The sequence below is a fragment of the Marinobacter sediminum genome, assembly GCF_023657445.1.
Taxonomy (GTDB): domain Bacteria; phylum Pseudomonadota; class Gammaproteobacteria; order Pseudomonadales; family Oleiphilaceae; genus Marinobacter; species Marinobacter sediminum_A.
In genome coordinates this window covers 1,378,966-1,609,651 of the sequence record NZ_JAGTWY010000001.1, presented here as the reverse complement: position 1 = coordinate 1,609,651, position 230,686 = coordinate 1,378,966, and the positions used below count along the sequence as shown (strand labels likewise).

Genomic DNA, 230,686 nt, shown 5'->3' with positions numbered 1-230,686 from the left:
TGAAAAGATCAGAGCCGGGGCGAAGCTGGTTCAGGTGTACACTGGCTTTATATACCGCGGGCCGGAGTTGATTCGAGAGGCCGTGGAGGCCATCCGGAAGATAGAGCCGAAAGCCTGAGTCTTGGCTGTGGGGCCCAGAACGAAAGTGGGCCCGCTTAGCGGGCCCGTGCGGGGAACGAACCCCGTGGCGCTTCTTCGCATGGTACGGGGCGGGAGGCCCCGTTTGGGTTATTCTGGTACTGCTTCAAATTGTGTATAAAAAGATCAGATCAAGATTCGGGGTTGCTTGTGAATGTGCGTCACTGTGAGGTGACGTTGGCAAGTCTGTGTATACCGGAGACGCCGGTCATGCCCTCCCAGTTGTCCGTTCGGCCTTCCCGCCACCCGTTCAACCATTCCTGGCGGACTTCCGCCTGTTCGATCGGGCAGCTGTCTTTCGGTTTACCGGACACGCCAGCGAGGTAACCCCGCTTGAATGCACGAGCGTACATGTCTCTTTTCTGTCTTTTCATGCCGTTCCTCACTAATGGATTAACAGAACAAGCGTGTACACATCTGCAGTGGCTGCGACAGGTGGAGCCCAGTCCGGGACAACCCACTATTGTCAGCTCAAGCCAGAGCAGTCAGGATCCTGTTAACGGAGGTGTTTTCAGCCTCCGGAACGACGCGTCACTTACAAGGTAATTCGAATCTCGCGCGGAAGTACACGATTTATTTCATCTATGCGATGCTTTTTTTATAGTTTTATGAACTAAAAGGATGGCGGCGCCATCGTAAAAGCTGCTATTCCGGAAACTTACCCGGATGACCCTATGAACCAGGAGTTGAACTTGTCCCAATCTGTCTTTTTCGTAACCTGCCCAAAAGGCGTTGAGTACCTTTTGGAGGACGAACTCAGAACTTTCGGGCTGGAACCGTTACGCAATGCGCCGGCCGGTGTCTGGGCGGAGGGAACGCTGGAGGGGGGTTACCGTGCCTGTCTCTGGTCGAGGCTCGCCAACAGGGTCATCCTGCATATCGATGAGGTGGATGCTGTCAGCGGTGATCGGCTCTATGACGGAGTGGTCCATTTGGACTGGCAGCAGCACATTCCTGTCAGCGGCAGTTTCCGCGTAACCTTTCTTGGGCAAAACGAAGCCATTCGCAACACGCAGTTCGGTGCTCAGAGAGTGAAAGACGGAATTGTGGACCGGTTCCGGAGTAGTGGCGGAAAACGCCCGTCGTCAGATGCGAAAACGCCGGATGTCATTGTCTCTGCGAGGCTTAATCGCGGCCGGCTTTCTCTTGGTATAGACCTGAGCGGGCACAGTCTTCACATGCGAGGCTACCGGACCGAGAAAGGCCAGGCGCCCCTGAAGGAGAACCTGGCGGCCGCCCTGTTAATGCGCTCGGGCTGGCCCGATATTGCCCGACGCGGGGGCGATTTTGTCGATCCCATGTGCGGCTCCGGCACGTTGCTGATTGAGGCAGCGATGATGGCATTGGATCTGGCGCCAGGCCGAAAAAGGCAGGGGTTCGGTTTTGAGAAATGGCCGGGGCACCAACCGGAGTTGTGGTTGTCTCTTCGTCAGGAAGCGGAGCGTCGCGCTCACGAAGGCAAACAGGGCAGGCTGCCAAGATTTTCAGGATTCGACCAGGACAGCCGCGTGATTGCGACCGCCCGGAATAACCTCCAGCGCGCAGGGCTGGATGGTCTGATTCAGGTCGAAGCGCGCCCGGTAGCGGAACTGGCCCTTGAAGGCGAGTGGTCTGAATCCGGTCTGGTATTGACCAACCCACCTTATGGGGAGCGACTCAGTGAGCGTCGTGAACTTGGGGCTCTTTATCGCGCCCTTGGGGATGCGGTAAAACGCGTGACACCTGGCTGGCGCCTGGGCGTGTTCACCGGGGCGCCGGAGTTTGGTAAATCTATCGGGTTGCGGAGTTATAAACAGTACCGTCTGTTCAATGGCAAACTACCGGCAAAGCTGCTCCTGTTTGAAATCGATGAAGCCAGTACGATGACGCCCCACGAGCCGGACATTCCCGGTGAAATCACGCCAAAAATTGCCAACGAAGAGCGGGCAGCGATGCTCGGAAACCGGCTGAAAAAAAATATGAAGACGATCGGGCAGTGGGCCCGAAAGCAGGGGGTTGGTTGTTACCGTCTTTACGACGCGGACATGCCGGAGTTCGCCCTGGCTATTGATATTTATGAGGGCCGGGTTCACGTTCAGGAGTACGCTGCGCCCAAGTCAGTCGATGAGCGTTCAGCCAGGGAGCGTCTTGCTGAGGCACTGGCGGTGATTCCGGAAGCTTTGGGCATCGAGCGCTCGGATATGGTGTGTAAGCAGCGCCAGCGTCAGGCAGGCACCAGCCAGTATGAGAAGCAGGCGGCCAGTGGCGAGTTTTTCCAGGTGCATGAGCATGGTTGTGCGCTGAAAGTGAACCTGAAAGATTATCTGGATACCGGTCTTTTCCTGGATCATCGTCCGGTTCGAACCTGGATTCAACAGCATGCGAAAGGCCAGCGGTTCCTGAACCTGTTCTGCTATACCGGGGCTGCCACGGTGCATGCAGCAGTCGGTGGCGCCAGCCGTTCCCTGAGTCTCGATATGTCAAAGACGTACGTGAATTGGGCGCAGGATAACCTGGCGCTGAATCGGGCAGATCCAAAGCGTCATCGGGTTGAGCAGGCGGACTGCCTGGCATGGTTGGCTGAGAAGCCGTCGCCAGACCAGCGTTTTGATCTGATTTTCATGGATCCCCCTACGTTCTCCAATTCGGCCCGGATGGCGGGTGTACTGGATATTCAGAAAGACCACGCCAGGCTGATTCGTCAGGCTATGGCCCGGCTGAATTCCGAAGGTTTGTTGATCTTCTCCAGTAATTTCCGTCGCTTTAAGCTGGATGAGAATCTGGAGGGCGAGTTTGAAATCGAAGAGGTTAGCCGGAGCACGATTGACAAGGACTTTCAGCGGAATGCCCGGATTCACCGATGCTGGCATATTCGCCATCGGGACTGATGTTGTTCAGGAAGGTCCGCCGGTGGGACGCTCTCGCTAGAACTCGTAGCGTAAACCACCGGAGAACTGGAAGGTGTTTACCTCTGTTCCGGTGTCTTTGAACAGTTTTCCACCCTCGAATACCAGATAGGTGTTGTCGATAACCTCGAAATCCAGGCCGGCAACCCAGCTCACGCTGAAACTGCTACCGGGGAATTCGCCTTCAAGTTCCCTGAACTGGGAGTTCCGGGTCTCGTCGGGATTCTGGAGTTGGCCCTCGCCACTTATGAAGGAAAAGCCGAACTGCCCGTAGATATTGGCGTAGTCGGTGATGGGGTAGTGCATCCCCAGGTACCAGCTGGCGAAGTAGTCAACTGAGAGCGTCAGGTCGCCTTCAGGGACGTCTGCGTCTTTGAGGCCGGCGCCGGCGCGCAGTTCGGCGTGAAAGAGGTCAGTGATGTGGCCGCCGACGATCAGGGAGCCACCGGAGCCCCAGGCGGCTTCATTGGTGATTTCACCGACGGTGCGGTGGTTGAACGCCGTAGCCAGAAGGCCGATATAGTGCTTGTCTGCCCGGGCCTTTTCCTGGGCTGATGCAGCCGGGGTTGTCATCAGTGTCGCCGCAATTGTCACGACGAGGAGGGGCGTTTTTACAACCATGTTCATTGTTTTGGGGCTTCCTGACATGAGCGGACAGGGCTGATTCTGCCTTCTGTAACCGTTTGTTACGTCGACCCATGTCACACTTCCCTGTGTCGGCTAAGCCCTGGCGCTCAGTTTTCTTCCAGCAGGCCTTCTTCTTTTGCCAGCAACAGAAGTGCATAGACTCCGTTTTCCGGCAGCTGGGGTTCCAGGCCTTCGTCGATCATCATCTGGCGACGACGGTCTTCTAACGTGTCGGTGTCCAGGCCCGTGATCAGTTCGGTAATGGGAGCGATCTCAAAGGGAGCCTCCTGGCCAAGGGCAGTGAAAATTTTGTCAATCAGGATCTCGTCCGGGTCCAGTCCATCGACGTAGACAGTCTGGTCCGGCAGGTCTTCGTGGAGTTCCCGTGCCAGTTCCAGCAATGGTACTCCCTGCTCTTCGAGGTACCTGAGATCAATGTCGCCCATGTCACCATCTTCGGACAGCCAGTCGTCTTCGGGTGTTATAACCACCGCTTTCATGCGGCCATCGGCCAGGGACCAGGCGATGGCAACCGGAAACAGGGCGTCGTCGGTCTGGCAGTATTCAATATCGAGAAATCTCGGTGCTTGCACGGTGGGCTCCGGTGATCATGGGTGAGTAAATCTGGTTGTAAGGAATGTCCGCCGATCTGGTATGAGGCTTGATAGCTTCATGCCATACTATCCACGCAATTATCATTCAATCAGGGACATCATGGAACACGCTGAATTTAACAAAGATTTGCTGAAGTTTCTGAACTCATCGCCAACGCCCTGGCATGCCGTGGCGACCATGAAAAGCCAGCTGGATGCCGCCGGGTTTGAGCAGCTGGATGAGCGGGACGACTGGTCGCTGGCTCGTGACCAGGGCTACTACGTTATCCGGAACGGCTCATCCATTGTCGCTTTCCGCACTGGGAAGAAGGATGTTACGGCTTCCGGCATTCGCATGGTAGGTGCCCACACAGACAGCCCGTGCCTGAAAGTAAAGCCGAACCCTGAGCTGCGCCGCGCGGGTTTCTTCCAGCTTGGCGTTGAGGTTTACGGCGGTGTTCTTCTGAACCCCTGGTTTGATCGTGACCTCTCACTTGCCGGTAGGGTAACCGTTCTGGATGAAGACGGTAAGGTGCGCGATACACTCGTGGACTTTCGCAAACCCGTAGCCTTTATCCCGAGCCTGGCGATTCACCTGGATCGGGAGGCCAACAGCAATCGCACCGTGAATGCCCAGACCGATCTGCCGCCGGTTCTGATGCAGGTACCCGAGACTGATACCACCAGCTTTGCCGACCTTTTGCGACAGCAGATTGCGACCGAGTCTGGTTTTAAGGTGCGCAAGGTGCTTGGGTACGAGCTTAGCTTCTATGACGCCCGGGAGGCCTCGTTTGTGGGGCTGCGTGATGAGTTTATGGCTTCGGCGCGGCTGGACAACCTGTTGAGCTGTTATGTTGGCTTGCAGTCATTGCTGGATGCCTCGGGTGACGAAGCGGCGCTCCTGGTATGTAATGACCATGAAGAGGTTGGCAGCATGTCCGCAGAAGGCGCTCAGGGGCCGTTTTTATCTGCGGTTATTGAGCGCTGGTGTGGCTCTGGCAGAGCCCGGGCGATTGCACAGTCCATGATGATTTCAGCGGACAATGCCCACGGCATTCATCCCAATTACCTGGACAAACACGATGAAAACCACGGGCCCCTGCTTAATCAGGGCCCGGTGATCAAGGTTAACCACAACCAGCGCTACGCCACTAACAGCCGGTCAGCCGCCGTCTATCGTCATATCAGCGACGAGCTCGGCCTGCCGCACCAGACCTTTGTGGTGCGTAGTGATATGGGCTGCGGGAGTACCATTGGGCCGCTGACGGCTGGAAATCTGGGTGTCACGACGCTGGATATCGGGGTGCCCCAGTTCGGTATGCATTCAATCCGGGAACTCGTCGGCACTGAGGATGGTTATACGTTGTTCCGGGTACTGGCCGAGTTCATGCAGCGAGAGCATATTTTCTGAAGCGTGAAACGAAAAATGCCGCTGCTTCGTATGAAGTAGCGGCATTCCGGAATAAGTGGCTCCCCGAGCTGGGCTCGAACCAGCGACAAACGGATTAACAGTCCGTTGCTCTACCAACTGAGCTATCGGGGAACATCAGTAAAGTGGCGCGCATATTAAGTGCTTTGCCTGCTCGGGTCAACCCCCTGAATTAAAAGGTTAAAAATTGTACTATCGTCCACCACCCTGGCTCCGTAGCGGCCATGTGCAATCCGTCTGGCCCACCTTGTTTCGCAAGGTCGAGACGGTTTCACCACTCGCCGAGGTCATTCAGACGGATGATGATGACGAGTTGCACCTCGATTGGTATCGCCAGGGCAGCAATCGCCTCGCCGTGGTGTCCCATGGGCTTGAGGGGCATAGCCGGCGGCCTTATGTGCTCGGCCTTACCCGGGCGCTGCTGAATGACGGCTGGGATGTGCTTGCCTGGAACTTCCGTTCCTGTGGCGGTGTGATGAACCGGCAACCCCGGTTTTATCACAGTGGCGCGACAGCGGACCTTGAGCGTGTGATTAACCACGGCCTTGGGCAAGACTACGCCACGGTCTTTCTTTCCGGATTCAGTATGGGGGGAAATCTCACCCTGCTGTACCTTGGCCAGCAGGGTGAACGGCTGGACAGCCGGATCTGTGGCGCCGTCGCCTACTCAGTACCCTGTGATCTGGCCGGCAGCGCTGAGGTTCTTGCCCGTCCGAGCCGAAGAATTTATATGCAACGTTTCCTGAGGGATCTTCACGGAAAAATGCATGAAAAAGCGGAAAAATTTCCACATTTGATTGATGTTTCCGGTTTCGATTCGATCCGTACCTTTCGTGAATTCGACGATCGCTATACCGCGCCACTGCATGGTTTCCGGGATGCAGAGGATTACTGGGCCCAGTGCTCCGCCCTCCATGACCTCCGGAATATCCGGGTACCGGCGTTGATGCTTAATGCCGCGGACGATCCGTTCCTGTCCGAGAAGTGCTATCCGGAGTCCAGCAAGGTGCTGGGTCAGCACGTCCGTCTGGAGACGCCACGATGGGGCGGTCACGTGGGGTTCGTGGAGCACGCCCGGGATGGTTACTACTGGTCTGAACGCCGGGCGATCGCATTTCTGCAGGGTATTCTCTGACAGTGTCAGATTGATTTGGTCAGGGCTCTATCGTAAAACCGGTTTCAGTACCGGCCAGACGTTTTCCAGCAGACGGGGTTGCGCTTCGGCCGTCGGGTGTATGCCGTCATCCTGCATCAAGTCATCCTGGTTGTAGATTCCTTCAAGGAAAAAGGGAACCAGAGCGGTGTTATAGCGGTCTGAGAGCTTCGGGAAGATATCCGCGAACATGCGGGTGTAGCGCTGGCCATAGTTCGGTGGAATCTGCATGCCGATCAGCACGGCATGGGCACCGGATTCCTGAACCTGAGTGATCATGGACGCCAGATTGGATTCGATTACATGGGGAGGAAAACCCCGCAGACCATCATTGCCACCCAGTTCAATGACAACCACTTCCGGACCGTTTTGCTCTAGCAGTCCGGGCAGCCGTCTGGCGCCGCCATCCGTGGTTTCTCCGCTGATGCTGGCATTAATGACCTGCCAGTTCGACATGCCGTTACTTTGCAGGCGTTGCTTCAGCAATTGTACCCAGGCCGCCTCGGAGGGCACGCCATAGGCGGCGCTGAGGCTGTCACCCAGAATCAGTAACGTGTTCTGGCTGGCGAGGATAGGCGCCGCGAAGAAGGCGAGAAGTACAAAAAGGATTGATCTGACGGGCATCAGTGCCGTATGCATAGACAATTCGTTTACCTTATTAAGTTCGATAAACCCAGGATCGGGAGATTTCGTGAACCAGATGACTGATCTTAACTCCGACGGACGGCATTCAATGTTGCGTGTCGACAACCTGACTCACAGGGTCAGCCTTGAAACGGATACGCTGACGATCTTGCAGGGGGTCAGTCTGGAAATCAATCGGGGAGAGTCCGTAGCCATTGTCGGGCGCTCCGGTTCTGGCAAAACGACCTTGCTGGGGCTGTTGGCGGGCCTGGATACACCCAGTGAGGGAACGGTAGAGCTGGACGGGTCTGTTATCAGCAATCTCAGTGAAGATGAGCGGGCGAAGCTGAGGGCCCGGAGAGTTGGCTTCGTTTTTCAGTCGTTTCAGCTGCTGCCGGCGCTGACAGCGTTGGAGAATGTCATGTTGCCGTTGGAGCTGGCGGGAATGGAAGAACCGGAGAAGCGGGCCAGGGACTTGCTGGAGCGCGTTGGTCTGGGTGAGCGGCTTTACCATACGCCCAGGCAACTGTCTGGAGGTGAGCAGCAGCGGGTCGCCATTGCCCGGGCGTTTGCCTCGGACCCCGCCATTCTCTTTGCTGACGAACCCACCGGTAACCTGGATAACCGGACCGGACAATCGGTTTCCGACTTGCTGATGGCTCTGAACCGGGAGCAGGGTACGACGCTGGTTATGGTCACCCATGATGAACATCTTGCGGCCAGATGTGGGCGTCAGTTCCACATTGAGGCGGGTGTGCTGACGGAGCCCGAAAGGGCCCGGGAGCTGGCAGACTGATGGCTGCTGCAAAAAAACTGATGTCTGTGCGCCGGGACTGGCGGGAACGTGACGTTCGCGTGGTGCTTGCGGCTCTGATCATCGCCGTCGCAACCGTGGCCACCATTGCCCTGTTTGCCAGCCAACTCCAACGCACGCTTGTATCCTCGGCCAGCTCTTTTCTCGCGGCCGACCGACAGCTTGAGGCCGAAAACGGACGGGAAGTGCCGCCAGGCTGGCTGGAAGAGGCCGAGTCCCGGGGGATCGCTACCGGCCGGATGGTGGAGTTCTCCACCATGGTGTTTGGTGGCGGCGGCTTTCAGCTGGTATCAGTTAAGGCCGTCAGCAATGAATACCCTTTGCGCGGGCAGATTGAGGTACAGCAGGACCCTGAGGGGCCGCGAGGCATGGTCGGAGAGGGGCCTGGGCCCGGTGAAGTCTGGATTAACCCGCGCCTGTTGCGCCTGCTGGATCTGGCGATCGGCGATTCTCTGGAAGTGGGAAACCGTAACCTGACCGTGTCAGGACTGCTCATCCGTGAGCCTGACGGCGGGTTCCGGCTGTCATCCCTGGCGCCCCGGGTGATGATGCACGTAGACGATGTCGGATCGACGGGCGTTATCCAGGAGGGTAGCCGGGTAGAGTACGTCTACCTTTTCGCGGGCGATGATACCGCCCTTGAGGGCTATTATGCCTGGCTGAAGCCACGGCTGGAGCCGAGTCACGAGTGGGAAGGTGTCCGTGACGGAGAAACCTTTTCCCGGTCCCTTGAGCGCGCGGAGCGGTTTCTGCTGTTGGGTGGCAGTCTGGCTGTATTGCTGGCGGCGGTTGCAGTTGCGGTGGCCAGCCGCCAATACGCTCTGTCGCAAAGGGATACCGTGGCTTTGCTGAAAACGCTGGGCGTTAGCAGTGGCGGTATTGGCAAGCTCTATCTTCGACGCCTGGCGCTCTGGGGAATCACAGGCGTTGTTGGCGGCTTGCTGGTCGCCTTACCCCTGTTCTGGTTATTGACCCGGTTGCTGAGTGATGTGCTTGAGCGGCCGGTGGCGTTTTACCTGGATCCATCCGCTTTGGCCCCGGCCCTTCTGACTGCACTGGTATCGCTGTTTGCCTTTGCTTATCCGCCGATTCGCCGTCTGCGTCATGTGCCGGCGATGCGGGTACTGCGCAGTCAGCCGGGGGAAACAGGGCGGGAGGCCTTGCCGGATATGGTGATAGCTGTCCTGGCCGTGTTTGGGCTGGTCTGGGCTTACGCCGGAGAGTTAGCGCTGGTGGTATCGCTACTCGGGGGACTGGTGCTCCTGCTTGGCGCTCTCGGTCTGCTCGGCGGCCTCCTGGTTGCGACACTGAAGAAAGTGAAGGGCGGCGGTAACTCCTGGCGCCTGGCACTTGTGGGCCTCTATCGACATCGCCGTGCCAGCCTCTCCCAGATGGCGGTATTCGCCATGACCCTGATGCTGGCGGCCACCCTGATCCTGGTCCGGACCTCTCTGCTGAATGACTGGCAGGCACAACTTCCGGAAGACGCGCCCAATCACTTCCTGATCAACATCGCACCGGATGCGGTAGATGAGGTTGGCGCTTTCTGGCAGGAGCGCGGGCAGCCTCTCGACAAGCTTTATCCGATGGTGCGTGGGCGGCTTACTGAACTGAATGGGCAGCCGGTGAAGGAGGCGGTCAGCAAAGACCAGAGAATCGGTGCACTGAACCGGGAGCTCAATCTGACCTGGATGTCATCGCTGCCAGAGGATAACGAGGTTGTGCAGGGGCAATGGTTCGAGCCGGGCCAGCGTGAGGGCGTGTCGGTAGAATCGGAGCTGGCAGAACGCCTGGGCCTCAAACCGGGCGATAAACTGACCTTTACCATCGGTTCCTCGAAGGTCACTGAACCGGTTACCAGCATTCGCACGGTTCAGTGGGACAGCATGAAACCCAATTTCTACATGGCCTTCCCACCCGAAGGCGGCTTGACGGAAATGCCGGCTACCTGGATCACCAGCTTTTACCTGCCTTCCGAGAAAAAAACAGCGTTGAACGAGTTTTCACGCCAGTTTCCGACCATTTCGGTGTTGGAGATCGATAACATTATCGAGCGCATTCAACAGATCGTTCTGCAGGTAACCCAGGCGATTGAGGCTATCCTTGCCCTGATTCTTGCTGCTGCCCTGGTGGTTATGGCTGCCGTGGTAAGTGCCACCCTGCGGGATCGGCAGAGGGAGGGGGCATTACTGAGAACGCTCGGGGGACGCCAGTCATTGCTTGTGCGCAGCACTATGCTGGAGTTTGCCCTGTTGGGTGGTTTTGCCGGTGTGCTCGGTGTGGTTGCAGCGGAGGCCGCGGTATGGGCCCTGCAGTTCCGGATGTTTGAGGGCAGCTTCAGCTGGCATTGGCAGGTGGTGTTGCCCGTGCCGCTGATCAGTGCGGTAGTGCTTGCGCTGTTTGGCCGCTGGCAACTGCGACCGGTATTGAATGTCTCTCCTATGCTGCTCTTGCGGCGACTGGAGTAATACCCTCTTTATCGGTAATTCGAAAGAATGGTGTCGAGTTCGCCGTTCTTTTGAATACGCTCAAGTTCCTTATTGAAGGCGACGACAAAGTCTTCCCACTGCTTGCTGACCATGATTCGAAAGCCGTATTGGCTGATGCTTTCGCGCGATGTCTTGAATTCGTCCTGAAGCCCTTCTTTGCGGAGGATCCAATGGCCAACCAGGCGGTCAGCGACGGCGGCATGGAAGCGATCCCCATACAGAACGAAGTTAAACATATCCCGGGTCCGTGATACGTCGAAGCGCTCGATTTTACCCTCGGCAAAGTATGGCTCCAGCGCGGGATAATGGAAGCCGAGATGTGTCACCAGGGTTTTAGAGACGAAGTCGTCCGGAGATTCATAGTTCGTCTCCAGACGACTAGGCATGAAAAATATCTCTTCAGAGTTCACGATCGGGTCTGTGAACAGGTATCTATCCGGCTGTTTGGTCCATTCTATGGCACGGGGGGTGCCGTCAACGTAACCATCGAGCACCAACTGATCGGCCCGTTTGCGGGGAACCTGAACCGCCACCAGGGTGTAGTCCAGGCGATCGGCGATCAGTAATGCCACATCCCATATGATGCCCGAGGGCTCTTGTTCATCCACGATGAGGTAGGGCGGATAGCCATTGGGGGATACGTTTAAATGAAATGTTTTATTATCCGTAGAAGCCGCGCCATTGGCTGAAAAGGCGGCAATCCAGATGCCGAGGACAGCAAGACTGATGGTAGTAGTCAATTGGCGGGGTCGTCGGATCTTCATGTGGCAGGACTCTGGTGTCGGTTGAGTGACTTGCCCGGCTACATCCCTGCCAGCATGGATGTGATTGTCACGTTTTTACCAGAGAAATTCAATAATCGAATAATTTATGCCTTCAATGCACATTCAGGGGCCAAAAAGCCCCTGAATGTTGGTTTATGCCCAGGCGCGACGCAGCACTGCACGGGCGTCTTCGAGGGTAACTTCTTTCAGGTTGAACATGATTGAGCCATCATCAAGTGCCATCTCGGCAATCTGGTCAAGCTGGCTCTCCAGTACTTTGCCGGTTTCCTTGAGAGTGCGAGGCAACTGACAGCGCTTGTAGAGAGCATCCCGGAGCTTTCGGATTGCCGAAATGCTTGCTTCAGCGCGCCGACTGGATGGTGTTGCAGAGTACACCTCCGGACCTTCGAGGTAGAGCAGCAGCTCGCCAAGGGGTTCACGGATGGACTCCAGGTTGAACTCAAGCACATATGGCAGGTAAAGGCTCATGCACAAGCCATGGGGCAAGTGGCAAGTCGCGCCGGTGGCGTGACCAAGAGCATGCACCAGCCCCACCATGGAGTTTGAGAAAGCAATGCCGGCCATGGTGGATGCCTGCGCCAGTTCCAGACGGCCGTCGGCATCCTTTGGATTGTCCATAACCTGCAGAAGTGAGTGACTGACCTTTTTTATCGCAGCCGTCGCGTAGGCATCACTCAACGGGTTCTTCGCCATGCAGGTGAACGCCTCGGTGGCATGGGTCATCGCATCCATGGCCGTTGCTGCGGTGATATGAGGCGGCAGCGTCAGGGTCATGCGCGGATCAATGATGGCTGCGTTGGGCAACAGGAACGATGAGGTAAAGGGCAGCTTCACACCTTTGGTTTCGTCGGTAATAACGGCGACCGACGTAACTTCGGAGCCGGTACCGGCGGTGGTGGGTACCACGAAAAAGGGCTTGAGCGGATGCTTGATAATGCCGGCGCCACTGTACTTTGCGATGTTGTCACCGCCTTCCGATACCAGAATATTAACGGCCTTACCGGTATCGATGGCTGAGCCACCCCCCACTGCAATAATGGAGTCGCATTTCTCCCGGCGGTAGATGCCTGCAATGTCACGTACAACGGTGGTTGAGGAGTCCGGGGGCACGTCATCATAAATGCTTATGATCTCAAGTCCGCTTTCCTCGCAGGCTGCGATGACCGGGTCCAGAAGGCCTGCAGCCCGAACGCCTTTGTCAGTGACGATCATCGGGCGCTTGGCCGCGAGGCCGGTCAGCTCATAAGGGATGTGCTCCAGTGCTGCCTTGCCGGCAATGACTTTTACCGGGCAGAAGAATTCATAGTATTTGTTAGTCATTACGCTCTCACCGTCTCAACGAAATTTGTTGCCACTTTCAGGTAAATCCGGGCTGCACTGATCAGCTTTTCGGGCAGGTGCAGGTTGGCGGGGTATTCTTTTACGGCCCGCTGTGCAATGAGTTTGGGCAGAATGAAGGCCTCAAGGCGATTGAGAATCCGGGTCATGCGGACGGCATAACTGATATCTCCATCCACCAGCATGCGATCGTTGGCGAAGGCCACTGAGGTTTTCTCCTGAAACGACAGCACCAGGAAGGCATGGGCAATGTGTTTGAACTGGATCGACAGATCCACAGGGCGCGGTGGGGATTCTCTGTGATAACGGAAACGGCCCAGGCCGGTGTGCTCCACGATCATCCTGGGTCCGTTCGGCATAACCGTCATTTCAAAGAGGAAGCCCTCGGGCAGGGCCAGGGCCTCCTGTTTAACCTCGGCGTCCACTTCGCTGACCGCCTGAAGAGCCCGTCCCATCACCTGGAACATCGACTCCACATACAGGCGGCGAGCCTGGAATACCATTGGCTGGATACGTTTCGCTAACATCTCCGTCGTCCATTTGTTGTTAGTGTCTTCTGATTTTTAGAGTTATTGCTCTAAAAGTCAATGAGTGTGATGGCGCAAAATTCCGGTTGGCCTGGCAAACCGTCTGAATAGAGGTACAAAAAAGGCCGGGCGATCACTATCCCCCGGCCTTTTGAGCAGACACTTGCAAAGCTGTTACTGGGTCAACGCCGCCAGTTTTCGTTTGGCCTCTTCTGCCACGTCTCCGCCCGATTCAGCGGCCTTGCTGTAATACGCGAAGGCCTCATTGCGTCGATTCTGTTTCACAGAAATGTCACCGAGGCGCAGGAACGCGATCGAAGTGGGTACTGTCTGATTGGCCCGGACAAGATTGTCCCGGGCTTTCTCCAGGTCATTCATGGCAAGGGCATTCAGACCGCTGTAAAGCCGGTAGACGAACATCTCCGGATACAGAGACACGGCCTTGTCGAAATCGGCTGCGGCCTTCTCCGGGTTGTCCTGTTCCTTGTAGATCCGCCCACGAAGGGCATAGAACATGGCTTCACCCGGTGCCAGTCGTATCGCTTCGTTGATTTTTTCCATGGCTGCCTTCAGCTTGTCTTCAGACGCCAGCTCAAGGGCTTTGTCATGGGCATCGTAGGCGGGCTGAAGCTTCCTCAGGGTAGCGAGCTTCCGTTTGTACACATCCTCGCCACGGTAACCGCCGGCGCCAACCTTGTTTACCAGTGCGCGGTTTTCCCGAACCCGCTTGGCTGACGGCGGGTGAGTCGCGAACAAGCCCTGAACGAAGTTGTTGTCCCGGCCTTCAGAGAGCTCCAGAAACAATTCCTGCAGCTCCACGGCAGCTGCCGGGTCATAGCCGGCTTTTTTCATGTAGAGAATGCCGTAGTGATCTGACTCCAGCTCGTCGCCCTGGCTGTATTGTGCCAACGCAACCTGGGCGCCCAGGGCAGCACCGCCCATGACCAGACCGGCCCATTCGTTATCCGTGATGGCCATACCCAGCACACCAACGCCCAGGCTGATCATCTGGGCCTGCTGCATTCTCTGAACACTGTGACGCGCGGCCGCATGCACGATCTCGTGACCAAGGACCGAGGCAAGCTGGGCTTCATCATCAAACTTGGTCAGCAGACCACGGTTGACGGCGATCTTGCCGCCAGGCAAGGCCCAGGCATTGGGAACGCTGCTGTTAAGGACGACGAATTCATAGGGCAGGTCAGGGCGGTCGCTGACCTGGGCCAGCTTTTGGCCGACATCCCGCACATAGAGGGTGAGTTCCGGGTCCATATAGAATTGCCCGCCCTGGGTTTGTTGGGTGGACTTGTACTGTTCGGCACCCATTGCCAGCTCCTGGCTTTCGGGAATCAGAGACAGCTGTTTTTCGCCCGTTACCGGGTTTACGGAACAGCCGGCCATTAGCAGAAAAAGTGCTATAGCGGGGATGCAGCGTTGCAAGGCAGCGTTTCTCACTCTCAACTCCTGTAAGTCCATTTCCTGATCTATCATTGCACGCCTTAACGCGGCTTTAAATGCCTGCGACAAGTGGAGCGCTGTGTCGTGTTGGCGTATTATAAGAGCTGCTCTGTCCTCTTCCTGTATTGTTACCGCTTTTCAAAGGCCTTTGATGGGTAATATCCTCGAATTCGTAGCCATATTCTGGTTTTTTGTCTGTTGGCTGGGCTACACCGAATACTCCAGGCGCCGGGCTGCAGATCGCCCCTGTCTGTCGAACACCCTGGATATGTACCGGCAGGACTGGATGCGGGTAATGCTTCGGCGCGGTAACCGTATGTCCGATACCTCCGTGGTTGGAAATCTTGAACGTAACGGCGCCTTCTTTGCGTCCAGTTGTCTGCTGATTCTTGCTGGTATCATCACTGCTCTGGGTTACACCTCCGAGGCAATGGAAGTATTTTCCGCCATGCCGATGAGCGTTGTACCCACCAGGGAAGTCTGGGAATTGAGGCTGGTGGTTCTGCTGGTTGTGTTTGTGTACGCCTTTTTCAAGTTCACCTGGTCGATGCGTATGTACAACTTCCTTTCGGTTATGGTTGGCAGTGCACCGTTGGCGGATGACACCAAAGCCAGCCCCGCCAGGCGTGAAGCATTTGCGCTCAGCGCCGGGAAGGTTTGCAGCCTGGCCGGCGATGCATTCAACCTCGGGCTGCGTTCATACTATTATGCGCTGGCGGTTGTCGCGGGGTTCATTCACCCTGTCGCGTTTATGGCAGCCTCGACACTGGTGGTGGTCGTACTCTACCGACGGGAATTCTGTTCCGATGCGTTGGTCGCTTTGCGGTCCGGTAAGATTTTTGAAGAGCCCTTGCCAGGACAATCCGACCCAGGCGCCAAATCCAAATCTTGATCCGCAGGTTTGTCCTGAATGAATGACGAAATCCGAATGAACCGGGTCACCCGGTTTATTGAAACCCTCAATCAGGCCAGGGAACTTGGCTTGTCTGTTACTGAAGCCACGAAGGGCAGCCTGACGTTGTGCCTTCCCTACAGCAATCGCATTATCGGTAACCCCGAGACAGGGGTTATTCATGGTGGTGCCATCACCACGCTGATGGATACTACGTCGGGATCGGTCATCCTGTGCGCACTTGATGAGTTTGAACTGTGCCCGACGCTCGACCTGCGGGTTGATTACATGCGGCCGGCTGAACCACACAAGCCGGTTTATGCCAGGGCAGAGACGTACAAGGTCACCCGGAATATCATCTTTACCCGTTGCGAGGCGTACCAGGAGGGTGGTGAAACCATTGCCAACTGCGTGGCGACCTTCATGCGCATCGGGCCGGAGGCATTGCCAAGAGCCTACCGCGAGCTGATCTCGGGAGGTGCTGAATGACCGAACCTGAAATTCTGCGTTATACGCGGGAAACCGGTGATTTTTCCCGGATTCTGGAAAGCATCCCCTATGCGGCGTTCATTGGTCTGGAGTGCGAGCGGTTTGGCGATGACCTGATTTTCCGGTTACCGGGAAAAGAGCAGAATCTCGGCAATCCCGTTTTGCCCGCTATTCACGGCGGGGTGATTGGTGGTTTTATGGAAATGTCGGCCGCGATTTACCTGATGATGTCCCAGGAGAGCATGCGCATGCCTCGCATCGTGAATTTTTCCCTGGACTATCTTCGCGCCGGTCTCTACCGGGAAACCTACGCCGAATGTAAGTTGACCCGGCAAGGCAACCGGGTAGCCAACGTGATGATCTCAGCGTGGCAAAAGTCCCGTTCCCAGCCTATCGCAACGGCCCGCGCGCACTTCCTGCTCGAAGACTGATTTCCTGACGGAGCGGGGCTTGAAAAGCTCCGTGATGCCCCCATTTTTCCTGCATCACGAACTTAGTCGGAAGACATGGGTGTGCACCCGTGTCCTCATCAAACGTTGAATGCAGGAGATAAGTAAGCCATGACGGTTGAAACACAAAAAGAGACGCTGGGTTTTCAGACGGAAGTGAAGCAGTTGCTTCACCTGATGATCCATTCCCTCTACTCCAACAAGGAAATCTTCCTTCGTGAGCTAATCTCAAACGCCTCGGACGCCGAGGATAAGCTGCGCTTTGCTGCGCTGAAAGATGACAGCCTTTACGAAGGTGATCCTGAGCTGAAAATCCGCCTCGATTACGACAAAGAGGCGAACACCATCACCCTGACTGATAACGGCATTGGCATGACCCGGGATGACGTTATCCAGAACCTGGGCACCATCGCCCGTTCAGGTACGGCCGATTTTCTGAAGCAGCTTTCCGGTGACGAGAAAAAGGACAGCAAACTGATCGGTCAGTTTGGTGTTGGCTTCTACTCCGCCTTTATCGTTGCTGACAAGGTTGACGTGTTTACCCGCCAGGCCGGTGCCCCCGCTGAAGAAGGCGTGCATTGGGAATCCCGGGGTGATGGCGAGTTCTCCATCGAACAGACCAGCCTTGAAAACCGTGGCACCGAAATTGTTATTCACCTGAAGAGCGATGCCAGTGAGTTCGCCGATGGCTTCCGCCTGCGCAATCTGGTGAAAAAGTACTCTGACCACATCTCCTTCCCGGTGATCATGAAATCCGAATCGGAGGAAGAAGAGGAAAAGGGCAAGGACGAAACCGTTAACGACGCAACCGCCTTGTGGACGCTGCCCCGTAACGAGATCAAGGACGAGGAGTACAAGGAATTCTACAAGCACATTGCCCACGATTTTGAAGACCCGCTGACCTGGTCTCACAACACGGTTGAAGGCAAGCTGGACTACACCAGCCTTCTGTACATTCCGGCCCGCGCTCCGTTTGATCTGTACAACCGTGAAGCACCGCGTGGCCTGAAACTCTATGTTCAGCGTGTGTTTATCATGGACGACGCGGAGCAGTTCCTGCCGTTGTACCTGCGCTTCACCAAGGGCGTGATCGATTCCAACGACCTGTCTCTGAACATCTCCCGGGAAATCCTGCAGAATGACAGCACCGTTGACAGCATCCGCACGGCCATGACCAAGCGGGTACTGGACATGCTGTCCAAGCTGGCCAAAAAGGAGCCGGAGCAGTATCAGGCGTTCTGGGGTGAGTTCGGCACCGTGCTCAAAGAGGGCCCGGCTGAAGACTTCAGTAACCGCGAGAAGATCGCCGGACTGCTGCGCTTTGCATCTACCCACACCGGTGAAAGCACCCAGAACGTATCCCTGGATCAGTACATCGAGCGGATGAAAGAAGGCCAGCAGAAGATCTTTTACATTACTGCTGACAACTTCACCGCTGCCAAGAGCAGCCCGCATCTGGAAGTGTTCCGCAAGAAAGGCATTGAGGTGCTTATCCTGTCTGATCGCATTGACGAGTGGATGATGGGATATCTGAACGAATATGACGGCAAGCAGTTCCAGGACGTTGCCCGTGGCGATCTTGACCTTGGCGAAGTCGAATCCGAGGAAGACAAAAAGCACAAGGAAGAGGCGGCCGAAGAGCATAAAGATCTGGTTGAGCGCATCAAGAAGGCGCTCGAAGACCGTGTACAGGAAGTCCGTGTGACTAACCGCCTGACCGATTCCCCGGCGTGTCTGGTGGTCGGTGACTTCGACATGGGTGCCCAGATGAAGAAGATCATGGAGGCAGCTGGCCAAAAAGTGCCGGACAGCAAGCCAATCTTTGAAATCAACGTGGACCACCCGCTGGTTCAGCGCCTGGAGCATGAAAAAGGCGAGGAGCGCTTTGGTGAACTCTCGGCAGTTCTGCTTGATCAGGCCACACTGGCCAGTGGTGAGCAGCTACAGGATCCGGGTGCCTATGTGTCCCGCCTGAACCGTTTGCTGCTGGAACTGTCCAACTAATCCTCATGCAGCAGATTGTTGTGGACCTCAGCATCAGCCCTGATGAGTGGATCAAGCTTTATCAGGGCGTTGCCACCGACGTTCACACGACGGCCCGGGACGGACGCTCTGTCCGTTTCCCGGCCCGTATTCTTTCCCGCTTTTATTTGCGCGACGGCGTTCGCGGTTCCTTCCGGATTATCTTCAACGATCAGGGCAAGTTCGAGTCCATTGAGCGCCTTTGAATCCCTTGGTCGCGATTGGTTCAAGTCCTTACTACCAACCCTTCGCCAAATTTCCTACAATCTCGCTCCGTCTAATCGTTGAACACCTGGAGCCACCATGCGAATAATCCTTGCCCCGATGGAAGGACTGGTTGACGCACCCATCCGAGAAACGCTGACACAAGTTGGCGGTATCGACCGGTGCGTAACGGAATTTATTCGCGTAACCCACGGCATGCTTCCTCCCCGTGTTTTCTACAAATACGCGTCCGAGCTGCACAATCAGTCTCTCACCCGGGCAGGCACGCCAGTGGCTGTTCAGCTTCTTGGGTCGGATCCGGCCCAGATGGGACTCCACGGTGCCAGGGCTGTAGAACTCGGTGCTACCCAGGTGGATATCAATTTCGGCTGTCCTGCGAAAACGGTGAACAAACATAAAGGCGGATGTGTGCTCATGCGTGAGCCGGAGTTGATGTATGAAATCACCGAGGCGGTTCGCAAGGCTGTTCCGGCTGAGATTCCGGTTACGGCCAAGATGCGCCTCGGCTACGAAGACCGTTCCATGGGTGTTGCCTGTGGGCAGGCACTTGAGGCGGCAGGTGCGTCCGAGATTGTGATCCACGCCCGCAGTAAAGTGGACGGGTACAAGCCGCCGGCGTACTGGGAAGAAATCGCCAAAGTTCGCGAAGCGGTGTCTTCCCATGTGATCGCCAACGGCGAAATCTGGACAGTGGCCGATTACTGGCGTTGCCGGGAGGTATCCGGCTGCGAGGACGTAATGATCGGACGGGGTCTGATTGCGAGGCCCGATCTGGCTCGCCAGATCAAGGCCAGCCAACAGGGTCAGGAAATTGAAGACATGACCTGGCCGGAGGCCGTTGCGCTGGTCCGGGAATACGCGGAAGTGCTTCAAGGCTGGCTTGAGGATCCTTATGTAACCGGTCGTATTAAGCAATGGATGAATTTTCTGCGACAGGGCTTTTCCGAGGCGGAGGCAGTCTGGCCAGCGGCCCGCAAGATCCGGCAGGTAGAACCGATGCTTGCCTGTCTGGAGCAGGATGTACCCGTATCCAAAGCAGCAGTGCGGGCCGCATGACGGCGCCGGCTTTCTTCTGATTTATCTTTTTTTGGTTCACTGATTCCCAACTACACTGGTACGGAGTTGTCGTGCGTTCGTAGTCACTGTGGTTAGCAACAATAAAACCACGAGGGAGGAACCTGTTATGTCCGGACTAACGAAATTCAGAACCTTGAAAGGGTTTGCTGGCGGGCTGTGCCTGTCTTTGGGGCTGGTATCCGGCGCAAGCGCCGCAGAAGGCGATGTGAAGGTCACGCCGCTTGGAAGTCATGATGGCGAGTTTTGCCTTCTGGATCGGGCCATGGTGTTTGAAGACCCCAATGGTACCCGCATCCTCTACGATGCCGGCCGCACGGTAGCCGGGCCGGATGATCCCCGCCTTGGTAATATTGACGTTGTATTGGTGTCTCACATGCACGGGGATCACGTGGGCGATCGCCGTATCAGGGAGACCAATGCCGGGAACTGCGGTGGGCCGGAGATGCCTGTTGTGACGCTCCCGCAATCGAACACCGTGGACATTGCCGTGAAAAAGCAGGCCAAGATCGTTACTGGCAGTGAGATGCCTGCGTTCTTCGCGGCCAAACTTGAAGCGGCCGGCGGCGATCCAGCCAATTCCCTGTTGGTGCGCTTCGGTGCCGAGCGGGAAGTTGGCGGTGTGGCCATCACCACCGTACCGGCGGTTCACAGTAATGGCGTTTCTCCGTCGTTTCTGACCGGTCCGCTGGCGGAGTACCTGAAAGCGGCTGGTGTCGGCGCCAGTGTCGGGCCCCCAACCGGTTATGTGCTGACCTTTTCCAACGGTCTTGTGGTCTACCTTTCCGGAGATACCGGCATTACCGCCGAGCAAAAGCTGGTGGTGAATGACCACTACGGCGCCGAGCTGGTGGTAATGAACATCGGTGACACATACACCACGGGTCCCAAGGAAGCAGCCTACGTGATCAATGACCTGATTGATCCCAAAGCCGTCATTGCCTCACACGCCAATGAGCCAGCCACGTCGGGCGGGCAACTGAAGCAGGGCACTCGAACCACGTTGTTCAGGGATCTGGTCAAGGTCCCCATGCATGTGCCGCTGAGTGGACGCACCATCGCGTTCAACGGCGATGGTGCCTGCACATCCGGTTGTGAGTGATATCAGCCTTCCATATCCGGTGTGTATTTTCCGGAGCGGGCAGTGCCGTTGAGTCTGGCCCGTTTGAGCATGGCGTCCTGGGCCGCGGGGCCGTTGTCCAGGTTGCCGGCCCAGGCCTTCTGGGCCGGCTCCTGCAAGGCGCGGCCATAGGAAAAACTCAGTTCCCACGGCTGCACCCCCACGCTGTTAATCGCATTCAGGTTGAGTGTGGCTTCTTCCGGCGTCTGGCCGCCAGACAGGAAGTTGATGCCTGGGACCGCCGCAGGTACAGCCTGTCTGAAGACGTGAATGGTAGCCTTGGCCACTTCCTCGGGTGACGCTTTCGGGCATTCCTTGCCAGGTGTGACCATGCTCGGTTTCAGAATCATGCTTTCCAGCTGGACGCCATGCCGATTCAGGGCATGGAAAACCTCCCTCAAAACGGCTTCACTGACTTGCGCACAGCGCATCATGGTGTGGTTTCCATCGATCAGCACTTCTGGCTCCACAATGGGTACGATCCCCACGGACTGGCAGATAGCCGCGTACCGGGCCAGCATCTCGGCATTGGCCACCACTGCCTGGTGTGAGGGCAGGGTGTCCGAGATATGGAACACGTCCCGCCACTTGGCAAAGCGTGCGCCTGCGTTCTTGTATATTTCCAGCCGGTCGTCGAGGCCATCGAGACCAAAGGTAATCTCATCACCCGGTGCATTGATCAGCGGTTTCTTGCCCTTATCGACTTTGATGCCGGGCACAATACCCTGACTTTCCAGCATCGTTGGAATCGGCACATTATCCAGACTGTTCTGACCCAGGGTTTCCTCAAACAGAATCACACCGCTGATAAAGTCCCCGAGGCCCGGTGCTGAGAGAATCAGACTTCGGTATTCACGGCGTTTTTCTTCGGTAGATTCAACACCCACAGCGTTGAAACGTTTGGCTATTGTGGGGTGGCTTTCGTCCGCCGCCAGAATGCCCTTGCCTGGCTGCACAAGATCGCAAATGGTTGTGGTCAGCTCGTCCTGAATACTCATGTCAGCTCCCGTTTTCTGGTGTTCCGGATTGGTGATCGTGCGCGCTGTGATTTATTCATTGTAGACCCTCAATGGGTGACGGTAATTTGATCTGCGCTAAGGTAAAGTTGCTGTCTGTGTTTTAGGCTGATGTATACAACAACAGGGATAGAAGGACTGAAATATGAAAACGGTGGTTAGTGTCAGCCAGGGCTCTTCCGAATACGACTACGATTTGGAAACGGAATTTCTAGGGCAGTCCTTTCGGATCCTCCGGATTGGCACTGACGGTGATTTGTCCCGCGCCGAGTCTGTCCTGGAGTCGGTTCGTGACCAGGCCGACGCCATTGGCCTGAGCATGATTCACGATCACTACCAGGTGGGTCGGGAACAGCTCGAGCATCCGGAAACAGCGCGCCTTGAGGCCCTGGTTCCCGATAAATCGGTCACCACCGGCGCCGGTTTAAGAGGAATCCTGCAGGAATGGGCCATACGCCATACCCAGTCTGAACTCGGACATTTTTTTGACAATGCACGGGTGCTGTTCATGAACGGACAGGCCGGATATCGCATTGCCAAGTCACTGGCCGAACATACCGACAACCTGTTTTTCGCGGACCCCTATATGGATTTTGGCGTGCCGCGAATGCTGACGTCGCTCAAGCAGCTCGAAACCTATACCTCCCTGACCGCTCCGATTATGTTCCGGCCAACGGCAGTGAAGGCGGTCGAGACAATTCTCCGGACTCCACTCTATCGCCTTGGCGAAGGGCTGGTGAAAGGATCGCTGCACCATGCGGTTCAGCAATCCCATGTCATTGTCGGAGCCATTGGTGACCTGGAGAATTTCGGTAAAGATGAACTGGACGGTAAAACCATTATCACCTCCAGGGTGACGGAATCTGCGCTGGACTGGATGCGCGCCCGGAAAGTTGCAATGGTGGTGGATTACAGCCCGTGGCTGGAAGGCCGGCCCATTGGTGTCAACATCATGGAAGCCATGATCAGCGCGGCACTTGCACGGACACCGGAACAGCTCAGTCCTGACGATTACCTGGACGTGATTGAGCGGCTTGGAGTGGAACCGCGGATTCTGTATCCGAATGGCTACCGCCGTGTGAACCGGTTCGCCTTTGTCATCCATCCGCTCTCACAGCAATACCTTACCAAGACGCCGCCGCTGGACTGGATTGCCAATGTGTCCCCGCCCGTAGTCATGAATCTGGTGGAAAAGGCCGTTGCCTATACACCGCCATTTCTCTATTCGAAAGTATCCGGCATAACGTCACCCACGGGTGATGAGGTCGAGGGCTGGTTGATTACCGTTGGCGGAACGCCCCGGGAAATCATGGCCCATGGTCCGGAGTTCACGTACAGCAGGTTGCTGGCGGCAGCCAAACTGGCCAAAAAACTTGGCGCTCAGATCATGGGGCTGGGAGCCTTTACAAAGGTAGTCGGTGATGCCGGTATAACCGTCGCCAAGCGGGCACCGTTGCCGATCACGACAGGCAACAGCTACAGTGCCTCCGGAGCCCTCTGGGCCGCCCACGATGCCGTCCTGAAAATTGGCCGTGTACATGTCGGTGAAAGCGGAAAAATGGCCGGCAAGGCGATGGTGGTGGGTGCCACGGGTGCGATTGGTTCCGTCTGTGCCAGGTTACTTGCCAAGGCGGTGGACGAAATCTATCTGGCGGCTCCAGAGCCGGCAAAGCTCCTGGCACTGAAAGAGAGTATCGAGCAGGAGACACCCGGAGCCATTGTGCACGTGGCGGGTTCCGCTGACAGGGACCTTGCTGATATGGACATGATTGTCACAGCTACCTCCGGTGCGGGTAAGCGCATACTGGATATCATGAAGGTGAAACCTGGCTGCGTTATCACGGATGTTGCCCGTCCCCTGGATATTTCTGCCGAGGATGTCGCCAAACGGCCTGATGTGCTGGTGATTGAATCCGGCGAAATCCAGTTGCCCGGTGACGTCAGGATGAAAGACATCGGCCTGCCGAAAGGTATCGCCTATGCCTGTCTGGCAGAGACAATCGTGCTTGGTCTGGAAGGGAAGTTCGAGAACTTTACCCTGGGCCGTAACATCGAGTGGGAAAAGGTCCGGGAAGTCTACAAGCTTGGACTGAAACACGGCATGAAACTGGCCGCAATTTCGGGTGTGAATGGCGTGTTCAGTGAAGAGGATTTCGCAAGGGTAAGAGCGCTTGCAGAAGAGAGTACCGAGACTGCCTGATTATCCCTTAGTGCGATAGTCAAAATCTAATCAGCCTGGTAGGAAAAGCAAATTTAGTTAATTGGTTGTTGTTCATCTATATTGAACCTAAGTCACAGCAGAAAGGCTGAAATTTTTTGACCGACGCAGTGATAAAGGGAGAACGATATGACGGACAACAACAGCACGGGGGGCAAATGCCCCGTCATGCACGGGGCCAATACCACCGAACACAGGAATGTCATGAAATGGTGGCCTGAGGCCCTCAATCTGGACATTCTCCACCAGCATGACACCAAGTCTGACCCACTGGGCCAGGACTTCAACTACCGGGAAGAGCTCAAGAAGCTTGATGTAGACGCCCTCAAGAAAGATCTTAACGACCTGATGACCAGTAGCCAGGATTGGTGGCCGTCAGACTGGGGCCACTATGGCGGCCTGATGATTAGGATGGCGTGGCATGCGGCTGGCTCCTACCGAATCGCGGATGGCCGTGGTGGTGCCGGTACCGGTAACCAGCGTTTTGCACCCCTGAATTCCTGGCCGGACAACGGCAATCTGGATAAGGCCCGTCGTCTGCTCTGGCCGATCAAGAAAAAGTATGGGAACAAACTCAGCTGGGCAGATCTGATTATTCTGGCCGGTAACGTGGCCTATGAATCCATGGGGTTCAAAACCTTTGGCTTCTCCTTCGGCCGTGAAGACATCTGGCATCCCGAGGAAGACATATACTGGGGCGCGGAAGACGAATGGCTCGCCCCCAGTGACAACTCCAAGAGCCGTTACTCTGGCGAGCGCGACCTGGAGAACCCGCTTGCTGCAGTCATGATGGGGTTGATCTACGTGAACCCTGAAGGTGTCGATGGCAAGCCTGACCCGCAGAAAACGGCCTATGACGTGCGCGAGACATTCGCCCGCATGGCCATGAACGACGAAGAAACCGTTGCCCTGACTGCCGGTGGCCACACTGTTGGCAAATGCCATGGTAATGGCGATGCCGATAACCTCGGCCCCGAGCCTGAAGCGGCATCGATTGAAGAGCAGGGTCTGGGCTGGAATAACCACAAGAGCCGTGGCATCGGGCGCGATGCTATCACCAGTGGTCTGGAAGGCGCGTGGACCACCAATCCTACCAAGTGGGACAACGGCTACTTTGACATGCTGCTCAACCACGAGTGGGAGCTGACCAAGAGCCCGGCCGGTGCCAACCAGTGGCAGCCAACAGATATCAAGGAAGAGGATATGCCGGTTGACGTGGAGGACCCCTCCATCCGCCGCATGCCGATGATGACTGACGCCGACATGGCCATGAAAGTAGATCCGGACTATCGCAAGATATCCGAAAAATTCTACAACGACCCGGCTTACTTCGAGGATGTCTTTGCCCGTGCCTGGTTCAAGCTGACCCATCGTGATATGGGCCCAAAAGACCGTTATTTCGGCCCGGAAGTCCCGGACGAAGATCTGATCTGGCAGGATCCGGTTCCTGCCGGCAGTACCGGTTACGATGTGGATGCGATCAAGAACAAGATCGCTGATAGTGGCTTGAGCATCGCTGAAATGGTCAGCACCGCATGGGACAGCGCCCGGACTTTCCGTGGTTCAGACATGCGTGGTGGTGCCAACGGTGCCCGTATTCGCCTCGCACCCCAGAAAGACTGGGAAGGCAACGAACCGCAGCGTCTGTCCAGGGTGATTGGTGTTCTTGAAGGCATTGCTTCCGAAACAGGCGCCAGCCTTGCGGACGTGATTGTGCTGGCGGGGAACGTGGGCGTTGAGCAGGCCGCCAAGGCTGCCGGCCACGATTTAACGGTACCCTTCGCGCCAGGGCGCGGTGACGCAACCCAGGACCAGACTGACGTTGATTCCTTCGAGCCGCTGGAGCCCATCCACGATGGTTTCCGCAACTGGCTCAAGAAGGACTACTCCGTCAGCCCGGAAAAACTGTTGCTGGACCGTGCCCAGCTGATGGGTCTCACTGCACCTGAAATGACCGTGCTGATTGGCGGCATGCGGGTGTTGGGCACTAATCACGGTGGCGCCAGGCACGGCGTATTCACCGATCGCGAAGGTCAGCTGACCACGGACTTCTTCGTAAACCTGACCGACATGAACAACAGTTGGAAGCCAACCGGCAAAAACGACTATGAGATTGTCGATCGCAAGTCAGGCAGCGTGAAGTGGACCGCTACCCGGGTTGACCTGGTGTTTGGTTCCAACTCCATCCTTCGTGCCTACGCTGAAGTCTATGCGCAGGACGACAACAAAGAGAAATTCATGAATGACTTTGTTGCGGCATGGACCAAGGTGATGAATGCCGACCGTTTTGATCTCGCATAATGAGAGATCATCTGTGTCCCTGGGATAGGGTGCAGATAACCACCAAAGGCGGCGTTTCGAGGCTTTCGAAACGCCGCCTTTTTTGTTTGCTTTACCAGCCATACCTATCCTTGCCAGTTACCTGAAAAACCACCCGGGTTATAGCTTAGGCGAACAGGCTGTTGCCGTAGTCACCGGCGCAGCGGCCGGTATTGGCCGGGCGACGGCACTGGCGTTTGCTGCAAAGGGTGTCCGGGTTGTGGTGGCCGATATTCACCGCCCAGAGAGCGCCTTCTCAACTGCCTGGGCGGCATGTATTTCCGTTGTATCGTAAAGCGGAACGGTAGTATCGGCCTGCTCGATCAGCAGGCCTATTTCAGTGCAACCCAGAATCACCGCCTGGGCCCCGCGCTCTGCAAGTGAGGCAACAATCCCCAGATAAGCTTCCCGGGATGCCGGATTGATTTCACCCCGGCACAACTCCTCGTATATCACCTGATGAACCACCGTCCGCTGAGCCTGATCCGGGGTAATCACGTGAATGCCCGCATCCTCCAGCCGTTGACGGTAAAAGTCCTGTTCCATGGTAAACCGCGTGCCCAACAGGCCCACAGTGGTAACGTTATCCTGTGCCAGCACTTGCGCCGTTGCATCGGCAATGTGGAGGAGGGGAATGCGGATGGCCTGTTCAATCTCCGGCGCCACCTTGTGCATGGTATTGGTGCCAATCACCAGAAAATCCGCCCCTGCGTCCTGAAGTGACCGCGCTGCCCGGGAGAGAATTCGGGCGGTCTCCGCCCAGTCGCCTTTATGCTGGAGCGCCTCGATCTCTGCGAAGTCGACGCTATAGAGAACCATTTTCGCGGAATGGAGGCCTCCGAGGCGGGCTTTTACTCCCTCGTTGATCAGCCGGTAGTAGGTTTGGGTAGATTCCCAGCTCATGCCGCCGAGCAGGCCAATGGTTTTCATTGAGTATGTCCTTTATCTGCTGTGTTCATCAGGTAATGACCATGACGCCCAACATACCAGACACAAAGCGCAGTAGTGCTCCCATGAATTCTGCTTCAAACCATTTTGATTTGAAGGAAGCTGGCGGCATTCTTCGGCGGAACCGCCTATTCAGTGATGAAGGTTTCGAAAGGGTGAGAATGCTGACCGTGAAAAACGACGCCAGCGAGTGGCTTGAAATATAACGGTGCGTCCGGCGTCCGGTTATCTCAGCTGACTATCTTTGCTGCCGCGCCGGTTAATGCCACCTGAAGCTGTTTCCTGTTTTTCAATTTCAGCCTGGCAATTTATGCACAGACGTACACCCGGAATGGCTTTACGCCGTGCCTCTGGAATGGGGCGGTCGCATTCTTCGCAGAAAGCGGCGCTTTCACCCGCGCCTAGCCGGCTGCGGGCCTCGGCTACGGCGTCTTCCACACTTGCATCGATCTGATCCTGAACGGCCCCATCACGGGCCCAGCCACCAGCCATAATGTTGCTCCTGCCAGAAACGTTTAACCTAGCGCGTTTCCCTGGGATTGCAAAGCTCATATTCCCGGTTGCGAGCGATTGTGCTTTGGTCCCGTGGGTCAGCCATACTTTCGTTTATACAGCCGTAGGACTCCCCGGACAGTAACGTCCAGCTGACTCCCTGTGTTGTAGTTACCCGGCACCACATAGTTCGCCCGCTCTTCGGAAATAAGCTTCTCGATCTTCTCTTGTGTCGTGTGCTCACCCCATTTGTCACCGTCGAAAACCGCGAGACTGCACCCGCCCTGAGCCTTGACCATCTTCATCGCCGGAATGTCCGTGTCGCCATCACCAAAATAGATCACGTGGTCGAAGGGAAAGGGGCGATCCCGGGGTTCAATGTACTCATTGATGGTGACATTATCCCAGCTGTTCTCGATGCCCTTGTTGATGCGAAACAGGTACTGGGTCTTGGTGGTGTAGTCGATGGCAACGGCGGGCCACTTGGCGTGTCCGGTGTCTTCATCGTAGTGGTAGCGGCAGCCGAAGATCTTTTTGAAATGCTTCGCCACCGGCGTTCCGCGAATCATCTCTTCCAGACCGCTGGAAACGATGTAATGGCTCAGGGCAATGCCCTGGTCGCTGGCAAAACGATTGATGCCGTCAAACCAGTCCTCGACGCCAGGGAACAGGGGAATGGATTGGCCGTGCATCCGGAGGCTTTCCGGTGTCAGTTCATCGTGCTTGCCCACATCGCGGGCGCGCTTGGCCAGCTCCCCGAGGTAGGTGAGTATCTCGTCGCCATCCCGCTCGCGGTTCTTTCGGTTCACGGCGGGCCAGAAATCGGACTCTTCGCTCAGGCCCAGGGCGGGCATGAGTCCGTGTTCGGCGCAGTTGCCGCGGGCGAGAGTGCCGTCGAAGTCATAAACCAGAGCGCATTGCATAGGCAGCCTTCCTGTCAATCGGCTTCGTAGGTGATCAGATCCACATCCGCTGCTTCTTTCCGCAGGGGAACCAGGGCCCGATAGGCGGTGGAGTTGTGCCATTCAATGACGGACTCCATGTCCGGGAACCGAATAACCACAGTGTCTGTATGAGGGTACTGGCCGCTGAGAACTTTCGCCTTCGTTCCGCGAAGCACAAGCTCGGCACTCCAGGGCACCAGCGTTTCGGGAACGCGGCTCCGGTAGTCCACCCATTTACCCGGATCTTTTACGGTGATGTTGCCAATTACGTAGGCTGTCATGGCTGTACTTTATCCTTCACTCACAGAGAGCGGTGCGGGCCACCCCTGAATCTATCAGTTGCTGAATCTCCTCCCCAGAATAGCCGCAATCTGCCAGCAGGGCGCTGGTGTGTTGGCCCAGGGTCGGAGCGCCTTGCCAGGGTTGCTCAGGTGCGGCTGAGAACCGGGCCGGAGTGCGGGTCTGGCGAATGTGACCGGCTTGCGGGTGGTCGTAGTTCTTCAACAGGTGGTTGGCCTGAACCTGTGGGTGGCCCAGCACCTGAGTCCGGGTCAACACCGGGGCGCAGGGCACCTGTTCTTCTTCGAGCCGTTCCAGCCAGTGCTCGGCGGAGTCTGTCCGGATCACGGACTGGATCAGATCGAGCCGTGCGTCGATGTTTTCCTGGCGCAGTTCGGCGGTCAGAAACCTCGGATCCTCTGCCCATTCCGGCCGGTTGACCGCGCGGATCATCGCCTGCCACTCCCGGTCATTCTGCACCGCAATGGTGATGTAGCCGGTGGTGGTTTCGTAGATCAGGTCCTGAAAACTGGCGGCCTCCTGTTGCGGTAACTCGCGATGCACAAAGGTCTGACTGCCCATGTCGGAACTCCACAGGAACGCGATGATGGCATCCAGCATGGACAGGCGCACATGCTGGCTTTCGCCGGTGCGCTCGCGGGCAAACAGGGCGGCGGTGATGGCCTGGGCGGCGGTGACACCGGTGAGCTTGTCCGGCAGGATGGTCCGGACCAGCTGCGGACGCCGCTCATCCGCGCCGGCCTGCACCGTGGCCAGCCCGGACAGGCCCTGAATCAGCGGGTCGTAAACCGGGCGTTGGGCGTAGGGGCCAGTATCACCAAAGCCGCTGATGGACACCATGATGAGGTTCGGTGCCACCTTGCGCAATTCGTCCTCACCCAGACCCATCTTTTCGATCACGCCGGGGCGGAAATTCTGGACAAACACGTCGGCGGTGGCCACCAGCTTCAGAAGGGCGTCACGACCCTCCCGCTCTTTCAGGTTGAGCGCGACGGACTTCTTGTTGCGGTTGTTGTTGAGAAACGACGCTGACACATTACCCTGCCGGTTGGCGGCGAAACGCGTGAAATCACCACCTGCGGGATTCTCGACCTTGATCACCTCCGCGCCCTGATCAGCCAGCATCATGGTGGCCAGGGGGCCGGATATCATGGCCGTCAGGTCGATAATCCGGATGCCGTCGAGAGGGCCGGTCATATGGGTGCTCCTTCTATCCGCTCAAGATGAGAATTAAAACTAGATTTGTCCCGGTTTTTGGAACGTTTCAATCAGTCAGCGCCAAACACACGGCTGGCCTCTTCCACGATAATCCCATGACGCCTTGCCAGTTTCACCCGATCGTCATCGTAGCCTCCGCCAATCACGGTAGCCACGGGAATGCCACGACGTTTCAGTTCACTGAGCACTCGATAATCCCGTTCCCGAATGCCCGGCTCGGAAATGTTCAGCTTACCCAGAGGGTCACCCTGAAACACATCCACCCCCGCGTCGTAGAGCACAATGTCTGGCCTCGACAACGCCAAAGCCTTGTGCAGTGTCTCACTGACGGCCGCCAGGTAGTCCTCGTCACCCATGCCGTCCGGCAGAGCGACATCCAGATCGCTGACCTGTTTCTGAAACGGGAAATTGCGCTCGCAGTGAACAGAGCAGGTGAAGGCCCTCGGCTCATCGGCCAATAACGCAGCGGTGCCGTCACCCTGATGCACATCACAATCAAAAATGAGCACCCGTTCAATGCCATCCTGCCGGAGAAGCACGTTGGCGGCTATGGCCAGATCGTTGAGGATGCAAAAGCCGGCGGCGTAATCGAAATGCGCGTGATGAGTACCACCGGCCAGGTGGCAGGCAATGCCATTTTGCAGGGCCAGCTGCGCCGTCAGAACCGTGCCGGATGGTGCCAGAAAAGTACGCCTGACCAGTCCCTTGCTCCAGGGCAGATTCATCTGTCTTGTTTCCCGGGCGGAGAGTCGATCGCCGGCGAAGCGCGAGAGATAATCCGGGCAATGGGTGTGAGTCAGCCATGCCTGACGGCAGGGCGCGGGGCGGTAACTGTTACTGAGGCCAAGCAGCCCCTTCGAACGCGCGTAATCCGCAAGCAGCCCGAACTTCTCCATCGGAAAACGGTGTCGTTCAGGAAACGGGAAACTGTAGTCTGGATGGTGAACCACGGGTATGGGCATGCCGGTTTCCGGTTACGATGGGTTTCGCGGTGATGCTTCTGACTCACTTTTTTACACCGTATCTCAAAAATGTCTTTAACGGCCATGGATATAAAAACAGTGGTATCAAACCCTTTATTTTCCCGCGCCTTTTTGGCAATTAAAACCATGACTATTCCCATAGCCATGTACCGGATGCGCAAGTGATAAACGGGTTACGCTAATGCCCACGCCGGTTCTCTACGACGAACTGCGGCGAAACCATCCAGATCTCGATCGCCATCAACTGCGTGAACGCTATCGACTCGGTTCGGTCGTATTTGCCGCCGCCGATGTGGAACTCGACCGGTTCCTTGAGCGGCTACCTTCTGCCAGCGATCTGGCGCAGGAAATGATCGTTACGGTTACCGATGATGACGTTGCGCTCAACGCGGCCCGCATGTACATGCGCACCGATCTTGGCCCGGAGATGCGGGGGCTGCGCAATACAGAAATAGAGAACCTGTGGTATTTCCCCACCGACTATCCTGGGCGCGTGCGCGAATCCGCTCGGTCGGTCCTGGCCGAGGACTGGGCGACGCCGCCCGATGACCAGGGCGCCAACGTTGCAATCTCAAGGGGGCAGGTCAATGCTGCAATTTCAGGATTGCTCCCAAGGCACTGCTAGCGGCTTCCCCTCATCCGTTTTTACACGAACCGGCCCCATTCCCAGAGCAGCCACGAGCTTCATTTCTTCGCTAGAAGTATTAACAATGTCATGAACAACATCAGGCTTAATGATTAAGGTCGAATTTGGCCCGAACTTCGTTGTTTCACCAGCTACAGTGCATTCCCCGGAACCGCTCAGAATTATGATCACCTCATCACAGTCGTGGCAATGGGCTGGAGTGGATGCCCCTGGAGCGATTGACTGCATCCAAACCTCCATGGACTCGACTCCTTGCTTAAGTCCACCGACGGTTTGATGCTTGATCCCGGGCAACTCGAATATTTCGACTTCTTCATTGTTATAGACTGGCATCGGATTTCTCCATTTCCGGCATAACGCTGACATAAGCGACGGCCCGACAGGGGCGTCCGGTGGACGACCGGCAAGCCGGGGACGAACTTAATTGACGGGTTATGCTTGCTGAGACGTTCTACGAAGCAACGCATGCCACCAATACTGCCTGTAGCGGTAAAAGATATTTGCATACAACCACACCAAGAACGTCAGAGCTCCCGTTTAAACTCAACATCATCAGTATAGGTACAGGTTTCGGTTTGGTCAGGGCTTACCTGAATATGATGATTCCAGACGGTAACCAGGCCACCATTCTCCTTGGTAAAAAGCACCCGGTTACTGTCGTTAACCTCTTGTAAGGCTATTGAATGCCTCCACGCTGGAACAATCCGGAAGAACCAAGAAACCCGCGGGTAACGAACAATAAGGTGTCGCTCCTTTTGACCAGAGCCCAAACCTCATCGGCGGGTGCGTTAAACATCCGCTGCAGTCAGATTCGTTTGAAACCAGCACTTGCCAGTGCCTCGGCACGGACCTCACGGCTAAGCATTACTGCCTCTGCCACGGGTTTCCCCTCTCGAACAAACGGTGTGGCACCGCTGCGTCCTTAGGGCGCGGATCGCAAGTAAACGCTTCGATTTGGCAGATACGCCGCCTTGACGCCCAACAGCAAGCAGACCGCAGCCAGATAATTACACTCGCCCCAAACAAAAAGGCCCGGAGTTCTCATTCCGGGCCTTCTCGTCAATACTGCTTAATCACCTCAACCGCACTTGCTGTCGCCGCAAGAGAGGCAGGTCGCGCAACCGTCCATCACGATCACCGCCTTGGTGCTGCACTTGCCGCACATGGTGGCGTTGGGCGGGAAGTCGCTGGCCTTGTCGTCGTTCGTTGCCGTGGTGTGGCTGGCTTCGAACTCGGCGCGCTTTTCGGCGAGGATGCGCTTGGTGGTTTCGCTCATTTCCTCGCTTTCCAGCAGGCCGATGGCCTTCAGGTGCTTTTCGATCACAGCGCCGATTTCAGCGACCAGGGACGGCATGAATACGCCGCCTTTCTTGAAGTAGCCGCCGTTGGGGTCGTATACGCTCCGCAGCTCTTCCACCAGGAAGGTTACGTCGCCACCCTTGCGAAATACTGCAGAGATAACGCGGGTGAGGGCGATAACCCACTGGAAGTGTTCCATCGACTTGGAGTTGATAAACACTTCGTACGGCTGCCGGCTTTCGTGGTCGGTGCCTTCGTTGAGCAGGATGTCATTGATGGTGATGTACATCGCGTGCTCGGCCACCGGCGGCTTGATCTTGTAGGTGGTGCCCAGCAGGAAATCCGGCCGTTCGATGTATTCGTTCATCTGAACGGGTTTCATTTCCGCATGCACCGGCGCCTGGTGTTCGGTGGTCGCTTCAGGGTCGGCTTTCTTTACGCGGTAGCCGACGATTTTGTTGCTGATTTTGACTGTCATGTTCGTTGTCCTGTGTCGGGTTCCCGGATCAATACTTGCCGTAGGTGCCTTCTTTGAGTGCGTCAAACAGGTTGGCGGCGTTGTGGATTTCGCCGTCGTATTCTACCTGCTCGTTGCCCTTCAGCGTTACCTTGCTGCCATCGTCCAGGGTGAACTCGTAAAGGGTATTTTCCAGATCCTTTTCCTTCACCAGAACGCCCTGGAAGGCTTCCGGGTTGAAGCGGAACGTGGTGCAGCCCTTCAGGCCCTTGTCGTAGGCGTACAGGTAAATGCCCTTGAAGTCCTGATAGTCGAAGTCTGTCGGAACGTTGGCGGTCTTGGAAATCGAGGAATCTACCCACTTCTGGGCGGCGGCCTGGATGTCCACATGCTGTGCCGGTGTCACATCGTCGGATGTGGTGAAGTAGGCCGGCAGTCTCTTGTCGTCCTCTTCGGAGAACGGCATGGCACCCGCGTTAACCATGTGACGGTATGCCAGCAGTTCAAAAGAGAATACGTCGACTTTCTCTTTGGTCTTCCGGCCTTCGCGGATGATATTCCGGGCGTAGTGGTGCGAGAAGCTTGGCTCAATACCGTTACTGGCGTTGTTGGCCAGTGACAGGCTGATAGTACCGGTCGGCGCGATGGAGGTGTGGTGGGTGAAGCGGCCACCTTTCTCGGCCAGTTCTTCCACCAGTTTTGGCTCCACATTGGCAATCTGCTGCATGTACTTGCTGTACTTGGCGTGCAGTACCCGGCCTTTGAGCTTGTCGCCCAGCTTGTAGCCGTCTTTGGACAGCTGAGGGCATTTGCCCAGCATCTTCGGCGTGATCTCGAACTCGTCGTCCATAATCGGCGCCACGCCTTTTTCTTCGGCGAGGGCCAGGGACTGGCGCCAGCCTTCCACGGCCATTTCGCGAACGACTTCTTCGGTGAACTCTACGGATTCCTCAGAACCGTAGGGCATGCGGAGCATGGCGAGGGTAGAACCCAGGCCCAGGATGCCCATGCCGTGGCGGCGCTTGTAGGTGATTTCGTGGCGCTGCTCGGCCAGCGGCAGGCCGTTGATCTCTACCACGTTATCGAGCATGCGGGTGAAGATGGCCACAACCTTGCGGTATTTCTCGTAGTTGAAGCTGGCCTTGTCGGTGAACGGGTAGTCCACGAACATGGTCAGGTTCACAGAGCCCAGCAGGCAGCTGCCATACGGGGGCAGAGGCTGCTCGCCGCAGGGGTTGGTAGCGCGGATGTCTTCGCAGAACCAGTTGTTGTTCATCTGGTTGACCTTGTCGATCAGGATGAAACCCGGCTCGGCGTAGTCATAGGTGCTGGTCATGATGGTGTCCCAGATGAACTGGGCTTTCAGGGTGCGGTAAATACGGCACGCCACCTTGCCTTCATCGTTAACCACGTAACCCTTGAGAATCGGGAAGTCCCGGTAAACGAACTGGCTGGTATCGCTCAGGTCCAGTTCCTCGTCTTCCACTTCTTTCTGGGTGACCGGGAAAGACAGGTGCCAGTCGTCGCCATTGCGAACGGCTTCGATGAAGTCTTCGGTGATCAGCAGTGACAGGTTGAACTGGCGCAGGCGGCCGTCTTCGCGCTTGGCCTGGATGAAATCGATCACGTCCGGGTGGTGCACGTCGAAGGTGGCCATCTGGGCACCACGGCGGCCACCGGCAGAGGATACGGTGAAACACATGCGGTCGAAGATATCCATGAATGACAACGGACCCGACGTGGTCGCACCGGCGCCAGCGACGTAAGCGCCTTTCGGACGCAGGGTGGAGAACTCATAACCGATACCACAGCCTGCCTTGAGCGTCAGGCCGGCTTCGTGGTTCTTCTCCAGGATGTCGTTCATGGAATCCTGAACGGAGCCGGATACTGTGCAGTTGATGGTGGACGTTGCCGGCTTGTGGGCTTCGGCACCCGCGTTGGATGTGATACGTCCGGCCGGGATGGCGCCGTGCTGCAGGGCCCAGATGAAGTCTTTCATGTGCCTGCTGCGTACGGACTTGTTTTCAACTTCAGACAGTGCCTTTGCCACGCGTTCGTACGTAGCATTGATGTCCTTGTCGACGGGCTCGCCAGTCTTGGTTTTCAGCTGATATTTGCTGTTCCAGATGTCGAGCGAAGCTTCCTGCATCGGAATTGTAGTAACCACTGCCTGTGCCTTAGCGTTCATTGCCACCCTCGGTATTTCCAGTATGTCTTCTTTTGACAGCGCTATCCTGTATGACTGCGCTGCACCCCTTGAATTCTATAATCCAGGCCTAGGCCGACGGTGCGTTGCTGACCACTATATGTAGTGGATGTTTTTTGAGCTAAAACGCACCCGGATAACCCGGTTTTTCCGTTGAATCGTTGTTGCCGGCCCGGCTTGAGCCGCTTCTGGATCTGTACTGAGACAAATGCCTGTGGAAGTCGGTAGCCCTATATGTGGGCTTATTTTTCGAAAAGTATAACAGGATATAGTGTTATGTGAACAAGAACGCAACTATTGATTGGAGAGATAGCTCAGGGAAAATCAATCGCTGGAGCCTTGAAAGAACGAAAATCCCGTCAAAACCGGAGCTTGCGGATAACTATTCATCAACACTATATGTTGTGGTTAAAAAATACCCGAAAATTTCCTCGAATGGTTGTAGATGGCAACCATTTTGTGACCCCTGCACGTACCTTGCTCGGACGTGTCGCTAGAGTATTGAGGTGGTGTCGAATACTGCAGTGGCCCACAGGAAGTGATAACTACTATAAAAGGAACGAATGATGAAAGGCCTGAAACCTTCCTTGCTAGCGCTGTGCGTTGCAGGTGCCCCTCCTGCGGCCATAGCGGAAATCCAGAGACTGGATGAATCCGCGATGGGGAATATCACCGGCCAGGCCGGTGTCACCATCGAGCTTGAGACGAAGCTGAACATTGATCGGTTTATCTACACCGATGAGGGGTCACTGGAAGTGAACGACATCTTTGTCGGTGGTGCCAATCGAACCGATATGTTTTCCGAAATGAACCTGAACCTCAACGGTTCGGCTACTGATACGCTCGATAACATACGGATCAATATCGACGTGGCCAGTGATGGCGACGCCATCATCAACCTGCTGCCGTTGTCGTTTAACGCTGTCGATTTGCGGATTTCCACGGGAGCCTGGAACCTGACGGGAACCGGTGGTTCCACCGTGGTTTTTGATAACTTCAACATGGACGCCCTGATCGGTTCCGGCACGATTCGAATCGACACTGCGACGGACAAGTTGAATTTCAAGACCGACATTGCCATTGACGACCTGGACTTCGATGTACCGTTTCTGGCGTTGGGCATTCGTGATTTCCAGATGACCGGGGCGGATTATGATCTGCAGGCCCCTCAGCCCCTCAGGTTGTTCGCATATGTTGAGCTGGATATGTACAAGGCGCCGAATTCCCGGAATGTCGAAAGCCTTGCTATTGACCTCCAGACCTTCGAAGCGGATATCCGCATTGGCGGTGTCATAGTCGGTGGGACATCCATTGGCTCCATGGCACTGGATAACCTGGCGATCACCAATACCTCAATGCTGATATACGGGCATTGAGCCCGGTGTGATGTCGGATAAAAAAGGCGGGAGATAAGCCCGCCTTTTTTGTCAGCCAAGAAGCAGGCTGTCGTCGTCCACGGAGAGGCCCCGCTGTTTCTCGAACAAGCCCAGTAGGTCCGTTACCTCAAGACCCTCCCGTTCTTTTCCAGCGATGTCGAAAACCACCTGGCCCTGGTGAAGCATGACCGTTCGGCTGCCGACCTCCAGAGCCTGTTTCATGCTGTGTGTCACCATCAGAGCGGTCAGTTTTTGCTGCTCAATAATCTGGGTTGTTAGCTCAAGCACGAACGCGCCGGTTTTAGGGTCGAGGGCAGCGGTATGCTCGTCCAGTAGCAGGATGGCGGATGGGGTCAGGCTGGCCATCAGAAGGCTCACGGCCTGGCGCTGGCCGCCGGACAGCAGCCCCATCTTGTCACCGAGCCGGTCTTCCAGCCCCAGATTCAGCGAAGACAGACTTTCCCGGAACTGCTCCAGATACTGCTTCTTCACTGCGGTCGTCAGACCCCGTCGCTGGCCGCGCTTGATGGCGAGCGCCAGATTTTCCTCAATGGAGAGCGCCTCGCAGGTGCCCGCCAGGGGGTCCTGGAACACTCTCGCAACCCGGCCAGCGCGCTTGTGCGTTGGCAGTTTGGTGACGTCGACGTTGTCCACAATGATTTCACCACTGTCCACCAGAACCTCACCGGAAAGGGCGTTCAGAAAGGTCGACTTACCGGCACCGTTACTGCCGATCACGGTCACGAATTCACCCTGATTGACGGTAAGGCTCATACCCCTGAGCGCGGGATTTTCCAGTGGCGTTCCCTTGCCAAAGGTCAGTCGGAGATCGCTTGCACTGATCATGTCGCCTCCTCAGGCCTTATTTCGGGTGAATTTGGCAATCACGGAGCTGCGCACGCCGGGCAGAACGATCGCCAGGGTAACCAGTACCGCCGTAATCAGGTTGAGATCCTGAGCCTGGAGGCCGAGCACGTCTGCGTTCAGGGCAAAGGCAATTGCCAGTCTGTAAATGATGGCACCGAATACGCAGGCGAGCAGGGCACGCATGACTGTCGATGGCGTGATCACTGCTTCGCCACCGATCAGGGAGGCTAGGCCGATAACGATCACCCCGACACCCATGGTGACGTCGGCGGCGCCCTGGCTCTGGGCAAAAAGGGCGCCAGCCAGACCGACCAGGCCATTGGACACGGCAACGCCGAGAATGATCATTGCGCCGGTAGCAATACCCTGTGCCCGGGCCATTCTGGGGTTGGCGCCTGTGGCGCGCATGGCCAGCCCGGTTTCGGACTTCATGAAACGCCACAGGAGAATCAGGGCTACCACCACGACGATGATGAACAGCAGAACAGGGACCTGATGGTAGGCAAGGTCCAGATCGTACCAGGGGGTAAGGACGGTTTCTTCTGTCAGCAGCGCGAGGTTGGGCCGGCCCATGATGCGAAGATTCACGGAGTAGAGCGCGATCATGGTGAGGATGGAGGCCAGCAGGTTAAGAATCTTCAGCTTGACGTTGAGGATCGCCGTTACCGCACCGGCGGCCATACCGGCAACTATGGCCGCACCGGTGGCGATCCAGGGGTTCCAGCCATTTATGATCAGAATGGCGGCCACTGCGGCACCCAGAGGAAAGCTGCCGTCAACGGTTAGGTCGGGGAAGTCGAGGACACGGAACGAGATATAAATGCCGAAAGCAACCAGGCCATAGATGAGGCCGGTCTCAACAGCACCGTAAAATGCGATTTCACTGAGCATGGGTAATATTCACTGTGAAAGAAAACGGGCGGACCCTTGTGAGGTCCGCCCGTTTTGAACTGGCGTTACTTGTCGCTCTTGACGACTTCTTTGGCTTCCTGGATCAGGTCGTCAGGCAGGGAGATGCCCATGCGCTCTGCGGCGGCCGGGTTCACGAACAGGTCCAGGGTGTCCATGGTTTCAACAGGCATGTCGGAGGTACTGGCACCTTCGAGGATGCGGACAACCATTTTGCCGGTTTGACGGCCGTGGTTGTAGTAGTTGAAGCCCAGGGCGGCAACCGCGCCACGCTCAACGGTAGCTGTGTCTGCTGCGAAGACCGGAATGTCTGCGCGTTCACCAACGGAAATAACGGCCTCGACGGCGCTGATGACGGTGTTGTCGGTGGTCAGGTAGATGGCGTCGGCTTTGCCAACCAGGGAGCGGGCGGCGCCGAGTACCTCCGAGGTTTTGGTGGCCGCGGCTTTGACCAGCTCCAGGTCACGCTCGGCAAGCCGCTCTTCCAGCAGGTTAACCAGAGAGACGGCGTTGGCTTCACCCGGGTTATATACAGTACCGATACGCTTGGCATCCGGCACGGCACGCTGGAGCATGTCGAGGTGCTTGTCGATTGGCAGCATGTCGCTGACACCGGTGATGTTTGCGCCCGGCGCTTCCAGGCTCTTGACCAGCTTGGCACCGACCGGATCTGTAACTGCGGAGAAAACGACCGGGATGTTGCGTGCTGCCGCCGCAACCGTCTGCGCCGAGGGTGTTGCAATGGCCACGATGACGTCAGGACTATCGCCCACGAACTTACGGGCAATCTGGGAAGCGATGGCAGAGTTGCCCTGGGCGCTTTCGTGCATGACCGTCAGGTTTTCACCTTCCTTGTAGCCCTGCTCAGCGAGCTCATCTTTGACGCCCTGATATACGGCATCCAGTGCCGGATGTTCAACGATCTGGGTGATGGCAACAACGCGCGGTTCTTCGGCCTGTACAAGGCTTGCCGCTGCCAGAAGTGAGGCACCAATCAGGGTGCGCAGAGTTCTCTTGGCCATGTGGCTGTCTCCGAGTCAGTTACGGGTTTGACGAATTTTCGACGTTCAGAAATACGAAGGTGAGAAAGTTTATCACAGGCCCGGGGGATGCGGGGTAGGGATTGTTACCTCAGGCATTTGTGGACTATAAGAAAGTTGTAGTTTGGAATAGTTTTGCTTGTGTCACGTTTTGACTGACAGGACTATGTTGAAATACCCTACGAAAGTCTAATAATAAATCCGAAGAAACTGCACGATGAAAACAAGGATGGTCCATGGACACAACGAATAAACTTCCCCTGGAAATGGTCTACCACTGGGAGACCGCCAAGGCTAATTCCATTTATATGACCCAGCCCGTCGGCGACGGCAAGGTGGTGGAATATACCTGGGCCAAGGCGGTGGATGAGGCGCGGCGTGTTGCGGCCTACCTCAAGTCACTCAATCTTCCTGAGAAAAGCCGTATTGGCCTTATCTCCAAGAACTGCGCCCAGTGGGTTATGTCGGACTGGGCTATCTGGATGGCGGGCCACGTCTCCGTTCCGCTGTATCCGACCCTGAACGCAGACACAGTCAACTATATTCTCAACCATGCTGAATGCGACGTTCTGTTTGTTGGCAAGCTGGACGACTGGGACATGATGAAGTCGGGGGTTCCTGAATCGGTTCGTTGCATTTCGTTTCCACTGAGCCCGCCCAATGATTTTGAAACCTGGGATGACATTGTTGCCAAGTATCCGCCCCTGGAGGAGAACGTGCAGCGTGAAGCGGGCGAGCTGGCAACGATTGTATATACCTCTGGCAGCACCGGCCGGCCAAAGGGTGTGATGCTCAGCTTCGGCAACATGGCTTTTTCCGCTGAGGGTGGTATGGAAGTGCTGGGCGTTGGCTCCGAGGAGCGCATGTTGTCCTATCTGCCGCTTGCTCACGTGTTTGAAAGAACGTTTGTGGAACTGGCTTCCCTGTATGCAGGCTTCCAGCTCTATTTCGCCGAATCCCTCGATACCTTCGTGCAGGATCTGCAGCGTGCCCAACCCACGTTGTTCCTTTCCGTGCCCCGGCTCTGGGTCAAGTTTCAGCAGGGCGTTCTGCACAAGTTGCCGAAGCAGAAACTGGACAGGCTCCTGAAGATTCCCGTGGTTAACAGGATGATCAAGAAAAAGATCCTCAAAGGGCTTGGCCTGGATAAGGTCAAGTTGGCGGGCAGTGGTTCCGCGCCCCTGGCCAGCGACGTTCTGGACTGGTATCGCAACCTTGGCCTGGAACTGCTGGAAGGTTATGGAATGTCTGAAAACTTTGCCTACTCACATATGAGCAAGCCGGGTCGTTCCAAGACCGGTTATGTGGGCGAATCCCTGCCGGGCGTTGAAACCAGAATCGCCGAAGACGGCGAGGTGCAGATCAAGAGCCCGGCTACCATGATGGGCTACTACAAGGATGAAGAGAAAACGCGCGAAACCTTCACCGAGGACGGTTTCCTGAAAACCGGGGATAAAGGTGAGGTTGACGAGATGGGGCGCCTGAAGCTCACCGGCCGCATCAAGGAGATATTCAAGACCAGCAAAGGCAAATACATTGCGCCTGCGCCGATTGAGAACCGCCTGATGTCCCACGATTCCATTGAAATGGTTTGTGTTTCCGGTGCTAACCAGACGCAGCCTTTTGCACTGGTCGTACTGGGTGAGGATATTCGACCGAAGACAGCAGATGAGAATTTCCGCAAAGAGCTGGAAGCCAGCTTCAAGAACCTGATCAAGGAAGTGAACAAAACGGTGGATCCGCACGAACAACTGGCCTTCATTACGGTAGTCAGTGACGAGTGGTCCATCGAGAACAGCTTCCTGACCCCAACCCTGAAGCTGAAGCGAAATGTGGTGGAAGACGCCTATCAGGAGAAGGTTGATAACTGGTACGCGCAACGACAGCCGGTGATCTGGCAGTAGAGCGCCACCCGGCTGTTTGATTAACCTTCATCAGGCCCGGCATTGCCGGGCCTGATGTCGTTTACAGCCGACGTAAGTCGAATTTGGAAATATCGGACACGGGCATAAACTGGTTCAAGATCAGGAGGATGTTATGACCCAATTGGCACTTTTCCAGAAACGCATTAATGACGAAATTCCTTTGTCCCGGGCTCTGGGCATCCGGTTGCTGTCATGGGACGGTCATGCACTTCTTCTCAGTGCTCCCCTGGAGCCAAACCGCAATCATCAGGGCACGGGTTTTGGCGGTAGCGTGTACTCCGCTGCCGTCACTGCCGCATGGGGCGTCACCGAGCTTGCGTTGGCCGATCTTGGTCTCAGGGGGGCGGTAGTGGTCCAGAACGGCAATATCGACTATCTGGAGCCGGTGGAGCGGGACTTCTATGTGATCTGCCGGTTACCGGGCGGCGAAATCCCCGACCGATTCCGGAAGAGTCTTGCCCGGCACGGAAAGGGAAGGCTTGATCTGACCGCCGAGGTGTTTTGTGGGGAGCCTACCATGGAGCCGGTGCTTGACCCCGTTGCGGTTTTTCAAGGGCGTTTTGTGGTTCAGGATGCCCGGTCCCGCGTCAATATCTGACATCCCCCTCCGGTTTGCGGTTATCCAATAGCGCGAGAATTCGAGATCGAGCGACTCATCAGGATAATCGGAACGATTCCCGCCAGGACAATGATCAGCGCTGGCAGGGCGCTGTGGTAAAGCCGTTCATCTGATGCGAACTGGTAGACATAGGTTGCCAGGGTATCGAAGTTGAACGGGCGCAGAATTAACGTTGCCGGCAGTTCCTTCATGCAATCCACGAATACCACCAGCGCCGCGGTAACCAACGTACCGCGCAACATGGGCAGGTGGACCCTGACCAGGGTTTTTCCGGGGCTGTGCCCGAGTGAGCGAGACGCCATGTCCATGCTCGGTGTGATCTTCTGGAGCGCGCTTTCGACGCTGCCTGCCGAGACGGCAAGAAACCTTACGGTGTAGGCGAAAACCATGGCGAACGCGGAACCGCTCAGCAGCAACCCCGTGCTTACCCCGAAGGTGTCACGCATGATGCTGTCCAGCCAGTTGTCGAACCCCGCCAGGGGGACGATGACGCCAACAGCGAGCACGGCGCCAGGCATGGCGTAACCAAGGCTGGAGAGGCGCATGAGAATTTGCATGCCCCGGGTGTTGTGCAACCGTCGACTGTAGGCAAGAGTGACACCAATCAGAAGTGTGGTCAGTGCTGCGGTGGCGGACAGGAAAAGGCTGTTAAAGGTGTTTTCCAGGAAATCCGGGGTCCAGCTTTCGCCAAAATACTCCCAGGCGTAAAGCCCAAGTGTAAAACCGGGTATGACGAAGCCGAACAGCACGGGAATCGCACAAACCGCCAGGCAGACCAGCTGCCGGGGAAAGGACATGGTGAAGCGTTGGATGGGGTCCCGGTTGTCGCGGGCTGCAAACTGTTGCTGTCGCCGGCGTGAATAGCGTTCCAGAGTCACCAGCACAACCACAAAGATCAGCATGGTAGTGGCGATCTGTGCGGCACCGCCAAGGTTACCAAGGTTCATCCAGGTATCGAAGAGGCCTGCGGTGAGCGTCTGAACGGCAAAGAAATCCACCGTACCAAAGTCATTCAGGGTCTCCATCAGCACCAGGGAAAGGCCGACGGCCACGGCAGGCCGGGCAATGGGCAAAACCACCCGGAAAAAGGTACTCAGCGCCGAGTGGCCAAGACTCCGGCTGACGGCAAAGAGAGAGGGGGATTGCTCAAGAAACGCAGCGCGTCCGAGCAGGTACACATAGGGATAGAGCACCAGTCCGATCATCAGGGTGGCGCCCTCAAGGCTGCGGATCTGTGGGAACCAGTAATCGCTGGCGTTTTCCCAGCCCATCACACCCCTCAAGGTGCTCTGTACTGGCCCGGCATAGTCGAGCAGGCTGGTGTACACATAGGCGATGACATAGGCCGGAACTGCGAATGGCAGCAGCATGGCCCATTCAAAAAATTTCCGGCCCGGGAATTCGCACATGGTGACAGCCCAGGCGCTTGAAAGACCGATAACGAGGGTCAGGACGCCGACCCCAAGCATCAGCTTCAGCGTGGTCGTCAGGTATCGGGGCAGGGTGGTGTCGATCAGGTGTGGCCAGATGTTTTCTTCCGGGAAGAAGGCCAGAAAGATGACTGACAGAACCGGGAGCGCAACGATAGCTGTGATGAGGCCCGCGGTGATAAGCCAGCGCCGCGAGGTACGTTTTGCCAGCAGGGGCTCGGTAAGCCCTGGGTCAACGCTGGTAACGGCCTCGGTCATAGCTTTCCTGTTTATGAATCGAAATGAGAAAGGCTGTCGATTGTAGTCAGCTCACCTGCTACCTGCAATGACCGGGGTCATATACAACTGTGATACATAGGAGGAAAGACCGAAGTTCGCGCCGGCACGAACTTCGGTCCCAAGGCTTTATTCGCCGTCGTAGTCGACGCGGTCCGCCAGTTTCACGGCGGCATTGCGGTTGTCGGCGATCTTCTGCAGAGACAGCTCATCAGGGTGGATCTCGCCCCACTGGGCGACCAGGCCGGATGGCTTGACTTCAGGGTTGGCCGGATACTCTGTATTGGCTTCCGCGTAAATACGCTGGGCTTCCGGGGAAGACAGGAACTCCATTAGCTTTAGGGCGTTGTCGCGGTTCGGTGCGCTCTTGGTCATGGAGATGCCACTGATATTAACGTGGGTTCCACGGCCATCTGCATTGGGGAATACCAGGCGAACCTTCTCCGCTGCCGCCCGTTGGTTTTCATCCTGCAGCATATTGCCGTAGTAGTAGCTGTTACCGATGGAGACATCACAGACGCCTTCAGCGATGGCCTTGATCTGGTCGCGGTCACCGCCCTGGGGTTTGCGGGCCAGGTTGTCTTTAAGACCCTGCAGCCATTCTTCAGCATCGGCTTCGCCATGATGGGCGATCATGGATGAAACCAGGGCGACGTTGTAAGGGTGCTTGCCGCTGCGGGTGCAGATACGGCCTTCCCACTTGTCATCCGCCAGTTGCTCGTAGGTCGTGATCTCGCCTTCCTCAACCCGCTCTTTGGAGGTAAAGATGAGGCGGCCGCGAGTGGTGAGTGCAAACCATTTGCCTTCGGGGTGGCGGAGGTTTTCCGGGATGTTATGTTCCAGAACATCACTTTCGACGCCTTGCACCAGATCACGCTCAACCAGTTCGTTGATACGGGAGATATCGACTGTCATCACTACGTCGGCGGGGCTGTTCCGTCCTTCGCGCTCCAGACGTTCTGCCAACCCCTGCTTTGCAAATACCACATTACCTTCAATACCGGTTTCTTGCTCAAACGCGTTTAGAAGCGGTTCCAGCAGGTATGCCTGGCGATAGGAGTAGATGTTCACTTCGCCATCTGCGGATGCAGAAAGAGGGAGTACGCTCAGGGCAATTGCCGCGGTGGCAGTCAGTTTCATTCTCATGGTGTCGTCCTTCGTCAACGCTGCAGTATATTTGACCGATGTGGTTGATCACGGGTCTTTAATAACGGCAACCATTCTCATTTGTATTCAATTATTAGTCAATATCTCCTGTGGGATATTTCCATGAAAATGGTGTTATGCTTCGGAAGACTATAAAAACTATGCAAAAAGTAGTGGAATTCGCACATGACTGGGAATGATCGAAGAGAGCACATCCGTACAGCGATGAGCGCCAAGGTTAAGGTGGGCCACCCGACATTTGGGGATTTTGTTCTCTCAACCAGAGACATCTCGGATGGTGGTGTTTTTGTTGTTGTCGATACCGAACCATTTCACCCCGAGATTGGTGACCAGGTGACTGTGCAGGTGCAAGGCTTGCCTGTGCCTGCACCGGTGCTTCATATGGTGGTTGTGCGCAAGACCAATGACGGATTTGGTCTGCAGTTTGGCGAGAATGATGATTGATATGAAGCTGCCTTCGCTTCTGTTATTGCCTCTTCTTCTTTTGTCCGGATGCGCTTCCTATTATTCCCATTACGCTATGTTTCCTGCGGAGAATTCTGCTGGCGAGCCACGGCAGGTAAGGCTTTCGTGGAATACGGCGGACTATCCGGGGTGGTGGTTTGCCGATGACATGGCCACTCCAATACGGCTGGAAACCCAGTGTAGTGAGCGGGTCTGGCGCCTGCATGACAGTTCAGATGATGAAGCAGGTGCATGCGGTGACGGTATTCGGGCCTGTGGAGAGCCCGGGCTGGATTTTCGCCCACCCAAAGCAACTGTGTTGACTGATAAAGAACGCTGTATGGCTGTGAATCCGTCGGAGAAGGGCGCGCGTATCGCTGGGCTGGGCGGGAAACTCGAGCTGCTGGTGTCATGTAAACCTGTCTCGACGTTCGCGGCCGAAGGTGACGAAAAACGTAACATTGATTACATCCGTGCGTCTTCGGTTCCTTATACCGTCTATGTTCGTAAGGCGCCACGAGGCTCGCTTCGGGCCAAAATGCCGGAATTTGATGAATCGGCATGTGACGCAGAGTGACGCTTTTTGCCCCTGACGTGTGATCGTTGTCACACTGCTACACTTTGTTTCCTGTTGAACATTAGCGTTACGTTTTGTCGCCTTAGGGTTACTCTGCGCTACCAAACTGTAATGGACTCTTTTTGCCACTCAGTCAGAATGGTAGCCATCGAAAAGTTTATGTGTAGAGGTGGCTTGTGGGCGTTCAACAGAGAAAAGTTGCGGTACAGGATCTGGAAGTGGGCATGTTCGTGTCTGACCTGGACAGGCCCTGGCACCAGACGCCCTTTCCCATTCAGGGCTTTTACATTCGATCACAGGATGATGTCCGTGCACTGACGTCCCATTGCAAATGGGTGATGATCGATGTCGCGGAAATCCGGGAGTCGAAAGAGCTCAAAGAGTCACTGAAACCTCTATTTGGCCGAAATGGTGCTCGCCGTGGTAATGGCCGGCAGGAACTGCAGCTGCCTCCGCTGAGTATTCGTGAGCCTGTCAGCTACGAGGCAGTGACGACCCTTAAAAAGGAAATGAAAGCCTCGCAGCGCCTGCTGGATGATGCCGAGCTAGCACTCAACCGCGTGTTTGAAACTGCCAGGCTTGGGGGTGTCGCCGACCTGAAGCCGATTGCCCAGATTACAAGCAAAATGGTCAGCAGTGTGATCCGGCAGCCAGACGCTTTGCTATGGCTCAGTCGTACACGCCAGCACGACAAATATATTTATCGCCACGCACTGAACACATCGGTATGGGCACTGGTGTGCGGTCGCCACCTTGGCCTGAATGAAGGGCTTCTTAATCACCTCGGCCTTGGCTGTTTGTTGTCCCAGGTGGGCAAGGTGACCCTGCCACGGGAAATTCTGGACCGGGAAGGGCAACTGAATGCCGACGAATTCGCCCAGTACCGTGGATACGTTACCAGCGGCATTGCGTTGTTGGATGGGTGTGGTTTATCCCGCGCTGTCTTGAGTGTCGTGCAGGGCCATCGTGAGCGGCACAACGGCTCAGGCTTTCCTGAGGGTGTTCGCGGTGATCGCATTCCCTTGCTGGCGAAGGTTGCCGGCATTGCCGAGTTTTTTGAATCCCTGGTCGAGCCTCGTGACACCCTGGAACCAATGACTCCGGCTAAAGCTGTGACTCTGCTCTATGAAATGAGAAATATTGAGTTTCAGGAAGACCTGGTGGAGAACTTTATCCAGTCCATTGGGATTTACCCCACAGGCAGCCTTGTGGAGCTGACGGACGGCCAGCGGGGGATTGTTGTCTCCCATTCACCCGAAAGGCGGCTCTGGCCTCGGGTAATGGTTATGACAGATGTGGACCGGCAGCCTCTGAAATCGGCCAAAGTGATTGACCTCGCCAGGTACAACGAGGGCAGGGAAGCCGGGGAAACGGTGCAGATCCGTGAGTGCCTCCCCCATGGAACAAGGGGGCTGGATCCTTCCCGTTATGATGTCACTGGCGGCGAATCCCGTTGGAGCCTTACCCGGCTGATTAACGGATAATTACCCGCAGTTGCTTGCGGACCCAGCGGTAGGTATTTTCTGGCTGGAAACTCAGCAGCAGCTCTGACTCGCCGCCGGCTTCACCCGAGACGAAGTATTCGACGTCTGCCTCCTGCCAGTCGGTAGCGTGGATTGTGACGTCGCCGGGGCGAGTGCTTATTGCTTCGAGTTCAGCTACTTCCGGGCTGCCGGCTATACGACGGATGGTTACCGTTTTGATCTCTGTTTCGCTGGCACTATGGCTGGCGACATCTTCGTCCAGGTAGAAGCGGTTGGCCACTGCCGTGCTTATCGCTCGCAGTTCACGGGTCAGGTAAGTCTGCGCATCATTCGAATCAATGTCTTCCAGGCTCCGGATCGATTCCAGTATGCGGTCCCGCCTGGCTTGCAAGTCTTCGCTGTATTCAATGTCCGGGTCCCGATCATCGTCATTTTCGGGGCGGGGCGGCGCGTTGCTGATTTCTTCGTGGGTCGGCGGATCCTCGCACAGTTCGTCATCCTCCGGGTAGAAGCAGATCGCTGCCAAAAGCTGATTGGCAGGAGAGGGCGTGTCGCCGAGCGCTGTGAACTCGGCTTCACTGACATTGAAGTCGATCGGCGCTGTCAGACCCGGAAGTGCCTTATTGAGCTGATTCACTACCCGGTCACGGATCTCGATGCCCTCGCCCTCCCGTACGTTTTCTGTCCAGTTCAGCGAGATCAGAAAGCGGGTGAGATTCATCAGTGAGACATCGTCCAGCAACTGCTGTTCTGTAATGGTATGGGTACTGAGACCTTCTTCGTCCACCGCAGGGCTTGTGAGTGCCGAGCGGACGTCGGGAAAAAACTCGAGCGGAGTCACATACTTTTGGGCAGGGACACCGTCAATGACCGCCAGATTACCGACCCGGAAACTGAGCGTTTCGCCGGGGTAGTAGCGAAACTCGCCTTGTTCGCTGATGGTTCCGGCCTGACTCGCGGTCTGGTAGGAGAGTCCGCTGAAACCGTTATAGTTGAGCCGCCCGACGCTGGAGTCGTCGCCGCCGGAGTCACCCCCTCCAAAGCACCCGGAAAGAGCCAGGGTGGTCAGGGTGAGTGACAGTCGGATCGTGTGAACGGATCTCATGATGTGTCGTACATTCCCATCGTTTCAGCTCGCCCTCAGAACCTGATCAAAGCGAACCATTTGTAAGTTGTTGTAACCGTATTATAGGGGTGGGTTCCTGCTCATATCGGGATTCCTGTCTCACTTTCTGTTTTTGGTCCAGCCGGATTGACCGGGTATAGCCCTTGAAATCATTACAGTTGGCACAATAAATAGGATTCTAAATTTCAGGGTGCGGCAGCCCCGACTGCCGTTACCGGCTGCTTCATGGAATCAGGATCTTTTATGACCAATGCACTTGAAATAAGAGGGCTCACCAAGACCTATGGCGATGGTTTTGAAGCGCTAAAGGGTATTGATCTGGATGTCGCTCAAGGGGATTTTTTTGCACTGCTCGGGCCTAACGGCGCAGGCAAGTCGACAACCCTGGGAATTGTTTGTTCACTGGTCAACAAGACGGCCGGAAAGGTACGTGTATTAGGCTCGGATATTGATACCCATCTGTCGGATGCCAAGCTGAACCTTGGCGTGGTTCCGCAGGAATTCAATTTCAACCAGTTCGAAAAAGTCTTCGACATCGTGACAACGCAGGCTGGTTACTACGGTATTCCTTTAAAACAGGCGTCCGTTTCAGCCGAGAAGTATCTTAAGAAACTCGGGCTATGGGACAAGCGGAATACGCCTGCCAGGATGCTCTCCGGCGGCATGAAACGCCGTCTTATGATCGCGCGCGCACTGGTGCATGAGCCGAGGCTGCTGATTCTGGACGAGCCCACCGCCGGCGTGGATATTGAACTTCGACGCTCAATGTGGACGTTCCTTGAGGAAATAAACCGACACGGCACGACTATCATTCTGACGACACACTACCTGGAAGAAGCAGAAGCGCTTTGCCGTAATATTGCCATCATTGACCATGGCAAGATTCTTAAAAATACCAGCAAGAAGGATCTGCTTCAGGAATTGAGTGTGGAAACATTCGTGCTGGATCCCGAACCGACACTGGCCTCGGTGCCGGAACTGGATGGATTCGTTACCCGCGTCGATGGTGAGGGCGCACTGGAAGTGGATGTCGAGAAAGGCCAGGGTCTCAACCAGGTGTTTGTCCAGCTTGAGCAGCAGGGCATCAAAGTGGTCAGCATGAGAACCAAAGCCAACAGACTTGAGGAGCTGTTTATTCGCATGGTGGAGGAAAATGCCGCTGGTTCGCGCGACGGACTGGAGGGCGTGGCATGAAAACCCAGGCTCTGATGACCGCATTCAGTACGATCGTTCTAAGGGAAATTCGCCGGTTCACACGGATCTGGGCTCAGACTCTGCTCCCGCCCGCTGTCACAATGACGCTCTACTTCATTATTTTCGGTAACCTGATTGGCTCGCGGATTGGCCAGATGGGTGGATTCGACTACATGGCCTTTATTGTGCCGGGGTTGATCATGATGGCTGTCATCACCAACTCCTATGCCAATGTGGTGTCGTCGTTCTTCTCAATGAAGTTCCAGCGAAGCATTGAGGAATTATTGGTATCGCCGGTTCCTAACTGGGTCATTCTGGCGGGATACGTGTGTGGTGGCATGGCCCGGGGACTGGGAATCGGCCTGATTGTCACCCTGTTGTCGCTGGCGTTTACCAATCTGTCTATTCATAACCTGCCTATGATGGTTGCCACTGTGTTTCTGACCTCTGCGCTGTTTTCTCTGGGCGGTTTTATCAATGCCATGCTGGCTACCAAATTTGATGATATCTCTATCGTCCCAACGTTTGTCCTGACACCGCTGACCTATCTGGGAGGGGTGTTTTACAGCATCGACCTGCTGCCTGAATTCTGGCAGGGCGTTTCGATGATTAATCCGATCCTGTATATGGTGAACGGGTTTCGCTATGGCATTCTTGGTGTATCGGACGTTAATCCTTTCGTTTCCCTTGGTATGATTCTGGTTTTCATTTCCGTGCTTGCCTTTATTGCTCTCAGGATGCTGGCGCGCGGGAAGGGTATCCGCCACTGAGCTCAGGAATTATATGGCCCTACATGACGCCCCGTTGGGCAAATCCAGCGAGTATCCGGATCGCTACGATCCGGAGCTTCTGTTTCCCGTAGCCCGGGATGAAAATAGGCGCAGGCTCGGGCTTGCTGATGGCCGCTGGCCCTGGTTTGGTGAGGATCTGTGGCAAGCCTGGGAGATTTCCTGGTTGCGCCAAGGCGGTGTTCCGGTAGTGCGATGGGCCGAGATCCGCTTTCCATCTGCGTCGCCGTCTATCATTGAGTCCAAGTCGCTCAAGCTTTACCTCAATTCGTTTAACCAGAGCACCTTTTCATCATCAGAGCAGGTCGCCGATATTATATCCCGGGACCTGTCCAGTGCCTGCGGTGCGGCCGTTCATATTCAGTTGCACAGTGTTGATGAATCCGGCGACGCTGTGGGGCGACCGGCAGGGTTCGAACTGATTGACGACGAGCCTGTCAGTGAGGTGGTTTATGATTATACGCCGGACTCACTCTCTGCCTCCGGTGATACCGTAACCGAACAGTTATGTTCCCATCTGCTCAAGAGCAATTGTCCGGTCACTGGTCAGCCCGACTGGGCTACCGTTATGGTGAGGTACACCGGGCCGGCGATTGATCGTTCCGGTCTGTTGCGTTACATCGTGAGCTTTCGTCAGAAGCAGGATTTTCATGAGCACTGCGTTGAAACCGTATTCACGGATTTGATGAGCCACTGTCAGCCAGAAAAACTGATGGTGTGCGCACGCTACACGCGACGCGGGGGGTTGGATATCAATCCATGGCGGAGCACTGAGCCCGGCCACGATGCGGGCCCTCGCCTGATACGTCAATAAGGCTTGGTTGCAGCCGCCTCCGGCAAGGACGCATCTTCTTCCCGCCGCAGGCGGTCGGCGGCATCTTCAAGAGCGTTCAGAATGGATTTCCGTTCTTTCTCGGTGATTTTGTCGGAATCAAGGTACATGGCGAACCCGCTGTGTTCGTGCTCAAGGAAACTGCGGTTTGGTCCCATGTCACGACGGAAATCCACCACTTCATAAATCGGGACGGGCCTGCCGAACCCCTTCACGGTAATTTCTCCCTTGTCCCGGCACATGATTTTATCTTTGATCAGAGAGAAGGTCTCGTACGAGATCAGGATCTCCCCGGGCTCAGCCAGGGATTCCAGGCGGCTTGCGAGGTTCACTTCCTTGCCGATAATGGTGTAATCCATTCGGTTTTCGGCGCCGAAGTTACCCACGGTGGTGTAGCCGGTGCTGATACCCATGCGGATTTCCAGGGGGGTCTTGATGCCCTGGCTGCGCCATTTCTGCCGCATGATTTTCATGTGTTTACGCATGTCGATGGCCATGGACACGCAGGCGAATGCATCTTCCCGCTGGCCCCGGCTAGTGGGATCGCCAAAAAAGATCATGATCGAATCACCGACAAACTTGTCGATGGTGCCACCGTATTTCAGCGCCACCTCCGACATCTCGTTGAAGTAATGGTTGAGCAGCTCGGTCAGAGCTTCCGGCTCCATCTCTTCTGATAACTCCGTAAACCCCTTGATATCCGAGAAGAATACCGCCAGTTTTTTGCGCTGGGTCTCCAGACGTACGTCGCGCTCCCCGGTAAAGATCGACTGCCATACTTGCGGAGACAGGTATTTCGAGAGCTTGTGGGAGAGGGCAATGGACTGTTCGCGCTGGTTCTGGATCTGGGTTTTTGCCAGCATAAGCGCACGGGCCTGCTGGTGCGAGTAGAAGGCGGTAACGCAGATGTAGAGGCCGGTGGAGACAATGGCAAGAATGCTGGTCAGCAGTGGCGACTGGAAAGCGTCTGCAGAGCCTGTCACCGCTACCGCTGCAGCGGTTCCTGCCGCCATGAATCCGGTTCCGAGCAGCCACTGGCGGATGCCTCCGACAATCAGACAACTGAACATGAGCATGACAACCACGGATACCGAGGGAATAGCGACCAGGCCGATGCACCCGATGAAGGCGCCTCCGATGATACAGTCGACCAACAGCATCTTCTGTCGGATGCGTACGGATTGCCTGAGGAACGTCCGGCGCGTGACAACATGAACAATGTGTGGCCAGGTTAGAGCGCCAGCAACCAGCCACAACAACCACTGATGAAAAACACCTTGCAGAACGCCGGAAACAATAATTGCGGCAGTCGCAGTGTAGGCAAGTATCCGGCCGTTATAATCAGGCATGGGGGGAATAGCCACAGGGCTATTCTGGTGATCGAGGGTCATGGACTTACCAGCGCTGGCACTGGCATTACGCAGGTCTGCGGGTGCGCTCATCATATCAGAAACGGATTCTGCCAATGAGCATGTCCCGGAACATGACCCAGTCGCCCATCAGGCTGTAAAGAGGGTACTTGAACGTTGCCGGTCGGTTTTTTTCAAACTTGAAGTGGCCAACCCAGGCAAAACCATAGCCGATGACCGGAAGTAGCAGTAGCCAGACCAGCTTGCCCGAGGTAATCGCCCAGAAAGCTACAAACAACACCAGCAGGCTACCGGTAAAATGCAGCCGACGGCAGGTGACGTCGCTGTGCTCTTCCAGATAATACGGATAGAATTCGGAGAAGTTGCTAAAAGTCTGTTGGTCACTCATGGTGCTGTTACCGCATCCTTTTATAATTTTTAGCTAGACGGGCTACGACTAAAGGTTAACAGTATTACGTATAACCCACAATTCACGGAATTGATGTGAGGAATATCCGATTCCAGCCAATGTCATCCCACAGCGAGAAGATATGACCGTATTTTGCGATTTTCTGCTCAACCGGGTCTCAGAACCAAGACTTCAAGCCCCGGCTCCGGACCGGGAAACGTTGGACCGTGCCTTTGCCTGTGCGGCCCGCGCACCGGATCATGCACTTTTGCGCCCCTGGCGCTATCTTGTTGTTGAAGGAGAGGGCCTTGAGGCACTTGGTGATCTGTTCGCCTCAACCTGCCCCAACAACAGTGACGAACGGCAAATAGAGAAGCTGCGAAAGTCGCCCTTGAGGGCGCCTATGGTAATCGTGGCCATTGCCTCGCCAACAGCACATCCGAAGGTCCCTGAGGTCGAACAGATCATGTCGGCAGCGGCCGGCGTCAGTTTTCTGGAGCTTGCCCTGCAAGACGCCGGTTACGGCGTTATGTGGCGAACCGGCAGTGTCGCTTACCATTCGGTGGTCCGGAGCGGCCTGGGTCTTGCGGAAGGGGAGTCAGTTGTCGCTTTCCTGTATACCGGCACCGTCTCCTCCGAAAAACCCCCGGTGCCCCGGCCGGAAGTCAGTGACTTCGTTCAGCGCTGGCCCGGGTAATCGTCGACTTATCATGTGTTTGCCCCGGCGGTCTGGCCGGGGGAAACAGCTTGCCGCTTTTCTTTCTTTCCGCTCTCTGCATACGTTGAATTCCTGCCACTTTCTCCGCGAATAAGCTCTGGAGCCCCCGGATTCAAAGGCCTCTCAAATTATGGCATTCGCTTTGCTTTAACCCTCTCAGAAAGCACAGCCGGCAAACTCGACCGGCAGCACGGTGCAGTTTTTGGGAGGTAGTATGGCGATTTCGTTCGATAAGGCGCTGGGGATTCATCAACACGCTCTGGAAGCGCGGGTAAAGCGGGCTGAGGTGCTGGCAAACAACATGGCGAACGCCGATACCCCGGGCTTCAAAGCACGGGATGTGGATTTCCAGGCAATGATGCAGCGTGCCCAGCAGTCGGTCAGCGGGTTTGAGATGAGTAAGACGGACGACGCTCACATGGATACGTCTTCCGGCGCAGCCGAGTCTGAGCTGCTTTATCGAGTGCCGAACCAGCCTTCGGTTGACGGCAATACGGTAGATGCTCAGCAGGAACAGACCCGGTTTATGCGTAATGCCATGGATTACCAGGCCAGCTTCCAGTTTCTGAACAGCAAGTTTTCCGGTCTTACCAAGGCCCTGAAGGGCGAATAAGTCGCAGCGACTCGATTAGCGAAGGAGAGATTTCATGTCATTGGGCAGCATTTTTGACATCGCCGGATCCGGCATGACCGCGCAATCCCTGCGGCTGAATACCACGGCGTCCAACATCGCCAACGCCGAGACGGCCAGCTCCAGTACAGAAACAGCGTACCGAGCCCGAAAGCCGGTTTTTGCAGCCATCCAGCAGTCCATGCTGAACCCCGATAATCAGGGGTTGAGCTTACAGAGCGAGCAGGGACCGGGTGCTGGGGTTCGTGTTCAGGGTGTTGTGGAAAGCGCTGCTGAGCTGCAGATGCGTTATGAGCCTGACCACCCGGCGGCGAACGAAGACGGCAATGTGTTCTATCCGAACGTGAACGTGGTAGAGGAAATGGCCGACATGATGTCGTCTTCCAGGAGCTTTCAGATGAATGTCGACATCATGAACACCGCGAAATCCATGATGCAGCGCATCCTGACCCTTGGTCAGCAGTAAAACGGTGAGGATCAAACAATGAGCGTAACCAATACCAGCGGCGCCCCGGATGTTCTGAGCCAGTACCAGCTAGACCAGCAAAGCGGTGCCAGCGGGAAAAACGAGCTGGGGAAAAATGAGTTCATGGAGCTGATGCTGGCCCAGCTCAAGAATCAGAACCCACTGGAGCCACAGGATAATGGCGAGTTTATCTCCCAGTTGGCGCAGTTCAGTTCGCTTGAAGAGATGCAGAAACTCTCGGGCACGGTTGATGATGTGGTTGGTCAGTTCCGGTCCACCCAGGCACTTCAGGCTTCAGCCATGGTGGGCAAGACCGTCCTTGCGCCTTCCGGAGTCGGCATTCTTGGCGCAGAGGGTGAGATTGGCGGCACGATTGAAGTGCCGGCCTCTACCGGTGGGCTGAGAGTGTCCATTCAGAATCAAAGCGGAGAACTGGTACGCCAGATTGATCTGGGCAACAGCCCGGCAGGTGTGCAGTCCTTTAGCTGGGACGGACAGGACGGCAACGGCAATTCATTGCCGCAGGGGCCCTACAAGATAGTGGCCGAAGCGTCCTACCCGGATGGTCCGCAGCAGTTATCGACCATGGTCAGTGCGAATGTCGATAGCGTTTCACTGGGCCAGAACGGGTCAATTACATTGAACCTGGCCGGAATGGGGTCCATTGCCCTGTCCGACGTAAAACAAATCAATTGATACCGGTGTCAGACCAAGGGGTGAATTATGGCGTTTAATACAGGGCTCAGTGGCCTCCGGGCAGCATCGGTGGATCTCGATGTCACCGGCAACAATATCGCCAATGCCAGTACCGTTGGCTTCAAAGGCAGCAAAGCTCAATTCGGGGATTTGTATGCCAGCGGTTTTCTGGGTGCGGGTTCAAGTCCTGTCGGTGATGGTGTTCGGGTTCAGGACGTCAAGCAGTCCTTCGGCCAGGGCAATATCAGTTTTACCGACAGCGGTCTTGATATGGCAATCAGTGGCGACGGTTTCTTTGTCCTCAACAATGGGGGTGAGATTCGCTATTCCCGGGCCGGGCAGTTCGGTATCGACAAGGAAGGCTACGTCGTAAACAACCAGAATATGCGAGTACAGGGCTTCACTGCTGATGACAATGGCAATTTGTCCGGTATTCGAGGTGACTTGCAGATTGCCACGGACAACCTCGCGCCACGCCGCACGACCAGTTTGTTGTCTGACCTCAATCTTGATTCCCGTGAGACTGTGCTGGAAACGAGGGTGCGGGATATCGGGCCACTGGCATTTGCCGACATACAGGGTGAACAATTTGATGTTCAGTATAATGATGGCACGGCAGATTACAGCGTTGATCTGACGGCAGCGACAACTGCTCGAGAAGCCGCAGCCGCAATTAACGATGCCCAGGGAATGAGTGCGTCCGCCACAACGACCGCTACCTTTGACGGCGCGACCCCGCTTGATAATTCCTTTATCACTAATGCCGGTCCCACGAACTTCTCATTCAGCCTTAGTGTAAATGGCTCTCCGTTGACGATTGATACAAGTAACATTTCGTCGTTACAGGATCTTGTTGACTCAATTAATAACTCCAGCGAAACCGCAATTTCCGCATCGGCCGTCGATGATGGTTCCGGAAGCAATGACGTTCTCAGGGTTATCCATAACCAGGGCGAGACGCTGGAATACAGTTTTGGTGATGGCACAACCACTGCCGGACCAACCACCGTCCTTGGGGAAGTGAATGCCACTGCCGACAGATCTGTTGCCAGTGTGACCGCAGTGACGGCTGATAACGATTTTGAAACGGCTTTTCTTGCCTCGCCGATCCGGATTACCAATGAGTTTAATCCGCTGGACCAGCGTACTTACAACCATGCAACGTCGACATCTATCTATGACAGTCTGGGTAACTCCCACGAGCTGACTCAGTTCTTCGTAAAGGAGCCGGCGCCCGGTAATGGTATTGGTGTCAGCGAATGGTCTATCTATGTCCAGATAGATGGTGAAATGGTTGCTGGTACTGATACAACGCCCTATACCGCGCGTTTTAATCAGGATGGCGATTTGCAGTCCATAAATGGGGACCCGGCAGGCGACATTGTTGTGTCGGACTGGATTCCGAAAGACGAGGATGGACAACCAAACGGTGCTGATGGTCCACCGGCCACTGGCACTCCAGTAGTAACGCCGATTCCGGAGCCGCCAACTTCGTCCGCTTTTGTGATCGGACTGAGTGATACCACTCAATATGGCGCTGCGTTCGGTGTGAATAATCAGCGGCAGAATGGCTACACTACAGGCCGCTTATCCGGGCTGGATGTTTCGGATCAGGGGGTTCTCTTTGCTCGCTATACCAACGGGCAATCGCAGTCGCTGGGTCAGGTTGCGTTGGCGTCGTTTAATAATACCAACGGTCTTTCTCCGGTGGGTGACACATCGTGGGTTGAGACTTTTGAGTCTGGTCAGCCGATTGTCGGTGCTCCGGATACCGGAACCCTGGGTTCCATCAAGGCCAGCTCCGTAGAAGAGTCCAACGTAGATCTGTCTGCGGAACTGGTAAACCTGATCATTGCCCAGCGGAATTATCAGGCCAATGCCAAGACTATTGAAACCTCCGATGCGGTCACCCAGACCATCATCAACCTCCGCTAATCCCCGCTAATGTGAATATGGCACGACTCCTGCAGGAAGACTGGAAACAGTCAAAATTCCGGCAGGAGTTTTCCCATGGACAAAGCCCTATACATCGGTATGTCTGGCGCCAAGCAGAATATGCTTGCCCAGCGTGCTCATGCCAATAACCTGGCAAACGTCAGTACCACAGGCTTCAAGAAAGACTTTGCCCAGGCCCGCAGCATGCCTGTTTACGGCGAGCATCATCCGACCCGTGCCTACGCCATGACTGAACGGCCGGGTACCGATCTGTCCGCTGGCACACTGATGGATACCGGTCGGAAACTCGATGTTGCCGTAGAGGGTGATGGTTGGCTGGCTATCCAGAATGATCAGGGCCAAGAGGTCTTCACTCGTACCGGCAGTCTCCAGATTGACGTAAACGGCCTGATGCGCCTGCCCGGTGGTGAGCCGGTGCTTGGCAATGGCGGTCCCGTTGCGCTTCCCCCGTTCGAGAACGTAGAGATTGGTGCTGATGGCACCGTGTCCATTGTTCCTGTTGGCGGCGCACCGGATGAGTTGGTGGAGGTCGACCGGCTCAAACTGGTGAGTCCACCATCGGGTGCCCTGGAGAAAGGTCTGGACGGGTTTATGCACCGCAAGCCTGATCAGGCGATCGACGGCCCGGAGCCACCAGATGCCAGTCAGCGCGTTGCATCCGGGTTTCTGGAGAGCTCAAACGTTAATGCCGTGGAAGAGATGATTTCCAACCTCCAGTTATCCCGGCAATACGAAATGCAGGTCAAGGTCATGAGCACCGCAAAGGACAATTCCGAGGCGACGGCACGGCTGTTGCAGAATCTCTGATAACGACTGAACACAATAGCCTGGCGGGCTGAAAGCGGCAAAAACTGGCCGCAACAAAAGCCTCCGGCAAGGAGTAGGAATCATGCATCCAGCACTTTGGGTCAGCAAAACCGGATTGAGCGCACAGGACACCAACATGTCCACGATTTCCAACAACCTGGCAAACGTCAATACCACCGGCTTCAAGCGGGATCGTGCGGTCTTTCAGGACTTGCTGTATCAGATCAACCGGCAGCCGGGTGGCTTGAGCACCCAGAACTCCGAGTTGCCCTCAGGGCTTCAATTAGGCACCGGTGTGCGGATCGTGGGCACAGCCAAGCAGTTTTCCCAGGGTAACCTGCAAATTACCGAGCAGCCGCTTGATATGGCGGTTAATGGCCGGGGCTTCTTCCAGGTTCAGTTGCCGGATGGTCAGATCGCTTACACCCGGGATGGCCAGTTCCAGCTCAATGCCAACGGCGATGTGGTGAACCCGGATGGTTACGCCCTTGAGCCTGCGATTACGGTCCCTGACAACGCGACCAATGTCACCATCGGCAAGGACGGCACGGTCACGGCGGTAACAGATGATCAGTCCGCACCGATCAACCTGGGTCAGATTACCCTGGCGGATTTCATTAATCCTCAGGGCCTTCAGGCCATCGGTAACAACCTGTTCAAGGCCACCAATGCAAGTGGAGATCCCGCAGAGGGTGAGGCAGGGCTCGCGGGCCTTGGATCTATTGAGCAGGGATCGGTTGAGGCGTCCAACGTGGAAGTGGTGGAAGAGTTGGTCAATATGATTACCACTCAGCGAGCCTATGAGATGAACTCGAAGGTAGTCTCCACAACTGACCAGATGCTCCAGTTCATTACCAACAACATTGGTTAAGCCATGAAACGCATCATTCAAACCGGTAAATCCAGGCAAGTGGGCACGCTGGCGCTTGTCGGACTGCTGATTGTGTTGCAGGGGTGCACAGCCATGAGCCGGCCCCGGGCGGTTCCTGATGATCCCGAATATGCCCCGGTTCGTGCACAGGCAATGATGCACAGGGATCCGGAGTCCGGTGCCATTTTCCAGACTTCCCGGAACTACAACTTCTATGGCGATACGACGGCGCTGAATGTCGGGGATGTTCTGACGATCACCCTGAAAGAGTCCACGCGGGCGAGCAAGAACGCTGACACTAGTATCACCAAGGATAGCGACATAACCCTGCCGGAACCGACGATTCTCGGGAAAAGCAGCATTGGTATTGCCACATCAATCGATCAGCAGCGGGATTTCGAGGGTTCAGCCGAGGCGGATCAGAGCAACAGCCTGGCAGGCAATATCACAGTTACTGTGACTGAAGTCTTGCCCAATGGTGTCCTGCGTATCAGGGGAGAGAAGTGGTTGTCCCTGACCAACGGCGATGAATTCATCCGGCTCACTGGCCTGGTGCGTCCCCAGGATATTCAACCGGACAACACCGTGGCCTCGACCCGCATTGCGGATGCTCGAATTGCCTATGGTGGTACCGGGGATTTTGATCAGGCCAATCAGATGGGCTGGATGGCCCGCTTCTTCAACAGCGAATGGTGGCCGTTATGACTTTGAAAAGAGCATTGGCGACCATGCTGGTGATGGTACTTGTTGCCGCTCCGGTGATGGCTGACCGCCTGAAAGATCTGGCGCGCATCAAGGGCGTTCGTAACAACCAACTGGTGGGCTACGGTCTTGTGGTGGGACTGGACGGAACCGGAGACAAGGCGCCGTTCACCAATCAGACGTTTCGGAACATGATGAATCAGTTTGGTGTGACACTGCCTGACGGCGTCAACCCCAACCTGGCCAATGTGGCCGCGGTAACCGTGAGCGCAACACTGCCTCCGTTTGCCAAGCCCGGTCAGGAACTTGATATTACGGTTTCTTCCATCGGCAATGCCGACAGCCTGCGCGGTGGTACCTTATTGATGGCGCCGCTGAAGGGTGCCGATAACAATATTTACGCCATGGCGCAGGGCAGTCTTGTCGTCGGTGGTTTCGGTGCCCAGGGCCAGGACGGCTCCCGCATCACCGTCAATGTTCCGAGCGTAGGGCGTATTCCAAACGGTGCCACCATTGAGCGTGAGGTGTCCTCGCCGTTTTCGAAAGGTGACACCATCACCTTCCACCTGCTCCGCGCCGATTTCACAACAGCCCGGCGGGTCGTAGAGGCGATTAATGGTCATCTTGGCCCTGACATGGCCTATGCCCACGATGCGACTTCGGTCTCGGTGCGGGCGCCCCGGGACCCTTCCCAGCGAGTGAGTTTCCTCTCAATTCTCGAAAACATTGAGATTGATCCGGCTCAGGATGCGGCCAAGGTGGTCATCAACAGCCGCACCGGCACCATCGTGGTTGGCCAGAATGTGAAAGTCAGTCCGGCGGCAGTTACTCACGGCAACCTGACCGTCACCATTCAGGAAAATCCCGAAGTGGTTCAACCCAACCCCTTTGCCGGTGGAGACACCGCCGTGCAGCAGGATACCCAGATTGCGGTTACCGAAGACCCGGCACGGATGTTTAAGTTCGGGCCTGCCGTCACCCTGAATGAGATTGTCCAGGCGGTTAACCAGGTTGGTGCGGCCCCCGGAGATGTTATGGCTGTTCTCGAAGCGCTCAAGCAGGTCGGTGCTTTGCGTGCCGAACTGATTGTAATTTAGGTGGCATGATGCAGGACTACCAGGTTCAGCAGGCACAGGTCTACACCGATTTCAGCGGCTTGAATGCGCTGAAATCCCAGGCCCGTACGGACAAGCAGGCGGCGCTTGAGGAAGTGGCGCGGCAATTCGAGAGCCTGTTCCTGTCCGAAATGCTCAAATCCATGCGCAAAGCAGGGGATGTATTTGCCGAGGGCAATTACCTCAACAGCAAGCAGTCGGAATTCTATCGGGACATGTTCGACAGCCAGCTCAGTCTTACTATGGCGAAAGATCAGGGTGCGGGACTTGCCGACGCGCTGGTCCGGCAGCTAAGCCGTCAGATGCCCGGCATGAACAGCGAGGGAGGAAAGCTGGCGGACTACAAGCAAAGTCTTGCGGATTACGATCGCAGCCTGCCGGCCTTGTCGCCCCGATTACCCGAGCAGGTTGCAAAGGTAACAGAGGTGGCAGGTATTGCAGTCGCCATGCCGGCCGAAACTTCAGGAGCCATGCCTGAGCGGTTCGAGTCGCCGGAGCATTTTGTGCGCGAACTGTTGCCAGTGGCAGAGCGCATCGCTGTTGATGCCGGGATTGACCCCAAACTGATGGTTGCCCAGGCCGCTCTCGAGACTGGCTGGGGACGTCACATGATCAAGGGTGATGGAGACCAGCCGAGCTTTAACCTGTTTGGTATCAAGGCTGACAGCCGCTGGCAGGGGGATGCAGTGACCATCACCACGACAGAATATCGGGAAGGTTTGCCCATGAAGGAGCAGGCGAGTTTCAGGTCCTACCCGGACTACGAATCGAGCTTCCGTGACTATGTTTCTTTCCTGGAATCGAACCCACGTTACCGGGATGTTCTCTCGGTTGCTGATCAGCCCGAAGTCTTTGCGGACAAGCTTCAGCAGGCAGGTTATGCGACCGATCCCGACTATGGTCAAAAGATCCGCCAGATCATGAATCGTGACTCATTGATGACGCTGTCTCTGGGCAGTGAAGGGACTAAGGAGTAACTGTTATGGCAGGGCTGATAGGTATTGGTCTGACCGGCGTCCTGAGTCATCAGGCGGCGCTGAATACCACCGGAAACAATATTACCAACGCTAACACTCCGGGTTATAGCCGCCAGGAAGTCCAGTTTGAAACCCAGGAAGGGCAGCGCACCGGTGCTGGCACTATCGGAAGCGGTGTCAGTATTGAAAATATTCGTCGTCTGGCCAACGAATACCTTGTGCAACAGGTCAGGGAAGACAGCACCCTCTACGGTGAACAGGAAACACTGAATTCCGAGTTGACGAGGCTTGATAACCTCCTGGGCGGAGAGAATACCGGGTTGAGTAATGCCCTGAACAATTTCTTTGCCAGCCTTCAGAATGCTGCCGAGGACCCAACCTCTCTGCCTCAGCGGCAACTGGTGTTGAGCGAAGCCCAGCAAATTGTTAATCGATTCCAGGGACTGAATCAGGAGTTCATCCAGCAGCGTGAATCGGTCAAAACCCAGATGGAGCAGGGTGTCAAGGACGCCAATACATTGCTCAAGAGCATTGCCGAACTGAATCTGGCGATCTCGGAATCCCCTGGCATTGCTCAGGGGAAGATGCCGAATGAGTTGCTGGACAAGCGTGATGAGAAACTCAGGCAGTTAGCGGAACTGGTCAATATCAAGGTGTCGCCGGCAGACGGCAGCCAGGTTAACGTTTCGCTGACCAATGGGCAGTCTCTGGTAGTGGGCAGTAACGCTGCCCAGTTTGGCACCCGAGAGAGTGCGGAGGACCCCACACGTCTTGAGTTTACGTTGAGCAATGGTGGGCGCACGCTCAATGTGAACGAGCAGATCAGTGGCGGCAAGCTTGGTGGGCTGCTTCGTTTTGACAATGAGGCACTCAAGCCAGCATTTGATGAGCTCGGCAGAATAGCTATTGCCTTGTCGGCAACCATGAACCATCAGCATGAAATTGGTATGGATCTGGAGGGCGATCTGGGCGGGTTGTTCTTCAAGGACATTAACTCCGAGGCCGTGCAACGGAGTCGGGTGATTGCGAACAGCAATAATCAGGTTCCCCAGAACGGCCAACTGGCGGTGGAGATAACCGATAGTGCGAAACTCGCGGCAGGCAGCTACACGCTTCAGTTCAGTGGTGATGGCGGCAGCTTCGAACTTATTGACAAGGCTACCGGTGAAACCGTCAATCAGGGTCGGTTGCCAGACCCGGTTCAGTCCGAGATATCCATGCCCGGGTTTAACATCCGCATTGAAGGAGGCACCTTTAATGCGGGCGATAAATATCTGATCCAGCCAAGCCGGAATGCGGCAGAGGCTATCGGGCTTGTGGTTGATCGTGAAGAGGATCTTGCGTTCGCCAGTCCCGTGCGGGCATCAACCGGGGATCAGAATATCGGGACCGGGGCGATTGATCAGGGCACGATGCTGAACGTGAAAAACCCGTTCACCAACTCACTCTTGCCAGGGTTTCAGACGTCGGGGGAATTGAGTAACGGGCCCCTGACGGTGTCCTTTGCTTCCGGCGGTCCCACCGGTCTGACTTTTACTGTGACGGATTCCTCCGGCACTGCGATTGGCGCGGCAAACCAGCCCTACACTGCAGGACAGGTGAATGAATTATTCAGCGAAGACCCTGCCAGCGGTGCTGCTTATCAGGGCTTTCAGTTCAGAGTGACAGGTCAGCCTGCTGTGGGTGACACGTTCACTATTGACTACAACACCAACGGTGTTTCCGATAACCGTAACGCGGAGCTGCTTGCCGCGCTGGGTACCGCGAATACCCTGAATAACGGCAACCAGAGTTTCACCGAGGGCTATGCCGGGCTGGTCGAGGATATCGGCGTCGCAACCCGCCAGAGTCAACTCGATATGGATGCGGGTAAAACGCTCCTGGAGCAGTCCACCAATCAACGGGAGGCTGTATCCGGTGTAAACCTTGATGAGGAGGCCGGCAAGTTGATCCAGTATCAGGCGGCTTATAACGCATCGGCGCAGGTTATGTCGGTGGCCCAGGATTTATTCAATACGCTGTTACAGAGTTTCCGATAATGGGACGGGTAACGGTCGAGATGGCAGCGTGAGGTGATGTGAGATGATCCGAATTTCATCACAACAGATTTTTTCCGGCGGTATTAATCGCCTGCAGGAACTTAACACCAACCTGAATAATACCCAGCAACAGATATCAACGGGCAAGAGGGTAAACAAGCCGTCTGATGACCCTGTGGCTGCTGCCAGGATTCTTAAGCTGGACCAGGAGCTGGCGCGTGTCGAAACCTATCAGCGTAATGTGGACCTCGCGGATAACCGGCTTAATCAGGAAGAAAGCACGCTGGAAAGCTCAGTCGATATTATTCAGCGGGTTCGTGAGCTCACGGTGCAGGCAGGTAACGGTTCACTGACAGCGAATGACCGTCGCTCAATATCGTCGGAGTTGAGAGAACGCCTGGGGCAGCTGGCAAACGTTGCCAACACTCGCGATGCATCCGGGGAATATATTTTCAGCGGTTTCCAGGGGGCAATACAGGCCTTCCAGCAGGATGCTACCGGCAGTTGGCAGTATCAGGGGGATGAGGGCCAACGCGTTCTGGAAATTGATGATGGTGTTACCGTACCGATCAGCGATCATGGCAAAGGCATTTTTGTAAATGTTCCGGCCGCCGTGACGGGTGAGCATACAACAGTGAACACCACTGATGCCTACATTTCAGGTGTGTCCGTGGTTAATGAGGCTTCGTTAAAGGCTGAGTACCCGAATTCGTTTCCGGATGACATCACTGTTGAAATTCAAGCCGGCGGAAACATCCTCGCGACGGACAGTGAAGGGGATATCCTGACGGTTGATCCGGCAACCTATCAGACTGGTGAACCGTTTGTAGTTGCAGGTGTTGAAGTGTCTATCAGCGACGCAGTCCCGGGGGCAGGTGACGTATTCACGCTGAAGATCAATGAAAAACAATCGGTTTTCGGAACCATCGAAAACCTGATTGCAGGCCTTGAGTCCATCGGGAAGACCAGCGCTCAGGGAGCCGCTGAATTCGATGACCTGATCGCTGAATCCCTCATTAACCTCGACAGCGCCCAGGAAAGTATCATCCTGAAGCAAACGGAGCTTGGCGGAAGGATGAATGCTGTGGAGTCCACCAGGACTTTTCTGGACGACTCATCGGTGTATACCAATGAAATTCGTTCAGAATTGCAGGATCTGGACTACGCCGAGGCGATCAGTAATCTGAGCTTCCAGAGCTTTGTCCTGCAGGCCGCGCAGCAGTCTTTTGCACAGGTGTCCCAGCTGTCCCTGTTTGACAGGCTCTGAATATTTGAAGCAGCAGGCAGATCTGTCCGCTGACCATATTGCTTTCGCGAACAAGCTCAGTATAATCCCCTCCACTTTCCGATGGCGGCGTGGTGAAATTGGTAGACACGACGGATTCAAAATCCGTTGGGGTAAAACCCGTGGCGGTTCGAGTCCGCCCGCCGCTACCATTACCTGAAAGGCACCCCTCTCTTTATAACTTCGCTGTTCGCTCGCGCAAATTGTTCTCTTCAATTTGATACCGATTCCAGCAGGCCCGTCTGGCAGCAGGAGGCTATCACCCCAGAGCGCGATGGTGCATATCTGGGCCTGACTACCCGGTTCACCTCTCCGGTTTATCAGGGGCTGGTAATTTCCGTTCAGAACGTAACGTCTCCGGGTTCTTATCGGAAATTGCACAGCAATTACCTCTTCATTGGAACGGCAAAACGAAGTCCAGAACCAGAATAAATGATCTTGCTGTTCAGGCGAGACGCATTCCGTGGTAAATTCCGCATTCTTTTTACACAAGTGCCGTCGCGCCTAGACACCCCTTTCTATGAACGTCTCTGATTTTTACTTTGATCTGCCGGACGAGCTGATCGCACGATATCCCCTCCGGGAACGCACGGCATCCCGTCTGCTATGTCTGGACGGGCTGTCCGGCGAAGCCATGCACCGAGAGTTCTCGAGCCTTCCCGGGTTGCTCCAGCCTGGCGATCTGCTGGTCTTTAATGACACCCGTGTAATTCCTGCCCGCTTGTTCGGGAAGAAAGAAACCGGAGGGCAGGTCGAAATCCTGGTCGAGAGAGTGACCGGCGAGCATACGATTATTGCCCATGTTCGTGCGTCAAAAGCACTCAAGGATGGTCAAAAAGTCATCCTTGAAGACGGCACGGCCATGCGAATGACTGGTCGGGACGCGGCTTTGTTTCATCTTGTCTGCGAAGCCGCCGAGCCCGTGCTTGAAGTACTCGAGCGCATCGGGCATATGCCGTTGCCACCATATGTGGATCGCCCTGACGAAAGTTCAGATCGTGAGCGGTACCAGACGGTCTATGCGAGAGAGGCAGGCGCTGTTGCAGCGCCCACGGCAGGTTTGCACTTTGATGAGAAGCTTTTTGAAACACTCCGGGAAATGGACGTTGAAACCACTTTCGTGACACTCCATGTTGGTGCCGGGACGTTTCAGCCGGTTCGTGTTGACCGGATCGAAGATCATGTCATGCACAGTGAAGTGGTGCATGTTCCCCAGGAAACCGTGGATGCCGTCGAGCGCACCAGATCGCGCGGTGGCCGCGTTATTGCAGTCGGTACCACCTCTGTACGCTCCCTCGAGTCGGCTAGCAGGGGAGGCCGCCTGCGGGCATTTCGCGGTGAGACAGACATATTCATCAGTCCGGGATACCGCTTTGAAACGGTCGATGTCCTGTTGACGAACTTCCACTTGCCCGAGTCCACGCTGATCATGCTGGTGAGCGCATTCGCCGGCTATGAGAGTGTGATGAATGCCTACCGGGAGGCCGTCGCAGAACAATACCGGTTCTTCAGTTATGGAGACGCCATGTTTATTACCGGTCAGGAACCAAGCAGGGGAATGCTGCTGGGTCCCTCCGAAACCACCACCGATTCCACGCAAGATAACGCCGGGGAGGCTGTGTGACCCAGTCCTGTTTCATGTCATTTGAAAAGCTTGGAGAAGACGGGCGCGCCCGTCGTGGCCGGCTGACCTTTCCTCGTGGCACGGTGGAAACGCCTGCATTCATGCCGGTTGGCACTTACGGCACGGTCAAGGGCATGCTGCCCCGCGATATCGAAGAAATTGGTGCCGAGATAATTCTGGGTAACACCTTTCATCTGATGCTTCGCCCAGGCACCGAGGTGGTCAAAGCCCATGGAGATCTCCATGACTTCACCCAGTGGAAAGGGCCAATCCTGACGGACTCTGGCGGTTTCCAGGTATTCAGCCTTGGCGAGATGCGAAAAATTACTGAGGAGGATGTAACCTTCCGTTCTCCCATCGATGGTTCGCCAGTCAAGCTGTCGCCCGAGATTGCGATCCAGGTGCAGCGTGATCTGGGTTCGGACATTGTCATGATCTTCGATGAGTGCACGCCTTACCCGGCCACCGAACGCCAGGCGGAGGATTCCATGGAGCTTTCGTTGCGCTGGGCCGAGCGCAGTAAAAACGCCCACGAAGGCAACCCTGCGGCATTATTCGGGATCGTTCAGGGTGGCATGTACGAGAACCTTCGTGAGCGCTCACTGGAAGGGCTGACGGAAATCGGATTTGATGGTTACGCCATCGGTGGCCTTTCCGTTGGCGAGCCGAAAGAGGATATGATCCGGATTCTGGATCATCTTCCGCCGAAGATGCCGGAAGATAAACCACGCTATCTGATGGGCGTCGGCCGGCCGGAAGATATCGTTGAGGCGGTCCGTCGTGGTGTGGATATGTTCGACTGTGTCATGCCGACCCGTAATGCACGGAATGGCTACCTGTTCACGTCGACCGGAATCGTCAAGATCCGCAATGCCCGCCATCGCCATGATACCTCGCCTCTTGACGAGCGCTGCGACTGTTACACTTGTAAGAACTTTTCGAGAAGTTATCTGCATCATCTGGATAAGTGTGGAGAAATGCTGGGGTCGCAGTTGAATACAATCCATAACCTGCGGTTCTATCAGAACCTCATGGCCGGATTGCGTGGGGCCATTGAAGCAGGTACATTGTCGGACTTTGTAATCGACTTCTATGCTCTTCGCGGCGAGGCAGTCCCGCCGCTGAGCACTGACTGAACTAATTGCTTAACCAACGGAGATATTAAATGAAATCGATTAAATTGCTCGTAGCCGGTTTGATGGCGATGATGCCCGCACTGGCCATGGCGCAGGACCCTGCTGCCCAGGGTATGGGTGTGATGGGTCAGGTGATCTTCTTTGCCGGTTTCATCCTGATTTTTTACTTCCTGATCTGGCGCCCACAGTCCAAACGCGCCAAGGAGCACAAAGCGCTGATGTCGGGCCTGAACAAGGGTGACGAGATCGTCACTTCCGGCGGCGTTGCTGGAAAGATCACCAAAGTAACCGACGACTTCATCGCTGTTGAAATCGCTGACAATGTTGAAATCAAGGTGCAGAAGGTTGCCGTCGCTGCAGCTCTGCCAAAAGGTACTCTGAAGGACATCTGAGCCGGAGGCCGTAACCCGACGGTTTGATTCTTTCTGGCTGAAACACCAAGGCCGGCCTTTGGCCGGCTAAAAGGGATCCCATGCTGAACAAGTATCCTCTCTGGAAAAACCTAGTTATCCTGGTCGCACTTCTGATCGGGTTTATCTACGCTTTGCCCAACCTTTTCCCTGACGATTACGCCATTCAGATTACCGGTGCCCGAAGCAGCACCGAAGTAAATGCAGGTACTCTGGATCGAGCGGTCAAGGCTCTGGAATCAGAGGGTGTCGAGGTTAAAAGCAGTACGCTTCAGGATCGGGATGCCCTGATTCGCCTTACCACCGCAGAAGACCAGCTTCAGGCTCGTCCCGCGGTGCAGTCCGTGCTCGGTAACGACTACCTTGTAGCCCTGAATATGGCCCCCTCTACACCGGATTGGCTGAAGAGTCTCGGTGCCGGCCCAATGAAACTTGGCCTGGACCTGCGTGGCGGTGTGCACTTCCTGTTGGAAGTGGATATGGAGACTGCAGTCAGTCAGCGCCTCGAGGCACTGTCTGGTCAGATTAAGCGTGAGCTCCGTGATGAGCGGATTCGCTATCGTGGCGGCGATGTTGAAGGGCAGCGCGAGATCGTCCTCAGTTTCCGCGACGTGGAGTCTCGTGCCGAGGCCTTCGATCTCATCCGTGACCAGTACAACCAGTTTCTGATGGATGAGCGCACCGAAGGTGAAGAGCGTCAGATTGTCCTGTCTCTGTCCGAAGCGGAAGTGAGGTCAATTCAGGAATACGCACTTGAGCAAAACCTGACGACTATCCGTAATCGTGTCAATGAACTGGGTGTCGCAGAGCCGCTGGTTCAGCGCCAGGGTGCTGACCGGATTATCGTCGAATTGCCGGGTGTGCAGGACACCGCACAGGCCAAGCGGGTTCTGGGCGCCACAGCGAACCTGGAGTTCCGGCTTGAGGCTCCTCAGGACGCATCGGCCGGGGAGGTTGAGGAGTTCAGTTTCCGTGACAACCCCCAGCGATCCGCCCGTCTGGAGCGTGACGTCATCACGACTGGTAACAACGTTGCCAATGCCCAGCAGGCGTTCGACGAGAACGGTCAGCCACAGGTAAGTATCACCATGGACTCTGTCGGCGGTGATCAGATGAACCGTGCGACCCGAAATGCAATCGGCCGTCGTATGGCGGTTCTGTTCATCGAGTTCCGTACGGAAACCGAAAACCGCATGGTCGATGGTGAGATGACCTCGGTAGACAAGCGGGTGGTTGAAAAGGGCATTATCAGTCTGGCGACCGTTCAATCCGCACTGGGCAGCAGCTTCCGTATTACCGGTCTCGATTCGATTCCCGAGGCGGCTGAGCTGGCACTGTTGCTGCGTGCGGGTGCCCTGGCAGCACCCATGTACTTTGTTCAGGAGCGTACGATCGGTCCGAGCCTCGGCCAGAAAAACATCGATGCCGGTATGATGTCGGTGTTGCTGGGTTTTGTCCTGGTCCTTGTTTACATGCTGGTCTATTACCGGGGCTTTGGTCTGATCGCCAACGTCGCGTTGACACTTAACCTGATGTTGCTGATTGCCTGTATGTCTATTCTCTCTGCAACCCTGACCTTGCCGGGTATCGCCGGTATCGTTCTCACGGTAGGTATGGCAGTAGATGCCAACGTACTTATCTTTGAGCGAATAAGAGAAGAGCTCAGGGCCGGCGTTCCGCCGCAGACTGCAATAAACTCCGGTTATTCCCGTGCGTTTGTGTCTATTTTTGATGCCAACATTACAACCCTGCTTGTCGCGGTGATCCTTTTCGCCATGGGCTCCGGTCCGGTTAAGGGCTTTGCAGTAACCCTGTGTCTGGGCATTCTTACCTCGATGTTCTCCGGGTTGATGGTCAGTCGCAGTATCGTGAACCTTGTTTATGGCGGTCGAAAGATCGAGAAGCTGTCGATCGGAAGGAAGCTGGCAAATGTCTGAACACGAGAAGAAACCATTTGATTTCATGGGTTTGAGGAAGATTGCATCTGTCCTCTCAATTGCGCTTCTGGTTACGTCCGTCGTGCTGCTCGCAGTGCGCGGTCTTAACCTGGGCATGGACTTTACGGGCGGCACGTCGGTCGAGTTTGAATACGCCGAGGCGCCGGCCCTCCAGGAAATACGTTCCACTCTGGACGCGGCTGGCTATGAACAGTTCTCGGTTCAGAATTTTGGTTCGGATACGACGGTCCTGGTCCGGCTTGCGGAGGCCGGCAATGATCAGTTGGGTGAGGAGGTAACTCAGGCACTGACAGCCGGAGGCGCCGATCTTGAGCTGATCAGCTCCGAGTTTATCGGTTCTCAGGTTGGGGAAGAGCTGCGGGAAGACAGCGGCCTCGGCTTGCTGCTTGCCCTCGCGGTCGTTCTGATTTACGTAGGTATGCGGTTCCAGTTCAAGTTCGGTATCGCATCGGTATTGCCGCTGGCCCACGACGTCATCATTGTTCTTGGGTGCTTTGCCCTGTTCCAGTGGACGTTCGATCTCACGGTCCTGGCGGCGCTGCTTGCGGTTATTGGTTACTCCCTGAACGATACCATCGTGGTCTCGGACAGGATCAGGGAAAACTTTCGCAAGATGCGGGTTGGTGATTCCTGGGACATTATCAATACTTCGATTCATCAGACTATCAGCCGGACGATCAACACCTCCGGTACGACACTCGTTGTTCTGTTTGCCCTCTATCTGTTTGGTGGTGAGGCCATTAACAACTTTTCGCTGGCACTGATTATCGGTGTTGTTGTGGGTACCTATTCGTCCATCTACGTATCGGCAAGCTTGTTGATTGCGTTTGGTGTTTCGCGTGAGGACCTGATGCTTCCGGCGAAAGAAGGTATCGCCAATGGTGAGGAAGAGGAGCAGCCGCCTGAGTGGCTGAACCGGATGTAAGTTATCTTCAAGCCGAAAAAAACCGCCACTCCCTCGGGATGGCGGTTTTTTTGTGGCCGACAGGCAGCGGCCGCTCAGCGGGGCAGGCGGCCCCGGAACGGGTGCAGTACCTTGAGGACTTCCCGGAAAAGCTTGGGGTTGGCCACAACCAGCTGGCGGGCATTACCGGTTGCAGGGTTGCCGGAAAAATCGCCGGTTAGTGCACCAGACTCCATCGCCAGAGTAACGCCGAGGTCCATATCGGTAACTTCCGGGCGGAAGATGACGGCAGCATCGAGACTGCCTGAAGATACCCGGGCTATGTCCAGAACCACGCATCCGGACGTACGGAACATGGCGGATTCACGGGCGAGAACCGATGCCATTTCACCCCACAGTAGCGAATCCTCGCTTTTGCGGGCCTGGTCCAGAAGGTTGGTGGAAATGGCGGCTTGCTCGGTGTGCTTGACTTCCGAAGCACGTACCCGGCGGCTGTTGAGCGCCGCGCCATGGCCGCGACTGGCGGAATACTCTTCGCCCGTCACCGGATTTACGATCAGGAGATTCTCTGTTCGGTTGTTTTTTTTCTGGGCAAGTGCGAGGGCAAATTCGGGTATGCCTCTCAGGAAGTTTTCGCGCCCGAGAACGGGGAAAATATGCCAGCTTTTCTCACTGGTGCCGGCATCCGCATCATTCAGGGGAGCGATGCTGTGGTCCTTGTAGGCCTTTTCGAGCTGCTCGGAAAAGTTGTCGTAAATAGACTGCTCAACCCGATCCAGCTGACGGCGGCGTTCTGCGTCGTCCTTGCCGGTGGGCTCCTGGCGCTCGAAGTGGGCTTTCAGGTAGTCGGACCCCTGACGCGCGACGCGAAGGGCCATTTTAATAGCTGGTTGCATCTGAGTGTTCATTATCCGGGTGTGTGAAGGGCGGGTATCATAGCAAAAGTTCACTCCCGCTTGTATGTTTTTTGACTCAGCAATACCACGGACACCAAAGGATTACGGCATCTCCGGACGGGCGGGACGGCTTCCGTTTCTGATATGATACGCGATCTTATTCACTCAGCTTGGACCTGTTCACGATGCATAAACCGGCACTTCCTCTGGGAGCCACTGACACATTCCTGGATCAGATCCGTATCGTTCTGGTTGAGACGTCCCACTCGGGTAACATTGGTGCAGTGGCTCGTGCCATGAAGAACATGGGGCTTGGTAACCTCTGGCTGGTAAAGCCGAACTCTTTCCCGGACGAGGCCTCTTATGCCCGGTCTGCAGGGGCGTCGGATATTCTGGATCGGGCCAGTGTCGTGTCATCCCTGGATGAAGCGTTGGACGGTTGCTTGCTCGTGATGGGTACGAGTGCCCGTGGGCGCAAGGTGCCCTGGCCGGTTATTCCGCCCCCGGAAGCCGCTGGCGCGGCCTGTGATAACGCTGAAAAAGGAACTGTTGCACTGGTGTTCGGCAGGGAAAATCACGGGCTGAGTAACGAGGAGCTTCAGCGTTGCCATTACCACATTCACATACCTTCAAATCCTGATTACAGTTCCCTGAATCTTGCCATGGCGGTTCAGGTAATGTGCTATGAGTTAAGAATGCATTACCTCCGCAGTCTTGAAGGTGGGGAAGGGAGCCCATACTTAAAACCTATGACGGCTCCGGGAGACCCGGGCTGGGATGTACCTCCCGCTCCCGTTAACGACGTTGAGGGCTTTTTCGGGCATCTCGAACAGGTGCTGGTGGATGTAGATTTTCATCGAAAGGAAAACCCGCGCCAGCTGATGACCCGTTTGCGGCGTCTTTTTCAGCGCGCGAGACTGGATCAGATGGAAATTAATATCCTCAGGGGCATACTGACCGCAGTACAGAAAGCGGTTGGAGTCAAAGGCAAAAGTAAATCCGCTGAGGCCGATGTTAAGGCGACGGGACAGGAAGATGGCCATGTTTGAGCGTTTGAGGGAAGACATTAAGAGCGTTTTTCACCGGGATCCGGCTGCCAGAAATACGTTTGAGGTTCTGACCAATTACCCCGGGCTTCATGCCCTGCTATTTCACCGGTTTTCTCACTGGCTGTGGAGTCTGGGATTGAAATGGCTTGCTCGTACCATCTCCACCATTGCCCGGTGGCTGACCGGTATCGAGATTCATCCCGGCGCGACTATCGGGCGTCGTTTCTTTATTGACCACGGGATGGGCGTCGTGATCGGCGAAACCACCATCATTGGCGATGATGTTACCCTCTACCAGGGCGTTACTCTGGGCGGGACCAGCTGGAACCAGGGCAAGCGTCACCCAACGATCGGTGATAGCGTGGTGGTAGGCGCGGGTGCCAAGATTCTCGGCCCGTTCGACGTCGGTGAGGGTGCCAAAATAGGGTCAAATTCTGTCGTTACCAAAGCCGTTCCGGCTGGTGCAACAGTGGTCGGTATTCCGGGACGGATCATCGTAAAATCCAAGAACGAAGACGACGTTCGCCGCAAAGAGATGGAAGAGCGAATGGGATTCGATGCCTATGGTGTAACCGAGGAGATGCCGGACCCTGTTGCCCGTGCCATGCGTTCCCTTCTGGATCATATGCACGCTGTTGATGATCGTATTGAGAATATGTGTCGGGCTCTTCGCAAGGTTAACAGCGAATACCAGAATGGTGAGCTTCCGCCGCTTCATGAAGAGGATTTTGACTGCGTTCGCGATGAGAGCGAAGAGACGCGGGGCTGAATACTTGACTGAATTAGTAGGTCAATTCATACTCGCTGCTGTGAATCTAGATTCAATCCCATCACGGGGCTGATGTTATGAAGTTGACCACCAAAGGCCGCTACGCCGTCACGGCAATGCTGGACCTGGCTCTGCATGGAGACCAGGGGCCGGTGAGTCTTGCTGAGATTTCAGCCCGGCAGGAAATTTCACTTTCCTATCTGGAGCAGCTTTTCTCCCGCCTTCGCCGACAGAAACTTGTGGTCAGCATCCGAGGGCCCGGTGGCGGCTACCGTTTGAGTCGTGACGCGGAAGAGGTTTACATAGCGGAAGTCGTGGACGCCGTCAGTGAATCTCTGGATACCACGCGATGCGGCAACAAGGGCGACTGTCAGAAAGGTGAGAAGTGCCTTACCCACCACCTGTGGTCTGACCTGAGTGATCAGATTCATCAGTTTCTGAGTGAAATCAGTCTTGGTGACCTGATGACGAAACACGAAATCCGCCAGGTTGCGGACCGCCAGAACCGCCGTCAATCGGACAGCGGTTCTGAAACGATTAATACCGAACGCCTGTCCGATCAGGCGCCGGCCTGAAACAAAACTCCTTATCATCATGAAAAAGCCCGTATACATGGATTATGCGGCGACGACGCCCGTTGATCCGTCCGTCGCTGAAGAAATGGTCAAATACCTCACTCCTGATGGCATTTTTGGCAACCCCGCATCGCGATCCCATGCTTTTGGGTGGCAGGCGGAGGCCGCTGTCGAAAGTGCTCGCCGTCAGGTTGCAAGTCTGATCCATGCTGACCCCAGGGAGATCGTCTGGACCTCTGGAGCGACCGAATCTGACAACCTTGCCATTAAAGGTGCTGTGGCTGGCCGTACTGATGTCCATGTCATCACCTCGAGCATCGAGCACAAAGCCGTTCTCGATACCTGCAAATGGCTCGAAAAGCATGGTGTCGATGTGACGTGGCTGTCTCCTGACCCGGAAGGGCGGATAAGTGCAGACCAGGTTTTGAGCGAGCTACGCGAAAACACCGTCCTGGTTAGCCTGATGCTTGTGAATAACGAGCTGGGTTGTGTCACCGATGTTGCGGAAATTGGCCAGTTGTTGCGTGAGCGGGGGATACTTTTCCACGTGGACGCTGCCCAGGCCCCGGGTAAAATGCCGGTTGATGTAAGTCAGATGCCGGTGGATCTGATGGCCCTGTCCGGCCATAAGGTGTATGGGCCGAAAGGCGTAGGTGCACTCTACGTCCGTCGCTCGCCTGATGTTCGAATTGAAGCTCAGATTCATGGTGGCGGGCACGAGAGGGGAATGCGTTCCGGTACTTTGCCGACTCACCAGATCGTAGGTATGGGTAAGGCCTTTTCGCTGGTTCAGGAGAACCTGGAAGCTGAGATAGCCAATCTTGAGAGCTTGCGTGAATCCTTTCTGGTTGGCCTGGAGGGGCTTGAAGGTGTCTCTTTTAATGGCAGCAGGGATCACCGGGTGCCGGGTATCCTGAATCTGTCCTTTGACGGGATAGAGGCTGAATCACTCATGTTGGGGCTCAGGGAACTTGCGGTTTCCTCGGGTTCTGCCTGTGCGTCGGCCACAATTGAGCCGTCTTATGTACTGCGAGGGATTGGCTTGAGTGATGATCAGGCCCATAGAGCACTGCGGTTTTCGTTCGGGAGGTTCACAACTACAGAGGACATCGCCTTTGCCAGCTCGCAAATTGTTGATGTTGTTAGTCGCCTTCGTGCAGTGCGGTAGGCAGTTGGCCCCGGACTGCGTATAATCGCAGGCCAGAATTTTAACCTGAACCTAACTGGAGAAAGACCATGGCAAATGAGCGCACGCTCTCGATTATCAAGCCCGACGCGGTAGCAAAGAACGTGATCGGTGAAATCTACAGTCGCTTTGAAAAGGCTGGTCTGAACATTGTTGCTGCCAAAATGATGCACCTGACCCAGGAGCAGGCAGAAGGCTTCTACGCCGAGCACAAAGAGCGTCCGTTCTTTAACGACCTGGTTGCCTTCATGACCTCTGGCCCGGTTGTTGTTCAGGTTCTGGAAGGCGAGGGCGCGATTCTTAAAAACCGCGACCTGATGGGTGCAACCAACCCGAAAGAAGCCGAAGCAGGTACTATCCGCGCCGATTTCGCGTCTTCAATTGATGCAAATGCCGTCCACGGTTCAGATTCCGCGGCTTCTGCCGAGCGCGAGATTGCATATTTCTTTAATGACAACGAAATTTGCCCGCGCGGCTGATTTGCGTTGATCGGAGGCGATCGTTGATCGCCTCCGTATTGGTTATCTGATCGAGGTTATGAAATGACAGCGGCCGCTGAAAAAACCAATCTTCTCGGGATGCCGAAAGCAAAACTTGAGGCTTTCTTCGAATCCCTCGGGGAGAAGCGTTTTCGTGCCACCCAGGTATTGCAGTGGATTCATCAGCGTGGCGCCGATGACTTCGATCAAATGACCAATATGAGTAAGGCCCTGCGGGAAAAACTCAAAGCAGTTGCTGAAATTCGCGGTCCAGAAGTGGTGTATGACGAAACCTCGAAGGATGGCACCCGTAAATGGGTCATGCGCATGGACAATGGCAACAACGTCGAAACGGTCCTCATTCCGGATGGCGAACGTGGCACCCTCTGCGTTTCGTCACAGATCGGCTGCAGTCTCGATTGTACGTTCTGTTCTACTGGCAAGCGGGGCTTCAACCGCAACCTGACTGCTGCGGAGGTCATTGGCCAGGTGTGGGTTGCGCGTAAAGCCTTTATGCCTTTCGAGCCGGGCCCTGACAGGCCTATTACTAATGTGGTCATGATGGGCATGGGTGAGCCGTTGCTGAACTTCGACAACGTAGTCGACGCCATGAACCTCATGATGGAAGATCTTGCCTATGGTATTTCCAAGCGTCGGGTAACTCTGAGCACATCCGGTGTTGTTCCGGCGATGGATCGCCTTGGGGAAGTTACCGATGTTTCACTGGCCATTTCCCTGCATGCCCCGAATGATGAACTCCGTAACAAGCTGGTGCCGCTCAATAAAAAGTATCCGATTGCGGAACTTCTTGCGGCTACCAAGCGATACTTTGCCCGCCTGCCGGACAAACGTAAGGCGACCATTGAGTATACAGTGATTGAGGGAATGAATGATCAGCCGGAGCATGCACGGGAGCTTGCCACGCTGCTGCGTGACCTGCCCTGCAAGATCAATCTGATACCGTTCAATCCGTTTCCGGAGAGTGATTTCCGCCGGCCGAGCATGAATGCGACCCGGCGATTTCAGACGGTGCTCAATGAAGCTGGTTACATAACCACGATTCGAACTACCCGTGGTGACGATATTGACGCCGCCTGCGGTCAGCTGGTTGGCAAGGTTGAGGACAGAACCCGCCGTAGCCAGCGTTACATCGATGTTCAACAGGTTAACCCCTGAGGCCAACTCTTCAATCGGTATATGCGAGGAATGCAAGACTGTGACGTATAGAACAGCGAACAGGCGTTTTTCTGCTGTGGCCCTGGTGCTGGGTGCATTGCTTGTCACAGGCTGCGTAACCACGACTGATAGTCGTTTCGCCCGGGAAGCAGACCGGCAGGATGCGATTGATAATTACGTGCAACTGGCGACCGCCTATATTGGTCAGGGAAACCTTGAGAGAGCCAGGCACCACCTTGATCGTGCGCTCGAACTGTCACCGGACAGTCCGGCGGCGAGAGCCGCCATGGGCCTGGTGTTAAACGCCGAGGGTGAAGCGGAGCTGGCCGACGCCAGCTTCAGCCGAGCCATTTCCGCTGACCCCGGATACACCCGTGCCCGGGTATACTATGGGGCGTTTCTTTACGGGCAGGGCAAGATTGAGGATTCCCGCGACGAGTTTCGGGCTGCCTCCCGGGATACGGACTACAAGGATCGGGGTTCCGTTTTCTATAACCTCGGGATGACCCAGGAACGTCTGGGAGAACTCGATAATGCTACTACCTCCTATCGCCGGGCGGTTGAACTCTCGCGGGGGGATGCACGTTCTTTGCTGTCTTTATCACGGGTACTTGTTGAGCAGGGCAACTATGAATCGGCTGCCGCTTACTATGGTCGGCTCATTTCGATCATGCAGAAAAATAATCGTCTGCAACACTCGCCGGAGAGTCTCATTACCGGAATCCGAATTGCCCGCCATCTGAATAACCGCGATCAGGAAGCAAGCCTGGGTCTACAGCTTAAGAACAACTACCCGGAGTCAGTTGAATACCAACAATATAAGGTGCTGATTTCTAATGGCCAATGATGAAAGTCCTCAGCCAGAGATGAACGAAGCCGTTGGGCAACAGCTGCAGCGCGCACGAGAAAAGTCAGGGCTCAGTGCTGCTGATATCGCTGATGCACAGCATTTACGGCCTGTGGTGATTCAGGCCATTGAGTGTGGTGATTATTCGAAGATAGACAGTGAGCTCTTTCTGAAAGGCTATGTCAGGGCCTATGCAGTGCAGGTGGGGCTTGATGCCGATGCAGTTATAAGCGAGCTGGACAAGGAGCTGGAACCGCTGCGTCAGGAACGGGAGCAGGAGCAAGAGGCGAATCCACTCGTGGATATCGAACGCCGTCGCCACAGAAAGCTTCGTGTGGCCAAGCTGCTTCTCATTCTGGCCGCGTTAGTCCTGGCCGGGTATCTGGCCTTTGCGTTTTTACTGCCCGGCAACACCTCTGAAGACAGTGCCACAGGTGTTCAGGAGTCTGCCCAGCCGCAGGAAAATGAAGAGGCTGGCAATACTGTGACTACTTCGGCGCCGGAAGAGCGGGCAGTGGATGAGTCAGAAACGGCGGTGTCTGCACTGGATGCGACAGCACCGGTGGGCGAAGCCGTGGAAAACCCCGTCGAGGCTCCGGTGTCGGGTAGTGACGATTTGGACGAAGCCATGTCCGAGGATGCAGGGCAACTGGCAGTGGATGCCCAACCGGTATTTGAAGAACCTGAACCTGTTCTGGCAGACCCGGCTGAGACTGCGGCAGTGACCGATGATGGACGCTTGCAGATCACGTTCACCGATGATTGCTGGGTTCAGGTCAGTGACGCTTCCGGGGTCCGTTTAGTTAACTCCCTCCAGCGCAGCGGAGATCAGGTTGATGTTTCCGGAGCGGCACCTTTAAAGGTCGTGATTGGAGCAGTAGACGCTGTTGGCTCTATCCGCTTCCAGGGAGACGCTCTCGATATGGGCGATTATCCAGCTGTAAACAACCGGTCAGAATTTACCCTGACAATCTGAAACTTTGACGATTTTATTGATATTGGTCTGTAAGACATGAAACAGGAATCTCCGATCGTAAGACGCCAGTCCCGCCAGATCATGGTGGGCAATGTACCTGTTGGTGGTGATGCTCCGATTGCGGTTCAGAGTATGACCAATACGAACACCTGCGATGTGGCAGCTACTGTCGGCCAGATAAACGCGCTGCAGGAAGCCGGTGCAGATATTGTACGGGTATCGGTTCCGGATATGGATGCAGCCGAGGCCTTTGGCAAAATCCGTCAGCAGGTTTCCCTGCCTCTGGTTGCAGACATCCATTTTGATTACAAGATTGCTCTGCGTGTTGCGGAACTGGGTGTGGACTGCCTGCGTATCAATCCCGGCAATATCGGCCGGGAGGATCGGGTCAGTGCCGTAATCAGTGCTGCCAGGGATCGCAACATTCCCATTCGTATTGGTGTGAATGCCGGCTCCCTGGAGAAGGATTTACAACGGAAATACGGTGAGCCGACAGCTGACGCGCTCGTTGAGTCGGCCATGCGCCACATCGACATCCTCGACCGTCACGATTTCCCTGATTTCAAGGTGAGTCTGAAGGCTTCAGAGGTGTTTATGACGGTGGCGGCGTACCGCAGTATTGCGTCGCAGATTGAACAGCCGCTTCACCTGGGTATTACCGAGGCGGGCGGGTTCCGTTCAGGTACGGTGAAATCCTCCATCGGTCTGGGCATGCTCCTGATGGACGGGATAGGTGACACCATTCGTGTTTCGCTGGCCGCGGATCCGGTTCAGGAGGTCAAGGTTGGTTACGACATACTGAAGAGCCTGCGCCTGCGCAGCCGCGGTATCAATTTCATCGCCTGTCCGAGCTGTTCACGGCAGAACTTCGATGTTATCCAGACCATGAATGACCTGGAAGCCCGCCTTGAAGACGTCAATGCCTCATTGGATGTCGCCATCATCGGTTGCGTGGTCAATGGTCCGGGAGAAGCCAAGGTAGCCGATGTCGGGCTTACCGGCGGAAGCCCGAAAAATCTGTTTTACATGGCGGGAAAGCCAAATCAGAAACTTGATAACGCCACGTTGACGGACGACCTGGAGCGCCTGATTCGGGATGAAGTTGCTCGCCGCAAGGAGCAGGATGACGCAATTATTGCCCGCTCCGAAAACTGATGGCATCCGGTTTTTCGATCGACTTATTGAGATAGACGTTTAAGGGTTTAACTTGGCTAAGATTCAGGCAATTCGCGGGATGAACGATATCCTGCCGGAACAGACGCCAGTTTGGCAGTTTGTTGAAATCACCGTGCGGAAAGTACTGGCGCAATATGGTTACCAGGAAATTCGCATGCCCATTGTTGAGCAGACAGATCTGTTCAAGCGATCCATCGGCGAAGTAACCGATATTGTCGAGAAGGAAATGTACACCTTCGAAGACCGTAACGGCGATAGTCTCACCCTCAGACCGGAAGGCACTGCAGGCTGTGTTCGGGCTGCCGAAGAGCATGGCCTGCTGTTCAACCAGACTCGCCGGCTTTGGTATACCGGCCCGATGTTTCGCCACGAACGCCCGCAGAAAGGCCGTTACCGTCAGTTCCATCAGATTGGTGTGGAATGTTTTGGCATGGCCGGTCCGGACATCGATGCCGAACTGCTTATGCTCACTGCGCGGCTCTGGAAAGAGCTTGGCCTTGAAGGTCACACGCGTCTCGAAATTAACTCCATTGGTACCTCTGAAGCCCGTAAGGCCTATCGTCAGGCACTGGTTGAGTATCTGGGGCAGTATCAGTCCGATTTGGATGCAGATAGCCAGCGGCGCCTGGAGAGCAACCCGTTAAGAATCCTCGACAGCAAGGATCCTTCCACACGCAAGATCCTTGAAAATGCTCCCAGCCTGGACGACTATCTCGACGATGAATCCAGAGCGCACTTTGATCGTCTCAGGAAGCTGCTGGATGCGGCGGGCATTGCCTATACGGTGAACCCGGCGCTGGTGCGGGGTCTCGATTACTATGGAAAAACCGTGTTCGAATGGATCACCGACAGCCTTGGTGCCCAGGGTACCGTCTGTGCGGGCGGTCGTTACGATGGCCTGGTGGAGCAGTTGGGCGGAAAGCCGACCCACGCCGTCGGTTTTGCGATGGGCATCGAGCGCCTCATTCTGTTGCTGGAAACACTTGAGCTCATTCCGGAACACGTCAACAACAATGCCGATGTCTACGTGACTGCTATGGGTGACAGCGCCATGGCGCCAGCGCTTGCGCTCGCTGATAACCTGCGGTCGGCTTTGTCGGGTTGTGTTGTGGTGTCCCACTGCGGTGGTGGCAGCTTCAAGAGTCAGATGAAGAAGGCCGACCGGAGCGGTGCGCGCTATGCCGTTATCCTCGGCGAGAACGAACTAGCCAATGGGACAGCGGGCCTCAAGCCGCTGCGGTCAGACGAATCCCAGCGTGAAGTGGCCCAGAATGAGCTGGCATCGGTGCTGGCTGAAGCCCTTAAAAACTAATCCAACTTAAACAAAAGCAAAAACACGACTACAGGAGTCATCATGGCTGAGATGCGCACCGAAGAGGAACAGGTCCAGGCGATCAAGGACTGGTGGAAAAATAACGGTAGCTCATTGCTGATCGGTATCGGTGCCGCCCTGGCGATTGTTTTCGGCTGGCAGGCCTGGCAAAACCATCAGGCGGAACAGCGCGCGGAAGCGGCGAATCAATTTGCGAACCTGTTGAATGCATATAGTAATCAGGCCGATGAAACCAGCGGCGAAACCGTCACATTTGTGGCCAAGACGCTCCGCGAAGATTACACAGACAGCGCCTATGCCATTTATGGCAATCTGATTCTGGCTCGCCAGAAGCTGACGGATGGTGACGCAGCGGGGGCCGTCGAGTCTCTGCAGTGGGCGCTCGACAAAGCGGCGGGACATCAGGCTCTTGCGCTGGTTGTGCGCAACCGTCTGGCCCGAGCCCAGTTTGCTTCCGGGAATTACGACGAGGCCCTTGCCACCATCAATGAAGCATCGGATTCCGACGCCTTTGATCCGGTTTTTTCAGAGTTGAAAGGTGACATACTGCTGGCCAAGGGTGACCAGGACGGCGCCCGTGAGGCGTATCTGGCAGCTCGCGAGCAGAGCCAGCAGCAAGGCCGTAGCGGTATCCTTGAGTTGAAGCTTTCAGATCTCGGTGTTGGGGAGGACGCCTGATGCGGATTTCTCGCAACAGGCTTTTGCGCGCAGGGCTAATCGGTGGTTTTCTGACCATTATTGGCCTTGCGGGTTGCAGTACTACCGACACCTTTGAGCAACCGGCTCCTCTACCGGATGTTGATGAATCTGTTGAATTTAAACAGATCTGGAGCATGACCGTCGGTGATGGCCATGATGGTGAGTTTCTTTATCTCGGACCGTTGAATACCGGTGATGTGATTTATGCGGCTTCGGTCGACGGTGAGCTGTATGCCGTTGAATCAGAAAACGGGAAAGTGCTCTGGGCAACTGAGCTCAACGACCGGATTTTTGCCGGTGTGGGTGGCGATGCAGACAGACTCTACCTGGCGACCCGGGAAGCAGACTTACTTGCGCTCTCTCGTGAGGATGGCAGTGAGCTTTGGCGCGCGCCCTTGCCCACAGAAGCACTGGCAGCGCCACAATCCAATGGTCAGCTGGTTGTTGCTCAGACTACGGATGGTCGTGTTCTGGCTTTCGACGCCCGGAGTGGAGAAAAGCGCTGGCAGTATGATGGCGTTGTTCCGGTTTTGTCCATGCGTGCGGCCGCGGCTCCGCTTGTGGGCGGAGACGTAGTCATTGCATCGTTTGCCAATGGTAAACTGATGGCGCTGTCTAATGAGTCTGGGCAGCCGCTTTGGCAATATGAAGTTGGACAGCCCCAGGGGCGTACCGAACTTGAGCGTCTGGTGGATATTGCAGGGCAGCCCCTGGTGTTGGAGTCTGCCTTGATGGTTGTGGGTTACCACGGCAAACTTGCACTGCTCGATATCCGCACAGGGCAGGAAATCTGGAGCCGCAAGGCATCCAGCCTCTACTCACCAATGATTGGTGGTGGCGATATTTACCTGGCATCGGCCAATGGTGATGTGGTCGCCCTGCGTGGCTCTGACCGCCGGGAGCTTTGGACCCAGAATCGTCTGTCTTGGCGGCAGCTTACACAACCGATGATCTTCAGTGACTATCTCGTGACCGGGGATTATGAAGGGTACCTGCATATTCTTTCGCGTGAGGACGGCAGCCTGCAGGGGCAGCTGGAATTCGACGATGAGGGTATACGCGTACCGGCACAGCGGTTGAGTAATGGTAACCTGCTCGTTTTTGGCAACAGTGGACGAATGGCGGTTCTCAAAATCCAGCCAATCGACTGAATGTTCTTCCAGCCCGGCCATGAGACCGGGCTGTTTTCCTTTTTACGTAGCGAACTATTATGACCCCAGTTATTGCCCTTGTCGGTCGGCCGAATGTTGGCAAATCGACGCTGTTTAACCAGATGACCCGGTCACGGGATGCGCTGGTCGCGGATTTTCCGGGCCTTACCCGGGACCGTAAGTACGGTGAGGGCACATATGAGGGGCAGCGCTTCATCGCCATCGACACTGGTGGCCTCACCGGCGACGAGGAAGGGCTGGATGCGGAGATGGCCCGGCAATCGCGGCAAGCGGTAGAAGAGGCTGATATTGTCCTCTTCCTCGTGGATGGTCGCTCAGGGCTGACGGCTGGTGACGAGTTGATTGCGGATCAGTTACGCCGGTCGGGTAAGCAGGCCCATCTCGTGGTCAATAAAACCGATGGCCAGGATCCGGATATAGCTGCCTCTGATTTTTATAGCCTTGGCTTTGATTCCACGTTTCTCATCGCCGCGTCTCATAACCGCGGCATTCGCTCGATGCTGGAGCTATTGCTGCCATCTGAAGAGGAGCGCGAGGAGGAAGACAGGGCGGAGAGATACCCGGGAATTCGAATTGGTGTGGTTGGCCGTCCGAATGTCGGCAAATCGACACTCGTTAACCGTATGCTTGGCGAGGACAGAGTCGTTGTCTATGACATGCCGGGGACAACCCGTGACAGCGTCTATGTTCCCTATGAGCGTCAGGGCGAGCAGTATACGTTGATCGACACAGCGGGTGTCCGGCGCCGGAAGAATGTCCGTGAAGTGGTCGAAAAGTTTTCAATCATCAAGACGCTACAGGCGATTGATGATGCCCACGTGGTCATCCTCGTAATTGATGCCCGGGATGGGTTGGTAGACCAGGATCTCCATCTTATCGGTTTTGTTCTTGATGCCGGTCGATCACTGGTTGTTGCCGTCAATAAATGGGACGGCATGGATCCGGAAGAGCGCACTCGGGTGAAAGAACAGGTGAGACGTCGTCTGGATTTCCTGGACTACGCCGACAAACACTACATCTCGGCGCTTCATGGCTCCGGTGTGGGCGTAATGTATGAGTCGGTGCGGGCGTGCTACGAGTCAGCCATGGCAAAGTGGCCGACGAATCGCCTGACAGCCATCCTCCAGGACGCGATTGCACAGCACCAGCCACCGATGGTCCATGGTCGCAGAATCAAGCTGCGCTATGCCCATCAGGGCGGCTCCAATCCTCCCGTGATTGTGGTGCATGGCAACCAGGTTGACTCACTACCGGGTTCCTACAAGCGTTATCTGGAAAACACATTCCGTAAGGTTTTGAATGTGACTGGTTCTCCGATCCGCTTCGAGTTCAAATCAAGCGAGAACCCGTTTGCCACGAAGGTTGACCGTCTGACCCCGCGTCAGAAGGTAAAGAAGGATAATGACCTTAAGAAAGGTCGGAAGGTGAAGAAAACCCGGCAGAAAAGCCTCAAGCGCTAATTTCCCACCCGGTAAAAGGGCGCTGGCTCAGGCCAGCCCCGCATCTTGTACCTGCTTTGCCTGAACGGCTGTCAGCGCGATCGTAAACACAATATCCTCTACTGATGCTCCCCGGGAAAGGTCATTCACCGGCTTTCTCAGGCCCTGCAACATGGGCCCGATGCTGACCACGTTGGCGCTCCGCTGCACTGCTTTGTAGGTTGTGTTGCCGGTGTTGAGGTCGGGGAATACGAATACGGTTGCTTTGCCTGCCACCTTGCTGTCTGGTGCCTTACTTTTTGCGACGCTTTCGATAGCTGCGGCGTCGTATTGAAGGGGGCCGTCAATCAGAAGGTCCGGGCGCCTCTCTCTGGCAATGCGGGTTGCTTCCCGAACCTTATCCACGTCCTGCCCGGTTCCGGATTCGCCGGTACTGTAGCTTAACATCGCCACTACCGGATCAATCCCGAAGGCTTCTGCTGACTGGGCACTCTGAATGGCAATATCGGCAAGTTGCTCGGCATTCGGATCGGGATTGATCGCGCAATCGCCGTATACCACCACCTGCTGCGGCAAGAGCATGAAGAAGACAGAGGAAACTACCTTGGCCTGATCATGGGTTTTAATCAGCTGCAGGGCTGGGCGAACTGTGTTGGCCGTGGTATGAATTGCGCCGGAAACCAGGCCATCGGCCTCGTCTCTTGCGACCATCATTGTTCCAAGTACAACGTTATCCTCAAGCATGGCTTCTGCCATATCCGGCGCCAGTCCCTTGTGCCTGCGCAGCTCCACCATAGGAGCTATATACTGCCGGCGAACGTCTGACGGGTTGATTATTTCAATATCTCCGGGCAGCTGGAGTCCCCGGGATCTGGCAACGCTGTTAATCTCCCCGGGATCACCAATCAGTACGCAACGAGCAAGGCCCCGTTGATGGCAGATGATGGCGGCGTGAATGGTTCGTGGCTCACTTCCCTCAGGAAGTACAATTCGTTTGTTGGCTGCGCGCGCCCGCTCCGAAAGCTGGTAGCGAAACGCCGGCGGAGAAAGCCGGTTCTGGCGCTGGACTTTAAGGTGTTCCTGAAGCCAGTTCGTGTCGATTCGGGTTGCTACTGCTTCCATGGCCTTTTCAATGCGATCCGGATCATCAATGGGGATCGCCGCTGACAGATTGGCCAGCATGTGGGCCGTTTCATAGGTATTGTTTTCAGAAGCCAGGACCGGAAGTCCGGTGTCCAGCGCCCGGCGGCAGATTTCAATGACCATCGGATCGGGAGTCAGTCCACCCGTCAGCATCAATCCGGCCAGTGGGACACCATTCAGAGCTGCAAGGGCAGTGGTCACGATGATGTCCTCCCGGTCCCCCGGTGTGACCATCAGCGTGCCTGGTTTTAGTGTTTCGATCATGTTCCGGATGGTTCGGGCACAGACTGAAACTCTCTGAACCCGGCGGTTCAGCATCTCGCCCTCATGAAGTACCTCAATATCCAGCTCTCGGGCAATGTCCGAAACCCTTGGTGCCAGCATGTCTGGTTGCCATGGGATTTCAGCCAGCAGGTGGAAGCGGTTTTCGCTGAAGACCTTGCAGTCGTTGCGGTAATCAGTCGTGAATTGAGCCGTCTCCGAGCTGCTCTGTAGCGACAGCCCGGATCTTTCGGGTTCACCTACTTTGTTCAGAATGACGGCAATGACATCGGGATCTGAAGGACTGGCAAAGAGCCTTGAAGAGAAATCGAGTTCCTCGTCCACTTCGCTGGCCGGGCGCATCTTTGGTGGGCTCACGAGAATGACCTCGGAGCCGAGGTTTCGGGCAACCTCGACATTCAGGCGGGCAATGTAAGCTTCGCTGCGGTCAGGGACCAGTCCTTCAATAACAACCACATCCACGTCTTTAGCCACTTTCTGGTATTCGCCAACCACGTTCTCCATCAGCAGGCCGGATTTTCCACGGTTCAGTAGCTGCTGAGCCTCTCGCAGTGCTATGGGAGTGGGCGGCTCCAGATGGCTGCGCGAGCGGACGAACGCCACCGACGAGTCCTTGCCCGCGGTATGGAACGATTTGGTGTGGTGTACGGGCTGATAGAAAGGTTTGTAAAAACCAACACTGACGCCCTCACGCTCAAGGGCGCGCAACAGCCCGAGGCAGACCGAGGTGAGCCCGGAATCCATGGACGTTGGTGCAATAAAGAGACTTTTGGCCATAGCAGAGTTCCTGGATTTACGATGTGGTCACGCCGTTTCCGGGGTGTCTGCAAGTCTTGAGGCTTCCCTTGCGATCACAAGCTCTTCATCGGTCGGGATCACAAGGATCGGGAAGCGGGAGCCGGTGCTTTCAATATGGCCATTCATGTGTTGGCCATCCAATTCGTTGAATCCGGTATTTAGCTCAAAACCCATGAGGTGAAGGTGCTCAATTGTTTTCTGACGAACCCGGGCACTGTTCTCCCCGATACCACCGGTAAACACCAGTGCATCGAGCCGGGAGAGGGAGGCCATCATCGCTCCCACATATTTCGCCAGCCGGAAGCAGAAAATATCGATGGCCAGGGCGGAGGGCTTGTGGCCATGATCAGCCAGCTCACAGAGTGAACGCATGTCATTGGTTTGTCCGGAAATTCCCAGTAGTCCGCTTTGATGATTGAGGGCGTTGTGGACCTCATCGGCAGACACGCCCTGTGTGCTCAGAAAATCAAAAATCCCGGGATCAACGTCGCCGCTTCGGGTGCCCATAACGAGTCCCTCCAGTGGCGTAAGCCCCATACTTGTGTCAACGCTGATACCGTCACGGATGGCGGCAATACTGCAGCCATTGCCAAGGTGTGCGGAAATAATCGAAGTGGTCGCCGGCGTGCGGGACAACAACCGGGCTGCTTCCATAACCATGAAATAATGGCTGGTGCCGTGGAAGCCATATCTTCTCACATTCCAGTCACGGTACCAGGCTCCGGGAAGCGCATAGAGATAGGCTTTTTGAGGCAGGGTTTGATGGAATGCGGTATCAAAAACCGCAATCTGGGGTACGGCGGGGAAAAGCTCGCGGCTTGCGTTAATTCCCGATAGGTTTATCGGGTTGTGCAAGGGAGCGAGCCCGGCACAGGCTTCGATGGAGCTCAGTGCCGAGTCATCAATCAATGTCGCTTTGTGGAAGGCCTCGCCGCCATGAACCACGCGATGACCGATCGCGAAAGGGTCTGATGGCATCAGGCCCAGGCGACGGAACGCGGAGACCAGAGCCTCCAGAGCTTCCGCGTGGGATGCTCCGGGAGCAAGCTCGATCTTCTCATCCTTGCCATTTATCTGTGCAAAGGATTCATCGCCAAGGAGGCCTTCCGCGATCCCGGACGCCTTTCTGCGATGCTGACCGTCAAAGAGAGCCAGTTTGAGTGATGAGCTACCGCAGTTAACGACAAGTATGGTGTCTTCCATGTTATAGGTGATCCTGGAACGTCAGACTTGTACACGCTGGTTGGTTTTGAGCCATATTTCGAAGTCTTTAGCTGGCAGCGGGCGGCTGTAGAAGTAGCCCTGGCAGAAATCGCAGCCTTCCTGTTGGAGGAAGTGGGTCTGCGACTCTTCTTCAACGCCTTCGGCAATCACATTCAGACCGAGGCTATGTGCCATATTGATGATCGCACGCACCAGTGAGGCGTCTTCGGGTTCTTTCATGACATCCTGAACGAACGACTTGTCAATTTTCAGAGTATCGAAGGGGTAGCTTTTAAGGTAACTGAGTGCAGAGTAGCCGGTGCCGAAATCGTCCACGGAAAGCCGGATGCCGGCCCGATCCAGTTGGCGCAGAATTTCAGCTGTCTCAATAGAATTATCCAGTATCAGCCGTTCGGTAATTTCCAGTTCAAGCTGATCGGCGGCCAGACCGCTGGCTGACAAGGCGCGCATGACGACCTCGGTGAATCCAGGGTCACGGAATTGTCTGGGTGACACATTCACTGATATGGCGACATCTCCCCCTATGACCTCTTTCCACCCAACGGCTGCCCTGCAGGCCTCTTCAAGTACCCACTCGCCAATCGGGATAATGAGCCCGGTTTCCTCTGCAAGAGGAATAAACCGGTCGGGCATGACCATGCCCATGGACGGATTATTCCAGCGTAACAGCGCCTCGACCGAGCAAAGATTGCCGGAATCCGCATGAACGATGGGCTGGAAGTAGAGCTCGAATTCCTCCAGCTCAAGAGCCCGTCTCATACGGGATTCCATTTGTAGCCGTTCGTGCGAAATCTCAGTCATTTCAGGGGCAAAGTGAGCAAATGCACTCTTGCCCTTGTGCTTGGCCTGGTACATGGCGGCATCGGCATGCTGGAGCAGGGTCCCGCTGTTGTCAGAATCGGTCGGAAAGATGGCTATTCCGATACTCGTCGTAACAAATACTTCCTGACCATTCAGAATATAGGGGGGCTCAAAGGTTTTCAGGATCCGGTCCGCCACCTGGGAGGAAGAATCCGGGCCAGTCAGGCCTGGCAGGATCACGAGAAATTCGTCACCGCCAAGGCGCGCCACAGTGCTAGTTCCCCTCAGGCAACTGGAAATCCGGCGTGAGGCCTCAATGAGCAGGTTGTCGCCGGCATCGTGACCCAGCGTATCGTTAATATGCTTGAAATTGTCCAGATCCAGGAACATGACGCCGACCAGAGTGTTCTCCCTGCGCGCCTGTGCCAGCGCCAGCTTGAGCCGGTCCAGGGCGAGCATGCGATTTGGCAGGCCGGTTAGAATGTCATAGTTCGCCTGGCGCAGTAGTTGCTGTTCGTAACGCTTGCGGATACTGATGTCCTCACCCAGGATCAGATAGCCAGTGGTATCGCTTGATCCGTCCTTAATAGGGGTGACAATCAGTTGTTCCCAGAACCGTTCGCCGTTCTGGCGGATACTGTTAACTTCTCCTTGCCAGACACCGACCCGCTGGACTTGAAGGCGGATGGACTGCCAGAGATGTCGCCCATCCCGGTTTTCAATATCGTTCTCCCCGAGGGAGCCCGGATGCTTGCCGAGAATGGACTTCGCGTCGTAGCCCGTGAGCTGGGTGAACTTATGGTTGGCAAACTCAATTCGCCACTGTCGATCGCAGATCAGAACCGAAGAGGGGCTTTGTTCAATCGCTTTCGAGAATTTTCGAATCTCTGCCGCATCCCGTTCCTGCCGGGCAACATCCTCATTAAGTCTTTCCCGCATCTGATTAATCGCGTCAGTCACCCTGCCAAGCTCGTCCCTCCGGTTTCCGGGTGTATCCGGGCGTTCCAGTTCAAGGGGGCGAGAGAGATTTTTCAGGGAAAAATCCCGAGCATAATTGGCCATCGTCGTTAGGTGGCGGGTGACAAAGTACTGGAAAATCCAGATGATCAGTATTGAGACGAAAAAGGTTTTCAGAAACTGAGTTGCCAGGATGATTCCAACCTTTCGTTTCATCTCTTCGTAAACGCGATCGAGATCCGCAGTTACAGTGAGCTCGCCAAGCTTGAACATTTCGTCGCCCTGGTGAACCAGGTTGAAGCTGTGGGAAGTGGTCTGTGCGCCCCGGGGTATGTCTCCCATTACGAGTTCGGAATCAGGCTCAATTCGCAATCGAAGATGAACGATGTCGGGCAGGCTCAGGATACCTTCCATCTGTGTTTGCAGGAGCTTTTGATCCAGCGCCCAGAGACTTCGCGCGAGACTGGACGAGTAGCCTGATTCCACCACCGCCATGCGATTGTCGATCTGGGAGAGATCCTTGCGGTAATCAGAATAGATCTGGATAGCCGATGCGATCAGTGTAAATGCAGAGCTGAACAGGAGTATCCAGGCCAACAGCCGGAATGAAAGCGGAGACCCTTTTCGAAAACGTTGGAGACGCGTCGACAACTTTGGCATGACGTAGAGTTCTGCCACCCTGGCCAGTGAAGAGGAGCTGAGAATTCGTTACTAACCGACTATAGCAGTAGTTTCTTTTGGGTGTCTTGCAAATGCAGGAAAACTAGAGAGAAATGTGTTCGGGTTCAGTATTTTTGGCTATGACAGGGGTGATCAGGTGGTTGATGTAGATCAATGCCCGACGGGTACAGGCGTCGTAGTCTGAAGGCAGTTAAGTAAGTCGCTGGAAGGAGAGTTAAAATGTATATGGATGCTGTTGTTATTGCAGGTATTGTTACCGTATTGCTGATGGTCGGCTTTTTCGTCGGAGTTGGAATCTTCGTGGTCAAGGACCAGAAGTCTCACGGACACCATAAACCGAAAGACGGTAAGCATGGCGGAAAGCCCGTCTGACTGTTCCGGAATGAGCAGCCATTTTAGGAAGTGAAATGGCGTCCCCTAGGGGGTTCGAACCCCTGTTGCCGCCGTGAAAGGGCGGAGTCCTAGGCCACTAGACGAAGGGGACGCAACGTTTTCAAAACCTTGCCTCGTCGAGGTGGCGCGTATATTAAGTAAGCCATCCCGGGGTGTCAACGCCTTTTATAAAAAAAACCGAAACCGCAGACGCTTGGGATGACGCTGGGAATTGCCCTTGCAAGCACGCCCATCATGAGCGTGGGCGCGGATGAACTGCATTAACGAGCGCCTGCTCAAGTTCCGGAAAACTGAACTGGAAACCGGCTTTGTTCAGTTTATCGGGAACAGCCTGCTGGCCGGTAAGAAGCAGTCCTGCCATCTCGCCCAAAGCGAGTTTGAGCACCGGTGCGGGCGCAGGGAACAGCGTCGGACGATGAAGCACCTTGCCCAGGCACCGCGTAAATTCGGTATTAGTGGCAGGGTTCGGGCTGACAACGTTGAACGGCCCACTGGCATCGCTCTGTTCCAGCATCCAGACCAATGCATTCACCACATCTTCACGGTGGACCCATGGCATGTATTGACGGCCGTCGCCGAGCCTGCCCCCCAGACCCAACTTGAAGGGCAGGAGCATCCGCGAGAGGAAACCACCTCCGGGACCAACAACCACACCGGTTCGGGAAAGGCATACCCGCACGCCATCATCCGCCAGACGCAGTGCTGCATTTTCCCAGTCGCGGCAGAGGCGATGGGTGAATTCATCCCGGGGCTTGGTTTCTTCAGTAACCACTGAGGCCCCCTGGTCTCCATAGAAGCCTACCGCTGAGCCGGACACTATGACTTCCGGTGGCTTTGCCCAGCTTCGAATGACGTCGACCAGTGTTTCCGTTACCCCGATTCGGCTATCCCTGAGGTCCTGTTTGCGTTGCTCAGACCAACGTTTTTCCGCAATGCCTTCACCGGCAAGGTTGATGACCGCGTCAAAGCCAGGATGGGCCCGGAGTTGATTCAGATCAGGGACTACTTCTACACGACCGCAGAAGGCGCGCACGTTTTCAACTGGTTGACGGCTGAAAACTGTCAGTTGATACCCCTTGGACAACAAATCCCTGCACAGGACCTGTCCGATGAACCCTGTTCCGCCGGTGATCAGTAGCTGTTTAGTCATAACATCCTTCCTTCTGAGTCCGATTCCCTGGCAGCTACAGTCAAGGTAGCACTGCTTTGTTCAGGCATCAGAGCTTTCCAGTTGATGGACAACGACATCCTTGATGGCCTGACCAAGTAGCGGGTTTTCCCCGATTGGTGGTGCCAGCACTATCTTGACGTTGTGAGTCTGTTCCAGAGACGCAATCATGGCTGGAACGTCCTTGCGAAGGTGGCGCCCGGCCGCGAGAAAGAGCGGAACAACCGTGAACTCACGCACTCCGGCAGAAACACCGTCGGCTACTGTATCTTCGAGTGACGGCTCGGCCAGTTCCATATAGGCGACTTGTGAATGCGGAACGGCGCTGAGGGTTGGGGCGGCAAGACCTTCGAAAGTCTCGCACCAGCGCTTGTCACTGCTACCGTGTGCCAACAGAATAATGCGGTGGTTCATCAGCCCTCCTGAGTAGGCATTTTTATGTGGCCTGTCGTAAACCTGCACAGACCATCAAATGACAGAGTGTACTGACGTTTAAAATAACAGGGTGTTAGTGAATGTTCGATTGGAAAGAGATTCTGGATTTCTGGTTTGGAGAACTTGATGAATCGGGCCTGCCCGACCGCTTTCATCGCAGTCGCTGGTTTCGCTCGGATCGGAAGTTCGATCAGGAAATCCGCCGTCGATTTCTTTCGATGGTTCTTTTTGCCTCAGAGCAGGGGCTTGAGCACTGGCGACGTGAACCTGGCGGGATACTGGCTGAAATTATCCTGCTTGATCAGTTCTCCAGGAATATCTTTCGGGGCAGTTCAATGGCTTTTGATCATGATGTATTGGCGCGCAAACTCTGCCGACAGGCGATGAATAAAGGGCAGGATATGGCTTTGCCTGCTTTGATGCGTGCGTTCCTCTACATGCCACTGCAACACTCAGAACGGCTTGAGGATCAGAACCTTTCGGTGGAATGCTATGAGCAAATCGTGACGTCTACATCCGGAATTCTCCGGGATTTCATGGGAAGTTTTGTGCAATCGGCACGGGACCATCGGGATATTATTCAACGGTTTGGTCGTTTTCCCCATCGAAACAAGGCCATCGGTCGCAAGTCCTCACCGGATGAAGAAACCTATCTCAGGAGTGGTCGTCGCTTTGGTCAGTAGGGCGTGACATCAAGCTCACCTCAAGTTAGTCGAACTGGTGAGCAATTGCGGTCACCGGGATCGTCTCAAGCACACTATGGCCTCGTCTTCGGGGAGCGCCTGGCTTTGCGTTGATGGCTGACGTCTTACATTTTTGTATAAATAATGTACATTTTGACGGGTTTCCCACTTTTGCCTGATAGAATGCGCGACAGTGAATTTCCTGGGGGTGCGTTGGCCGCAGTCCCTAATGCATGGTTATTGGAGAAGATGAATGTTCATTTTGGGGCGGTGCATTTGGCCAGGAGTCTTGGTGGTGTTCTTTGCGAGTATTTCGTTGCCATCATTCGGTGCCGCTATGGACGACAAACTGCTGGTCCGTCTGTCCAGCGCGGCTCCCATGCTTGACAAAACCGTGCTCGAGTCTGCCTTTGCCGCCTCGCGCTGCGCAGTATCCAACGGCATCGATATGCCTGAGAGGCTTGCAGTCATTGATTTTTCGAAGCCATCCAGGGAAAAGCGGATGTGGATATTCGACCTTGAAAAGGGCGAACTGCTTTTGAAAGACCTTGTCGCCCATGGCGAAAATTCAGGTAATTTCCGGTCAACTTCTTTCTCTAATGTTGAAGGCAGCCATCAATCCAGTATCGGGCTTTTCCAGGCCAGGGAATCCTATTACGGGAAGCACGGGTATGCCTTGAGGCTGGATGGTCTGGAGCCAGGGATCAATGATCATGCGCGCCAAAGGGCTATTGTCATCCATGGTGCGGATTACGTGGACGAAAGCTGGGTGAGTAAATACGGCAGAATCGGTCGCAGCCACGGTTGTCCTGCAGTGGATAATGACGTCATCAAGCAGGTGGTTGATAATCTGAAGGGTGGGCAGCTGGTCTTCAAATACTACCCGGATCAGGAATGGCTCCACAGCTCCGGATTTCTCAACTGCAACAACAGAACTGTTGCTGCTCATGCAGACAGGGCGGGTGACCAGGGCTGACAGGGTGCAGCTAGCCCTATGATTTGCCTGGTTGGCAGGCGATCTCCTGTAAGTTCTGACCGAACCGCAAAAACTTTTAAAAAGTGGTTGACGGAAAGCGTCGTATCCGTAGAATACGCCTCCGTTGTCGGCATCAACCGAACAACATTGCGGGAATAGCTCAGTTGGTAGAGCACAACCTTGCCAAGGTTGGGGTCGCGAGTTCGAATCTCGTTTCCCGCTCCAGATTTTAAAACCCGGCCTCGAAAGAGGCCGGGTTTTTTCATTTCTGGTGATCACAAACACGGCGCTGCAATGCCAGGTCAGTTATAATCAGCGGCCTTTGTCGATAGACGAATTCGGTTCGGGAGGCGCTGCCGGTATGAATGTTCATTCACTCTGGATCTATCCGGTCAAATCTCTGGCAGGCATTGCCGTCCAGGGATTTGAGTTAGACGATTTTGGCCCATCGGGAGACCGGCGGTGGATGATCATTGATGACGATCGCCATTTCGTTACCCAGCGAGGGAATCCTGAGCTAGCCAGAATTGGAACGAGGTTTGTTGGCGACAGGGTAGAGGTGGATATCCCGGGAGAAGGGCGGTTTACGCTCAGAGCGACCGGGGAGGCATTGCGTGTTCAGGTTTGGCGTGACTGGGCCGAGTCTTTTGTTGGAGAGCTCGCTGCCAATGAGGCCCTGAGTCGTTATTGCGGAAGCAGGTTCAGGTTCGTTTATATGCCCGATGCTTCGTTTCGTCGAGTAGATGCTGCAAGGGTGCAGGATATGCGCCGTGTGAGTTTTGCTGACGGCTTTCCGCTACTGGTAACGAATATCGCCTCCCTTAACGAGTTGAACGAACGATTGCGCTCACCGGTGGAAATGCGCCGTTTCCGGCCGAATATAGTGGTTGATGGTGCCAGGCCCTGGGCAGAGGATCATTGGCAGGAGCTGACCATCGGAAATGCGCGATTGAGTCTGGTAAAGCCCTGTTCCCGGTGTGTAATGACCACCGTCGACCCGGATGCGGGAACGAAGGATGCCTCTGTACAGCCATTGAAAACACTGGCAGGTTACCGACGCACCGAAGATGGCGTGATATTTGGAATGAACGCCATTCACGAATCACTCGGCAGAATAAAGGTTGGTGACCCTGTCGTAATCATTACTACGGAGTAGAACCTAACGTGCCACTGTTAACACTTGATGCCGTTTCCCTTTCCTTTGGAATGCACCCATTGCTCGATGAGGCTTCTTTAGTTATTGAAGCTGGTGAGCGAGTGTGTCTTCTGGGGAGGAATGGTGAAGGGAAGTCCACCCTGCTGAAAATCGTCAGTGGCGAGGTGACACCCGACGGGGGCCAGGTTCGTCTCGATGACGGTGCTGTGCTTGCCGTCCTGCCCCAGAATTTACCGTCAGAGGATATGCGGACGGCTTATGAAGTGGTGTCCGGGGCCTTCCCTGAAACCGGGAAGCTGCTGGCGGAGTTTCACCAGTTATCCTTGCAGGCAGATGAAGCGAGTCTTGAGCGCATGATGAAGGTTCAGGAGCGACTGGAGGCGCTGGATGGCTGGCGACTTGATCAGAAAGTCAGCACCATCCTTGGTCAGTACGGAATAGACCCCGATCGTCGTCTGGACACACTGTCCGGTGGGTGGCAACGGAGGGTTCTTCTGGCTCGAGCTCTGGTCGGGGAGCCTGACATTCTTCTGCTGGATGAGCCGACGAACCATCTGGACGTTCCGGCAATAGCCTGGCTTGAGGAAGCACTGGGACAGTTTCGGGGCGCAATGTTGTTTGTAAGCCACGACAGGGCTTTCATAAGAAGCATGGCAACCCGAATTGTTGAGCTCGACCGTGGAAAGCTCGTGAGCTTCGCCGCCACGTATGATCGCTATCTGGACCTCAAGGAGAAGGCGCTGGAAGAAGAAGAGAGGCAGAATGCACTCTTCGATAAGCGGCTGAAACAAGAGGAAGCCTGGATTCGCCAGGGAATCAAGGCTCGCAGAACGCGGAACATGGGTCGCGTCCGCGCGCTCAAGGCCATGCGCGAGGAACATCGCCAGCGCAGAGTTCGCGGTGGCACGGCTACTTTTGCCGTTGAGGATGCGGCACGCTCCGGGAAGCTGGTGGTAGAAACACGGGATGCCGGGTTTGGTTATCCGAATAGTGCCGAGATCATTCGCGGATTGAATCTGACGGTCCTTCGTGGCGACAAGATTGGTCTGGTGGGTGAAAACGGAACTGGAAAAACCACGCTGGTTCGCCTTCTGCTCGGTGATCTGGAAGCGACGGAAGGTTCTGTTCGTCTGGGGACTAACCTTGAGGTTGCGTACTTTGATCAGCTCCGTGGCGAGCTGGACCTGACGAAAAATGCCCTCGACAATCTCTCAGAAGGGCGAGAGTTCATCGAGATCAACGGCCAGAGTAAGCACGTGCTGGGCTATCTTCAGGAGTTCCTGTTCACCCCTGAGCGCGCACGCTCACCGGTCAGGGTATTTTCCGGTGGCGAAAGGGCGCGGCTCCTTTTGGCCAAGCTGTTCAGCAAGCCCGCAAACATTCTGGTTCTGGACGAGCCCACCAACGATCTTGACGTAGAAACTCTTGAGTTGCTGGAAGAACAGTTGGCGGAGTTCAAGGGAACGGTGATCGTGATCAGTCACGACCGTGAATTCCTGGATAATGTCGTTACAGAAACGATATTCCTGGATGGGTCCGGACAGGCACGTGAATATGTCGGCGGGTACAGTGACTGGCGGCGCCAGGGTGGCAGCTTTCCGTCTGAAGCGAGCGGAAACCGGCCGGATAAGCAGGACAAACGAACAAAATCCTCTGCGCCGGAAAAAAAGCCCGAATCATCTTCAAAACCTGTGGCCGAGTCGACAAAATCGAAGCCAGCAAAGCTCAGTTATAAGCTTAAACTTGAGCTGGAAGAATTACCTGGGAAAATCGACGCTTTGGAGCAGGATGTCGAAAGACTGCAGAGTAAAATCTCTTCTGAGGACTTTTATTCAGGCCCACCGGACGAAGTCTCGGCCACTCTGGATGAATTGGCGGACACGGAAGCCCGTCTGGAGAAGGTTATTGAGCGGTGGATGGAGCTGGAGGAACAGGCGAATCAATGAACGTAAATTACAATTTCAGATTCCAGGACGGTCGTAACGTTGAGTTCAAGGTTACAGATCAGCCGCGGGCGCCGAAAGGCAACATGCCCTCATGGGTGCAGCTGGACCATTGTCAGTGCTCCAACTGTCCCCTCAAAGCCAGCGCTGGAGATTACTGTCCGGCAGCAATCGAAATCCTGCCGGTGGTTGAAGCCTTCCAGTCGGATGACGCCTATCAGAAGGTGGACGTAACGGTAAAGGATGACCGGCGGAGTTATGTTAAGCAGACCGCTCTTGAAGAAGCCTTGAGGTCGCTGCTCGGGCTTAAGATGGCTACCAGTGGCTGTCCGGTTCTGGCGGAGTTAAAGCCGATGGCGGTTCATCATCTGCCATTTGCTAATACAGATGAGTTTATCATGCGCACTGTTTCCCATTACCTGCTACAGCAGTACTTTGCCAAGCGAGGTCATCAGGAACCTGACTGGAACCTTACTGGGTTGGTTGAGCGGAATAAGCGCCTTCAATTGGTGAACCAGGCTTTGTGGCAACGGATTCATTCGGTGTGTGAGGGTGATAGCAATCTGAAGGCGCTACTCAACTTCTTTTCAATGGCCTCCAGTGTCAGTTTTTCTCTGGAAAGCCAGCTCAGGAAGCTTGAGGCGAAAATGGAAGGTGAAGGGCACTGAAGCCCGGATCAATATCTGGATAGAAAGGCCGGCGAGTTTTTTAGTCTCCGGCCTTTCTGAGCTTTCCGGATCAGTTTATTCGCACGGCCAGAACGTCACATTCGGTCCCGTGCAGCACACCATTGGCGGTGGAGCCAAGAAGTAACTGAAAGCCTTTGCGGCCATGGCTGCCGACAATTACCAGGTCCACATTCTGCTCCTTGGCAAGCCGGTGAATTTCCGATTCCGGACGGCCTACGGTCACGATCTGATTGGTTTTGGCGACGCCGTACTCGTCGCCGTATCCTTCCAGTTGCTCGTGAGCTGCCTTGTCGAGCTGATCCTGCAATTCCGTCAGATCCATGGGGATGTCTCCGCCATAGGCATAACCCACTGGCTCGACTACATGGACCAACATCAATTCTGCACCATGAGCATCGCTCATAGCTTTTGCCTTGGTTAATACCTGAGGTGCTTCTTCGGTCAGGTCGATGGCAACAAGCATTTTCTTGTAGGCGGACATCGCTTCACTCCTTCGTACGCGGGGTTTAATTCAGAATAGTACCCCAAATGACTTCCGGAAAGTGTACCTGGAAACTGACGGGCATCAATAAAGTCAGAGGAAAATCTGAGCTCTGGCGGGCAATTACGGCCGCCAGAGTATTTTGGTGGGAAAGTCAGGCGGTACCTTCCAGCAACTCCATGGCAGTTGCCAGGCCTTTGAGAATACCCTTGGAATAACGATCGATTACGAAACCAACGTTCTTTTCATTGTAATTTATGTAGGAGCTCCGGATAAATTCCCATTTCGAAGATACATCTTCGAGCACGGACTTAAGCTCACTCCCGGTGTTCCCCTTGCGAACCTCTGCCAGAAGCTGATCGAACTCCCTGGCTTGCTCATCCAGCGGTTTCTCAGTAGAGGAACCCTGGAAGGTCTGAGCTACAGAAGAGTTGGTTCGCACTGAGTACTTGGCCATCATCTGGGCCATTTTGACCGCTGCCGATCGCGCTGCCTCAACCCTTGGGCTGGTGTCAGTCTGCGAGCTCTCCTGGGCCGTCTGGTATAGGTCCGTAGCTTTTTTGTTCATGCTCAGGGCCTGGTTGGCCATGTCCGAGACGAGGCGCAGATCCGGATACCCGGTTTTGCGGACATCATTTATATTCTCCCGCATCAGGCCCTTGAACTTGTCGAACTCCTGGTTGAGACCCTCGATCTGATCTGCCGACAAAACACCGCTTTTGCTGCCGGCGATGGTGTTCATGGCGTCATTGGCTGAATTGATGCCCGCCACGATCTCATTAAGGGTGTTGGTGTCGCCGCTGGCGCTGAATCGATAGTATGCGTCCAGAGCCATGTAATTACTGACACGGAATTCGTGCAAATCGGAGAGGAATCCGCCGTTAGCTTCCTGAGCGCGGGCTCCCAGCGAGGTAAACGCGAGCAGAATAAGTGCGGCTATAAGGGAGCGAACCCGCAAGCGAGTGTCTTTCATCGGATGGATCTCCGTATTGCTGCTTTATTATTGTGGACCAAAGTCGTAGATCGAAGTTAAAGTATGTTTGTCGGCCAATCAAGCTGTTTTGCCGGCACGACGGGTGACAACTGTAAACAAATATGAAATTTGCGTGATGAAGTTCCCGTTTTTTCTACAGTGTGGAGTGTACTCCACTGAATTAAAAGAAATCTGACAGAATAATCCTCTGGCGCCCCCGGCAGTTTGGTATCTTTTGCGCCCCTCCAACAAGAAACAAATTGACAAACGCCTGTTTTTTTTTCATCGTGTGCCCTCACGATTCAAACGACTGTATGAATTTTGAATCGAAAGATCGGGCAGTGACCGAAATCTCGCTGCACAAACAGCTACTTCAGTCGCATTAGTAAAAGCGCGGCTAGGGTGGCTGGAAGCAGTTCTAAACACAGACTGGAGATCAGTTGATGATTTACGAAGGTAAAGCCATCACGGTTAAAGAGATCGAAGGCGGGATCGCTCAGTTGAACTTCGACTTGCAGGGCGAGTCCGTCAACAAGTTCAACCGTCTCACTATTGAAGAGCTCCGCGCCGCGACTGACGCACTGAAAACGAAGAAGAACCTGAAGGGACTGGTGGTAACCAGCTCCAAGGACAGCTTTATTGTTGGTGCCGATATTACAGAGTTCACCGAGCTGTTTGCCGGCCCGGAAGAGGATCTGGTAGCCAATAACCTCAGGGCAAACGAAGTTTTCAACGATATTGAAGACCTCCCGTTCCCGACGGTTACTGCCATCAATGGCATGGCGCTGGGTGGTGGGTTCGAGATGTGCCTCGCCACCGATTACCGCGTCATTGACCCGAAGGCAAAGGTTGGTCTGCCGGAAGTCAAACTGGGCATTTTCCCCGGGTTTGGCGGAACCGTGCGTCTTTCTCGTCTGGTAGGTGTTGATAATGCCGTTGAGTGGATCAGCGGTGGCACTGAGAACCGTGCCGATGCAGCCCTGAAAGTGGGCGCAGTTGATGCTGTAGTGGAATCCGATAAGTTGGTCGAGGCGGCTGTTGCCATTATTGACCAGTGCAACGAGGGGAAGCTGGACAATCAGGCCCGTCGTGAAGAAAAGAAGGGCAAGATCAAGCTGAATTCTATGGAAAGCATGATGGCCTTCGAGATTTCCAAGGCTTTCGTTGCTGGCAAGGCCGGTAAGAATTACCCGGCTCCGGTAGAAGCCATCAAGGTGATGCAGAAGCACGCTGGCATGACCCGCGACAAGGCAATCGAAGTAGAAGCCAAGGGCTTTGCCAAGATGGCCAAGACCAACGTTGCAGCCTGCCTGGTAGGCCTGTTCCTGAATGATCAGGAATTGAAGAAGAAGGCCAAGGCGTGGGAGAAAGAAGCCAATGACGTCAACCTGGCCGCAGTGCTGGGCGCAGGCATCATGGGTGGCGGTGTGGCGTTTCAGTCCGCGCTGAAAGGCACGCCGATCATCATGAAGGACATTAACCAGGACGGCATCAAGCTCGGACTGGAAGAGGCGAAGAAGCTTCTGACCAAGCGCGTTTCCAAGGGCAAAATGGATGCCGGTAAGATGGCGGACGTGCTCAACAGCATCACTCCGACTCTTAACTACGGCGACTTCAAGAACGTCGACCTGGTGGTTGAGGCTGTTGTCGAGAACCCGAAGGTAAAAGACGCCGTTCTGCGCGAAACCGAAGATGCGGTTCGTGAAGACGCGATCCTGACCTCCAATACCTCCACGATTTCCATCAACCTTCTGGCGAAGAACCTGAAGCGCCCTGAGAACTTCTGCGGCATGCACTTCTTCAACCCGGTTCACATGATGCCTCTGGTTGAGGTTATTCGTGGCGAGAAGACCAGCGATCGTGCAGTTGCGACCACCGTTGCCTATGCCAAGGCTATGGGCAAGACCCCGATTGTCGTTAACGACTGCCCGGGCTTCCTGGTTAACCGCGTACTGTTCCCTTACTTTGGCGGCTTTGCTGGCCTGGTTCGTGATGGTGCGGACTTCCAGAAAGTCGACAAGGTTATGGAAAAGTTTGGCTGGCCCATGGGCCCGGCATATCTGCTGGACGTAGTGGGTATGGATACGGCCAAGCATGCTAACGAGGTGATGGCCGAAGGCTTCCCGGACCGAATGAAGGACGAAAACAAGTCCGCTATCGACGTGATGTTCGAGAACAACCGTTACGGTCAGAAGAACGACAAGGGTTTCTACAAGTACGAAACCGACAAAAAGGGCAAGCCCAAGAAGGTTGTAGACGAAGAAACCTACAAGCTGATTGAGCCTGTTGTTCAGGGTAAGAAGGACTTTGATGAAGAAGACATCATTGCCCGGATGATGATCCCGCTGTGCCTGGAAACTGTACGCTGTCTGGAAGATGACATCGTTGAGGATCCGGCAGATGCGGATATGGGCCTGATCTTCGGTATCGGCTTCCCGCCGTTCCGTGGTGGTGCCCTTCGCTATATCGACGACATGGGTGTAGACGCGTTCGTCGAGCTGGCAGACAAGTATGCAGATCTTGGTCCCCTGTACCACCCGACCGAGAAGCTGCGTGAAATGGCCAGGACTGGCAAAAAGTTCTTTGGCTAACCCTGAACGAGATTTCCGAACGGAGAAAGATCTATGAGCCTTAATCCGAGAGACGTTGTCGTCGTCGATTGCGTGCGGACTCCGATGGGTCGTGCCAAGAATGGTTGCTTCCGTAACGTCCGCGCAGAGGCCCTGTCGGCTGCGCTGATCGAAGCACTGTTCGAGCGCAACCCGAAGCTCGACCCGAAAGAAGTTGAAGATGTGATCTGGGGCTGTGTAAACCAGACCAAGGAGCAGGGTTTCAACGTGGCGCGGCAGATTTCCCTGCTGACCCGTATCCCTCATGAGTCTGCAGCCCAGACTGTAAACCGTCTGTGTGGTTCTGCCATGTCTGCCATCCATACTGCTGCCCAGGCTATCCAGACTGGTAATGGCGATATGTTCATGGTTGGTGGTGTTGAGCACATGGGCCATGTACCCATGACCGAAGGCTTCGACCACAACCCTGCAGCATCCAAGTACTCTGCCAAGGCATCCAATATGATGGGCCTGACTGCAGAAATGCTGGCCAAGATGCATGGTATAACCCGTGAGCAGCAGGACGAGTTTGGTGCCCGTTCCCATCGTCTGGCTCACGAGGCGACGGTTGAGGGGCGTTTCAAGAACGAAATCGTGCCCATCGAAGGTCATGACGAGAATGGCTTCAAGGTGCTGATCGAAGAGGATGAAACGATTCGTCCCGAGACCACTGCTGAGTCTCTGGGTCAGTTGCGTCCGGCCTTCGATCCGAAAAATGGCACAGTGACTGCCGGTACATCTTCTCAGCTGACTGACGGTGCGGCTGCGATGGTACTGATGTCTGCAGAGCGTGCCGAAGCCCTTGGCCTCAAGCCGATTGCCAGGATTCGCAGCATGGCTGTTGCCGGCTGTGATCCCGCCATCATGGGCTATGGCCCGGTCCCGGCGACCAAGAAAGCCCTGAAGCGCGCAGGTCTTAAAGTTGAAGATATCGACTTCTGGGAACTGAACGAAGCGTTTGCGGGTCAGTCTTTGCCGGTTCTGAAAGACCTGAAACTGCTGGGTGTGATGGAAGAGAAAGTGAACCTGAACGGTGGTGCGATTGCCCTTGGGCATCCGCTGGGCTGCTCCGGTGCACGTATCTCCACAACCCTGCTGAACGTAATGCAGGCTAACGGCGGTAAACTTGGTGTTTCCACCATGTGTATCGGTCTTGGCCAGGGCATTGCGACCGTATGGGAGCGTCTCTGATTCCCTGAAAGGAATTAGTGATGTTGTCTAGAGAGGCCCGGCATTATGCCGGGCCTCTCTGTTTCAGGACGGCTTTTTGCAGTCTCATGAATGTGAAAAAAGCACGGCGGAAACCAAAGAATGGGTTGTCTTGCTATTCTTGACCCTGTAAAACAGTGAGCCTATACACAATGGCGGCGTTTTTGTGTTTTCTAGCCGCCTGATTTTACAGCGACTTTACGGTTTGCTGACTTGTTGACCGATTTATCGCCAAGGATACAGATCTCCGATATGGGTAAAAGTCTCGTAATTGTCGAGTCACCAGCGAAAGCGAAGACCATCAACAAATACCTGGGCTCTGACTTCATCGTGAAGTCTAGTGTCGGGCACATCCGTGATCTTCCCGTGAGTGGCAGTGGGTCCCAGACAGATCCGAAGGAGCGTGCCAGGCAAGCCGCGCTCACTCGCAAGATGAGCCCTGACGAGAAAGCGGTCCATAAAAAGCGTAAATCCCGGGAGCAGTTGGTGGCCCGCATGGGGGTAGACCCGGATCAAAACTGGGATGCCCGCTACGAGATCCTTCCGGGCAAGGAAAAAGTAGTCAGCGAGCTCAAACGTCTGGCTAAATCGGCTGATCATATCTATCTCGCGACGGATTTGGATCGCGAGGGGGAAGCGATTGCCTGGCACCTTCAGCAGACCATTGGCGGCGAGCCTGACAAATATCGCCGGGTCGTGTTCAACGAGATAACCAAGCGTGCCATCCAGGAGGCCTTCAAGGATCCGGGTAACCTCGACAACAACCGCGTCAATGCGCAGCAGGCCCGGCGTTTTCTGGACCGTGTAGTCGGTTACATGGTGTCACCGCTGTTATGGGCAAAACTGGCTCGTGGTCTGTCCGCTGGCCGCGTTCAATCCGTCGCAGTGCGTCTGATCGTCGAACGTGAGCGGGAGATCCGGAAATTTATTCCGGAGGAGTTCTGGCAACTGCATGCAGATCTTGCCTCCAAGCAGGCCGAACAGCCTGTCCGGTTCGAGGTGACGCGGTACGATGACAAACCCTACCGGCCGGTTAATGAAAAGCAGAGCACGGAGCACGTAGATCGCCTCAAGGCCGGCACGTTTCGAGTATCAAAGCGGGAAGACAAGCCGACAAAGTCCCGTCCGTCTGCACCTTTTATTACCTCTACGCTGCAACAGGCTGCGAGTAACCGGATGGGCTTTAGCGTCAAGAAGACCATGATGCTGGCTCAGCGTCTCTATGAGGCGGGTTTCATTACCTACATGCGTACGGACTCTACCAACCTGAGTCAGGATGCTGTCGCCAGCTGCCGTGAGTTTATCAAGAAGCAGTTCGGTGATCGCTACTTGCCCGAAAAGCCGCGAGTGTATGGCAGCAAGGAAGGGGCACAGGAGGCCCACGAGGCAATTCGTCCGACGGAAGTTGGCCGGCGTCCAGAAGATATTAGCGGCCTGGAGAAGGACGCGGAGAAGCTCTACGATCTGATCTGGCGGCAATTTATGGCCTGCCAGATGTCCGATGCCGAGTTCCTGAGCACATCCATCGTGGTTGCGAACAGCGACTATGAATTGCGTACCCGCGGCCGCATCATCAAATTCGAAGGTTTCCTCAAGGCGGCGCCCCAGGCCGCCAAGAAAGATGAAGACGTGGCACTGCCCGATATTCAGGTTGATGAAATCCTGGCTCTGAAGAAGCTGGATCCGAGCCAGCACTTCACCAAGCCGGCGCCCCGTTACACGGAAGCCAGTCTCGTTAAGGAACTTGAGAAACAGGGTATCGGGCGGCCATCCACCTACGCTTCCATTATTTCCACCATTCAGGATCGCGGGTACGTGCGACTGCAGAACCGTCGCTTCTACGCCGAAAAAATGGGCGAAATTGTCACCGAGCGGTTATCCGAATCCTTCCCGAATCTGATGGATTTCGATTTTACCGCCAAGATGGAAGACGAGCTGGACGAGATCGCTGAGGGTGACGTGCAATGGAAGACGGTCCTTAACGACTTCTACGGTAAGTTTCGTCAGCAGCTGGAAACCGCGGAAAGCACCGATGAAGGTGGCATGAGGGCAAACACGCCCACCGAGACCGATATTCCTTGCCCGAGCTGTGGTCGTAACATGCAGATTCGTGTTGCGAGCACAGGAGTATTTTTGGGTTGTTCGGGTTATTCGTTGCCACCCAAGGAGCGCTGCAAGACAACGGTCAACCTTGTTTCCGGTGATGAAGTGGTCAGCGCGGATGATGACGTGGAAGGTGAGGGTGAAACGCGGCTGCTGCGGAAAAAGCGCCGTTGTTCAAAGTGCGGTACGGCCATGGACAGTTATCTGATCGATGAGACCCGGAAGCTGCATGTGTGCGGAAATAACCCTGACTGCTCGGGCTATGAGGTAGAGAAGGGCACATTCCGGATCAAGGGATATGACGGGCCTACGCTTGAATGCGACAAGTGTGGCTCTGAGATGCAGCTCAAAACCGGACGTTTTGGCAAGTACTTTGGTTGCACCAATGCGGAATGCAAAAATACCCGTAAGTTGCTGAAAAGCGGTGAGCCAGCGCCACCCAAAATGGATCCGGTTCCAATGCCGGAACTGCAGTGCCAAAAAGTGGATGACACGTACGTTCTCCGTGACGGCGCGTCAGGTCTGTTTCTGGCGGCCAGTAAGTTCCCCAAGAACCGGGAGACCCGGCCACCACTGGTGAAAGAGATCAAGCCCCACCGGAAGGAAATCGATCCTAAACACGACTACTTGATGGATGCTCCGGAGACCGATCCCGAAGGGAATCCTACGGTTATTCGCTATAGCCGGAAGTCCAAGGAGCAGTACGTGATGTCTGAAAAGGATGGCAAGGCAACCGGTTGGTCGGCCTGGTACGTGAACGGGAAATGGCAGCCGCAGGATAAGAAGAAGTAATTCGGTCGAAAAGGGGGCCAGATGAATGTTGTGATCTGGCCCCGCTTTCAGATACTTACCGGAATTTCCTGAGCCGCTGTATCAGAGACGAAGTATCCCAGCGTTTTCCGCCCATCGACTGCACGTCTGCATAGAACTGATCCACCAGGGCCGTCACGGGCAGCGAGGCATTGACCTTGCGCGCCTCCTCAAGACAAATCCCAAGATCTTTCCGCATCCAGTCGACCGCAAAGCCGTGTTCAAACTCCCCGGCAATCATGGTGCCGGAGCGGTTTTCCATCTGCCAGGATTGCGCTGCGCCTTTGGAAATGACATCCACCACTTTTGCGACATCCAGTTCCGCCTGTTCGGCAAAATGAAGCGCCTCCGACAGACCCTGTACCAGCCCTGCAATGGCAATCTGGTTGACCATTTTGGTTTTCTGGCCGCTACCGGCAGGCCCCATGAGGTTTAGGGCGCGGGCATAGTGCTCCATGACAGGCTGGGCTTTCGCATAGGCTTCTTCGGAGCCTCCGCACATGATGGTCAGTTTGCCGTTCTCAGCACCCTGCTGGCCCCCGGAGACCGGCGCATCGACAAAACCCATCCCGTTGCGGCGGGCGGATTCAGCGAGATACTCGGCAATGCCTGCGGACGCTGTGGTGTGGTCGACCAGAACGGCGTCTTTAGCGGCGTTGGCTAGAATGCCTTCGTCGCCTTCGTAGACCGCCTTCAGGTCCGTGTCAGCGCCTACACAGGTCAGGACGATATCTGCACCTTTCACAGCTTCAGCAATAGTGGCGCAGACGGTCCCGGAATATTTTTTCGCCCACTGCTCTGATTTGGCGGTAGTCCGGTTCCAGACTCTGACCGTGAGTCCGGCCCCAGCGAGATGGCCGGCCATTGGATACCCCATTACGCCCAATCCAATAAATGCTGCTGTAGTCATTGCCTTCTCCTCTCATGTTTTTTGTCGGCTTAACTTAGCATAGAAGAATGGGGCGGGTAGGAATAAAAAAAGGCCGCTGAATCAGCGGCCTTTGAATTGCATATCCGGTGTGCCGGACTTATTTTTCGGGATAGTCCCGGGACTCCGGGCCAGTGTATAGCTGGCGTGGACGACCGATGCGGTAGTCGCCGCTGACCATCTCGTTCCAGTGCGAGAACCAGCCGATAGTCCGCGACAGCGCGAAAATAACGGTGAACATGGAGGTCGGGATACCGATGGCCTTCAGGATCAGGCCGGAGTAGAAATCCACGTTCGGGTAAAGCTTGCGCTTTACGAAGTACTCGTCTTCGAGGGCGATCTTTTCCAGACGCTGTGCGATTTTGAGCAATGGATCGTTTTCCAGGCCCAGCTCGGTCAAAACTTCGTGTGCGGTCTCGGCCATCACTTTGGCGCGCGGATCGAAGTTCTTGTAGACGCGATGACCAAAGCCCATCAGGCGGAACGGGTCATCTTTGTCTTTGGCTTTGGCGATGAATTTCTCAATGTTGGACTCGTCGCCGATTTCAGCCAGCATATCCAGAACCGCCTCGTTCGCACCACCGTGTGCAGGTCCCCAGAGCGCAGCAATACCGGACGCGATACATGCGTATGGGTTAGCCCCGGTGGAGCCGGCCAGGCGCACTGTCGAGGTGGACGCATTCTGCTCGTGATCTGCGTGCAGAATGAAAATCTTGTCCATTGCCTTCGCCAGAACCGGGTTCGGTTTATACTCTTCGCACGGAACTCCAAACATCATCTGCAGGAAGTTTTCTGAATGGGAGAGGTCGTTCCGAGGGTACACGAACGGCTGGCCAATGCTGTACTTGTAGCACCAGGCGGCAATGGTGGGCATCTTGGCGATCAGGCGGTGCGCGGTAATATCGCGCTGATGCTCATCGGTCACGTCCATCTGGTCGTGGTAGAAGGCAGACAGAGCGCCCACAACACCACACATGATGGCCATGGGGTGAGCATCTCGGCGGAACCCCTGGAAGAAGTTGCGCATCTGGTCGTGCAGCATGGTGTGGTTTTTGATTGTGTCGTGGAAGCGCTTGTTTTCTTCCTTGGTCGGCAACTCGCCTTTCAGGAGGAGATAGCAGACTTCCAGATAATCCGAGTGTTCGGCAAGCTGTTCAATAGGGTAGCCGCGATGCAGAAGAACGCCGTTTGCACCGTCAATATAGGTGATGGCCGATTCGCAGGCTGCGGTGGATACGAATCCCGGATCGTAAGTGAAGACGCCTTCCTGAACTAGGCCTCGTACGTCGATAACGTCAGGGCCGACGGTGCCGGAATAAACCGGTAACTCAATGGACTTATCACCCACCGAGAGCGTGGCTTTCCTGTCGGTCATGGTGCTCTCCTGTTTATCAGCTTTGACAGCTTTATCTACATTTATAGATACGCTAGAAGGCGCGTATTATCGCAAAACTGGCGGCAAAATATAGGGCGTTCGCTTTTTTTGTCAATGAAAGAGTTGGGAAAACTCCGTTTTTCAATCAACTTGTAAATCAGGGATATCCCGAATAACGCTGCATCCGAGCCAAAATTGCTTTTGTCAATAATCCTTATAGACGCCTTAACCCCCTGATATTCGCGGGCCGAACCGTGTTGCCGGTTTGTAATTACGAGGGGTACTCCTTATAATCCGTAGCCCGGAATCGGGGATATACCATGCCCTGGCGTCTTGTGGCGGCCAGTGCGGACAGGTTTTATCCTTCCTCCTGAGCCAATCGTGTGCAGGTTTCGTATCAGCACGCTGATCCTTACATACCAACCATCCGCAACCGGCCTTGCCGTGCTGCGGAACCAAAAGAGAGTGTGAGAGCGCTGTGAATAGCAAACGACCAGTAAATCTCGATCTCGGCAAGTTTCATTTTCCGCTGCCAGCCATTACGTCCATATTGCATCGTGTTAGCGGCATCATCATCTTCATTGGTGTTGCCTTCATGCTTTACGGGCTTCAGCTTTCCCTGTCGGGGGAAGAAGGCTTCAGTCGTGTGAGTGAACTGCTGGACAGCTTCCTTGCCAAGCTGATTATCTGGGGCATCTTGTCTGCTCTGCTGTACCACCTGGTTGCAGGTATCAAGCACCTGCTCATGGATATGGGCATTGGGGAAGAGCTTGAGAGCGGCCGTCTCGCCGCGAAGATCACGATTGTGGTTTCCGTCATTCTCATCGTTCTGGCAGGAGTCTGGGTATGGTAAACAGCGTCACGAACCTGGGTCGCAGTGGAGTTTTTGACTGGTTGATCCAGCGGGTAACGGCTTACGTACTTGCTTTGTATACTATTTTCCTGCTCGGTTTCATGTTGACCACTGATGTCAATTATGAGGCATGGTCTGCGTTGTTTGACCAAACCTGGTTCCGTATTTTCACCCTGATGGCGCTTCTTTCGATTGGCGCGCACGCTTGGGTGGGTCTCTGGACGGTAACTACTGATTACATCAAGGCCATGGGTCCCAGGTTCTTTGTGCAGGCAGCTTGCGGTCTGACCATGTTCGTTTACGTGGTCTGGGGTATTCAGATTCTTTGGGGGCTTTAATCGATGTCTAACATCAAGACCATGTCTTTCGACGCGATTGTTATCGGTGGGGGCGGTGCCGGTATGCGGGCGGCCCTGCAGCTGACCGAATCCGGCGTCAACACGGCGTGTATCACGAAAGTATTTCCGACCCGTTCGCATACGGTATCTGCTCAGGGCGGAATCACCTGCGCCATTGCAAGTGCCGATCCCAACGATGACTGGCGCTGGCACATGTATGACACCGTCAAGGGGTCGGACTATATCGCCGATCAGGACGCTGTTGAGTACATGTGTTCCGTTGGTCCTCAGGCTGTTTTTGAGCTTGAGCACATGGGGCTGCCGTTCTCTCGTACCGAACAGGGTCGGATCTATCAGCGCCCATTCGGCGGGCAGTCCAAGGGTCCGGATAATCCGACTCAGGCAGCGCGCACCTGTGCCGCGGCTGACCGAACGGGCCATGCACTTCTTCACACCCTTTATCAGGCAAACCTCAAGGGTGGTACCACGTTCCTGAACGAGTGGTATGCGGTCGATCTGGTCAAGAACAGCAAAGACGAGGTTGTTGGTGTTGTAGCGATTGAAATTGAAACCGGTGAAGTGGCTTACATCAAGTGTAAGGCGACTGTATTGGCAACCGGTGGTGCTGGTCGTATTTACGCTTCGACAACGAATGCCCTGATCAACACCGGTGACGGTATCGGCATGGCGCTGCGCGCTGGTTTCCCGATGCAGGACATGGAAATGTGGCAGTTCCACCCGACCGGGATTTACGGCGCCGGTACGCTGGTAACCGAAGGTTGTCGGGGTGAGGGCGGTTACCTGATCAACGCTGAAGGTGAGCGTTTCATGGAGCGTTACGCTCCGAACGCAAAAGACCTGGCGGGCCGTGACGTTGTCGCCCGAGCGATGGTTGTAGAGATTCTGGAAGGCCGTGGTTGTGGCCCGGACAAGGATCACGTTCTACTGAAGCTGGATCATCTGGGTGAAGAAACCCTGAACCTGCGTCTGCCTGGCATCTGTGAGCTTTCCCGTACGTTTGCCCACGTTGATCCGGTCAAAGAGCCAGTTCCGGTTGTTCCGACCTGTCACTATATGATGGGCGGCGTTCCGACCAACGTTGGCGGTCAGGCCCTGACTCAGGATGAAAATGGCAACGATAAGCCGATTCCGGGTCTGTTTGCCTGCGGTGAAGCAGCCTGTGTGTCTGTTCACGGTGCCAACCGGCTTGGTGGTAATTCCCTTCTCGACCTGGTGGTATTTGGTCGTGCGGCTGGCCTTCACATCGAAGAGCAGCTTCGTGGCGGTTTCGAAGTTGACGGTGCCAGTGAGGAAGATATCAAGCGTGCCATGGCGCGTCTTGATCGTCTGGACGGCGCTTCCGAGGGTGAAAGCGTTGCTGAAGTTCGTAAAGACCTTCAGAATTGCATGCAGCTCTACTTCGGTGTTTTCCGTGACGGTAAGAGCATGGAAGAGGGCCTGAAGAAGCTGGAAGCAATCGGTGAGCGTGTTCGCAACACCAAGCTTGCTGACACGAGCAGTGCGTTTAACACTGCGCGCATTGAAGCTCTGGAGCTGGACAACCTCTATGAGGTTGCGCTGGCGACTGCGATTGCAGCTTTCGAGCGTAAAGAGAGCCGTGGCGCTCATGCCCGTAACGATTTCACCGAGCGTGATGACGAAAACTGGCTGAAGCACTCTCTTTATTTCCCGCTGGACAAGCGTATCGGCAAGCGCGATGTAAACTTCGCGCCGAAGACGGTCGACACGTTCCAGCCGAAGATTCGGACATACTAAGGGGGACGCAGATATGTTGGTAAGCCTTTACCGTTATAACCCGGAAACCGATAACGCCCCTTATATGCAGGACGTTGATGTCGAGCTTCCGGCGGGCAAGGACCTTATGGTTCTTGACGTTCTGAATCTGATGAAGGAAAGGGATCCTTCCGTTTCCTATCGCCGTTCCTGTCGTGAGGGCGTTTGTGGCTCTGATGGCATGAACATGAATGGCAAAAATGGCCTGGCCTGTATCACGCCGGTTTCCCAGGTGGTAAAGGGCGACAAGCTCGTTCTGCGCCCGCTGCCTGGGTTGCCCGTAATTCGCGACCTTGTTGTCGATATGGGGCAGTTCTACAAGCAGTACGAAAAAGTCATGCCGTACCTTGTGAACAACAACCCGGCTCCGGCAATTGAGCGCCTGCAGTCACCAGAGGATCGGGAAAAGCTGGACGGTCTGTACGAGTGTATTCTTTGTGCCTGCTGCTCCACGTCGTGCCCGTCATTCTGGTGGAATCCGGACAAGTTCATCGGACCTGCCGGTCTGCTTCAGGCTTACCGCTTCCTGGCTGACAGTCGCGATACAGCCCAGGCAGAGCGTCTCGCCAATCTGGATGATCCGTTCAGTGTCTTCCGGTGCCGGGGCATCATGAACTGTGTCAGCGTCTGCCCGAAAGGTCTTAACCCCACAAGGGCAATTGGCCACATCCGGAATCTTCTGTTGCAAAGGGCGACTTAAGCAGCAGAAACTTAAGTAGACGCTATACTGTTCTGACCAGGCTAGTCCCTCGAAGGCCCCGCAACGACGCGGGGCCTTCAACCAATGGCTTATATTCAAAAGTCTTAGCCGAGTGCACACTATGCAAGCCGCGACTGGAGCTTATAAGGTTCTTCCGCGGAGTTGCTGAGTATAAAACCACCGGGGAATGGAAAACATCCATGCCGGGTGTGGTGGCCAAAGTCGATCCCGTAAAAACCCGTATTGACTAAGATTTACCCCTGGCCGACCATACCGGGCTCCCCGCACCAGCCCAAGGTGAGCTATTCAAAATGCACGAAAGCATCATGGAGCAGTTATGGCAGACTTCCCACCTGCAAGGTGGCAATCTGGCCTATGTTGAACAGCTTTTTGAAACCTACCTGAAAGATCCTAATGCCGTTCCCGAGGAATGGCGCAGCTACTTCGACAAGCTTCCGAGTGTCGATGGCTATCAAGGTCGTGACATTGTTCACTCGTCCATCCGTGAACAGTTCGAGCATATCTCCCGTAATCAGCGCTTTCTTGCCACCAGCGGCGTACCTGCCAGTGCCACGAGTGACGCTGACAAGAAGCAGATTCGCGTTCTCCAGCTGATCAATGCTTATCGTTTCCGTGGCCACCAGGAAGCCAAGCTGGACCCACTCGGCGTTTGGCAGCGTCCTGAGGTAGAAGACCTTAATCCGGCCTTCCACGAGCTGTCCGACACGGATCGTGATCTCGAATTCCAGACGGGTTCCCTGAATTTTGGTTCCGAGACAATGAAACTCGGAGACATCGTAGAGGGGCTGCGTCAAACCTACTGCCAGAGTATTGGCGCCGAGTACATGCATGTCGTCGATACGCGCATCAAGCGCTGGTTTCAGCAGCGTATGGAGCCGGTTCGCTCAAAACCCGATTACGAAGCGAAGACGCGCAAGCATATCTTTGAGCGTCTTACCGCTGCCGAAGGTCTGGAAAAGTATCTGGGTTCCCGTTACCCGGGCGTTAAGCGTTTCGGCCTGGAAGGTGCTGAAAGTCTTATCCCGTGCCTGGATGAGTTGATTCAGCGGGCAGGCTCTTACGGCGCGAAAGAGATTGTTCTGGGTATGGCACACCGTGGCCGCCTGAACGTTCTGGTCAATACCCTCGGCAAGAACCCCAAAGAGCTGTTTGACGAGTTCGAAGGCAAAAAGCTGGCGGATTCCGGCTCCGGGGATGTGAAGTACCACCAGGGCTTCTCTTCGAACATTATGACGCCCGGTGGTGAAATTCACCTGGCAATGGCGTTTAATCCGTCTCACCTGGAAATTGTGTCGCCGGTGGTTGAGGGTTCCGTGCGTGCCCGCCAGACCCGCCGTAGTGATTCCGATGGCACTCAGGTTGTTCCTATTATCATGCATGGTGATGCGGCGTTCGCCGGCCAGGGTGTGGTAATGGAGACGTTCCAGATGTCCCAGACTCGGGGCTATGGGGTTGGCGGTACCATCCATATCGTTATAAACAACCAGGTCGGCTTTACTACGAGCAAGCAGGAAGACGCGCGGTCTACGGAGTACTGTACCGACGTTGCCAAGATGATTCAGGCTCCAATCCTGCACGTTAATGCCGATGACCCGGACGCGGTCATGTTTGCCACTCAAATGGCGATGGATTATCGCAACGAGTTCAAGAATGACGTGGTCATCGACCTTGTTTGTTACCGTCGTCGCGGGCACAACGAGGCAGATGAACCGGCAGCCACTCAGCCGGTTATGTACGAAAAGATTCGTAAGCTGAAGACCACCCGCAATATTTATGCGGAGCAACTGGTTGCCGCAGGCGTGCTGTCCGAGGAAGACGCCAAACAGGTCGAGAACGACTACCGTGACGCGCTGGATAACGGCGAGCACGTGGTCAAGTCCCTGGTCAAGGAGCCCAATAAGGACCTTTACGTTGACTGGACGCCGTATCTTGGGCACGAGTGGACAGCCAAGTGTAAGTCCAGCGTGGCTCTGAAAACCATTCAGAGGTTGGGCAAGAAGCTGACTCAGGTGCCTGAAGGATTCAGTATCCAGCGCCAGGTTTCAAAGATTGTCACCGATCGTGAAAAAATGACGGCCGGGGCCCTCTCCATCAATTGGGGCTATGGCGAAGTCATGGCCTACGCAACGCTTCTGGATGAGGGGCATCCGATCCGGCTTACCGGACAGGACGTTGGCCGTGGTACGTTCTCGCACCGGCACGCAGTGCTTCACAATCAGAAGGACGGCTCCACCCATATCGCCCTTGAAAGCCTTTCGGAGGATCAGCCGCAGTTTGAAATATACGACTCGCTGCTGTCTGAAGAGGCGGTCATGGCGTTTGAATACGGGTACTCCACCACGTCGCCGAAGGGATTAGTGGTCTGGGAAGCACAGTTTGGTGACTTCGCCAACGGCGCCCAGGTCGTCATTGACCAGTTCCTCACCAGTGGTGAGCACAAGTGGGGCCGCCTTTGCGGACTGACACTGCTTCTGCCGCACGGCTATGAAGGCCAGGGGCCCGAGCACAGTTCGGCGCGTCTCGAGCGGTTCCTGCAGCTGTCTGCAGAGCATAATATTCAGGTCTGTGTGCCTACTACGCCGTCGCAGGTATTCCACATGCTGCGTCGTCAGGTAAAGCGCCCGCTGCGCAAGCCGTTGGTGGCTATTACACCGAAGAGTCTGTTACGCCACAAGGAAGCAACCTCTGATCTGGAGGATCTGACTTCAGGCACCTTCAAGACGGTGCTTCCTGAGAAGGAGCCTTCTGATCCCAAGAAGGTGACGCGCCTGATTATGTGCAGCGGCAAGGTGTACTTCGACTTGCTGGAAAAGAAGAAGGCTGATGAGCGTGACGATGTGGTCATTTTCCGCATTGAGCAGCTGTATCCGTTCCCTGCGGACGATCTGGACGAAATGCTTGGCCAGTATCCCAAGCTCAAGCATGTTGTCTGGTGCCAGGAAGAACCGATGAACCAGGGCGCCTGGTATTGCAGTCAGCATCACATGCGAAATGCACTGCTTCGCCTGAACCCCAAGCTGTATCTTCAGTACGCCGGTCGAGATGCATCCGCTGCTCCTGCTTGTGGACACATGTCTGTCCACATTGAAGAGCAGAAGAAACTGGTCAACGACGCGTTCGAAATCTGACGAGCTACCGAACTAAGGATCCGTAATGTCAACTGAGATTAAAGCCCCCGTTTTCCCGGAGTCGGTCGCAGAGGGTACTATCGCGACCTGGCACAAGCAGCCGGGTGAAGCCTGTTCCCGTGATGAACTGATTGTCGATATCGAAACCGACAAGGTTGTTCTGGAAGTTGTGGCACCAGCAGATGGTGTCATTGAACAAGCTCTCAAGGGTGAAGGCGACACCGTGGAAAGCGGTGAAGTAATTGGCACATTCAAGGAAGGTGCTGCTGGCTCGGCCAAGCCTGCCGAGAGCAAGCAGGAAGAGGCGCCGAAGGAAGAGGCCAAGAGCGACTCTTCAGCCTCCGGCGATGCCATCCTGAGCCCGGCAGCACGTAAGCTGGCCGAAGAAAACAGTGTTGATCCGAATGCTGTCAAGGGCACCGGGAAAGACGGCCGAGTCACCAAAGAAGACGTACAGAATCATGTAGATAGCGGCAAGTCTTCAGGTGCTTCCGAAGCGCCGAAGCCGGCTGCTGGCATGCCTGAAGTAAATGTCGCTGCCGGCGAGCGTCCGGAAAAGCGTGTTCCGATGACCCGGTTGCGCGCGAGCATCGCCAAACGTCTGGTGAATGCCCAGCAGAGTGCTGCGATGCTGACGACCTTCAACGAGGTCAACATGGCGCCGATCATGGAGATGCGCAAGCAGTACCAGGAAAACTTTGTGAAGCGCCACGGCATCAAGCTTGGCTTCATGTCTTTCTTCACCAAGGCGGCTACCGAGGCTCTGAAACGCTTCCCGGCCGTTAACGCGTCCATTGATGGTAATGACATGGTTTACCATGGCTACCAGGACATTGGTGTTGCTGTTTCTACCGATCGTGGTCTGGTTGTTCCGGTTCTCCGTGATTCCGACGCGATGGGGTTGGCCGATATCGAGAAGAAGATTGTCGAATACGGTACCAAGGCCAAAGATGGCAAACTGGGTATCGAGGAGATGACCGGTGGTACCTTCACGATTACCAATGGCGGCATCTTCGGTTCACTGATTTCTACGCCGATCCTGAATCCGCCGCAGACAGCGATTCTGGGTATGCATAAAATTCAGGAGCGCCCGATGGCTGTGAACGGCAAGGTGGAAATTTTGCCAATGATGTACCTGGCCCTTTCATACGACCATCGCATGATCGATGGCAAAGAGGCGGTACAGTTCCTTGTGGCCATTAAGGAAATGCTTGAGGACCCGGCACGTATTCTGCTGGACGTCTGAGCTGACACTTAACGAATCAGAAAACGGGATCAAATATGTCTGATAAGTACGACGTAATTGTCATTGGTGCAGGCCCTGGTGGCTACGTTGCCGCGATCAAAGCCGCTCAGCTCGGTCTGAAAACCGCGTGTGTTGAGTCCTGGACGTCCGAGGATGGCAAAAGCCAGGTACTTGGTGGTACCTGTCTGAACGTGGGCTGTATTCCGTCCAAGGCACTGCTGGAGATTTCCCACAAGTTTGAGGAAACCAGCCACGATTATGAGATGCAGGGCATCATCGCCAAGGATGTCAAAATGGACATCGCCAAGATGATGGAGCGCAAGGGCGGCATCGTTAAGCAGCTGACTGGCGGTATCGCCGGTCTGTTCAAGGCGAATGGTGTGACGTCTATTCACGGTCACGGAAAGCTGCTTGCGAACCGCAAGGTTGAAGTGACTGACAAGGATGGCAAGACCGAGACCTACGAAGCGGATAACGTGATTCTGGCCTCCGGCTCCAAGCCGATTCAGATCCCACCTGCACCGTTTGATGGTGAACATATTGTCGACTCAGAGGGCGCCCTTGAGTTTACTGAAGTTCCCAAGCGCCTTGGCGTGATTGGCGCGGGCGTGATTGGCCTGGAATTGGGCAGTGTCTGGGCCCGATTGGGCGCGGAAGTTACTGTTCTTGAAGCTCAGGAGACTTTCCTGCCAGCGGTTGACCAGCAGGTCGCGAAGGACGCGCTCAAACAGTTCCAGAAGCAGGGACTCAACATTGCTATGGGTGCTCGTATGACGGGTGCCGAAGTAAAGCGCAAGCTGGTCAACGTTAGCTATGAAGACTCCGAGGGCAAGCACGACGCCAAGTTCGACAAGTTGATTGTTGCTGTTGGCCGTCGTCCTTACACCGATAACCTGCTGTCTGAAGATTCCGGCGTGCAGATGGATGAGCGTGGTTTCATCTTTGTCGACGACAATTGTAAGACCGAAGCTCCGGGCGTATGGGCAGTTGGTGATGTGGTTCGTGGCCCAATGCTGGCCCACAAGGCATCCGAAGAGGGTGTCATGGTTGCCGAGCGTATCGCGGGTCACAAGCCACAGGTTAACTACGACTGCATCCCTAATGTGATCTACACCGCGCCGGAAGTTGCGTGGGTTGGTAAGACCGAAGAGCAGCTCAAGGCAGAAGGTGAAGACTACAACGTCGGTACCTTCCCGTTTGCTGCCAATGGTCGTGCAATGGCTGCAAACTCCGCCTCTGGCATGGTGAAAATCATTGCTGATGCGAAAACCGACAGAATCCTCGGTTTCCATGTTGTAGGTCCTCAGGCCTCGGAAATCGTGGCCCAGGGTGTTATAGCCATGGAGTTTGGCTCAAGCGCAGAAGATCTCGCGCTGACCTGCTTCGCGCACCCGACTCTGTCGGAGTCCGTGCATGAGGCGGCTCTGGCTGTCGGCGGCGGGGCGATCCATATCGCCAACCGCCGCAAAAAGAAGTAACGCACACCAGGAAGCGGGGGCGCCAATGTCGGCGCCCCACTGCCATAAAAACGGCTGGTTTCCGGTTGCGCTCAGGGCGGGTTGAGGTGATCCCCGGCTCGCCAAACCGAATTCGCAACAGCAGTCCCTGACAGGGGCTTGCGCGGGTTCATTTCCGTACGTGGTTATCCTCCATTAATAAGCGGGACATTAACTATGAATTTGCATGAATATCAGGGCAAACAGCTTTTCGCTGAATATGGCCTGCCAGTATCCCAGGGCGTTGCCTGCGATACTCCTCAAGAAGCTGTAGCAGCCGCCACCGAGATCGGTGGAGATGCCTGGGTTGTTAAAGCACAGGTTCACGCGGGTGGCCGCGGTAAGGCTGGCGGTGTAAAGCTGGTCAAGAGCAAAGACGAGATTCGTGAGTTTGCCGAGAAGTGGCTGGGCAAGAACCTGGTAACCTACCAGACCGATGAAAATGGCCAGCCGGTCAGCAAGATCCTGGTTGAATCCCTCACCGACATCGACCAGGAGCTGTACCTTGGCGCGGTTGTCGATCGCGGTACGCGTCGTATTGTGTTCATGGCCTCAACTGAGGGCGGTGTCGAGATCGAGCAGGTCGCCGAAGAAACGCCTGAAAAAATTCTGAAAGCGGAAATCGATCCGCTGGTTGGCGCTCAGCCATACCAGGGCCGCGAGCTGGCATTCAAGCTTGGTCTCGAAGGTAAGCAGATCGGTCAGTTCACCAAGATTTTCCTGGGTCTGGCGAAGCTGTTTGAAGATCGTGATCTGGCGTTGCTGGAGATCAACCCGCTGGTCATCACCCCTGCCGGTGACCTGCACTGCCTGGACGCCAAAATCGGTGTTGACGGCAATGCTCTGTACCGTCAGAAGAAAATCCACGAAATGCACGATCCTTCCCAGGAAGATCCTCGTGAAGCCGAGGCGGCCAGGTGGGAACTGAACTACGTTGCACTGGAAGGTAACATCGGGTGCATGGTTAACGGTGCCGGTCTTGCCATGGGTACCATGGACATCATCAAACTGTCCGGTGGCCAGCCAGCCAACTTCCTGGACGTTGGTGGCGGTGCAACCAAAGAGCGAGTTTCCGAAGCGTTCAAGATCATCCTGTCTGACGACAACGTTCAGGCGGTTCTTGTGAACATCTTCGGTGGCATCGTTCGCTGCGACATGATTGCAGAGGGTATTATCGGCGCGGTTAAGGAAGTCGGTGTCAAAGTTCCCGTGGTTGTTCGCCTTGAAGGTAACAACGCCGAGAAGGGTACCCAGGTACTTGCCGACAGTGGCCTGAATATCATCGCTGCCACGAGTCTGGCGAATGCCGCAGAGCAAGTCGTTAAAGTCGCAGGGGGTAAATAATGAGCATCCTGATCAACAAAGACACCAAGGTTATCTGCCAGGGCTTTACCGGCGCACAGGGTACCTTCCACTCTGAACAGGCTATTGAGTACGGCACCAAGATGGTTGGTGGCGTTAGCCCGGGTAAGGGCGGTACCGAGCATCTTGGTCTGCCTGTATTTAACACCGTGCGTGATGCGGTTGAGAAGACCGGTGCAGAAGCTACGGTGATCTATGTACCGGCTCCGTTCTGTAAGGATGCGATCATTGAAGCAGCCGACGCTGGCATTCAGCTGATCGTCTGCATTACTGAGGGCATCCCGACCATCGATATGCTTTACGCCAAAGAATACGTTGATCGTAAAGGCGTGCGCATGATCGGGCCGAACTGTCCGGGCGTAATCACACCGGGCGAGTGCAAGATCGGTATCATGCCGGGCCATATTCACAAGCCGGGCAAGGTCGGTATCGTATCCCGTTCCGGTACCCTGACTTACGAAGCGGTCAAACAGACCACTGACTTCGGTTATGGCCAGTCCACCTGTATCGGTATTGGTGGTGACCCGATCCCGGGCTCCAACTTCATCGACATCCTGAAGCTGCTTCAGGAAGATCCGCAGACCGAAGCCATCGTAATGATTGGTGAGATCGGCGGTACCGCTGAAGAAGAGGCTGCTGCCTTCATCAAGGAGAATGTAACCAAGCCGGTGGTTTCCTACATTGCGGGCGTGACTGCGCCTCCTGGCAAGCGTATGGGCCACGCTGGTGCGATCATCTCCGGTGGCAAGGGTACGGCAGACGAGAAGTTTGCCGCGCTGAATGATGCCGGTGTAAGAACCGTGCGTAGTCTGGCCGAAATTGGCCAGGCTCTGAAAGAGGCGACTGGCTGGTAAGTTAGCCTTCTTTCAATAAAAACCCCCGTTCTGCCCTGCAGTGCGGGGGTTTTTTATTTATAATGCCTGGTCGCCCGAATTATCTTGGGCCGGTTACATTCAAACAGAAGGAGTTCGTGCTTTGAGTTCTGTAGATTCCCAGCAAAGAGTTTTGTCCGGTATGCGTCCGACCGGCAAGCTTCACCTTGGTCACTATCATGGTGTGCTGAAAAACTGGGTGAAACTCCAGCACGAATTCGAGTGCTTTTTCTTCATCGCTGACTGGCATGCGCTAACAACCCAGTACGACGATCCTTCGGGTATCGAGCAAAGTGTCTGGGATATGGTGATTGACTGGTTAGCCGCAGGCGTCAATCCCGGGTCTTCCACACTGTTCATCCAGTCCCAGGTTCCGGAGCATGCGGAATTGCACTTGCTGTTGTCCATGATCACGCCATTGGGCTGGCTTGAACGGGTCCCTACGTTCAAGGATCAGCAGGAAAAGTTGCGCGAGAAAGACCTGGCGACTTATGGTTTTCTGGGTTACCCGCTCCTGCAAAGCGCTGATATCCTCGTTTATCGCGCAGGCAAAGTTCCGGTTGGTGCTGATCAGGTTTCCCATGTGGAAATTACACGCGAAATCGCCCGTCGTTTTAATCATATCTATGGCCGCGAACCTGGCTTTGAAGAGCAGGCGGAAGGCGCCATCGTGAAGATGGGAAAAAAGAACGCCAAACTCTACCGCAATCTCAAAAGGCGCTATCAGGAAGAAGGCGACCTGGAATCTCTTGAGACTGCCCGGGCCTTACTGAAAGAGCAGCAGAATATTTCTCTGGGAGATCGTGAGCGTCTTTATGGCTACATTGAGGGTGGCGGCAAGGTCATCTTGCCGGAACCTCAGCCGCTGCTGACGCCTGAGTCCAAATTGCCGGGGCTCGACGGCCAGAAAATGTCGAAGTCCTACAATAACTATATTGGCCTTCGGGAAGAGCCGGACAGCGTTGCCCAGAAGGTTCGAACCATGCAGACAGATCCGCAGCGCGTGCGTAGAACTGATGCAGGAGATCCGGATAAGTGCCCGGTCTGGAGCATGCACAAGGTTTACTCAGACGCGGATACACAGGACTGGGTGCAGAATGGATGTCGGAGCGCCGGGATTGGCTGTCTTGACTGCAAGAAGCCTCTCATTGACGCCATCGTCGAAGAGCAACGCCCGTTGCATGCGAGAGCTCGTGAATACGAGAGCAACCCGGATCTGGTACATTCCATTTTGCAGGAAGGTCGTGAGCATGCACGGGATGCAGCGCGGGACACTCTTGAGGAAGTGCGAGCTGCTATGGGGCTTCATTACCGATAGAACTCCGCCTTTTTTCGGGCGTCGAGAGCAGCTACCGGATTCCCCAGGAGGAGAGAGGTTATGACGGACGACACCACAGGCACGCCAGTGTCCGGAGCTGAAGAGGGAGTGGCTGAACAGTCGCCACTTGCTCGTGTGTCCGGGAAGCCCGTGGTGGATGTGCCCAAAGATCTCTACATTCCGCCCGATGCGCTGGCTGTATTTCTGGAGGCATTTGAAGGGCCTCTGGATCTCCTCCTTTATCTTATCCGTCGCCAGAATATGAATATTCTGGAGATCGATGTCAGTGAGATCACCCGCCAGTACATGGACTATATCGGCGCCGTCGAAGCCATGCGCTTTGAGCTTGCGGCCGAATATCTGGTGATGGCAGCGACGCTGGCAGAGATCAAATCGCGAATGCTGCTGCCCAGGCAGGAAAGTGAGGATGAAGAAGAGATTGATCCCCGTGCCGAGCTGATTCGCCGCCTGCAGCAGTATGAGCGGTTCAAAAAGGCAGCGGAGGATATTGACGAAATCCCGCGGCTGGAACGGGACAATTTCGCAGGTTCGGCTGCTTTACCCAAAATGCCGTCGAGTCAGCCTCATCCAGATGTTGATTTGCGGGAAATGCTGCTGGCGCTGCAGGGAGTTCTCCAGCGGGCCGACCTGTTCACCAGCCACCATGTGGAGCGGGAGAGGTTGTCCACCCGGGAACGCATGTCCGCCATCCTGTCTGTGCTTCAGGACGAAAAATTTATAACGTTCGAAAGCCTGTTTACCCTGGAAGAAGGGAAGTTAGGCGTAGTCGTCACGTTTCTTGCCACGCTGGAACTGGTTAAGGAGCAGTTGATTGAAGTCGTGCAGGCAGAGGTTCTCGGCCCGATTCATGTCCGGGCCCGCTCGACGAGCTGATACGGCCGTCCATCGACGAGAATACGAAAAATCGGGTATCTGTTATGAATGAAGAGCATCTATTACGTATCCAGGCCATTACCGAGGCCGCTCTTTTGGCAGCTGGTAAGCCCCTGTCACTGGATCAGCTGCGTGAGTTGTTTACCGAAGATGAGCGCCCCGCCCGGCAGGTGATGGAGCATGTAATGGTGTTACTGGAAGATGCCTGTGACGGCAGGGGGTTTGAGCTTCGCAAGGTTGCCAGCGGTTATCGTCTTCAGGTTCGCCAGGAATACGCTCCCTGGGTTGGCAAACTTTTCGAGGAGAAGCCCCAGCGGTATTCCCGTGCCTTACTGGAGACCCTCGCCCTGATTGCCTACCGGCAGCCAATCACGCGCGGCGAGATTGAAGACATCCGGGGTGTAACGGTAAGCAGCAATATCATTCGCACACTGCTTGAGCGAGAGTGGGTGCGCGTTGTTGGCCACCGTGATGTACCGGGCCGGCCTGCCATGTACGCAACCACCAAACAGTTTCTGGATTATTTCAATCTGACAGGGCTTGATCAGTTGCCGCCTCTGTCGGAAATCCGTGATCTTGAGGAAATTGGCCGGGAAATTGAAAAGAACATGCAGGCAGAAATCGAGTTCGAATCCCCGTCAAAGAGTGATTCGGACGAGCAGACACTTCACTGATGCCACCACGGTGTCAGGCAGTTACTAAGGATTGATTCATGGCGTCAGAACGCCCCAGACAGGCCGCGAAACCGGCCAGTGAAAAAGTGAGCCAAGACGGCCCGGAACGAATCCAGAAGCTTCTGGCCCGGGCGGGTGTCGGATCTCGTCGTGAAATTGAGGGCTGGATGGAGACCGGAAGGCTGATCGTTAACGGCGAACCGGCAGCTCCGGGTCAGAAAGCGACAGTGGAAGACCGGTTTGAGCTTGATGGCAAGCGCCTGGATGTGTCTGGCGCGGCCGAAGTCGTTCGCCGTGTGTTGATCTACAATAAGCCGGAGGGCGAGCTGACCACTCGCAAGGACCCGGAGGGCCGCCCTACAGTGTTTGACCGGCTTCCCCGTCTGAAGGACCATCGCTGGATCTCTATTGGTCGCCTGGATATCAATACGACGGGTCTCGTTCTCTTTACCACCGACGGCGAACTGGCTAATCGCCTCATGCACCCTTCCAGCGAAATAGACCGAGAGTACGCTGTACGTATTTTCGGGGAAGTGGATGATGCCATGATCAAGCGGTTGATGGATGGCGTTTTGCTGGAGGATGGCATGGCCAAATTCAGCGACATTTCGCCCGCTGGCGGAAGCGGAATCAACCGTTGGTTTCACGTCACACTGTTTGAGGGGCGGAACCGGGAAGTACGCCGCTTGTGGGAATCCCAGGGTGTAAGGGTCAGCCGTCTCAAGCGTGTGCGCTATGGACCGGTCTTTCTGCCAAGCAGGCTGACACTGGGGAAATGGGAAGAGCTTGACCAGAAGTCGGTTGATACTCTGAGTCGCACCGTTGGTTTGGCCTTAAAGGATATCCCCCAGAAAACACCCGATGAGAAGGCCGCTCAGGATCGCCAGCGCCGGAAAAGTCCCGGGCGTGGCAGCAACAAAAAGCCAGGTACCAAACGTTGGCAGGTCAGTGACACCCGCCCGTCGAAGGCTGCTGATAAGGGAAGTGGCGCCCGGAACAAGGGGCCACGGAAGTAACGTTCAGCTGATCGAAGCAAAAACCCGGGTACAGTTTCGGCCCTGACTTTTGGCACGGTAAAGTGCTTCGTCCGCCCGGGCAACCCACTGCCCGGGCAACTCTTCTTCGATGTGCATGGCGACACCGCAACTTGCAGTAATTGACAGTTTGGTTCCGCCGCAATCGATCTCAATGTCGCAGACTGCCTTACGGATCCTGTCAGCGACGTCTTTCGCATCCTCATCATTGGTATGAGGCAGCAAAATGGCAAACTCCTCACCGCCAAACCGATAGACAGTGTCTGAAGTGCGCAGGGAGCGCTCAAGAGCCTCTGCGGCCAGCTGCAAAAGATGGTCGCCAACAACGTGACCATGATTGTCGTTGACGGACTTGAAATGATCGAGGTCACAGAGAATCAGTGAATAGTCTTCGTGATGGCGGTCGGCGAGCTGGGTCGTGCGCTCCAGTGACTCGTCCATGGCTCGCTTATTCGGTATTCCTGTGAGGGAATCCGTGAGTGATGCCTGTTCGATCGCAAGATACTGGCAGGCGTTTCTCAGTGGGCATATTGCGGCACCGATGATCATCTCTATTCCCTGAAGCTCCTCCTCAGAGAATTTCTGGCGTCTGTGCAGTGTCAGTGTTCCCAAACTGACCCCTTCCAGATTCAGGCGGTATTCACAGCGGTGCGGCCCACCCATTCCTGTCGCAAAGACAAAATCCCTGCGGGCAACGCGATGGTGGTAATTAAGTGAATCGAAGGGGACGATTGAGCCGAGCTCCTCCGCCAGAATGCCCAACTGGGTTTCCAGAGAGAGGGTCGTTGACAGGCGGCGCGTCAGTTTGGTGAATACATCCGGCGCGCTGTTCCAGTCCTGATGGGCTTGTCTCAAAGCTGCCAGTTTCTGAGGCTGGGAGCCAGGTCGTTGGATGGACGGTATGTGTTTCACTACGGCTCACTCTGTCGCTGAAGTTTACAGTGATTTCGAGTGATTAAGCACCAACCATGCCGTAATGGTTAAAAAGATATAAAACAATGTCCTATCGATACATTCTCGTGTAAGTTCGCAAGATTTTGGGGTGTTTCTGGGAAAAGGCGTCAAAAAAACGGCAGGGCTTTGCCGGGCCAGGGTTCGGCAGGGATCAAAATGTCGGACAAGGGGGGATGGGGCTTGCCAATGCCTGTGGTAAACTCGTGCGCTTATGATTTTGCCGTCTGCAGAAGTGAGCGACTAATTCTATGAGGTTTCAGGCCCCGGAAAGTCTGTCTGAGCAAATCGCCCAACACCTTGGGCAGCGGATTATCACGCGCGATCTCAAACCCGGAGAGCGAATCCAGGAGCTGAAGGTCTCCGGTGAGCTTAACGTCAGTCGTGGTTCCGTCCGCGAGGCGTTACTGATCCTTGAACGGCGGCATTTAATAGAGATATTCCCCCGTCGTGGGGCAGTGGTCTCGAGTCTCACTCCAGAGAGCGTGAACAGTCTTTACGATATCTACATTGATTTGCTGTGCATGCTTGGCCGCAAAGTTCTGGAGCGCTGGTCCGGTAAGGAACTCGGCGGTGTGATGGGGCAGGTCCAGGAGCTTCAGGCGGTGATTGATGCACTGAATTCCTCCGGAGTCGACGCTGCTGAGCAGGTGATTGACGCGGGCTTTGGTGTAATGAGGTATGCCTACGGGCTGGTGGAGAACCCTTTCCTCGAGGAAACCCTGGAGAATTTCCGGCCTGCCATCAGCCGGACTTATTTTGTTGCCCTGGAAAACTTCCGGGAAGAAATCGGCGCAACAGCGGCCTTTTTCCGGCAACTGGCCGACGCCGCTGTCAGTGATGATTCCGAAAAACTGCAAGCAGTCATTCAGGCGTTTGGTGAGCACCAGCGCCAGCAGGTTCTGACCATTCTCAGGGAGGAGGAGAGCGCCTGATGCGCCTGAAGTCAATTAAGCTGTCCGGATTCAAGTCATTCGTTGATCCAACGACTGTGCCATTCCCTTCGAATATGGCAGCGGTAGTCGGACCGAATGGCTGTGGGAAATCGAACATTATCGACGCTGTTCGATGGGTAATGGGTGAGAGTTCCGCGAAATATCTGCGGGGCGAATCCATGACCGACGTCATCTTCAACGGTTCCAGTGCCCGCAAACCGGTTGGTCAGGCTTCTATCGAACTTGTCTTCGATAACAGTGACGGTTCTGCGCCTGGAGAATTTGTCCGGTTTAACGAAATTTCGGTTCGTCGCCGCGTGTCCCGGGAGGGCCAGTCGGAATACTTCCTGAATGGCTCCAAGTGCCGTCGTCGCGATATTACCGATCTGTTCCTTGGCACCGGTCTGGGCCCGCGGAGTTATGCGATTATCGAGCAGGGAATGATTTCCCGGCTGATTGAGGCAAAGCCCGAAGAGTTGCGCGTTTACATTGAGGAAGCAGCCGGTATTTCCAAGTACAAGGAGCGGCGCAGGGAAACCGAAAACCGTATTCGACGGACTCAGGAAAACCTCGAGCGCCTGACAGATCTTCGTGAAGAGCTGGGGCGTCAGTTGCAGCACCTTGAGCGGCAGGCAGCCGCAGCAGAAAAATACAAGGCCTACAAACAGGAAGAGCGACAGAAGAAAGCCGAGTTGACGGTTCTTCGCTGGCAATCCCTCGATAATGACCTGCAGACCTGGCGTGGGAAGATTCGTGACACCGAGCTTGAACTGGAGAAAAATCTGACCGAGCGGGTCAGTCTGGAAACCTCTCTGGAATCCCTGCGGGATAACCACCAGGATCGAACTGAGCACTTCAACCGTGCCCAGGCCCGATACTACGAAGCGGGGGCTGATATTGCCCGTATCGAACAAAGCCTTGAGCATCAGCGTGAGCGCAGTCGCCAGACTGCTGCAGAGCTTGATCAGGCCATGGCTAATCAGCGTGAACTGGCACGGGAGCTCGAACAGGACGAGGACAAGCTGACGGGGATTCAGGAAGAGCTGGATATGCTTGAACCTGAACAGGAAGCCCTGGCCATCCGTTCCGAGGAGTCCGGTGAGAAACTTCAAATGGCGGAAGATGCCATGAGTGAGTGGCAGCAGAAATGGGAAGATTTCAGTAGCCGCTCTTCCGATGCCCGTCGCCAGGCCGAACTGGCACAATCACGGATTCGTTCACTTGAGGATGCGATCGAGCAGCTTCGTAGCCGGCATGGCAAGTTACAGGATGAGCAGAACCTCCTGGAAGGCCAGATGGATCGGGCTGAACTGGAAGACCTGCTGGAGCAGCAAGAGACTCTGGAGCTCCAGAGGGAGGAGGCCGCAGAGCGAATTGCTGCGTTACAGGATGAGCTTTATGAAGCCCGGCAAAACCTTCGTGAAGCAGAGCACGGAGTTGGGGAGGAACGCCAGAAGGTACAGAGCCTTCGTGCCTCGCTTGAATCCCAGCAGGCCCTGCTGGACGAGCAAATGGGCGGACAGGATGATGCCCTGCAGGCTTGGCTGACTGAGCATGAGCTGACGGATTCACCCAGAGTTGCCAGCCAGTTGCGTATCGAAAATGGCTGGGAATTCGCCGTTGAGCAGGTTATCGGACGATTTACCCATGGCCTTTCCCTGCCTGGCATCGAACATCTCTCCCAAGCCATGGAGGGGGCGCCAAAAGGACTGGCGGTGGTGAATTCGTCGCTGGGTGCCTCTAATGAAAGCAATGGGCTGGCGGCCAAGGTTTCCGGAGTACCTGCAGTTGCCTCGCTTCTGAACGGAATAAAGACCGTTAACACCCTGGCAGAGGCATTACAGCTTCGTGGCAGCCTGAAGGACGGCGAGAGCGCCATCACACCGGCTGGCGTCTGGGTTTCCCGCGACTGGATCCTCATGCCCGACTCCGATGCGGGGCAGGTAGGTGTGATTGAGCGCCAGAAGAAAGTCACTGATCTGGCAGAACAGCTGGATCATGCGGAAGAGGCGCTGGAATTCGCAAATGAACGGCTTGAGAATCTGCAGGAACGGTCAGAAAGAGCGGAATCCGCCCGGGACGAAGCTCAGGCAACACTGAGTGACGCCGAGCGGGAACTTGGCGGGCTCTCCTCCAGAATCAGTGGCCTGCGGGCCCGGGCAGAACAGATAGACGCCCGGCTTCACCGTATCCGCGAGGACTTATCCGATGTCTCGCTCAATCTGGAAGATCAGCAGGAAAGCCTGCAGACAGCTCGTGAGGAGTGGCAACAGGCGCTGGCATCGACGGAAGACAGCGATGAAGAAAAGGAGCGTTTGCTGGAACAGCGAGATGGCCTGAGAGAAAATCTCGATCGGCTTCGCCAGGATGCACGGCATGACCGGGATCATGCCCATCAGCTGCAGCTTCAGTTGCAGTCTCTTAACAGTCAACGGGATGGTTTGAAGCAGACTATCGAGCGGATGCAGTTGCAGAAGGAACGGCTGGAAGAGCGCCTTGAAATTCTCAGAGAGAGCCGGGAGAGTGCAGAGGAGCCTATTGAAGATCTCCAGATGCAGCTCGAAGGATTGCTGGACCGGCGGCTCGCTGAAGAGGAGAAGCTGGGTTCTGCCCGGGATGCCCTTGAGGAAATTGATCGTGAGGTCCGGGAAAAGGAACAGGGTCGAAGTCGTACAGATCACCTTATTCAAGAGGTGCGATCGAGGCTCGAAAAACTGAAAATGGAGTCCCAGGCGCTGGAAATCCGTTCCGGGAATCATGTAGATCAACTCAATGAACTGGATGTGAAACTCCAGGAGGTGCTGGCTCAGTTGCCTGAGGGTGCCAATGAAAAGGACTGGGCGGATGAGCTGGAGAAAATTGGCAACCGGATTCAGCGATTAGGCGCTATAAACCTTGCGGCCATTGAGGAATATCAGGTCCAGAGTGAGCGTAAGACCTATCTGGACACCCAACACGAGGACCTGATGGAGGCGCTGGAAACCCTTGATAACGCTATTCGCAAGATTGACCGCGAGACCCGTCAGCGATTCAAGGAGACGTTTGATCAGGTAAATGCGGGGCTTCAGGCCCTATTCCCGAAGGTGTTCGGGGGCGGCAATGCTTACCTTGAGCTGACCGGGGAAGACCTGCTGGAAACCGGTGTTGCGATCATGGCACGACCTCCGGGCAAGAAAAACAGTACCATTCACCTGCTATCGGGTGGCGAGAAGGCATTGACGGCCATCGCATTGGTCTTTTCCATTTTCCAGCTCAATCCGGCGCCATTCTGTATGCTGGACGAGGTGGATGCGCCGCTTGATGATGCCAACGTCGGGCGCTATGCGAATATGGTAAAGGAAATGTCCAAACAGGTTCAGTTCATCTACATTACCCACAACAAGATTGCGATGGAAATGGCGGATCAGCTGATGGGGGTGACCATGCACGAGCCGGGATGTTCGCGCCTGGTATCAGTGGATGTTGAGGAAGCAGCGGCACTGGCTGAAGCCTGATTTGAGCCCTGAACAGAGTTTCGTCAAGGATGACAATAACGCCATCTGGCCCGGGTGTGCGTTGTATTCATTACGGGGTTTTCTTAGAGTAGCAACGTTACGGAATCTGCAAACAGGACAGCAGCACTATGTCACTTAGGGAATGGTTAATTGCCATCGGTACCCTGGTTATCATCGGCATTGTCGTGGACGGAATACGCCGTGTGCGGCGGGCACGTAGGGAATCCATGGAGATTTCCTCCGGCATGGGGGCTGATGAACTGGAAGAGTCACCACTGGATGCCGAATTTAATCCGGAACTGCCAAATGGTGGTGCCCGGACGATTTCCAGGGACACTCTCGAAGAGCGTGGTTATGTAAAGCGCGAAAAGTCGGACCGCTTCGGGACTCCCAAGCCCAAGCCGACTCGTCCAGTCACGGCGTCCGTAGTGAAAGGCAAACATGAGGGGGGAGCGGAAGAACCTGCTGTTGAGCCACTGGAATCCGGGTTTTCTTCATGGGATGAGCCCGAGCTTGGTCATGATGATGATCAGGGGTGGGGGGCAATGGATGAGCCGGTGCCTGGTGACGAAGGTATCGTCGGTGAGCCCCGTGTGGTCGACCCGGAGACGCCGTCTGTTCCGGATCCTGAGTTAAACCCTCCGAAAACGACCGGGAAAGGGCATGAGCAGGTGCCGCCAACAGTCACTACTGAAGTTGAGGAAGATACTGCCCGGCGGGAGCCTGTGCGCCCCGACAGCAGCCAACCGCTGGCCGGAGCCAATCGACCGGAGGCCAGAGAGGTCATAGTTATCAACGTTCTTGCCCGGAATGGAGAAGACTTTAAGGGCGCTGCGTTGAAGAAACTCTTTGAAGCCTGCGGACTTGAGCATGGCGATATGGATATTTACCACCGTCACGAAGCCGCTGATACTTCCAGCCCTGTCCAGTTCAGTGTGGCGAATGCCGTTGAACCGGGTACCTTCAGGCCGGACGATGTAAGGGCTATGACCACGCCCGGCATCAGTTTTTTCATGAGCATGCCCGGGCCCTCCAATGCGCTCCAGGCTTTTGATTTCATGCATGAGACAGCCCAGTGTGTCGTGCGTAACCTTGGTGGCGAGCTGAAGGACGAGCGCAGGAGTGTGATGACTCCGCAAACTGTTGAACACTGTCGCCAACGGATCCGTGAATTTGAGCGTAAACAACGGTCTCAGCGGGTTTGACGTTGGGGTTAAAGAGAGACTAATGATGCCCGGATGAGTCCGGGCATTTTTGTGACAGGTGAGAGCGCGAATTCATGAGCAAAGCCACGCCCGACGTTATTCAGCGTGTTGAAGAACTCCGGTCGGTGATCAGTGATCACAACTATCAATACTATGTGCTGGACGATCCGCGGATTCCGGATTCCGAGTATGACCGCCTGTTCCGGGAACTGCAGAAGCTGGAGGCGGATTATCCGGAGCTGGCGTCTGATGATTCCCCGACCCGCCGGGTAGGTAGCAACTCGGAAACCAGCTTCGAGGAAGTTGCTCATCGTTTGCCGATGCTGTCCCTTGATAATGCCTTTGACGAAGACGAACTCCGGGATTTTGACCGCCGTGTGCGGGATCGTCTGGGCTCGGGTGATGATATTGAGTATGTGTGCGAGCCAAAACTGGATGGTCTCGCCGTGAGCCTCCATTACGAAAACGGCTCACTCACCATTGCGGCGACTCGCGGTGATGGATATTCCGGTGAAGACATCACGGCCAACATCCGAACCATTCCCTCTGTTCCTCTCAAACTCCGGGGCAATAATGTGCCGGACCTCGTTGAGGTGAGAGGCGAGGTTTATATGCCGAAAGCGGGTTTTGAGTCGCTCAACCGGCGGCTGGCGGACAGGGGTGAAAAGACCTTTGTGAACCCCCGTAATGCTGCGGCTGGCAGTTTGCGGCAGAAAAAATCGACTGTAACCGCACGGCGTCCTCTCGAAATGTGCGCCTACAGTGTCGCCGTAACGGATGAGAGTCAGCTGCCGGAAACCCAGTGGGATGGTTTGCAGGTAGTGAAAAGCTGGGGCTTCCGGATCAATCCGGAAATGCGTAAGGCCAAAGGTGTGGAAGAATGCCTGTCTGCCTATAACCAGTTGATGGAAAAGCGGGACTCGCTCCCCTATGAAATCGACGGCATCGTATTCAAGGTAAACAGTCTCGCACTTCAGCAAAGGCTGGGATTCGTGTCGCGGGCTCCGCGCTGGGCAATTGCCCATAAGTTTCCGGCCCAGGAAGAGCTCACGGTTATTGAGGATGTCGAGTTTCAGGTTGGCCGCACCGGCGCGGTTACGCCGGTGGCGCGCCTTAAGCCGGTTTTCGTCGGTGGGGTTACCGTCAGTAATGCCACACTCCATAACATGGACGAGATTCGTCGACTGGACGCTCACATCGGCGATACCGTGTTTATTCGGCGGGCGGGTGATGTCATCCCCCAAGTCGTTAAGGTGCTGAAGGAAAAGCGACCGCCTGCGGCCAGGGAAGTTGAACTCCCGACAAAGTGCCCGGTGTGCGATTCTGACGTTGTCCAGATCGAAGGGGAGGCGGTTGCACGGTGTTCCGGTGGTCTGTTCTGTCCGGCTCAACGGAAGGAAGCCATACGGCACTATGCCTCTCGAAAAGCCATGGACATCGAAGGCCTGGGTGACAAGTGGATTGATATCCTGGTTGACCGGGAACTGGTCGAGACGGTTGCGGATCTTTACCACCTGAAGAAGGCTGACCTCACTGGCCTTGAGCGAATGGGGGAGAAATCCGCGTCCAACCTTGTATCTGCCATCGACAAGGCCCGAAATCCGGTGCTCTGGCGTTTTCTGTATGCCCTGGGGATCAGGGAGGTAGGAGAGGCGACGGCCAAGGCACTGGCATCTCACTTTGGCGCCCTGGAGGCAATTGCTGAGGCAGACGAGGAAACCCTGAAAACCGTTCCGGATGTTGGCCCTATTGTGGCCGGACATATTCGTAGTTTCTTTGAGCAGGCCCATAACCAGGAAACCCTGGATGCCTTGCGACAGGCCGGGGTGGAGTGGCAAAAGGAGACGATTGTCGAGGGCGAGAAACCCCTTCAGGGGCAAACCTGGGTGCTCACCGGGGCGTTGTCAGCCATGACGCGTGAGGAGGCTCGGGAGAAGCTTGAGCAGCTTGGAGCCAAGGTTGCCGGGAGTGTTTCGAAAAAGACGGCCTGCGTGGTTGCAGGTGAAGCTGCCGGCTCCAAACTGGCGAAGGCCGAGCAGCTTGAAGTTGCTGTTCTTGATGAGGCAGGCCTTCTGGGTTTCCTGAAACAACATGGCCTTTGAGCCCTTTAACCCTGATTCATGCCGCTAGTTCCTGCCACTTGAGCGCGGGGGGATCTTTGGCGGGTGAATCTGAGAACTCGCGCAGATCGCATCTACCTGTAATTGGCTACCATGGCGTTGTTCTGTAACGGTGTGTAAATCGACTGGCTCGTTTGCCGGTCAGCACGGCCATAACAACAACGTTTTAAAGCGGACTTTTTCATGCGCGCCGATTTATTCTCCCGCATTGTTTCCGTCACCCGGCTGATCGCCGTGATGCTGATGGTCCTTTCTGTGACTGCCTGCAAAACCGAGAAGGATCCGGACCAGCCCACCATTCTCGGTATACCTCCTTCCACCGCATACCTGGGTGTTGAGTATTACTACAATTTTGGCGCCTATGGTGGTGAAGATATTCTGGATTATTCCCTGACTAATGCGCCCTCATGGCTGGCACTGGAAGATACCAGTAACAAGGCCCGGCAGGGGATCATTATGCGGGGTGTTCCCGGTCTGACGGGCGGTAGCCGGGGAGAGGCGGATCTCGGCAAGGTCGAGGACATCAATCTGGTGACAACGGATGGCAGGATGGCCGGCACCCAGCCATTCGAGATTAGCGTGAAGTACAATCCCCTGTCGCTCGAATCGGATACCTACACTGAGGGCGAAACGCCGACGATGGCCGAAAGCCGACGTGAGCACTGTGTCTTGCCTGATCTGGAAACAGCCGGTGAGCACAGCTTTACCATCAACGAGTACAATGATGATGGCACCGTCTCCAATACCAAAGATATTACGGTTCCCACCCGACCGGTTGTCGTGAAGGTTGTCCTCGATCAGCCCTCCGTGACACGGGTAGCCGTCGCATTTGAATTGACCTCCGAGTACGACGCGACAAGCTGTGATCCTGGTTTTAGTGCGCCCCATCAGCGTTGTGATTCCAGTGATGCAAACGCCGGCGATGCGACTATTGGTCAGGATCTGGTGGCATTGGGAGAGGGTAGTGATGCACTCCTGGAAGACCTGAGCTATCTGACCTATCAGCAGGATGATGAGGGTAACTACACCCGTGGAGTGGTCACGTTCGAGCCTGGCATCACCGAGTGTTATATACGACTTGAGGTGACTGATGACAGCTTTCCGGAGCCGTCTGAGTCAGCAGGGCTTAGCCTGACCGAAGTACGCTCGGGGTTGGCGGGCCTCGGTGAGACTAACGATGGGGTCCGAACCAACATCGTGATCGATGACGACGAGCCTGTACTCACGCTGGAAACGGCGACTGGTGGAGATCGCGATACGCTGAACGTGGGCGATGCCAGGGAATACGTTGCGATTCTATCAGGTGAAAGGGAGGGCGAGATTCGTGCCAAACTGGGGCATTCCCAGGATTCTACTGCGAGGCTGGGAACAGAATTCGTTACCGAGCGCTGGGAAAATGGCAGCTGGGTGAAGAGCGACGAACTCATTTTCCCGCAGGAGATCAACGAAGTTCCTTTCCGCATCCTGGTCCCGACCGAACCCTATACCAATATGGCGTTAAATGACCGTTTTATCCTTTTGGGGTTGAATGAAGGCTATCAGGCAGGCCGGGAGAACTATGCCCGTGCTGCGGATGAGAATCTCATTCGTGTAAGCCTCAATGAACTGACCACCCCTATTGCTTTGAATCCCTCGGGTGGTTTTATTCCTACCGACCTGGCCATTGCGCACTCCGGACGGGCGTTTGTCGCTGGCTATGACAGCCTGGATAACGATCGGGTACTGGTCAGAATATACGACCAGAAGGGCGCTCAGCTCCAGGAAGTGGCTATCTCGGAGGCCGGTGACAGTCTGGTCCAGCCGCACCCGGTGATCACTACGGTCCAGCGTAAGGTTTCTGAGGGCAATACCAAGGTCGACCGGTTTGAGTTCGCAATAGCCTACAGCACTGACGCGGCGGTCTCGGGAACCAGTGCACTGGGTGGGCAGGACATCATCGCATCGCGATACTGGTTTGACTCGGCCAGCAATGGTGGTGAGTACCTTGAAAGCTGGACCATCAGAACCGGTACTCCAAACGATGACGTCGTTCGTTCAGTGGCGATGAATACGGCAAGCGGATATGTGCTGGTCGCGGGGGAAACAGATGGCGCTTGGCCTGAGCAGGTTCCGGCAGGAGGCGTTGACAGCTTTCTTCAGCGAATTGACGTGGAACTGGATGGCAACAGCGAAGTGCCGCAGGTGGCCTGGACGCGGCAGGTCGGTTCGCACGTGGATGATTCGGTCGCCGGCGGTAGCGCTTTATCCCTGTCCCCCATACTGTTTGGCTCGGCGCGGGGCTCTGTAAACGGTGAACCCGTCATCGGTGGCGCTGACGCATTCTTTTACAGCACGTCGGACAGTAGCGGCACCGTACAGGTCTACCAGGTTGGCACTGAGGGTGACGAGACTGTCACCAGTGGACTTTTTGCGAACAGTCTGGTCTGGCTGTTGGGTAACGGGATGGGAGATTACTCGGTGGTGGACAATGGCGAGGATGACAACGCTCTGGAAAGCAGCCCATCGAGCAGTCCTGCCGGCTTCCTGCTGGGGTACTCAAGCACCGGCGTTGTCAGCCGGGCGTTTACACTTAATGACGGTGATGATCAGGCTCACGATCGCTTTTCAGCACTGGCGGAGTTCGGGGGCGACATGGTTGTCGCGGGGGCCAGTGATGGAAATTTCAGCGGTGATTCTGTCATCACCGGCCAGGAGCAGGGGATTATTGCCCGAGTATCCCTGGTGCCAGACGATGAGACCCTGGACGAGGCCCCCTTCAGGAACGACTGGCGCCTTCAGTTGAATGCGGACGATTCGGAAATTCTGGTGCTGGATAATTATCGTGATGATGAAATTGTAGCCCTGTCCCGTCGTGGTCCGGAATGGCTAATGCTGCTATTCAGCCCCGAAGGAGAGTTGTTAACTCCACTGAACTAAACGGTTCCGGCATGGCGTCCGGCATTGGCATAAAGCCGGAGGTAGTCGGTGCTGGAGACAAGACCCGCAGGCTTTCCCGTGTTGTCGATCACCAGGGCTGCATTCAGTTGGTGTGCGAGCATCAGTCTTGCCAACTGGTGCGCATCGGTTTCCGGTGAGGTGGTCAGGAAAGCCGGCAGCTCAATATGAACAAGGCTCTGGCTCATGGCGTTTGCCTTGTTTTCATGAAGCCAGCCCAGGAGAAAGCGTCGATCGACAAGCCCGGCAACGTTGTTCTCGGCCGTAATAACAATGTGGTTTACCCCGTGGTCGTCCATGGTAGTCAGGGCGTCGGAAACTGTTGCGTCTGCAGTCAGGGTGTAAAGGGCCGGAGAACAAATGGAAGACACCGGCAGATAGGGGCGCTGCTCCTTCGGCTCCCCGGCCGCCGCCGCACCATACTCCTCAAGAGCTCTGTGACGACCTGAATTAGCCGCTTGCTGAAACTCGGCATCCGTTGTGTCGCTATGGCTGGTGCTGATTGGGTGGCTCTCTGTCAGCTCTGTTACGTCACCCACGCGCCGCCCCCGGAAAACTTCCGGTAGTCGGGTGCCTACGGGGCGGCCGGGTTCACTGACAAAAATTGACATGACTTTGCTCCAAAGCATCCATTGATCAATTATCGGCCGATATATCGATATCTTGAAGCTTCATTCATTACGATAAAGCCATTCCCGAACGGTGGATACGACGGCTCTCTACACGGCGCACCAAACGGGAGGGCAGGCAGGCGGGTTGTCCGGTCAGCTGGTCCGCGACGTACTCGGCGAGGAGGGGCGCGTAGCTCAACCCTTTGCTCCCGAGCCCGGTCAATAAATAGATGTCTGTGAGTTCCTTGCCGTCAGCACCATACAATCTGCCCGCGACAGGCTGGTAGTCATGGGTGGTGCAGCGGAACGCCACCTTGCCTTCGACCTGCCCTGACAGCTCGGCAAGAGAGGATTCCGGGTCCAGCGCGCCCGGCAGCATGTCCTGTAATGCTTTCATGTTCTCCTCGTGGCTTTCCCGCGTGGTTTCGGGGTTGGTGTCGCGCAGATCGAAGGTCGCGCCGGTCACCGCCACACCGTCATCCATCGGATTCAGATACCGGGCGCCGCAGATAACCGCCTTTGGTGTTTGCAGCGCTTTGTCTGTCAGGTGAGTAACCTGGCCCCGAATACTTTTAAGCCGGTATTCGCCCTTAAGCGGTATGAGTTCTGGCGACAGGTGTCCGGCACATATCACAACGCGGTCTGCAATAATTTCCGGGCCGCCGGAGCCTGTTAACCGCCACTTGCCATTAAGGGGAATCAGGCGCTCGACATTGGAGCTGAATGCAGGGGTGATAAGGGCATGCTCGGAGAGTGCTTTGCAAAGCTTTGCGGGTTCGAGCCAGCCGCTGCCGGGAAACCAGATACCCCCGGTTTGGGTCTGAATGCCGGTCAGCCGGGAGGCTTCCTCCCGAGCTACGGGATACAGAATCTCCGCCGGGTAGGCATTGCGTCTCAGAAATCGTTGCTGGCGATCCTGCTCCTGAGGGCTCCAGGCCAGCTGTAACAGACCGGTTGGATGCCAGTAGCGATCGCGATAAGGCGTGTAGAAGCGCTGGCTGAACAGCAGGGATGTGAGCCCCAGTTCAGTCTGATCGTTGAATTCGACCCCCAGCTTGACGTAGGTCGCTCCCTGTCGATTTCCCGAGGCAGCTGCCCCGGGCTGGCTGGCAGAATCCACCAGTGTGACTTCAACGCCGCGGTCTGCAAGATTGCGTGCCAGCAGGCAGCCGGCAATACCGGCACCGATTACCGCAACTGTTTTGGCGCCGGCTGCGGGGTCGAAGCCGACTTCATCCGGAAGCAGCCCGGCCAGCATGTCTCTCTTGCGGCCAAAGCCCCGGGTCTTTTCAACCCTGAAACCTGCGTCCGCGAGAGCCCGTTTTATTCGGCCGACGGACGTAAAGGTTGCCAAAGTGGTGCCAGGTTTGCTGTGAGCGCGAACCTGAGTAATGGTTTTGTCCAGCCACATCTGCGGGTTGCAGGCAGGCGCAAAACCGTCGAGGAACCAGGCGTCGGCTCGAAACTCAAGCGCCTCCCAGGCCTCCAGAATGTCGCCAAAATACAGAGTCAGTCGGACTCTCCCTTCGTCAAGTATCAGGCGGTGAACACCCCGGACGAGTGGCGGATAATTTTCGATGAGTTCTTTGGCAAAAGGCGTTAGCTCTGGCCAGAGGGTCAGGGCGTGAATCAGGTCTTTGCGGGTGAGTGGGAACCGTTCAACCGAAACGAAATGCAGGGTAGACGCCTGATCCGGTTTATGTTCGTTCCAGGCTTGCCAGGTGGCCAGGAAATTGAGGCCGGTTCCGAAACCGGCCTCTGCTATGACAAAGTGTCCGCCTGCCTGAACTCTGCCAAAGCGCTCGGGTAGCTGGTTATGTTGGAGGAACACGTAACGGGCTTCCTCCAGTCCATTCTCACGGTTGAAATAAAGGTCTCCGAACCTGACGGACTCCGGGATGCCGTCCCGCCATAACAGCTCGGCGGGCTCAATCTGTGGAGGGAGACTCGCGCGCTCCATGGTGTTATTCGGTGGTTTCCAGAATGGAGACGCTCTGAATCATGATGGGCTCCACCGGGACATCGGCCATACCGCCGGAGTACCCGGTTTTCGAGTTGGCAATGGAATCAACCACACCCATACCGCCTGTCACCTTGCCAAACACGGCATAACCGGCGCCCCGAACACCTTTGTTCAGGAATCCGTTATCCACGAGATTGATAAAAAACTGGGATGTGGCGGAGTCCGGCGCGCTGGTACGTGCCATCGAGATGGTACCGCGGAGGTTGGGAAGAGTCTGGCTGGCCTCATTGGCTATGGCCGCGCGGGTTGATTTACGTGAAAGTTCGGGGCTGAACCCGCCTCCCTGGATCATGAATCCGGGGATGACACGGTGAAATACGGTGCCGTCGTAAAAGTCTGAGCGGACGTACTCCAGAAAGTTACTGACGGTTTCAGGTGCCACATCCGGCCGCAGTTGCAGCTCGAATGCTCCCTCACTGGTTACAACTCTTACCTTGGGGAGGTCAGCATCGGATGCACTGGTTCCGGACTCTGACAGAGCCTCTGTGGGCGTCAAAAGAACAGTGAGCGCCAGAGTCAGGGCAGGGATCACATTACGCATCGGTTTTACGGTATTTGTCATGTAAGGGGCACTCTTCGGGTTAGCTACAGAGGTGTTTCCTGAAATAGTTCAAACGTCGTGTTATCTGGAGCACGATCTTAGCAGATTGTACCAATTTTTCGGTGGAGTCCCCCGATGCAGGATTGCCATCATCGGTGACTATTATGAGGGGAATAGGTGCTATGGATAAAAATACCCGGGAAGACCGGGCATTTTTATCGGTGGGCCTTCTGGGGGTCAGGCGCTCGCAAGAACGGTTCGGCTTGATACTGAGGTGTGCTCGCCTTTTGCACCATAAAGCTTTTGAGTTGCATTGGCACCCCGGAAAATATCTGTCAGGCGAGCGAGCCTCTTTTGGAGGTGGCTCATCACCCGACCGTTGTTCTGGTTGAGGATCTGGCACTCCGACATTTGCGTATCGGCCTCCTTCCAAAGATCGTAAAGCTCAGTCAGACCCGCACTATGGATGAAACGGGAAGGTTCGCCGCTGTCTGGCTGGTAGCCCATGGCGACGAGTGTGCGGATTTTCTGTTTGGCCCGTTCTCGGATTTCACTGAGGAGTTGGTTTTTTTCGGCTGTCAGGGAATCAAGAGCGCGAATATCTGACGTCGAAAGTAAGGTCTTTTCGTTCTGCAGGACGTTCGCCAGTTCTTTCAATTGGCGGACGTCCTGAGAGAGGAGGTCTTTCAGATCATCGATTGCAGCCATGGTTTACTCACCCGAAAATGCTTCCATCCAACTCAAGCATTTTCTGGGCCAGTTTTTCTGCGTCAACTTTGTACGTTCCATTTTCCAGTGCTGAACGAATTTCGGCGATACGATCATCATCCATCTCGGGATAGTCGCCGAGCTTCTGTTCAAGCTGTTTCAGGTTCTTGGCCTGGCTGCTCAGACTTACGTTTTCCTCCCGGGCACCCTGAGCCTGTGTTTTCGCCTGCTGGTTGCTAGCCTGCTGGGCATCCTGCGCACCGGATGATTTGTCGGCCGTGGTTCTCTGGGTGTTGACCTGGCCTGCGCCGATTCCATTAAAGTCAACTGACATATCGATACCTGCTTGCCTGTTACGTCACGCCTGGGCGCGACTTACTCGAGTGTATAGTTACGTAACGGCTGAGCCGCCCATAGCTTTAGAGAAATTTTTCAGATTTTTACATTAACATCCATTCACCGGGGCAGCCTTACGACGCGTTGGCGCGGCAGTTACTTGCCGACCGGCAAAAGGCTGCCTGTCCTGCGGTCACATCGGAATTTCCACGCGGCCCGGCGCAACAACATTTGCCTTGATCGTTCTGGAGGAAGCAAGGTTTCTGACCAGAACCTGTTCACCTACAGAAGCATTTGCCAAGGCTTTGCCTCGCGTACTAACTGCAAACGAACCACTTTTGGCGGTGATCATAACATGGTCGCCACGTTCGACTGCGTCCGGGGCAGCCAGCAGATCGGGTGTGATCAGTGAGCCCGAGTTAACCGGTCGGCGAATTTCCATGCCCGCCACGTCTGATGCTTTGCGCATTACTCCCCGGCGGCTGGCGTTAATCGTCATGGTTTTGGTTGTCACCATTCCTACGGTCACCCGTTCCCCCCGAGCCAGCGGACGTGCAGCGACAAGGGCCGGTCCTTCTATCGAAACCGAAGCGGTGACAAACAGGCGCCATGGGCGGTCACTCTCACAGGCAACCTGCAGGGAAGGGTGGGTGCTTTTCCATGGATCACCTGTGAACTCAACAGAAAGAGGGTTGCTGCACTGGGCTAGCGAAAGCCTGCTGTCGATGCTTCCTGCTTCAAAGGAGACGGTGTAACCGTGCTCGGCTTGTTCGTTTGCAAAAGCCTCGAGGAACTGAACTGCCGCCCCACGGATTTGGCTCGCTGTCGTCTCTGCTCCAGCATGGGCGCTGAGGCCAGACATTAGCAGTGCGAAGGCGTAAATGGTGATGCGCATACCGGTCCGTTTGTCCTATGCTGTCAGTACCAAGCCGGGCGCCCGCAAATAACTAAGGATTCGGGGGTGGCGGCCGATAAACAGACTGTATCCGCGTGGTAACGACGGTTTTTTGTCAGCCCGTTCAATATAGACTAAGCAGCAAGATGCATGCCGACGTGATTGCGGCAAGACAGGAGAGAAAAGATGGCGGGGGTTTTAGACAGTGTAAACCAGCGTACCCAGCTGGTTGGGCAGAATCGCCTTGAACTGCTTCTGTTCCGTTTGCGCGGGCGGCAGATGTACGGCATTAACGTGTTCAAGGTAAAGGAAGTTCTGCAATGTCCGAAGTTATCTTCAATTCCCAATAGCCGGGCAGTAGTGCGTGGCGTGGCTCACATCCGTGGTGAGACGATTCCGATCATTGACCTCAGTATGTCAATTGGCCTTCCGGGCATTCCACAAGAGGAGTTGGCGACCAGTTTTGTCATCATCACGGAATACAATCGCAAAACTCAGGGCTTCCTGGTGACCGGTGTTGAGCGGATCATGAACATGAACTGGGAGGATATTCTTCCGCCTCCAAAAGGGGCAGGCAAAGATGTCTATCTTACGGCCGTCACCAAGATTGATGATAAGCTTATAGAAATCATTGACGTAGAGAAGATTCTTTCAGAAGTATCGCCTCTGAGGGAAGATGTCACTGAGGCAGTGCTTAGCAAGAGCGCAGAGAGGGTGGCGGGTCACCTGCCGGTACTCGTTGTTGATGACTCTTCGGTCGCTCGCCGTCAGATTGAGCGCTGCCTGACAGCCATCGGTATGGCAGTTGTTACCAAAAGCGATGGCAAACAGGCGTATCAGTACCTTAAAGAGATCACCGAGGATGGCTCGAATGCGCGGGATCATCTGGCCCTGGTTATTTCCGATGTGGAAATGCCCGAGATGGACGGCTACACGCTGGTTACGCGATGCAAGGCTGATCCCGCACTCAGTGATCTATTTGTTATGCTTCACACCTCATTGAGCGGTGTCTTCAACAAAGCCATGGTTCAGAAAGTGGGCGCGGACGACTTTATGGCCAAGTTCAGCCCCGACGAACTGGCAGAGCGGGTGATGGAAATCATTGATCAGGGATGATGCCACTGCTCACGGATTCATTCAGAACTGAGATCCAATGAAAGCGGATATAACCCCACAGGAATACGAAGCCTTCAAGACGTTCCTGCAGGATGCGTGTGGTATTTTGCTGGGCGAAAACAAACAGTATCTGGTTAAGAGCCGTCTTCGCCGGATTCTGGAGGAGAATCAGCTTCATTCCCTTGGTGAGTTGCTGGAACGTCTCAAACGTCCCGGTAGAGCCAGCCTTCAGGAGGTTGTCATTGATGCAATGACAACCAATGAAACGCTGTGGTTCCGGGACAATCATCCGTTCCGTATTCTCCAGGAAAAGCTGCTGCCGGAGTTTGCTGAACGGAAAACGACACAGCCTTTGCGATTCTGGTCGGCGGCCTGTTCGACCGGGCAGGAGCCCTATTCGGTTGGCATGATTGTGGAGGAATTCCGACGGGCCAGGCCCGGAAAGCTGCGTGACGTCAAAATTACTGCGACAGACATTTCAAAGAGCGTTCTTGAGGTGGCTCGTCGTGGCGAATATGAAATGATCGCCATTGGCCGCGGGCTCTCCCCTGAGCGTCAGAAGCAGTTTTTCACACCTTCGGTTAACGGTGGCTGGCAGATCCGTCCCCAGCTGAAGAACATGGTGGAGTTCAGGGAGCTGAACCTGCTTGAACGCTACCTGCTGGGTAAGTTTGATATCGTGATGTGCCGCAATGTGCTGATCTATTTCTCGGCAGAGCTGAAAAAGGACATCCTCACGCGCATACACGCCACACTGAACCCTGGCGGCTATCTGATTCTCGGTGCCTCCGAGTCGCTTAATGGCCTGTCGCACCTGTATGAAATGGTTCAGTGCCATCCGGGTATTATCTACAGGAAAAAGTAACACTATGCCCCTCAATGTATGGGTTCTGGTTGCCGCCCAGGCACTCGCCATGTGCACGGCGCCTTTTATTGTTTTCATCGGGAGCATACAGGGTCGGCTTCTCTCTCCGGCGCCAGAATATGCCACTTTACCGGTCGGGCTGGTTGTCGTGGGTACGGTGCTTGCTATCAAACCCGCGACCTGGCTAATGGAAAGGGTGGGGCGCAAGCGGGTAATGCTGCTTGGCGCTGTCATGGGGATGACGTCTGCGTCTCTTGGCGCCCTGGCTTCCTGGAAAGGTCTTTTCCCTCTCCTTTGTTTTGCCTCCGTCGTTGGCGGGACGGGACTGGCTGTCGTTCACCAGTATCGTTTTGCGGCCATGGAATCCGTACCTCCGGGTATGGCAGCAACCGCCGCCGCGCGGGTTTTGCTCGGTGGTCTCGTTGCGGCCTGGCTTGGCCCTGAAGTTGCGGCGCTTGGTGGTGATGGGGAGCATCCCTTCCTGATGAGTTGGTTGGGGCTGGCCGCGGTGCAGGCATTGGCCCTTGTTATTCTGGCTCTCGGGTATAAGGCCAAAAAGGAGCTGGTGCGGGAATCCCATTCCGGGGGTGGCCGTCCGTTGGCAGAAATTCTCAGGAACCCGCTCGTCTGGGTTGCAATCAGTGCGGCTTCTGTTGGGTATGCGGTGATGAGCTTCATTATGACAGCGACGCCGCTGAGCATGACAGAAATGGCCGGGCACGATTTGAATGATGCCAAGCGGGTGATTCAGCTCCACATCATGGCCATGTATCTGCCTTCCCTGATCAGTGGATGGCTGACCCGGGTGGTGGGTATTCCCAAGATGATGGCTGGAGGCTTACTGGCGTATTTTGCCTGTGTGGCTCTTGCTGCCAGCGGCATCAGTTTTCACCATTACCTGGGAGCACTGTTACTTCTTGGTGTGGGGTGGAATTTCCTCTTTGTAGGCGGTACTTCGCTGTTGCCCAAAGGGTACACCGATGCCGAACGCTTCAGGGTTCAGGGGCTTAATGATGTCCTCGTTTTTGGCTCCCAGGCGACAGCGGCTTTGTCCGCCGGCGCGATACTTAGCTGGGTAGGGTGGTCAGGTCTGGTGATGGTTGCCGTGCCGTTTCTCATTTTTCATGGGGCGCTTATGATGGTCTGGCTTGTCATGTCGCCGTCAGCGGGGTCATCGGTTAACAGAAGAGATTGATTTTTCCGGAATGGATTAAAGATGGACCAACTCAACCTCAGGCATCTCTATTATTTCTGGGTCATTAGCCGGGAAGGTTCCATTGCCCGGGCCAGTGAGGTGCTGGAGCTGGCACCGCAGACCCTGAGTGGACAACTGGCAACCTTTGAATCTGCCGTTGGTGGCCTGCTTTTTCAGAGAGAACGCCGAAAACTTGTACTTACCGATCTGGGTAAAACCGTCCTGGGCTACGCTAACGATATCTTTGCACTGACCGGCGAACTCAATGAAACGCTACGCCTCGCTCCGGCAGAGAGGCCCCTGACGCTCTCTGCCGGTGTATCTGCCTCCATTCACAAGCTGATTGCTTACTATCTCCTGCAACCCGCGATGGCACTCTCCCGTCCTGTGCAACTTGAATGTCGGACCGGAGGTACCGAGGACCTGGTGTTAGGCCTGAAACGCAGGGAGCTGGATGTGGTTCTCACGGACCGGGCGCCGGGAATGGATGAACATGGCAGTTTTACGGTACACCCTCTCGCTGGCTCGAGTATCAGTCTGTTTGCTTCCGCCGACCTGGCCTCACGCTTGAAGAAGGGCTTTCCCGAGTCTCTGAACGGGGAACCCTTGTTGGCGAATGCTACCGATGCCCCCTATTTCGAAAGGCTGATGAACTGGTTCTCCCTTAAGGGCGTGCGCATGAACGTGGTGGCACGAATCGACGACAGCGCTCTGATCAAAGTATTCGGGCGAGAGGGACTGGGAGTATTCGCTGCGCCGACCGTCATAGAACAGGAAGTTTGTCGCCAGTACGGAGTGCAGTGCATTGCGTCCATAGACGAGGTTAAGGATGAACTGTTTGCGATTACCCGGGGGCGGAATCTTGCCCATGTTGGGGTGAGGGCCATATGTGAAGGAAAGAGAAGCTTTAATACCTCGGAATAAACATCGAAAAAGACGAGCAAAATGTACGATTAAAGCTTATTTTATCGAGCCGTCTTCCTGTTCATCATGGTGCTGTGTTCGGGTAACAACCCACAAGGAGTAGCAGCCATGAAGACTATCCATAAATTCCGTATTGAACCAGGTAAGAAACCGACCACCCTGTCTCTGTGTCAGGGCTTCCGGGTTGTTCGGTGCGAGTACCTGGTGCCTGATAAGGCCGTTTTTCTCTGGGTGGAGCAGTCGCTCACCATTGGAACACCTACCGTTCAGCGTCAGTTCCGTGTCGCGTTCTCAGGTGAGCCGGTGCCCAACGCCTATGAGTATCTGGATACTGCGTTGGATCCGTTTGGACCGGAGGCATACCACGTGTTCGCCGTGCCGCGATCAGAGGAAGAAGCGGAACGTGACCTTACGGGTGAATCAGCAAGCGAGGGGATGTTTAATCACGTCGACTGGCAGCGAACAGCCATTTCTTAATGCCACCTTGGGGCCTTATGGCCCCTTTTTTGTGCCTTTCCCGCCACTATTGCGTACATTGTATCTGTAACCGCGACTGCGAATTCACTGTTGGTTCGTGAACTGGGAAATGGAGATATTTGTGGCTGTAATACGCACCTTCCTTTTGGTTTGCTTTGCCTTGCTGGTTTCCGCTTGCACCGGTGTGCCCAAGGGTATCGAGCCAGTCAAGGGACTGAATGTGGATAGGTATCTCGGGACATGGTACGAGATTGCCCGCCTGGATCATTCCTTCGAGGACGGGCTGAGCCGGGTCAGCGCAGAGTATGAATTGCAGGATGATGGCAGTATCAAGGTTACCAATCGTGGCTACGATGCAGAGGCCGGAGACTGGAGTGTTGCTGACGGGCGTGCGGTATTCGTGGACGGTCCCGATACGGGACATCTCAAAGTATCATTCTTCGGTCCGTTCTATAGCTCCTATATAGTTTTTGGTCTGGACGAGGCGGGTTATGAATACGCCTATGTAACGGGCTATAACCGCGATTACCTATGGTTTTTATCCCGTACGCCCGATGTCAGTGCTGAGGCCCTGGCGAACTTTCGTGAACGGGCCAGGGCCGAGGGCTTCAATCTTGATCAGCTGATCCTGGTCGACCAGAGCCCGGTTCCCGGGCAATAACAGGCTCCCTCAGAAGGGCAGGTGACCAGTCTTGACCCAGATGATGGTTTCCTGATCAACAAAGGGATGGTGCTGGCTCAGGTGGGGGCTCCTTATCCAGGTACCGCTTGGGTATCTGCCGTGTTCATCACAGAACTCTCCCGAGAGCACAAAGATTTCCTCCCCGCCAAAGTGCCGGTGGGGCTGGAAGGTCTCGTTGGCGGGCCATTTCACAAGGGCTACATGTTCGTGTTCGAATTCGTGCAGAGGCATAACCTCGAGACCGCCTATACCCGGTAACCAGGGAGTGGTGTTGGTGTCTATTCGTACGGTTTCCAGATCCCTCTGGTCGAACTGGTGCAGCTTGACCAGCAATGTGCAGCCATTCTCGCTGAATGGGGCGTGCCCGCTCCCTGGAGGATTCCGGATATAGGTTCCGGCAGGGTAGTCGCCGGTTTCATCGGAAAACACCCCTTCAAGAACCAGGATTTCCTCCCCGAGTGGGTGTTCGTGGCGCTTGAAGGAAGCGCCGGGCTCATAACGGACCACGCTTGTTGCGTGGCCTCGCTCGGCCTCCTCCCGGGCAAGGGGTTTGCGCAACACGCCCCCGGCAGGGCTGGATACCCAATCCTCCTGGGCGGTGCGGATGACAATCCGCTGTGAGAAATCCATGTTGAGCATTTGTTACCTCAATTGATGTATGAGCGCATGACCTACGCTGTGGCCATTTCGACGGATGAGTCCCGGGCGCGGCTTACTTTATCAGCGCCTGGATATCCCGGAACCGTGGATGTTTGCAATGACGCATCCACTCGAACGCCACCATCTCCACTGTAACAATCTTCGCTCCGCTCTGATGGAGGCGATCGAGTGCTACATCGCGGTCAAATTCGTTCCGGGAACCGGTTGCGTCGGCTACCACCCAGACCTTGAAGCCCGCGTCGAGAAGACTCAGGGCGGTTTGCATCATGCATACATGGGTTTCACACCCACCGATTATGATGTGTTGCCGGCCCTCCGGCAGGCTGTCTATCAGCCCGTCCGGACAGGCGTCGAAGTGATCTTTTCCAATCACCTGTTGGCAAAGCTCGCGCACAGCCTCGACATTATTACCCAGTTTTTCGGGAAGCTGTTCGGTCGAAAGCACGGGAACGTCCATAAGCCCGGCAATAGTTGCCAGAACAAGGCTCTGGTCAATGACTTCCTGGCCATGACTGATGGCGGGCATCAGCTTTTCCTGAAGATCAATCAGCACCAAAGTAGATTGCTCGGCTTTCATCAGCATTGGTATTCTCCTGTGACACGCGCATGGAAACCAACTGGGGAGTTTCTGCCATGGCCCGGTGGCTCGTCATTGCCGGCATGATACTGATTTTAATTGGCGCTATCCTGCATTTCGCCCCCTGGCTGCTGTCCTGGTTTGGAAAACTTCCGGGTGACCTGAACATGCACTCAGGAAACAGCCGCGTATTTATTCCGATCACCTCAATGATCCTGATCAGTATTGTTTTAACGATAGTCTTCAATCTGTTTAATCGTTAGGCATAACGTCGTGGGACAGCGATTTTTTCGACGAATTTTGGAAAGAGAGTTGCCAAACGCTCGAAAAAACATTAGAGTCTGCGCCCTCAAATGAGCGATGAGGTCGCTGATTTGAAACAGGTTATTGGAGAGGTGGCCGAGTGGCTGAAGGCGCACGCCTGGAAAGTGTGTAAACGTTAATAGCGTTTCGAGGGTTCGAATCCCTCCCTCTCCGCCAATATGAAACCCCAGCATTCGTGCTGGGGTTTTTTCTTGGCCGGACAAAAAGTGCCCGTTCCTTTGACTATGATCACTTTATAAGCAGTATTCAGCTCCCACGTTTGACAGAAGGGAATAACCTTATATAAAAAGGGAATACCTTTCTATTCAAGGAGTGCCCCATGTCTCCCCGAGCATTCTGGCCACCCCTCTGGGCCGGTATCGGCCTTGGGCTAGCCCTCTTTCTCACCTTTGTGCTGACTGGCCATGGGCTTGGTGCAAGTGGTTTTTTCACTCGTCTCACGGCCGATCTTGGGCAATGGATCGCTCCGGAGCTGACATCCAACAATCGCTACCTTGGTGATTACCTGAGTAATGGTGTGCCACTTCAGGCCTGGATTACCTGGGAGGTGGTGGGCGCCTTCATCGGAGCCCTTGTAGGTGCTTTGTCCAGTCGCCGATTCAGGCCCCAGATTGAACGCGGTCCGACTTCAGGCGCGGTTTCCCGGCTTTTCATGGCCTTGCTTGGGGGCATTCTTACCGGTCTCGGGGCGCGGCTTGCCCGGGGGTGCACCAGTGGTCTGGGACTGTCCGGTGGCGCTGCCCTGGCAGTTGGTGGGTTCATCTTTCTTATCTGTTTCTTTGCAGCGGGCTTCCTGTTCAGCTTCATCGTGAGGAGGTACTGGCAATGATCTGGCCACTCTATGATTCTGGCGTTGCCTCCGGCCTGCTTGCCGGCTTCCTGTTCGGGTTTGTCCTTGAAAATGCAGGATTCGGCAGCCCCAGAAAGCTGACAGGGCAGTTCAGGCTTGAAGACTGGTCTGTTTTCAAAGTGATGTTTACTGCAGTCATTGTTGCAGCGGTATTGCTTTGGCTGTCACAGCTATTCGGGCTGATGCCGAAGGGCAGCTTTTATGTCCCAACGCCGTTCTACATTGCCATGGCTGTCGGTGGCCTGCTCATCGGTGCCGGGTTTGCTATAGGCGGCTACTGCCCGGGCACCTCTGTGGCCGGACTGGCGGGTGGACGCATTGATGCCCTGGTATTCATGTTTGGCATGGTGTTGGGAACGGCTTTGTTTGCCGCCTGGTTTGGTCCGCTGGAATCAATCTATCTGGCCGGTCAGGGGCCAGAAGGGCAGACACTGATGGACCTGACCGGTATACCGGAGTGGTTGATTCTCCTGGTGCTCGCAGCGATGGCGTGGGGTGGTTTCAAACTGGGGAGTAGTCTGGAAAAAAGGTTTGGTGGCCCTTATAAGGCCAGTGATTTATTTGGTGAAAACAGGTAGCAGGGAATAGGAGAGGAGTCATGGATATTAACCGTTTCAGGAGAGCAGCCCTTCCTCTGGCGATTGCGTTTGCTCTGGGCGGAGGTCTCACGGCATGTTCTGATTCCCAGAATGCCGCCAGCCAGCAGCAGAGCCAGGCGGCGAGTGCAAACCCGTGCGCCGCTGCGAATCCGTCCGCAGGGTCCAATCCATGTGCAGCTGCGAACCCATGTGCGGCTGCCAATTCTTCCGGGTCCGCGAATCCCTGTGCGGCCGGAACGAGCAGTTCGCAACCGGTTGGAAGTGCAGCACCCAACCCGCCGGCACAGGCAAAAGGCGATCGTGGCCTGCCATTTGCCATCGAAAATGACTGGACGATGGCTCCGTATGGCGATGCGATGCCCAATGTGGTGGTTAACTACAATCGCCCGGCCCCCTTCATAGCTGCGGGTGGAAATGTTCAGGAAGGTGCCATGGCACAACTGAAAAAACAGGGCTTTAAAACGGTGGTGAGTCTTCTGACCGAGGAGGAAGGTGTCGGAGCGGAGGAACAGGAAGCCCATCAGGCCGGCCTGAATTTTTACGGGCTGGGAGTCTCATCCCGGGCGCCGAACCGGGAACAGGTTGACGCCTTTACCCGTATCGCCTCCAATCCGTCGAACTATCCGATGCTGGTGCACTGCGCCAGTAGCAACAGGGTAGGTGCCATGTGGGCCTTGTATCGCCATAACGTTGGCGTTCCGGCAGAGATTGCCATTGAAGAGGGGCGCGCAGCCGGTCTGAAAACCAGCCGGGAAGGAGCGGTGCGGGAGATGATGGGGCTGTAAGCGCCAGGAACGGGGCGTGCCTGATATGACGCGGGGTTAATCAGTTAATAATGGTTAACACCGCTGCCATACAAGCAACCGGTTGTTTGCCGGCATTTCAAAATCCTGCTCCAGGGTCAGCCCGCATTCCCCGGCCATACTTGTCAGATCCCCGATATCCCGAATGCCCATCCCGGGATGCCTCTGTCTCAGAAAGCTATCAAATTGCTGGTTACTGGCGGCGGTAAAATGACCGTTGTAGTTGAAGGGGCCATACAGACAGAAAAAGTCGCCTTGCCGGAGATGGGCAGAGACACCATGGAACATGGCTTCCACTTCAGTCCAGGTCATGATGTGGGCGGTATTGGCAGAGAATGCTCCGTTAATTTGCGGCAGGCGCCAGTTGTCTGCACTGACATCAAGTGGCAGCGGGGCGTTGATGTTTGGCAGATTTTCATCCGCGAGCCAGGGCTCGCATTGCAGGTGATTTGCAGGATGATCGCTGGGTTGCCAGGTCAGGTTTGGCAAGTGTCGGGCAAAGTAAACAGCGTGCTGTCCGGTGCCCGTACCGATTTCCAGAACGGTTCCGGCGCGTGTGAATACCAGCGCAAGCTTGTCCGCTATCGGGCGCTTATTGTTTTCGCAAGCTTGCGAAAAGGGTTTTCCATCTGACATAGCCATTCAGCCCCGAATACCAAAACCGTTGAATTCGCCTGTTGCCACCTGCTCTGAAACCTCGACCGAATCCACCTGTGCCGCCGGCGGGCCGTCATGACACCAGGTTTTCAGCTGCGCCAGCCTGTCTTCAGTGCCTTCAGCGACAATTTCCACCTGACCGTCGGGCAGGTTACGGGTATACCCGGTAAGGCCCAGCTCCAGGGCTCTGGTCTCGGTTGATGCCCGGTAATAGACGCCCTGAACGCGCCCGGAAACCAGGAAACTCCAGCGTTTCACTTCCATAATTTGTCCTTGTTGGGCGGGAATGTCAGGCTCTACCTGAATCTAACGTTTCAGGGCAGAAATGTTCAAGGAGAATAGCGGCTGATGACCAGTATCTTCACCAAACAGAACACGACAGGGCATCCAGACGCATTGATCTGTGAGGCGGAGGGCCTGGAGAGCCTCCGGACGGCGCTTCTCGAGGCAGGGGTATCCGACCTGCGGGTTCCGGAGGTGCACCGTGTTGACGAAACGGTGCTGGAGATGGCGCCCATCGACTGTGTTGCCGCGACAGAGAGGACCCTCGACATGCTGGGCGAAGGTCTCGCGCTGATGCATAAAATTGCCCGGCCACAATACGGCTGGTCGAGGGATAACTACATAGGCTTATCCCCGCAGCCCAACCGCTGGTCGAGTAGCTGGGGCGATTTTTTTGTCAGGGATCGCCTCGGCTATCAGGTCTCCAGAATCAGGGACTCATCGATCAGGTCGTCGTTCGGCGGTATTCTCGATAATCATGGCCCTGACCTGGCGTCCTGGCTGGACAGGCATTGTGAGCATCCAAGCCTTGTGCACGGTGACCTCTGGAGTGGCAATGCCCTGTTCGACGGTGCGACCCCCTGGCTCATCGACCCCGCAGTCTATTATGGCGACCGGGAGGTGGACCTGGCGATGACCGAAATGTTTGGTGGATTTGGCGCCGCATTCTACGAGGCCTATGACCGGATGTACGCGCGCTCAGCGGTCTATGAGCAAAAACGGGATATATACAACCTTTACCACTTCCTGAATCACTACAACCTTTTTGGTGGCAGCTATCTGGATGGGTGCCAGCGGGGATTCGCCGTGGTGAGGCGCATGATGGGCGGTTAGTGCTAGATCACATTGGCACCTTTGAGCACAAACACGCCGAGTGTGACGGTTACGCTGGCCAACAGGGTGGTTATTGCAATGATATTCGCTGCAAGGCGGGCATTACCACCGATGGCCTTGACCATCACAAAGCTGGCCGCGGCTGTCGGGCTGGCGAAAAACAGGAACATGAGCCCCAGTTCGGGGCCACGAAAACCCAATACAAACGCGGCGCCCGTGCACAAGGCTGGTAGGAACACCATCTTCATGAGGCTGGAACTCAGCGCGGTTGTGCTGTCGTTTCTGATTGCGCTCAGGGAGACGGTGGCGCCGATGCACAAAAGCGCGAGCGGCAAGGTCAGGGACGCAAAGTAGTCGCCGGACGTCATCACCCAGGCTGGTAACTGAATCTCAAGCCAGGCAAAGGGGATCGCAACACACACCGAGATGATCAGGGGGTTGCGAATAATATCGTGGCCGATCTTCTGCCAACTGGCGGCATGCCCCGGTTGATAGGCGATCAGCACAATGACTGACAGGACATTGTAGGAGATGATAACAAGCCCCAGGAGAATGCCTCCGGCGGACAGGCCAAAGTCGCCATACAGATTGGCCGCCAGTGCCAGCCCCACAATGCCGCAGTTTCCCCGAAAGGCTCCCTGAACGTAGACGCCCCTATCTTCCGGGGCGACATTCAAGCGCGCCCAGAGCCAGGCCAGGCCAAAGCTCGCAACTGTGGCAAAAAGAAAGAAGGCCAGCAAACTCGGGTTTAGTGCTGTATCCAGGTCTGCACGGATGATGCTTAAAAAGACCAGGGTCGGTAGCGTGGCTTTGAACACCAGTGCGGAAGCAGTGTTCACGAAGGCGTTATCAATCCAGCCAATGCGCCGGAGCCCGAGACCAATAAAGACCATGGCGAAGACTGGCAGGGTTGTTTCGAGGGTTTGCAGGAATAGGGTGGTCAGGTTCATGCCTGGTTCTGATCCGGCTGGCCAGTGGGGGAAATGAAGCGGGTTTGGCGCCCATGGAGCGACCTATTGTAAGCATTGCCTCCGTCGTAAGCTATGTTGGCAATATCTGGTTCCTTGGCCATGGCATTCTCTCAGCTTTCCGAATTTCAGGCATTTTGCCACCCTGGCTGTACAAAAATGTAATGACAAAAGGTCAGCCTGACTGAAAGGTAATGAATTCGTTTGCGTGGCGTAGGGAGTCCTGGGCTATAGTAGGCCCGTATCAGACAAAACCAGAGGATCAGGATGGAAGCCGTAAGTCCCACACCGGAGCAGTTGCAGAAGGTCCTGGCGGATACTCCGAAAGACCAGCCCATCGTCATGTTGAATTTGTTGCGGTTCCGTGAACAAGCCAACTACAAAGACGAATCCACTGACCGCACCGGTCGAGAGGCCTACAGTCTTTATCTGAAAGAAGCGGCTGACTGTGTAAAGGCTGTCGGGGCCGAGGTTATCTGGTCCGGGCACAGTGTTGGTTCGCTGATTGCCCCACCTGACGAGTCGTGGGACCAGGTTCTGCTCGTTCGTTATCCCTCGATCGACGCCTTCATGGCGATGATTGAAACCCCGGAATATAAAGGCGTAGTCAAGCACCGGACAGCGGCGATCAGGGATTCGCGATTAGTTGCAAACCTTGAAGATCATTCTTAACCGGTCAGGATTCCGCTCTGCTGAATAACCATGTAGCTGGCGGTACCTGCGGCAATCGAGAGCAGGGCGTTACGCCGCCACAGGTGAATAATGACCACCAGGATGCCTGGTAACAGGGCATCCAGCCCCGGGACGCTGGCTGACCAGCTGGCGGATCGCTGAAGAAATACCGTTGCCAGCAATGCCATAACGGCGGCCGGCAAGTACCTTCCCAGATGTTTAATCAACGGGTGCTCGGTGTGCCGTTCGAAGAAAAGGAACGGAATTACCCGTGTGGCAAAGGTGGCTATCGCTGCAACCGCGATAAACGCGACCAGGTAACTATTTTCAGTCATGCCTCGCCTCCTCGCTTCGAGCGGTTGTTCTGAGTCTTCGGTATTGAACCAGTAACGCCCCGGTGACGATGGCAATGGCGCCGATAAGCTGGTGAGCCGGCGGCAAAAACAGCATGGCGATTCCGGCTGCTGCAGCCCCTGTCCAAATTGGAAAGCTGTCCCCCAGAGCCTTGAACTGTTCGATGGTCAGGACGATAAACAGCGCGACCAGCGCAAATTCAATGCCGGTACTGTCAAACACCACGTTATTGCCAAGAAGGGCGCCAAGGGCACAGCCAATTACCCAGTAGCACTGGTTGAAACCGGTAATCCGGAAATCGATCTCCTGTTCGTGGGGGCGGTCGGTGCCTCGTGGCCGGCTGGTCAGAAGTGAATAGGTTTCGTCTGTAAGGCCGAAGATCAGATACAGCTTGCGCCATCCCGAACCTCGGAACTGACCCAGAAGGGAAAGCCCGTAAAAAAGATGTCGGGCGTTCAGAACAAACATGGCGACGAAAACCTCTAAAAGCCCCGCGTTTGCCGCGAGCAGGCTCACCGCGAGAATTTGTCCCGCCCCTGCGTATATGACCACACCCATCACGGGAGCGACCCACCAGGGATACTCGAGTTGGGTAGCGAACAACACACCGAAGGCCATGCCGAGGGGCAGGTAGCCGAAGAGTATCGGAAGTGTCAGGCGAAATACGGACTGGTTCATTAGCATCCAAACGTTTGCAGGCGCCGGTGGATGATAGTGAATCGGGGACGTTTTTTGAAGCGGTTCAAAAGACTGGGCCGGCTCTTCAGTGCTATCAGTGACGATTTGAGGCGATTTGTGAAAAGAGCTTCTCCCTAAACCTGATAATCCTTACCATGTTGATTGGACAGGAGGAAGTATGACTGACGACGCAGCCCATCAGGCACAGCCTGACCCCCGGCAGGAAAAGTTTATTGTAGACAAGGAATTACTGACGGAAGATCAGTTAAATGGGCTGGTTGAGGAGTACTGTACCCGGTACCATGGGTTGAACGATACGGAGAACCCCCTGGGCGAGGTCAGCCGTGTGTTGGCGGCAGTCAAACGTGGCGATCTGGTGGTCTGGTTCGATCCTGTCGAAAACACCGCCGGGCTTGGTTCTCCCTTCTGATTGTGAAGTCGGCCAGCAGTAATCCGGTTTGCACCTACCCCGGAGCAGCGGTAACCGGTACAATCGCGCTGTTTTCTCGAAGCCGTTTGCGAGGTGAATTTTGATCAGGGTATTGGTTGTAGATGACCATGAGCTGGTACGTTCCGGGATTTCCCGGATGCTGGCAGATAACCCCGACCTGGAAGTCATCGGCCAGGCGTCGTCAGGAGAGGACGCCATTGAATTTGTTCGCAAGGACCAGCCGGACATTGTTCTCATGGATATCCGTATGCCCGGCATCGGTGGGCTTGAAGCCACCCGACGAATCCTTCGCATTGACGATTCCATCCGCATCATCGTGGTGACCGCCTTCGCAGACGATCCTTACCCTACCCGCGTTATGCAAAGCGGGGCAGCCGCTTATATCACCAAGGGTGCGGATATCAAGGAAATGGTGCGTGCCATTCGTATGGCTCATTCCGGACAGCGTTATATCAGTCCCGATATCGCCCAGAAGATGGCACTCAAGCAAATGACTGGCGACGACCAGGACGGCGAACTCTCGCTGTTCGAGCGTCTGTCTGAGCGCGAAATGCAGATTGCCATGATGGTGGTGGACTGCCAGAAAGTGCAGGACATCTCGGACAAGCTGTGTCTGAGTCCGAAAACGGTTAACAGCTACCGCTACCGGATCTTCGAAAAGCTGGAGATCTCCAGCGATGTTGAGTTGGCCCTGATGGCAGTACGGCTCGGGTTGCTTGATGCCGACAGGATCTGAGTCCACCAGCAATGACAGGGAGTTCGACAGTAAAAACTTCCTGAAGCAGCTTACAGAACGGCCCGGCGTTTATCGGATGTACGATGAAGGCGGTTCAGTCCTGTACGTGGGCAAGGCTCGCAATCTCAAGAATCGGGTAAGCAGTTATTTCCGCAAGTCCGGGCTCGCGCCAAAAACGGAGGCCCTCGTTGGGAAAATCGCTTCCATTGAAGTGACCATTACCGGAAGCGAGACCGAAGCGCTGCTGCTGGAACAAAACCTGATCAAGTCGCTCCGGCCTCCGTACAATATCCTGCTGCGGGATGACAAATCCTACCCCTATATCTACCTGTCATCGCACAGCGACTATCCGTCTCTGACTTTCCGGCGCGGTAGGACCAAAAAGGGGGGCGGGACCTGGTTCGGACCATTCCCGAGCTCTGGAGCGGTCAAGGAAAGTCTTAATATTCTACAGAAAGTATTCCGTATAAGATCCTGTAGTGAAAGCTATTTCAGGAATCGTACACGGCCATGTCTGCAATACCAGATCAATCGCTGCACCGCGCCCTGTGTCGAGTACATCAGTCCAGAGGACTACCAGGACGACATCCGCCGAGCCACCATGTTTCTGGAAGGCAAAAATCCCGCGATCATTCATGATCTGATGAATGCGATGGAAGTGGCTTCCAAAAACCTGGAGTTTGAGCGCGCCGCTGCCTACAGGGATCAGGTCAATCACCTGCGCCATGTTCAGGAGCAGCAGTCGGTTGATGGGGAGGGTGGCGACGCAGACGTGATTGCCATTGCCCAGGATGCGGGCATCGTCTGTATTGTCGTGATTATTGTACGTGGTGGCCGGGTGCTGGGCACCAAGGATTACTTCCCGAGGTATTCCATCGAGCAGACCGAAGGCGAGTTGCTGAGCGCGTTTCTGGGCCAGTACTATTTTGGCGGCAATACCCGTCGGGAAATTCCCCGGGATATCCTTGTACCGGTGGACGTCGAAGGCCAGGAGCTGCTCGCCCAGGCATTGTCCGAGGCAGCCAGCAGGGAAACCCGGATCCGTGGCAATGTAAGGGGTGAGCGTCGCCGTTGGCTGGAACTGGCGATGACCAACGCGCGCCAGACCTTGCTGACCCACCTGGCAAGCAAGGAAACCGTATACCGTCGCCTGCTTGCGCTTCGGGATCTGCTTGAGCTGGCCGAAACGCCGTCAAGAATGGAGTGTTTTGATATCAGCCACAGCCATGGCGAAAATACCGTCGCATCCTGTGTGGTTTTCGACGAGAATGGCCCGCTCAAGAGTGATTACCGACTCTACAATATCGAAGGAGTGACCGCCGGCGACGATTATGCGGCCATGCGTCAGGTTCTCACGCGCCGTTACAAGCGGATGGTGGCGGGCGAGGGCAAGCGGCCGGATCTGGTCTTTATCGATGGTGGTAAAGGGCAGCTTAACATTGCCCGGGAAGTGTTTGATGAGCTTGAAATTTCGGATATCCCACTGATTGGTGTCGCCAAGGGTGTAACCCGTCGGGCAGGGATGGAGCAGTTGATTGATGCCATGACCGGTGATGTCTTCCGGGTACCGGCCGATTCGCCGGCGTTGCACCTGATCCAGCATATCCGGGACGAGTCTCACCGGTTTGCCATCACCGGTCACCGGGCACGAAGGGACAAGAAACGCCGACAGTCCACACTTGAGGGCATTGAGGGCGTGGGGCCCAAGCGGCGCCGGGATCTGATTCGCTATTTTGGCGGGATACAGGAAATCCGCAAAGCCAGTGTGGACGAGATGGCCAAGGTTCAGGGCATCAGCAAATCATTGGCCGATACCATATACGCAGCACTGCATGACGAGTAAGGACAGCATGAATTTACCTAACATACTCACACTCTCGCGCATCATTATGATCCCGGTGTTCGTGGTGATTTTTTATTTGCCGGTAGAGTGGCGCTATCTGGTGAGTGCCACCATTTTTGCTCTGGCGGCCGCGACAGACTGGCTTGATGGCTACCTGGCCCGCAAACTGGATCAGAGCACGCCGTTTGGCGCCTTTCTGGATCCGGTTGCAGATAAACTGATGGTGGCTGTGGCTCTGGCAGTGCTGATCCAGGAACACGCAGCGATCTTGTTAACCATCCCGGCAACCGTGATTATTGGTCGGGAGATTGTCATCTCGGCTCTGCGCGAATGGATGGCGGAGATAGGCAGCCGCGCCAGCGTGGCGGTATCCTACATCGGCAAGATCAAGACCACCGCTCAGATGGCTGCAATCGTTGGCCTGCTCGCCTTTCCTCCTGGTGTGCTCTGGTCGAATGTTGCGCTTGGGCTTCTGTATGTGGCCGCTGGCCTGACGTTGTGGTCAATGGGCCTGTATCTGAGGGCTGCGTGGGCAGATCTGTTTCCTGAGAAGTGACCCCGTTGCACCGGGTTGCCCACCTGGTGACGGCTCCTGACATTTTTGCGCCGGCCGCACCGAAGGCCTCAACCACCTGATTGATTGCCGCACCCTCTGCGGGCTGCTCAGTCGTAAAGCTGCGCTCGCACAGCGTGACTTTGGAGCGGTTGTCCACGATCTGGGCGTGAAGGCCCACTGTGACGCCAACATTTCCGGAGTGGTTTTCGGTGTGAAATGCCGAGAGCTCTGTGATCAGGGTCCAGTCAGTGTCTGCCAGGCTGGTGCCGCTTACAATGTTCTGGAAGCCCCTGCTGGCCCGGAGCGCCTGCACCAGAGCATCACGAACGATCACGGGCGCTGTGTCGCGCCAGCGCACTCCCTTATAGATGCGAAACTCCCAGGCGGTTGGCTTGGCAAGGATTTTCATACTGTTAAATGGTTCCGAGGCGTAGGGGGTATCCACTCGGAGACTGTAAGGGAGGGCACGGTCTGCCTGGTAAGCTGGGCCCGATATGGAAAGGTCCATGACCCGTGGTGGTTCCGGATTGGGAAGTATTGTGCACCCGATGAGGGTGCCGGTAAGTGAGACCGCCATGGCTGCGGCAATCAGACCCTTATTCACGGTGACAGCTCCTTGATGGTATCGCCCCCCCACAGTATGCCCGCGGGATCCTGTTGCAGTCGGTGAGTAAACTGATTGAGGTTACGCAGAGTGCTGCGAAGCTCCCGCAAGGCCGGTGCCAGATCGCCCATACCCTGAAGGCCTGACTGCATGGCACCTTCATTGTCCCGGGTGAGCCTGTCGATACGTGAGGTGGTGGCCTGAATGGTTTCCAGGGATTTTTCCATGGCCTGCAGAACCGTGCTGCCTTCGTTTGTAATGAGGCTGTTGGCGTTATCCGAAACCCTGGATACTCTTATGGCTGCTTCTTCGGCGCGTCTGGCGGCCGCATCCATTTGTGCCAGAAGGGTGACCAGCTGTTCCTTGCTTGCCAGCAAGGCGTCCGTTGCAGATCGGGTATTTGCGAGGATTTTCTCCAGATTTTCCGAATTCTGCTCGGAAAAAAGCCTGTTTGCATTAGTGAACAGGGTATCTGCTTTGTGTAAGAGTTCTTGCCCATTAGCGAGCAGATTGCTGAACGGCGAAGGGTCGGCCTGGATCAGGGGCGGGTTTTCCCTGTTCCCCTCAAGGACAGGGCTGTCCGGGCTACCGCCACTGAACTGAACACTCATGCTGCCGGTAATATTGGCCAGTACCAGCCCTGCTCGGGTGTTTTCGCGAATTGGCACCTGGTCATCGACGCGCACCAGAACACGGACGTGGCTCGGGTTTTCAGGAACCAGGTTCAGTTCAAGGACGTCGCCAATCTGAACACCGCTATACATGACCGGGTTTCCCTTGGACAAACCACTCACGGCCTGGTCAAAGCCTATCTCGAAATAGGCCCACTCGCGGTCTGACGATGATTTATCCAGCCACAACGCGAAAATCAGTACGGCGGCAAATGCGATAACCGTAAACAATCCTATGATCACATGGTGGGCCTTCGGCTCCATGGCAATTACTCCTGAGACCTTTGTTGCGAGTGAGCCCTGTGCACGTAGCTGGCCGCACGTCCCCGTGGACCATTAAAGTAATCCTGAATCCATTCATCCTGCGTCGCTGCTACCTTCTCAAGCGTATCGGATACGAGCACTTTCTTCTGCGATAGCACCGCTACCCGATCGCAAGTGGCGTAAAGCGTGTCCAGATCGTGAGTGACCAGGAACACAGTGAACCCGAGGGCATCACGCAGAGTAACAATCAGCCGGTCAAAGGCCGCTGCCCCTATAGGGTCCAGCCCGGCTGTAGGCTCGTCCAGAAAAAGGACTTCCGGGTCCAGTGCGAGGGCTCGGGCCAGCCCGGCTCGCTTGACCATACCACCGGAAAGCTCCGCCGGATATTTGAGTGCGGCGTCCGGGGGCAGGCCTGTCAGCGCAAGCTTCATGCGCGCGAGCCGCTCTGCCTCCGGCCTTGTCAGTCTGGCATGTTCGATCAGTGGAACAGCAATGTTTTCCTGCAGGTTAAGGGAAGTGAACAGAGCTCCGCCCTGAAACAGTACCCCGAAACGCTGCTCTACCTCAGAGCGCTTTCTTGCGGAAAGCCGGTCGAGGTCTTCTCCGAATACCCGTATGTGCCCGGACGAAGGCTTATGCAGGCCGACGATACTCCGTAAAAGCACGGTTTTTCCTGTCCCTGAACCACCGACAACACCCAGGATCTCACCCCGTATCAAATCCAGTTCAAGGTTCTCATGGACGACGTGGCTCCCAAAGCGATTGCAGAGTTTGCGTACCTGTATAACGCTGGAATCGGTCGTCTCATGATCCCTTTTAGCATGAACGCTTTCCATGGTTTACCAGCCCATTTCCATAAAAAACAATGCCGCAATGGAATCCAGCAGGATAACCATAAATATCGACTGAACGACGCTGGATGTAGTGTGTTGGCCAATGGATTGTGCACTGCCGCCAACCTTGAACCCTTCCAGGCATCCGACAACAGCAATCAGAAAGGCGAAAATCGGCGCCTTCGAAAGGCCTACCAGAAAATGCCGAAGCGCAATGTCCCGTTCGATAATGGCCATGAACTGCGATGGGTAGATATCCAGAACAAGCGCGCAGACCGTTGCGCCTCCAACCAGACCCGCGATCATTCCCACAAACGTGAGAATGGGGAGACTGACAAGCATGGCCAGAACCCGAGGCAGAACCAACAGCTCAATCGGGTTGAGACCCAGTGTCCGGATGGCATCGAGTTCCTTGTTGACCTTCATGGCGCCGATGTGTGCCGTGAAAGCGCTGGCGGTCCGGCCGGCCAGAAGAATGGCGGCGAGAAGCACACCGAATTCCCGCAAAAATGAAAAGGCCACCAGGTGAACGGTGTAGATGGTGGCTCCGAAATCCTCGAGCACGGTTGCGCCAAGAAATGCGACGACGGCACCGACCAGGAAGGTAAGAAGAGCAACAATCGGAAGCGCATTGAGCCCGATATCCTGCACCGCCGCTACGAAGGACGTCAGTCGCCATCGCCTTGGGCGGGGTAAGGTCCAGAGCAGTGCTGCCAGGGTTTGCCCAATGAACCCGTTCAGCATCCGGAGTAATTCGAAAAGACCTTCCATCCAGCGACCGGTCTCCGAAAGGAATACCGTGAACTGGGAAACACTGGGAGCCTGGGGCTCTGGCCTGTTGGCCATTGCCTCACCAACGGCGCACAGCAAAGCCGATTTTTCTGCAGGAAGAACATCAGGCTGAGAGGCGATGGCGAGTAGCCGTTCCGGCCCAAGAAGGGATACCAGTTGCGACGCTCCTGCTGTATCAACCCGCCCAAGGCCCGAAATATCAACCGGCACGGTCTCCAGTTTTTCTGTCGCAAAGGTACCTGCAACGGCCCTTAGATGCTCATAGGCGGCTAACGTCCAGTCTCCCCGAATGACCAGAGCGCCCGCGACCATCAAGACTTCTCCCGGGTTTTGGGGGCTCATCGGGAAATCCGGATTTTCGTTACTGCTTGGGCTCGTCACTTCAGTCGGCAGTCCATTGGTTGTTTTACTTTCTAATCACTAGCTTAGAGATTCCAATGACTATCTGCCAGTACCCGGCGGTCCTCTTCGTCATGACTGGCGAGAATGATCGTGACGCCCGCTCCCTTTTGTTCAATGAGCATGGCTCTGAGGGTCTTACGCGTGTCTTCGTCAAGGCCGGTCAGCGGCTCATCAAGTAACAGGAGCGGCTGGTTGCGAAGTATTGCCCGCAGCAGGGCTACCCGTTGGCGCTGACCCCCGGAGAGTTCGGCTGGCATCCGCTTTGCCAGTCCCGCGAGGCCAACACTGATAAGGCCTTCGCTAATCGCACTCTTCTGTTCAGCCGTTAACTTCATGCCAGGGTGCATACCCAGGCCGATGTTGGTCGCCACGTCCAGGTGTTCGAACAGATTGTGTTCCTGGAATACGCTGGTCATTGGGCGCTCCCAAGGGGGAAGTGGAACCAGAGGTTCACCATTCCAGGTTATTTCTCCCGTGCTGGGTTCCAGAAACCCTGCCAGTAATCCAAGGAGCGTGGACTTACCGGATCCGCTCGGGCCATTTATGGCAATACACTCACCGGTCTTTACCTGGAAGTTGAAACACCAGGGCTCACGTTCCGGTTCATAGGTAAAAGCGAGATTTCTGACATCAAGCATGGTTTGGCTCCGGGAATTCGGCGCGTGTGCGATGAGAGCGTGCGATCAGAGAGTACGGTCTCCCGAGCAGATTGAAAAAACCAAACAGCGCAAGCAGGAGCAGGATCAGCCACAGACCGGTCGCTGCGGCGGCCTCCATCTGGTAACTCCCCAGTTGCTGGTAGAGAAGCACCGGGATCGTCGGTTTTCCCGGTGAGCCAAAGAGGGCAATGACGCCAAAATCGCCCAGTGACAGGCCTGTCCCATAGGCCATGCCAAGCGCCAGGGGGCGCCGCATACGGGGCCAGTAGAGCCAGCGCCAGCGATACCAGCCGCGGATGCCGAGTTGATCAGCCTGGTGAATGGTGGCGGGATCGAAGTCATGAAAAGGGCCACGCAGTAGCTGCAGAACAAAGGGCAGGGCCATGATCGCATTGATCAGCGCGACCAGTACAAGGCCTTCGTTGGTTATGCCTAGCTTTGGTCGCAACAGCAGAAACAGCCCGGTTCCCAGCACGAGTGGCGGTATGATCAGGGGCAGGTAGGCAGCGACTTCACAAAGCCGTGAACGCAGTTGATTGCCCCCCGATTTCTTCGCCGCCAGAACGAGTAACGACGTTATGACTGCGGCGGCGCCGGCCGGTAACGCAATCGCAAGGCTACGAAGGGTTGCCTGCAGTAGTCCGGAGCCAGACATTGGGGAAGAACTCAGGGACAGGGAATCGGCCAGCCCGGGTAACCCGCGGGACACCACCGCGAGAAGAGGTAGCACCAGGAAAAGGGTAAAGATGCCCAGCAGCAGGCTGTCTGCCAGCAAACGGGCCCGTGTATTGCCCTTGCGGCCATGGTTATCCGCCAGTTTGCGGTCGGGAACCAGGGCCGAGCTTATGCCTCTGCTGAGGACCAGCCACCAGAGTGATCCGCAAATCAGGAGTTGGACAAGCGCAAGGAGTGCGGCCCTGCCGAAATCAAACTCGAATCGCAGGGATTGATAGATGGCCACTTCAAGGGTCGTTGCGGCAGGACCGCCACCGAGCGTCATCACGATCGCAAAGCTGGTAAAACACAACGTGAACACCAGGGCAGCGACACCAGGCAGAACCGACCGAATGGCCGGCCACTCCAGTGCCCTCCATTGCCACAACGGCCCGAGGCCCAGCTGGCTGGCGATGCGCCGTTGTGCCTGGGGCGCACTCTCCAGAGCCTGCAGAAGAATACGGGCTGCCAGAGGTGCATTGAAAAACACATGGGCCAGGACAATCCCGTTGAGCCCGTACAGGTTCCAGCTAAGGGAAGGGGCCAGTTCCTGCAGCAATGACGTAAGCCAACCCTGGCGGCCATAGATAGCGACGAGTCCGGATACGGCGACAACGGTGGGAATAACGAGGCTGAGCTCCATTAGCCGAAGCAGGATTGTGCGGCCAGGAAAGCGCCGGCGGCGGTCCAGAGCACGGGCGATCGGTATCGCGAGCAAAAGACTCAGGATGACCGAGAGAGTTGCCTGCCATACGGTGAAAACAAGGACACTGCGGAGATAGCGGTTGCTCCAGAGTTCGCTAACGTCCAGTGCCGGGGCTTGCCACAAGAGTGCGAAAGCGCCACTTGCCGCAAGGCCGACGACGCCAAGAGCCAGCAAGGTACCGGGCCAGATCTGCCAGCCTGGCCTGCTCAGTGGTGCCCGTATGCTCCGACCCATCGACAAAAGGCCTCTTTACCGTGTCATGGCGTCAAGCCACTCATCCAGCCATGCCTTGCGGTTTTCAGCAACCGTTGCTGGCTCGAAATAGAGGGTTTTGGCCGGTTCGATAAGCCGACTGAACACCTCCGGTAACTCTGGCCCCAGGTCGATCGCCGGGTACATGACATTCTTCAGTGGAATGTGCCGCTGGAAATCTTTGGTGAGTATGAACTGAAGAAATTCACGCCCCAGCTCTTTGTGTGCTGAGGAGCCGACCAGAGCAGCAACCTCGACCTGCAGGTAGTGCCCCTCGTCAAACCTTGCGGCCTGATACCGGTCGGTTTTGTCGATCGCCATGTGATAGGCGGGTGAGGTGCTGTACGACAGGATCATCGGAGCTTCATTGTTCATAAACAGGGAGAAGTAACCGTCGCTCCAGCTCTTGGTTGTCGTCAGTATCTTATCCTTCAGCTTCTGCCATTTTTCCGGGGCCTCTTCGCCGTACACGCTGCGCATCCAGAGCAACAGCCCAAGGCCCGGTGTGCTGGTTCTGGGATCCTGAATGATGATCTTCAGGTCGTCTGGTGCATTGATCAGTTCGTCAAAGCTCTGGGGTGGTTCCGGGAGCTGCTCGGTATCATACACAAACGAGAAGTAGCCCCAGTCGTAAGGCACGAACAGGTTGTCAGACCAGCTGATCGGAAGCTCAAGAGCCGACAAATCAACCTGGTGCGGAGCCAGTAAGCCTGTCTTGCGAGCGGTGTCCATGGTGCCGGTGTCCAGGCCCAGAACCACATCGGCCATGCTTTCTTCGCCCTCAAGGCGCAGCCGTTGCAATATGTCGCCACCACTATCCAGCACAACGTAATGGATTCGGCAGTCGCATTGGGCTTCAAATGCCTGCTTGATCCCGGGGCCTGGCCCCCATTCTGCGGCGAACGATGGATGGGTGTAGACGTTTAGCTCTTGCGACGGTTGAGCTGTGACGGTGAGCGGCAACAGCGTAACCAAGAGCAGGCAGGCAGTGCGGATGAGCATGGTTTTAATCCTCCAGAACCGGTGGGGGATAACCACGCCGCGGATTCACCGTCAGTGGTGAGAACTCAATCCCTTCGCCGGCATAATCCGGATCAGGTTCCGCGGGTATGGTCTCAGCTCGGCATTCCGCCGGGCACCCCGTTGAGTTGCGTAAATTGTATCATGCACCTTGATCCGGGTGCGGCAATCGTTTGCTATCCTGGGCTCGGGTTTTAGGCTAAAAAATGTCCAGAAAACTTTATAAAACAAAAAGTTGAAAAAAGTGGTTGACGCAATCGGCCGAATCCGTAGAATACGCCTTCGTTGATCAAGCGGGAATAGCTCAGTTGGTAGAGCACAACCTTGCCAAGGTTGGGGTCGCGAGTTCGAATCTCGTTTCCCGCTCCAATTTTTCCAGGTTCACTGGTTGAAAGGTCGACACAGTCTCTCACAGCCCACCTGAGAGCATAAAAGATCTGATCCTCTCAGACTTTTACCCGGCGCGGTGGCAGAGTGGTTATGCAGCGGACTGCAACTCCGTTAACGCCGGTTCGATTCCGACCCGCGCCTCCATTATTTTCCCAAACTTCCCTCACGTTGAAAGTTTCAGACGAGGGCCGTCTCCCTGTCCAACCAGTTTTGATCTCTAGCGGCCACATATCCTGATATGCTTCAATGACTAGTAAATAGTCGGGCCAGCCAACAAGGCTGTCTTTTGTACTTTGGGGCCTGGTCAAAAATAATGAGTACAGACGAAGAAGTGGTCAAACGCCGGCGTTCTGCGCTTCGTGGCCGTCAACTCGAACCGGCTTTACTGTCGGAGCTCCGGGACCTGATCGGTGACGAACGTACCGATTCGTCATTGCGCCACCGCAACCGCCTGATCGAGCACCTGCACGCGCTGCAGGACGCCTACGGTTACCTCTCCATGCCTTGCCTCCGGGCCCTGGCCTCTTTCATGAATCTGCCTATGGCCGCCATTTATGAAACGGCCACTTTTTATGCCCATTTCGACGTTATTCACGACGAACAAGCGCCACCACCGGCAATAACCTTACGGGTATGTGATTCGCTTTCGTGCCAACTGGCCGGAGCAGAGGCGCTGCATCAGGCGCTATCTGACGGAGCTGATCCCGCCACGGTGCGTGTGCGGCGAGCGCCCTGCATGGGGCGCTGCGACACAGCACCGGTGGTGGAAGTTGGCCGCCATCATGTGTGCCATGCCAATGCCCAGACTGTGGGCGCGGCGGTCGCAAATGAACAGGTCCAGCCGGATGAGATTCACTGGCAACGTCTGGCGGATTACCGCTCGGCTGGCGGTTATGGGTTGCTTGCAGATTGCCGTGAAGGCCGGGTGAGCGTCGAATCGCTGGCAAAGGAACTCGAGCACGCCGGCCTGCGTGGTCTCGGCGGCGCTGGATTCCCGGCCTTCCGTAAATGGCAGGCGGTGCGGGCGGAGCAGGGGCCACGCTATGCGGTGATCAACGCCGACGAAGGCGAACCGGGCACGTTCAAAGACCGTTATTACCTGGAGCGTGAACCCCATGGATTCCTGGAGGGGGCCCTGGTCAGTGCCTGGGCGGTCGAGGCGCAGGCCCTTTATATCTACCTCCGGGATGAGTATCCCGGGCTGCACAGTGTGCTGACCGAAGCCATTGCCGAGCTGGAAGCGGCCGAAATCGTCGAGCCTGGTTTTATCATCCTTCGCCGTGGCGCTGGTGCCTATATCTGCGGCGAAGAATCAGCCCTTATCGAATCCCTGGAGGGCAAACCTGGCAAGCCACGCCATCGTCCGCCGTTCGTTGCCCAGAAAGGGCTGTTTGGCCAGCCCACCCTGGTCAACAACGTCGAGACGGTTTACTGGATCCCGCGCATCCACGCCCAGGGCGCCGAGTGGTTCGCCAGCCAAGGGCGGCATGGTCGTAAGGGGCTTCGGAGCTTTTCGGTCTCCGGGCGAGTGGCCCGGCCCGGTGTGCACGTTGCCCCGGCGGGGATCACCCTTAATGAGTTAATCGAGGAATACTGCGGCGGCATGGCCGAAGGGCATCGCCTCCTGGCCTATCTGCCCGGCGGCGCCTCCGGCGGAATACTGCCCGCCAGCAAAGCAGACATCCCTCTGGACTTCGACACCCTGCAGGAGCACGGCTGTTTTATCGGCTCCGCCGCGGTGATCGTTCTGTCCGATCAGGACGATTTGAAAGCTGCGGCCTCCAACCTTTTGGGCTTCTTCGCGGATGAGTCCTGCGGGCAGTGTACCCCCTGCCGTGTGGGCACCGAGAAAATGCTGACGTGGCTGGAGCGGAAGACCTGGGATGAGGAAACGCTCCAGCAGCTGGCCAGGGTGATGGCGGATGCCTCCATCTGTGGTCTGGGCCAGGCTGCGCCCAATCCGGTTCTGAGTCTGCTGCGGGATTTTCGCAGCGAACTTGCCAGCCACAACCTCATCGCTAAAGGGTAGGGAAGCCGCCATGAGCCATTCCAGCAAAAGTTTTACCCTGACCCTGGACGATGTCGAAGTTCAGGCCTTCCCCGGCGAAACCCTGTGGCAGGTAGCCAAGCGCGCCGGTGAGACCATCCCGCACCTTTGCTTCAAAGACGCGCCGGGTTACCGCGCGGATGGCAATTGCCGCGCCTGCATGGTGGAAGTGGAAGGCGAGCGGGTGCTCGCCGCAAGCTGTATCCGTGAGGCAGCGCCCGGAATGGTGGTTCGCAGCGCAGGTTCTTCCCGTGTTCAGGCGGCCCGCAAAGGCGTGCTCGAATTACTGCTGGCCGATCAGCCCGAGCGAGCGCGGAGCCCGGACCGTTCCAGCCATCTGTGGGATACGGCGGATCAACTGGCCATCGATGCCAGTGCTGTGCGCCAGCGCATCCCGGCCCATTCGGAACGTAATGAGCCTACGGTTCACCATGTCGAGCCGCGGTCTGACTCGCTGCCCCACGCCCGGGGCCATGACGCCACCCATTCGGCCATGAACGTCAATCTGGACGCCTGCATCACCTGCGGCCTGTGCGAGCGCGCCTGCCGGGAAGTGCAGGGCAATGATGTGATCGGTCTGGCTCACCGGGGCGCCGCGTCCAAGGTGATCTTCGACTTCGACGACCCTATGGGCGACAGCACCTGCGTGGCCTGCGGCGAATGTGTGCAGGCCTGCCCGACCGGCGCGCTCATGCCCGCCACCCTGATCGATGCCCAGGGCCGCGGAGACTCCGCCACGGCCGACCGCACCGTGGACTCCGTATGCCCGTATTGCGGGGTAGGCTGCCAGTTGACCTATCACGTGAAAGACGAGCCTGCCCAACTACAACCAGGGGCAGGCGAGCAGCGAGGGCGCATCCTTTTTGTTGAAGGCAGGGACGGTCCCTCAAACCAGGGCCGGCTATGCGTGAAAGGGCGTTTTGGCTTCGATTACCCCTCACACCCGGCGCGGCTCACCCGGCCGTTGATCCGCCTGGAGGGCGTGGCCAAGGGCGTCGACCCCGACTTTGACCCGGCCAATCCGTTGACGCATTTTCGCGAGGCGAGCTGGGAAGAGGCACTGGAATTTGCTGCAACCGGGCTGACTGAACTCAAAGGCAAGCACGGCCCGAGTGCGCTCGCCGGCTTTGGCAGCGCCAAGTGCTCCAACGAAGAAGCCTGGCTGTTCCAGAAGCTGGTGCGCACCGGTTTCGGCTCCAATCACGTCGACCACTGTACGCGGCTCTGCCACGCGAGCTCCGTGGCGGCGCTGATGGAATGCCTGGGCTCCGGCGCAGTAACCGCCTCCTTTATGCAGGCGCTTCAGGCGGATGTGGTAATCCTCACCGGCTGCAATCCCGCCGTTAACCACCCGGTAGCCGCTACCTACTTCAAACAGGCGGCGCGGAACGGCACCAAACTGATCATCATCGACCCCCGTGGCCAGGCGCTGGACGCTTACGCCTGGCGCAGCGTGCGCTTTTCGCCGGGTGGCGACGTGTCGCTCTTCAACGCCATGCTCAATGTAATCATCAGCGAAGGTCTCTACGATCAGCCCTACATTGATGCCCACACCGAGGGTTTCGAGGCACTGGCAGCAAGTGTCGCCGATATGACCCCGGAGGTAATGAGCCCACTCTGCGGCGTAGAGCCAGAAGCCATTCGTGAAGTGGCCCGCGCCTACGCCGGCGCCGACAGGGCGATGATCTTCTGGGGCATGGGCATTTCCCAGCACGTACACGGCACCGACAACGCCCGCTGCCTGATTTCACTGGCCCTGACCTGCGGCCACACCGGCCGGCCCGGCACTGGCCTGCATCCGTTGCGAGGGCAAAACAACGTCCAGGGTGCCTCCGATGCCGGCCTGATCCCCATGGTATTGCCCGACTACCAACCGGTGGGAGACGCCCAGCTGCGCGCCGCCTTCGAAGAACTCTGGGGCACCGAACTCGACCCGGAGCCAGGGCTCACCGTTGTGGAGATTATGGACGCCATCACGGCGGGCACCATCAAGGGCATGTACATCCTTGGCGAAAACCCCGCGATGTCCGACCCGGATCTGACCCACGCCCGGGCCGCCCTTGCTGCCCTGGAACACCTGGTGGTGCAGGACCTGTTTGTCACCGAAACCGCCCAGTTTGCCGACGTCATCCTGCCTGCCGCCGCCTGGTCGGAAAAGTCAGGCACCGTCACCAACACCAACCGGCAGGTGCAAATGGGCCGCGCAGCGCTGGCGCCACCCGGGGAGGCAAAGCCCGACTGGTGGATCATTCAGGAAATGGCCCGGCGTTTCGGACTGGGGTGGGACTACGCCGGCCCCGAGCAAGTGTTTGCCGAGATGAAACAGGGCATGCACTCACTCGATCATATCTCCTGGTCCCGCCTGGAGCGGGAAGGTTCGGTGACCTATCCATGTCCTGCCGACGACGCGCCAGGGCACGATGTTGTCTTCTCCGATGCGTTCCCACGCGCCGGGGGCCGGGCCAGATTATCGCCGACCCGGCCGCTGCCGCCAGATGAGCCGGTGGATGAGGGCTATCCCATCGTTTTAACCACCGGGCGATTGCTTGAGCACTGGCACACCGGCGCCATGACCCGTCGCAGCCGGGTACTGGATGAGCGGGAGCCCGAAGCGGCCGCCTATCTGGCACCCGCGGAGCTGGCTCGACTGGGCGTCACACCCGGTGATGCCATCCAGGTTGCCACCCGGCGTGGCAGCATCACCCTGACGGCGCGGGCAGATCAGGCTATGCCCGAGGGCATGGTGTTCATACCCTTCGCCTTTGCGGAGGCGGCGGCCAACCTGCTCACCAACCCGGCGCTGGATCCCTACGGGAAGATTCCGGAATTCAAGTACGCAGCTTGCCGGCTCAGCCCGGCGTAGTCTTCGCAGCGAAACTGTCTCGTCCAGAACGACGTTGATTGTCGCATCGCCTCTGTAAAGTATGGGCGGGTAGTCTAGAATGACGCGAAAATTCCCAGATCTCTCAGGTACATAAAATGCCAAAGTTTTTGCATACGGCAGACTGGCAGATGGGCCGGGCATTTACCCGTTTCGAAACCGAAGACGGTGCAGCTCTGGTCGAGGCCCGGTTTGAGGCCATTGAAAAGCTTGCTCAACTGGCCAATGAACATCAGTGCGATGCGGTATTGGTGGCGGGTGACGTTTTTGACGCACAAACGGTTTCTGATCGCACCATCCGGCGGGTATTCAACGCCACAAAGGGGTTTGCCGGCCCCTGGGTCATGCTGCCAGGCAACCACGATGCCGCCCTGGCAGAGAGCGTATGGACGCGGGCCCAGCGCCTGGGTGCGGTGCCTGAGAACGTACACCTTGCGCTTCAGCCCGGCATCATCGATCTGGAACCCCAGAGCCTGAGCATACTCTGCGCGCCCCTGACTCAACGCCATACCTACGGTGATCTGACCGAGCCGTTCAGCGGCTACGAGTCGCCGGAAGGTTTCCCCAGGATCGGCCTGGCCCACGGCAGCGTCCAGGGCCTGTTGCCAGACGAGATCGATTCAACCAACCCCATCGCGCCAGACCGCGCCGAAGCCAGCCGGCTGGACTACCTCGCCCTGGGCGACTGGCACGGCACCAAACAGATCGATGAACGCACTTGGTACAGCGGAACCCCCGAGCCGGAACGGTTTCGGAACAACGAAGCGGGGCATGCCCTGATTGTTGAAGTATCAGAACCAGGCGCAATACCCAAGGTAACCCAATTACCAACAGGGCATTATCAATGGCACCAGTGGCGGGAAACCCTGGCGGTCCAGTCGGACCTTGAGCAACTGCTGGAGCGTCTGGATGCCTTGCCCGAATCCGCCGTGGTCGATTTGCGCCTTGAAGGCTCGGTAACCCTGGCCGGAGAGGAAACATTGTTGAAGGCTTTGTCGGTTGCGGAAGCCAGATTTCGCAGCCTTCGCTGCGAGCGCAGTGGCTTACAGCTTGCCCCCACCGATGAGGACATTGGGGCCCTGAAAGCGGATGGTTATGTAGGCGAGGTGATTGAGAGTCTGCGCCAACGGCAGGAAGGCGCACAGGATAAAGCCGCCCGGGATGCGCTGGCCATTCTGGCGGGGCTGCTCAGGGAGCGGGAACAGGAGGCCAGCCAATGAAACTGCAGCGCATGCGCATTGAGCAGCTACGCCAGTTCCGCAAACCCTTTGTTCTGGACAACCTGCAACCCGGCCTCAACCTGATTCACGGCCCCAATGAATCCGGTAAAAGCACGCTCGTCCGGGCTATTCGTGCGGCCTTTTTCGAGCGCTATCGTTCAACGGCTGTTGACGACCTGCGCCCCTGGGGCGACTCCGCCGCGGCGCCAACCATCGAGCTGGATTTCGAGCACGACAACCGAAACTGGCACCTCACCAAGAGCTTCCTGCAGCGCAAACGCTGTGACCTGACCGTCGGCACCGAAACCTACAGCGAAGACGATGCGGAAGAAAAACTGGCCGAGTTGCTGGGCTACCAGTACCCGAAACGGGGCGCCAGCAAAGCCGAACACTGGGGTATACCGGGATTGCTGTGGGTTGAACAGGGCACCGGGCAGGACATCGAACAGGCCATAGAGCACGCCGGGGACCATCTGAAGTCCGCCCTGAATTCCATGGTGGGCGAGGTGGCCAGTTCCAGCGGCGATGACCTGATTGATTCGGTCCGGAGCCAACGGGACACCCTGCTGACCGGAACCGGTAAGCCCCGTGGAGATTACCTGCAACTGGAAAAAGACCGTGCCCTGTATGAGCGTGAAATCGAAGAGCTGAAGGAACGGGTGCATAAATACCAGGAACAGGTCGACCGACTCGGCAAGCTGGCCCATGACTATGATCAGGCGGAAGCGGAGCGCCCCTGGGAAGAGGCCCAGCGACAGCTGGAAGAAGCCCGCACGCGATATCAGCAGGTAGAGCGCCTGGAGCAGCAACAAAACCAGGAAAAAGCCACGCTTGCCCAGCTGCAGCAGAACCACCGATTGTTGCAGCAGAACAAAGAACATCTTGAAGGGCTGAGTCGCCAGTTGGAGGGCCGAAAAGCCGAACTGGAACGCGCCGAGCGCGACCTTCGATTGGCAGAAGCTCAGACCCCGGCTATTGCTGGTCGTTTGGCCGAAGCCAAAACCGCCTACGAGCAAGCCGAAAAGCAACGCAAGCTTGCCGGTTTGCTGCAAACCCGGGAACGGCTGGAGCAGGATGTCCGGCGGCTTGAGCAGCACAAACAGGTATTGACCCAGAATCTTGCCAAAGCGAAGGAATACCACCAGCAGTTAGAGCAAGCCAGGCAGCAGGCCAGAGAAAACCGGATTGACTCAGAGTTGGTCAAAAACCTGAAAGCCACCGGGAACCAGCTGAACGAAGAAACCATCCGTTCACAAACAATCGCCACCCGATTGAGCTGGCAGCTGGAAGCCAACGCGTCAGTGACGCTGAACAACGAGCAGCTCACGGGACAAGGCGAGCAGCAGCTACTGGAAGAATCGACCCTGATTATCCCGGGAGTTGGTACGCTGGGCATAACCCCCGGCGGCGAAGAGCTGGCCAGCACCCGCCGGAAGCTCAAAACCCTCGAGGACAGTTTTGCAGAACAGCTGAAGACCCTCGGCGTGGCATCCGTGGAACAGGCGGAAGACCGGCTTTCAGCGTTTGATAGTGCCGGAAGAGCCCAGAAGCACGCGGAAGATTTGCTGAAGTCCGTGGCGCCGGCCGGCATTGAGCAACTTATCTCCGAACAGAGCGAGGCAGGAAGCGAACTGGAGAAAGCCAGAAGCCAATTGCAGGCCACGCCAAAACCGGATCCGAAAGAGAATGTACCCGCCCTCGAAGAAGCGGAGGCCGCATTCGCTCAGGCAGGCACCGCGCTGGATAAGGCTGAATCTGATGACCGTGAACATCAGGCGACGTTGTCGGCACGGAAACAGGCCCGGGATAACGCCAAAACAGAATGGCAGCGGCTGGCGGATGAAGAGAAAAGCCCGGAACGGCAGCAGCAACTTCGTCAGATAACCACCGACCTGGCGAACATCGAAAAACAGCAGACCGAACTGCAAGCCAGCCTCGAACGCCGCGAACGGGAAATCCGCGAGGCCCGCCCGGACTTTCTCAAACAGGACATCGAACGCTATCAGAACGCAGCCAATCATCTGCGCCAGACCCAGGAAAACCGGGGGCGTGAGCTCAGGGATATCAAAGTCCGGCTGGAAGCCTGGGGTGCGGAAGGGCTGGAAGAACAGCTCAATGAAAAAGAGGCGGAGCTCGACCAATGCAATCGCCGCTATCAGGAATTGCACCGCCGCGCCCAAGCGCTGGATCTGCTGCTGAACCTGCTCACCGAAAAGCGCCAGGCCCTGACGCGTCGACTGCAGGCGCCGCTGCAAAAGCACCTGAACCATTACCTTTCAGTGCTGTTCCCGGAAGCGTCGCTGGAAGTGGATGAACAGCTACGTCCGGGCACCTTCAGCCGGGGCACCGAGCTCGGGCAGATCACCGAACTGAGTTTTGGCGCCCGGGAACAGATGGGCCTGATCAGCCGCCTGGCCTATGCCGATCTGCTGCGCGAAGCAGGAAGGCCAACGCTGGTGATACTGGACGACACCCTGGTGCACAGCGACAGCGACCGCCTGGAAGACATGAAACGCATCCTGTTTGATGCGGCCAGTCGGCATCAGATACTGCTGTTTACCTGTCATCCGGAGAAGTGGCAGGACTTGGGGGTGGCGCCGGTGGATATTCAGGCAACTAAGGAACAGGGCGCTCAGTCGCTCTAGACGAACAAGGAATAGCCAATGTCCAACACCGCCGTCCGCTACCTGACAATGCTCCGGATGGTACCCCGGTACCCGAAAGCCATCACCACAACCGAGTTGGCGAGCCGACTTGATGAGCAGGGTTTCTCAGTGACCATGCGCTCAATCCAGCGGGATCTGGAGAAACTGAGCACGGACTTCCCGCTTCTGGTGGATGAAACCAGCCGGCCTTTTCAGTGGTCCTTCGACCGCGAAGCGACTATGGACATCATCCCGGCTCTGGATCTACCGGCGGCACTGACCTTTGAGCTTGCAAGAGCTTACCTACGGCCAATGCTTCCACCCCGAGCGCTCTCGCACCTGAAACCCCATTTCGATGAGGCCCATCGCACCCTGCTGCGTGAACGTAATCCATTGGGGCAGTGGCCAAATCGGGTGAGGGTTATCAATCGCGGCCTGGGCGGAAAACGGCCTGATATCGATGCGGATGTCCTGGAAACAGTCACCGAAGCTTTGCTACGGGAATTCCGTTGCAAACTTACCTACCAGGCCCGTAACTGGCCAGAACCGGCAGAAATAGTGGTACATCCGTTCGGTTTGATCTTTCGGGATCCGAACGTCTACCTGATTGGAAGTATTGAGGGCAGAGAGGGTGTTCGCCAATTAGTTCTGCACCGGGCGACGGCCGGGGAGTTGGTGGAAGAACCTCTTGAGCGGCCGGATGATTTTGACCTCGACCTTTACATTTCCTCAGGCGCCATGGGAATTCTCCACTCCCGTAAACCGTTGTTCTTGCATCTGCGTTGCGATAAGCCCGTGCTCAACCATCTCATCGAATCGCCGTTAGGTTTCGACCAGGTGACAACCGAGATAGACGAACACACCTTTGAGATAGCGGTGACTGTTGGCGATACACAGGATTTACGCTGGTGGCTTACGGCTCAGGCGGTGCATTGCGATATTGTCGAGCCGATTTGGCTGCGACAAGAGATAGCTGCCACCCTTGAACAGGGACTGGATCGCATGAGGCTAAAAGATTGAGGGCGTTTGTTGTTTCAAAGAAACACTTTTTCTAGAGCCTGCGACCGCTGCTGTCGTTTGCCGCATTTAATCTCAATACACCCTCGGCCGGCCAGTAGAGGCTGGCCGAGCAGTTTTCACTCGAAAAAGGACGTCGAAATGAAATTAAATAAAACCGCACTAATGCTTTCTGTCGCCGCAATTGCCCATGCACCAGCTTATGCGGCTGAGGGAAATCCCGGCTATTTCGGTGTTTCAGCCGGCCAGGCAACAGTGGATGATTTTTGCGATGGAACAGAAGCGTCATGCGACGATAGCGCATTAGCTTTGCGCATTTACGGTGGCACCGAACTCAATAGCTTTGCCAATTTGGAGTTCGGTTACCGCTACATTGATGATGTAGAAGCTTCCGGTGTTATTGACGGCGTTGGAGTGGCGGCTGCCGTAAATGGCCATTTCGTTGATACAACGCTTCAACTTGGCATGCCCGAATCCGGCCCATTCAAAGTGTTTACGAAAGCTGGACTCATGTTGTGGCGCCTGAACTACGAGGTCGCAGCCAGCAACGGATTTCAGACTTTATCTGTGAGCGACGACGACACCGGCGTGGCATTCAGGACCGGTCTTGGCATGAGCTATGAGATTTCCGAAGAGATTCGGCTGCGAGCAGATTGGGACTTGTTGCTGAACGTTGGTGATGAGGACGAACTGGGCGAAACTGATATCAACGTCTTTTCAGTTGGGCCAGAGTTCAGGTTTTAAATCGGTGTCCGGTTGACCTGCTGCTGTTGGTTAAATTGCAGTTTAAAACATACCCGATGGGGCGCGAATTAAGCGTCCCACGATTTATCCGCTCAACCGCTTCTCTGCTTCGGCATAAGCAACCTCCCAACTGGTCCGACAGGCCGCCAACCCATTCGGGCTCAGTGGCGGCACTTCAAGCTTTTTGCGGCGAGCATTTACCCGTTCGGTATACTCCGGGTTCATGGGGTTAACGCCCCTGCGACGGTCTCTTACATCTGCAGTGGAATCCATCATGAAATCATATTCCTCAGGGAATAGCTCAAGGTGGATCTCCTTCGCGAACGCCTGAATCTGCTGCTTTCGGAAAAACTCTCTCAGTTCCTCTGCAGACATATTTTCATAGGCTTCACGAAGCTTCCGAGCCTCTTCTTTCTTCACTTTATTCATGATCATTGCTCCAGTGTTCAAAGCTTGGGAAAAGCATACCGATCTTCTGCGACGCTAAGTGTCGCATTGCTGTCAGATAGTGAGACTGCACCGATAGGAGAGCCAATATGCTACCCAAACCCAGCGCAGAACAGATTTCCAGGGCTCTATTCGAAACGGATCCCACAAATACCTGCTGCAAAGAAAACGATTGCTTCGATGAATACGACAAGGTAGCCGAAGTCGTCGCCCAAAGGCTTGAGGAAGGCAAAAGCCTTAAGCAGGCACTACGAGCAGAAATCTCAGAATGGTTTTTCGATGGGGACCAGTTCGACGCGAATAAGCTTGAGCCCACCCTTCAGCAATTGGGCGAGGAGGAGCAATGATCGAAAACTTCAAAACCGACCTGGTGTTGCGAGTAGCGGCCATGCCCCGGAATGAAATCCTGGAGGCCATGGGCTACCAGAAACCAACCTCCGCAAACCTGGAGCGCCTCCAGAACGTGCTGGATGATCCAGAGTTTGGCCTGAACGACGGCGGATTCGATTTCAAATACAGCAGTGAGGGATTCCTGCGGGCAATGTGCGTGGTCACGGGCATGGATATGGCTGTGGCCGACCAGCGAATCTGCCGGATAAAGAAATACCTGGAAGAAGAGCGAGAGGCGTTCAAGCCTTACCTATGGGTTGATACTGGCTTCAAGCGACAGAGCCAGCCTATCTTTGCCTTGGCTGTCTGTGAACATCAGCGTTACCTGGACTTTCCGAAAGGCTTCTGGCGGCGATCTATCGACCGGCAACTGGGCCGCGCCCAGTGTCGTGTCCGCGAACATGTCTATGAAACCACTGGGGATCTTGGAATCTGGGGACATATCAAGCAGTATTGGTTTTATTACAAAAAGAACGCAGCCTATCTATTGGCCCGAAATGGCGAGGTGATTGGAAAGCATGAAGGGCCTGCACCGAGCCTGGCGAGGGGAATAAGAGAGCTAGATGTCATCTCTCAAACTATTCGTGAAGCCCAGCAGTAACAGCTCAGGGAGCAATTGTGATGTATGACCTGATTGGCGATATTCACGGCCACGCAACTGAACTAAAAGCCCTTCTTACCAAATTGGATTACCGAGAAAAAGACGGGGTGTGGCAGCACTCCGAGCGTAAAGTGATCTTCTTGGGTGACTTCGTCGATCGGGGCCCTGAACAGGTGGAAACGGTCAACATGGCCCGCACCATGGTTGAGAAGGGTAAGGCTTTGGCCGTGATGGGCAATCACGAATTCAATGCCGTAGCTTGGGCAACTGAAGACCCACAGAATCCCGGCAATTATCTCCGTCCTCATATTGAGAAAAATCTGAAGCAGCATAGAGCGTTTCTGGAACAAGTCGGTGACGGAAGCGAACTACACCGAAGTATGATCAAGTGGTTTAAAACCCTGCCAGTTTATTTGGACCTGCCCGACTTCCGAGTAGTGCATGCCTGCTGGCACCCTGCACACATTGCGGCGATCGCGAATTACACAGGCCCAAGCAATAGGCTGCTACAAAAAAGCTGGGTAAAAGCGAGCCAAAAGGGCTCAGAAGCCTATGACGCGATTGAAACGCTGCTCAAGGGCTTGGAGATTCCACTGCCTGGAGATCACCACTTCTTCGATAAGGACGAAAACAAGCGCACCAACATCCGTGCTGAGTGGTGGCGCCGGGGTGAGTTGACCTATCGGGATTTAGCCATGGTACCGGGTAATGTTATACAACAAATTCCGCACGAGCCCGTTGAAGCAGATGTGCTTCCTGGCTATGACGGCGAAAAACCCGTGTTCGTGGGGCATTACTGGATGAGCGGCGAGCCTAAACCTCTAAGTGATCATATTGCTTGCCTGGATTACAGCGTTGCAGGCGATCACGGTGGGAAGTTATGCGCGTATCGGTTTGACGGAGAGCAAAGGCTGTCCGCCAGCAAGTTCGTATGGGTCGATGCGTAACCGCTCGTTAATTTTAGATAAAGGTTGTTTTTGCGAATTTTATTGAGTCGAAAGAGCCGCTAAAGTTATCCGGAGGGAAATAGATTCGAAACGAATAATAATAGATATAAAAGGACTTATTCATGGATGTCGGTAGACGAAGTAAATCCAAAGCTTGGATCAATGAGTTCCTGTTCGTGCGGGGAATGATCGGAGGACCTGATGCGAGTCCTCTTTATCAGTACCACGTTACCGATGAGGAATACTCAGAACTGCCAACCATACTCCGGCAATCCATTCCAGACATCGAGAGCCCTTCCTATTCCAGACAGTGGTCAGCCGTTTTCTGTTTATTTGTCGCTGAAAAATACCGACGAGAGTACGACGGTTCGAACCTAGGCTGGTCTTGGAGTGGCTTCGAGAAGCCGCTCTCTGTTGAACTTCCGAGCCGGCTTCACAGTGAGATCGTCAAAAAAGGGTTGGAATTCTGGAAGCGCCCGATTCGCCTTCGAACCAATGGTTATGATTATTTGGGCTCTCTTTTTGACGAAGGTGGTCTTCCGTGGCGGCTGGTCCAGAGCGAAACGCATGGGTTTGGCAGAGCCGTTAGGGGCGCTGTAAATCAGTATTACCGAGTGAAGCAGGCCGGCGGCGAAGTCGCTTCGGTAATAGAGAACTACGCATATTCCTTCCCTCAAACGTTTCGTACCCCTGAAAAATATCTGCTTATTGCATCAATCGTAGAATGGCTGATGCAGCTGGCTGAATCACACCCTATTTCCTCCGTTGATGAACCAGTAGATTATCTTGACGAGCATGCTCCAGATTGGCGAAAGAAGTCGCCTCTGCCACTGAGTGAACACAATGCTCGGAATCTTATTAATGATTGGCTAAAAGATGCTGGCCGTAGCCGCTCCGAGAAAAAACGGTTAGAAGCGGACGAAAAGAATTACACATGCGAGCACTGGCTGAAGGGTAGTTACGCTAACTGGTCGATTAACACAGAAATTTTCCTCCCAGAAAAGATTGAGATTCAGTTAGAAGGGCACCGAATTCAGAGTACAAGGCTAGAAATTGCTTTCTATGAGGGCGATGTATTGCTGAAGCGATCGGGTATCGCTCATGGCCAGGTCAACGATGATCGCTCTGCGATTTCTGTAAAAATCCAGTCTCGTTCGGTGACGGTTAATCGCACCAATCCGGAGCTGCCTCTTACTATCCAGTTCCTCTCCAATGGTCATCGAATTCACGCGTCTTATTTCGAAGGGAGTGAGGTTGATTATCGTTCATCGCCGATGGTTTTCGTGCATGAAAGCGAACAGCTGAGGCTGCTATCAACCGCTTCCGTAGTGGTGCCTAGCGATAAAGCCATTATTCGGATTCCTCCTGAAATTCATCTCGAGACCGAAATTGCGCACGAGGATCTAGCTCACGAGCAAGAGGGCGCCCAATGGATAAGCGTTTCATCAGATCTGGTGCTTGTTGGTGAGCACACTCGCGTCTTGGTGCGATTTGACCCCAATGCCAGTTTCCAAAAGCCATCTCTTCTTGGCACCGTTTCGCTCTACAGTACTTTGCCGAATCTTGCCTACCGGGGGTGGCCTAGTGTCTCTGGGTTAGATAGTGACGAACATAACGACATTCGCATTCTGGCAAACGGTGCGCCTCTGCTTTTCGACTATCAACAGAATCAGGTAGGCAGCTTCGCTTTGAGCGTGCTTGGAGATTCAGGGGAAACGCTTCTTAGACGAAGAATAGGGGTGATACCGAAAGATTTAAGAGTTGTTTCTGTACCCGCTTCCCGCAATAGCCCGGCCCGCATCATCCTTAAAAGCTCCCGGCGCCTCACGCTTCAGGTTCTCGATAACTCGCTCAAAACCGAGGTTCAGGACTCCGAAGATGGCTACAGTATAACTATGGCGCCACAAGTCGGCCAAGGTGCACCAGAAAAGATCAGTATTGCGTTAACTGATGGTATCAAGCCGTCAGAGCCTGTCGTTCTGAGATTGCCTTACCCGAAAACGGGAGTTCAGCTTTTTGACGAAGAGGGCAATGAGATTAAAAGCGGCTTGATGTCGCTCGACCAGTTGATCGAAACGTCAATGACGTTGACGCCCAGGCCTGATAGTCGAGAACAGTTTTTCGTTTGCCTCGAACTTATATCCCAGGACGTTCCCAACTTCCGAAGGTATTACCCGTTCACGGTTAACAAGCAGCCACAACAAATTAGTCTCTATGCGTTTCAGGAAGATATCCAGCAAATGTTGGGTACGGCTATCAACCAAGATGCTTTTGTCAGAATCCGAATTGAAACCGACCAGATGCTAAAGCAGATCGATGTTGTTCGTTACAACGCTCGCCTCGAAGGCCCAAATTCAATTGGCCGATTAGAGGTCATTGCGGATAGGTCTGCAACATCTGGCAGTTTTTCAGGCGTTTCTGGTATGCGCCTAGATGACCCTCAGGCTGAATCAGTCGCCGTAACTGAGCGCTTTTCCGAAGGTGTCGGAATGGGCGTTTTCGAGATCCCCACGAAAATGATGAAAAACGGCCCTTGGCTACTGTTTACGCCAGCCGAGTCGAAAGTGAAGTTTCGGCCAACGGTTTGGGTCACAGAGGGCCCCGTCGAGACTAACGGAAGTGCGCCGAAAACCTTACACGCAGCAGCGAAACTGTTTCATCCGAGACACAACCCTAATGTTTTTCATGATGTCATTGCGGCGATGGCGGAGGACCTGTCGCACAGCGGTTGGGATTATCTGCGATCGCTAAAAGATCGCTTCAGTTCTCTTCCGCTGTCCGCATTTGAGGCTTGGAAAGCGTTAGCGGCCAATTCAGCTGCAATGGCGGTCGCAGTGTTCCGCCTGGAATTTGATCCAGATTTCTGCCGGCGGATGAGTAATGAGCTTGCGGTAATCTGGGAGACGGTGGCTGTTCACACATGGGTGGATGTTAGAGCGTCGCAAAAGAAGTTTCTGGTCGAAAAGGGTATTCCAGAGGAGTTCGCCGAAAAAGTTGTTCAAGACAGAATTAAAAGCGTCTCTGAATCTATCCCCTGCTTTGCGCATCTTGCTCAGTATCTAAAAGAGCCAGAGCATCTGAATCTGCAGCAAGTCCCCTATGTATTCGCGAAATATTGTTTCGAAGATTTGCGCCGTAATCACGCCGACGATCAGAGATGGCCCGAATGGTTCAAAGTAGAACTGACGAACTGGATACATCAGCAAGACTTCCCCGACGAACTGAAGCGTTTACCGGATGTTGGGTTTTCAAGAGCGGTCGCATATCTACCGATCTTCATGGCCGCTGTTACCGCAGGTAAAGCCCGTTTCGAAGACTTAACGCCTTCATTGCCCGAATTAAAACTGGGTGCGCGAGTTCTCTCAGACTTTGATCGCTACGGTTGGTACGAGCCTACTTATTCGCTCGTGCTGTCGAACCTCTTGCTCCAAACAGAATAACAAGGATTTTTTATGAGCGGTTATTTCAAGGGTCTAATCAACCAGTCACTGGAGCGCAGCCGCGAGTCAACGCTCAGTATTCTCGGCGTCGCGGACCCCGGTCTGCGTGATCATCTTGGCAAACAAATGGGCAATGAGCTTGGGAAAGAGGGATGTTTTCTCGCCCCGCCTGTGTTTGAGCACACATTTGGATGGGAGCCAGGGAATACGACCTTTAAGGCCCTTTCGGGAAATCTTCTTAGTGAAGAGGTGATCAGTGCACTGGCAGAATCTGATGATGAAAACTATCGGTTCGATCGGAATATCAAACCCTATACACATCAGCTCACAGCCTGGCACACGTTGCTCGCTCCTGAGCCCAAGTCTGCCGTCATAACCACTGGCACCGGTTCGGGAAAGACGGAATGCTTCATGATTCCAATTCTTCAGGATCTCGTCAGCGAACATCGCGACAGCGGAAAAGCTTTGGAAGGTGTTCGAGCTTTATTTCTGTACCCCCTCAACGCATTGATCAATTCGCAGCGGGAACGTTTGGACGCATGGACAAAACCGTTTGGTCAAAATGTTCGATTCTGTCTCTACAACGGGAATACCAAAAACTCTCGGACATCAGTTCGCAAAGAGCAAAAAGACCGTCCTAACCAAATTCTCTCTCGCGAAGAGCTCCGCGATCATCCAGCGCCGATACTGATGACCAATGCCACCATGCTTGAATACATGTTGGTGCGTCAGGTGGACGATCCGATCATTCAGAAATCCAAAGAAGCGCAATCTTTGCGCTGGATTGTTTTGGATGAGGCCCACACCTACATCGGCTCTCAGGCCGCTGAACTGTCGCTGCTACTTCGACGCGTCGTTGAAGCTTTCGGAAGCAAAGCATCGGACATTCGGTTCGTAGCAACCTCTGCCACCATCGCCGACGAGAAGGCCGAGGAACGCTTGAGGGAATACCTGGCGGGTTTGGCCGGCGTGCCGACGAGCCAAGTCGTCGTGATCCGCGGTCAACGACAAGTTCCGGAATTGGGATTTGATGGCGATGACAATGGAATGTCCTTTGAGCAGTTACGGAATATTGAGCGCGGGAATGTTGTGTCCGAAAAAAGGTTCGGTGCTTTACGCGGTTCCCGGACGGCGCAATTAATACGCAATACGGTAGTGAAATCTTCAAAGCCAGTCAGCCTGAAGGACCTTAATGAGTCTGTGGCCGGTTTGCTTCAAGAGAAAGACAACGTCGAGAGACAGCAAAAGCTTCTGGAGTGGTTGGACCTCCTTACCGATACCAAACAAGCCGGGAACGGAGAGCCCTTCCTCAAGCTGCGAGCGCATCTATTTCAGCGAATGCTTCACGGGCTTTGGAGCTGTGTGAACCCAGGCTGTGGCGAGAAATCCAGCGACCTTGAAAATTGGCCGTTTGGACAAGTGTACGTTCAGCAACGAGGCAGATGTGACTGCAGCGCTCCGGTATACGAGGTTGGGTTCTGTGACGATTGCAAAACACCGCACCTGACTGCCGAGCATGCACACCCGTATCTTCGTCAGGCCAGCCCTTATGTCGGTGATGAGTTTTCACTTCAGGAGGACGATGCGGGTGACGGAGACGGTGATAGCGCCGGAAGTTCTGCAAAAGGACGGATGGTCATCGCGCCAAAGCCTCATCAAAACTTCATCTCCGAAGATCTAGACCTCGAAACTTCAGAGCTAGGGAATCTAGATGCTGAAAATAGCATTACGATCTCCCAGGCAGAAGAAAACGATTCAGTGTGCGTAAACTGCGGCAACGCTGGAAGAGCGCGTGCGGGCTTCCTAAAGAAGTCTTATCTGGGATCACCATTTTATGTCAGCAATGCAGTGCCAACAGTTTTGGAGTTCTGCCCGGATCCTTCGCCGGATGATTGTGACGGTGCATCTCCTGAATCTCTCCCGGGTCGTGGCAGAAAACTGATCACGTTCACTGACAGCCGCCAGGGTACCGCCCGAATGGCCGTGCGGATGCAGCAGGAGGCCGAACGCTCTCGCCTGAGAGGGCTTGTTTTTCAGATACTCAGGAATAAGCAAGCTGCGGCGGATTCTGGCCCTAAGGATGCTCCCACAGTCAGTTACGAGGAGTTGATAAAACAAGCTGAAAACCTGGAAAAGATGGGCATGAGCGCTGCCGCTGTTGGTGTCAGGAATGAGGCAGAAAAGCTGAAAAACGGGTCAAGTGCCAATCATAGCCTTCAAATTCCTTGGTCCGAACTGGTTGAGGATTTGGCGGCGACAAACGACCTAAAATACTCAATTCTGGACTACAACCGTTACGCCAATCCGCAGTTGTTCAAAGGCAACGAGGGTAGTTATTCAATGGCTAGAGTGCTGTTGCTGCGAGAGTATGCTCGTCGGCCAAAGAACCAAAACAGCACAGAAACTCTTGGCTTGGTCGCCGTTGGCTACAGAGGCCTGGAGCATGTAACCGATGCCCCGACCCATTGGACCGATACACAGGCACCTTCGGCGGACGGAAAAGGCGCTTCCCCCCTGACTCTCCAGGACTGGAAAGACTTCCTCAAGGTAGCCCTGGATTTTTACGTGCGGGAGAACACCTTCCTGCGGTTTGGTGAGACCGAACGAGCATGGATGGGTGCTCGTTTCGCGCCAAAAGAGCTCTTCCCGCCGGGTAGTGATGTAAGTGGTACAAGGACAAAGGCCTGGCCTCAGCTGCAACAAGGCCAGCAGTCGCGTCTTATAAAATTACTCGTAATGGGATCGGGACTGAGTTCGGATCTCGAATCCCACCGAAATAAAATCAACACCTGGCTAAAAGAAGCTTGGCGTGTGCTAGTCAGAACTCAGGTAATACAAACTCAGGGCGAAGGTTACGCTCTGGCGCGCGAAACTCTGACCTTCTCTCTGCCCAAATCAGCCTGGGTATGCCCGGTTACCAATCGAATCATCGATACCACGTTCCGCGGGCTCACGCCTTATTTGCCTAATAAGGCAGAAGCAGAAAATTTTCGATGCCAAAAAATCGAACTGCCTGAATACACCGATCTTGCGCCTGATGGCGAAGCTGAGGGCGTGTTGCGATCAGTCAGAAAGCACATTGCTGAAAACGAGGTTATTGGCTCCCTGAGGGAACAGAACCTTTGGACAGATATTTCCGACCGCACTGCAGAAGGCGGCTTTTATTACCGAACAGCTGAGCATTCGGCGCAGCAGGCGGCGGAACGGCTTCAAAATTACGAAGCTGACTTCAAAAAAGGCAAGATCAACGTACTCAATTGCTCTACCACCATGGAAATGGGTGTTGATATTGGGGGCATCTCAGCGGTTGTCATGAATAACGTGCCGCCTCATCCTGCCAATTACTTACAGCGCGCAGGTCGAGCGGGCCGGCGCAGCGAGCCAAGAGCCATCGCATACACATTGTGTAAAACAGATCCCCACAACACCCGGGCGTTCCAGAATCCTCAGTGGCCCTGGGTCACAGCAATCCCGGCACCAGTGATCACCCTGAGTGCCGCTCCCCTGGTTCAGCGACACGTAAACTCTTTCTTGCTTGCCAACTTTTTAAAAGCTGAGACAGACAGTGACGATGATCGGACCCGATTAAACGTTCACTGGTTCTTTGGTGGCAACCCATCGGTCTGTGAGCGCTTTATAGACTGGCTGGATACGTTGGCAGCAGGGTCGCCAGAACATCCGGTAGTGCAGGGCGCACATCGTATAACAAGGGAAAACACCGCTCTTTCCGCGACATCATTCGCGGTCCTCGCCGCTGACTGCAAAGAGTCGATTCAACAACTTGCTGCGTCTTGGCTCAAAGAATACCAACGCCTGAATCAACGTCACGGCGAAGTGAAAGACGAGGCGTTCAAGAAAGCACTTGAACTCGAGAAAAAACGCCATGAAGAAGAGTATCTCCTTAGGGATCTTGCGGCTCGTGCATTCCTTCCTGGATATGGATTCCCGACGGATGTGGTAAATCTCAACACCTACAATGTCGAAGACTTCATCAACAAGGGCGCAAGTAAGCAAGAAAGATCCCGAGAGGACAACATCTTCACCTACAAGGAGAAACCCTCGCGCGGCTTGCCCGTAGCCATTCGAGAGTACGCCCCTGGCGCACAGGTGGTGATTGACGGCCGTGTCTATCGATCTGCGGGTGTCACCCTGTACTCTTATCACGACAGCGCGCAGGGCGGGGCGCAAAAGTTCGATTGGGCATGGTCCTGCCAGAATTGTGGTGCGCCCGGATATAAAGAATATGCCTACGTGAACAGTAACGAGGTGTTCTGCGGCTCCTGCCAATCGCAAGTCAAACAGAGCAACGTAAAGAAAATCTTGAGGCCTGCGGGCTTCACAACGGACTTTTTCGAATCAACGAGCAACGACGTCACGTCGCAGAAGTACATACCGGTTGAAAAACCTCGAATCAGCGTTGACGACAACGTGATATCGCTTCCGGATCAACGTTGTGGCTTTGTTCGTTTCGGGGACAAGGGGCGTGTTCTTCACCGTTCCGGTGGTGAGAATGGAACCGGCTATGCCGTATGCATGAGCTGTGGGCGTGCAGATTCGATGACGGCCAACTATGAGGTGCCAGGCGAACTTCAGCCGGATAAATTTCACCGCCCAATTGGCGGAAACGCCGGAGGTCACAAAGAAAAGGACTGCTCTGGCGAGCAGGTAATGGACAGCGTCTACCTTGGCTACCAGGCGCAAACCGATGTCCTAGAGCTCGTTCTTAAAAGCCCCATTACCGGAGAGTGGATCCCTGGATCTGCCGAAGGCAAGGTGGTTGCGACCACGTTAGCCGTTGCTTTAAGGGATTCCATTGCCGAGCAGCTTGGCATTGCAACCACCGAGATGGGTTTTGGTGTTCGCCAAGATAAAGATCTTGAGACGGGCATTATACGCCACGTTATCCAAGTTTATGACGATGTTGCCGGCGGCGCGGGCTTTGTGCTGACAGGGCTTGAGAACCTGGCTGAACTTATCGAGGCAATGCTCAAAAAACTCGAATGTCCTGCCAACTGTGACAACGTCTGTTCAGCCTGCCTGGCGAGCAAAGACAGCCGTGTTGAATTTGATGAGTTGGATCGAAAAGCCGCTCTGGAGTGGATAGCAAACAGTGGCCTAAGAAATCACCTGAGTCTTCCCGAACCTTTTGCTTCCTTGCCGGGTGCGGCCTATTGGCCCTACGATCCAGAACGTTTCGTTCGTCATTGGATTAACAAAGGTGCTCAAACGGTCTCTTTGCGACTGAAAGGGGATCCCGATGACTGGGACCTGGGTAACCCAGAGTTTCGGCGGAAACTTATGGGTTGGCGTGCCATTGATGGCTTGCGAGTAAACCTGATCCTGCCGAAGGGCGCCAAGTTCAGCGCGGAGATAAAACAGGAGCTCGCCAATCTCGGCCGGTTTGGCATCGACGTTTCAGAAACAGACGATGAGCATCCGAATCCAGACATTAGAATGCCGCTTCAGTTTGAGTTGGTGAATGACGAACTCGTGACTTTGATAACCAATAGCACGAGTTCACAAAGCCCGGGTGAAAAATGGCTGAGTGGCGATGATCAGGCTCTGTGGGTCTATTCTCACCAGGAACCCGCATTCACGGCGTATACCCTTGATATGTCAGGCTGGTCCGCCCAGCCATCGGGCGCTGCGGTTGTAGAGCTAACAACTGAGCTCAATGGCCCGGTCGGTGACTTAGAAAGAAAGTTCTGGAGCTTGTTGGAACAAAAGGCGCCGGCATACGCCAAGGCCATCGATCAAGACCAGGTCGTCTCGCTTCAATACGAAGATCGATATCTCAAGTCCCCTTGGGCAGTCGTGATGCTCGCAAACATTCTCAAGGCGATGAAATTTGGCAATGAAGCATCGCTGTCGGTTATCACCATGCCAGGTGATGGGCGTCGGGAAAGTCGAATGGCATGGGATGATTGGGCAAACGCTGAAACACAACGAGTTGTATCGGGTGCTTTTCTTCGCGCGACATTGGGTGCCAAACAGGTAGACTTCAAGGTCAATAGCGATAGGCGTGAACTGACGCATCGCCGGGTTCTCAGTGTCGGATTAGCTTCAGGCCGCACCATCAAATTCGCCTTCGATCAGGGGATGGGGTACTGGGGAATGAAATCCTTCCGCTACGACCTCAAATTCTTCGATTTTGAGCAGGGCTTAGAAACTCAAGTAAATAGAATGTTGGAACTTCACGAGGATGGCCGGCTGGTTAATTCTGGGGGATGGGCTACCGATATTGCGATTTATGAAGATAGCCATTAATCAATGGAAGCATGATGTTTTAACTCTGAAAGGAAGTGGAACTGCATGGCTAGACCCGCTAATTCATCATTATTGGCGAGGACTACCAAGGTTTCAGCAGTTTCGTTAATTGCAGATAGCGACCGAGTGTTAATCAGACCCACTCGGGAGATCGCCATAACCGAATTTTTCGTCTGGCCTTGCGCCAAACGAACTAATCCAAGCACCAGGAAGTATTAATGGATCACAGCGTACACAACAAACTCGTTTCATTTATCTGGAATATCGCCGACGACTGTCTGCGCGACGTGTACGTGCGCGGCAAATACCGTGACGTCATCCTGCCTATGGTAGTGCTGCGCCGCCTCGATACACTGTTGATGCCCACCAAGGAGGCAGTGCTGGATGAGGTGAAATTCCAGAAAGAGGAGATGGACGCCACCGAGCTGGACCCGGCCCCGCTGAAGGCCGCCGCTGGCTATGTGTTCTACAACGTCTCCAAGTGGACCCTCACCAGCCTGTACAACACCGCCACCAACAACCGCCAGATACTGCTGGCCAATTTTGAGGAATACCTCAACGGCTTCAGCCCCAACGTCCATGAAATCATCGAGCGCTTTGAGCTGAAGAGTAAAATCCAGCACATGGCCCACAAGGATGTGCTGCTGGACGTGATTGAGAAATTCGTCTCCCCTAAAATCAACCTCACCCCTAACGATGCCATCGATCCGGACGGCTATCGGCTGCCGGCCCTGTCCAACCTGGGAATGGGCTATGTGTTTGAAGAGCTGATCCGCAAGTTCAATGAAGAAAACAACGAAGAAGCCGGGGAACACTTCACCCCGCGGGAAGTGATCGAGTTGATGACCCACCTGGTCTTCGACCCGATCAAGGACGACCTGCCGCTCACCCTCACCGTGTACGACCCGGCCTGCGGCAGCGGTGGCATGCTCACCGAATCCCAGAATTTTATTGAAGAGAAGTATCCCTCAGACAACCGGGATATCTACCTCTACGGCAAGGAAATCAACGACGAAACCTACGCCATCTGTAAATCCGACATGATGATCAAGGGCAACAACCCGGAAAACATCAAGGTCGGCTCCACCCTGTCCACTGATGAATTCGCCTCCGATCGCTTCGACTTCATGCTTTCCAATCCGCCTTATGGCAAAAGCTGGGCGTCTGAGCAGAAGTACATCAAGGATGGTGGCGACGTTATCGATCCACGCTTCAAGCTCAAACTCAGAGACTACTGGGGCAACCTTGAAGACTGCGACGCGACACCACGCTCCAGTGACGGTCAGTTGCTGTTCCTCATGGAAATGGCCAACAAGATGAAAGACCCGGCCAGTGGCTCTAAAGGCAGCCGAATTGCTTCGGTCCACAACGGCTCCAGCCTTTTTACTGGTGATGCCGGGAGCGGCGAAAGCAATATCCGCCGCCACCTGATCGAAAACGACTGGCTGGAAACCATTGTCCAGCTACCCAACAACCTGTTCTACAACACCGGCATCACCACCTACATCTGGGTGCTGAATAACAACAAGCCGGAACACAGACGCGGCAAGGTGCAGCTGATTGATGCCAGCTTGTTGTATCGCAAGCTGCGCAAGAACCTGGGTAACAAGAACTGCGAATTCGCGCCTAAGCATATCGAGGAAATCACTCGCACTTACCTGGACTGTGCTTCGATCGAGCGCAAACTGGATGCGAACAACGACCCCGTTGGCATCGCCAGCCAGGTCTTTGAAAATGAGGACTTTGGCTACCACAAGGTCACTATCGAAAGGCCCGACCGCCGCAAGGCCCAGTTCTCGGAAGAACGCATCGCGGGCCTGCGGTTCGACAAGCAGATCAGCGAGGTGATGGAGCACCTCTATGCTGAACATGGCGACAAGGTCTACGACAAGACTGGCCATGGCAAGGACGACAAGCAGAGCTTCCTGAAAAGCATCGAAAAGGAGGTGATGGCCTGGTGTGAGGACAATGACATCAGCCTGAACACCAAGGCCAAAACCAAACTATTGGACGTTAAACGCTGGATAAGCTTCAAGGCGCTTTATGAGACTGCCCGTGAACTGATGGACGAGATCGGCCCGGAAGAATCCAGCGATTTCAACCAGTTCAAGAAGCAGGTGGACACCGAACTAAAGGCCAGAAAGCTCAAGGTTTCCGCTTCCGAAAAGAACTCCATTCTGAATGCGGTTAGCTGGTACGACGAAACTGCAGAAAAGGTGGTCAAGAAAGTAGTCAAGCTCAGTGGCGACAAGCTGGATGAGCTGCTGCACCGCTACGATTGCACCGAGGCCCAACTGCCAGACTTCGGCCTATATCCCACCGGCAATTCCAATGAATACATCAATTACGAATCCGGCTCGGACCTGCGTGACAGTGAATCGATTTCCCTGTTGAAGGATGGCGAGAAGCAGAGCATTCACGAGTATTTCCTGGAGGAAGTAAAGACCCATGTGGAGGAAGCCTGGATCAACCTCGATTCCACCAAGGTCGGCTATGAAATCAGTTTCAATAAATATTTCTACCGCCACAAACCACTGCGCTCACTTGAAGAAGTGGCTCAGGACATTATTGGGCTGGAGCGGAAGGCGGAGGGATTGATTGCGCAGATTCTGGGTGTGGATGTTGAGCAGGTGCAGGGATGAGTGTGGAGATGTCTACAGCAATGCCAAAGTATGAATCCTACAAAGATTCTGGCACAGATTGGCTGGGATAGAGACTAAAATTCATCGACACAGTTAAGATGGGGCAGTCTCCCGATTCTAACGATTGCAATGACCTAGAAATGGGGTTGCCTTTTCTTCAGGGTAATGCTGAGTTCGGTCTAGAACACCCAACTCCAAGGTTATGGTGTACTAGACCAAAAAAGATCTCGTCGAAAGGAGATCTACTGTTTTCTGTGAGAGCCCCTGTTGGAGCAATAAATCGCTCAGATCAGAGTTATTGCATAGGGAGAGGGTTGGCGGCGATTAATGTCCATAGTTCTCAGAAAGCTCTACGGAAGTTTCAACTCTTGGCCTCTGTAGAGTCATTCAAGAAATTATTAACTGGAAGCACCTTTGAGGCTATTTCAACAGATGATTTAAAGAACCTGCTCCTTTGTATTCCGAATGAAGGCGAAATAGGCCTCATTACCAACTTCCTCGATAAAAAAACCGCCCAAATCGACGAAGCCATTGCCATCAAAGAGCAGCAGATCGCCCTGCTGAAAGAGCTCAAGCAAATCATTATTCGAAAAGCCGTCACCCAGGGGCTTGATCCCAATGTGCCGATGAAAGATCCCGGCGTGGATTGGATTGGGGAGATTCCTGAGCATTGGAGAGTGGAATCTAACAGATCATTATTCGCTGAAAGTGTAGAGCCGGGAAGGGAGGGTCTGCCATTACTCTCAGTCTCTATTCATTCTGGGGTTTCAACTGAGGAAGTATCAGACGAAGACCATATTCGTGGGCGCGTTAAGATTCAGGACAAAACCAAATATGTGCTGGTTAAACCAGGTGATGTTGTCTTCAATATGATGCGCGCGTGGCAAGGTGGGATTGGTGCTGTAACGTCGGATGGCATGGTTAGTCCAGCATATATTGTCGCCCGGCCAAAAGCCGATATTTTGGCTGAGTTTTTTGAATACCAATATCGCTGCCCAGAGTTTATTCAGCAGATGGATAGGTATTCAAAAGGCATTACTGATTTTCGAAAGAGGCTTTATTGGGATAGCTTCAAACAGTTGCAAACAGTTGTCCCGCCAAAGTCTGAACAGATAGATATTATCAGGTATATACAGGAGGCGTCTGCAGCTGCCGATTCTGGAGTTAGCCTTCTTGTCTCTCAAATCGAGAAGCTAAAGGAATACAAAACCACCCTGATCAACAGCGCCATCACGGGAAAAATCAAAGTCACATCCGACATGGTAGAAGCATGATCTTGAATCAAGAAGGCGGCGAGTGAATAACATCGACGGCCAGCACCGCATGATTGCGTCGCTAGAACATCATTACAGGCATGGAGTGAAATATGGTCAGCCAAACCAATGAGCAGGCGCTGGAAGCTGCCATCGAGCAGGCATTAACGGGCTTGACTACAGAGGCCATCAAGCAGGCTGGCAAGGTAAAAGAGACCCCGGCGGATGATCTGGTTGCGAATAACGGTTTTCACTTGGGCTTGCCCTCGGACTTCAATGCCCAGTACGCCCTTGATGAAAAGCAGTTCTGGCGCTTTGTTGAGCAGACTCAGGAAAAAGAGCTGGCCAAGCTGAAAAAGCACAATCCTACTGACTGGGATCGCAAGCTTCTGGAACGTTACGACCGACTCATCAAGAAGCATGGCATTTTGCACCTGCTCAAGAAGGGGCTGGCGGTGGACGATGCACATTTTCACCTGATGTATCCCGCCCCGCTGGCCAGCAGCAGTGAGAAGGTGAAGCAGAACTACTCCGCTAATATCTTCAGTTGTACCCGGCAGGTGCGCTATTCACTGGCCAACCCGCTCCATGAGATTGACATGGTGCTGTTCCTGAATGGTATGCCGTTGGTGACCATGGAGCTGAAAAACGCTTGGACCGGGCAGACCGCCCGTTACCATGGCCAGAAGCAGTATCGTGAAAGCCGGGATATCCATCAGCCGCTGCTGCACTTCGCACGCTGTCTGGTCCACATGGCCGTGGATACCGATGAGGTCTACATGACCACCAAGCTGGACGGCAAATCGACCTTTTTTCTGCCGTTCAATAAGGGTCATAACCACGGCAAGGGCAACCCGCCTAACCCCAATGGCCACAAAAGTGCGTACCTGTGGCAGGAAGTGTTTACCAAGGACAGCCTGGCCAACATCATCCAGCATTTCGTGCGCTTGGATGGCAGCAGCAAGGACCCGCTGAGAAAGCGGACGCTGTTTTTCCCCCGTTACCACCAGATGGATGTGGTGCGTAAGCTGGTAGCCCATGTAGAGGATCATGGCGTGGGCCATACCTACCTGATTCAGCATTCTGCCGGTTCGGGTAAATCCAACTCGATTACCTGGGCAGCTTATCAGCTGATCGAGACTTATCCTGCGTCAGCCGAGGCTGCCGGCGGCAAGGCGATGGATCACCCGCTGTTCGATTCCGTGATTGTAGTGACTGATCGCCGGCTTTTGGACAGACAGATACGGGACAACATCAAAGAGTTTTCTGAGGTAAAGAACATTGTCGCGCCGGCTTTTAAGTCGTCAGAGCTGAAAAGCGCACTTGAGAGTGGCAAGAAAATCATCATTACAACGATTCAGAAGTTTCCATTTATTGTGGACGGGATCGAAGATCTGGGTGAAAAGCGCTTTGCGGTGATCATTGATGAGGCACACAGCTCACAGTCAGGTACCGCGCACGACAACATGAACCGGGCTATGGGTGAGAATGGAGGGCAGGATGATGACGAGGACGATCAGGACCAGATCCTGAAGGCTATGCGCTCGCGCAAGATGCGCGGGAATGCCTCCTATTTAGCGTTCACCGCGACGCCCAAGAACACCACTCTGGAGAAGTTTGGTGAGAAGCAGGCGGATGGCAGCTACAGGGAGTTCCACCTGTATTCCATGAAGCAGGCCATCGAGGAAGGCTTTATTCTTGATGTGTTGGCCAATTACACCACCTACAAGGGCTACTATGAGATTGAAAAATCCATAGCCGAAAACCCCTTATTCGATACCAAGAAGGCCCAGAAGAAGCTACGTGCCTATGTTGAGAGTAGCCAGCAAACCATCGATACCAAAGCGGAGATCATGCTTGAGCATTTCATCCCCCAGGTGGTGAACACCAAAAAGCTCAAGGGTAAGGCCAAGGGCATGGTGGTGACCCAGAATATTGAGACTGCTATCCGCTACCACAAGGCAATTACTCGGCTGCTGGAGAAGAATGGCAACCCATTCAAAGCCCTGGTGGCTTTCTCGGGCACAAAGGAAGTGGATGGCATTGAGTATACCGAAGCCGAGATCAACGGCTTCTCCGATAACGACACCAAAGATAAGTTTGATACGGACGAATATCGCCTGCTGGTGGTGGCCAACAAGTACCTAACAGGTTTTGACCAGCCAAAGCTCTGTGCCATGTATGTGGACAAGAAGCTGGCCTCGGTGATGTGTGTGCAGACCCTGTCACGCCTCAATCGTTCCGCGCCCAAGCTGGGCAAGAAGACGGAAGATCTCTTCATTCTTGATTTCTTCAATTCCACGGACGATATCAAGACCGCTTTCGACCCGTTTTATACCGCTACATCCCTGTCTGGCGCCACGGATGTGAATGTGCTCCATGAGCTCAAGGATGCGATGGATGATGTGGGCGTCTACGAATGGTACGAAGTCGAGGATTTCGTGAAGCGCTATTTCATTGGGGAGGACGCCCAGACCCTGAGCCCGATTATTGATTTAGCGGCATCCCGGTTCGAGCATGAGCTGGACCTGGAGGACGACGAGAAAGTCGATTTCAAGATCAAAGCCAAGCAGTACGTGAAGATATACGGCCAGATGGCATCCATCATGCCGTATGAAATCGTTGCTTGGGAAAAGCTGTTCTGGTTTTTGAAGTTCCTGGTTCCGAAACTGAAAGTGAAAGAGCCAGGCGCTGATGCCATCGATGAGCTTCTGGAGTCTGTCGATTTAAGTTCATACGGCCTGCAGAGGGTGAAACTGAACCACTCAATTTCGCTGGATGAAGAGGAATCAGACGTTGACCCTCAAAATCCTAATCCTCGTGGCGCTCATGGGGGAGACAAGCAAACAGATCCTTTGGACGATATTGTCCGCACTTTTAATGAACGGTGGTTCCAGGGCTGGAGTGCTACGCCAGAAGAGCAAAAGGTCAAATTCATCAATATTGCGGAAAGCATCAAGCAGCATCCCGATTTTGAGGCCAAGTACCAAAACAACCCTGACCCACATAACAGGGAGTTGGCGTTCGAGAAGATGTTAAAAGAGGTGATGCTGCGCCGCAGGAAAGATGAGCTGGAGCTTTATAAAATGTTTGCGGGAGATCCTGCATTCAAAGCTGCTTGGATGCAGAACATGCAGCGGATGGTTGATTATTGATTATCGGCTTTCTATTGAGCATCCGTGTCAACTGAAAAGAGGTTGAAGATTGCTTTAACCTGACGGAGCGTCACGGCATCACTTGATCTAAATCTGGAAAGGACATCGAGGCTATGGCCAAGTACGAAGTAAAACAAACTGCAGTCAGCCAGGTGCTCTCTGATGTGCGGTCCGACAAGATAGCCATCCCGGAGTTACAGCGGCCCTTTGTTTGGAAGACCTCCCAAGTTCGCGATCTAATGGATTCGCTCTACAACGGTTACCCAGTGGGCTACTTGATTACCTGGCAATCTGTTGGCGCTAAGTTAAAAGGCGGGCAGGTGGCGGCTCATCAACAGATTCTGATCGATGGTCAGCAGCGCGTCACCGCCTTACGTGCAGCCATCGCAGGGCAGCCCGTGGTTGGCAGGCAGTACGACAAGAGACGAATCGCGATTTCTTTTAACCCTTTGACCGAGGAGTTCGCCACCAGGACTCCTGCGATCAGCAATAGTAGTCAGTGGATTCATGACATCAGTGAGTTCTTCTCTGGTAACAGTCAGCTGACTTTTTTAAGGCAGTATTTCGATCGAAACCCCGGTGTGGACGAGGCTCAAGTTGAGTCTGCGGTCACACGGTTGGCTGCGATTGAGAATGCTCAAGTTGGTGTGATCTCGCTGGCGGACAACCTCGATGTGGATACGGTTGCAGAGATCTTTGTTCGCATCAACGCAAAAGGTGTCCCATTGTCGAGCGCGGATTTTGTGATGAGCAAAATCGCAACCTATGGGGACGAGGGCCGCAATTTACGAAAGCTGATTGATTACTTTTGCCATCTGTCTGTATCTGGACATGCCTATGAAGATATCCGCGAGAATGACCGGGAGTTTGCCGATTCGGGCCACTTGGCAAAAATACAGTGGCTGCAAAGTCAATCTGATGAATTGTTTCAACCAGAGTATAACGACGTTATTCGCATAGCCGGATTAGTCGGATTCAGTCGCGGTAAGGCTGGTGCCATTGTGAGCGAATTATCGGGTCTAGACCCGGCCACACGGAAAATAGATGAGAGCCGGATTCCGGATGCGTTCGCTAGGTTTGGGCATGCATTGGATGAGCTGGTACGCAAGACGCACGTTGAACGCTTCGTCATGATGATTAAGTCTGCAGGCTTCATTGATTCATCCATGATTGGCTCAAAGAACGCGTTCAACTTTGCGTATGCGCTTTATTTGCGTCTTCGCAGCAACGATCAAATGTCTGAGGGCGAGCGTTCGAGACTAGTTAAGCGCTGGTTTGTGATGACCTTGCTCACCGGTCGAGCCGTCGGAAGTTTCGAGTCGACCTGGGAGACGGATCTTCGCCGAATCGAAGAGCAGGGCGTGGACGACTATTTGCGCCTCATTGAGGCCTCAGAGCTTGGCGAGGGCTTTTGGGATGTTGCGCTTCCGCAGGAGCTTGTCTCGCCCAGCAGGCGCAGCCCCGCGTTTCAGATTTATTTGGCTGCACGAGTTAATAGATCAGCGCGTGGCTTTCTGTCGAAATCGATCAACGTGGCCCAAATGATCGAAGGGCATGGTGACATGCACCATATCGTTCCCAAAAACCACTTGGTGAAAAATGGATATCCCAAACAGGGAGATTACAACCAGGTCGCGAACTTCGCGCTCACCGAAACGCCAATCAATATCGCGATTAAGGATAATCCGCCGAGAGAGTACATGGCCTGGTTGAACCGCCAGATCGAGACGGGCGAGCTGAAAATCGGTGAGATCACGCAGCAGAGCGACCTCGAAGCAAACCTTAAAGAAAATGCTATTCCTGATTTTATAAATGAGGTCTCTGCTGAGAATTACCCACAGTTTCTCGAAGCAAGGCGGAAATTGATGGCTCAAACAATCCGTGATTTTTACTGGGACTTGTGATTTCAGCTGAATGTGTTTCAAGCATTCACCATGCCGCTACTTTGAAGGACAGGGAACATGGTTGCCGGAAAGGATGCTCAACGCACTCAGGGGGATCTTTTTGAACATCAGGAAGAAAGGCAAGTTTTGGATGAGCTACTTGCTGAGTCGAAGCTATATCACCAAAGCCGGGACTATCTCGAGCTTTTGGATTTCGTTTCTCGATTTAGGCAGTACGCTCCGTTCAATGCCATGCTTCTTCAGATTCAAAAGCCTGGTCTGAGTTACGCAGCTAGCCTGAAAGATTGGAAGCACAGATTTGGGCGAGAGCCGAAGAAAAAGGCCCGGCCCTTGATCATAATGAAGCCCTTCGGGCCGGTGATGCTGCTCTACGACATCATGGATACAGTGGGGCGAGCTGTCCCCGATGACGCGTTCAGCTTTCCTGCCAAAGGAGATGTCACCCAGCAGAATATATCCCGTTACATCACTCTCATCGAAAAGGTTGGGATTCGAAGTGAATATTTTGATGCGGGTGATCGCAGTGCGGGTTCTATTCAGCGTTTGGGAAGTTACCTGGAAGGTGAGCCCACGGGTAGGATACGTTTTCAGCTCAATCTCAACAGGAACCATGACGCACCCATCCAGTTCGCCACGTTTATTCACGAATTATGGGAAACCGGGACAGATCTATTTCGATAGTCCAGAGCCTTGCAGAGTGCTTGCAGGTGGCCTTTGATGGCGGCGGCAAGCGCGTTGCGCTGCCTATTACCAGTGCGGCAGATATTCCTACTGTGCCTGGAGAGTTGTTCACCAAGTTCCAGACGAGCTTTTATGCGGATCCGGTGGATGAGGTTTTCAAAGCGTTGGGTGTGGACTAGGAACATGGATTAAGGTTTGAAATGCGAGCAGGGGTGACCGGTAATTAAAGTATTAAAGGTAATCCCTTGCTCTATTTAGTTGCCTTTGCAAATGTTTTTAAAATCAATGAATAAGCTGAACAAAATTTCAAACCAAGCCTTTCTCTTTTGTTCAATCTGACGCATTATTCGACGTATAACTAAAATTAAGCCTATCAGCCAGTAAGCGACAATGGATGTCGGAATTCCCCGCTTGTTTTCCTTTACATCCCATCTGTCACTTCAACTTCAAAAAATGGAGTCTTTATGCTTTCAGCCCCCTTGGAGAGCGCCGTTGCCTCGATTCAAGTTGGTTTGGTGACAGATATCTTCATCGGCCTGCTCTTGGCCGTGTTTCTTCTTTCATGCGTTTGGAAGCGCTCAAATAAGCATCATGCGTTTACTCAATATGCGCCAACGCTACTGACAACTCTGGGTATTCTGGGCACCTTTTTTGGTATTGTTGCCGGCCTTCTGGCTTTTGACGTCAACAACATAGATGGCAGCATTGAGGGCCTGCTGAGTGGTATGAAAACAGCCTTCATAACCAGCCTGGTAGGGATGTTGTTTTCCATCATCTACAAGGTGCTTGTTTCTATTGGCATCCTCTATGTCGCTGACAGTGAGGAAATCGACGAAGACCAGATCGGCGTCGCCGAGCTTTACAGCGTTATGCGTGAACAACGCGACGGCATTGGTGCTTTGAATCAGGCAATCGGCAGTGGCGATGAGTCAAGCCTGACGGGCCAGATGAAGTTGCTGAGATCTGACGTCAATGATGCCAGTAAACAATCCCGCAAGGACTTCGAGGAGTTTCAGGAAAAGCTCTGGCTCAAACTTCAGGACTTTGCAGACATGCTTTCCAAGTCTGCGACCGAAACGGTCATTGAGGCTTTGAAGCAGGTCATCAGTGATTTCAACAACAACCTCACCGAGCAATTCGGCGATAACTTTAAGGAACTGAATAGCGCGGTCGAAAAGCTGGTCGAGTGGCAGGAAAACTATAAGGTTCAGCTCGATGACATGACCCAGCAATACGCGCAGGGAGTTACTGCGATCACTGAAACTGAGTCTGCCGTTGCGAAAATCCAGGAACACACTACCCAGATCCCGGATTCGATGAACAAGCTGGGCGAAGTAATGACGATCAACCAGCACCAGATTGATGAGCTTGGGCGTCACCTGGAAGCCTTCAAAGACGTTCGCGATAAAGCGGTTGAAGCAGTTCCGTCTTTAAAAGAGCAGATTGGCCTTACTGTGGATGGTGTTCAGGATGCCTCTAAACAGTTGGTAGAGGGCATCACTAAAGCGACTGAGAGCTATCAGGAAGTGATCTCACAAGGTGTCACCGAATTTACTGATAGCGCCCGCCAGGTCAACGAGTCCCTGCAAAGTACTTCTGACGCCATGTACAAAAGCTCTGAGCAGACCAGTCAACTGTTCTCTGACATGGCGGACGACCTCCACAGCAATTTCCGCACTTTGGCGGCTGAAATGAATGATCAGACCAAGTCGATTGGTGATTCGCTGCGCGAATCTGGAAAAGCGGTGGTTGATGAGGCAGGCAGGAGCCGAGAGACGTTTGAGGCCGGTCTGGAAGGAATGCGGAATCAGCTTAATACCAACCTTGAGCAGATGGCAGACCAGCAGGCTGCGCAGTTCCAGAACCTGGTTACAGGCCTCAAAGAAGCGATGGAACAGTCTGTTCGCAAAAGCGCGGAATCTGTCGAGGGAAGCATTGAGATCCTCGACCAGGCATTACAGTCTGAAATTAACCGCTCCATGGAGCAGATGGGGCAGGCTCTTGTCTCAATTACCGGCCAGTTTACCGAGGACTATCGAAGCTTAGTTGATCAAATGAACCAGGTTGTTCGCGCTAACGCTTCATAAGGAATCGGTATGGCAGAGTTCTTAAAGCCGAAGGCTTCAGAGCAAGAGGAAAACCACTGGCTTTCTGTATCAGACCTTATGGCGGGTTTGATGGTGGTATTTTTGTTCATTGCGATTGCGCTCATGCGAGATGCTTTGATAGAGCGAGACCGCATCAAAGAAGTGGCCGTTGCCTACCAGGAAACCCAGGTTGATATTTATAACGCGCTTGTTGATGAGTTTTCGCAGGATCTTGAGCGTTGGAACGCGGAAATTGATCAAGAAACCCTTACGTTCACTTTTAAGTCACCCGATGTGCTTTTTCCAAGGGGTGAGATCGAGCTGACCAGTGAGTACCAGGCCTTGCTCAGTGATTTTTTTCCGCGCTACATGGAGGTTCTTGATGGCTTCAAGGATTCCATTAATGAGGTTCGGATAGAGGGGCACACCAGCAGTATCTGGAATCGTGCGACCAGCCCGACCGACGCTTATTTTTTGAATATGGCGTTGTCTCAGGGGCGGACTCGAAGCGTACTGGAATACATTTACCGACTAGAGGAAATTGAACGCTATCAGAGTTGGATTAAGTCTCACATTGCAGCTGTTGGATTTTCATCTGCTAAACCCGTGGTCGGGGAAGATGGTAAAGAAGATTTTGGTAAAAGCCGGCGTGTGACTTTTCGGGTGATCTCTAATGCTGACGTTCGCATCAAGCAGATATTGGAGATTGATGAATGAAGCTGAATTTCCCGGTGGACCAGCTTTGGAACCAGGTCCGGAAAATGGGCGCTTCTGAGCGAGCCTATTCGCTGGATGTTTCCCCTCCCGACCCTTTGCCGGACATCGTCAACCGGTTTAACGAGGGTGGCGAAGAGATCGAGCTCAAGGATGTTGAAAATGTTGGCGGTTTGCTCAGTAGCCATGGGGCCCAGATCGTCCTCTATATCCCCGATCAAGGACAGAGTATTGATGAAGTCCTCGAGGATGGCCATCGGGGGAAAAAGGTTCATGTGGCAGATTGCGTAACGCTTGAACAGATGCGTCAGCGAAATCGGTTCCAACGATACCAGGCGATAGTCAATACCTCCGGAGACTTTGATGTTTTTGGGTTCTCCAGAACCAAATCAAAACCGGAGGAGGGTGTTGCCCGGCTGCGGGTATGCATCAACTGCCTTAAACATTTGAACTACAAAGGCTACGTTTCTAGCCCGTCACAACAACGAGAGATCTTGAAACAGTTCGACCTAAAGAATTTCTTCGCTCATTACAGCTCGCTATTTCGCTATCTGCCAAAGTCTTTCATCGAGAAAAAGGGCCATTACGCGGATAACTGGAAAGAAATCTCACTTAGATACAGAGAGCGCAAAAACTTCGTTTGTGAGAGCTGTGGTTTGGACCTCACTCAGCATAAGGCACTTCTCCACACGCATCACATCGACGGGAACAAACGAAACAATAACGAGATCAATCTGCAGGCGCTATGTGCCGATTGCCATCGGAAGCAGCCTTTGCACGATCATATGTACATCAAACAGAAAGATATGGCGCTGATTCAAAAGCTACGGAAACAGCAGAATATACTTGGTGATGCAACGAGCTGGGACGATCTTTTTGCCTTGATCGACTCTTCGTTTGAAGGTCTTCTGAGGCTCTATCAGAAACAGGGCAGCATGAAGCCGGAAATTGGTTATGAAATCATCGGCTCTGGTGGCAAGGTCTTGGCCCAGTGTGGAATCGCCTGGCCCTCTGCAAAGTATGCTGTTGTTAGAAGCCCTGAGGAGAAAAAAATCCTAGAGGCAGTAACTTGGAAAGCCGTGACGCTTGAAGATGCACTACGTGGATTTAGAGATCGAAAGTAGCGTTTTCAGGATGAAATTATTGATGATGGACTAACACTAATATGTCATTTTTTTATAAAAAAACACCAACCACTTCAATTGATCAGTTTTCTAAGGATTTTTTTAGTTTTCCGCCAAAGCCGCTGAGTTCTAAGGTAATAAATAATAAATTCGATATTCTGTCCCTGAGAGTCGTTGGTGGTAAATACTATACACTCACTCGTGTGTTCAAGGTTTTTAGAAGAGATCCGGAAAAAGAATGTGATCCAATTGTCAGGGAAATGATTTTAAAGGCAAGGAGTTCTTTTTCAGAACTGAGAGCTTTGATTAAAGAGCTTAGAGCTGACTTCTTAAACCTTAACAGTCTCGTAAAGTTGCTTGCAGTTCTACTATTTTTGGTCATTTTGCCGTTTGTGTTGGTATTCGCTATCTTCGCCTTTCTAAGATTTATTCTTCTTTTATCTAAGGTCGAATCGATTGGAACTGGGTCACTCGGGTTTTTCTCTCCAAAAACCCAAGACAGCAGTGAGATTGTCGTAATGCCAGCTAAAATAAAGAAGGCTGAAATTTCTGTTGATTCGGTAATCTCCCATGAGCACATTCATCTGATGCAAGATTCCTGTTTTTCTGAAGGATCGAGCGACATCATTGATGCTGAGTCTGCAATCAATTTGAAAAAGTTTCTGAAAGAAGAGTATTTAGATTCGAGTCGTTCCTACTATTATTTTAAGCTTAAAGAAGTTGAGGCAAGGCTGCATGAGATTGTTCTTTCGTATTATAGAAAATATGAAAATTTACCTATGGACTATCAAGGATTCTTGTCGTTCATTCAGGGATGTGAAGTAATCGGAGGAGACGTACAGCGTATTCTTAAATTATATGGCGCTGATACTCCGACTGTTAAAATTAAAACGTATAGTATGAGAGAACCGATTCCAGCAGAAGATTTACTGATAATGCTTTATTATTTCGATGATTTTCAACATGCAAAGAGATTTGTTTGCGAGGCGCTTTCCGTGATGTATGGAAATCTCCTTCTGATTTATGGTGACTCCGAGAAAGCTTACGAGTATCTCAATACGGTTGAATCGCAGGATTTTTATTACCAGATCTATGGCGAAAATGCCTCGCTAACCGTTAGGTAGGGTAGTCGAAACAAGCCTAAGGGCTAGCGAGACTGGCAGCTATTCTCTTCGTTCAGTCGGGACGTGCTTTCTGCAGGAGTTGGTATGTGAGTATGAGCAAAATTAGCTCAGACTTCAGTGCGCTGCGCCTGCCCAGAAACTGCTCGACAGTATTGTTTGAATTTGGATTATCAAACGGATAAGGAAATAAGCCACTATGCCATTACAAAATCGTGTGACTCCCGACGGGAGCGTTAAACGATATAGTGCCAAGGGCACTTTCATGGGCAATCGTGGTGTTCTGCACGATTCTAGAAAAGAGCTGAAGCGGCAGTTCAAAACCAAAGCATGGATTACCTGCCTTCTCGAGTTCAAAGGCAGAAAAAGAGAGTTGATGTCGCCTAATGCATATACGGAGCTCTTTTTCTTGGACGAGGTTACGGCGTTCGCAGCAGGGCACAGGCCTTGCGCTGAATGCAGACGCACCCGCTATAACGAATTCCGGGACGCATGGATGAGGGCCAATGCCGGAGACGTTAGCTCGTCAATTCGTGCTCCAGAAATGGATGAAATTCTGCACAGAGAACGAATGGATGATGATAAGAAATTGACATGGCAGAGTTCACTGGCTGACTTGCCGCATGGCACGATGTTTATTGTGAATGATGAAAGCTATGCTGTTTGCGATGGCAAACTTTTGAAATGGAGCTTTTCGGGTTATGGCTCAGCAGACTCTGAGACGTTGCCTGAAAAGGTCGATGTTTTGACTCCGCGATCTGTTGTTAATATTTTTACCAGTGGCTTTAGGCCGGAATTCCATCCAACTGCTACATTGTGACTGGAATAAGTTGATGGGCATAAGAGGTAGGCGCTGAATCCAGGCATTGAGAGGGAGCTACCAATGGAACACGATTGTCCTTTCTGTAGTCTTCCTACTGAAGATCGAAAAGTAGGGTTACCTGTAAACGAACTAGCTCATTCGCGAATGGACGGTTTCCCGGTTTCAGAGGGTCACTTGCTTATTATCCCAAATCGCCATGCCGCTGACTGGTTCGATCTCTCGGCTGCTGAACAGCAAGCCATCATGGAGCTGATCGAGCAAGGTAAGCAATGGCTTGAAGAGCGTTATCAGCCGGATGGATACAATATTGGTATGAACTGTGGAGCGGCAGCAGGTCAGACGGTTCTGCACATGCATTGTCACCTGATTCCGAGGTACGCGGGAGATCAACAAGATCCACGTGGTGGTGTGCGATGGATTATCCCGGAGAAAGCGGATTACTGGAGTGGTCGGTGAGTTTGCTTTATTACGAGAAGCGCTTCTCAACGCTTCGAGTGAACAGTGGTGGTGCTAATAAGAGCCCTCACAAAGTGGCCATGTTGCAGGCGGTCATGGATCTTGTTGAGTCGGGTGAAGTTGCGAATAATCGCTTCTATTTTGACGACGATCTTAAAAGCCACTTCACTAAGCGTTTTCAAGCACTGGCTTCGCCCTCGGATCGGAACAATCCTCACTTACCGTTTTTCCATCTCCAAAGCGAAGGGTTTTGGCACCTCAAAGTTAGACCTGGTCAGCATGAGTCATATGAGCAACTGACTACGGCGACATCGCAAGGAGTTATTTACGCCCACATCGACCATGCGTATCTAGACGATGAGTTGTTCGAGCTGCTGGGCAACCAGATTGCCCGCGAGCTTCTCAGATCCGCGCTGTTGAATAGCCTTGATGAGAAGTCGATTCGTGACCTTCTGCAACCTGAACGCGGTGGTTGGGACTGGTTGGAGTGCGAGTTTCTGGTCAATGATTACGTGACGATGCTCGAGAAACACCTAGTCGGTGCGCCCTACAGCAAAGCAGCGCACCGCAGGGAACTGCAACCGCGTTTGAATAATCGCTCCGAGGGATCGGTCGAATACAAACACCAGAACGTCAGTGCTGTGCTATTGGAATTGGGGCTTCCATACATCCCCGGCTACAAACCCGCGTTCAACTATCAGCAACAGCTCAAGCAGGTGGTTCTGTCTTACCTTGCAGGCCATCAGAAGGTCGTTGATGACGTAAACCTGGTCGCAGACAAAGTCGCCGACGAGCCAGAATATTATGATCTTGGCTGGGATTCGGTGTTCGATCCGGAACCGCCAGAGCGTATTCCTCATGTGGTCGAGGGCAGGCCCAGTTATCTGGCGAAACGTATCGACTTCTCTGAACGTGAGCGTCGCAACCGACAGCTTGGGGAGCGAGCAGAAGAATTCGTGCTTCGGATGGAGCGGCAGAGGCTTACCGCACAAGGTCGGTCTGACTTGGCGGCAGAGGTCGAGTGGTCCAGTAAGGAACGAGGAGACGGGTTGGGTTTCGACATTCGGTCTTTCGATGCGTCAGGGGATCAAGAGCGCTTCCTGGAAGTTAAGGCGACGAACTCCGGAAAGTATCTACCGTTTTTCATTAGCGAGAACGAGCGAGCGTTTTCCAATGATTATTCAGACGCGTTCCGTCTGTATCGGGTTTATGAATTTACTACCGCTCCGAGATTCTTTATTTTGCCGGGATCGATTGAACAGCATGTTCAGTTGTTGCCGCAAAACTATAGAGCTCGTTTTTAGAGTGAAACCTCTCTTATCAGTGCTGGCAGATGATGTTTTCCAGAAGCGCGTGGCAGACCCCGCATATTAAATGAGCATTGCGGTCTTATTCTGAGCTGATATAGCGAGCTTTCCGTGGACTCAAATACAACCAAAATAGTCTTGTTTACGCTAGGCGAGGCACCCGATCATCGCGGCCGCCTGATCAGCGATATCTGGGGTATGAGTGACGAGGCCCTCGAATCCACTCACGACTATATTCAGTGGCTTTTCCCTATTCCGGAAGGGAACTCTTACAACGACTTTGCCCCGCTGCTCACCGCAGAGGCTGCAAACTGGTTTCATCGAAACCCGGAGCTTCAGGCGCAGCAGAAAAAATCGCTGGATCGGATGGTCCGGTTTTTTGGATTGAAAGCGACGGGTTCTGGCTTTGAAGCGGCTTTGCACCTGAACGGGCGCGATCACCTTTGGCTGAGGCAGTTTGATCACAATCATCGCCGTATCAGCCGGATTATTCAGAGTCTTCATCTATGTCACCAACCGAAGCTGGCCAGGTCGTTTCGCGAGGTAGTAGTGCAGGTCGGGCAACGGCAGGGTGATGTTTCTGATGCGACTGTTGGATTTTGGAGAACAGCAACAGAGGAGCGGTGAATTCGGTTTTATCTCTCTTAAGCCGGTCGTGTGATCTAGCCCAACAATAATGATACGACACCCGCGACACCCGCAGAGATTGCGCCGTCAGAAACAAGCTTTTCCTTCTCTTTCTGGCTCAGCTGGTCTTCTTTCAGCAAAACCCGAACATTTCTCGCTAGGGTTACCATGCCGGCAACAGCCATACTGGAGACAATTCCAGAGCCCGAATAGTTGTCGAGGTCGTCGATTACGCCATCAACATCATTGGTTAGCTGCTCATTTGTGAAACCAGTTGATTCAATGTCTGAGGATGTACTGGCTACTTCCTCAGTCGCAAAGACGTGCGTTGATTCGTATTTTTCGTTGTGTTCACGAATTAATGAAAGATAATTCGTCGCCTTCAGTTGGACCTCATTGACCTCACCTGTAGTTAGATTCGTTATCACTACATCGGCACCTTGGTGATTTGTGGCATCAAATAGTTCCACTACATATTCATCACCGTCATTATTTTCCTCGTGTGCGAAACGAATTTCGTGGTAAATGCCTTTGACATTATTGGTCAGACCCGGAAGTTGCGAGGGCTCTAGCGATTGGACGTAGGTAGCCAGCTCTTCTGGCGATGCCTCCGTCAAGTCTGAGTTGGATCGTCTCATCGCCGCCAAAACAAGCTTTTCGTTATCGTTAAAGGAGTCAATATCATTAGCCAACAAGCGGACTAAAACCGCACTCACGACTCCCGTAGAAACATTAGATTGACGCGTTGACCATTCTTGCAAGTATCCGGATGCGTTTTTTATTTTATTAATTGCGGAATTGAGGCGTTGTCGCGCCATATATGGCCAGCTATTTACCTTTGTCTGCACATCGACCAATTCTTTACAGAGCGGCATGAGCGCCTCACCGTATAAGTGCTTTGCTGATACAGGATCAATCGCATGCGTAATTTTATTTTTCTCGCGAAATGCGACAGCCAGTGCTAGGCAGGCATCAACAATCCGTCGCTCCTGCTCTTCCAGTTCCGAGCGTTGCCGTTTTTCCCCATACACGAATCTTTTTGAAGCCCACGTCACGCCTATAGCTGCTCCAATTCCTCCTGCGATTGCAGCCACAGTAATGACAAGCGAGCCGACTAAAACCGAACCACCAACCCAGGCTAATGCGGCGCTAGTAAAGGCGGCGCCAGATAGAGAGCCTATTGCCGTGCCAGTTCCTGCTGTACCCAACAATGATGCAACTGAAAATATACCGGCCGTGGCACTGGCAGCACCCACCTTTGAGGCAACACCTTTGCTGATCTTTGAAGATGCGCCACTTTCATTTCTCAACACTGCGTCAGAAGTATCTTCACAGGCTTGCGCCATTCGTAAATACCAGTTTTTTTCATTTGTCGGCTCATTCATTGCCGCGTATTTCTTGTAAGTCCAGTCGGTGGCACCAACAACAGCTTTTTTCCCACCCAAAGCGATCTGTCGAGATGTTGTGGCAGCTTTATCCAGGGCGTCGCCGGTTGAGAATTCATCGACGGCAGACGTAAGTTTTTTGGTGACTTCCACGCCAAACTCACGAGATTTTGCGGCGGCATCGCTATCTTTAATATGTTGCGTGATAGCGTGGGCTTTCCCTTTAACCTCAGAAATGGAGGCACTTGTCTTTTTTTTGATCTTGTTCCAATCCATAGAAGCGTCCGTTTCCTTCGACTTAGGCAGGTACTGAAGCTTAGCTCAGAATCACGTAGGGGGCCCGACCAGCAAACTAAACATCAGATGACACCGAACCTAACTTGTGATCCGCTCCTGCTATAAATTGGCATAAAACACCAAGCGGTGCGCCAAACTAACGCAAAGACTTAGCCTGCCGCTCTAAATCGAAAGTCTCCCGATACAGTAGGCTACTGAAAGCGTTACACTAATCTTTAAATATACGGTCAAAAAAATTCAAATTTGGAGTGATTTTGGTGTGCCTTTGAACGACTACCTCCAAAAAATTCTTCGTGGTCAGCCCGTTAACTATGAAGCGTTCTTGAAGAAACTCCCGGAACAGATCCGCCGCCGCCATCGGGAATTATTTGCCACTGAAAAAGTACAAACTAATCGGTGGCTTGTCACCGTCCTGGATGAAACCGCTTTCTCGGAGTTGCAGAATGTCGCGGAAGCTCCGGCAAGCCGGGTAGACGCCGCGAAGAAAGGAAATTCCCACCGCCATGGCACCGAGGTCAGTTTTGTCCTTGTGTACCGTCAGGGGCTAGCATCCAGCCGACCGGACGTGGTCGTTATCGGGGACGATTCGGTTGATATTGGTTTTCATCAAGCACGGTCTGTCTTGGTCATCGAGAACGAACGTAATTTCTATCAATATCCACAGATGCTGGGCTTTGCCAGTGAGGTACTTGGAAAGCCTTTGGAGCTGGCGGATTGCGATGTGGTGCTGGGTGGTGGCAATCGGATTAACCGGGCGGCGATTCTCGATTGGTTGAAGGGCTACGAAGAAGTATTCTGCGCATTCGATTATGATGCGGGTGGTCTGCAAATGTTCTCGACGATTGCTGCTTCTCTCGCTGATAAAGCCTGGTTTGTGCAGCCAGCCGACTGGCAACCGTGGCTGAGCCAGTTCTGCAAGATACCGGATAGCACTGAACGGTTCACTAAGGCGCTTTCGCTGGCCGAGGCGCTTGGCTTTTTGTCTCTGGCAGAGACTTTTCGGGCCACCGGAAAATTCATGGAACAGGAGATGATTCTGGATGAGTGACTCCGAGGGGAGCCCAAGCAATTTCACCTTTGGCATACGCCGCCTGGTGCTGGTGGATTCCGCCGGCTTCTGTTACGTGGAAATTCCGGTGGATAGCCACGGCCTGATCCTGGGGCCGGGGAACCTGGGCAAGTCCAGTCTTTTGAATTCACTGCGTCTGTTCCTGCTGCCGGAGAACAACTTCAAGAACAGCCGCAAGAAATTTGCTTTTCGCAATGCCAGTGCCGGCAGCTTTTACACCAACGAGGAAAGCTACCAGCACTACTTTCCCAGCCAGTTCAGTTTCCTGATTATGGAAGCCGAGAACCCGGCCGGGGTGCATTGCCAGATTCTGTACCGGGACAGCGCCAGCCAGCTCAGCTATGGCCGCGCGTTTGTACCGGTGGCTTACGACCAGTTGCGCCCCCTGTTCTGGAATGGTGATGATGAGGACGGTATCGGGCAGGCCGTACCAGAGTTGTCGTTCAGCCGCTTGTCAGAGACTCTGAAAAAATTCTCCAAAGAAACCCGGCTGGTGAGTGACCCTGCCAAACTCAAACATATGCTTTACAGCAGCGAGTTGATGAACGCGGATGCGGTGCGTTATTCCGTGCTGCCCCTGGGTGAGTCCGATGAGCGCCGGGTGCAGTCGCTGCGCACGCTGATCCTGCTGTTGTTTGAAATGAAGGCGGACGACAAGGCGATGGCCAATGCGGTGGCCAGCATCATCGAAGCGGACAAGAAGTTTGCCGACGACGCCTTCGATTTCAATATCGACGACTTCCTCAATCGCCACGACCAGTTGAAGCAGCAGCAAACCCAGCTCACGAGAATCGAGAAAGAGCGCTCACGGTTTGAAAAGCTCCAAAAGGATTACCAGGCCTATCAGACGCTGCTTCGCAGCCAGCATGACTTCGCCGCGTTTCGGGATGGTGTGACCAATGCCTTGCAGGATATTGGCACCAGGCGCAAGGCTGCGGTGGAGGTGTTCAATGAGCAGAACGAGACACTTCGCTATGTGGTGCAGACCCTGAAAAAGCTGGAGCAGGACGCCAGCGGCCTGAAGGGCGAGATCCGTTCCGCCGACCGTCGCATCAAGCAGGCAGAGCAGAACCAGAAAGATGGCGATCTGTTGGTTTCCCAATATGGGGAGATGACACTGCAGGAAATCGAGGACATCCAGAAAGAGGAACTCGTTGGCAAGAGAGAGCATCTGGCCGCACTGAAAAGTGCCGCTCAGGCAGAAATCCGGCTGGAGCAGATCCAGAAAAAGAAACAGGAACTCGATCGCAAGCTGGAATCCCTGAAAGATCGGGAAAGTAAACAACAATGGCAGCTTCAGAACCAGCTGGACGAGGCCACCGCTGCGCCCTTGCGGGCCGTGGATTCGAAGCTGGTGATGGCCAGCTCTGGTCGGGACCTTGATGCCGACAGCAAGGCTACCATTGAAGCTTTTGCTCGGCTGCTTGTACCCACTGATAAAGGCTTTGACTGGTTCGATACGGAATTCCCGGCTCAGCCAGCCCGGCAGACTGACTTTGCAGAGCAGCGCAGGCATATTGAGGGTGAGCTTCATGGGCTGGAAAAGGAGCGTTCGGAGCTGGCAGACACGGCCAACCAGGAGCATGACCGGCCTCGGCTGATTGAGCGCACGGAGAAAGAAATCCGCGCCATCCAGAAAGATCTGGATACCTTGAGCCGTTACCCGGCAGCGGCAACCACACTGAGAGATGCCACGGAGGAAAAGCAGGCGGCGGAGGAACAGCTGGCCAAGCTGGAAGAGCAAGCCCGGCTGGAGCAGGAAAAGCAGGATGCCGTGCAGCAAAAAGTGGCTAAAGCCAGGGCCGAGAAAGATCGGATCGAACAAAGGGAACGGGAACTGGCGGGCCTCAGCCGAAGCGTTGGCACTGTAGAGCACCGATTCCCGCATCTGAAAGTCGTGGAAGCCGAGCAGCCACTAGAGATTGAGCAAGTCTCCGTCGCGTCGTTTGACGATCTGCAAACCCAGTTGGACGATCTTGAAGAGCGCCGTCGCAGTATCCTCGACCACTTGCGCCAGTTCGTCTATCTGGGCGTTCACGAGGATGCCGAGGGTGAGTTGCAGAAAGACAGCCCGGCCTCCTCGGTTATCCGGGAAACCTTCAAAAGCCTGTCGGATCTGTTTGCCGGTATGGCTGAGCGTTGGAGCGTATTGGAGCAGCAGGTTGGCATCCACAACGAGACGGTGGCGAGCTACCGGCAGGCGCTGAAATCCAATCACGAGCACATTGCCCGTTTTGAAGCGCAGCTCAACCGCGAACTGGATGGCGTGCGCATCAACGATCTGGTGGAAATCCGGGTGGATATCCATACCGATCCGAAGTTCCGCAATCTGGTGGAAGAAGCCAACAACATCGACCCTTATGGCAATCAGCTGCAGTCGGACGCGTTCTACGACCGTTTACGGGTATTCGTGGCGGACTTTTTCGGGGAGCAGGACGGCAGCAAACGCCTGACGATGGACAGGGTGATCACCGGTATTTCCTACAGCACCCGCAAGGAAAACGCTGCGAACCTGGACAAGAAGGGCCAGTCCACTTCCACCACAGCGCTGATTAATCTGGAACTGGTGTACCGGTTGCTGAAACGGGTGCTGTATCCGGGCGTGCAGCTATCGTTTCCCATGGTGCTGGACGAGCTGGCCAGCGTCGATATCAGCCAGATGCCGTCACTGCTGGAACGACTCCGCAAGCAGGGCTTCAACCTGTTCTCCGCCGCCACCCACAGCGCCAGCGCGGAAGTGATTTATCTGATCGGCCGGCATCTGGAAGTGGGGCAGATGCGCACAGCACGGCCCTATAGCCCGCAGCGTACTCTGGTGTTCTGGGGCGGTGCCGAGGGTTTCACCAACGGTGACCCCCTTAGCCACTGGGCCGACCAGACCCAGGCCAATCTGATGGAGCCGGTGGATGAGTAAACGCTTCAGCACCCTGGACACCACCCGGCTGCTGTTCGAGCACCCAAAGATTCTGTTCCGGATGATCGAGCGGATGGATCGGAACGAGGCCCGATACATTCGCGAAAGCGACCTGGTAGCCGAGGTGATGGACTATACCCGCACCCTCGGCAAGGCCGACCGGGACCGGGTGCGACTGGCGCTGAATACCGACAATCTGTTCCGCAGCGGACTGGTGATCGACATTATCAAGGCCGAGGGTGAGCGGCGGCTGGTGTTCCAGGACGCCTTGATTAACCTGATGCGGGCCTGCAACGCATCGCTTTACCAGGAGCTGACCGATGCCCGCCTGAGGGGGCACCTGGTTACCCTGCGAGACGTACGTAATCGCCTGGAAGCCAGCAGCTTCAGCGACGCCGATCCCGACTACACCGAACTGCGGGACGACCTGAACGAGCGTGTCAGCCAGCTCATTGGGCTGCTGCGACAGAACGTCCTGCGCATGCAGACCATCAGCGCGCAGCTTGCGGATCTGTCCGGCGACGCCAGCCGGGCGCCGGAGAAATACCTGGAGTTCCGCCAGAACCTGTTTGAGCAGATCGTTACCCTTTACGAGCGCCACATCAAGCCGACCCTGGTGTTCCTGAACCCGGACACCCGACTGCCCGATGGCAGCAATCTGTTTGAGACCCTGGAAGCCATGGTCCGGCTACTGGAAAACCACGGCGACCACAGTCTGGCAGACCAGTTGTTCCGTTCCTCCATCAGCCTCAACGCCCTGTACAAACCGATTCATGCGGTGGCCCAGGAGGTGGAGCACTTCCTGCGAAAGACTCGCCAGGGCATGGTCCAGTACAACGCCATGGAGCATTTCTACGGCAAACTGCAGGGACTCAAGAGTGAAACGGAGACCCTCAGCCTGAAGCGAAAGTGGCTGGAAGGCGGGGACTTTGCCCGCAGTACGGGGTTCCTGGTCGGCTTGCGGGCCCAGCAGCGCCCGAAACACTATGCCTTCGGTAGCTCGTCCAGCTACTACCAGTTGTTGTTCAGTGAACTGGATCTGCGCCTGCACGATCTTCGCCGCAGAGCTGAGGTGCCGATTCTACAGGAAGTGGACGGAAGCGGCCGTCACACACGCATTGATGTTCAGCGTATCAACCAGCTCTATCAATGGCTGGAAACGCTGGAACTGCGGCCTACGGCGGATCTGGTGCGGGAGCTTCACGGTCGGCTGGACGGTTTTATCCCGGGCTACCGCTTTCCGGATTTGCTGGCGGCCCTGAACCGGCTGGTAAACTCGCCACCGGAGGGCCTGCAGGTGGTTACGACCAACCGTTTCCGAATCCTGGATCAGTCATCCGACAGTGAACAGTTTGTTTACCGCAAGCGCCGACTGGAAACCAATGAACCGGTCAATCAAGAAGAGCGACATCATGCCTGAATTCTCTGATGCGATAGAAACCGCAGAATCCCCGGACCATTCACAAAGTTCGAGCAGCTTCGAACAGATCCTGCCTGCCAACAGCGCCGCTATCTACCGGGAATTTCAAGCGGGCAGGGTGATCGTGCGTGATGTCTGGGACAGTAACCGCTCAGAGCTTCGGGCCAATTCGCTCTACAATCTTTTGTACAATCATCTATCCCACTTCCGGACCTTCTACGAGCACCTGGGCAGCGAACTGGTTTTCAACGAGACCGGCTCGTTTTTCTTTCTCAAGGAAAGCAGTGATGACGAGAACGAAGAGCATGATGAAAACGCCTTCCGGGTGCAGGTGATACTGCTGCTTATCGGGCGTTATTTTGCGCGCAGCGGTAGGGATCTGGATTACCTTGGTCGTCCCGACGCTGGATTGAATGAGCAAGACCTCTCGGCTTTAGGTGATGATGAGGAATATCAAGAGATTCTCAGGGCCGCTCGGTTTGAAAAAGGCATGCCTGAAGCGTTGGACTATTTGGACAAGCGCAACCTGCTGTTTCGCTCTGGTGCCAGTCGCTGCTTCTTGAGTACTGCTGGTCTTTATTTTCTGCAGGAATTGGTTCGGGAGTATGAGCAGGGCTAGGGCTTATGCCGCCGGGTCCAAAATTGAACCGCAAAATACACAACTCCCCCAATAACTCCGCTATAGAGGCAAAGTTGGTGCAGTGCCTCAACTGAGAGCAGTCCCTGAATCGCATTGTCAGTCGTGATCGGAAAAAACGGCTCCACATCCGCATGCATGATGCTGTCCAGCAGAACATGGCTAAAGGTTCCGATGAATGCGGAGAGGAACGCCACTCGCCAGCCAATCACCATGCTCCAATCTCGATTCAGTCCCAGGACATAAAGCCCGATCTCTGAAAGGTACTTGCCGGATAAAGCCGACAGAATGGCCAGCAGTCCCGCGCCCAGGTAGGTGTGGGAAAAGCCATGCAAGTGTCCCTCGCCGGTGACCATCACGAATAACGGCTGAAGATCCATCACGATCTGGGCCCAGCCGAAAACCATCAGGCTGAAACTGCCCTGAAGCAACGCTTTCACGGCTATGCCGGGGCCCATGTGGATTGGCGTGAATGGCATGTGATTATTATTACCTTAGTAAGGGGATGGCCACTCTACCAAACTATGCTTCGCTGGAGAGAGTGGGGCATCGATCGGGCGAAGGACATACTGGTTCGCGCAACGTATATCTGCAAGCTGGCGACGTTTGAGTACTCGGGAGAGTAATTTCATAGTCAGGTCAGTGACCCAGGTAGAATTGCCGAATTATCTAAAAGGAAACATCATGCTTAAACGGCAGGCAGCGCTCGTTCTCTCCCTTTGCTCAATGTTCATATCGGCAACCACCATGGCGACAGAAGAAGCGGAATACACAATACTCCTGAAGGATGAGAATCTGGAGGTGCGTCAGTATGAGCCGCAGATCGTTGCAGAGACGGTCGTCGATTCGGAATTTGAAGACGCGGGCAGTGAAGCTTTTGGTCGTTTGTTTAAATACATTTCCGGCAATAACCAGTCCCAGCAGGAAATCGCCATGACCGCGCCCGTTGGCCAGGTGGCTGAGAGTCAGAAAATCGACATGACGGCACCGGTAGGGCAGACCCAGGTTGATGGTAATTGGGTAGTGAGTTTCATGATGCCCAGTTCGTTCACGATGGACAGCATACCGAAACCCAACGACGAGCGGATCGCTTTACGTTCTGTGCCGGAGCAGACCATGGCGGCCATTCGATATTCCGGATTCTGGAGTGAATCAGGCTACCAAAAGAACAAATCCAGGCTGGAAAAGTGGATTGATAAAAAGGGGTACATCGCAACTGGAGCGCCGATATGGGCCCGTTATAACGCGCCGTTCATGCCGTGGTTTCTGAGACGGAACGAAGTGTTGATTCCCGTCGAACAGGCGGAATGAGAACTTTGATCCAAATTTAAAAATCAACGAACTCAAACCATCAGGATGATGCCATGCCCGAATCGCCCTTAGCCCAACCCCTGAAACTCCCCTGCGGAGCCGTCCTGCCCAACCGCATCGCCAAGGCAGCCATGACCGAGGGGCTGGCAGACGATCAGCTACACGCCACCCACCGCCATGAAACCCTCTACCGGCGCTGGTCCGATGGCGGGGCGGGGCTGCTGATTACCGGCAATGTGATGATTGATCGCCGGGTGCTGGAGCGGCCGGGTAATGTGGCCATTGATCCGGTGCCCGATTTATCAAAAGGGAAGGGCGAGCCCGAGGGTATGGCGCAGTTGCGCGCCTGGGCCGAAGCGGGCACCCGCAACGGCAACCATTTGTGGATGCAGATTTCCCATGCCGGTCGCCAGTCGCCGCGTTATGTTACCTCGCGCCCAATGGGGCCTTCGGCGGTGCAGCTATCGCTGATGGGCAACTATGCCCGCCCACGGGCACTCACGGAGCCGGAGATCCTCGACTTTATCCAGCGCTTTGCCAACGTGGCCCGAATTGCCAAAGACGCCGGTTTCACTGGCGTCCAGGTGCATGGGGCTCATGGTTATCTGTTGTCCTCTTTTCTGTCGCCGGTCACCAACCAGCGCACTGACCGCTGGGGTGGGTCGCTGGAAAATCGCGCCCGTTTCCTGCTTGGGGTGGTCCGGGCGACCCGCGCCGCTGTGGGGCCGGAGTTTTCGGTGGCGGTAAAGCTGAATTCTGACGATTTCCGCAAGGGTGGGTTTACGCTTGATGAGTCTGTGAGCGTGGTGCGCTGGCTCAATGAGGAGGGTATTGATCTGCTGGAGGTATCCGGCGGCACCTACGAACAGCCTCGGCTGCTCGGGTACAGTGGTGATGCCGAAACCGCGAGCGATGGGCCGGCCATGCGGGAAAGCACTCGCAAGCGGGAGGCTTACTTCCTGGATTATGCCCAGAAGATTCGTGAGGTGTGCGATTGCCCGCTGATGGTCACCGGTGGATTCCGGACGCGTGCTTTCATGGAAGAGGTGGTTGCCAGTGGCGAAACCGACGTGATTGGCCTTGGTCGGCCGCTCTGCACGGATCCAGATACGCCTGAGGATCTGCTTGAAGGGCGCATCGATAAGACCGTTTGCCACGAAGATCACGTCAAGCTTGCCCAGCGGGGCTTTTTCTCGCCCGCCAGTCCGCTGATGCCACTCAAAATATTAAACGTGCTGGGCGGCCAGGCCTGGTACTACCAGCAGATTTTCCGGCTGGCGGATGACGAACCGGCTGATCCGGACCTGGGTATCCTTAAGGCCGTCGGGGCCTTTGTTAAGGATGAACTGAGCCGGGCAAGGCGGGTGAAAAAGGCCCTCCGCCAGCGCCGGGGCTGACGTTCTGGAGCTAGAGCGTCTCCAGTGTCTGGATTAGTTCCCTGCGCTCATCATCCAGGATGAGTAGTTCGTGTTTCAGGCGGGAAATCTCTTCCCGATGGTAGTTAATGTCTTCAAGCGCATCGGCGCGCTGTTCTGGTGTTGTGCCATCACTGACGATGAGCGCCTCTGAATCTTCAATGAATTGCCGCTCTTCGACGATCTTTTGCTCGGTGGCAGTTAGCTGGTCGTCAACACGGCTAATGGCTGTCACTAACTCATGCCGGGCATAGCCTTCTTGATAGCCCTCTGCAAAACGGGGGAATTCTGAGCATGCAGGGCTGAGCTTGCCTCCTGCTTTGCCGGATGTGAGGCCGTTTTCGTAGGTGCAGAATCCCTCAATCCCCATGTCATAGCCCGCTTTGAAATCGGGGTATCGTGTGGCAGTGCAGTTGGCGTTGTAGCTTGCGCCTTTCAGTCCCAGGTTTTTACCGCGTTCAAACACGCAGAAGTCAGACAATCCGGACTTATGCCCTTCTTTGAATGCCTGGAAATCCGCGCGGATGTTGTGATCAGCACAATCTGACTGGTATTCGCTGAAGCTTTGTGTGCCCTGGCCGTTTGCACCGTGCTGATAACCAATGGCGTGCCAGTCTGCGACGCGACATTCCTGCTCATTCATTGTTGCGCAGCCGGCCAGCATGAGAAACGCAGCGGCAGTGGCAAACCAGGATATTTTGCGGCTAAACATAGAGTGTGTTCTTCCAGATTATTGAGAATGATGAAGCGGCGCCCGGTCATACACCGGGGATTCTGAATAGATTTAGGGCTGTAATAGTAGCACTTCGAAGGTCGGCGACATCCGTGGCAGACGATTCACTACGTAGCCTTTTGTAAAGCTTCCGGAACAGGAACGGCTGTAGGGGATGGTTACCTAACCCAATAGTCTCCGCTGGACAGAGTGGGGCAAAAATCGGGTAATTAAATCAGCAATGTATGTCTGGGGTGTCACAAAATATCGTGGCTTGGGACGTGCTGCTTCTGCAGCCCTGTATATCTTTTTGGCGACGTCCGACGCACTGGCTGTAAATGGTTTGATTCTGGCGCCGGGCGCGAGTGCTGATTCCAGTGCTTGGTACTTTTCCCGGTGCGTCGCGCTCGCCCGGCCAAGCAAGGGCTTTAAAGCGGCCAGAGCATGCTCTCTGAACCGGGTTGCCACGGGGCCCGGGAGCACAAGCGAGACACTTTCCAGGCTTTTGCTGCCCCGTTCATCAAACCAGAAGCTGTCGTGTGCCGCGTTCATCGCGGACTTCGCGGCACAGTAGGCGCCTTTCATAGGCTGGGGCACAATGGATAAGACAGAGCTGACCGCGATGACCCGTAACGGTATTCCGTGTCGCTCGCAGAGTTTCAGGCAGACGGCGGCCAGCTTGATGGGGCCGAATACGTGGGTGCTGAATTGCTTTTGCCACATGGATTCGGACAGGTCGCGAAGCGCGCCGAATTGCCCGTAACCCGAGTTGTTGACCAGAATAACCCGCTCGGCGCCGGCGATTTCGGTGCCCAGTGCGCCCGAAAGGCCTTCAATCTGCTCAAAGGATTCAAGGTCCAATGTGATTTCCAGGGCTGTGGACTCGACGCCGCTCGGCTGTCGGGACAGGGCGATCACCCGATAGCCTTCCCGGGCAAAGAGGGCGCAGGTCTCACGGCCAATTCCGGCGCTGGCACCGGTTACCAGGGCTAGTTTGGTCATTGCATCAATCCCCAATCCAGTTTGCTTTATCGACAATGCGTTTCAGCTTGTAGCCGAGAAACCGGTACTTGCCCCAGTGTTGAAACGCATTTTGGGCCTCCTTCGGGTCGAACCCTTGCTGGCGAAGATAGGCGCTGACTTCGGAGTCGACCGGAAGAGTCTCAAAATTTCTCATAAGCATCATGGTGTGTGCTGCAGCATAGGGGCCGATGCCTTTCAGCGAAATCAGGTAGTCGTAGTCGACCATGTCACCAAGAGCAGAACCATCGGTCTGGATTACTTGATCCTGCAGCAATTGATCGGTCACCGTATCGACGGTCCTGGCTCTGAACCCCAGCTTGCATTCTTCGGCCAATCGCCTGGGCCCAATCGTCTGGAGTTCCCCCGGCTCAGGGAACAGGCCGTCGCCCAGAGCAACCAGAGAGGCGACCATGGATTTGGTCTGTTTCCAGGTCGTGTTGATGGTGCAAACCGTTTTAATGAGATCCTCAAAGAAGCTGTCGCCGCGCAGGAATCGACCGCCACCGGACCGTATGAAGCGGGCAATCTCCGGATCGTTCCTGTCGCAAAGCGCAAGAAATTCTGAGGGGTTCCAGTCCAGCTGCAGCCAGCGGGCGACGCGTTCGGAAACAGCGGCGGTGCTTGATGAGGAGGTTTCGATAAGAAGCTGATCCTCGGAGGGCTGGTGGACGCGGGCCCACTCCGCGTTGGCGCCAATTCTTACTGTTCGTTCAAGACTCTCACCGTCCCAGTGCCAGGGCGCAAGCTGGCACCACCCGTGGCTTTCCACCGTCATCCGCAGGTCGAACGGCTGCTCTAAATCCAGAGAGTAGTTATAAGTTTTCATACTCAGTACTGCTCCAGGGGTGAACTACATTCACTGCTTCGAGGTTGAGGCGATTATGAAAGATTTCCGGTTTTGGCGCATTGCGAATCATGTTGATCAGAAGATCGTTTGAATCTGGATGGCAGAAATCCTACGCTGTGGGGGTCTGCTTTTCGGCTTTCCCAGGCCCCTGAGGGCTTATCTTTTTTTTTGCGAGGGCTGCATGGTGATCAAGGCAAACGCCAGAGTCGAGTATCAACGGAGGGGCTCGGCATGAAGCCCTTGTCGAGCACCGGGTTTGCCCTGTTTGGCGCCGCTCTGGTTGCGATCAGTTACGGGCTTGCACGCTTTGCCTTTGGTCTGTTCGTACCTCCCATCCGAGCCGAGCTGGAACTGACGCCGGACGTCATCGGTATCATCGGCGCGCTGCCGCTCATCAGTTTCCTGCTGGCCACGCTGTTCGCTCCGCTTTCCGCTGATCGTCTGGGTGCCCGCAACACGGCGGTGATGTCCGGTGGTTTCGGCGTTGTGGGTCTGGCGCTGATAAGCCAGGCTTCCGGCGCCGTATCGCTTGGTGTGGGGGTGTTCGCTTGCGGCATCTGCACCGGCCTGATGATGCCGGCACTCACGGCCGCCATGCAGGCGCTGGTGAATCGCTCGGTGCACGGGCGGGTAAGCTCGGTTATGAACGCGGGCACCAGCATTGGCGTGGCCGTTGCCGTACCGGCAGTTCTGTTCCTGGCGGGCGCCTGGCGCTTTGCGTACGGATCCTTCGCCATCCTGGCGGGTATTGGAGTATTCGCCGCGTGGTACTTTATTCCCTCGGTGTCCCGGGTCATGCCGGCGAACGCTGCGCCGCCACCTCCGATCAGCGTCCTGCAGTGGTCGCGTCTCTTCAGGCTTTCGCTGTTTGCATTCGTGATGGGCTTCGTCTCTTCTGCGTACTGGATCTTCGCGCCCGATCTGGTGGTCACCCTCGGCTCCCTGCCGCCCGGGTCAACCGGGTGGCTATGGCTCGCGGTCGGCATCGCTGGCCTGGGAGGTGCTGTGGTAGCTGACCTGGCCGATCGTAACAACCCAGCCATCACGCAAGCATTGATGCTTATGACGCTGGCTGCGAGCCTGGCACTGATTGCAGCCAGCCCCGGTCAGATACTGATCGCGGCATTTTCCGCACTGGTCTTCGGTCTGGCCTATATGAGCCTGACTGGGCTCTATCTGATGACCGGCATCCGCCTGTTGCCGGGCCGGCTTTCAATGGGACCAGTATTGCCGTTTATGGCTGTCTCGCTCGGCCAGGCGGCTGGCTCTCCCGTCGTTGGCGTGCTGGTGAATGAATTAGGCTACGCCAATGCGTTTTCCATATTCTCCGCGGTCGGCATCCTGGCAGCAATCCTGTCGCCACTGTACCCACGTTACATTGACCATGCGCCCGAGGAGGAAGTTGAGGAAGAAACCGGCCTGCAGGCTGCGTACGATCACCAGCTTCAGGGCGCCGATGGCGAGCCACTTCCCCCTGATACAGAGGAAGCAGAGAGCCAGTAGCCGGGAATCTTCCGTGCAGGCGCGGCAACGCAGAAAGTCTAAACCAGTCTGAGCGCCTTCAAGGCGCCACGATTGGTTTCACTGCGCCGCGTGCGGAAGGGTGGGTTTTTGTGTTGTTCCGGAAAAATAGGGTGAAAGACGCCACCGGCCTCTTCGTGGCAGTCACTGCCTGGCTCGTCTGACCGGTCAAAAATGCCGTGAAGCCGCTCGGGTTTCAGAATCCGGACTTCCTTACCTCGAAGGATGATGTCCCCCCGCTGCTGGATTCTTCCCAGGATCCGGGAAACCGTTTCCACGGCAAGGCCGAGATAATTGCCCATATCCGTCCGGTTCATAGGCAAGCGAAAAGAATTTGCCGATAAACCACGTTCGGCAAATCTTTGGGACATTTCCAGCAGGAAAGCGACAACCCGTTCTTCCGCGGTGTAACGGGTTAAAAGAACGGCCAGGGTTTCCACCGTATTGAGCTCCCGGCTCATGAGTTTGAGCATGGAGTGCAGGAAATCAGGGCGGGATAACGCGACTTGCTCAAGGTGGTCAAGCGGAATCTTGCACACCGTGCTCCGCTCCATGGCGACTGCGCTGCAGGGGAGTTGTCCCTTGTGGATGCCCTCCCAGCCGAATATATCCCCTGGCAAATAGAAGCCGACTATTTTTTCATTGCCTTTGGAATCGACGCTTACCGCTTTCACGGAGCCGGTTTTGACAATGTAACAGGTTGAGAATTCTGCATCCTGGCTGAATACACGTTGTTTTCGTATATAGATAGCCTCGTGGCGGCTGAAGCCGGGAAAGCGATCAAGGGCCTTGGGGGTGAGAAGGTTGGCGACAATGCAGGAATGACGCTGCTGACATTGACTGCATCCATTCAGGTCTTTGCCTATACTTTCTGAAACTGGCATTTCTTCCCGGATCTTATTCGGTGACTGGCATTCTCTATCGGCATAGGGTGTCACAAAGAAATATATGTTATCAATCTACTGTATAGAGGACTAACGTAATAATAGCCACCGAAATAACGGTTGTTTTCCGCCGCCAGCATGTAGGCTCGCAGATTGCCAGATGATTGATGTGGTGTTTGGGGAATGGAAATCGTGAGGCTATCGATATGGCACGTCAGCGTTTTCTCGATCGTAAAGATGCGGGCGCCAGGTTGGTCAAGGCTTTGGCGGGCATGGCTCTTGAGGCCGATGCAGTTGTGCTCGGTTTGCCCAGGGGCGGCGTGCCAGTCGGAGAGGAAATCGCTCGCCGCCTTAACCTGCAGCTTGATTTTCTCAACATCCGGAAAATGGGAGTGCCCTGGCAGCCGGAGGTCGCCATGGGTGCGGTTGGTGAGGACGGGATTCCTCACCTGAATTCAGAACTGGTTGAGTCTCTCGCTATTACCCCCGACCAGATCCGGGCCATTCGAGACCAGGAAATGACGGTTATTCGCCATAGGAAAATCCTTTATCGGCGCCATACCGCGGCGGCTGTGATTCAGGGGCGGCAGGTGATCTTGGTGGATGATGGGCTGGCGACCGGGAGTACGATGGATCTGGCCATCGAGATTGTGAAAAAGGCCGGTGCCAGGTCCGTTATTGTCGCCCTCCCGGTTGCGCCTGCAGGCACTGTGAGCCGGTATGAAGATATTGTTGACCACTGTGTTTGTCTGCAGGAGCGGAACGACTTCGGTTACGTGGGCAGGTGGTACAGCGATTTCAATCCGGTCTCCGACGATCAGGTGTGTGAATCACTGGATCTGGCCCCTAGAGAGCCGGGGGTCACTTCGGGTAACCGGTGATCTCGCGAATTTTTCGGTACAGTGGCTGCAGCCGGGGATACATTTGCAGGTACACCTCTGAATACAGCCGCTCATAAAGCGCCCTTGTTTCAGGCTGAGGGTGGAACACATCACCAACCCGGGTCATTGCGGCAACGGCAGTATCGAAGTCCGGATGAAGGCCCAGCCCCACGGACGCATCTATGGCAGCCCCTAGACCCGAGGTTTCATAGGTATGGGGGCGCTCGGCCGGCAGGCCGAATACGTCGGCAGTGAGTTGCATGGCTGCGTCACTCTGGGAGCCACCGCCGGCGACTCTCAGGGTCCTGATTTTGACACCACTGCGCTTTTCAATTTTTTCCTTCCCTTCCCGCAAGGCATAGGCGAGACCTTCAAGAATGGCCCGGTAGATGTGGGAACGGGTGTGTACGTCACCAAAACCAATAATGGAACCTTTTGCTTCGGGACCGGGTTGCCGAACCCCTGGAGACCAATAGGGTTGCAGCATAAGGCCCATGGAGCCCGCCGGGACCGATTTCACCAGTTCGTCAAAGAGGGCTTCAGGCTCTATTCCCCGTTGTTCTGCAATCCGTCGTTCTCGCAGGCCGAACTCCTGTTTGAACCAGCTCACCATCCAGAAGCCCCGGTAGATCATTACCTCGGTGGCGTAATGGCCCGGCAATGCGGAGGGGTAGGGAGGCATCAGCCGTATGGGTTCCACATAGCGTTTGCTTGTGGTGTTAATGGTTGCTGTTGTGCCGTAGCTCATGCAACCGACCTCGGGCGTGAGCCCCCCGGACCCAAGAATCTCGCAGGCCTTGTCCGAAGCGGCCGCGATGACCGGTAATCCCTCCGGGAGCCCCAGGTGGGCGGCGGCCTCTGCGGTGAGATGGCCCAGGGGTTGGGCAGGTTCTACCAGCTCGGGCAGCATGTCGGGGGTTACCGGCATCGTTTGCCACTTGAAATCCCGTGGCCCGGCCCACCGGTGCTTGCGGTAGTTAAATGGCAGATAACCTACCTGGCTGCCGGTGGAATCCCGGAACCGGCCCGTCAGCCGGTAATTCAGGTAGCCGGACAGCAGGAGAAAGTGGCGCGTCTGACGCCAGATCTCCGGTTGGTTCTGCGCAATCCAGTTGGCCTGGGTTTTTTCCCGGAAGCGGGCAATCGTGTTTTCCAGTCGCGCCAACTTGAAAAGCCAGCCCCAGGGGCCTTTTACCGGTCCCTCCACTTTGGCATGCCTCTGGTCAAGCCAGATGATCGCCGGGCGCAGTGGCCGGCCTTCTGCGTCCAGATTGATCACCGTACCTCTTTGGGTGGTCACGGTGACACCGGCAACCTGGTGAGGGCTTGCTTCTGAACTCTCCCACAGTAACCGGCAGGCCTTGCCCACGTTCTCCCAGAAATAGTCGGGATGCTGCTCCGCCCAGCCTGGATGCTCGGAAAAATAGGGCTCGATTTCCTGTTTGCCTTTACCGACCAGGTTGCCTTGAGTATCGAAAAGAAGCGCCCGAACGCTTTGGGTTCCGTTGTCGATGGCCAGAATCAATGGCTCAGATGCCATGGTTTTGCGCTCCGTGCGGGAGGGCATAGGCCTGATTCCGTATCTCAAGGTAACGGGCCTCCTCCCGGGCCCACCGGCTGTCATCCCACCCCAGCAGAGGCTGGCAGCGTTGTCGCAGTTCAGGGAGCAATGTCTGGGCGCCGTCAGGCATGATCAGTCCAAGCCGCGTCCGCCTGAGCAGAAGGTCATCTAGGTGCTGAACATCCTCTTGCCCGCAGGCCCAGTAAAGTTCAGCCCAGATCAGATCGTTTCCGCTGCTGCTCGGATTTACCGGGTTCAGGGGGCCGCAGGCGAGCAGCTGCGTCAGATCTTTACCGTAGTAACCCTTCAGACGGTTCCAGGTTCGATGTCCGATTGCGTCTGGCCGTGGGATGTCCGGTGCAGCGGTAAAGACCGGTTGATCCTGGTCTCTCAGGCCATCAGTTGCTTCACCGTGCTTGAGCCCACGGGAAAGGGCCTCGCGGGCAATCAGACGGAAGGTAGTCAGTTTGCCGCCGGCAATACTGATCAGGCCGCTTTCCTCACGAAATTCATGCTCCCGACTTTCCCTGGATGGCGCCTTGCCGGTTCCGTCTGTGACAACGGGGCGAACTCCGGCCCAGGTCGAGAGGATGTTTTCCTCTGACACATTGCAGCCGGGGAAGAGCCGCGCCGAGATTTTCAGCAGATAGTCTACCTCCTCCCGGGAAATTGCGGGTTCGAGGGCCAAGTCATCCGAATGATCCAGGTCTGTTGTACCAAGCACGGTGGTCCCTTCCCAGGGAAACGCAAACACCGGGCGTTTATCGTCAGGGTGGAAGAGGGAGACACAGCAGGACACAGGCAGACAGGACCACGGCAGTACCAGGTGACTACCCCGAAGTGGCCGAATATTCATTTTTCTGGAAGGCTCTGACGAAGGCTGGAGCTGGTCAGCCCAGACGCCTGTCGCATTGATAACCAGCGGCGACGATACCTCGAGAGGCGGACTGTCTTCTTCCGTCTGGAGTTTTACACCGGTCACCTTGCCGCCGGAGCGCTCGATGTCCAGCGCCTTCACATAGTTCATGCAGAATGCGCCGTCCCGACGGGCCTCGGCAATGAGCCGCTGTACCAGTCGGGCGTCGTCGGTAATCGCGTCAGTAAATCCGCTCGCGCCGGTGAGATTGTCGAGGGTAAGTCCCGGAACCCACAAACTGGCTTCGCCTGGCGTTAACCGTTGTCGGGAGCGGAAACGTGCAATCCGGTCGTAAATGCCGAGCAGTAGCTGGAACAGTCCTGGTCCGGGAAACTGGTGGCGAAAATGGGGCATGATAAACCGCAAAGGCTCAATGAGCCCCGGGGCTTCGGTCATCAGCCGTTGGCGTTCCCGGACGGCATCCCGGGTGAGTCTGTACTGGCCGCTTCCCAGATAACGGAGCCCGCCATGGACCATTTTGGACGATCGGCTCGAGGTTCCCCAGGCAAAATCCCTTTGCTCTACCAGTAACGTTCTCAGCCCGCTGCCTGCGGCCTCCCGGGCGACGCCGGCGCCGGTGATGCCGCCACCGATCACAATGACGTCGAACTCCTTGTTGCCGGTTTGTAAATCAGTGAGGACGGCTGCTCGATTCACGGCCATGTTCATTCCACCAGTGTCTTGGGGTTCAGAAGGGCGTCAGGATCAAAGGTTGCGCACAGCGAACGGATCGCCAGCATGCCAAGCTCGCCCTTTTCCACCGGAAGAAAGGGAGCGTGGTCCTTGCCGACGCCGTGCTGGTGACTGATGGTGCCCCGGTTACGGACAATCACCTCGGACGTGCGGGTTTTCAGGGTCTTCCAGCGAGCGAGGGTTTCTTCGTAAGTATCCGCTACCCGGAACACGTAGGTCGTGTAGATACTGCAGCCCTGGCTGTAGAAATGGGAAAGGTGCGTGAACACGTGGGTTGATTCGTGCTTTTCGTTCAGGCCCTCGCGAAGGTTGTTCTCGATCAGTCCGAGGAGGTTATCGACGTTGTCCCAGTCGGTCGCGGTTTCCAGTGTGTCCACGGCGTAACCCATCTGCCACAGCGCTTCGCGCAGGTAGGGCATGGTGAACCGTTTTTCTGCCCATTTTTTGCCGAGTCTGGTACCGGCATAGACGCCCTTGTATACGGAGCAAATCTGCCGGACTTCTTTAAGTGCGTTTTTGCATTGATGCGGGCTTCCCGTTAAGCCAAACGTCATCATGCATTTGCCGTTGCCGGCGCCACGCAGGGAGAGGAAGCTTTCAAGCAGACCGATAAGGCGGGGATGCCCGGCCAATGCCAGTTGCGTCTCGGTTTCTGTCGCATTGCTGAGACGCAGCATGGAAAGCTGCGTCCGATTTTGAACCAGCTTGCGGCAGGCTGTGCGGGCCTGTTCCCAGTCCGGGAAGAAGACAACATGGAAGCTTTCCTGATCCGGTAACCGGCTGACGCGCACTTTCACTTCTGTGATCAGTCCCAGGCGGCCCTCCGATCCCAGGATGAACTCGCGGATATCGGGGCCTGCACTGGAGGCGGGGAAGGTGGGCAGGTCTAATGTGCCTTTCAGGGTTTCAATGCGACCGCCTGCAAACAGCTGTTCAATCCGGCCGTACCGGAGGGACTGCTGGCCACTGGAGCGGGAGGCCACCCAACCGCCAATCGTGGAAAGCTCAAAGGATTGGGGATAGTGTCCCAGGGTGTAGCCCTGAGCACGAAGCTGGGATTCCACCAGGGGGCCGGGTGTACCGGCACCGAAGGTGGCGATCTGGCTTTCCCGGTCCAGGTCGACCAGTCGGTTCATCTTACCCATATCTACCGTCAGCACGGGGTTATCGGAGCCCACTGGGTTGATATGTCCCGCGACGCTGGTGCCACCACCGTAGGGAATCAGTTGAAGAGCGTGCCTTTTCGCGTACTGAAGGAGTTTCTGCACATCCATGTTGCTTTGAGGGTAGGCGATGCCATCAGGAAACACGCCAAAGTTGCCGCTGCGCATGGCAAGCCAGTCGGAAAGGCTCTGGCCGCGGGCATGTCGAACCCGTGCCTCGGGACTGCAATCAATCAAGGCGTCGACTTCGGTGTCGGCAGGTAGCCGGGTGGCAGGCACCTCGGCGCAGACCGAGGCCAACGAAACATCTGGAAGCGCCTGGCTTTCGCCAATCCGTTCGGCGAGAAAAGACTGTCCCTCATCGGGTAAAGCCAGATTGAAATTTTCATCGCCCCAGCCATTCCAGCGTCGCATTGGGTTACTCCCTGATTGTTAGGTAATGTGCGGCATTCTATAGTTGTTACCGCGAAAAGCGTTGTCGCTTGGCGCCATACGCGATGTCATTTACCGCCACGGGGTTTTTCAGGGACGCAGGGAATCGGTCAGCCGGCTATTAAGCTCCTGCCAGCGGGAAAGCTTCTGCGCTTCGCCGATGCGTGTACGTTCACCGCCAGACTGGTTTAGCCAGAGGCCTTCTCCGTTGAAACTATAAACAGGTTCAAGATCAGTGCGTTGGGAAGCAGGTTTAATCTCGTTTATGAGGTTGTCGAGAATCAGCGGATCGGCACCCGGTTCGGGATACCAGGCCAGAACCATGTGTGCCTGGTTAAGCTCCAGAGCGTTAACGTAAATCACACGGAGCTGACCGTCGGGGACACCCATTGCCTTCAGGGTAAGGTATTTGGCAATGGAAAAGTCTTCACAGTCGCCCCCGTTAGTGGTCAGGAGTTCCACCGGCGTTGCCCAGTAATCCTCTTCCCCCCAATGTTGGATATCACTGACGAAAGTCACCCGATTGAAGAATGAGTTGACCAGTTTCAATTGGCGATCGATTGGGGCATTCGAGGCTAAAGTGTGAAGGCGCTGCCAGTCTTCCAGCCGCTGATGCGCCTCGGTGCCAAATTTTTCCTGCACATAGTTCATCAGGCTATTGCTGAGCTCAAGCGCCCCAACCACGGCGGTTACAAGTAACAAGGCAGGCAGCAGGGAGGAGCGGCGCCGTAGTGTCAGAGCAGCCGTCATGACCGGGCTCAGTTATTGTTATTCCGCAGGCGCTCTCTGAGCTGTTCGAGACGCTTGCGAATTTCCTCACGACGCTGGTCTTTGCCTGACGCGGAAGGCGATGTCGATGAGGGGGCTGACTGGGTAGTGGCAGAGGCTGATGACCCGTTTTCCCGATTACTGGCGGCAAAAGACATACCCGAGCGATCTTCAGACTCCGGGAAAAAGAGGTTTTCAAGCTTGCCACTGCGTTCGATGATAACCCGGTTGGGGTGAACAGAACGGAGAGTGGCATTACCAGGGAGCTCGTCTCCAACCAGGTAGGCTTCGGTCTTGCTCTTTTCATCCTCAATAAGGGCGCTGCCGGGAAACTCTCCGTCTGCGGCAAGAACACCCCTGAGGAAAAGCCGAAGGTTTGTTTCCGGCAGATTCTCGGTATCGACCGGTTCGTTAGTCCCGGTACTGGTAGCCGTCCCGAATAAATCCAGAGCGGCCAGGTTGACCGTCGGTTCCTGTCGCGAGGGAGGCAAGGCCTCCGCGCTTGTTTCAGCCGAATTCCGGGTGCTTTGCTGGCTTTCCGTTTGCCAGAAACTATAACCCTGCCAGGCTGTCACACCCAGCATTGCGGCTCCCGCGACAAGTGCGAGAAGCAGGGGAAGCCGTTGGTTGATTGGGAGCATTGATCATCCTGAATGCAATTGGGTGGGCCCGGAAAAGCCCACAGGTTATCAGACTGCAACGTTTTATTGGCAGTATAGTGTATTAGAGTGATTCAGTGGTTCCACATCCTGTGGTAGCCTTTCAGAATTGATTGAATCGAAAAGAATTTCAAGACGGGGACGACCTTGACCACAGAAACCGAATATCAGCAGCAGGATGCTCCGCTGGGCCGTCTACCTTTCACTTTTGCCAAACGTAATGGCGTCATCCTTACACGATCGGATGCCGGTGAACCGGTTATCCTGATTCGTCCGGGTGCTTCCCATTCTGCATTGGCAGAGGCGAACCGTATCAGTGGTGGCCAGGCCAGATTTTCCTCCATTGACCCCGACCGTTTCGATCAGGCCCTGAATGCTGCCTATCAAAACGATTCCGCAGAAGCGATGCAGATGGTTGAAGGCATCGGGGATGATATGGATCTGGCATCACTGGCGGATTCTGTTCCCGAGACCGAAGACCTGCTCGAGCAGGAAGACGATGCACCGATCATCCGCCTGATCAACGCCATTCTTACCGAGGCGGTCAAGACCAGTGCCTCTGATGTTCATATTGAAACCTATGAAAAGCGGCTGGTTGTCCGGTTCCGCGTTGACGGCGTTTTACGGGAAGTTGTTCAGCCCAAGCGGGCATTGGCACCATTACTGGTTTCGCGCATCAAGGTTATGGCCAAGCTGGATATTGCCGAAAAGCGCGTCCCTCAGGATGGTCGCATTGCTCTTCGGGTAGCCGGTCGTGAAGTGGATATCCGGGTCTCGACCATGCCTTCCTCCAGCGGGGAGCGGGTGGTGTTGCGATTGCTCGACAAGCAGGCCGGGGCAATTCGTCTGGAATCTCTGGGAATGGCCGGCGGTGA

At 55.0% G+C, this 230,686-nt stretch carries 200 protein-coding genes, 7 tRNA genes, 2 pseudogenes and 1 riboswitch (2 of these 210 running past the window's edge); of the genes and pseudogenes, 138 read left to right on the top strand and 71 right to left on the bottom strand.

From position 1 onward, the window contains the following. Nucleotides 1–118, top strand: the 3' end of a protein-coding gene (locus tag KFJ24_RS07650; protein WP_250830476.1) for a quinone-dependent dihydroorotate dehydrogenase. 911 nt of this gene lie to the left of the window's left edge; 118 of the gene's 1,029 nt are visible here — the last part of the coding sequence; the start codon falls outside the window, past its left edge; its stop codon occupies nucleotides 116–118. A gap of 181 nt (nucleotides 119–299) precedes the next feature. Here KFJ24_RS07650 and rmf read toward each other — a convergent pair whose 3' ends face one another. After that, nucleotides 300–512: a ribosome modulation factor gene (rmf, locus tag KFJ24_RS07645; protein WP_250830475.1), complete on the bottom strand. Its 213-nt coding sequence runs from the start codon at nucleotides 510–512 to the stop codon at nucleotides 300–302. A 300-nt stretch (nucleotides 513–812) separates the two neighbouring features. On the opposite strand from rmf, the gene rlmKL reads away from it, so the two are divergent. Further along, nucleotides 813–3,005: a bifunctional 23S rRNA (guanine(2069)-N(7))-methyltransferase RlmK/23S rRNA (guanine(2445)-N(2))-methyltransferase RlmL gene (rlmKL, locus tag KFJ24_RS07640; protein WP_250830474.1), complete on the top strand. Its 2,193-nt coding sequence runs from the start codon at nucleotides 813–815 to the stop codon at nucleotides 3,003–3,005. 36 nt (nucleotides 3,006–3,041) lie between these two features. On the opposite strand, the gene KFJ24_RS07635 is transcribed toward rlmKL, so the two are convergent. Together KFJ24_RS07635 and KFJ24_RS07630 are read right to left on the bottom strand one after the other, a co-directional pair. Next, nucleotides 3,042–3,596 carry an outer membrane beta-barrel protein gene (locus KFJ24_RS07635; protein WP_250830473.1) on the bottom strand — a complete coding sequence of 185 codons (555 nt, stop codon included), beginning with the start codon at nucleotides 3,594–3,596 and terminating at the stop codon, nucleotides 3,042–3,044. A 161-nt stretch (nucleotides 3,597–3,757) separates the two neighbouring features. After that, nucleotides 3,758–4,243, bottom strand: coding sequence for a hypothetical protein (locus KFJ24_RS07630; protein ID WP_250830472.1), 486 nt, complete (start codon nucleotides 4,241–4,243; stop codon nucleotides 3,758–3,760). A gap of 121 nt (nucleotides 4,244–4,364) precedes the next feature. Here KFJ24_RS07630 and KFJ24_RS07625 point away from each other — a divergent pair, with 121 nt between their 5' ends. Further along, on the top strand, nucleotides 4,365–5,654 hold the full coding sequence (locus tag KFJ24_RS07625; protein ID WP_250830471.1) for a M18 family aminopeptidase: 1,290 nt from the start codon (nucleotides 4,365–4,367) through the stop codon (nucleotides 5,652–5,654). A 56-nt stretch (nucleotides 5,655–5,710) separates the two neighbouring features. Here the strand turns inward: KFJ24_RS07625 and KFJ24_RS07620 are convergent. Beyond that, nucleotides 5,711–5,786 (bottom strand) — tRNA-Asn (locus KFJ24_RS07620). A 73-nt stretch (nucleotides 5,787–5,859) separates the two neighbouring features. On the opposite strand from KFJ24_RS07620, the gene KFJ24_RS07615 reads away from it, so the two are divergent. Next, nucleotides 5,860–6,807 carry a YheT family hydrolase gene (locus KFJ24_RS07615; protein ID WP_250830470.1) on the top strand — a complete coding sequence of 316 codons (948 nt, stop codon included), beginning with the start codon at nucleotides 5,860–5,862 and terminating at the stop codon, nucleotides 6,805–6,807. Nucleotides 6,808–6,834: 27 nt separating this feature from the next. Here KFJ24_RS07615 and KFJ24_RS07610 read toward each other — a convergent pair whose 3' ends face one another. Continuing rightward, nucleotides 6,835–7,464, bottom strand: coding sequence for an arylesterase (locus KFJ24_RS07610; RefSeq protein WP_434968002.1), 630 nt, complete (start codon nucleotides 7,462–7,464; stop codon nucleotides 6,835–6,837). A gap of 61 nt (nucleotides 7,465–7,525) precedes the next feature. On the opposite strand from KFJ24_RS07610, the gene KFJ24_RS07605 reads away from it, so the two are divergent. Together KFJ24_RS07605 and KFJ24_RS07600 are read left to right on the top strand one after the other, a co-directional pair. Next, nucleotides 7,526–8,245, top strand: coding sequence for an ABC transporter ATP-binding protein (locus KFJ24_RS07605; protein WP_250832585.1), 720 nt, complete (start codon nucleotides 7,526–7,528; stop codon nucleotides 8,243–8,245). Then, nucleotides 8,245–10,731 (top strand): ABC transporter permease, encoded by a 2,487-nt coding sequence (locus KFJ24_RS07600; RefSeq protein WP_250830469.1) that lies wholly within the window; start codon nucleotides 8,245–8,247, stop codon nucleotides 10,729–10,731. The genes KFJ24_RS07605 and KFJ24_RS07600 overlap by 1 nt, the downstream gene beginning before the upstream one ends. Nucleotides 10,732–10,739: 8 nt before the next feature. On the opposite strand, the gene KFJ24_RS07595 is transcribed toward KFJ24_RS07600, so the two are convergent. From KFJ24_RS07595 to KFJ24_RS07580, 4 genes are all read right to left on the bottom strand, one after another. Then, nucleotides 10,740–11,516, bottom strand: a complete 777-nt coding sequence (locus tag KFJ24_RS07595; protein WP_250830468.1) for a substrate-binding periplasmic protein — start codon at nucleotides 11,514–11,516, stop codon at nucleotides 10,740–10,742. A 153-nt stretch (nucleotides 11,517–11,669) separates the two neighbouring features. After that, nucleotides 11,670–12,857 (bottom strand): iron-containing alcohol dehydrogenase, encoded by a 1,188-nt coding sequence (locus KFJ24_RS07590; protein WP_250830467.1) that lies wholly within the window; start codon nucleotides 12,855–12,857, stop codon nucleotides 11,670–11,672. Continuing rightward, nucleotides 12,857–13,402: a hypothetical protein gene (locus tag KFJ24_RS07585; RefSeq protein ID WP_250830466.1), complete on the bottom strand. Its 546-nt coding sequence runs from the start codon at nucleotides 13,400–13,402 to the stop codon at nucleotides 12,857–12,859. The genes KFJ24_RS07590 and KFJ24_RS07585 overlap by 1 nt, the downstream gene beginning before the upstream one ends. Before the next feature lie 174 nt (nucleotides 13,403–13,576). Beyond that, complete coding sequence (locus KFJ24_RS07580) at nucleotides 13,577–14,800, bottom strand: M48 family metalloprotease (RefSeq protein WP_250832584.1); 1,224 nt, start codon at nucleotides 14,798–14,800, stop codon at nucleotides 13,577–13,579. Between the two features lie 208 nt (nucleotides 14,801–15,008). On the opposite strand from KFJ24_RS07580, the gene KFJ24_RS07575 reads away from it, so the two are divergent. The 7 genes from KFJ24_RS07575 (at nucleotide 15,009) to KFJ24_RS07545 (ending at nucleotide 21,110) form a co-directional block, all read left to right on the top strand. Next, a complete protein-coding gene (locus KFJ24_RS07575; protein WP_250830465.1) occupies nucleotides 15,009–15,749 on the top strand; it encodes a DUF599 domain-containing protein in 741 nt (246 codons plus the stop codon). 18 nt (nucleotides 15,750–15,767) lie between these two features. Then, on the top strand, nucleotides 15,768–16,238 hold the full coding sequence (locus tag KFJ24_RS07570) for a PaaI family thioesterase (RefSeq protein WP_250830464.1): 471 nt from the start codon (nucleotides 15,768–15,770) through the stop codon (nucleotides 16,236–16,238). Further along, entirely contained in the window at nucleotides 16,235–16,669 is a 435-nt protein-coding gene (locus tag KFJ24_RS07565) for a PaaI family thioesterase (protein WP_250830463.1), read from the top strand. The genes KFJ24_RS07570 and KFJ24_RS07565 overlap by 4 nt, the downstream gene beginning before the upstream one ends. 129 nt (nucleotides 16,670–16,798) lie before the next feature. After that, nucleotides 16,799–18,691, top strand: coding sequence for a molecular chaperone HtpG (gene htpG, locus KFJ24_RS07560; RefSeq protein ID WP_250830462.1), 1,893 nt, complete (start codon nucleotides 16,799–16,801; stop codon nucleotides 18,689–18,691). A gap of 5 nt (nucleotides 18,692–18,696) precedes the next feature. Further along, entirely contained in the window at nucleotides 18,697–18,915 is a 219-nt protein-coding gene (locus KFJ24_RS07555; RefSeq protein ID WP_250830461.1) for a DUF2835 domain-containing protein, read from the top strand. 97 nt (nucleotides 18,916–19,012) lie between these two features. Next, nucleotides 19,013–19,990 (top strand): tRNA dihydrouridine synthase, encoded by a 978-nt coding sequence (locus tag KFJ24_RS07550; protein ID WP_250830460.1) that lies wholly within the window; start codon nucleotides 19,013–19,015, stop codon nucleotides 19,988–19,990. Between the two features lie 127 nt (nucleotides 19,991–20,117). Then, nucleotides 20,118–21,110, top strand: a complete 993-nt coding sequence (locus KFJ24_RS07545; protein WP_250830459.1) for an MBL fold metallo-hydrolase — start codon at nucleotides 20,118–20,120, stop codon at nucleotides 21,108–21,110. Between the two features lie 2 nt (nucleotides 21,111–21,112). On the opposite strand, the gene KFJ24_RS07540 is transcribed toward KFJ24_RS07545, so the two are convergent. Further along, nucleotides 21,113–22,126: a class I fructose-bisphosphate aldolase gene (locus tag KFJ24_RS07540; RefSeq protein ID WP_250830458.1), complete on the bottom strand. Its 1,014-nt coding sequence runs from the start codon at nucleotides 22,124–22,126 to the stop codon at nucleotides 21,113–21,115. A gap of 163 nt (nucleotides 22,127–22,289) precedes the next feature. Between KFJ24_RS07540 and KFJ24_RS07535 the strand changes: the two genes are divergently transcribed. From KFJ24_RS07535 to KFJ24_RS07525, 3 genes and pseudogenes are all read left to right on the top strand, one after another. Then, nucleotides 22,290–24,344 carry a dehydrogenase gene (locus KFJ24_RS07535; RefSeq protein ID WP_250830457.1) on the top strand — a complete coding sequence of 685 codons (2,055 nt, stop codon included), beginning with the start codon at nucleotides 22,290–22,292 and terminating at the stop codon, nucleotides 24,342–24,344. A gap of 147 nt (nucleotides 24,345–24,491) precedes the next feature. Continuing rightward, nucleotides 24,492–26,663 (top strand): catalase/peroxidase HPI, encoded by a 2,172-nt coding sequence (gene katG / locus KFJ24_RS07530; RefSeq protein WP_250830456.1) that lies wholly within the window; start codon nucleotides 24,492–24,494, stop codon nucleotides 26,661–26,663. A 121-nt stretch (nucleotides 26,664–26,784) separates the two neighbouring features. Continuing rightward, nucleotides 26,785–26,916 (top strand): annotated as a pseudogene (locus KFJ24_RS07525) (SDR family NAD(P)-dependent oxidoreductase); the annotation flags it as partial. Here the strand turns inward: KFJ24_RS07525 and KFJ24_RS07520 are convergent. The 6 genes from KFJ24_RS07520 to KFJ24_RS07495 form a co-directional block, all read right to left on the bottom strand. After that, nucleotides 26,916–27,611, bottom strand: coding sequence for an aspartate/glutamate racemase family protein (locus KFJ24_RS07520; RefSeq protein WP_250830455.1), 696 nt, complete (start codon nucleotides 27,609–27,611; stop codon nucleotides 26,916–26,918). The pseudogene KFJ24_RS07525 and the gene KFJ24_RS07520 overlap by 1 nt on opposite strands. Before the next feature lie 243 nt (nucleotides 27,612–27,854). After that, nucleotides 27,855–28,121 carry a DksA/TraR family C4-type zinc finger protein gene (locus tag KFJ24_RS07515; RefSeq protein WP_250830454.1) on the bottom strand — a complete coding sequence of 89 codons (267 nt, stop codon included), beginning with the start codon at nucleotides 28,119–28,121 and terminating at the stop codon, nucleotides 27,855–27,857. A gap of 98 nt (nucleotides 28,122–28,219) precedes the next feature. After that, entirely contained in the window at nucleotides 28,220–29,044 is an 825-nt protein-coding gene (locus tag KFJ24_RS07510) for an HAD family hydrolase (protein ID WP_250830453.1), read from the bottom strand. A gap of 14 nt (nucleotides 29,045–29,058) precedes the next feature. Then, nucleotides 29,059–29,346, bottom strand: coding sequence for a DUF1330 domain-containing protein (locus KFJ24_RS07505; protein ID WP_250830452.1), 288 nt, complete (start codon nucleotides 29,344–29,346; stop codon nucleotides 29,059–29,061). Between the two features lie 16 nt (nucleotides 29,347–29,362). Then, on the bottom strand, nucleotides 29,363–30,562 hold the full coding sequence (locus KFJ24_RS07500) for a CaiB/BaiF CoA transferase family protein (RefSeq protein ID WP_250830451.1): 1,200 nt from the start codon (nucleotides 30,560–30,562) through the stop codon (nucleotides 29,363–29,365). Between the two features lie 71 nt (nucleotides 30,563–30,633). Next, entirely contained in the window at nucleotides 30,634–31,545 is a 912-nt protein-coding gene (locus KFJ24_RS07495) for a histone deacetylase family protein (RefSeq protein WP_250830450.1), read from the bottom strand. A 202-nt stretch (nucleotides 31,546–31,747) separates the two neighbouring features. Here KFJ24_RS07495 and KFJ24_RS07490 point away from each other — a divergent pair, with 202 nt between their 5' ends. Then, complete coding sequence (locus KFJ24_RS07490; RefSeq protein ID WP_250830449.1) at nucleotides 31,748–32,191, top strand: hypothetical protein; 444 nt, start codon at nucleotides 31,748–31,750, stop codon at nucleotides 32,189–32,191. Here KFJ24_RS07490 and KFJ24_RS07485 read toward each other — a convergent pair. The 3 genes from KFJ24_RS07485 to KFJ24_RS07475 form a co-directional block, all read right to left on the bottom strand. Then, nucleotides 32,165–32,545, bottom strand: a complete 381-nt coding sequence (locus tag KFJ24_RS07485) for a cupin domain-containing protein (protein ID WP_250830448.1) — start codon at nucleotides 32,543–32,545, stop codon at nucleotides 32,165–32,167. The genes KFJ24_RS07490 and KFJ24_RS07485 overlap by 27 nt on opposite strands. A 745-nt stretch (nucleotides 32,546–33,290) precedes the next feature. After that, nucleotides 33,291–33,989, bottom strand: a complete 699-nt coding sequence (locus tag KFJ24_RS07480; RefSeq protein ID WP_250830447.1) for an NrdJb — start codon at nucleotides 33,987–33,989, stop codon at nucleotides 33,291–33,293. A gap of 28 nt (nucleotides 33,990–34,017) precedes the next feature. Beyond that, nucleotides 34,018–36,156, bottom strand: coding sequence for an adenosylcobalamin-dependent ribonucleoside-diphosphate reductase (locus KFJ24_RS07475; RefSeq protein WP_250830446.1), 2,139 nt, complete (start codon nucleotides 36,154–36,156; stop codon nucleotides 34,018–34,020). A gap of 584 nt (nucleotides 36,157–36,740) precedes the next feature. Here KFJ24_RS07475 and KFJ24_RS07470 point away from each other — a divergent pair. After that, the gene (locus KFJ24_RS07470) at nucleotides 36,741–37,550 is read left to right on the top strand and encodes a DUF6160 family protein (RefSeq protein ID WP_250830445.1); all 810 of its coding nucleotides are present in this window, start codon (nucleotides 36,741–36,743) and stop codon (nucleotides 37,548–37,550) included. Between the two features lie 51 nt (nucleotides 37,551–37,601). On the opposite strand, the gene KFJ24_RS07465 is transcribed toward KFJ24_RS07470, so the two are convergent. The 3 genes from KFJ24_RS07465 to KFJ24_RS07455 all read right to left on the bottom strand — a co-directional run bounded on the left by KFJ24_RS07465 (nucleotide 37,602) and on the right by KFJ24_RS07455 (nucleotide 40,348). After that, nucleotides 37,602–38,396, bottom strand: coding sequence for an ABC transporter ATP-binding protein (locus KFJ24_RS07465; protein ID WP_250830444.1), 795 nt, complete (start codon nucleotides 38,394–38,396; stop codon nucleotides 37,602–37,604). 9 nt (nucleotides 38,397–38,405) lie between these two features. Then, nucleotides 38,406–39,308 (bottom strand): ABC transporter permease, encoded by a 903-nt coding sequence (locus tag KFJ24_RS07460; RefSeq protein WP_250830443.1) that lies wholly within the window; start codon nucleotides 39,306–39,308, stop codon nucleotides 38,406–38,408. 65 nt (nucleotides 39,309–39,373) lie between these two features. Further along, complete coding sequence (locus tag KFJ24_RS07455; RefSeq protein ID WP_250830442.1) at nucleotides 39,374–40,348, bottom strand: ABC transporter substrate-binding protein; 975 nt, start codon at nucleotides 40,346–40,348, stop codon at nucleotides 39,374–39,376. A gap of 254 nt (nucleotides 40,349–40,602) precedes the next feature. On the opposite strand from KFJ24_RS07455, the gene KFJ24_RS07450 reads away from it, so the two are divergent. Together KFJ24_RS07450 and KFJ24_RS07445 are read left to right on the top strand one after the other, a co-directional pair. Continuing rightward, nucleotides 40,603–42,270, top strand: a complete 1,668-nt coding sequence (locus KFJ24_RS07450) for an AMP-binding protein (RefSeq protein WP_250830441.1) — start codon at nucleotides 40,603–40,605, stop codon at nucleotides 42,268–42,270. A 133-nt stretch (nucleotides 42,271–42,403) separates the two neighbouring features. After that, nucleotides 42,404–42,889 (top strand): thioesterase domain-containing protein, encoded by a 486-nt coding sequence (locus tag KFJ24_RS07445; protein WP_250830440.1) that lies wholly within the window; start codon nucleotides 42,404–42,406, stop codon nucleotides 42,887–42,889. Between the two features lie 20 nt (nucleotides 42,890–42,909). Here the strand turns inward: KFJ24_RS07445 and KFJ24_RS07440 are convergent, their stop codons facing one another. Then, on the bottom strand, nucleotides 42,910–44,598 hold the full coding sequence (locus tag KFJ24_RS07440) for an ABC transporter permease (RefSeq protein WP_250830439.1): 1,689 nt from the start codon (nucleotides 44,596–44,598) through the stop codon (nucleotides 42,910–42,912). A gap of 147 nt (nucleotides 44,599–44,745) precedes the next feature. Next, complete coding sequence (locus KFJ24_RS07435; protein WP_250830438.1) at nucleotides 44,746–45,762, bottom strand: Fe(3+) ABC transporter substrate-binding protein; 1,017 nt, start codon at nucleotides 45,760–45,762, stop codon at nucleotides 44,746–44,748. A gap of 186 nt (nucleotides 45,763–45,948) precedes the next feature. On the opposite strand from KFJ24_RS07435, the gene KFJ24_RS07430 reads away from it, so the two are divergent. The 3 genes from KFJ24_RS07430 to KFJ24_RS07420 all read left to right on the top strand — a co-directional run bounded on the left by KFJ24_RS07430 (nucleotide 45,949) and on the right by KFJ24_RS07420 (nucleotide 48,288). Then, on the top strand, nucleotides 45,949–46,227 hold the full coding sequence (locus tag KFJ24_RS07430) for a PilZ domain-containing protein (RefSeq protein ID WP_250830437.1): 279 nt from the start codon (nucleotides 45,949–45,951) through the stop codon (nucleotides 46,225–46,227). Further along, a complete protein-coding gene (locus KFJ24_RS07425) occupies nucleotides 46,220–46,804 on the top strand; it encodes a hypothetical protein (protein WP_250830436.1) in 585 nt (194 codons plus the stop codon). The genes KFJ24_RS07430 and KFJ24_RS07425 overlap by 8 nt, the downstream gene beginning before the upstream one ends. A gap of 176 nt (nucleotides 46,805–46,980) precedes the next feature. Beyond that, nucleotides 46,981–48,288 (top strand): HD-GYP domain-containing protein, encoded by a 1,308-nt coding sequence (locus tag KFJ24_RS07420; RefSeq protein ID WP_250830435.1) that lies wholly within the window; start codon nucleotides 46,981–46,983, stop codon nucleotides 48,286–48,288. On the opposite strand, the gene KFJ24_RS07415 is transcribed toward KFJ24_RS07420, so the two are convergent. Further along, nucleotides 48,278–49,393, bottom strand: coding sequence for an organic solvent ABC transporter permease (locus KFJ24_RS07415; protein ID WP_250830434.1), 1,116 nt, complete (start codon nucleotides 49,391–49,393; stop codon nucleotides 48,278–48,280). The two genes, KFJ24_RS07420 and KFJ24_RS07415, sit on opposite strands and share 11 nt — an antisense overlap. Nucleotides 49,394–49,657: 264 nt before the next feature. Between KFJ24_RS07415 and KFJ24_RS07410 the strand changes: the two genes are divergently transcribed. From KFJ24_RS07410 to queF, 3 genes are read left to right on the top strand one after another with little or no spacing between them, the layout of a single operon-like run. Further along, nucleotides 49,658–50,608 carry an ABC transporter ATP-binding protein gene (locus KFJ24_RS07410; RefSeq protein ID WP_250830433.1) on the top strand — a complete coding sequence of 317 codons (951 nt, stop codon included), beginning with the start codon at nucleotides 49,658–49,660 and terminating at the stop codon, nucleotides 50,606–50,608. Then, a complete protein-coding gene (locus tag KFJ24_RS07405; RefSeq protein ID WP_250830432.1) occupies nucleotides 50,605–51,378 on the top strand; it encodes an ABC transporter permease in 774 nt (257 codons plus the stop codon). The genes KFJ24_RS07410 and KFJ24_RS07405 overlap by 4 nt, the downstream gene beginning before the upstream one ends. 13 nt (nucleotides 51,379–51,391) lie before the next feature. Continuing rightward, nucleotides 51,392–52,210 carry an NADPH-dependent 7-cyano-7-deazaguanine reductase QueF gene (gene queF / locus KFJ24_RS07400; RefSeq protein ID WP_250830431.1) on the top strand — a complete coding sequence of 273 codons (819 nt, stop codon included), beginning with the start codon at nucleotides 51,392–51,394 and terminating at the stop codon, nucleotides 52,208–52,210. Here queF and KFJ24_RS07395 read toward each other — a convergent pair. Together KFJ24_RS07395 and KFJ24_RS07390 are read right to left on the bottom strand one after the other, a co-directional pair. Then, nucleotides 52,204–53,673 carry an adenylate/guanylate cyclase domain-containing protein gene (locus tag KFJ24_RS07395; protein WP_250832582.1) on the bottom strand — a complete coding sequence of 490 codons (1,470 nt, stop codon included), beginning with the start codon at nucleotides 53,671–53,673 and terminating at the stop codon, nucleotides 52,204–52,206. The two genes, queF and KFJ24_RS07395, sit on opposite strands and share 7 nt — an antisense overlap. 1 nt (nucleotide 53,674) lies before the next feature. Continuing rightward, entirely contained in the window at nucleotides 53,675–53,986 is a 312-nt protein-coding gene (locus KFJ24_RS07390) for an Mpo1-like protein (protein WP_250830430.1), read from the bottom strand. A gap of 142 nt (nucleotides 53,987–54,128) precedes the next feature. Here KFJ24_RS07390 and KFJ24_RS07385 point away from each other — a divergent pair, with 142 nt between their 5' ends. The 18 genes from KFJ24_RS07385 (at nucleotide 54,129) to secF (ending at nucleotide 72,302) form a co-directional block, all read left to right on the top strand. After that, nucleotides 54,129–54,683, top strand: a complete 555-nt coding sequence (locus KFJ24_RS07385) for a nitroreductase family protein (RefSeq protein ID WP_250830429.1) — start codon at nucleotides 54,129–54,131, stop codon at nucleotides 54,681–54,683. A gap of 235 nt (nucleotides 54,684–54,918) precedes the next feature. Continuing rightward, nucleotides 54,919–55,317 carry a flagellar basal body rod protein FlgB gene (gene flgB, locus KFJ24_RS07380; RefSeq protein ID WP_250830428.1) on the top strand — a complete coding sequence of 133 codons (399 nt, stop codon included), beginning with the start codon at nucleotides 54,919–54,921 and terminating at the stop codon, nucleotides 55,315–55,317. Between the two features lie 34 nt (nucleotides 55,318–55,351). Next, nucleotides 55,352–55,801: a flagellar basal body rod protein FlgC gene (gene flgC / locus KFJ24_RS07375; RefSeq protein ID WP_250830427.1), complete on the top strand. Its 450-nt coding sequence runs from the start codon at nucleotides 55,352–55,354 to the stop codon at nucleotides 55,799–55,801. Nucleotides 55,802–55,819: 18 nt separating this feature from the next. Next, nucleotides 55,820–56,497 carry a flagellar hook assembly protein FlgD gene (locus KFJ24_RS07370; protein WP_250830426.1) on the top strand — a complete coding sequence of 226 codons (678 nt, stop codon included), beginning with the start codon at nucleotides 55,820–55,822 and terminating at the stop codon, nucleotides 56,495–56,497. Nucleotides 56,498–56,524: 27 nt separating this feature from the next. Continuing rightward, on the top strand, nucleotides 56,525–58,432 hold the full coding sequence (locus KFJ24_RS07365; RefSeq protein WP_250830424.1) for a flagellar hook protein FlgE: 1,908 nt from the start codon (nucleotides 56,525–56,527) through the stop codon (nucleotides 58,430–58,432). Between the two features lie 75 nt (nucleotides 58,433–58,507). Continuing rightward, a complete protein-coding gene (locus KFJ24_RS07360; RefSeq protein ID WP_250830423.1) occupies nucleotides 58,508–59,260 on the top strand; it encodes a flagellar basal body rod protein FlgF in 753 nt (250 codons plus the stop codon). Between the two features lie 82 nt (nucleotides 59,261–59,342). Continuing rightward, nucleotides 59,343–60,131 carry a flagellar basal-body rod protein FlgG gene (gene flgG, locus KFJ24_RS07355; protein ID WP_250830422.1) on the top strand — a complete coding sequence of 263 codons (789 nt, stop codon included), beginning with the start codon at nucleotides 59,343–59,345 and terminating at the stop codon, nucleotides 60,129–60,131. Nucleotides 60,132–60,134: 3 nt separating this feature from the next. Next, on the top strand, nucleotides 60,135–60,836 hold the full coding sequence (gene flgH, locus KFJ24_RS07350) for a flagellar basal body L-ring protein FlgH (RefSeq protein ID WP_250830421.1): 702 nt from the start codon (nucleotides 60,135–60,137) through the stop codon (nucleotides 60,834–60,836). Continuing rightward, nucleotides 60,833–61,930 (top strand): flagellar basal body P-ring protein FlgI, encoded by a 1,098-nt coding sequence (locus KFJ24_RS07345; RefSeq protein ID WP_250830420.1) that lies wholly within the window; start codon nucleotides 60,833–60,835, stop codon nucleotides 61,928–61,930. Before flgH ends, KFJ24_RS07345 begins: the two co-directional genes overlap by 4 nt. 8 nt (nucleotides 61,931–61,938) lie before the next feature. After that, complete coding sequence (gene flgJ / locus KFJ24_RS07340; protein ID WP_250830419.1) at nucleotides 61,939–62,925, top strand: flagellar assembly peptidoglycan hydrolase FlgJ; 987 nt, start codon at nucleotides 61,939–61,941, stop codon at nucleotides 62,923–62,925. A 5-nt stretch (nucleotides 62,926–62,930) separates the two neighbouring features. Continuing rightward, the gene (flgK, locus tag KFJ24_RS07335; protein ID WP_250830417.1) at nucleotides 62,931–64,964 is read left to right on the top strand and encodes a flagellar hook-associated protein FlgK; all 2,034 of its coding nucleotides are present in this window, start codon (nucleotides 62,931–62,933) and stop codon (nucleotides 64,962–64,964) included. Nucleotides 64,965–65,007: 43 nt separating this feature from the next. Next, nucleotides 65,008–66,231: a flagellar hook-associated protein FlgL gene (flgL, locus tag KFJ24_RS07330; RefSeq protein ID WP_250830416.1), complete on the top strand. Its 1,224-nt coding sequence runs from the start codon at nucleotides 65,008–65,010 to the stop codon at nucleotides 66,229–66,231. An 83-nt stretch (nucleotides 66,232–66,314) separates the two neighbouring features. Continuing rightward, a tRNA-Leu gene (locus tag KFJ24_RS07325) sits at nucleotides 66,315–66,401 on the top strand. 368 nt (nucleotides 66,402–66,769) lie between these two features. After that, a complete protein-coding gene (gene queA, locus KFJ24_RS07320) occupies nucleotides 66,770–67,873 on the top strand; it encodes a tRNA preQ1(34) S-adenosylmethionine ribosyltransferase-isomerase QueA (protein WP_250830415.1) in 1,104 nt (367 codons plus the stop codon). Nucleotides 67,874–67,887: 14 nt separating this feature from the next. Next, on the top strand, nucleotides 67,888–69,009 hold the full coding sequence (gene tgt, locus KFJ24_RS07315) for a tRNA guanosine(34) transglycosylase Tgt (RefSeq protein WP_250832580.1): 1,122 nt from the start codon (nucleotides 67,888–67,890) through the stop codon (nucleotides 69,007–69,009). A 29-nt stretch (nucleotides 69,010–69,038) separates the two neighbouring features. After that, a complete protein-coding gene (yajC, locus tag KFJ24_RS07310) occupies nucleotides 69,039–69,401 on the top strand; it encodes a preprotein translocase subunit YajC (RefSeq protein ID WP_250830414.1) in 363 nt (120 codons plus the stop codon). An 80-nt stretch (nucleotides 69,402–69,481) separates the two neighbouring features. Further along, complete coding sequence (gene secD / locus KFJ24_RS07305) at nucleotides 69,482–71,356, top strand: protein translocase subunit SecD (RefSeq protein WP_250830413.1); 1,875 nt, start codon at nucleotides 69,482–69,484, stop codon at nucleotides 71,354–71,356. After that, complete coding sequence (gene secF, locus KFJ24_RS07300; RefSeq protein WP_250830412.1) at nucleotides 71,349–72,302, top strand: protein translocase subunit SecF; 954 nt, start codon at nucleotides 71,349–71,351, stop codon at nucleotides 72,300–72,302. Before secD ends, secF begins: the two co-directional genes overlap by 8 nt. A gap of 74 nt (nucleotides 72,303–72,376) precedes the next feature. On the opposite strand, the gene KFJ24_RS07295 is transcribed toward secF, so the two are convergent. Beyond that, on the bottom strand, nucleotides 72,377–73,177 hold the full coding sequence (locus KFJ24_RS07295; RefSeq protein WP_250830411.1) for an inositol monophosphatase family protein: 801 nt from the start codon (nucleotides 73,175–73,177) through the stop codon (nucleotides 72,377–72,379). Between the two features lie 185 nt (nucleotides 73,178–73,362). Between KFJ24_RS07295 and trmJ the strand changes: the two genes are divergently transcribed. From trmJ to der, 13 genes are all read left to right on the top strand, one after another. Next, complete coding sequence (trmJ, locus tag KFJ24_RS07290) at nucleotides 73,363–74,226, top strand: tRNA (cytosine(32)/uridine(32)-2'-O)-methyltransferase TrmJ (protein WP_250830410.1); 864 nt, start codon at nucleotides 73,363–73,365, stop codon at nucleotides 74,224–74,226. Further along, complete coding sequence (cysE, locus tag KFJ24_RS07285) at nucleotides 74,219–74,995, top strand: serine O-acetyltransferase (protein WP_250830409.1); 777 nt, start codon at nucleotides 74,219–74,221, stop codon at nucleotides 74,993–74,995. The genes trmJ and cysE overlap by 8 nt, the downstream gene beginning before the upstream one ends. Before the next feature lie 77 nt (nucleotides 74,996–75,072). Further along, nucleotides 75,073–75,570: a Fe-S cluster assembly transcriptional regulator IscR gene (gene iscR / locus KFJ24_RS07280; protein WP_250830408.1), complete on the top strand. Its 498-nt coding sequence runs from the start codon at nucleotides 75,073–75,075 to the stop codon at nucleotides 75,568–75,570. Between the two features lie 19 nt (nucleotides 75,571–75,589). After that, nucleotides 75,590–76,738, top strand: a complete 1,149-nt coding sequence (locus tag KFJ24_RS07275; RefSeq protein ID WP_250830407.1) for an IscS subfamily cysteine desulfurase — start codon at nucleotides 75,590–75,592, stop codon at nucleotides 76,736–76,738. A 68-nt stretch (nucleotides 76,739–76,806) separates the two neighbouring features. Further along, on the top strand, nucleotides 76,807–77,235 hold the full coding sequence (gene ndk / locus KFJ24_RS07270) for a nucleoside-diphosphate kinase (RefSeq protein WP_070967734.1): 429 nt from the start codon (nucleotides 76,807–76,809) through the stop codon (nucleotides 77,233–77,235). Between the two features lie 63 nt (nucleotides 77,236–77,298). Further along, a complete protein-coding gene (rlmN, locus tag KFJ24_RS07265; RefSeq protein ID WP_250830406.1) occupies nucleotides 77,299–78,411 on the top strand; it encodes a 23S rRNA (adenine(2503)-C(2))-methyltransferase RlmN in 1,113 nt (370 codons plus the stop codon). Nucleotides 78,412–78,451: 40 nt separating this feature from the next. Further along, the gene (gene pilW / locus KFJ24_RS07260; RefSeq protein WP_250830402.1) at nucleotides 78,452–79,258 is read left to right on the top strand and encodes a type IV pilus biogenesis/stability protein PilW; all 807 of its coding nucleotides are present in this window, start codon (nucleotides 78,452–78,454) and stop codon (nucleotides 79,256–79,258) included. Continuing rightward, entirely contained in the window at nucleotides 79,248–80,234 is a 987-nt protein-coding gene (locus KFJ24_RS07255) for a RodZ domain-containing protein (protein ID WP_250830401.1), read from the top strand. Before pilW ends, KFJ24_RS07255 begins: the two co-directional genes overlap by 11 nt. Before the next feature lie 36 nt (nucleotides 80,235–80,270). Beyond that, nucleotides 80,271–81,389, top strand: coding sequence for a flavodoxin-dependent (E)-4-hydroxy-3-methylbut-2-enyl-diphosphate synthase (gene ispG, locus KFJ24_RS07250; protein WP_250830400.1), 1,119 nt, complete (start codon nucleotides 80,271–80,273; stop codon nucleotides 81,387–81,389). Nucleotides 81,390–81,441: 52 nt separating this feature from the next. After that, on the top strand, nucleotides 81,442–82,722 hold the full coding sequence (hisS, locus tag KFJ24_RS07245) for a histidine--tRNA ligase (protein WP_250830399.1): 1,281 nt from the start codon (nucleotides 81,442–81,444) through the stop codon (nucleotides 82,720–82,722). A 42-nt stretch (nucleotides 82,723–82,764) separates the two neighbouring features. Next, nucleotides 82,765–83,421 (top strand): YfgM family protein, encoded by a 657-nt coding sequence (locus KFJ24_RS07240; protein WP_250830398.1) that lies wholly within the window; start codon nucleotides 82,765–82,767, stop codon nucleotides 83,419–83,421. Beyond that, on the top strand, nucleotides 83,421–84,593 hold the full coding sequence (bamB, locus tag KFJ24_RS07235) for an outer membrane protein assembly factor BamB (RefSeq protein ID WP_250830397.1): 1,173 nt from the start codon (nucleotides 83,421–83,423) through the stop codon (nucleotides 84,591–84,593). Before KFJ24_RS07240 ends, bamB begins: the two co-directional genes overlap by 1 nt. Before the next feature lie 59 nt (nucleotides 84,594–84,652). Further along, nucleotides 84,653–86,074, top strand: coding sequence for a ribosome biogenesis GTPase Der (gene der, locus KFJ24_RS07230; RefSeq protein ID WP_250830396.1), 1,422 nt, complete (start codon nucleotides 84,653–84,655; stop codon nucleotides 86,072–86,074). A gap of 27 nt (nucleotides 86,075–86,101) precedes the next feature. Here der and pta read toward each other — a convergent pair whose 3' ends face one another. From pta to KFJ24_RS07215, 3 genes are read right to left on the bottom strand one after another with little or no spacing between them, the layout of a single operon-like run. Beyond that, nucleotides 86,102–88,255, bottom strand: a complete 2,154-nt coding sequence (gene pta, locus KFJ24_RS07225) for a phosphate acetyltransferase (protein ID WP_250830395.1) — start codon at nucleotides 88,253–88,255, stop codon at nucleotides 86,102–86,104. 27 nt (nucleotides 88,256–88,282) lie between these two features. Continuing rightward, nucleotides 88,283–89,479 carry an acetate kinase gene (locus KFJ24_RS07220; RefSeq protein ID WP_250830394.1) on the bottom strand — a complete coding sequence of 399 codons (1,197 nt, stop codon included), beginning with the start codon at nucleotides 89,477–89,479 and terminating at the stop codon, nucleotides 88,283–88,285. A 21-nt stretch (nucleotides 89,480–89,500) separates the two neighbouring features. Further along, nucleotides 89,501–91,918, bottom strand: coding sequence for a bifunctional diguanylate cyclase/phosphodiesterase (locus KFJ24_RS07215; RefSeq protein WP_250830393.1), 2,418 nt, complete (start codon nucleotides 91,916–91,918; stop codon nucleotides 89,501–89,503). A gap of 240 nt (nucleotides 91,919–92,158) precedes the next feature. On the opposite strand from KFJ24_RS07215, the gene ccoM reads away from it, so the two are divergent. Beyond that, on the top strand, nucleotides 92,159–92,311 hold the full coding sequence (gene ccoM, locus KFJ24_RS18280; protein ID WP_250830392.1) for a cytochrome c oxidase subunit CcoM: 153 nt from the start codon (nucleotides 92,159–92,161) through the stop codon (nucleotides 92,309–92,311). 36 nt (nucleotides 92,312–92,347) lie between these two features. Here ccoM and KFJ24_RS07205 read toward each other — a convergent pair. From KFJ24_RS07205 to KFJ24_RS07195, 3 genes are all read right to left on the bottom strand, one after another. Beyond that, nucleotides 92,348–92,423, bottom strand: a tRNA-Glu gene (locus KFJ24_RS07205). A 141-nt stretch (nucleotides 92,424–92,564) separates the two neighbouring features. Beyond that, the gene (locus KFJ24_RS07200; RefSeq protein WP_250830391.1) at nucleotides 92,565–93,482 is read right to left on the bottom strand and encodes a TIGR01777 family oxidoreductase; all 918 of its coding nucleotides are present in this window, start codon (nucleotides 93,480–93,482) and stop codon (nucleotides 92,565–92,567) included. Nucleotides 93,483–93,542: 60 nt separating this feature from the next. Next, the gene (locus tag KFJ24_RS07195; protein ID WP_250830390.1) at nucleotides 93,543–93,914 is read right to left on the bottom strand and encodes a sirohydrochlorin chelatase; all 372 of its coding nucleotides are present in this window, start codon (nucleotides 93,912–93,914) and stop codon (nucleotides 93,543–93,545) included. A 101-nt stretch (nucleotides 93,915–94,015) separates the two neighbouring features. Between KFJ24_RS07195 and KFJ24_RS07190 the strand changes: the two genes are divergently transcribed. The 6 genes from KFJ24_RS07190 (at nucleotide 94,016) to KFJ24_RS07165 (ending at nucleotide 99,361) form a co-directional block, all read left to right on the top strand. After that, nucleotides 94,016–94,618, top strand: coding sequence for a DUF924 family protein (locus KFJ24_RS07190; protein WP_250830389.1), 603 nt, complete (start codon nucleotides 94,016–94,018; stop codon nucleotides 94,616–94,618). Nucleotides 94,619–94,871: 253 nt separating this feature from the next. Further along, complete coding sequence (locus tag KFJ24_RS07185; RefSeq protein WP_434968001.1) at nucleotides 94,872–95,594, top strand: murein L,D-transpeptidase catalytic domain family protein; 723 nt, start codon at nucleotides 94,872–94,874, stop codon at nucleotides 95,592–95,594. A 149-nt stretch (nucleotides 95,595–95,743) separates the two neighbouring features. Then, a tRNA-Gly gene (locus KFJ24_RS07180) sits at nucleotides 95,744–95,819 on the top strand. 136 nt (nucleotides 95,820–95,955) lie between these two features. Next, on the top strand, nucleotides 95,956–96,750 hold the full coding sequence (locus KFJ24_RS07175) for an MOSC domain-containing protein (protein WP_250830387.1): 795 nt from the start codon (nucleotides 95,956–95,958) through the stop codon (nucleotides 96,748–96,750). Between the two features lie 8 nt (nucleotides 96,751–96,758). Then, nucleotides 96,759–98,696 (top strand): ATP-binding cassette domain-containing protein, encoded by a 1,938-nt coding sequence (locus KFJ24_RS07170; protein ID WP_250830386.1) that lies wholly within the window; start codon nucleotides 96,759–96,761, stop codon nucleotides 98,694–98,696. Beyond that, entirely contained in the window at nucleotides 98,693–99,361 is a 669-nt protein-coding gene (locus tag KFJ24_RS07165) for a DUF6901 family protein (RefSeq protein WP_250830385.1), read from the top strand. The genes KFJ24_RS07170 and KFJ24_RS07165 overlap by 4 nt, the downstream gene beginning before the upstream one ends. A gap of 70 nt (nucleotides 99,362–99,431) precedes the next feature. On the opposite strand, the gene KFJ24_RS07160 is transcribed toward KFJ24_RS07165, so the two are convergent. After that, complete coding sequence (locus KFJ24_RS07160) at nucleotides 99,432–99,863, bottom strand: universal stress protein (RefSeq protein ID WP_250830384.1); 432 nt, start codon at nucleotides 99,861–99,863, stop codon at nucleotides 99,432–99,434. Nucleotides 99,864–100,017: 154 nt separating this feature from the next. Further along, nucleotides 100,018–100,836 carry a hypothetical protein gene (locus KFJ24_RS07155; protein WP_250830383.1) on the bottom strand — a complete coding sequence of 273 codons (819 nt, stop codon included), beginning with the start codon at nucleotides 100,834–100,836 and terminating at the stop codon, nucleotides 100,018–100,020. Nucleotides 100,837–101,279: 443 nt separating this feature from the next. On the opposite strand from KFJ24_RS07155, the gene fadB reads away from it, so the two are divergent. The 3 genes from fadB to topA all read left to right on the top strand — a co-directional run bounded on the left by fadB (nucleotide 101,280) and on the right by topA (nucleotide 107,549). Continuing rightward, complete coding sequence (gene fadB / locus KFJ24_RS07150) at nucleotides 101,280–103,427, top strand: fatty acid oxidation complex subunit alpha FadB (RefSeq protein WP_250830382.1); 2,148 nt, start codon at nucleotides 101,280–101,282, stop codon at nucleotides 103,425–103,427. A 33-nt stretch (nucleotides 103,428–103,460) separates the two neighbouring features. Beyond that, nucleotides 103,461–104,636 (top strand): acetyl-CoA C-acyltransferase FadA, encoded by a 1,176-nt coding sequence (gene fadA / locus KFJ24_RS07145; RefSeq protein WP_250830381.1) that lies wholly within the window; start codon nucleotides 103,461–103,463, stop codon nucleotides 104,634–104,636. 270 nt (nucleotides 104,637–104,906) lie between these two features. Beyond that, entirely contained in the window at nucleotides 104,907–107,549 is a 2,643-nt protein-coding gene (gene topA, locus KFJ24_RS07140; protein WP_250830380.1) for a type I DNA topoisomerase, read from the top strand. A gap of 55 nt (nucleotides 107,550–107,604) precedes the next feature. Here topA and KFJ24_RS07135 read toward each other — a convergent pair whose 3' ends face one another. Together KFJ24_RS07135 and gltA are read right to left on the bottom strand one after the other, a co-directional pair. Continuing rightward, nucleotides 107,605–108,477, bottom strand: coding sequence for an NAD(P)-dependent oxidoreductase (locus tag KFJ24_RS07135; protein WP_250830379.1), 873 nt, complete (start codon nucleotides 108,475–108,477; stop codon nucleotides 107,605–107,607). Nucleotides 108,478–108,595: 118 nt separating this feature from the next. Next, the gene (gene gltA / locus KFJ24_RS07130; RefSeq protein WP_250830378.1) at nucleotides 108,596–109,870 is read right to left on the bottom strand and encodes a citrate synthase; all 1,275 of its coding nucleotides are present in this window, start codon (nucleotides 109,868–109,870) and stop codon (nucleotides 108,596–108,598) included. A 478-nt stretch (nucleotides 109,871–110,348) separates the two neighbouring features. Between gltA and sdhC the strand changes: the two genes are divergently transcribed. The 13 genes from sdhC (at nucleotide 110,349) to rluB (ending at nucleotide 125,582) form a co-directional block, all read left to right on the top strand. Further along, a complete protein-coding gene (gene sdhC / locus KFJ24_RS07125; protein ID WP_250830377.1) occupies nucleotides 110,349–110,723 on the top strand; it encodes a succinate dehydrogenase, cytochrome b556 subunit in 375 nt (124 codons plus the stop codon). After that, nucleotides 110,717–111,061, top strand: a complete 345-nt coding sequence (sdhD, locus tag KFJ24_RS07120) for a succinate dehydrogenase, hydrophobic membrane anchor protein (RefSeq protein WP_250830376.1) — start codon at nucleotides 110,717–110,719, stop codon at nucleotides 111,059–111,061. Before sdhC ends, sdhD begins: the two co-directional genes overlap by 7 nt. Nucleotides 111,062–111,064: 3 nt before the next feature. Beyond that, a complete protein-coding gene (gene sdhA / locus KFJ24_RS07115; protein WP_250830375.1) occupies nucleotides 111,065–112,837 on the top strand; it encodes a succinate dehydrogenase flavoprotein subunit in 1,773 nt (590 codons plus the stop codon). A gap of 13 nt (nucleotides 112,838–112,850) precedes the next feature. Then, on the top strand, nucleotides 112,851–113,555 hold the full coding sequence (locus KFJ24_RS07110) for a succinate dehydrogenase iron-sulfur subunit (RefSeq protein WP_250830373.1): 705 nt from the start codon (nucleotides 112,851–112,853) through the stop codon (nucleotides 113,553–113,555). A 311-nt stretch (nucleotides 113,556–113,866) separates the two neighbouring features. After that, nucleotides 113,867–116,704, top strand: a complete 2,838-nt coding sequence (locus KFJ24_RS07105) for a 2-oxoglutarate dehydrogenase E1 component (RefSeq protein ID WP_250830371.1) — start codon at nucleotides 113,867–113,869, stop codon at nucleotides 116,702–116,704. Between the two features lie 25 nt (nucleotides 116,705–116,729). Further along, complete coding sequence (gene odhB / locus KFJ24_RS07100; RefSeq protein WP_250830369.1) at nucleotides 116,730–117,950, top strand: 2-oxoglutarate dehydrogenase complex dihydrolipoyllysine-residue succinyltransferase; 1,221 nt, start codon at nucleotides 116,730–116,732, stop codon at nucleotides 117,948–117,950. Between the two features lie 35 nt (nucleotides 117,951–117,985). After that, nucleotides 117,986–119,428 (top strand): dihydrolipoyl dehydrogenase, encoded by a 1,443-nt coding sequence (gene lpdA, locus KFJ24_RS07095; protein WP_250830368.1) that lies wholly within the window; start codon nucleotides 117,986–117,988, stop codon nucleotides 119,426–119,428. A gap of 195 nt (nucleotides 119,429–119,623) precedes the next feature. Continuing rightward, complete coding sequence (sucC, locus tag KFJ24_RS07090) at nucleotides 119,624–120,790, top strand: ADP-forming succinate--CoA ligase subunit beta (protein ID WP_250830367.1); 1,167 nt, start codon at nucleotides 119,624–119,626, stop codon at nucleotides 120,788–120,790. After that, on the top strand, nucleotides 120,790–121,662 hold the full coding sequence (gene sucD / locus KFJ24_RS07085) for a succinate--CoA ligase subunit alpha (protein WP_250830366.1): 873 nt from the start codon (nucleotides 120,790–120,792) through the stop codon (nucleotides 121,660–121,662). Before sucC ends, sucD begins: the two co-directional genes overlap by 1 nt. 121 nt (nucleotides 121,663–121,783) lie before the next feature. Then, the gene (locus tag KFJ24_RS07080) at nucleotides 121,784–122,998 is read left to right on the top strand and encodes a tryptophan--tRNA ligase (protein ID WP_284709165.1); all 1,215 of its coding nucleotides are present in this window, start codon (nucleotides 121,784–121,786) and stop codon (nucleotides 122,996–122,998) included. 60 nt (nucleotides 122,999–123,058) lie between these two features. Next, the gene (locus tag KFJ24_RS07075) at nucleotides 123,059–123,892 is read left to right on the top strand and encodes a segregation and condensation protein A (RefSeq protein WP_250830365.1); all 834 of its coding nucleotides are present in this window, start codon (nucleotides 123,059–123,061) and stop codon (nucleotides 123,890–123,892) included. 44 nt (nucleotides 123,893–123,936) lie between these two features. Further along, nucleotides 123,937–124,566 (top strand): SMC-Scp complex subunit ScpB, encoded by a 630-nt coding sequence (scpB, locus tag KFJ24_RS07070; RefSeq protein WP_250830363.1) that lies wholly within the window; start codon nucleotides 123,937–123,939, stop codon nucleotides 124,564–124,566. Between the two features lie 38 nt (nucleotides 124,567–124,604). After that, nucleotides 124,605–125,582: a 23S rRNA pseudouridine(2605) synthase RluB gene (gene rluB / locus KFJ24_RS07065; RefSeq protein ID WP_250830361.1), complete on the top strand. Its 978-nt coding sequence runs from the start codon at nucleotides 124,605–124,607 to the stop codon at nucleotides 125,580–125,582. Between the two features lie 3 nt (nucleotides 125,583–125,585). On the opposite strand, the gene KFJ24_RS07060 is transcribed toward rluB, so the two are convergent. Then, on the bottom strand, nucleotides 125,586–126,512 hold the full coding sequence (locus KFJ24_RS07060) for a GGDEF domain-containing protein (protein WP_250830360.1): 927 nt from the start codon (nucleotides 126,510–126,512) through the stop codon (nucleotides 125,586–125,588). Nucleotides 126,513–126,802: 290 nt separating this feature from the next. On the opposite strand from KFJ24_RS07060, the gene KFJ24_RS07055 reads away from it, so the two are divergent. The 5 genes from KFJ24_RS07055 (at nucleotide 126,803) to KFJ24_RS07035 (ending at nucleotide 137,221) form a co-directional block, all read left to right on the top strand. After that, nucleotides 126,803–127,486 carry a GntR family transcriptional regulator gene (locus KFJ24_RS07055; RefSeq protein ID WP_250830359.1) on the top strand — a complete coding sequence of 228 codons (684 nt, stop codon included), beginning with the start codon at nucleotides 126,803–126,805 and terminating at the stop codon, nucleotides 127,484–127,486. Beyond that, nucleotides 127,486–130,980 (top strand): chromosome segregation protein SMC, encoded by a 3,495-nt coding sequence (gene smc / locus KFJ24_RS07050; protein ID WP_250830358.1) that lies wholly within the window; start codon nucleotides 127,486–127,488, stop codon nucleotides 130,978–130,980. Before KFJ24_RS07055 ends, smc begins: the two co-directional genes overlap by 1 nt. A gap of 128 nt (nucleotides 130,981–131,108) precedes the next feature. Continuing rightward, nucleotides 131,109–132,185, top strand: a complete 1,077-nt coding sequence (gene zipA / locus KFJ24_RS07045) for a cell division protein ZipA (protein WP_250830357.1) — start codon at nucleotides 131,109–131,111, stop codon at nucleotides 132,183–132,185. A 74-nt stretch (nucleotides 132,186–132,259) separates the two neighbouring features. Continuing rightward, nucleotides 132,260–134,287, top strand: a complete 2,028-nt coding sequence (gene ligA, locus KFJ24_RS07040) for an NAD-dependent DNA ligase LigA (protein WP_250830356.1) — start codon at nucleotides 132,260–132,262, stop codon at nucleotides 134,285–134,287. A 201-nt stretch (nucleotides 134,288–134,488) separates the two neighbouring features. Then, nucleotides 134,489–137,221, top strand: coding sequence for a hypothetical protein (locus tag KFJ24_RS07035; RefSeq protein WP_250830354.1), 2,733 nt, complete (start codon nucleotides 134,489–134,491; stop codon nucleotides 137,219–137,221). On the opposite strand, the gene KFJ24_RS07030 is transcribed toward KFJ24_RS07035, so the two are convergent. From KFJ24_RS07030 to flgA, 6 genes are all read right to left on the bottom strand, one after another. Next, a complete protein-coding gene (locus tag KFJ24_RS07030; RefSeq protein ID WP_250830353.1) occupies nucleotides 137,218–137,850 on the bottom strand; it encodes a CBS domain-containing protein in 633 nt (210 codons plus the stop codon). The two genes, KFJ24_RS07035 and KFJ24_RS07030, sit on opposite strands and share 4 nt — an antisense overlap. 67 nt (nucleotides 137,851–137,917) lie before the next feature. Then, nucleotides 137,918–139,810, bottom strand: a complete 1,893-nt coding sequence (mnmC, locus tag KFJ24_RS07025; RefSeq protein WP_250830352.1) for a bifunctional tRNA (5-methylaminomethyl-2-thiouridine)(34)-methyltransferase MnmD/FAD-dependent 5-carboxymethylaminomethyl-2-thiouridine(34) oxidoreductase MnmC — start codon at nucleotides 139,808–139,810, stop codon at nucleotides 137,918–137,920. A 4-nt stretch (nucleotides 139,811–139,814) separates the two neighbouring features. Then, on the bottom strand, nucleotides 139,815–140,387 hold the full coding sequence (locus KFJ24_RS07020) for a peptidylprolyl isomerase (protein WP_434968034.1): 573 nt from the start codon (nucleotides 140,385–140,387) through the stop codon (nucleotides 139,815–139,817). Between the two features lie 264 nt (nucleotides 140,388–140,651). Continuing rightward, nucleotides 140,652–141,122 (bottom strand): flagella synthesis protein FlgN, encoded by a 471-nt coding sequence (locus KFJ24_RS07015; RefSeq protein ID WP_250830350.1) that lies wholly within the window; start codon nucleotides 141,120–141,122, stop codon nucleotides 140,652–140,654. 7 nt (nucleotides 141,123–141,129) lie between these two features. Continuing rightward, the gene (flgM, locus tag KFJ24_RS07010; RefSeq protein WP_250830349.1) at nucleotides 141,130–141,456 is read right to left on the bottom strand and encodes a flagellar biosynthesis anti-sigma factor FlgM; all 327 of its coding nucleotides are present in this window, start codon (nucleotides 141,454–141,456) and stop codon (nucleotides 141,130–141,132) included. A gap of 195 nt (nucleotides 141,457–141,651) precedes the next feature. Beyond that, a complete protein-coding gene (gene flgA / locus KFJ24_RS07005; protein WP_250830348.1) occupies nucleotides 141,652–142,353 on the bottom strand; it encodes a flagellar basal body P-ring formation chaperone FlgA in 702 nt (233 codons plus the stop codon). Between the two features lie 186 nt (nucleotides 142,354–142,539). On the opposite strand from flgA, the gene KFJ24_RS07000 reads away from it, so the two are divergent. The 6 genes from KFJ24_RS07000 to KFJ24_RS06975 all read left to right on the top strand — a co-directional run bounded on the left by KFJ24_RS07000 (nucleotide 142,540) and on the right by KFJ24_RS06975 (nucleotide 147,591). Continuing rightward, nucleotides 142,540–143,469, top strand: coding sequence for a chemotaxis protein CheV (locus KFJ24_RS07000; RefSeq protein ID WP_250830347.1), 930 nt, complete (start codon nucleotides 142,540–142,542; stop codon nucleotides 143,467–143,469). A 37-nt stretch (nucleotides 143,470–143,506) separates the two neighbouring features. Beyond that, entirely contained in the window at nucleotides 143,507–144,334 is an 828-nt protein-coding gene (locus KFJ24_RS06995) for a CheR family methyltransferase (RefSeq protein WP_250830345.1), read from the top strand. A 4-nt stretch (nucleotides 144,335–144,338) separates the two neighbouring features. Beyond that, nucleotides 144,339–145,529, top strand: a complete 1,191-nt coding sequence (locus KFJ24_RS06990) for an MFS transporter (RefSeq protein WP_250830344.1) — start codon at nucleotides 144,339–144,341, stop codon at nucleotides 145,527–145,529. 21 nt (nucleotides 145,530–145,550) lie between these two features. Continuing rightward, complete coding sequence (locus KFJ24_RS06985; RefSeq protein ID WP_250830342.1) at nucleotides 145,551–146,453, top strand: LysR family transcriptional regulator; 903 nt, start codon at nucleotides 145,551–145,553, stop codon at nucleotides 146,451–146,453. Nucleotides 146,454–146,561: 108 nt separating this feature from the next. Further along, entirely contained in the window at nucleotides 146,562–146,930 is a 369-nt protein-coding gene (locus KFJ24_RS06980; RefSeq protein WP_250830341.1) for a DUF7352 domain-containing protein, read from the top strand. A 121-nt stretch (nucleotides 146,931–147,051) separates the two neighbouring features. Next, the gene (locus KFJ24_RS06975; protein ID WP_350455571.1) at nucleotides 147,052–147,591 is read left to right on the top strand and encodes a lipocalin family protein; all 540 of its coding nucleotides are present in this window, start codon (nucleotides 147,052–147,054) and stop codon (nucleotides 147,589–147,591) included. Nucleotides 147,592–147,600: 9 nt separating this feature from the next. Here the strand turns inward: KFJ24_RS06975 and KFJ24_RS06970 are convergent, their stop codons facing one another. Together KFJ24_RS06970 and KFJ24_RS06965 are read right to left on the bottom strand one after the other, a co-directional pair. Beyond that, the gene (locus tag KFJ24_RS06970) at nucleotides 147,601–148,251 is read right to left on the bottom strand and encodes a cupin domain-containing protein (RefSeq protein WP_250830340.1); all 651 of its coding nucleotides are present in this window, start codon (nucleotides 148,249–148,251) and stop codon (nucleotides 147,601–147,603) included. A gap of 73 nt (nucleotides 148,252–148,324) precedes the next feature. Next, nucleotides 148,325–148,855 carry an isochorismatase family protein gene (locus tag KFJ24_RS06965; RefSeq protein ID WP_250830339.1) on the bottom strand — a complete coding sequence of 177 codons (531 nt, stop codon included), beginning with the start codon at nucleotides 148,853–148,855 and terminating at the stop codon, nucleotides 148,325–148,327. A gap of 50 nt (nucleotides 148,856–148,905) precedes the next feature. Here KFJ24_RS06965 and KFJ24_RS06960 point away from each other — a divergent pair, with 50 nt between their 5' ends. The 5 genes from KFJ24_RS06960 (at nucleotide 148,906) to KFJ24_RS06940 (ending at nucleotide 151,407) form a co-directional block, all read left to right on the top strand. Further along, entirely contained in the window at nucleotides 148,906–149,112 is a 207-nt protein-coding gene (locus tag KFJ24_RS06960) for a DUF2905 domain-containing protein (protein WP_250830338.1), read from the top strand. Nucleotides 149,113–149,238: 126 nt separating this feature from the next. Then, a tRNA-Ser gene (locus tag KFJ24_RS06955) sits at nucleotides 149,239–149,329 on the top strand. Between the two features lie 163 nt (nucleotides 149,330–149,492). Then, nucleotides 149,493–150,002, top strand: coding sequence for a YeeE/YedE thiosulfate transporter family protein (locus KFJ24_RS06950; protein ID WP_250830337.1), 510 nt, complete (start codon nucleotides 149,493–149,495; stop codon nucleotides 150,000–150,002). Next, the gene (locus KFJ24_RS06945; RefSeq protein WP_250830336.1) at nucleotides 149,999–150,601 is read left to right on the top strand and encodes a DUF6691 family protein; all 603 of its coding nucleotides are present in this window, start codon (nucleotides 149,999–150,001) and stop codon (nucleotides 150,599–150,601) included. The genes KFJ24_RS06950 and KFJ24_RS06945 overlap by 4 nt, the downstream gene beginning before the upstream one ends. A gap of 20 nt (nucleotides 150,602–150,621) precedes the next feature. After that, nucleotides 150,622–151,407: a fused DSP-PTPase phosphatase/NAD kinase-like protein gene (locus KFJ24_RS06940; protein WP_250830335.1), complete on the top strand. Its 786-nt coding sequence runs from the start codon at nucleotides 150,622–150,624 to the stop codon at nucleotides 151,405–151,407. Nucleotides 151,408–151,461: 54 nt separating this feature from the next. On the opposite strand, the gene KFJ24_RS06935 is transcribed toward KFJ24_RS06940, so the two are convergent. After that, nucleotides 151,462–152,067, bottom strand: a complete 606-nt coding sequence (locus KFJ24_RS06935) for a DUF938 domain-containing protein (protein WP_250830334.1) — start codon at nucleotides 152,065–152,067, stop codon at nucleotides 151,462–151,464. Continuing rightward, nucleotides 152,068–152,346, bottom strand: coding sequence for an acylphosphatase (locus KFJ24_RS06930; RefSeq protein ID WP_250830333.1), 279 nt, complete (start codon nucleotides 152,344–152,346; stop codon nucleotides 152,068–152,070). Nucleotides 152,347–152,430: 84 nt separating this feature from the next. Between KFJ24_RS06930 and KFJ24_RS06925 the strand changes: the two genes are divergently transcribed. Beyond that, on the top strand, nucleotides 152,431–153,198 hold the full coding sequence (locus KFJ24_RS06925; protein ID WP_250830332.1) for a fructosamine kinase family protein: 768 nt from the start codon (nucleotides 152,431–152,433) through the stop codon (nucleotides 153,196–153,198). Nucleotides 153,199–153,200: 2 nt separating this feature from the next. On the opposite strand, the gene KFJ24_RS06920 is transcribed toward KFJ24_RS06925, so the two are convergent. Then, on the bottom strand, nucleotides 153,201–154,148 hold the full coding sequence (locus tag KFJ24_RS06920; protein ID WP_250830331.1) for an AEC family transporter: 948 nt from the start codon (nucleotides 154,146–154,148) through the stop codon (nucleotides 153,201–153,203). Nucleotides 154,149–154,433: 285 nt separating this feature from the next. Here KFJ24_RS06920 and KFJ24_RS06915 point away from each other — a divergent pair, with 285 nt between their 5' ends. Next, nucleotides 154,434–154,838, top strand: a complete 405-nt coding sequence (locus tag KFJ24_RS06915; RefSeq protein ID WP_250830330.1) for a DUF1330 domain-containing protein — start codon at nucleotides 154,434–154,436, stop codon at nucleotides 154,836–154,838. Here the strand turns inward: KFJ24_RS06915 and KFJ24_RS06910 are convergent. Both KFJ24_RS06910 and KFJ24_RS06905 read right to left on the bottom strand, forming a co-directional pair. Beyond that, on the bottom strand, nucleotides 154,835–155,173 hold the full coding sequence (locus KFJ24_RS06910; protein WP_250830329.1) for a branched-chain amino acid transporter permease: 339 nt from the start codon (nucleotides 155,171–155,173) through the stop codon (nucleotides 154,835–154,837). The genes KFJ24_RS06915 and KFJ24_RS06910 overlap by 4 nt on opposite strands. Beyond that, nucleotides 155,166–155,870, bottom strand: a complete 705-nt coding sequence (locus KFJ24_RS06905) for an AzlC family ABC transporter permease (protein ID WP_250830328.1) — start codon at nucleotides 155,868–155,870, stop codon at nucleotides 155,166–155,168. Before KFJ24_RS06905 ends, KFJ24_RS06910 begins: the two co-directional genes overlap by 8 nt. Before the next feature lie 178 nt (nucleotides 155,871–156,048). Between KFJ24_RS06905 and KFJ24_RS06900 the strand changes: the two genes are divergently transcribed. The 4 genes from KFJ24_RS06900 (at nucleotide 156,049) to pgsA (ending at nucleotide 159,456) form a co-directional block, all read left to right on the top strand. After that, nucleotides 156,049–156,300, top strand: coding sequence for a hypothetical protein (locus KFJ24_RS06900; RefSeq protein WP_250830327.1), 252 nt, complete (start codon nucleotides 156,049–156,051; stop codon nucleotides 156,298–156,300). Between the two features lie 100 nt (nucleotides 156,301–156,400). Continuing rightward, nucleotides 156,401–157,057, top strand: a complete 657-nt coding sequence (gene uvrY / locus KFJ24_RS06895) for a UvrY/SirA/GacA family response regulator transcription factor (protein WP_250830326.1) — start codon at nucleotides 156,401–156,403, stop codon at nucleotides 157,055–157,057. Continuing rightward, nucleotides 157,041–158,900, top strand: coding sequence for an excinuclease ABC subunit UvrC (gene uvrC, locus KFJ24_RS06890; protein ID WP_250830325.1), 1,860 nt, complete (start codon nucleotides 157,041–157,043; stop codon nucleotides 158,898–158,900). Before uvrY ends, uvrC begins: the two co-directional genes overlap by 17 nt. 7 nt (nucleotides 158,901–158,907) lie before the next feature. Next, entirely contained in the window at nucleotides 158,908–159,456 is a 549-nt protein-coding gene (pgsA, locus tag KFJ24_RS06885; protein WP_250830324.1) for a CDP-diacylglycerol--glycerol-3-phosphate 3-phosphatidyltransferase, read from the top strand. Nucleotides 159,457–159,505: 49 nt separating this feature from the next. Here pgsA and KFJ24_RS18235 read toward each other — a convergent pair. The 7 genes and pseudogenes from KFJ24_RS18235 to thiB form a co-directional block, all read right to left on the bottom strand. Further along, nucleotides 159,506–159,964: pseudogene (locus KFJ24_RS18235) on the bottom strand (ABC-type transport auxiliary lipoprotein family protein); the annotation flags it as partial. Between the two features lie 92 nt (nucleotides 159,965–160,056). After that, complete coding sequence (locus KFJ24_RS06880; protein WP_250830323.1) at nucleotides 160,057–160,995, bottom strand: MlaD family protein; 939 nt, start codon at nucleotides 160,993–160,995, stop codon at nucleotides 160,057–160,059. Between the two features lie 5 nt (nucleotides 160,996–161,000). Then, entirely contained in the window at nucleotides 161,001–161,831 is an 831-nt protein-coding gene (locus KFJ24_RS06875; protein WP_250830322.1) for an ABC transporter ATP-binding protein, read from the bottom strand. Nucleotides 161,832–161,834: 3 nt separating this feature from the next. Continuing rightward, nucleotides 161,835–162,962, bottom strand: coding sequence for an MlaE family ABC transporter permease (locus KFJ24_RS06870; protein WP_250830321.1), 1,128 nt, complete (start codon nucleotides 162,960–162,962; stop codon nucleotides 161,835–161,837). An 83-nt stretch (nucleotides 162,963–163,045) separates the two neighbouring features. Beyond that, a complete protein-coding gene (locus tag KFJ24_RS06865; protein WP_250830320.1) occupies nucleotides 163,046–163,660 on the bottom strand; it encodes a thiamine ABC transporter ATP-binding protein in 615 nt (204 codons plus the stop codon). Continuing rightward, nucleotides 163,653–165,335, bottom strand: a complete 1,683-nt coding sequence (gene thiP, locus KFJ24_RS06860; RefSeq protein ID WP_250830319.1) for a thiamine/thiamine pyrophosphate ABC transporter permease — start codon at nucleotides 165,333–165,335, stop codon at nucleotides 163,653–163,655. Before thiP ends, KFJ24_RS06865 begins: the two co-directional genes overlap by 8 nt. Nucleotides 165,336–165,350: 15 nt before the next feature. Further along, nucleotides 165,351–166,355: a thiamine ABC transporter substrate binding subunit gene (gene thiB / locus KFJ24_RS06855; protein WP_250830318.1), complete on the bottom strand. Its 1,005-nt coding sequence runs from the start codon at nucleotides 166,353–166,355 to the stop codon at nucleotides 165,351–165,353. Between the two features lie 52 nt (nucleotides 166,356–166,407). Then, nucleotides 166,408–166,506: riboswitch (TPP riboswitch) on the bottom strand. Nucleotides 166,507–166,666: 160 nt separating this feature from the next. Here thiB and KFJ24_RS06850 point away from each other — a divergent pair. The 8 genes from KFJ24_RS06850 (at nucleotide 166,667) to KFJ24_RS06815 (ending at nucleotide 177,317) form a co-directional block, all read left to right on the top strand. Further along, nucleotides 166,667–166,742: transfer RNA gene (locus KFJ24_RS06850), tRNA-Gly, on the top strand. A 91-nt stretch (nucleotides 166,743–166,833) separates the two neighbouring features. After that, nucleotides 166,834–166,907, top strand: a tRNA-Cys gene (locus KFJ24_RS06845). Between the two features lie 169 nt (nucleotides 166,908–167,076). Further along, nucleotides 167,077–168,792 carry an NADH-ubiquinone oxidoreductase-F iron-sulfur binding region domain-containing protein gene (locus tag KFJ24_RS06840; RefSeq protein WP_250830317.1) on the top strand — a complete coding sequence of 572 codons (1,716 nt, stop codon included), beginning with the start codon at nucleotides 167,077–167,079 and terminating at the stop codon, nucleotides 168,790–168,792. A gap of 10 nt (nucleotides 168,793–168,802) precedes the next feature. Then, on the top strand, nucleotides 168,803–171,673 hold the full coding sequence (gene fdhF, locus KFJ24_RS06835; protein WP_250830316.1) for a formate dehydrogenase subunit alpha: 2,871 nt from the start codon (nucleotides 168,803–168,805) through the stop codon (nucleotides 171,671–171,673). Nucleotides 171,674–171,789: 116 nt separating this feature from the next. Beyond that, nucleotides 171,790–172,911 (top strand): metallophosphoesterase family protein, encoded by a 1,122-nt coding sequence (locus KFJ24_RS06830; RefSeq protein ID WP_250830315.1) that lies wholly within the window; start codon nucleotides 171,790–171,792, stop codon nucleotides 172,909–172,911. Then, nucleotides 172,908–175,556: an AAA family ATPase gene (locus tag KFJ24_RS06825; protein ID WP_250830314.1), complete on the top strand. Its 2,649-nt coding sequence runs from the start codon at nucleotides 172,908–172,910 to the stop codon at nucleotides 175,554–175,556. Before KFJ24_RS06830 ends, KFJ24_RS06825 begins: the two co-directional genes overlap by 4 nt. Before the next feature lie 18 nt (nucleotides 175,557–175,574). Further along, nucleotides 175,575–176,576: a helix-turn-helix transcriptional regulator gene (locus KFJ24_RS06820; RefSeq protein ID WP_250830313.1), complete on the top strand. Its 1,002-nt coding sequence runs from the start codon at nucleotides 175,575–175,577 to the stop codon at nucleotides 176,574–176,576. A 138-nt stretch (nucleotides 176,577–176,714) separates the two neighbouring features. Continuing rightward, on the top strand, nucleotides 176,715–177,317 hold the full coding sequence (locus KFJ24_RS06815; protein WP_250830312.1) for an outer membrane beta-barrel protein: 603 nt from the start codon (nucleotides 176,715–176,717) through the stop codon (nucleotides 177,315–177,317). 84 nt (nucleotides 177,318–177,401) lie between these two features. Here KFJ24_RS06815 and KFJ24_RS06810 read toward each other — a convergent pair whose 3' ends face one another. After that, nucleotides 177,402–177,746: a hypothetical protein gene (locus KFJ24_RS06810; protein WP_250830311.1), complete on the bottom strand. Its 345-nt coding sequence runs from the start codon at nucleotides 177,744–177,746 to the stop codon at nucleotides 177,402–177,404. A 107-nt stretch (nucleotides 177,747–177,853) separates the two neighbouring features. Here KFJ24_RS06810 and KFJ24_RS06805 point away from each other — a divergent pair, with 107 nt between their 5' ends. From KFJ24_RS06805 to KFJ24_RS06715, 19 genes are all read left to right on the top strand, one after another. Next, nucleotides 177,854–178,111, top strand: a complete 258-nt coding sequence (locus KFJ24_RS06805) for a hypothetical protein (RefSeq protein ID WP_250830310.1) — start codon at nucleotides 177,854–177,856, stop codon at nucleotides 178,109–178,111. After that, a complete protein-coding gene (locus tag KFJ24_RS06800) occupies nucleotides 178,108–178,755 on the top strand; it encodes a hypothetical protein (protein ID WP_250830309.1) in 648 nt (215 codons plus the stop codon). The genes KFJ24_RS06805 and KFJ24_RS06800 overlap by 4 nt, the downstream gene beginning before the upstream one ends. Before the next feature lie 20 nt (nucleotides 178,756–178,775). Beyond that, the gene (locus KFJ24_RS06795) at nucleotides 178,776–179,702 is read left to right on the top strand and encodes a metallophosphoesterase (protein WP_250830308.1); all 927 of its coding nucleotides are present in this window, start codon (nucleotides 178,776–178,778) and stop codon (nucleotides 179,700–179,702) included. A gap of 122 nt (nucleotides 179,703–179,824) precedes the next feature. Continuing rightward, complete coding sequence (locus tag KFJ24_RS06790) at nucleotides 179,825–183,142, top strand: STY4851/ECs_5259 family protein (RefSeq protein WP_250830307.1); 3,318 nt, start codon at nucleotides 179,825–179,827, stop codon at nucleotides 183,140–183,142. Nucleotides 183,143–183,154: 12 nt separating this feature from the next. Further along, nucleotides 183,155–189,409 (top strand): DEAD/DEAH box helicase, encoded by a 6,255-nt coding sequence (locus KFJ24_RS06785; protein ID WP_250830306.1) that lies wholly within the window; start codon nucleotides 183,155–183,157, stop codon nucleotides 189,407–189,409. A gap of 218 nt (nucleotides 189,410–189,627) precedes the next feature. Then, entirely contained in the window at nucleotides 189,628–192,051 is a 2,424-nt protein-coding gene (locus KFJ24_RS06780) for a type I restriction-modification system subunit M (RefSeq protein ID WP_250830305.1), read from the top strand. Between the two features lie 98 nt (nucleotides 192,052–192,149). After that, on the top strand, nucleotides 192,150–193,325 hold the full coding sequence (locus KFJ24_RS06775) for a restriction endonuclease subunit S (protein ID WP_350455570.1): 1,176 nt from the start codon (nucleotides 192,150–192,152) through the stop codon (nucleotides 193,323–193,325). A gap of 92 nt (nucleotides 193,326–193,417) precedes the next feature. Next, complete coding sequence (locus tag KFJ24_RS06770; RefSeq protein WP_250830304.1) at nucleotides 193,418–196,459, top strand: type I restriction endonuclease subunit R; 3,042 nt, start codon at nucleotides 193,418–193,420, stop codon at nucleotides 196,457–196,459. Between the two features lie 113 nt (nucleotides 196,460–196,572). Then, nucleotides 196,573–198,363, top strand: a complete 1,791-nt coding sequence (locus KFJ24_RS06765; protein ID WP_250830303.1) for a GmrSD restriction endonuclease domain-containing protein — start codon at nucleotides 196,573–196,575, stop codon at nucleotides 198,361–198,363. Nucleotides 198,364–198,420: 57 nt separating this feature from the next. After that, nucleotides 198,421–199,044, top strand: a complete 624-nt coding sequence (locus tag KFJ24_RS06760; RefSeq protein WP_250830302.1) for a hypothetical protein — start codon at nucleotides 198,421–198,423, stop codon at nucleotides 199,042–199,044. A gap of 26 nt (nucleotides 199,045–199,070) precedes the next feature. Next, nucleotides 199,071–199,223 (top strand): hypothetical protein, encoded by a 153-nt coding sequence (locus KFJ24_RS06755; protein ID WP_250830301.1) that lies wholly within the window; start codon nucleotides 199,071–199,073, stop codon nucleotides 199,221–199,223. Between the two features lie 285 nt (nucleotides 199,224–199,508). Continuing rightward, nucleotides 199,509–201,131 (top strand): hypothetical protein, encoded by a 1,623-nt coding sequence (locus tag KFJ24_RS06750; RefSeq protein ID WP_250830300.1) that lies wholly within the window; start codon nucleotides 199,509–199,511, stop codon nucleotides 201,129–201,131. 9 nt (nucleotides 201,132–201,140) lie between these two features. Next, entirely contained in the window at nucleotides 201,141–201,848 is a 708-nt protein-coding gene (locus KFJ24_RS06745; protein WP_250830299.1) for an OmpA family protein, read from the top strand. Then, nucleotides 201,845–202,969, top strand: a complete 1,125-nt coding sequence (locus KFJ24_RS06740; RefSeq protein WP_250830298.1) for an HNH endonuclease — start codon at nucleotides 201,845–201,847, stop codon at nucleotides 202,967–202,969. Before KFJ24_RS06745 ends, KFJ24_RS06740 begins: the two co-directional genes overlap by 4 nt. A 41-nt stretch (nucleotides 202,970–203,010) precedes the next feature. Further along, nucleotides 203,011–204,093 (top strand): hypothetical protein, encoded by a 1,083-nt coding sequence (locus KFJ24_RS06735; protein WP_250830297.1) that lies wholly within the window; start codon nucleotides 203,011–203,013, stop codon nucleotides 204,091–204,093. Nucleotides 204,094–204,289: 196 nt separating this feature from the next. Beyond that, nucleotides 204,290–204,910 carry a hypothetical protein gene (locus KFJ24_RS06730; RefSeq protein WP_250830296.1) on the top strand — a complete coding sequence of 207 codons (621 nt, stop codon included), beginning with the start codon at nucleotides 204,290–204,292 and terminating at the stop codon, nucleotides 204,908–204,910. Between the two features lie 177 nt (nucleotides 204,911–205,087). Then, nucleotides 205,088–205,369 carry an HIT family protein gene (locus tag KFJ24_RS06725; RefSeq protein ID WP_250830295.1) on the top strand — a complete coding sequence of 94 codons (282 nt, stop codon included), beginning with the start codon at nucleotides 205,088–205,090 and terminating at the stop codon, nucleotides 205,367–205,369. Further along, nucleotides 205,327–206,673 carry a DUF3883 domain-containing protein gene (locus KFJ24_RS06720; protein WP_250830294.1) on the top strand — a complete coding sequence of 449 codons (1,347 nt, stop codon included), beginning with the start codon at nucleotides 205,327–205,329 and terminating at the stop codon, nucleotides 206,671–206,673. Before KFJ24_RS06725 ends, KFJ24_RS06720 begins: the two co-directional genes overlap by 43 nt. A gap of 114 nt (nucleotides 206,674–206,787) precedes the next feature. Then, nucleotides 206,788–207,303 carry an opioid growth factor receptor-related protein gene (locus KFJ24_RS06715; RefSeq protein WP_250830293.1) on the top strand — a complete coding sequence of 172 codons (516 nt, stop codon included), beginning with the start codon at nucleotides 206,788–206,790 and terminating at the stop codon, nucleotides 207,301–207,303. Nucleotides 207,304–207,338: 35 nt separating this feature from the next. Here KFJ24_RS06715 and KFJ24_RS06710 read toward each other — a convergent pair whose 3' ends face one another. Further along, the gene (locus KFJ24_RS06710) at nucleotides 207,339–208,964 is read right to left on the bottom strand and encodes a hypothetical protein (RefSeq protein ID WP_250830292.1); all 1,626 of its coding nucleotides are present in this window, start codon (nucleotides 208,962–208,964) and stop codon (nucleotides 207,339–207,341) included. 280 nt (nucleotides 208,965–209,244) lie between these two features. Here KFJ24_RS06710 and KFJ24_RS06705 point away from each other — a divergent pair, with 280 nt between their 5' ends. The 4 genes from KFJ24_RS06705 to KFJ24_RS06690 are packed head-to-tail and all read left to right on the top strand — an operon-like array spanning nucleotide 209,245 to nucleotide 215,007. After that, nucleotides 209,245–210,033 carry a Wadjet anti-phage system protein JetD domain-containing protein gene (locus tag KFJ24_RS06705; protein ID WP_250830291.1) on the top strand — a complete coding sequence of 263 codons (789 nt, stop codon included), beginning with the start codon at nucleotides 209,245–209,247 and terminating at the stop codon, nucleotides 210,031–210,033. Next, nucleotides 210,026–212,968, top strand: coding sequence for a hypothetical protein (locus KFJ24_RS06700; RefSeq protein ID WP_250830290.1), 2,943 nt, complete (start codon nucleotides 210,026–210,028; stop codon nucleotides 212,966–212,968). Before KFJ24_RS06705 ends, KFJ24_RS06700 begins: the two co-directional genes overlap by 8 nt. Further along, nucleotides 212,961–214,388, top strand: coding sequence for a hypothetical protein (locus tag KFJ24_RS06695; protein WP_250830289.1), 1,428 nt, complete (start codon nucleotides 212,961–212,963; stop codon nucleotides 214,386–214,388). The genes KFJ24_RS06700 and KFJ24_RS06695 overlap by 8 nt, the downstream gene beginning before the upstream one ends. Continuing rightward, the gene (locus KFJ24_RS06690; RefSeq protein WP_250830288.1) at nucleotides 214,381–215,007 is read left to right on the top strand and encodes a condensin complex protein MksE; all 627 of its coding nucleotides are present in this window, start codon (nucleotides 214,381–214,383) and stop codon (nucleotides 215,005–215,007) included. The genes KFJ24_RS06695 and KFJ24_RS06690 overlap by 8 nt, the downstream gene beginning before the upstream one ends. On the opposite strand, the gene KFJ24_RS06685 is transcribed toward KFJ24_RS06690, so the two are convergent. Then, on the bottom strand, nucleotides 215,004–215,504 hold the full coding sequence (locus tag KFJ24_RS06685; RefSeq protein ID WP_250830287.1) for a zinc dependent phospholipase C family protein: 501 nt from the start codon (nucleotides 215,502–215,504) through the stop codon (nucleotides 215,004–215,006). The two genes, KFJ24_RS06690 and KFJ24_RS06685, sit on opposite strands and share 4 nt — an antisense overlap. A 205-nt stretch (nucleotides 215,505–215,709) precedes the next feature. On the opposite strand from KFJ24_RS06685, the gene KFJ24_RS06680 reads away from it, so the two are divergent. Further along, entirely contained in the window at nucleotides 215,710–216,336 is a 627-nt protein-coding gene (locus KFJ24_RS06680) for an SOUL family heme-binding protein (protein ID WP_250830285.1), read from the top strand. A 53-nt stretch (nucleotides 216,337–216,389) separates the two neighbouring features. After that, on the top strand, nucleotides 216,390–217,733 hold the full coding sequence (locus KFJ24_RS06675) for an NADH:flavin oxidoreductase/NADH oxidase family protein (RefSeq protein ID WP_250830283.1): 1,344 nt from the start codon (nucleotides 216,390–216,392) through the stop codon (nucleotides 217,731–217,733). 10 nt (nucleotides 217,734–217,743) lie between these two features. Here the strand turns inward: KFJ24_RS06675 and KFJ24_RS06670 are convergent, their stop codons facing one another. From KFJ24_RS06670 to KFJ24_RS06660, 3 genes are all read right to left on the bottom strand, one after another. Continuing rightward, complete coding sequence (locus tag KFJ24_RS06670) at nucleotides 217,744–218,463, bottom strand: DUF2799 domain-containing protein (protein ID WP_250830282.1); 720 nt, start codon at nucleotides 218,461–218,463, stop codon at nucleotides 217,744–217,746. A gap of 183 nt (nucleotides 218,464–218,646) precedes the next feature. After that, the gene (locus tag KFJ24_RS06665) at nucleotides 218,647–219,465 is read right to left on the bottom strand and encodes an SDR family NAD(P)-dependent oxidoreductase (protein WP_250830281.1); all 819 of its coding nucleotides are present in this window, start codon (nucleotides 219,463–219,465) and stop codon (nucleotides 218,647–218,649) included. Between the two features lie 4 nt (nucleotides 219,466–219,469). Then, nucleotides 219,470–220,312, bottom strand: coding sequence for a hypothetical protein (locus KFJ24_RS06660; RefSeq protein WP_250830280.1), 843 nt, complete (start codon nucleotides 220,310–220,312; stop codon nucleotides 219,470–219,472). 252 nt (nucleotides 220,313–220,564) lie between these two features. Here KFJ24_RS06660 and KFJ24_RS06655 point away from each other — a divergent pair, with 252 nt between their 5' ends. Continuing rightward, entirely contained in the window at nucleotides 220,565–221,836 is a 1,272-nt protein-coding gene (locus KFJ24_RS06655) for an MFS transporter (protein WP_250830279.1), read from the top strand. Nucleotides 221,837–221,874: 38 nt separating this feature from the next. Here KFJ24_RS06655 and KFJ24_RS06650 read toward each other — a convergent pair whose 3' ends face one another. Beyond that, nucleotides 221,875–222,738, bottom strand: a complete 864-nt coding sequence (locus tag KFJ24_RS06650) for a cyclic nucleotide-binding domain-containing protein (RefSeq protein ID WP_250830278.1) — start codon at nucleotides 222,736–222,738, stop codon at nucleotides 221,875–221,877. A 206-nt stretch (nucleotides 222,739–222,944) separates the two neighbouring features. Here KFJ24_RS06650 and KFJ24_RS06645 point away from each other — a divergent pair, with 206 nt between their 5' ends. After that, nucleotides 222,945–223,619: a phosphoribosyltransferase gene (locus KFJ24_RS06645; protein ID WP_250830277.1), complete on the top strand. Its 675-nt coding sequence runs from the start codon at nucleotides 222,945–222,947 to the stop codon at nucleotides 223,617–223,619. Here KFJ24_RS06645 and KFJ24_RS06640 read toward each other — a convergent pair. From KFJ24_RS06640 to KFJ24_RS06620, 5 genes are all read right to left on the bottom strand, one after another. Beyond that, nucleotides 223,600–225,159, bottom strand: a complete 1,560-nt coding sequence (locus KFJ24_RS06640) for an FGGY-family carbohydrate kinase (protein ID WP_250832573.1) — start codon at nucleotides 225,157–225,159, stop codon at nucleotides 223,600–223,602. The two genes, KFJ24_RS06645 and KFJ24_RS06640, sit on opposite strands and share 20 nt — an antisense overlap. Further along, nucleotides 225,149–226,759 carry a glycerol-3-phosphate dehydrogenase/oxidase gene (locus KFJ24_RS06635; RefSeq protein WP_250830276.1) on the bottom strand — a complete coding sequence of 537 codons (1,611 nt, stop codon included), beginning with the start codon at nucleotides 226,757–226,759 and terminating at the stop codon, nucleotides 225,149–225,151. The genes KFJ24_RS06640 and KFJ24_RS06635 overlap by 11 nt, the downstream gene beginning before the upstream one ends. Before the next feature lie 2 nt (nucleotides 226,760–226,761). Next, nucleotides 226,762–228,366, bottom strand: coding sequence for an FAD-binding oxidoreductase (locus KFJ24_RS06630; RefSeq protein ID WP_250830275.1), 1,605 nt, complete (start codon nucleotides 228,364–228,366; stop codon nucleotides 226,762–226,764). A gap of 108 nt (nucleotides 228,367–228,474) precedes the next feature. Beyond that, a complete protein-coding gene (locus tag KFJ24_RS06625) occupies nucleotides 228,475–229,134 on the bottom strand; it encodes a transglutaminase-like cysteine peptidase (protein ID WP_250830274.1) in 660 nt (219 codons plus the stop codon). A gap of 8 nt (nucleotides 229,135–229,142) precedes the next feature. Then, nucleotides 229,143–229,793 (bottom strand): type II secretion system protein N, encoded by a 651-nt coding sequence (locus KFJ24_RS06620; protein WP_250830273.1) that lies wholly within the window; start codon nucleotides 229,791–229,793, stop codon nucleotides 229,143–229,145. Between the two features lie 165 nt (nucleotides 229,794–229,958). Between KFJ24_RS06620 and gspE the strand changes: the two genes are divergently transcribed. Next, nucleotides 229,959–230,686, top strand: partial view of a type II secretion system ATPase GspE gene (gene gspE, locus KFJ24_RS06615; protein WP_250830272.1) — the 5' end (the start) only. 781 nt of this gene lie beyond the right edge of the window; only the first 728 of its 1,509 coding nucleotides appear in the window; it begins with the start codon at nucleotides 229,959–229,961; its stop codon lies off the right edge, out of view.

Coding starts and splice junctions, on each gene's coding strand:
- smc (WP_250830358.1), top strand. CDS start 127,486: ATGCGCCTGAAGTCAATTAAGCTGTCCGGATTCAAGTCATTCGTTGAT.
- odhB (WP_250830369.1), top strand. CDS start 116,730: ATGTCAACTGAGATTAAAGCCCCCGTTTTCCCGGAGTCGGTCGCAGAG.
- KFJ24_RS06750 (WP_250830300.1), top strand. CDS start 199,509: ATGCTTTCAGCCCCCTTGGAGAGCGCCGTTGCCTCGATTCAAGTTGGT.
- fadA (WP_250830381.1), top strand. CDS start 103,461: ATGAGCCTTAATCCGAGAGACGTTGTCGTCGTCGATTGCGTGCGGACT.
- KFJ24_RS06800 (WP_250830309.1), top strand. CDS start 178,108: ATGATCGAAAACTTCAAAACCGACCTGGTGTTGCGAGTAGCGGCCATG.
- flgL (WP_250830416.1), top strand. CDS start 65,008: ATGATCCGAATTTCATCACAACAGATTTTTTCCGGCGGTATTAATCGC.
- bamB (WP_250830397.1), top strand. CDS start 83,421: ATGCGGATTTCTCGCAACAGGCTTTTGCGCGCAGGGCTAATCGGTGGT.
- KFJ24_RS07035 (WP_250830354.1), top strand. CDS start 134,489: ATGCGCGCCGATTTATTCTCCCGCATTGTTTCCGTCACCCGGCTGATC.
- KFJ24_RS06640 (WP_250832573.1), bottom strand. CDS start 225,159: ATGGCATCTGAGCCATTGATTCTGGCCATCGACAACGGAACCCAAAGC.
- KFJ24_RS07585 (WP_250830466.1), bottom strand. CDS start 13,402: ATGTTAGCGAAACGTATCCAGCCAATGGTATTCCAGGCTCGCCGCCTG.
- KFJ24_RS07030 (WP_250830353.1), bottom strand. CDS start 137,850: ATGTCAATTTTTGTCAGTGAACCCGGCCGCCCCGTAGGCACCCGACTA.
- KFJ24_RS06760 (WP_250830302.1), top strand. CDS start 198,421: ATGGTTGCCGGAAAGGATGCTCAACGCACTCAGGGGGATCTTTTTGAA.
- yajC (WP_250830414.1), top strand. CDS start 69,039: ATGAAATCGATTAAATTGCTCGTAGCCGGTTTGATGGCGATGATGCCC.
- KFJ24_RS07505 (WP_250830452.1), bottom strand. CDS start 29,346: ATGACAGCCTACGTAATTGGCAACATCACCGTAAAAGATCCGGGTAAA.
- KFJ24_RS06775 (WP_350455570.1), top strand. CDS start 192,150: ATGGGGCAGTCTCCCGATTCTAACGATTGCAATGACCTAGAAATGGGG.
- KFJ24_RS06925 (WP_250830332.1), top strand. CDS start 152,431: ATGACCAGTATCTTCACCAAACAGAACACGACAGGGCATCCAGACGCA.
- ligA (WP_250830356.1), top strand. CDS start 132,260: ATGAGCAAAGCCACGCCCGACGTTATTCAGCGTGTTGAAGAACTCCGG.
- KFJ24_RS06970 (WP_250830340.1), bottom strand. CDS start 148,251: ATGCTCAACATGGATTTCTCACAGCGGATTGTCATCCGCACCGCCCAG.
- ccoM (WP_250830392.1), top strand. CDS start 92,159: ATGTATATGGATGCTGTTGTTATTGCAGGTATTGTTACCGTATTGCTG.
- KFJ24_RS06950 (WP_250830337.1), top strand. CDS start 149,493: ATGTCTCCCCGAGCATTCTGGCCACCCCTCTGGGCCGGTATCGGCCTT.
- KFJ24_RS06840 (WP_250830317.1), top strand. CDS start 167,077: ATGAGTACAGACGAAGAAGTGGTCAAACGCCGGCGTTCTGCGCTTCGT.
- KFJ24_RS07455 (WP_250830442.1), bottom strand. CDS start 40,348: ATGGCCAAGAGAACTCTGCGCACCCTGATTGGTGCCTCACTTCTGGCA.
- KFJ24_RS06695 (WP_250830289.1), top strand. CDS start 212,961: ATGAGTAAACGCTTCAGCACCCTGGACACCACCCGGCTGCTGTTCGAG.
- KFJ24_RS07485 (WP_250830448.1), bottom strand. CDS start 32,545: ATGCCAGTCTATAACAATGAAGAAGTCGAAATATTCGAGTTGCCCGGG.
- KFJ24_RS07635 (WP_250830473.1), bottom strand. CDS start 3,596: ATGACAACCCCGGCTGCATCAGCCCAGGAAAAGGCCCGGGCAGACAAG.
- KFJ24_RS07540 (WP_250830458.1), bottom strand. CDS start 22,126: ATGAGTATTCAGGACGAGCTGACCACAACCATTTGCGATCTTGTGCAG.
- KFJ24_RS07295 (WP_250830411.1), bottom strand. CDS start 73,177: ATGCAACCAGCTATTAAAATGGCCCTTCGCGTCGCGCGTCAGGGGTCC.
- KFJ24_RS07075 (WP_250830365.1), top strand. CDS start 123,059: ATGACGGACGACACCACAGGCACGCCAGTGTCCGGAGCTGAAGAGGGA.
- pgsA (WP_250830324.1), top strand. CDS start 158,908: ATGAATTTACCTAACATACTCACACTCTCGCGCATCATTATGATCCCG.
- KFJ24_RS07500 (WP_250830451.1), bottom strand. CDS start 30,562: ATGACCGGCCCTCTCGACGGCATCCGGATTATCGACCTGACGGCCATG.
- KFJ24_RS07360 (WP_250830423.1), top strand. CDS start 58,508: ATGGACAAAGCCCTATACATCGGTATGTCTGGCGCCAAGCAGAATATG.
- KFJ24_RS07610 (WP_434968002.1), bottom strand. CDS start 7,464: ATGCATACGGCACTGATGCCCGTCAGATCAATCCTTTTTGTACTTCTC.
- KFJ24_RS06740 (WP_250830298.1), top strand. CDS start 201,845: ATGAAGCTGAATTTCCCGGTGGACCAGCTTTGGAACCAGGTCCGGAAA.
- KFJ24_RS07175 (WP_250830387.1), top strand. CDS start 95,956: ATGAATGTTCATTCACTCTGGATCTATCCGGTCAAATCTCTGGCAGGC.
- KFJ24_RS06635 (WP_250830276.1), bottom strand. CDS start 226,759: ATGGCCGTGAATCGAGCAGCCGTCCTCACTGATTTACAAACCGGCAAC.
- KFJ24_RS07545 (WP_250830459.1), top strand. CDS start 20,118: ATGTCCGGACTAACGAAATTCAGAACCTTGAAAGGGTTTGCTGGCGGG.
- KFJ24_RS07430 (WP_250830437.1), top strand. CDS start 45,949: ATGACTGGGAATGATCGAAGAGAGCACATCCGTACAGCGATGAGCGCC.
- KFJ24_RS06780 (WP_250830305.1), top strand. CDS start 189,628: ATGGATCACAGCGTACACAACAAACTCGTTTCATTTATCTGGAATATC.
- KFJ24_RS07515 (WP_250830454.1), bottom strand. CDS start 28,121: ATGGCTGGTGGCTGGGCCCGTGATGGGGCCGTTCAGGATCAGATCGAT.
- iscR (WP_250830408.1), top strand. CDS start 75,073: ATGAAGTTGACCACCAAAGGCCGCTACGCCGTCACGGCAATGCTGGAC.
- queF (WP_250830431.1), top strand. CDS start 51,392: ATGGCCCTACATGACGCCCCGTTGGGCAAATCCAGCGAGTATCCGGAT.
- KFJ24_RS07570 (WP_250830464.1), top strand. CDS start 15,768: ATGAATGACGAAATCCGAATGAACCGGGTCACCCGGTTTATTGAAACC.
- KFJ24_RS06805 (WP_250830310.1), top strand. CDS start 177,854: ATGCTACCCAAACCCAGCGCAGAACAGATTTCCAGGGCTCTATTCGAA.
- KFJ24_RS07440 (WP_250830439.1), bottom strand. CDS start 44,598: ATGACCGAGGCCGTTACCAGCGTTGACCCAGGGCTTACCGAGCCCCTG.
- KFJ24_RS06875 (WP_250830322.1), bottom strand. CDS start 161,831: ATGGAAAGCGTTCATGCTAAAAGGGATCATGAGACGACCGATTCCAGC.
- KFJ24_RS07605 (WP_250832585.1), top strand. CDS start 7,526: ATGACTGATCTTAACTCCGACGGACGGCATTCAATGTTGCGTGTCGAC.
- KFJ24_RS07105 (WP_250830371.1), top strand. CDS start 113,867: ATGCACGAAAGCATCATGGAGCAGTTATGGCAGACTTCCCACCTGCAA.
- KFJ24_RS07470 (WP_250830445.1), top strand. CDS start 36,741: ATGAAAGGCCTGAAACCTTCCTTGCTAGCGCTGTGCGTTGCAGGTGCC.
- der (WP_250830396.1), top strand. CDS start 84,653: ATGACCCCAGTTATTGCCCTTGTCGGTCGGCCGAATGTTGGCAAATCG.
- KFJ24_RS06675 (WP_250830283.1), top strand. CDS start 216,390: ATGCCCGAATCGCCCTTAGCCCAACCCCTGAAACTCCCCTGCGGAGCC.
- KFJ24_RS06655 (WP_250830279.1), top strand. CDS start 220,565: ATGAAGCCCTTGTCGAGCACCGGGTTTGCCCTGTTTGGCGCCGCTCTG.
- KFJ24_RS06630 (WP_250830275.1), bottom strand. CDS start 228,366: ATGCGACGCTGGAATGGCTGGGGCGATGAAAATTTCAATCTGGCTTTA.
- KFJ24_RS06990 (WP_250830344.1), top strand. CDS start 144,339: ATGCCCCTCAATGTATGGGTTCTGGTTGCCGCCCAGGCACTCGCCATG.
- KFJ24_RS06865 (WP_250830320.1), bottom strand. CDS start 163,660: ATGCTTGATGTCAGAAATCTCGCTTTTACCTATGAACCGGAACGTGAG.
- KFJ24_RS07575 (WP_250830465.1), top strand. CDS start 15,009: ATGGGTAATATCCTCGAATTCGTAGCCATATTCTGGTTTTTTGTCTGT.
- KFJ24_RS06940 (WP_250830335.1), top strand. CDS start 150,622: ATGGATATTAACCGTTTCAGGAGAGCAGCCCTTCCTCTGGCGATTGCG.
- KFJ24_RS07435 (WP_250830438.1), bottom strand. CDS start 45,762: ATGAGAATGAAACTGACTGCCACCGCGGCAATTGCCCTGAGCGTACTC.
- scpB (WP_250830363.1), top strand. CDS start 123,937: ATGAATGAAGAGCATCTATTACGTATCCAGGCCATTACCGAGGCCGCT.
- KFJ24_RS07580 (WP_250832584.1), bottom strand. CDS start 14,800: ATGGCCGGCTGTTCCGTAAACCCGGTAACGGGCGAAAAACAGCTGTCT.
- KFJ24_RS07255 (WP_250830401.1), top strand. CDS start 79,248: ATGGCCAATGATGAAAGTCCTCAGCCAGAGATGAACGAAGCCGTTGGG.
- rlmKL (WP_250830474.1), top strand. CDS start 813: ATGAACCAGGAGTTGAACTTGTCCCAATCTGTCTTTTTCGTAACCTGC.
- ispG (WP_250830400.1), top strand. CDS start 80,271: ATGAAACAGGAATCTCCGATCGTAAGACGCCAGTCCCGCCAGATCATG.
- mnmC (WP_250830352.1), bottom strand. CDS start 139,810: ATGGAGCGCGCGAGTCTCCCTCCACAGATTGAGCCCGCCGAGCTGTTA.
- KFJ24_RS07390 (WP_250830430.1), bottom strand. CDS start 53,986: ATGAGTGACCAACAGACTTTTAGCAACTTCTCCGAATTCTATCCGTAT.
- KFJ24_RS07480 (WP_250830447.1), bottom strand. CDS start 33,989: ATGACAGTCAAAATCAGCAACAAAATCGTCGGCTACCGCGTAAAGAAA.
- KFJ24_RS07600 (WP_250830469.1), top strand. CDS start 8,245: ATGGCTGCTGCAAAAAAACTGATGTCTGTGCGCCGGGACTGGCGGGAA.
- KFJ24_RS07110 (WP_250830373.1), top strand. CDS start 112,851: ATGTTGGTAAGCCTTTACCGTTATAACCCGGAAACCGATAACGCCCCT.
- KFJ24_RS06735 (WP_250830297.1), top strand. CDS start 203,011: ATGTCATTTTTTTATAAAAAAACACCAACCACTTCAATTGATCAGTTT.
- KFJ24_RS06920 (WP_250830331.1), bottom strand. CDS start 154,148: ATGAACCTGACCACCCTATTCCTGCAAACCCTCGAAACAACCCTGCCA.
- KFJ24_RS07195 (WP_250830390.1), bottom strand. CDS start 93,914: ATGAACCACCGCATTATTCTGTTGGCACACGGTAGCAGTGACAAGCGC.
- KFJ24_RS07565 (WP_250830463.1), top strand. CDS start 16,235: ATGACCGAACCTGAAATTCTGCGTTATACGCGGGAAACCGGTGATTTT.
- KFJ24_RS06825 (WP_250830314.1), top strand. CDS start 172,908: ATGAAACTGCAGCGCATGCGCATTGAGCAGCTACGCCAGTTCCGCAAA.
- KFJ24_RS07155 (WP_250830383.1), bottom strand. CDS start 100,836: ATGAAAGACACTCGCTTGCGGGTTCGCTCCCTTATAGCCGCACTTATT.
- KFJ24_RS06645 (WP_250830277.1), top strand. CDS start 222,945: ATGGCACGTCAGCGTTTTCTCGATCGTAAAGATGCGGGCGCCAGGTTG.
- KFJ24_RS06935 (WP_250830334.1), bottom strand. CDS start 152,067: ATGGCTATGTCAGATGGAAAACCCTTTTCGCAAGCTTGCGAAAACAAT.
- cysE (WP_250830409.1), top strand. CDS start 74,219: ATGTTTGAGCGTTTGAGGGAAGACATTAAGAGCGTTTTTCACCGGGAT.
- KFJ24_RS07555 (WP_250830461.1), top strand. CDS start 18,697: ATGCAGCAGATTGTTGTGGACCTCAGCATCAGCCCTGATGAGTGGATC.
- KFJ24_RS06680 (WP_250830285.1), top strand. CDS start 215,710: ATGCTTAAACGGCAGGCAGCGCTCGTTCTCTCCCTTTGCTCAATGTTC.
- KFJ24_RS07450 (WP_250830441.1), top strand. CDS start 40,603: ATGGACACAACGAATAAACTTCCCCTGGAAATGGTCTACCACTGGGAG.
- sucD (WP_250830366.1), top strand. CDS start 120,790: ATGAGCATCCTGATCAACAAAGACACCAAGGTTATCTGCCAGGGCTTT.
- KFJ24_RS07345 (WP_250830420.1), top strand. CDS start 60,833: ATGACTTTGAAAAGAGCATTGGCGACCATGCTGGTGATGGTACTTGTT.
- rmf (WP_250830475.1), bottom strand. CDS start 512: ATGAAAAGACAGAAAAGAGACATGTACGCTCGTGCATTCAAGCGGGGT.
- KFJ24_RS07240 (WP_250830398.1), top strand. CDS start 82,765: ATGGCTGAGATGCGCACCGAAGAGGAACAGGTCCAGGCGATCAAGGAC.
- KFJ24_RS06870 (WP_250830321.1), bottom strand. CDS start 162,962: ATGAGCCCCCAAAACCCGGGAGAAGTCTTGATGGTCGCGGGCGCTCTG.
- katG (WP_250830456.1), top strand. CDS start 24,492: ATGACGGACAACAACAGCACGGGGGGCAAATGCCCCGTCATGCACGGG.
- KFJ24_RS07275 (WP_250830407.1), top strand. CDS start 75,590: ATGAAAAAGCCCGTATACATGGATTATGCGGCGACGACGCCCGTTGAT.
- KFJ24_RS06795 (WP_250830308.1), top strand. CDS start 178,776: ATGTATGACCTGATTGGCGATATTCACGGCCACGCAACTGAACTAAAA.
- KFJ24_RS07445 (WP_250830440.1), top strand. CDS start 42,404: ATGACCCAATTGGCACTTTTCCAGAAACGCATTAATGACGAAATTCCT.
- KFJ24_RS07460 (WP_250830443.1), bottom strand. CDS start 39,308: ATGCTCAGTGAAATCGCATTTTACGGTGCTGTTGAGACCGGCCTCATC.
- topA (WP_250830380.1), top strand. CDS start 104,907: ATGGGTAAAAGTCTCGTAATTGTCGAGTCACCAGCGAAAGCGAAGACC.
- KFJ24_RS07220 (WP_250830394.1), bottom strand. CDS start 89,479: ATGGAAGACACCATACTTGTCGTTAACTGCGGTAGCTCATCACTCAAA.
- KFJ24_RS07165 (WP_250830385.1), top strand. CDS start 98,693: ATGAACGTAAATTACAATTTCAGATTCCAGGACGGTCGTAACGTTGAG.
- flgA (WP_250830348.1), bottom strand. CDS start 142,353: ATGCGCATCACCATTTACGCCTTCGCACTGCTAATGTCTGGCCTCAGC.
- sucC (WP_250830367.1), top strand. CDS start 119,624: ATGAATTTGCATGAATATCAGGGCAAACAGCTTTTCGCTGAATATGGC.
- fadB (WP_250830382.1), top strand. CDS start 101,280: ATGATTTACGAAGGTAAAGCCATCACGGTTAAAGAGATCGAAGGCGGG.
- KFJ24_RS06665 (WP_250830281.1), bottom strand. CDS start 219,465: ATGACCAAACTAGCCCTGGTAACCGGTGCCAGCGCCGGAATTGGCCGT.
- KFJ24_RS06745 (WP_250830299.1), top strand. CDS start 201,141: ATGGCAGAGTTCTTAAAGCCGAAGGCTTCAGAGCAAGAGGAAAACCAC.
- KFJ24_RS06625 (WP_250830274.1), bottom strand. CDS start 229,134: ATGACGGCTGCTCTGACACTACGGCGCCGCTCCTCCCTGCTGCCTGCC.
- queA (WP_250830415.1), top strand. CDS start 66,770: ATGAACGTCTCTGATTTTTACTTTGATCTGCCGGACGAGCTGATCGCA.
- secD (WP_250830413.1), top strand. CDS start 69,482: ATGCTGAACAAGTATCCTCTCTGGAAAAACCTAGTTATCCTGGTCGCA.
- KFJ24_RS07415 (WP_250830434.1), bottom strand. CDS start 49,393: ATGAGATCCGTTCACACGATCCGACTGTCACTCACCCTGACCACCCTG.
- gltA (WP_250830378.1), bottom strand. CDS start 109,870: ATGACCGACAGGAAAGCCACGCTCTCGGTGGGTGATAAGTCCATTGAG.
- KFJ24_RS06660 (WP_250830280.1), bottom strand. CDS start 220,312: ATGAAAACTTATAACTACTCTCTGGATTTAGAGCAGCCGTTCGACCTG.
- sdhD (WP_250830376.1), top strand. CDS start 110,717: ATGGTAAACAGCGTCACGAACCTGGGTCGCAGTGGAGTTTTTGACTGG.
- KFJ24_RS06905 (WP_250830328.1), bottom strand. CDS start 155,870: ATGAACCAGTCCGTATTTCGCCTGACACTTCCGATACTCTTCGGCTAC.
- KFJ24_RS06815 (WP_250830312.1), top strand. CDS start 176,715: ATGAAATTAAATAAAACCGCACTAATGCTTTCTGTCGCCGCAATTGCC.
- KFJ24_RS06945 (WP_250830336.1), top strand. CDS start 149,999: ATGATCTGGCCACTCTATGATTCTGGCGTTGCCTCCGGCCTGCTTGCC.
- KFJ24_RS06770 (WP_250830304.1), top strand. CDS start 193,418: ATGGTCAGCCAAACCAATGAGCAGGCGCTGGAAGCTGCCATCGAGCAG.
- KFJ24_RS07385 (WP_250830429.1), top strand. CDS start 54,129: ATGACCGTATTTTGCGATTTTCTGCTCAACCGGGTCTCAGAACCAAGA.
- KFJ24_RS06720 (WP_250830294.1), top strand. CDS start 205,327: ATGGATTATCCCGGAGAAAGCGGATTACTGGAGTGGTCGGTGAGTTTG.
- KFJ24_RS06765 (WP_250830303.1), top strand. CDS start 196,573: ATGGCCAAGTACGAAGTAAAACAAACTGCAGTCAGCCAGGTGCTCTCT.
- KFJ24_RS07000 (WP_250830347.1), top strand. CDS start 142,540: ATGGCGGGGGTTTTAGACAGTGTAAACCAGCGTACCCAGCTGGTTGGG.
- KFJ24_RS06785 (WP_250830306.1), top strand. CDS start 183,155: ATGAGCGGTTATTTCAAGGGTCTAATCAACCAGTCACTGGAGCGCAGC.
- KFJ24_RS06900 (WP_250830327.1), top strand. CDS start 156,049: ATGACTGACGACGCAGCCCATCAGGCACAGCCTGACCCCCGGCAGGAA.
- KFJ24_RS07590 (WP_250830467.1), bottom strand. CDS start 12,857: ATGACTAACAAATACTATGAATTCTTCTGCCCGGTAAAAGTCATTGCC.
- KFJ24_RS06830 (WP_250830315.1), top strand. CDS start 171,790: ATGCCAAAGTTTTTGCATACGGCAGACTGGCAGATGGGCCGGGCATTT.
- KFJ24_RS06995 (WP_250830345.1), top strand. CDS start 143,507: ATGAAAGCGGATATAACCCCACAGGAATACGAAGCCTTCAAGACGTTC.
- KFJ24_RS07215 (WP_250830393.1), bottom strand. CDS start 91,918: ATGCCAAAGTTGTCGACGCGTCTCCAACGTTTTCGAAAAGGGTCTCCG.
- rluB (WP_250830361.1), top strand. CDS start 124,605: ATGGCGTCAGAACGCCCCAGACAGGCCGCGAAACCGGCCAGTGAAAAA.
- thiB (WP_250830318.1), bottom strand. CDS start 166,355: ATGCTCATCCGCACTGCCTGCCTGCTCTTGGTTACGCTGTTGCCGCTC.
- KFJ24_RS06960 (WP_250830338.1), top strand. CDS start 148,906: ATGGCCCGGTGGCTCGTCATTGCCGGCATGATACTGATTTTAATTGGC.
- KFJ24_RS06690 (WP_250830288.1), top strand. CDS start 214,381: ATGCCTGAATTCTCTGATGCGATAGAAACCGCAGAATCCCCGGACCAT.
- flgG (WP_250830422.1), top strand. CDS start 59,343: ATGCATCCAGCACTTTGGGTCAGCAAAACCGGATTGAGCGCACAGGAC.
- KFJ24_RS07365 (WP_250830424.1), top strand. CDS start 56,525: ATGGCGTTTAATACAGGGCTCAGTGGCCTCCGGGCAGCATCGGTGGAT.
- KFJ24_RS06820 (WP_250830313.1), top strand. CDS start 175,575: ATGTCCAACACCGCCGTCCGCTACCTGACAATGCTCCGGATGGTACCC.
- flgK (WP_250830417.1), top strand. CDS start 62,931: ATGGCAGGGCTGATAGGTATTGGTCTGACCGGCGTCCTGAGTCATCAG.
- KFJ24_RS06880 (WP_250830323.1), bottom strand. CDS start 160,995: ATGGAGCCGAAGGCCCACCATGTGATCATAGGATTGTTTACGGTTATC.
- KFJ24_RS06980 (WP_250830341.1), top strand. CDS start 146,562: ATGAAGACTATCCATAAATTCCGTATTGAACCAGGTAAGAAACCGACC.
- KFJ24_RS07370 (WP_250830426.1), top strand. CDS start 55,820: ATGAGCGTAACCAATACCAGCGGCGCCCCGGATGTTCTGAGCCAGTAC.
- KFJ24_RS07200 (WP_250830391.1), bottom strand. CDS start 93,482: ATGACTAAACAGCTACTGATCACCGGCGGAACAGGGTTCATCGGACAG.
- KFJ24_RS07550 (WP_250830460.1), top strand. CDS start 19,013: ATGCGAATAATCCTTGCCCCGATGGAAGGACTGGTTGACGCACCCATC.
- flgM (WP_250830349.1), bottom strand. CDS start 141,456: ATGTCAGTTGACTTTAATGGAATCGGCGCAGGCCAGGTCAACACCCAG.
- KFJ24_RS07510 (WP_250830453.1), bottom strand. CDS start 29,044: ATGCAATGCGCTCTGGTTTATGACTTCGACGGCACTCTCGCCCGCGGC.
- ndk (WP_070967734.1), top strand. CDS start 76,807: ATGGCAAATGAGCGCACGCTCTCGATTATCAAGCCCGACGCGGTAGCA.
- KFJ24_RS06670 (WP_250830282.1), bottom strand. CDS start 218,463: ATGTTTAGCCGCAAAATATCCTGGTTTGCCACTGCCGCTGCGTTTCTC.
- htpG (WP_250830462.1), top strand. CDS start 16,799: ATGACGGTTGAAACACAAAAAGAGACGCTGGGTTTTCAGACGGAAGTG.
- KFJ24_RS07410 (WP_250830433.1), top strand. CDS start 49,658: ATGACCAATGCACTTGAAATAAGAGGGCTCACCAAGACCTATGGCGAT.
- KFJ24_RS07625 (WP_250830471.1), top strand. CDS start 4,365: ATGGAACACGCTGAATTTAACAAAGATTTGCTGAAGTTTCTGAACTCA.
- KFJ24_RS07490 (WP_250830449.1), top strand. CDS start 31,748: ATGCCCACGCCGGTTCTCTACGACGAACTGCGGCGAAACCATCCAGAT.
- KFJ24_RS06710 (WP_250830292.1), bottom strand. CDS start 208,964: ATGGATTGGAACAAGATCAAAAAAAAGACAAGTGCCTCCATTTCTGAG.
- KFJ24_RS07495 (WP_250830450.1), bottom strand. CDS start 31,545: ATGCCCATACCCGTGGTTCACCATCCAGACTACAGTTTCCCGTTTCCT.
- lpdA (WP_250830368.1), top strand. CDS start 117,986: ATGTCTGATAAGTACGACGTAATTGTCATTGGTGCAGGCCCTGGTGGC.
- KFJ24_RS06810 (WP_250830311.1), bottom strand. CDS start 177,746: ATGAATAAAGTGAAGAAAGAAGAGGCTCGGAAGCTTCGTGAAGCCTAT.
- KFJ24_RS07185 (WP_434968001.1), top strand. CDS start 94,872: ATGTTCATTTTGGGGCGGTGCATTTGGCCAGGAGTCTTGGTGGTGTTC.
- KFJ24_RS07520 (WP_250830455.1), bottom strand. CDS start 27,611: ATGAAAACCATTGGCCTGCTCGGCGGCATGAGCTGGGAATCTACCCAA.
- KFJ24_RS07465 (WP_250830444.1), bottom strand. CDS start 38,396: ATGATCAGTGCAAGCGATCTCCGACTGACCTTTGGCAAGGGAACGCCA.
- KFJ24_RS06685 (WP_250830287.1), bottom strand. CDS start 215,504: ATGCCATTCACGCCAATCCACATGGGCCCCGGCATAGCCGTGAAAGCG.
- sdhA (WP_250830375.1), top strand. CDS start 111,065: ATGTCTAACATCAAGACCATGTCTTTCGACGCGATTGTTATCGGTGGG.
- KFJ24_RS06650 (WP_250830278.1), bottom strand. CDS start 222,738: ATGCCAGTTTCAGAAAGTATAGGCAAAGACCTGAATGGATGCAGTCAA.
- KFJ24_RS06930 (WP_250830333.1), bottom strand. CDS start 152,346: ATGGAAGTGAAACGCTGGAGTTTCCTGGTTTCCGGGCGCGTTCAGGGC.
- KFJ24_RS07395 (WP_250832582.1), bottom strand. CDS start 53,673: ATGATGAGCGCACCCGCAGACCTGCGTAATGCCAGTGCCAGCGCTGGT.
- pta (WP_250830395.1), bottom strand. CDS start 88,255: ATGGCCAAAAGTCTCTTTATTGCACCAACGTCCATGGATTCCGGGCTC.
- KFJ24_RS06790 (WP_250830307.1), top strand. CDS start 179,825: ATGGATGTCGGTAGACGAAGTAAATCCAAAGCTTGGATCAATGAGTTC.
- KFJ24_RS06915 (WP_250830330.1), top strand. CDS start 154,434: ATGGAAGCCGTAAGTCCCACACCGGAGCAGTTGCAGAAGGTCCTGGCG.
- rlmN (WP_250830406.1), top strand. CDS start 77,299: ATGACAGCGGCCGCTGAAAAAACCAATCTTCTCGGGATGCCGAAAGCA.
- KFJ24_RS07055 (WP_250830359.1), top strand. CDS start 126,803: ATGAGGTTTCAGGCCCCGGAAAGTCTGTCTGAGCAAATCGCCCAACAC.
- tgt (WP_250832580.1), top strand. CDS start 67,888: ATGTCATTTGAAAAGCTTGGAGAAGACGGGCGCGCCCGTCGTGGCCGG.
- uvrC (WP_250830325.1), top strand. CDS start 157,041: ATGCCGACAGGATCTGAGTCCACCAGCAATGACAGGGAGTTCGACAGT.
- KFJ24_RS07425 (WP_250830436.1), top strand. CDS start 46,220: ATGATTGATATGAAGCTGCCTTCGCTTCTGTTATTGCCTCTTCTTCTT.
- KFJ24_RS07015 (WP_250830350.1), bottom strand. CDS start 141,122: ATGGCTGCAATCGATGATCTGAAAGACCTCCTCTCTCAGGACGTCCGC.
- KFJ24_RS06730 (WP_250830296.1), top strand. CDS start 204,290: ATGCCATTACAAAATCGTGTGACTCCCGACGGGAGCGTTAAACGATAT.
- KFJ24_RS07160 (WP_250830384.1), bottom strand. CDS start 99,863: ATGTCCGCCTACAAGAAAATGCTTGTTGCCATCGACCTGACCGAAGAA.
- KFJ24_RS07135 (WP_250830379.1), bottom strand. CDS start 108,477: ATGACTACAGCAGCATTTATTGGATTGGGCGTAATGGGGTATCCAATG.
- KFJ24_RS06985 (WP_250830342.1), top strand. CDS start 145,551: ATGGACCAACTCAACCTCAGGCATCTCTATTATTTCTGGGTCATTAGC.
- KFJ24_RS06620 (WP_250830273.1), bottom strand. CDS start 229,793: ATGCTCCCAATCAACCAACGGCTTCCCCTGCTTCTCGCACTTGTCGCG.
- KFJ24_RS07405 (WP_250830432.1), top strand. CDS start 50,605: ATGAAAACCCAGGCTCTGATGACCGCATTCAGTACGATCGTTCTAAGG.
- thiP (WP_250830319.1), bottom strand. CDS start 165,335: ATGGGTCGGAGCATACGGGCACCACTGAGCAGGCCAGGCTGGCAGATC.
- KFJ24_RS07535 (WP_250830457.1), top strand. CDS start 22,290: ATGAAAACGGTGGTTAGTGTCAGCCAGGGCTCTTCCGAATACGACTAC.
- flgC (WP_250830427.1), top strand. CDS start 55,352: ATGTCATTGGGCAGCATTTTTGACATCGCCGGATCCGGCATGACCGCG.
- KFJ24_RS07595 (WP_250830468.1), bottom strand. CDS start 11,516: ATGAAGATCCGACGACCCCGCCAATTGACTACTACCATCAGTCTTGCT.
- flgH (WP_250830421.1), top strand. CDS start 60,135: ATGAAACGCATCATTCAAACCGGTAAATCCAGGCAAGTGGGCACGCTG.
- flgB (WP_250830428.1), top strand. CDS start 54,919: ATGGCGATTTCGTTCGATAAGGCGCTGGGGATTCATCAACACGCTCTG.
- KFJ24_RS06910 (WP_250830329.1), bottom strand. CDS start 155,173: ATGACTGAAAATAGTTACCTGGTCGCGTTTATCGCGGTTGCAGCGATA.
- KFJ24_RS07475 (WP_250830446.1), bottom strand. CDS start 36,156: ATGAACGCTAAGGCACAGGCAGTGGTTACTACAATTCCGATGCAGGAA.
- zipA (WP_250830357.1), top strand. CDS start 131,109: ATGTCACTTAGGGAATGGTTAATTGCCATCGGTACCCTGGTTATCATC.
- KFJ24_RS06700 (WP_250830290.1), top strand. CDS start 210,026: ATGAGTGACTCCGAGGGGAGCCCAAGCAATTTCACCTTTGGCATACGC.
- trmJ (WP_250830410.1), top strand. CDS start 73,363: ATGCATAAACCGGCACTTCCTCTGGGAGCCACTGACACATTCCTGGAT.
- KFJ24_RS06965 (WP_250830339.1), bottom strand. CDS start 148,855: ATGCTGATGAAAGCCGAGCAATCTACTTTGGTGCTGATTGATCTTCAG.
- fdhF (WP_250830316.1), top strand. CDS start 168,803: ATGAGCCATTCCAGCAAAAGTTTTACCCTGACCCTGGACGATGTCGAA.
- flgJ (WP_250830419.1), top strand. CDS start 61,939: ATGCAGGACTACCAGGTTCAGCAGGCACAGGTCTACACCGATTTCAGC.
- secF (WP_250830412.1), top strand. CDS start 71,349: ATGTCTGAACACGAGAAGAAACCATTTGATTTCATGGGTTTGAGGAAG.
- KFJ24_RS07190 (WP_250830389.1), top strand. CDS start 94,016: ATGTTCGATTGGAAAGAGATTCTGGATTTCTGGTTTGGAGAACTTGAT.